The following is a 230,686-nucleotide window of genomic DNA, read 5'->3' as shown; positions in this document are numbered from 1 at the left end:
ATGATATGAGTGATACTAATGTTTCAGTATCCATATTATTTCAAAGATTGATGGCGCTAGACGAGAACGAAATAGTCATCTCTAAATTTTTAGAGCCAAAGGTTGAGAAAGAGCATATAGCACCAAAAAATATTGAGTATCAAAAACTAAATGCATTACCCAATACTCCCGGTATTTATAAATTTCAAAATCAAGTTGGTGAAGTAATCTATGTGGGCAAGGCGAAGGATATTAAAAAAAGAGTGTTGAGTCATTTCTATAATTTTAGCGAGAAAGAAATAGCACTTTGCAACGCTACTTACCATGTAGATTATGAACCCACGGGAAGTGAATTGATAGCATTATTGCGTGAAGCGGATTTAATAGATAAGCTAGACCCTCCTTTCAATTATATACAAAAGAAGAGTTATATCACTTATCATATTACACCTCAAAAAAATAAAAAGGGCGTTCTTCAACTAAAAATCGAAAGAAGACCTTTTCAACACTCCCCTACCGAAATATTCTTAAAGAGAGGAGACGCAATAAAACGCTTAATTGAACTTACTAAAAAGTTTAGATTATGTCCGTTACAAACAGGTTTAAAGAGCAAATTAGGCAGATGTACCCATGATGAATACATGGAATGTGATGGTGTTTGCAGTGGAGAGGAAGAAATCGGGTTATATAACGTTAAGGTTGAAAAAGCTTTAGATTTTCTTAATAACGAAAATGACAATTATGTAGTTTTTGAAAAAGGTCGTTCTAAAGAAGAACGTAGTTTTGTTTTAATACTTCATGGTGTCTACCAAGGTTACGGTTTTCTTGACAATTCTCAATCTGTATCAAGTGTAGAAGATTTGAAAGATATGCTTGATCCGAAAAAACATTCTTACCATACTGCGATGATAATTTCAAGTTATACAAAACGAAATCCATGGAAAATAAAGCCCATAAACTCTTGACATTCTAACTAATTAAATTAAAGCTAGTTTATCAACAATAGTAGTTATAGTGAACTTCATGATCAAAAATCTGGAATAATTAGTACTTAGATTATTATATCTGGAAATTTAATTCATCTAAATAACTAACTTTTAAAATTGACCATATAATCATGTAAGTACAATAAAGTCATTGCGCTTTGTATTTACTTTAGACAACGAATCTAATAGCAATTTTTTTAGCTCTTTAAAAGAAGATGACTTTTTCAAAAATTGGTTAGCTCCATCTTGTTTGAGCTGGTTTACTTCCCTCTCCCTATATATTGATGAATAAGCGATGATATAAATATTCTTAAATTTCTTGAAATTTCTAATATCCATTAAACATTCAAATCCGTCCATAATGGGCATGTATAAATCTAAAAAGATGACTTCTGGCAATGTTTGATCAGAAAATAGCCTATCCATTAAATCTACTCCGTTATCAAAATGAGTCACTTGAGTACTTATAGGAATATCTTCTAAAGCTTCTTTAAAAAAGCTTAAATCATCTAAATCATCATCCGCTATATAAATATTTAAATCTTTCATCAGTTCTATTAAAACAAATACATCCTCTAAAATTATGAGGAAAACATTTAATAGTATTCGTCAATAAAATTGAATATTAACTCAAATGGTAACATATTCTAATATAGAATATATAGATTTTTATATACCTAGCTTTTAAGTGAATATAAATACTTGGAATAATTAACTATTTCACAAGCACGTATGAGAAATTCACCAACCTCAGCTACATAGCATAATAGTTATCAATTAAAAAAAGGATAAGTATGTTATTTTGTAATCGCTTGTATCATATTTCTAGATATAGGTTTTTCATAATACCCATCTATTGCTCTATGATTCTTAGCTCTTTCTCTGTCTTTCGCATTAGTAAATGCAGACATTATAAAAATTTTCATTTGGTCTAAACTGCCGTTATAGCTTTGTAACTCATCTATAAACTCCCAACCGGTCATTTCAGGCATTATTAAATCTAGTAAAATGTAGTCGGGTATAGGTTTGTTCTCGTCCTTTAATTCAGTTAATAAATTAAGGGCTTCTGTTGCACTTTCACAGACATAGATCTGGGCATCAAAATTAGATTGTTGCACAGCGTACCTAGCGGTAAATTGCGATACCATATCATCATCAATCACCAAAAATACTTTACCCATCAATTTGTTCTTTAACTATAATCACTTAAACTACTAATATTAAATATACGCTAATACAGTTATCAAATTAACTTTTACTATAAATTTCATCGATAATCAATTTCAATAGTATGCAATTATATTTAAAAAAGGGTTCCTTTAAAAAGGAACCCATTCTCAGTTGTATTAATCTAACACTAACCATTAACAACTAAACCATACAACTGATATTTTTAATCAACTTTCGTTAAGTTATAAAATTTAAAATATATTCTTTACTCCTTTCAAAGTAGATTTTAATCTAATTAAGAAACTTAATCTAAAACTCTGGAATTTTAATACTAAAAATTAAATCCTACACTAAACAGAAAACGATTAGCATCTCCTCCATGATAAAAACCTAGGTTTCCTGTCAATGCGCTAAAACCAGAAATCCAAACAGAACCACCAAAATCATTGTGCCACTTGGTAGAATTATCTTCATCTGTCCAAACACGACCATAATCAAAGCCTGCGCTAACACCCAACTGTATAGGTACGAAATTTGTTCTAAATCTGGTAACGCCTACTCTTAAATCTGTACTTTGATAAAAAGAAGACTTGCCATTAAACCGTTCGTTTCTATATGCTCGTAAACTTTGATTGCCCCCTATAACCGCACCATGGTAAAATTCGTAATTATCCCCAATAATAGCTTCACCAGCAATCTTAGTGGCTATAACAGCTATACCACTTGGGTGTAAAGGATAAGTTAATGACAGTGATGGTTTTACATATCCAAAGCTATTGTCATATCCATTAACAGTAGCTGTATACCCTGTTACAATATTTGCTTGCATAGCCCTATTTGGAAAAGCAGGATCATTTTCATTTTTGTACTTATACCCAACCTCAGCAGTAGCATATAATTGCTCTTCATATACATCATTATCTGAAGAAAAAGATTGACCAACAAAGCGTTCATCATCATTAGAAACATCAAAAGATTCTAGGGCTGACCTAAAATGGTAACTACTGCCAGCATTGGTATGGACCAAATAAGGAGAAACTTTCCACTGTCTAATGCGCACTCTATTAAAATCTCTATCTATTTCATTGTCATAAAAAGTATCATTACCCTCTCCAAAATAATTAGTTGTAAAATTTGGGCTAGCATATCTTAAATCGAAACCTAAATTCCAGTTATAAAAAACATGAGCAAATTCTGCATTATAATCAATTGCAAATCCGTTGGTGGCAAAGAAATACTCCCCTCCTATGGTATGTTGCGCCTTAAAAGGATTATTTGCCAAACCGTAAGTTGTAAAACGATTTTTTAATCCGATTCTAAATCCTGTGTCGCCATCGTAACCTAAACTTGGAAAAATTATATTTTCATTATACTTTCTCTTCGTATAATCATACGTATTGATGTCATATGAATCTGTTAACCATTTTTTAGATTTAGGATTAATAATAGTATTGTCCTTACTCTTATAATCATACAACTTTACTTTCTTTGTAGATTTAAAATCATAGATATCATCTTTCTTACCTCCTATAATTTTAATATCAATAAGCTTATCTCCTTCCCCGTTCACTGTAAACGTATCATTGCCATCTAAACCATAAACCCATATTTCTTTGGTTTCTTTAGAATTGTAGGTATTATTAAAGACTATAGAATCTTTTGAGATTGAGATATATGTATCTCCATTAGGTTTTCTAGTAATTAAGAATTCATCATCATCCTCCGTACCAATAACAACTTCAAAATTGTTTAGATAATCATAATATGTTCTTGCAATAGTTTGTAGTTTATCTCGTCTAGATTGCAAATTCCTTTTAATTTCCTCTATACTGTTATCTTGCGCAGCTTCAGGTAAAGATTTAAAGGCAACCTCTATATCTTCATCAGATAAATTTTCTTGAATATAGTCTACTTGTGCTTTCCAGTCATCCCAATCAGCATTTTTTATAAAAGCTTTATCTAAAGGATAGCCCGATAAATTAAACCACTTCTCATTCTTGATATCATCATCAAAAGTTTCCATTTTACGAAGCAATGGAAAAGCAAATTTCAACATACCAATTATTGGTCCGTCATATTTAGGAAAAGCTTGGTCCCAATCCCTAGGTATAGCTTCATATCTTTTTTTACCATCTTCAGTTTCAAACTGAGCCCAACGCCACTGATCTTGGTGTCTATCCCAATTACCCACTAACATATCAAACAAACGTGCACGAATAAAACTTGATTCGTCTACATATGAATCTTTAGATTCCAAAAGTTCTAAACGAAGGTCGGTAGTACTAATTATATCATCTGGACTACCAAAGGTTTCAAAGCTTTTGTTTTCGTCCCCAACATGTTCCTCTAACATAAAAAGCGCATCACCATAATCTTCATTATAAATACCTAAACCTTTTTGCTTTGGCACATAAAATATATTAGGATTTGCATGTAAAATATTAATGGATTCTGATAACTCGTTCATCGCAAATTGAGCATAAGGATGTGCTGTAGTATAAAAATCGAGCACATAACGCTCTGCGACGGTGTTTTTAAGATAATCTTCAACATAATGATGCTCTATAGCGTTTGTTTGTAAAAAACGTACTGCACTCTTGCGTAGCGCTCTTAATGTATATTCATGTTCATTATCATCTATTAGGCGAAGAGACCTTGATTGTGTTCCACCACCCTCTGAAATTGGTCTAACATTGTTGGGCAGTTCATCTATTTTCAAAACCGGTGCTTCAATTTCTTTACTGTAAAGGTCTCTAAAGTGATTACCCCATACCCATTTATAAAATCCGCTTTTATCTGTTTCTTCTTTGGTATATATAGACGCTCTAGCTGTTGACCCATCAAATTCCTTAGGAAAAGAAACCTCATCAATAGTTAGTCGTTCCCTTTTAATCTTTTTGGTAAAGGCAACTTTAGAATCTCCATTTTTTAATTCAATTAAATCAACTACAGAACTACCATCTTTATATACAGTCAGTTTTGCATAACCGTTATTGGTAGATTCAAAATGTTCTTCTTTAGGCGCCCTTGCCTTTTCAGTTTTACCAACAGCTCCACTAATAATTTGTGGAATACCATCATCTTCTAAATATTGTAGATTACGGTCTTTGCCAGATACAAATATGACATCTTCGAATTGACTGGCAATTGTCTCTAGCCTACCACGTAATATTCTATTCTCTTTATTCTGATAAGATTCTGGTGTAAATCCGCCCATTTTATTAATCATGGAAATTTTGGAATTACTCATTACAGGTTGGTATACCGCAACAATAACGGTTTTACCTTGACTATCCTTTAAATCATCTTTAAACTCTGCCAAAAACTGGTCTCTAGTTTTATGCTCACACTTTTCGTTAATATATGGGTGATCATCCCAATCTTCTAGATACCATTGAGAATCTACCATTTCTAATACCACATCATCATTAATAGTTTCCCGTTCAATAGGGCAACCATCATTTGGCCAAAATTTAGCTTTGCTATTATCCTGTAAAAAAGATTCTAAATCGTCTATACTCTGTGGTGCATCTTTTACCCATTCATTCTCCCCTGGCGTTAAAATGACATTACCATTAAACTCATCCCAAATACTCATTAAAGGTTCTAGGTAAGACTTTACTTTTTCTTGCTTTTCTTTGTTAGAAGAAAAACCATCTTTATTTATGACATTCCCTAGCAACAATAGTGTTGCCTCCTTATCATTTTTAGATGCTAAATTTATCTCTTCCAATATGTTCTTTGCATCAGAAAAAGAAACATCACCAACATTAGATGAAATATAGAATGAATGAGAAACCTCTTTTCCTATCTTTAAATTGTTAGCATCACTGTCTTGAGAAAAAATAATACTACAACAAAGAATAAAAGTATAGGTAAAGAATATTTTACGCATGTATTAGATTTTATATTACGTGTTGATGAATTTACAGGGATAGATTGTATTCTATTTTAACTGAAAAAATATAGTCACAAAGTTAGATATCTACTGCGCATTCATTTAACTCAATAGGTTTTTTAAATAACTATAAAAAGCAACTACTGTTACTCATAATTTTGCCAAAGGTTTATGTATTTTTGAAGCTTAATTTCTACCATTAAAAAATTAAAAAAATAGGATTAGAGGTTACACTTTTCAAATGCAGAATTTAAAAATCCATTACCATCCTGAGGTAGAGAATTTAGATAACAAATCTATTTTTACAAGGCTGGCAACCAGAAGTATTGCTATGCAAGAATCTAACATTTTGTTGCTTTATACAGAGAGATATCAAGACTATAGCTTGCCGGATGGCGGATTAGATTTAGGAGAGGATATAATTGAAGGTATGAAAAGGGAGCTTATAGAAGAAACTGGAGCCCAAGATATTAGAAACATTAAGCCCTTTGGTATCTATGAAGAATATAGGCCGTGGTCCAAACCCGATTTTGATGTGCAACATATGATTTCTTATTGTTACACATGCGAAATAAATACAGCGTTGGGTGCATCTAAAATGGAGCAATACGAGATTAAGAATGGAATGAAAGCCAAGTGGGTCAACATTAATGAAGCCATTGACCATAATAAGAAGACAATGTTGAATAGTGACAGAAAAGGGATGTCTATTGAAAGGGAGACTTTTATTTTAGAACTTTTAGCAGAAAGTATCGCTAGGAAATTAGAGGTGTAACTTTCCATTACAATAACCATAGTTTATCTCCCCAAAATCGTTTAACCATAAAGAAAAATGAAAAGTCGATTATTTGTATTCATGGTACTGTGTATATGCACACATACTATAATTGGACAAACGGAAAATCAAAAACAAAAGGCAGAAGCTTATCATCAAGACCAACAGTTTGTTAATCGCTATACCAACTCATGGTATTGGTTATTTGGTTCTTCTAATAGCAAATCGAATAATGATGAACCCCCGACAGTAAATTGGGAACTAGAAGATGGTGGTTGGTATACAGGGCAAGGTCGTAATAATGAGTATAGCGGTTTCGGAATACAGTACAAACCTAAAGACAATGCTTATATCTTTAGCAAGTGGGAGAATACGAGCCCTAATGGAATGACTTTATCTCAAAGTCTTGACTACAGTTTTTTAGGTACTTATGAAAAGAATGAAAAGAATGGTTTTGGTATTACCAAGTGGTCTAACTATAAGCCATTTTCTAATGAAAATTATAAAAACGTTATAAAATTTATTGGCGAATATAAAGATGGTGTGTGGTATGGCTATGGCATCATTTACTTTAGAAACGGCACCTATAAATCTGGAATCTTCATAAATAGCATATTAAGTAAAGAATTACCGAAAATTGAAGTTTTAGAGGCATTAGGGTTTTAATAAACTTAACCCAATTATAAAATCAAAAAAAAGGATAGCAATATAAAACTGCTACCCTTGAACTTAAAACAAACAAACATTACTCTATGCCTTGTGCATCACTAATAACACGATCAATAAAATCTATATTGATATATAAGAGCCTAGCCAAATTGTACAATACATTTACTTCGCTATCGTCTATATGCCCATCTGCATAAGATATAATAGATAAATCTCTAAGTATATTCAACTTCTGCATTACAGAAAGTACAATATGAAGATCATGCGTTAACTCCTGTACTTCACTTATCATTTCATCTTCTGTAAGCCCCTTAATGGTCATCATACAATTAGCAAAAATTTTAGGAGCAACAATACTACTTAATGCCTGTATTTCAGAATCATCTACAACACCATCCGCATTAGATATTAAATAACCACCTAAAAACATTAGGCGTTGTATTTTTTCTGAATGCTCGCCTTCTTCCTCTAAGTTTTCTGGCTCCATTAAAGACATAATACGTTTGATCTCCACCTCCATTGCTTCTTCTGTAATTTCACCGGTTATGGTATCATTAAAAGCCGCATAGGTTTCGCTTTTATTAAATAGCTCTAAAGCTTTAATTCGTAATGGACTAAAAGGGTGACTACTATACCAATCTGAAGGATCATGGTTGGCATCATTCAAAACTTCCTCTAAATCTACAAATTGTTCTATGTAAGAATTCAACTGAAAATCTAAAGAATCTGTGGTAACACCAGAAGATAACTTAAAGAACGTACGACCTACCGCTTCAAAATTTTGACAACATAATAGTCCTGCCCTATCTGCACTTATTTCTGCATTTCTGTTCCACGCATATAACTTCATTGCATGTATTGGCGCTAGTTCATTTTCTCCGGCATCTAGAATTTGTCTAACAGGATAATCAAAATGCTCAAATAGTACATGCCCTATCTCATGACCAACTACAAATGTTAATTCTTCTTTAGAAAAACGCTCTAAGATTCCAGATGATAGAATTATATATAATTTATTTTCATCTGGCGGATAACAGGATGCATTGAACATATCGCTCTGGTATACAAAAAACTCAATATCAGCTTTAAGCTTTAAAGTGTTCTTACAATGCTCTCCTATTTCATGAAGCATTGGCGCCAGTGTTTTTGTTAACCTTAAACTAGATTTTAACAAGTGTTTTCTAGATTTAAACTTACCGCTGTTCTTGTTTACCTTTTCTAGAGTACTTTGTATTAGTTCATCTTGCTGAAAAGCGATTACATAGTCCCTATCCCCGTCATACACCAATAGATTTAAATCTACATCTGCACGTTTGGTAGTATATATCTGAGGTTCATCGGCTACGGTAGCTTTATGATTCAAGGCATTTATTTCCTCAATTTTATTGGTGTATTCTTTTGCCAATTCCGTTGTTATATTTTGAAAAACAACACTGGCTTCTTGTATCTTTTCTAAATTACCAGATGCTTGCGCATCGTTTAATTCCGCTAGCATTTTTTCTTGAGCTGAATTTATAGCGGCTTGATGTTCTTTTTCTAAATCTGATAATGTTTGTGATGTATATGTTGACATAATTTTAAGCTTGTACGTTTAATTTTGAGTTAGAAATTTTCATTAGTCTGCCCTTTAGATCAAATATTCCTAAAATTTGATCTTCTCCATTTTTGGCCACTACGTTGTTACCAGGTAATTCTACTTCATACCCTTTGGCTTTTAGATAAAAGAACAAGCTGTATTTATGTGGAAATGTGTAATTAGCAGCTACCTGAGAAAAGTGAGAACAGATTAAAGCTGGTGATGTTCTAGCCTTACTATCTGCTTCTTCAGAAGTTATGGTTACATAAACTATTATACCTTTAAAAGTTAAAGGAACGTAGCAGCTTTCTCCTGTCATAACAGATGCAATGGTAGAGAAGAACACTCCAGGATCAGATTCAACCTCCATTTTAGGTGTCGTAAAATCTTCAACCTTATAAGCTTCGCCCAATGCTTTTACCGCTAAGGATGTTTGTAAAAATTTCTCTGGAATACCACTCTGTGTATTTGCCCAAGCCCACAACCAACTTTTTTCGTTTTCTGAGTAGGTACCAAGAATTTGAATATCAAAAACCTTATCTTCTCCAAAGGTTAATTTACCTTCTAGCATATCACAGCTCCAGCCTAAACCCTCTACCATCTCACTAAAAATCTCTTGCTTTTCTACAGAGGTCACAAAAGACTGGTTGTACAATTCATTTATATCTAGCGTATTTGGTGTGTCTGCAGTATTCTCATTAGCACTAGCAGATTCCGTAGTTGTCGTCTCACTTTTGTTTTCGGCAAAATCTTCTAACTTATCTTCTAGTAAAGACACTATTCTTGCTGTTCTATCTTCAACCTTATCGGCATTAATTACCGGACTGTGATTTATCTTAAGCACACCATCCTCAAAAGTAATAGCACGTTCTATATTATGCTCATCATTCTCATTAACAATCATTACTTTTTTTAATCCTGCCTTTAAAAGATCAACCCCCATGTCATCTACACAAATAACTTTAAAAGCTTCTATTAACGGTAGAAAATATATTTTCGGAAAGGTATCATTGTATAAATGAGAAAAGCGATCTTCCATTAAAGTATCCCACATAATATCCATTACCACAGTGTAACCTGCCGCTCCATAAATTTCTGTCTCTAATGCTGGATATAAATCGTTTTCAAATGCTTTAATTATTCTTTTTTCTTTAAGTCCCATACTGGTTTTATTTAAAAATTATGTTTTATTTATTTATAATATTCGAAGAAGTTTTTCTTCTAAAATTTCAGAAAGTTTTGCAGGCAAAGCCTTATCAATAGCTATTGAAATAGTCAATGTATTTTCTGAGATATTGAGCTGTAATGTGTCAGCTTGTTTTAAAACAACTTTATTAACAGCGCTCCAAGCTTCTTTGCCTAAATCGTCTTTAGTAACTGTACCAACTACACTCTTTAAAGCCAAAAAGACATCTTTAATGTTTAGTCTGTCATTTAGTTCTTCTGTAGAAATAGCTTCAATGTTAAAATCTAGAATTTGCTCTCCTAACGCAATTCTCTCGGCATTCAACCATCGTTTAAGCTGTAATACAGTTAGATTTTCATTGGCAGATGAAATTGGTCTGCTAATAGCCCCCTTGGATAGTTCAACAACCATTTTTTTAGGCTGCTTAATAGTAACAAGTGAAATAGTGTGCATATTGAAAAAATAAACTTGTTCTTCTAGAGATAACATGCATACAGATTTTTGGTGATCATTATCTTTAGTAATATCTAGAATTATACCTTCTAAATAATTGCCATTATTTAATGAAACCGCTATTAAAATGTCTTCTTCTTTTTTGAAAACAAGATGCAATACTTCCTCTGGCGTTTGAGCTACAAACGCTTTATAAAATGATTTTTCCATGATTTTAGGTGGTTTTAAGACTCTGCTATGAGATATTGATAATCTTCTGGCAATTGACTAATTAGGTACATATAAATACCATCTCTAGGTGTGGTTTTATAATCGTAATAGTTATAAGTTTCTAGCTCTAATTTGGGGTAATTCATTTTTACCAAACCCATTCCCACCCCTTTCGTTAAATTGACATTGCCCTCAGATTCTTTAAGGTGTTCATGTTTTTCAAAAGCGATATAAAAAGAGTCTAGTTGAGATTGATGTACCCAAATATTATGTAAGTAAGCAGGAGAATCTGTTTTTGAGAATTCCTTTTGAACAATAGCATCAATACGTTCAGCTTTTTCTGAACCATAATTATTAGTAATAATAGCATTGTGTCTATATCTAAATGAACCGCTACTATCATCTATTGTTCTAGGCTTTACAATAAGCTCATAGAACCCTTTTGTTTCTGCTATAAGTTTGAAATTAACATGAGCTTCTTGCATCCACGTTTCTGGATAACCAACCAATAAACTACATATTTTATCAGAAAAATATTGAAAATCCTTTAGCGTAGGTTCTGCCTTTAAACTTATATCTATGGTGTGGTTATAAACATTGACATCTAAATTATAAACATCGGCACGCAACAGCTCATGCAATTCTCTTTGTAATACAATTGCTTGCTTTTGATAACGTGTTAATGCTTCTATCCCCCTATCTCTACTACTGTGAAATGAAAAATGTAAATCTTTACTTTTTGCATTCCATTCAAAGTTGATAACAATATCCCTATTTTCTTTGAGCACTAACTCTACCCAATATAAATTTGGGTTCATGTTAGCTGCGTTAAAATTTCTCTTAAAAGTCAGTATATCATATTTGTTATGATGATACTTATTTAAATGCGCTACAAAATCTCTTTTTGCTTTGAAATTAGAAAAACCAAAACCAGCGACAAACAGTAAAATAATTATCAGGACAAAGTAAAAGATGAATTTGAACATATCAATATTTATAACCTATTACACTTTAGTTTAAACAATTGCTTATAGATTATTCTCTAATAATTCTACAAGAACACTTGTTCGTCTATCAACATCATCGGCATTGTTAATTGGGCTGTGATCAAACGTTAGAACACCATCTGTAAATGAATATGCATTACTAGGGTTATGGTGGTCTACTGTATTGGTAATATGAATTTCTTTAAGACTATCCTTCAGGGCTTCTTTACCCATATCATCTGAAGCGATTGATTTGAAAGCTTCTATAATTGGAAAGAAATATATTTTTGGGTACGAATCATTATAAAGGTGCATAAAGCGATCTTCAAATAATTTTTCCCATTCAATATTTAAAGGCACATCAAAACCGGCGGCTTCGTTTATTTGACCTTTTAATTGTGGAAATTGTTCTTCTTGAAAAGTTTTTGTGAATCGATTTTCTTTTAATCCCATGATCTTTAATTTTAAGGGTTATTTGTTTATTCACCTCAAAACTATAGCATGGTTAGCGTCATTTTAAAACCGTTTTAAATTTGCGGATTTCGTTTTGTATTTGCGCTTAAAGTGTTTCTAATATTTGTTTTAGATAGGTTTTCTTGCGGGTTGCAACAGGTATTGTTTCATCATTGGTTAGGCTAACCGTATTATTAGAATTCACTGTTTTAATATACTTAATGTTCACCAAATGAGATTGATGAACACGTACAAAAGTATGCTCACTTAAGATATTTTCATAATACTTTAAATTACGAGCACTCATGATTTTTTTATCTACGGTATGGAAGGTAGTATAAGCCCCGTCTGATTGGCAACGAACAATATCTGTTATTTGAAGAAAATATTGAGCATCTGCAGTTTTGATCAATAATGTTTTCTGACTCTCTTTTTCATTAATTTCAGAAACCTTCTCTATGGCGTTTTTATAAACTTGCTCTTTTTTAAAACGGACTCTAAACCTATCAATACAATTAGATAGCTCATCTGAATCTATAGGTTTTAATAAATAATCTACAGTGTCAAACTTTATAGCTTTTATAGCAAATTCATCATAAGCTGTCGTAAAGATGATTTTAAAAGCAATACTATCTAAAGCTTCTAGAATTTGAAATGCATTACCGCCAATTAGTTCAATATCTAAAAATACAAGATCAGGAGTATTCTCTTTTAAAAATGAAATAGCATCTTCAACATTATCTATCTTGGCAATGACCTCAATATCCTTTTGCGTGTAGGTTATAAGTTTATCTAAAGTATTAAGAGCATTAAACTCATCTTCTACTATTATTGCTTTAATCATTAAAGTTTCAATTTAAAAAATACTTTTGTTCCTATAGGGGTATTATTATCATCAAATAAATCTTCTATAACAAAAGACTTCTCTTCCCCTTTTTTTCTCATTTTTAAACGCTCTAAAAATATAGTTGTTGCATGCAACTCTTCCGTTAATTTTTCTTTTTTAGCTTTTGCAGACCTACCTAAACCATTGTCTAAAATCACGAACGATAACCCATCCGTATTACCCTCTATTTTCACGAGCAGCTCTCCTCCTACTTTCTTCTCTTTTAAACCATACTCAATGGCATTCTCAACAAAAGGCTGTAATAACATTGGGGGTACGTTTATAGCATGTACATCTAAAGAATCTTCTATTTCAATTTTATATGAAAAGATATTATTGAACCGTAATTGCTGCGTTTCTATATAATTAGAAATCATAGAAACCTCTTTGCTTAGTGTAATAGCTTCTTTTCTAACATAATCGAAATTTTGTCTAATTAGCTTAGAAAATTTGGCGATATAGTTTGATGATTTTATAGGGTTTCCTTCTAAGGTTATATTCTGAATAGCAGCTAGTGTATTGAATATGAAATGAGGATTCATTTGTACACGCAATAAACTTTGTTCTAATTTCGATGCTTTATTAACTGCTTTAAGTTTGGTGTTATAGATATAAAATGCTGTTGCAATAAATAAGAAAACGAAAACCATTATAGTACTAATTAAAAGTAACTGATTTCTATTATTGATTTCTTTTTGATGATTAATTTTGGTTTCCTTTTGTTTAACCTCATAGTTAACATTGGCGAAGTTCAAGAGCCTATCTTTTTCTAGGCTACTTACATATAATTGCAAGCTATCTCTAACTATTTGGTTATCTAAAGCCGTAGTGTAATCTCCAGACATAATGGCTAGTGCTACCAGTTTATCTCTTACCTCTATTTCTTCTTTAAAATTGCTATTGGCAATATAGATTTCTAATGCTTTCTTATAGTTTATTTCTGCTGAATCATTTTCAGCTTTCAATAGAAATAAATTACCCAATCCTTTGTACGGTGCAGCATTTATAGCTTTTATATTTTTATTTAAAGTAGATGAACCTCTTAGAAACTTTTCAGCACTTTCATAATCTCCAGCTTCAATATAAGTGTAGCCAATATTATTTAAAATACTGACCAATGTTTTAGGATCCCTTTGCGATTGACTTAGTGCCATAGCCTCAGAATAGCTAGACAAAGCCTTATTATATTCCTTTAGTTTTAAATACACACTGGCTTTATTTCCCTTTATTGCTATAATAGAAGTGGTATCTACACCTTTAGAAAACAAACTATCGGTTGCTGAAATATATTCTAAAGCATTATCATAGTCTTTTAATGTAAAATGAAGCTTAAAGAGTTGGTTATAGGCTTTACCTTCTATACGATTATCTCCAATTAATTGTGCCAGACTTAATGCTTTTAGGGCATATTTCTGTGCAGTTTCAATATCTCCCATATGCAGCGCTGCACCGCTTAAAGAAATTAAACTTCTGCTCTCGTTATAGGTATCGTTTAGTTCAGCAAATAATTCGTTACATTTTAAATGGGTATTGAATGCTTCTTGATACTTATCGTTCAGATATAAAGCTTCTCCTTTATTGAATAATAAAATGGCTGTTTCTAAGGTGGTTAAATGTTTACTTTTTTGTAATAAACTATCTAACTTTAATGTAGATTGTTCTGGTTGTGTTAGCGTTAAACTATCTATTGCTAACAAACTTTTCTCTAAACTTGGGCGAATTGTATCTTGTTTTGTACATGCAAAAAAAGTTAGAAAGATAAAAGCATAAAAACCTAATTGCTTTAGGCTTTTGTATTTTAAAATCATATAAGCTAAGATGGAAGTTGTTTGAATAGGCTAAAGTAAGGAATCATCTATATAAAATAAACGCGTTTAGCCTGCTCTTTTCTAGAAAAAGTGAAATTTAACGGTTTTAAATTTCTCGGTATTTGCCTACATATTTGTATTATAAATAGATACCTAAAAGAATAAACAATTGGTCTGTGTATCTTTAAAACTAAATATTAGAGAATAAAAAGATTATCATGAGTATACAGTTTTCAAAAATCCTAAGACCTGCAGTTGTTATACTATGTTTTGCATTTACAATTAGCAGTTGTAAAAACAAGTCAAAAACAACTATAACTACAACCGATGAAGAAGACGTTGTAACGTACCCAAGTGATGTAATCCCGTTTATGGATGAATGGAAAATTCTTTGCGGAGACGGTAAAAGTTTTAATGACTTGATTAACATAGAACATGACAATTTCTTCTATGTAGAAAATGAAGGCAATACAGACTGGGTAGTATATAAAGCGCCCAATTCTGGGGTGACTTCAAGAACATCTAGTAACACAAGAACAGAACTAGGGCAAAAAAAAGAATGGAAACCAGATACTGGCGGAAAGCTAACAGGCACCTTAAAAGTAAAGCATGTTTCTACCTCAGGTGATGCAAGAGTAGCTGCATCTTATGCGGTTGTAGTTGGTCAAATTCATGGTACTGAAGGTCATGAAAATGAACCTTTAAAAATCTTTTACAAAAAATTTCCTGGTCACACAAAGGGTTCTGTTTTTTGGAATTATGAAATAAATACAGAAGGCGATAACGCTAAAAGATGGGATTATTCAACTGCTGTTTGGGGATATGATATGTCAGTAATTGGAGATACCCCAACTACCTATCCAGCAGAACCAGAAGATGGCGTAGCCCTTGGAGAAGAATTTAGTTATGAAGTTAACGTATACAAGGGTGTCATGTACTTAACTTTTAAAAGCGAAGGTCATGAAACAAAAAAATTCACCAAGAGTTTAATTAAAACAGATTTTGCAAAATCAGCCGATATTCCCCAACAAATATTGTCGCTATACTCATCTATAGATCGTGATGGTGTAGAGCGTGAAAATGCATATGCTGGCGAGTTACAGAATTTTAAACAAGGAGCTTACAACCAAACCAATGGTAAAAATCCTGAAGAGAATATAGTATGGCATACCGGCTCAGAAACGTATAACGGTGATATTAAAAAACAATACGCTAACGGGTGCTATACAGAAGTTTGGTTTAAAGAAGCAACCGTTGGTGAAGGAACAGAACCTTTAAATTAATACACCATTTTACCCAACATCATTGTTAATTGATGGAAGATTTAAAATTCTATAAAAAACTTAAGCTGTCTAAAGAATCACTTGTTGATTTATTAGATAACGAGGAAGATTTTAAAAATGTTCCAGATAGTTGGTATGTAATAGTGGTTGATATTCAAAATTCAACGAATGCGGTAAAGGAGGGCAATCACCATCAAGTAAATTTAACTGCTACAGGTGCTATAATTTCTGTATTAAATACAATCAGAAAATTTCAAGGAAATATAGAAATACCATATTTTTTTGGTGGTGACGGAGCTACTTTTATAGTTCAATTTTCACTTTTAGATAAAATAGTTCAAGTACTGGATAATTATAGATTACATATAAAAAGAAAGACAAATCTTGTATTAAGAGTAGGTCAAATACACGTAAAAGAATTAGTTGAAAAGAATGTTCAACTTAAAATTGCAAAGCACCAATTAACCGAAAAACTCTCTATCCCTATAGTTTTGGGCAACGGTTTAAAGGTGGCAGAACACATAATAAAAACTTCGTTCAAAGAAAAGAACACTACATCTTTTGATGAATCCCTTTTAAATTTAGAAGGAATGGAATGTAGATGGGATGAAATAAGTCCGGATAAAAGCCAAGCAAAAGTGGTCTGTTTATTATTGGATGCTACAGTAGAAGCTACTCAAAGCGATATCTACAAGCAAGTTCTGTCCCAAATGGAAAAAGACTTTGGATCTTTCGAAAATAGACAACCTATAAAAAACACAAAGCTTAGGTTAGATGCAAACCCAAAAAAGGTTTTGGAAGAGATGAAAATAAGCCTTGTGTCTAATAATTGGATGTACTTCTTAAAAAGCTGGCTAAAAACTAATTTCGGCAAAATATACCTTAACCTAACTAGCAGCGGAAAACAATATCTTAAGCAAATAGGTCAACTATCACACACCTTTATGCTAGATGGTATGATCAATACCGTTTTCACCGCTGAGCAGAGTAAAATAGATAATTTCATAGCTTTTCTAGATAATTTAGAAGCAGACAACAAACTTATATATGGCATTCATGTAACCCATTCTTCTGTAATGTCTTGTTATGTATTGGACAGAAGAACAACTCATTCTCATTTTGTAGATGGCACAGAAGGCGGTTATACCTCTGCCGCAAAAATGTTTAAAATAAAGAAAAAGGCAGTTATCAAATAAATTAGCCTATTCAAACTATTCCATAGTTCTAAATCATAAATTTTATTAGGTCAATTAAAGTAAAAATAGAGCAACGCTATAATTGTTGGTCTTGTTACCTTGTTCTACAAGAATTAATATCTAATACAAAACAGATGATTACAGAAGATAAGAGTAATGTGAAATCAATGTCCTCAAATGAGTTTTCTAATGAAGACCAGAAGAATCAAGAATCTGCTCAGAAAAAAGATTCCAGCGAAGAAATAGGAAACCCTGTAAATAATGGCGGTGTTTCGGCTTCCAAAAATGATTTACATCTAGAAAAGCAATGGTTGGCCATACGAGATGAGTACTTGTCCAATTTCCCAGAAACGAAAGATATAGACATTGTTTATGAGCAGAACGATATAAAATCTCTAATTACGGATATCGCCGTTAGAAGGCAGAAAACAGACCAAGAGATTAAAGATGAAATTATAAACTGGACTCCAAAAAAGTAAGTATGAAAAAGATTATCTACATATTGATTATAGTACTTATTGTAAGCTGGGTATTGGGTTTTTTAGTTTTTAAAATTCTAGGAGCCTTAATTCACCTACTATTATTATTGGCTGTTGTATTATTGATTTATAATTGGTTAAGCAATAAAAAAAGCACATAATTAAAGTCCATTTTCATTTGAAGTTTTTAGAGATTATTCTACTAAAGCCACTATAAGTTTTTATTGCAGTTAGTAACAAGCATCATTTCTTATTACTAGTTTTGCATTTTTAAATTTATAGTATGATTTCAGTAGATAATTTAGCCGTAGAATTTAGTGGCACTACCCTTTTCAGTGATGTATCTTTTGTAATAAACCCAACCGATAAAATTGCCCTTATGGGTAAAAACGGAGCAGGTAAATCTACCATGATGAAAATCGTTGCAGGTGAGCAAAAAGGTACACGAGGTAATGTTAGGGTACCCAAAGATGCTGTAATTGCATATCTACCGCAACATTTACTTACAGAAGATAATTGTACTGTATTTGAAGAAGCTGCAAAAGCCTTTAAACACGTATTTTCTATGCGTGATGAAATGGAAAAGCTTAATAAAGAGTTAGAAACTAGAACAGATTATGAGAGTGATGCCTACATGTCAATCATTGAAAAAGTATCTGATTTAGGTGAAAAATATTATGCCTTAGATGAAGTAAACTATGATGCCGAAGTTGAAAAAGCTTTAAAGGGATTAGGGTTTAAGCAAGAGGATTTTACAAGACAAACCAACGAGTTTAGTGGTGGTTGGCGTATGCGTATAGAGTTGGCAAAAATTCTATTACAAAAACCAGATTTAATTTTGTTAGATGAACCTACCAATCACATTGATATAGAATCTGTTATTTGGCTAGAAGATTTCTTACTGAACAAAGCTAATGCTGTAATGGTGATTTCTCACGATAGAGCCTTTATTGACAATATTACCAACAGAACCATAGAGGTTACAATGGGGCGTATATATGATTATAAAGCTAATTACTCTCACTACCTACAATTACGTGAAGACCGTAGGTCTCATCAAATAAAGGCGTACCAAGAACAGCAGAAATTTATTGCCGATAACATGGCGTTTATAGAGCGATTTAAAGGCACTTATTCCAAAACAAATCAAGTTACGTCTAGAGAACGAATGTTAGAAAAGCTTGAAATTATCGAAATCGATGAAATTGATACATCTTCATTAAAACTACGTTTTCCACCTGCCCCACGTTCAGGAGATTATCCGGTTACGGTTAAAGATGTATCTAAATCATATGATGAACATATTGTTTTCAAAGATGCGAATATGTCCATCGCTCGTGGTGAAAAAGTCTCTTTTGTAGGTCGTAATGGTGAAGGTAAATCTACCATGATCAAGGCTATTTTAGGAGAGATACCCGTAGAAGGTACTTGCCAATTAGGGCACAATGTTAAGGTGGGCTATTTTGCACAGAATCAGGCATCTCTTTTAGACCCAGACCTCACTATTTTTCAAACTGTAGATGAAGTTGCATTTGGTGATATTCGTAATCAAATAAAGAATATTCTAGGGCGTTTTATGTTTAGTGGCGATGATATCGATAAAAAGGTAGGCATGCTTTCTGGTGGAGAAAAGACCAGACTTGCAATGGTGAGATTGTTGTTAGAACCTGTTAATCTTTTAATTCTGGATGAGCCTACCAATCACTTAGACCTAAAATCTAAAGATGTTCTAAAAGAAGCATTATCTACTTATGATGGTACGTTGATTTTGGTTTCTCACGACCGTGATTTTCTTCAAGGATTATCACAGAAGGTTTTTGAATTTAAAGAACAACGTGTTATTGAGCATTTTGAAACTATAGATGCCTTTTTAGAGCGAAATAGAATTAAGAGTATTTCCGAAATAAATTTGATGAAGTAGATAGAATAATACTAGGTGAATTCATTGTCGCATTTCTCATCTATTACCTGTAGCTATATCAAATAAAAAATCCCCAAATTTTCACTTGGGGATTTTTTATTTCAAATGAATCTGGAAATTATTTTCCGCCATCTAATTTATCTTGTAATGTTTTCAATTTATCCCAATCACCGTTATTGGCTAACTTAGCTTGTTTTGGCCATGAACCAGGTTTATGCATTGAATAACGAGGACCTGCTTCCTTTAAAATTCCTTCTAAAGATTTCACAGAAGCTTTACTTAACTCCGCAAAAGTTCCATAACCGTTCTCAGTTAAAATAGATGCAATTTTAGGACCAATTCCTTCAATTTTTTTAAATCATCTTTCTTAGCCTTTGCTGCAGGCTTTTTAGCCACTACTTTCTTTGCTACGGGTTTTTTAGCAGTTGCTTTCTTTACCGTTTTCGTTTTTTCTGGTAGCGATGTTAAATCTACAACGCTATTATCAATACCCGAATAAGGTGAAGGTACATAAGCATCTGCCGCATGATCATTAAACCACCCTTTGTCTACACTTAAATATCTAAACTCATAACGTTTACCGTTCTCAAGCTTTATACTCTTTTCAAATGTACCACCCTTCTTCTCCATCTGGTAAGAGCTATTATTGGTTTGCCATTTATTGAAGTCTCCTAACAATAAAACGTCAGATGTGCTCGGTGCTTCATTCTTTCCTATTTTAAAGGTTACCACAGTATGCTTTCCCTTTGTTTCTTTTGCTAATGCCATTTTATATAGTGTTTTAATTCTAGATAAAAGTTACATAGAAATTACTCATTTTCAAAAGTTTGCATAAAGTAATTCTAATTTTAAAAGTAACAGTTAGTATTGTGTCTCATAAAATTTAAATATTATCATTAGAACATCATTATGTAAAATGTATAATACAGATATAATAAGAAATTTGGATTAATCTATCTAAACAGAGAATTCGTATACTATAGCAATCGAAATACTTTTTCATTTGTTCGCCTACCGGTAAGCATATAATCGCCCACATAATCAAGAAAATCTCCATTAGTATTCAACAGAACATAAAATTCAGAAGAAAAAAGAATATCCTCTTTAATTTCTTTGCACAGCTGACAAAGTCTTGCTCCCGTATTCAATACCGTACCGTGAAAGGCAATATCCCGTTTGTAATCGCCTACCTCAGCGATAGCAGCAGTACCAAAACTGACTCCGACCTTAAACTTAGGAACTACTCCAAATTCCTTTTCAAATTCAGGTGCTGCCTTTATGAGATTATCCCTAAACTCTGCGTATAAATCTATGCATTGTTTTGCTGCCTTGGCATCAGATTTACGCCATGTCAATACTGCTTCATCACCTACATATTGATAAACCTCCGCATCATAATTTTCAATATGATGCGTAAGCTTGATAAAACATTCTTGAATAAGCCTACTATATTTTAAATGACCAATCTCTTCCGCTATTGTGGTAGATTGGTTTAAATCTAGAAACATAAAAATACGCTGGGCTTCTTTTGGTCTAAAATACGTACCCATTATAATATCATAAAGATTGGTAGACCCAAATTTTCTAGAAATCTGGGCATAAAGGCTAAAGTGAAAACTAACAACAATGAAATAAGCAATATAGAAACCGTTAAGTGACGCTCCTAAATAGGCATAATGTGCATTAACGGCTGCATTGCTACTTAATGGCATTATCTCGGTAATTACATATGTCCCAATTAAATGAATGGCATATATAACCGCAAATTGCAAAACAGCCTTAATCAATACCACTACCGCAAATGGGTAATCACGAAGCATTGAACTTAAGAAATACACCTCGCTAATGCTTATTAAAAAACAATAAAAAATGATAATTGGTAAAACAGTTTTAAACGTATACTCAAAATAAGGAAGCCAATCCCCACTTTCAAAAACCTTTATATTCAACACTGCGTCAAATGCGATAATAGCAATAAACCACATTAAAGCCAGCGTCAATATTTTAAAAATCTGTTTCTTCTTCATATGACGCTGTAAGATTTAACCAATGCGGTCATCTTATTACATTAATAAATTTATAAAGTTTCTATTATAAAATATTACTCTTTTAAACTCTCTAATGAAGGTGCTACCAATTGATCCGTTTTGTACAAAAATGTAATCTCTTTATTTTCAAAATTGGTATAGGCATTTATTAGGTTGGACTGTGCATTCTGTGCCATTGCCTGAGCATCTAACAAATCTGTAACTCCGCTTAGACCACTATCGTAATTATCACGGTTTACCTTTAAATTCTCTTCAGCCAACTGTTTGTTCTCTAAAGCATAGGTTACTTGCTCATGAGCATTAACCAGATCGTACCAACTTTGTGTTATTGCCAGTTTTAGTTGATCAATACCATCTTTTCTATTGTTTTGGGCAATCTCTTCTTGAATTAGCTCTTGCTTCACTTTTTGCTTTCCGCTACCCCACCAATCTGAAATAGGAATACTTAATGTACCAAAAGCCAAACCTGTAAATTGATTACTTATAGAACTATCTATAGAACCAAATTCTTGTGCACTTACACCAACTGCAAAAGAAGGTAATAAACCTGCTTTTGCCATTTTTGTTTGTAAGCTACTGGCAGTAATAGACTTCTCTAGAAGCATGTAATTGCTATTCCCGTTCAGGTCTAAATCTGGTTCAGGATATTTTAATTCTGGCGGAGCTATATTTTCAAAATTTGCATCTGCCACCATATCCGGAGCATAGGCAACACCAACGTAAAGAGAGAAATCTAACAATGCCAATTTGCGCATGTTCTCCAACTTACTCTTATTCAAAAGCAATTCGCTACGGTTTACTTTTACCTGTAATAATTGATTTTTTGCAATTAAGCCAGCTTCCAACAAATCTTGTTGTTGCTTTAAAAGCTCATCTAAATAGGCTTCGTTCGTTTCTATAACCTTCTGTTGTTCTTGCAATTGTACCAATTGCCAAAACTTATTTTCAGTTACTACCAAAACAGAATCAACGGCTTGCTCTGCCCTAATCTGGGAAGTTTCTAGCTGTAAATCTGCCAAAGCATTAGAACTTCTGATTTTTCCACCGGCATAAATGACCTCTGTAGCAGTGGCACTGGCATTATACAAATTATCTATACCGTAAGGTAAAATTCCCTCAATAGGACTAATTAGATCGTTAGGGGCATAAAGACCGATGGCACTTGCCTCAACATTCGGAAAATAATTAGCTACCATTTCCTTTTTGAACGCTTCGGACTTCTCAATGGTCAATAGACCGTTCTTTATGGCATTACTATGTTTAAGCGCTGCCTTTTGGCTTTCCTCCAAAGTTATCTTTTGACCAAAAGAGCTATGGAATCCCAAAAGCATCATCCCGATTACGGAAAACAACTGCACGCTTTTAATACCTGTATTATGTGATTTTATATGTATCATTATTACTTTTCTACTATTAAACTTCAGCTTTAACGATTTCCCCATCAACCGTCTCATCATCTTCTTTTCTAAAGAACAACCAGTATAGTACCGGTAGTACAAAAAGAGTAAGTACCATAGAGAACATCAACCCGAATGCGATTACGGTTCCCAAAGGTCCCCAAAGACTAGAACGACTAACGATCATAGGTATTACCCCAACTGCGGCTGCAGAAGATGTCAAGAAAATAGGTCGCATACGTCTTTCCGCTGCAAGAATAGCCGCTTTCTTAACGCTATAATTATGTAGGTGGCGAAGTTCATCGGCATAATCGATCAAGATAATTCCGTTTCTTACTACAATACCACACAGTGCCAATAATCCTAAGAAAGAAGTAAACCCGAAAGGGTACTGCATTAACAACAGACCAACAGCGGCACCAAAAATACTTAACGGCATAGTAATGAAACTTAATACGGCATGCATAAAGCTCTTAAAGTGCCATAACAGAATTAAGAAAATCAATACTACACTTAGCATTAGAGAAAGCCCCATAGGCTTATTGTTTTCAATTTGAAGTTCATACTCTCCCCCATATTCTAAACGAAGGTTTTCAGGAAAATCAATAGCATCTATACTAGGTATCATTTCTGCCAATACCTCATTGGCAACGGCATCTTTATCAATATCTACACGAACCGTTAAACAGCGGGTACCATTCCTGTTTACAATAGTCTCTTGTGTCCATTCTGAAGACACATTCGCTACCTGACGCAACGGAATTGCTGCACCTTTCTTTGGTGAGATAATAGATAATTGTTCTAAATCAGATACATTTTGATTGTGCTGATTTTCACTTTTTATCTTCACATCAATAGGATAATCTTTATCCCATATTTCCGTTGCTTTTAAACCTGTAGTATTCACCGCAACGGCATTTGCAATATCTCTATTGTTTAAGCCTAATCTTGCGGCTTCGTTAAACTTAACGTCCATTTTAACCGCCTCTTTCATATCACCATAATCGGTTCTGCTCCAGATTGTTTTTGGCGTTGCACGTGCTATGTTGATAATGGTATCGCCATACTTTTTCAACTGATCAATATCATCACCATATATGCGCACTTCTATAGGAGCATTGGCTCCTGACATTTCTAATTGCTTCATTCTAAGGTATGCCTGCGGATACATATCCGCATATTTCTCATCATAGTCGCGCAATACCTCTGCTGTGGCATCATCAGAAATAGTAGTAACTAAAATCTGGGCATAATTTGTGGCAGGAAGGTTTGGAGCATATAGGGTGTGAAAACGTGGAGAACTCTGTCCAATAAAACTAGTGAAGTTCTCCACTCGGTCATCAACACTTAATACTTTCTCAAACTCGGTAACAACCTTGGCTGTTTCCTTTAAACTACTACCAGGAGCTACACTAATTTCTATGGAAAACTGGTTACGCTCTACTTTTGAGAATAACTCTTGACTAACACCACCAAACAAAATAACACCTACAACTATAGCTGCAATACCAGAGAATATAGTAATCTTATAATGAGCCATAGCCTTATTCACCGCAGCATCAAAAAAGGACTGCAAGCGATCAAGCATTGATTTTTTACCATCCTTATTTTTATTTGCTGGATCATCATGAAGTCCCTTTTTAATGAATATGGAATTAATCATAGGCACAATAAGAATCGATATCAATAATGATAAAGTCAATGCTATAATAATTACATATGGGAATGCACTAATAAAATCTGAAGCTACACCTTCCATAAAGAACAACAACGGATAAAAAGTAGCAGAAATAGCCAACGTAGCCGTAAATACTGATGGGAACAGTTCTTTTGCACTGCTTACCGCTGCCTCAGGTATAGACATACCTTCATCTAACTTCTCTACATAGTTGTCAATAATTACAATAGGATCATCTACCACAATACCTAACACCACAATTAGTGCAGCCAAGGTTACCGTATTCAGTTCAATGCCCATAAAGAACATAATACATAAGGTAGCTGCAATAGTAATAGGGATAGTAGCAGCAGCAACAGAAGCTACCCTAACCGGAAGTAAAATCAATGTAACTAAGATTACACCAATTAATGCAAACCCGAATTCTTTCATGAAGTGACTAATAGAATGGTCTACCACTTCTGGCTGATTGGCAATTTTGGTAATTTTAATATCAGCTGGCATTTCGCTAATGATTTTATCTAATCGCTCATCAATCTCATCACCAAACTGAACAATATTTCCCTTCTTAGCCATTTCTAGGGTAATGATCATACCCTTGGTGCCATTTATAGTCAAATATGAATCTGGATCATCATATTCACGAACCACACGAGCAACATCTCTTACTCTAATAATGTTACCGTTTTGTTCTGTTTTTATAACCTGACGCGCTATATCAGCTTCAGACTTTAAAGTAGTTTCAAGGTAAATAGGTCTTTCTCTAGTATTACTTTCTAATGTTCCAGAACCTACTACAGCACCCTGGTTTTGCAAACTCATGGTAATGGCTTGTGGCGTAATACCGTAATTAGCCAATTTATCTTGGTTTACATAAACAGCAATCTGTTCTGTTAGTCCGCCCGAATGCGATATTTTCGCCAAGTTATCAATCTGTCTAAACTCGTCTTCAATATCCTCTACATGTCGCTGAAGGTCTTTATAAGGTCTAGTTTCTGACTCTACACCTAAAACTAGGGCTGCAGTACTACCAAAGTCACTATTCACCAAAATACCTTGCACCTCGCGAGGTAATTCTAACTGCTGAAAAATTAAAACTTCCGACTTTAGTTTATTCCAAAACTGAGCTGTAGCATTATGATCTTCCTTATCCGATACTTCTACATAGATGAACATGAGTCCGTCTTTTGAATACGAATACGTTTTGGTTTTATCTACTTCATTATAGCTAAATAGAAACTCTTCTACCTTAGAAGTAAGTTCGGCCGCAACTTTTTCAGAAGACGCCCCAGGATAAGACCCTATAATTAATCCTTGACGTATAGTAAAGTCAGGAAATTCGTTTCTGGGCATGTTTAAAAGCCCATATATGCCCATAAGCACTAGCGACAATACTAGTACAAAAGGAAATGTTGCGTGTTTAAATGCCCAATCTATGACACCACTCTTTTTTTCTTTCATCTGGTGTATTATTTGGAATCATTAATTACTTCAACCTGTGTGCTCTGCGTAAGTTTGTGATACCCTGAAACAATCAGTTGATCACCTTTACTTAAGCCTTTGGTAATTGCAATGCCATTATCATATAGTTGACCTATATCTACATAGCGTCTTTCTGCATTGTTACCATTGGCTACATACACAAAACGTTTTCCGTCTTCTGTAACAGCGATACTTTCAGAAGGTATAATTATAGATTGATTTTCATTATTACCAGTTTTAGGCGACTGTTGAAAGGTTACCGCACAAGTCATACCTGGCTTAATTTTCTTACTTGTATTATTCAACGTTACATACGCAGTGTACACTGGTGATCCTTGGTTAGATTGAATGGAAACCTCATCAACAGTACCTGTTACATTCATATCTTTTAAAGAAGGAATATTTACCGTTGCGGTATCTCCTTTCGCAATGTTGTTGATTTCACTATCTGGAATAGGAAGTGCAGCTTTTACCGTATTGATGTTTACCAGCTCTACTACAGGCTGACCCGGTTGTGCCAAATCACCGGCATCCATCATCTTATTACTGATATAACCGTCCATTGGCGCATAAATCTTGGCATGACGCACATTCTGGTAGGTCATTTTTGCCGCTGCCTGAGCTTGCTCATATTGCGAACGAGCCTCTAACATTCTAATTTCAGCAATACTTCCTTTTTGAAACACCTTATTAATACGTTCAAAATTTTCTTTAGCCAAACGTTCTTGCGCTAATTGCTGTTCATATTGACTGGAGTAAACAGTGCCGTCTATTTGAGCGATTAATTGATTTTTCTTTACAAAATCTCCTATTTGTACAGGGATATTCAAAACCGTTCCCGAAACCTGAAAACTAGAATTGATGGCAACATCAGATTCTATAGTACCATTGTACTCAATGTTTGCATTAGAATTAGTGGTACTGCTACCAACATTTATAACGCGTACCTTAATTACTTTTGAGGTAGTAGTCTTCTCTTCACCACCACAACTAACGGCAACAAGAAATAACAAAACAATTGAAACACTTTTTAGTGTAAACCACAGGTGTTTATCTTTCATATTAGATTTAGATTTAAGTATCATTTTTAGGTATTCAATTTTAAGAGTGCAAAACTAAGTTAGTAATGAAGGTGAAAAATGGTAGCATTACTTATAATTATGGTATAATTTGAACATTATAAGTCTAAAAAGCACTTATTTGAGGAAAATTTGGTAGTTTTAAATAGAATTATACCATAATTATGGAACATATACCTCAATTAGGCTTATCTGATCTTCATAGAGAAACAGGAATAAAGGAGAATAAGAATCACCCTGGGTTTTTAATCTTTAAGGGCGAAAACATTTCCGATTTAATGAAAAGCGGAAATCCGTTTAGAAACATGAACTACGGACTTTCCTTTTTCATTGAGGGAGATGGTGAATTAAATGTAGATTTTAACACTTATGTACCCAGTTCAAATTCAGTATATTTTTGCAGTCCGGGGCAAGTATTTGCAGCAAAAGGAAATTTCAACAATGGTTTTGGAGTACTTTTTCAAAAAGATTTCTTGCTGAAACCCGGTGCGCAACAATGGGTTCAGTCATTACCTATATTCAGTAGATTTCTGAGCAGTCCCCTTTTAGAATTGACAGATGCAGAAAAACCCATGTTCCATGCCCTGTTAGAAGAGATGGAAAAGGAATACCATAGCGAGACCATATTAAAATATGATGCACTAGAAGCACTATTAACACTAATGTTGGTAAAGCTATCGCGACTTTATGAAAAAACGAAAGGAGAAAAGATTAGTGTAGAAGAGCAACACATCATCACTTTAGAATCGTTGATCAATAAACAATATAAAAGTAATAGAAGTGTAGTTGAATATGCATCTCAATTATATATGACTCCACAGAACTTAAATAGAATTACTAAAAAGGCGATCGGAAAAAGTGTGAGCGAGCTAATTAATGAAAAACTTATTATTGAGATCAAACGTTACTTGATCTATACCGATATGAGTAGTGAAGAAATTGCACATTTCTTTAATTTCTACGACAATTCTTACTTTACCAAAACATTTAAAAAGGCAGTAGGCGAAACTCCTAAAGCCTTTAGAAAGAAGTAGAAAGAGATACATCTTTCAACAATTTAGAATTCTTTCCCCTACCCTAAAACTATCAGCTAACATAAATTTAATGTTTAATTAGCATTGTATTTTAATATTATATCGTAATATTGCAATGAAACAATTAAGTTAAAGAATGGGATTAGCAAAAACAGAAATGTTTACTGATGAGCAGAACAAGATTTCTCTCTTCGCCAAAGTATTTGGTCACCCTGCGCGTGTTGCAATATTACAGTACTTATTTAAAATAGATACTTGCATATGCGGAGACTTGGTAAACGAAATTGGTTTGGCGCAACCAACCATTTCTCAACATTTAAAAGAATTGAAAAATTTAGGATTGATAAAAGGTAATGTAGAAGGCACCAGTGTTTGTTACTGTATAGATAAAGACAACTGGTCTAACATGAAAGATATTATGATTAAATTCTTGGATCAAGATATTCCGAATACCGATTGCTGTTAAAAAATTTTACATTCTTTTATCGCTTTATTACGATTAATAAATAAAAAGACAACATATAATTTAAAATCAAAATTATGAAACTATCAGAAATTAAAAATCACTTAGCAGAATTAGAAACTATAGCCTTTCAATTACCTAATGGCGAATTGGTACCTAACCATTTTCATGTAACCGAAGTTGGCAAGATTACCAAAAACTTCATTGACTGTGGTGGTACTGTTCGTAATGAGGAAGTAGTAAACTTTCAATTATGGAATGCCAATGACTATGACCATAGACTTCACCCAGAAAAACTAATCAACATTATTGAGCTTTCAGAAAAAGTATTGGGCATAGAAGATTTAGAAATAGAAGTTGAATACCAAGGACAAACCATAGAGAAATTTGGTCTTGATTTTGACGGTACAAATTTCATCTTAGCATCTAAGCAAACAGACTGCTTAGCAAAAGATAATTGTGGCATACCCACAGAGAAGCCAAAATTAAACCTTGCCGAGGTAAATAATGAACCTTGTTGTGCACCTGACGGAAACTGCTGTTAATTACCTATAAACATTAGAAAAAATGATAACTACAGAAACCAACATGTTACCAGAAATTGAGAATTTAATTAAAGCGTTACAGCCAAATTCAATTACGGCAGAACGTAAAGTTGTTTTACAGCCATTGGTAGATTTTATACAAGAGAAAACTACCCACGACCAAGAAATAAGAATCAACTTTATCTGTACGCATAATTCTAGAAGAAGTCACCTATCGCAAGTATGGGCACAGACTATGGCTACCTATTTTAATATTAAAAATGTGTACTGTTATTCTGGTGGTACAGAAGCTACGGCATTGTTTCCAATGGTTGCGGAGACATTAAAGAATCAAGGATTTCAGATTCAAAAATTATCGGACACCAGTAATCCTGTGTATGCCATTAAGTATTCTGAGAATGAGCATCCGGTAATTGGTTTCTCTAAATCTTATGAAGATTCATTTAATCCGGCTTCACAGTTTGCGGCGGTCATGACTTGTTCGCAAGCAGATGGTGGTTGTCCTTTTATTGCAGGTGCAGAAAAAAGAGTACCTATTACTTTCGAAGACCCAAAAGCGTTTGATAATACTCCACAGCAAGCAGAAAAATATGCTGAAAGAAGTATACAAATTGCAACGGAATTATTTTACATATTCTCACAAATCAGCAAATAAAAATGGCATCTAAAAAATTAAGTTTTCTAGATAAAAACCTAACCTGGTGGATATTTGCCGCAATGGCTCTTGGTGTTGGTATCGGATACTTTTTTCCAAGTTTTCCAGATATTATAAATAGCTTTAGTAGTGGTAGTACTAACATTCCTATTGCTATCGGTTTAATATTAATGATGTATCCGCCATTGGCTAAAGTGAACTATGCCTTATTACCAAAGGTTTTTAGAAACACAAAAATCTTATCTATCAGTCTTATCTTAAACTGGATTATTGGTCCCGTTTTAATGTTCATCTTGGCAATTACCTTTTTATCAGACTATCCAGAATACATGGTAGGTCTAATTCTTATTGGTTTGGCGCGTTGTATTGCCATGGTATTGGTTTGGAATGATCTTGCCGATGGTAGCAGCGAATATGGAGCAGGTTTAGTAGCACTGAACAGTATATTTCAAGTATTTGCATACAGTTTCTACGCTTGGATATTTATCACCGTGCTTCCTCCCTACTTCGGTTTTGAGGGTGCGATAGTTGATATATCAATTGGCACCATTGCAGAAAGTGTAGCCATTTATTTAGGGTTACCATTTTTAATGGGGATATTAAGTAGATTGATTTTAGTAAAACTTAAAGGCGAAGATTGGTATACGAACAAATTCATACCCACGATTTCACCAATGACTTTGATAGCCCTGTTATTTACCATTGTCATCATGTTCTCATTAAAAGGAGAGCTCATAGTAGAAATACCTATGGATGTGCTGATAATAGCAGTTCCATTATTAATCTATTTCACTTTAATGTTTATTATCGGATTCTTCTTTACTAAAGCCACAGGTGCAGAATATGATAAAACAGCATCAGTAGCATTTACTGCAGCCGGAAATAATTTTGAATTGGCAATAGCAGTTGCCATTGCAGTATTCGGACTCAATTCTGGTCAGGCATTTGCTGGGGTCATAGGTCCTTTAGTTGAAGTGCCTGCGCTTATATTTTTGGTACGGGTTTCATTTTGGTTGAAGAAGAAGTATTTTACCACAACTAAAGAACCAGCAGTATAAAAAATTTATATGCATTTAAAGACGTAAAAACAGAACATTAATACATAACGGGAAGTTCTAATAAATCAAAGCCTCTATCTACAAATTTTGTAAATAGAGGTTTATTTGTTTCATGATGTTACCTGAATAAGTACGATATGTAAAAAGTATTCAACATTCGGCAATTAGCATACAACTATCAGCACGTATCCCTTTAATTTTGTCAAAGTAAAACCGAATTATAGAATTTAAAAAATACTCATGAATAAAGTCGTATTAATTACAGGAGCTTCTTCTGGTATGGGAAAATCTACAGCCTACATTTTAAAAAATCAAGGGTATATTGTTTATGGAGCTGCAAGAAGAATGGAAGAAATGCAAGATTTAAAATCTCAAGGAATACACATTGTGCCTTTAGATTTAACCAAAGATGATTCCATTGTTTCATGTGTAAACACCATAATCGATAAAGAAGGTAGAATAGATATTTTAATTAACAATGCCGGTTATGGCTCTTACGGTACGGTAGAAGATGTATCTATAGCAGAGGCCAAAAGACAGTTTGAGGTGAATATATTTGGTTTGGCACGAATTACACAATTGATACTGCCAAAAATGCGAGAACACAATTATGGTAGAATTGTAAACATTTCGTCTATGGGCGGTAAGGTTTATTTGCCTTTAGGCGCATGGTATTTTGCCACTAAGCATGCTTTAGAAGGATGGAGCGATTGCTTACGTTTAGAAGTGAAGCCTTTTGGCATCGATGTGGTCATTGTAGAACCTGGCGGAATATAAACCCCTTGGGGCTTAATTGCCGCAGAAAGTTTGAGAGAAACTTCAGGTAAGGGAGCCTATGCAACATTTGCAAATTCAGTTGCAGACACCATAAAAAAAGATTTTACTAATGATCGCTTTACAGATGTGCAAGTATTAGGAAAAACGATAGCCAAAGCAGCCACAGTGAAAAATCCTAAAATCAGATACGTAAAAGGGTATTCTGCCAAGTTTGCCATAACAGTGCGTAAATGGTTCGGTGACCGTATATTTGACAAAGTGATTATGAGTCAATATAAATAGCATGATTAAAAGAATATTAAAAAAAATAATGATAACAACCTTAGTAATAATAGGTCTACTGGTTATCGCCATTCTGGCATTTACCAATTTTTATCCAAGTTTTGGGGGTAATAGCACCAAAGAGCAAAAACTTGCGTACTCAAAATCTCAACAATTTAGCAATGGTAAATTCCGTAATGTAAAACCGGTACCAGAAGACTTATCTTTTTCTGACAAGTTAAGTTTGGCATATACCTTTTTTACTACCAAAGTACCCAATGGGCGCCCCAAAGAAGATTTGGTGCCTAAAAAGTTAGACACCACACATATTGCAGATTATGATGGAGAGGCTAGATTAATCTGGTTTGGGCATTCCTCTTTTCTATTACAGATCGATAGAAAAAATATCTTAATAGACCCAATGTTCGGTGCCGTTGCAGCCCCTCACCCACTTTTAGGAGAAAAACGATTCAATAAAGAGTTCCCAATAGCCATTGAGCAATTACCACAAATTGATGCCGTAATCTTTTCTCATGATCATTATGACCACTTGGATTATGAATCTGTATTGAAGATAAAGGGTAAAACGAAACATTTTTATACGCCACTTGCCGTTGGTAATCACCTTAGATCTTGGGGAGTTTCAGATTCACAAATAACAGAATTGGATTGGTGGCAACAAACACAGTTAGGCTCCCTCAAATTTGTCTGCACGCCGGCACAGCATTTCTCTGGCAGAGGTTTAAATAACAACCAAAGTACTTTATGGAGTTCTTGGGTCATAACCTCAAAAAACGAAAATATCTTTTTTAGTGGTGATAGTGGCTATGCAGATCATTTTAAAGAAATAGGAAACAAGTATGGTCTTTTTGATCTTGCCTTGATGGAATGCGGTCAATACAACAAATTGTGGTCAGATATTCATATGATGCCTGAAGAAACAGCACAAGCCGGTATCGACGTTAAAGCAAAAAAGATAATGCCAATTCACTGGGCAGGTTTTAAATTAGCATTGCATGAATGGACTGATCCTATTAAAAGAGTTGAAGCTAAAGCAACTGAATTGAACTTACAGGTAATAGCACCACAAATTGGGCAAGAGATAATAGTGAAAGATTCAGTTTCGACCTACCCCAACTGGTGGCAAAACATTTAAGTTATTGGTTATGAAGGAAATTATTAAAATTAATAGTGTTGCAGAAGTTCATTCTTACTTTAGTTTAGAGAAACCAAAACACCCATTAATTTCCGTATTGAGAATTGGCGATAATTGGAACCAAATTGGTCTAGAAAATTTTAAATATTCCTTAGGTCTATATCATATCAGTTTAAAAGATAATTGTGCTTTTACCATTAAAAACTATGGTAGAAATTCATATGATTACCAAGAAGGCTCAATGATTTTTATGGCTCCTGATCAAATAATGGAGTTTGAAAAACAGAACATTAACACCACAGACCAAGGCTGGACGCTGATGTTTCATCCTGATTTAATTAGAAAATCTGAACTAGGTAAGAAAATAGACCTCTTTACTTTTTTTGAATACGCCTCTAACGAAGCACTACATTTATCAGATGACGAGAGAAAAACGGTGACTGAAATAGTACAAAAAATTGAAAAAGAATACAGCGGTAATATTGATACTCATAGTCAAACCATTATTATTTCTAATCTAGAATTGTTACTTAATTATTGTGTTAGGTTTTATGACAGACAATTTTACACACGAACCAATTTAAATAAAGATATAGCAGCTAATTTTAAAAAGCTACTCAAAGAATACTACAGTCAAAACAAACAAATTGAACTTGGTATACCAACGGTACAATATTGTGGAGAAGCATTGAATATTTCGGCTAAATACTTGAGTGATTTGCTTAGAAAAGAAACCGGACAAGGAACCCAAGATCACATTCACCAATACATCATAGAAAAAGCAAAGAACAAACTATTAAACTCAAAGAAAAGTGCTAGTGAAATAGCATATTCTTTGGGGTTTGAATATCCACAGTATTTTAGTAAAATTTTTAAAAAGAAAACTTCTATGAGTCCTAATGAGTATAGATTAAACTTAAATTAGAAATACTTTTGGTATCATTAACTTTCATTTTTTTTGACCAGTATTCTCTAAATACGTTTTTTACTTCAACCAAAAACAACAAATTATTTTCTAGTTAAGAATACGTTAAACATTATCAAAAACATTCTGCTCCGTATTTTATTAAGCATATTTACGATATGAAACAGTCTTTAAAATCTGAATTATCAAAACAACTCATACTCAATGAGGCGTTTAAACTTTTCTATGAAGATGGATTTAAGACTACTAGTATTGAAAAAATAATGAAGGCTACTACCATGACAAAAGGAGCTTTCTATCATCACTATGCAAATAAAAAAGAATTAGGCATAGAAATAATTACCCAAAAATTACAAAGTAGAGTTCAAAAAAGAATGGTATACCCACTATACCAAAACGGTAATGCATATGCTATTTTAGAAGATACTTTTTTAAACAGCCTTAAGTCTTTCACCATGTATGAAAAGAAACACGGTTGCCCCACAAATAATCTTATCAATGAAATTGGGGATAATGAAAAGGTATATCAAAGAGCGCTGAAAAACATTATTGAGGAGTGGAAAAGAGCTCTCATAGAGTTAATTGAACGAGGAAAGACAGAGAACTCTATTAAAAAAGAAATTTCAAGTGCTGCAGCTGCTATTTATTTAATTAGTGCTTTTGAAGGAATACGTGGAATTCGCAAAGTTTATGATGATGATAAGGTGATGGACGAATATTTAAACGGGCTATCTATTTACTTAAAACAAATAAAACAATAATTTTTTTATCCAAAAACATACCACTTAGAATGTTTTTAAAATTATAAATACTATGAACAAAGACAGAAGAAACTTCATTAAAAAATCGACCATCCTTGGTGCTGCCGGTGCAGCCATACCTGCCCTAGGGTTTGCTAACAAAAAAGAAGAATTATTTGAAAGACCGAAAGTACTTTTCTTTGATGTTAACGAAACCCTTTTAGATTTAACAGCTATGAAAGATAGCGTTGCTAAAGCGCTAAACGGCAGAAATGATTTGTTACCGCTATGGTTTACGACTATGTTGCAATATTCACTTGTGTCTACAGTTGCAAATCAATACAATGATTTTGCCATTATTGGTGCTGCAGCTTTGCAAATGGTTGCCGCAAACAACGGCATAACGCTAAGTCATGATGAAGCCAAAAAATCTATTGTAGACCCTATTCGTTCATTGCCTGCACACCCAGAAGTTCCATCTGCTTTACAATCTTTAAAAGACGCGGGTTACAAATTGGTTTCTTTTACCAACTCATCAAATAAAGGTGTTGAAACACAATTTATAAATTCCGGACTTACCAAATACTTTGACCAACGGTTAAGTATAGAGGATATGGGCAAGTTTAAACCACATGTTGATGCATATAATTGGGCAGCGAGAAAAATGAAGATACAACCACAAGAATGTTTGTTAGTAGCTGCACACGGGTGGGATATTTCTGGAGCACTTTGGGCTAATTGGAGAGGCGCATTTATAAGCAGACCTGGTGCTCAATTATACCCGTTATCGCCTACTCCAGAAATCAATGAGCCCAATCTTAAACTAATTGCAGATAAATTGATAAGCCTTTAATTTTCTAATACAGCAAGCAACTAAAAATAAACTCATGAAATTAAAAGACAAAGTGATATTAATCACTGGGGCATCTAGAGGTATAGGGCAAGAGATTGCATTTTTATTAGCCGAAAATGGCGCAAAAGTGGTAGTAAATCATTCTAAAAGTGATAAGGATGCGGAAGCAACGGTTGCAGAAATTGAGAAAAATGGCGGTAACGCAATTGCCATTAAAGCAGATGTCAGTGATAGAGATCAAGTAACCGAACTATTTAACCAAGCCATCAAGACTTTTGGAAAAATAGATGTATTGGTGAACAATGCAGGTGTCATGATTTCGAAAAAATTAAAAGATAACACTCAAGAAGATTTTAACAAACTGTTTGATGTGAATGTGAAGGGCGTCTTTAACACGTTGCAAGAGGCTGACAGTAAACTATCAGATAATGGTAACATTATTAATATATCTTCTAGTACGGTGAAACTAATGTTCCCTACTTACGCATTATATTCCGCCTCAAAAGCTGCTGTTGAACAAATGACAAGAGTATTTTCAAAAGAAATAGGCAGGGGAATCTCTGTCAATGCTTTAGCACCAGGAGCAACAGAAACTGAATTATTCTTAAATGGAAAATCTCAAGAGTTCATTGATAAATTAAGTTCAATGAATGCCTTTGACAGATTAGCAAAACCTATTGACATTGCTCGAATTGTACTATTCTTGGCCAGTGATGATTCTAAATGGATTTCTGGACAAACTATTGGTGCTAATGGAGCCTTAATATAATCTCACCTTCTAAATTAACCACAATGAAATTTAAAATTACCACCCTAATAGTTTTTAGCCTTTTAATAGCCTCTTGTAAAGGTAAAAAGTCAGTAGAAAAAGAAGAAATTTCTACTTCGTCCTTTAATAATAAAGGTCATGAACTAGTGTATAGCATGGTTCAAAAAGTTGGGAACTATAAAGCCCTTAGAAATAAGAAGGATGTTGTTTACACCTACATATATCAAACACCTGATGGCAAGACGGATATTTCAACAGAAAAATATCTTTTTAATGGTGAACTTTCCTCTGGAAAATACAGTCAACATGAAAGAACGCTAAGTAATCTTGAAGGAACCATAGAACAAGGGTACGACGGTCAAGAATTTTGGCTAAAACATAATGATCTGCTTGTTAACGATAGTATCGCTTTAAAAAAGGTGGCGTTTAATAGACCAACTAATTTCTACTGGTTTACCATGTTTCAGAAATTACTGGACAAAGGTGTTTTCTATGAATATATTGGAGAAGAGACCATAGATAGTCAAGCTTATGATATTGTAAAAGTTTCATTCAATTTCAATGACGCAAAACCAACAGATATTTATCAGCTATATATAAATAAAACCACATTACTTGTAGACCAATTTTTATTTACAGTAGCCGATTACGGATCCTTTGACACCCCTAATTTAATGAGGGTTGAATATGAAGAAGTAGATGGAATTTTACTCCCTACAAAACGTAAATACAAGAAATCTACATGGGATGCAAAAGTTAGTGATAAGCCTTGGGTTAAAGTAAATTGGAAAGACATTTCCTTCAATAATGGATTAGACAAAAATGATTTTAAAAGTCGAGATAAATTCTAATTGTGTAATGACCGTAATTCAAATCATCTGTTTGCATTAGTTTAAAGAAATTGAATAATAACAAATTTATCTAAAGGTTGTTGTTAAAATTAAATACATTGCATGCCTGTTTATTTATATAGCTAGTAGAAGTAAATCTGTAAATAGAACTAATATTTAATTTAAGAAACAACTTAACTACCAACTCAACTTATGTCCGCAACCAACGATTACAAAACATTTGAAAATCTAAATGAAGAACAATTACCAGTTGCAAAACATAAGTTACATGATTGGACTCATTTTGCCGGACTGTATGCAGCAGAACATGTAGCCGCAACGGAATTTGTTATTGGAGCTACATTTGTTGCCCTTGGAGCAAAAACAATGGATATAATTCTGGGTCTATTGATAGGGAATATTTTAGCGGTTCTAAGCTGGACATTTATTACTTCTCCGATAGCAGTAGAAACAAGATTAAGTTTATATACATACTTAAATAAAATTGCGGGAGATTCAATGACCAAGCTCTACAACTGGGCTAACGTTATCATATTTTCAGTAATCTCCGCGGCAATGATAACGGTATCTGCAACAGCAGTTCGTTTTGCTTTTGATATACCTGCCCAGCTCAACTGGTACCCTACCAATATGTGGTTTGTGGTAATCGTTTTCTGTGTTGGTCTTGTAGTAGTTTCTATTGCCTTGTATGGCTTTAATGCCGTATCTGAATTTTCTGGAATATGTGCACCGTGGTTATTTGTTATGTTTACAAGTGGCGCCATGGTACTGCTTCCTGCTTTGTCATTAGATGTTTTAGGAGTAACTATACCAAATGGATGGGATGACCTTATAACTCTCGGAGATCAGTCTATTTGGACGGGTCTTGACAGTTCTGGTAAACCTGGCATTGGCTTGGTTGAAGTAATTGGTTTTGCATGGGCTGCAAATACCATAACCCATTTCGGATTAATAGATATGGCTCTTTTACGATTTGCCAAAAAGAAATCTTACGGATTAGCTACTAGTACAGGTATGATGTTTGGGCATTATGTTGCTTGGATAGCTGCCGGTATTATGGGTGCAGGTGCAGCTGTAATTATTGGTAAATCTATTGTAGAATTAGACCCGGGTGATGTAGCATACTACGCACTAGGATGGTCTGGATTTGTGATTGTTATTGTAGCGGGATGGACTACTGCCATAACCAACTTATACCGTGCTGGATTAGCAGCACAGGCTATTTTCCACAAACATTCTAGAAAAAAGACGACAATTATCGTTGGTTTAATTACCATTGCAATTGCATGTTTTCCTTTTGTATTTTCTCAAATACTTCCACTATTAACTTACGCTGGCTTATTGGTAGTGCCGGTTGGTGCAATTGTATTTGCCGAGCATCAAATATTTCCAAGAATTGGTTACACACGTTACTGGTCTTCTTATAGCAACTTAACTTTTAGCACTCCTGCCATAGTTTCTTGGGGTCTAGGTTTGGTATTTGGGTTTGGCTTAAATGCTTTCAACGTAATGTCATTCTTTTACCTTTTTATACCTACATGGTTATTTACGATAGTCATTTACACACTATTAGCTGGTCGTTATGGTGCAAAAAACAAATATCCAGAAGCAGAGGAACAAGAAAAAATACGCAATGAAAAAATTGTAGCATTTCAAGAACAAAAAGGCAAATTAGAAACGAAACAAAAGAAAGACACCTCACTCTTGTCTAAGATATTAAAGGTCGTTTCAATTACAGCTCTGGTAATTACATTAGTATTGGCAGGCATCGTATTATTTGATAGTGCCGATGAAAATTTATATGTTGAAAATAGAGAGATTTTCTACAGATATGCATTTATTTGTACCATAATTTATTTCGTGACAGCCTACTGGGTTTTATTACGTGGAAAATCAAAAAAATTAAGCTAAAATAAAAAAGAGATGATGTTGAATAACAATAATTTAGCAGCAATAAATAAACAATTACCTACCCCAACCTATAAGAGAGATTCACTTAAAGTGGGAATTGTACACGTTGGTGTTGGTGGTTTTCACAGGGCGCACCTAGCATATTACACACATCTACTACAAGAGCAAGAGGATGCTTCTGAATGGGGAATTTGCGGTATTGGACTTAGAAAAGGAGATCAAAAAATTCATGATGTTCTTATAAAACAAGACGGACTTTACACCCTTATTGTAAAGCATCCTGATGGGAAAATAGATTCGCAAATAATAGGATCAATAATAGATTTTAAACTAGGGCACGAAAATGCTGATCCAGTTGTAAATCAAATGGCACATCCAGATACTAAAATTGTTTCATTAACTATAACTGAAGGAGGTTATAACTTTAATCCAGCAACGGGAGAATTCGACTTTGAGAATCCAGATGTTCAACACGAATTACAAAATCCTAATAGTCCTAAAACTATATACGGATTTCTAACGGCTGCTATAAAGAAAAGACGTGAAGCAGGCTTACCAGCTTTTACCGTAATGTCATGTGATAATATTCAGCATAATGGTGATGTTACAAGAGATATGTTACTTGCATTTGCAAAAGAACAAGACAAAGACTTAGCAACTTATATAGAAAAAGAAGTACGTTTTCCAAATAGTATGGTAGACCGTATAACACCTGTTACCACACCATCTGATATTGATTATTTAGAAACTACATATGACCTTAAAGATGAATGGCCTGTAACTTGTGAGCCTTTTATACAATGGGTTATCGAAGATGATTTCTCTAATGGTAGACCAGAGTTTGAAAAAGTAGGCGTACAATTTGTACCAAATGTAAAACCATACGAAAAAATGAAATTGCGTCTATTAAACGCAGGTCATTCAGTGTTAGGTATTTTAGGTGCTTTACATGGTCACCCAACTATTAATGCTTGTATGGAAGACGATATATTCGTTACCTATTTAAGAGCATTCATGGACCAAGAGGCAACTCCTATTTTAGATAAATTAGAAGGTATTGATCTAACCGCTTATAAGGATAGTTTACAAGAGCGTTTTGCAAATCCAAACATTAAAGATAGCGTAAGTCGTATTTGCTCAGAAAGTTCAGCGAAATTACCGAAATTCTTAATTGCTACCATTCAAGATAATTTAGCTAGCGGTGGCAGTATTGATTATGCTACCTTGGTAATTGCAGCTTGGTGTTATTATAGTGATAAGGGAATAGACAAAAATGGTCAAAAAATAGAAATTATAGATGCTATGCAAGATCAGTTACATGCTGCAGCAAGCAACACAAAAACTGACCCACTTGCCTTTATTAGACAAGAATCCCTATTTGGTAATCTAATCAATAACGAACGTTTTACAACAACATACAGTAACTTGGTTCAGAAAATTTATACAGATTTAGATATAAAGAAGCTCATGAATTAATTTTGAGCTAATAGTATATTTAATTTCCCTAAAAGTATTAATTCAGATTTGTTATTACCTGAGAATGAACTTGCAATAGCCTTGGCCGTTTTTTTGGTCAAGGTTTTTATTTTTTCTGAGAATGCATGTGGGTGCTCTTTATAAAAATCTACAAACTCCTGAAAACACTCCTTACTACTTATTGAAGAATCCATAAGAACATCAAAAACTATTTCAATTTGGTTTGCGGCATCAGTACCGTATCTATCTGTAAAATCATCTACCCATAACCAATCTTCTTTTACATATTCTTTGACCTTCTCCCATTCATTACTATGAACAGTACCATCGCTTATGGCTACGGCGTAAAATAGCTTACCTAAACTTTCATAAAGTCCATTCATGGTTTTTGCAGTATTCTCCATATTAAAATTTTTAAGTTAACTCATTAAAAATATAAAACCGTAGATTAGGAAAACATGACAAAAATCAGTGGTTATTTATATATTTGAAATATGCAGGATTTCCAAAAAAACAGTAATATTTTCAATTTACTTTCAGAAGGTGTTTCAGAGGGTATTATTGTAGTTAATTCAGAACAAAAAATAGTTGCCACCAACTCTTCATCCGAACAAATGTTTGGGTATATGAAAGATGAATTAATTGGTAAACCTTTAGATATTCTAATTCCAAAAAGATATCATTCTGGGCATGATGCACACGTAGATAAGTTTATTGCCAAAAGTGGCAAGCGTCAAATGGGTCATGGAAGAAATCTATATGGTATCTGTAAAAATGGAAAGGAATTTCCTGTAGAAGCTGGTTTAAATCCATTTGAATTTTACGGATCCACCTATGTAATGGCACTTGTTATAGATATAACAGAACGAAAAAGCCGCGAGGAAGAACTTAGTCATTGGGCACGTATTTTTGATGAATCACTTAATGAAATTTATGTTTTTGATGCCGAAACTTTCAAGTTTTTAAATGTCAATAAAGAAGCACAACGAAACATAGGTTATTCTATGGACGAAATGACTTCTATGACTCCTGTTGATATCAAACCAGATATAGACGATTTATATTTCAAAGAATTAATAGCACCATTAATAAATAGTGATACTGGCAAAGTAAAATTTGAAACCACCCATGCCAGAAAAGATGGCTCTACTTATCCTGTTGAAGTACATCTGCAACTATCTAATCTAGGGGAAAACAGAGTATATGTTGCCTTTATTTTAGATATAACAGAAAGAAGAGATTATACAGAAAATTTAGAAAATATTGTTGAAGAAAGAACACATCAACTTACAGAAGCATTAGCAGTAGAAAAAGAACTTAACGAGCTTAAAACACGTTTTTTATCCTTAGTATCACACGAATTTAAAACCCCTTTAAGCAGCATTTTAACATCTATTACGTTACTGGGTAAATATACAGAAACAGACCAACAGCCAAAAAGAGACAAACATGTAACTACCATAAAAAACAAGGTAAAATATCTAGATACTATCCTTAATGATTTTCTTTCTGTTGAACGCTTAGAATCTGGTAAAGTAAATTATAAGATTGAAGAATTTCCATTAAGTAAAACCGTTAACGAAGTAGTATACAACTGCAATATGCTTCTTAAATCTGGTCAAAAAATTCACTACCCAGAAAATATTGATGAAGTAAATATTAGGTTCGATGAGAAAACTTTAGAATTGGCATTATCGAATTTAATACACAATGCAATTAAATATTCCCCAGAAGATTCAACCATAGATATAATAGTTGAAATAAGGGATAAAGACTACGCTATTAAAGTAATAGATGAAGGAATAGGTATACCTGAAGAAGAGCAAAAACATATATTCAATCGTTATTTTAGAGCAGAGAATGCGCTATTAACACAAGGTACAGGTATAGGTTTAAACATTGCAAAACAACACATAGAGAATTTAGGAGGTAGCCTTGAGTTTTCAAGTACCGAAAAGAAAGGGTCTACTTTTATTCTTTATTTACCAAAATTAAATACCAACTAGAAGATGAAAAGAATTTTATTGATTGAGGATGATAAAGCCTTACGCGAGAATACTGAAGAACTTTTAGAACTTTGTGGATATAATGTAACTACAGCATCAAACGGTAGAATTGGTATTGAAGCCGCCATAGAAAATTTACCCGACATCATAATATGTGATATAATGATGCCAGAAGTAGATGGTTATGGAGTCTTAGAGAATCTTTCCAATAACGAAAAAACAAAACAAATACCTTTCATTTTTCTTTCTGCAAAAACAGAGCATAAAGAAATTAGAAAAGGCATGGACTTAGGTGCAGATGATTATTTAACCAAACCTTTTGAAGAAGAAGACCTTACTAGTGCTATAGAAAGCAGACTGGCAAAAGCTGAGCTTATAAAGCGTATGCAAGATGATACATCTAAAGAACACGGTGTTACAGAAAACGAAATACAATCCATTCATGAACTAAAGAATTTCTTTGATGATAATGGAGAATTAGCCAGTTTTAAACAAGGTGAAATAATATTTCAAGAAGGAGTACGCTCCAATAAAATTTATCTTATTCTAAAAGGATTGGTAAAATGTTACAGCATGGATTCTGATGGCAAAGAATTAATTACCTCTTTAAATAAGGCAGATGATTTTTTAGGTTTTACTTCCTTTTTAAATAACGTACCATATCAAGAGTCGGCAACGGCATTAGAAGCAGTAGAATTAGCGGGAATTTCAAAAGATAATTTAAAAGAAATATTAGGCGAGAATAACAATATTTCGCTAGAGTTAATGGAACTTTTGTCTCAGAATATCTCTAACATAAAAGCTCAATTATTACAGATGGCATACAGCTCTGTACGTAGAAAAACTGCACAGACCTTACTACAGTTCGCAGATATAATGAATACCAATAAAGATGAACCAATTAAAATTTCACGTAATGATTTAGCTAGTGTTGCCGGAATTGCCACTGAAAGTTTAATACGAACACTATCAGGCTTTAAAAAAGAAGGCTTAATTACTATTGAAGGACGAAATATTCAAATTAAAGAATTAAAAGCGCTGCAATATGTAAATTAGTTATATCTGATATTTATCATTTATTGACTGCCATCATGGATATAAATTTGCATTGTAAGTATCCATGAATGAAACACATTTTAATTCCCACAGATTTTTCCAATAATTCTTGGAATGCGCTTGAATATGCTGTTCAGTTATATAAAGGTGAATCATGCATTTTTTTTATTTTACATATTGATGAGCTAAGCAAGTCTTATGTAAAAGGTAATTCTTTTATGGCATTGACTAAGCCCAATCCATCAACAACAAAAGATAAATTGAATCATTTCTTTGAACAAATAGGAAGTTTACCAGCTAATATATTACATCAGTTTATAGCCTTAGAGGAGTATGGTAATTTTATTGATATAGTTAAAAAAATTGTCCAAGAAAAAAAGATAGACTTAATAGCATTGGGTACAAAAAATGTCTCCGGTTTTAAAGCTTCGGTATTTGGGAATAATGCAGGTAATGTGATCACTAAAGTACTTTGTAACGTTTTAATAATACCAGAAGAAACAGCACTAAAAACACCTGATAAAATTGCGTTTCCAACAGACTTTAATCTTTTCTACTCCTACCCTATATTAAATTCACTGACCGAAATACTTGAAATTTCTAAGGCGAACTTGGAAGTAGTTCACGTTAGTCAATCTCAGCCTAAATTTACAAATGCCCAAGTCAATAATAAAGAATATTTAGATGACTATTTAAACGAGCTTTTTTTTGGTTCTCATAGCTTTCAAAGTATTCTTGGAGCAAATATTAGGGATTCCATCATAAACTACATTTCAAGCAACAAAATTGATATGCTGATATTGGTTGCTAAAAACCTAAACTTATTTCAACATCTATTCTTTAACAACTCTATTCAACAATTAAGTTATCATACTTCCGTACCGCTAATGGTTATACATGAGTAAAGTTCACTATTTCTGATTTGGAGCAATAATTTAAGATTTTGAGCCTTTTCAAAGAATAGCATAACATTCGTAATTAGCACTCAAAATCGTACTTTTGCAACTTTGCTATGAATACATGATTAATTTTGAAGAAAATATAGAGGTTAAGGGCGCACGCGTGCATAACCTTAAAAATATAGATGTTACCATTCCCCGAGACAAACTTGTTGTAATAACTGGTTTATCTGGTAGTGGAAAATCATCATTGGCTTTTGATACTATTTATGCAGAGGGACAAAGGCGTTACATTGAAACGTTCTCTGCCTATGCTAGACAATTCTTAGGCGGTTTAGAGCGTCCAGATGTAGATAAAATAGATGGTCTATCTCCAGTAATTGCCATTGAACAGAAAACTACATCAAAATCACCGAGATCCACTGTAGGTACTATTACAGAAATTTATGATTTTTTAAGACTACTTTTTGCCCGTGCTGCTGATGCACACAGTTACAACACTGGCGAAAAGATGGTAAGTTATAGCGATGAACAGATTAAAAATTTGATCATTGAATCTTATGACGGAAAAAAAATTAACATTCTAGCACCCATAATTAAATCAAGAAAAGGACATTACCGTGAACTTTTTGAGCAGATAGCCAAACAAGGTTTTGTAAAAGTTCGTGTAGATGGTGAGGTCAAAGATATTGTTAAAGGCATGAAAGTGGATCGGTACAAGACCCACGATATTGAAATTGTCATTGACCGTTTAAAAGTGCTAGAAAGCGAAGATTTTCATAAACGCTTGTCAGAGACCATAAATACTGCCATGTATAGTGGTGATAATGTACTTATGGTACTTGAAGAAGGTACAGATGTACCTAGATATTTTAGTAGAGATTTAATGTGCCCAAGTACCGGCATTTCATATCCAAACCCTGAGCCAAATACATTTTCATTTAACTCTCCAAAAGGCATGTGCCCTAACTGTAGTGGTTTAGGTCATGTATACGAGGTCAATGAAAAGAAGATTTTTCCAAATAAAAAACTATCTATAAAAGGCGGCGGAATAGCTCCTTTAGGAGACTATAAAAAATCTTGGGCGTTTAAACAGATTGAGACCATAGCTGAGCGTTATAATTTTGAAATAACCGACCCTATTGAATCTTTACCTGTTGAGGCAATTGAAATTCTTTTAAATGGCGGTAAAGAAAGTTTTGAAGTAGACTCCAAAACTTTAGGAGTTAAACGCACCTACAAAATTGATTATGAAGGTATTTCAAATTTTATTAAAAATCAGTTTGAGGAAGCAGCTTCAACATCCATAAAGCGATGGGCAAAAGAATACATGGACAAAATTACATGTCCTACTTGTACTGGGTTTCGTTTAAGAAAAGAATCGCTCTATTTTAAAATTGAAGAAAAAAATATTGCTGAGCTAGCTAATTTGGATATTGTTGAGTTAGCGGAATTCTTTAATGGCTTAGACAAAAAACTAAGTGGTAATCAACTTAAAATTGCCGAAGAAATAATAAAGGAGATAAACACTAGAATTCAATTTCTTTTAGATGTTGGTTTAGATTACCTATCCTTAAATAGAAGCTCTAAATCCTTATCTGGTGGTGAAGCTCAAAGAATTAGACTAGCCACACAAATAGGATCACAGCTGGTAGGTGTTCTTTATATTTTAGATGAACCTAGTATTGGATTGCACCAGCGAGATAACGAGAGATTGATAAAATCTTTAGAAGCTTTAAGGGACATAGGCAATTCTGTAATTGTGGTTGAACATGATCGCGACATGATAGAACGTGCCGATCATGTAATTGATATTGGACCAAAAGCTGGTAAAAACGGAGGTCAAATTATTTCTGAAGGCACTCCAGAAGAATTAAAGAACGTACATACATTGACAGCCGATTACATGACCGGTGTCAAAAAAATAGAAGTACCAGAAAAGCGAAGAGCTGGTAATGGTAAGGAAATTGTGCTTTCTGGCTGTACGGGTAATAATTTAAAAAATGTCACTGTAAAATTCCCATTAGGTAAAATGATTGGGGTTACAGGAGTTTCAGGTAGTGGAAAATCTACACTAATAAACGAGACGCTTTACCCTATAATGAACGCCCATTATTTTAATGGAGTTAAAAAGCCAATGCCATATAAAAAAATTACAGGTCTTGAGCATATAGATAAAGTAATTGACATCAACCAATCGCCAATTGGTAGAACCCCAAGATCAAATCCAGCTACATATACAGGGGTTTTTAGCGAAATAAGGTCATTATTTGCTAAAACAACTGAAGCTTCAATAAGAGGTTACAAACCTGGCAGATTTAGTTTCAATGTTAAAGGCGGTCGTTGCGAAACTTGCCAAGGTGGTGGATTAAGAGTTATTGAAATGAATTTCTTGCCTGATGTTTATGTAGAATGCGAAACCTGTAACGGTAAAAGATTCAACAGAGAAACATTAGAAATACGGTATAAAGGCAAGTCAATTTCAGATGTTCTAGAGATGACTATTAACGAAGCTGTGTCATTTTTCGAACTTATTCCAAAAATACATCGTAAGTTAAAGACCATACAAGATGTTGGTTTAGGCTATATTTCACTTGGGCAGCAATCTACTACCCTATCCGGCGGTGAGGCTCAACGTATTAAACTAGCAACAGAACTATCTAAGAGAGATACCGGTAATACCTTTTATATTTTAGACGAACCTACCACAGGGTTACATTTTGAAGATATAAGGGTTTTGATGGAAGTTTTGAATAAATTAGCTGACAAAGGAAATACCGTATTAGTCATTGAACACAATATGGATGTAATTAAAATGGTAGATTACATTTTAGACATTGGTTACGAAGGCGGACGCTCTGGCGGCCAATTGGTTGCAAAAGGAACGCCTGAGCAAGTTGCAAAAGACAAGAAAAGCTACACGGCAAAGTTTTTAAAGAGAGAATTAAAATAAAATATTAGTTATTACATTTAACTATTAAGATTGTATTTAAAATATGAGATCAGAAAAACATCATAAAGGTTGGAACGAGATTAAGACAAATGACTCTTGGGCTATTTTCAAAATAATGGGCGAATTTGTTAATGGTTTTGAACGTATGAGCAAAATTGGGCCATGTGTTTCAATATTTGGGTCTGCAAGAACAAAAGAAGAAGACCCGTATTACAAACTAGCAGTATCTATAGCTAAATCTATAGCTGAGGCTGGTTATGGTGTTATTACTGGTGGTGGTCCAGGTATAATGGAAGCTGGTAACAGAGGTGCAAACCTTGCTGGTGGAACTTCAGTGGGTTTAAATATAGATTTACCTTTTGAGCAACATGACAATCCATATATTGACAATGATAAGAGTTTAGATTTCGACTATTTTTTCGTTAGAAAAGTTATGTTCGTAAAATACTCTCAAGGCTTTGTAGTAATGCCAGGAGGTTTTGGAACTTTAGATGAGCTTTTTGAGGCTATTACACTTATTCAAACACATAAAATTGGGAAATTTCCAATAATTCTGGTTGGCAGCGATTTCTGGACAGGTTTAATGGATTGGGTAAAAGGTACCATGCTTAAAATGGGTACTATCAGTCCCGAAGATTTAAATCTTATTAAAATTGTAGATACCGAAGATGAGGTAGTTGAGATTATTGATTCCTTTTACAAAGGGCACAGCATGAGTCCTAATTTTTAATCCCTACTTTGATACGTAACTTTTATTCATTTTTCTGTACTTGCATCTTACTTTTAGTCGCTAACGTCACTAATTGTTATGCTCAATATGAGACTAACCTAACGGTTAGTTTAAACGAGTATACCAAAGAATTAGATATACGACAAGAGTTCACTTATTATAACAACTCTAACTACAACCTTGGTGTTATATACTTCAATGATTGGGCAAACGCCTATTCTGATAAGAACACAGGTTTAGCGAAAAGATTTGCTCAAGAATTTAAGAAATCACTTCATTTGGCTAAAGCTGATGAACGTGGCAAAACAACCATAATTAGTGTGGTTGATGATTCCTATAATGGTCTTGAATGGAGCCGTACAGAGGGTAAAGATATTTTAAAGGTTACTTTAGGTGACATTTTACCACCAAATACGTCAACAAAAATCTTTATTACATATAAGGTGAAATTACCACCCAATAAGTACACCACTTATGGTTATGGAAATAGAGGTGATTATTATTTAAAAGATTGGTATTTAACGCCTGCGGTATACGATGGGCAATGGCATCTATATTCAAACAAAAATTTAGAGGATCTATATATGAATGTGACCAATACGGTCATAAACTTCAAATTTCCAGATAGTTTATATCTAGCCTCCAATTTTGATATTAAATCAGAATCTGCTTTTCCCAACGGGCAGTTCGCCAAACTAAAGGGAAATTTGCAGCGTGGTGGTGAAATAATTCTGAAAACACAAAAGGATTTTTATACGCACAGAACGCCTTACATGACTTTTTTAACGGACATAAAGGCACCAAGATACAGTCCGATTGGTCAAGGTCTATCCATAAATAAAGTTGCCAATTTCATACATAACAATCTTGGAGATTACCCTCACGAGAAAATATTGGTTAGTGAATTAGATTATAACAAAGACCCACTTTATGGTTTAAATCAACTCCCATCTTTTATACGCCCGTATGAAGAACAGTTTCAATTTGAAATGAAATTCTTAAAAACTGCCATAAACAGTATTTTAAGAGAGACCATGTTTTTAAACCCACGTAAAGAACAATGGCTAAATAGTGCTATCGCAAATTATTTAATGATTGCATATATAGAGGAAAATTACCCTGATCAAAAGTTAATGGGTAAACTCTCTAAAATATGGGGTTTTAGAAGCTTTGAGCTGGCTAAAATGGATTTTAATGACCAATATGCTTTTTTATATAACCTTACGGCCCGTAAAAATCTAGACCAGGCGCTGCAAACATCAAACGATTCGCTTATAAAGTTTAATCAAAAAATAGCGAATAAATATAAGGCTGGTTTGGGTCTTGCCTATTTAGCAGATTATATTGGTAAGGAGCATGTAGATGAAAGTATAAAAAGATTTTTTGAATACTATAAGCTAAACAATGTTAAGGTTCATGATTTTGAGTCTATTTTAAAACGCTCTACAAATCAAGATATTGATTGGTTTTTTAGAGATTACGTATCTACTGACCGAAAGATTGATTTTAAAATCAAAAGAGTAAAAAAAGACTCAGATTCTTTACAAGTAACCATAAAAAATAAAGAAGGTACTAACGTTCCTATTTCTGTTTTTGGACTTAAAAAAGATTCTATTGTTTCTGAATATTGGTTTAGCGATATTCAATTTGAAGAAACCTTTACCATACCTAATAATCAAGAAGACCGACTAGTTCTTAACTACGATCAAAAAATACCAGAATTTAACCAGAGAGACAATTGGAAATCTTTAAAGGGATTTTTATCAAGTAATAAAAAATTAAAATTTACATTTTTTAAGGATGCTGAAAATCCGTATTTCAATCAAGTTTTTTATGTACCAGTATTGAATTTTAATGTGTATGATGGTTGGGCTCCCGGGATGAGACTTTACAATAAAACTTTATTAGAAAGACCTTTTGTATATGACTTTGCTCCTTCCTATTCGTTTAGAGAAAAGGCTTTTGTTGGTTACGGAAAGTTCAATTATAGAAAATACCTTAGCAAGAGTGGATTGTATGTAGCAAATTATGGAATAGGAGCTTCTACTTCTCATTTTAATGAAAATTCTAGATACACCTCTATTACACCTTCTCTTAGTTTTGGGTTTAGACCAGCAGATTTACTATCCAACAAGAGAGAATTTCTTTCTTTTAGATATATTAATATTTTAAGAGACTTCGACACTTCATTACAGAACTTAGCCAATGATCCTGAAAATCCTGATTACAGTGTATTTAACGCTCGATACATCAATAGAAATAATGGTATTTTAGATTACAACTCCTGGTTTGTTGATTTTCAGTTGGCAGGTAATTTCAGTAAGCTATCCTTTGAATATGAATACCGAAAACTTTTTGAAAATAATAGACAACTGAACCTTAGATTCTTCGCCGGTAAATTTTTGAGTAATAAAACCCAAACAGATTTCTTCAGTTTTGCACTTGACCGCCCAACAGATTATCTTTTTGATTATGGCTATTTAGGTCGATCAGAAGATTCTGGTATATATAGTCAGCAGATAATTATCGCAGAAGGCGGATTTAAATCATTTTTAGACCAAAAATATAGATTCTCAAATGACTGGATGACAACGGTTAACGGAAGCTTCAACCTATGGAAATGGATTGAACTTTACGGTGATGCCGGTTTGGTTAAGAACAAAGGTATTGATGGTAAGTTCGTTTATGACTCTGGAGTTCGATTGAACTTGGTTACAGACTATTTTGAACTTTATTTACCTGTATATTCAAATAATGGTTGGGAAGTATCACAACCAAATTATGGTGAGAAAATTCGTTTTATCATCACAGTAAGTCCAAAAACCCTGACTGGATTATTCACAAGAAAATGGTTTTAAACTAACAATTTCGAATACCTCTAGTAAAATTTTTAGTTAAAATTCTGATATTTTCAACGTAATGTCAAATTTGTTGAAAAATATGGAATAAATTAACTCGTAACACCGTTGCTAAAAACTACTTGATTCGGTAATTTTGTATAAACTCGATAATACATGGATGTTTCTTCTAAAACCAGTAATGATATTTCTTTTGAAGATTTCAAAGAGCAAATTATCAATGACTACGAAATTGCTTTTCTAAGCAGAACATGTAGCTTATTGGGAAGAAAAGAGGTCCTTACCGGAAAAGCTAAATTTGGTATTTTCGGTGACGGTAAAGAATTACCGCAATTAGCCATGGCAAGGTCATTTAAGAATGGTGATTTTAGAAGTGGTTATTATAGGGATCAAACGTTTATGATGGCTCTAGGACTTCTACAACCTAAAGAGTTTTTTCACGCACTTTACGCTACAACGGATATTGAAAAGGAACCTATGAGTGCAGGTAGACAAATGGGTGGTCATTTTTTAACCCATAGTCTTAACGCAGATGGTAGCTGGAAAGATTTAACCAAACAAAAAAATAGTAGCGCAGATATATCCTGTACTGCGGGTCAAATGCCACGCCTTTTAGGATTGGCACAGGCATCTAAAGTATATAGAAACCAAAAAGGTTTAGATAGTGCTAAATTCTCGGTTAACGGAAACGAAATAGCTTGGGGAACCATTGGCAACGCAAGTACAAGTGAAGGCATGTTCTTCGAAACTATAAATGCTGCCGGTGTTTTACAAGTACCTATGGTTATAAGTATTTGGGATGATGAGTATGGTATTTCTGTCCCGGCAAAGTTTCACACTACGAAGGAAAACATTTCCGATGTTCTCTCTGGTTTTCAAAGAACCGAAGAACAAAAAGGTTATGAGATATTAAAGGTTAACGGTTGGGATTATACAGCACTAATGCATGTTTATGAAAATGCTGCGGATATTGCTCGACAAGAACATGTACCAGTTTTAATTCACGTTAACGAACTGACACAGCCACAAGGCCACTCTACTTCTGGTTCTCATGAGCGTTATAAAGATAATAAGCGATTAGAATGGGAACGTGACCATGATTGTAACAAACGCTTTAAAGAATGGATTTTAGAATCTGGCATAGCCACTTCTGAAGAATTAGAAACTATTGAAAAGCGAATAAAACGTACAGTTAGAGAGGCTAAAAAACAGGCTTGGGAAGAATACCTAAAAAACCTTCTTTCAGATAAGGCTGTATTAGTTGGTCTTCTTGATAAAGCCGCTGCCAAAAGTGCAAACAAAAATTTCTTAAATAAATTAAAGAACGATTTAATTGCTACTGAAGAGCCGGTTAGAAAAGATTTAGCAATTTCGGCCAGAAAATCATTAAGATATTTACTTGGAGAAAACACCCAAGAAAAGTCGGATTTAATCAACTGGACTGCTAATTTCTTAGCGGAATCCCAAGAGAAGTATAGTTCTCATTTATATAGCGAAAAAGACAATAAGGCTACCAACGTCACTGCAGTAAAACCGGAATATAATGATGATATTGAACAGGTAGATGGTAGAGTTATTTTAAGAGATAATTTTGACAAGCTATTTGAAAAATACCCAAATACACTAATATTTGGAGAAGATACTGGCGCAATTGGTGATGTAAATCAAGGGCTTGAAGGTATGCAAGAGAAGTACGGTAAAATTCGTGTTGCAGATACCGGTATCCGCGAGACCACTATTATTGGTCAAGGTTTAGGTATGGCTTTAAGAGGTCTAAGACCTATTGCAGAAATTCAATACTTAGATTACATTTTCTATGCAATGTCAACCTTAACGGATGATTTAGCTACACTTTTATATAGAACCGCCGGAAAACAAAAAGCCCCGTTAATCATTAGAACTAGAGGTCACAGACTAGAGGGCATATGGCACTCTGGATCAGAAATGGGTGGACTTATACATTTGCTTAGGGGAATGTATATTTTGGCACCTAGAAACATGACACAAGCTGCTGGTTTTTATAATACGTTATTAAAAAGTGATGAACCTGCCTTGGTTATTGAAAGTTTAAACGGCTATAGATTAAAAGAAAGAAAACCAAAAAACTTAGGTGAATTCTGTACTCCTATAGGTAAAGTTGAAACTATAAAAGAAGGAAAGGATATTACCATTGTTTCATATGGTTCAACGCTACGTATTGTTGAAAAAGCAGTTAAAGAATTAGTAGAAGTGGGTATTGATGCAGAAATAATTGATGCACAGACCTTACTCCCTTTTGACATAGAAAAAGATGTATTAGAGAGCGTAAAAAAGACAAACCGATTGTTGGTTGTAGATGAAGACGTACCAGGTGGATGCTCTGCTTACATATTAAACGAGATAATTGAAAAACAAGGAGCTTTTAAATATTTAGATAGCGCACCACAAACTTTAACGGCAAAAGCGCATAGACCTGCTTATGGTTCTGATGGTGATTATTTTTCAAAACCAAATAGAGAAGATATTTTTGAAAAAGTTTATATGATTATGCATGAGGTTAATCCTGGTGACTACCCGAAATTAAGATAGAAATACTTAACAAATAGTAAGAAAAATCCCATGTTAAGTGGGATTTTTTTATGCCTAAATTTCAGTCAAAAAATTAATTGAATAATTTAACAATATCACAAGTTCTCTTAACTTACTGAAAACTAAGCTACCTCTATTTTTTAATGAGATTTTTTTTTGATTAGCACATAACCAACTACAACATAATTAACAAAAACAAAAAAAAAAATGATACTTTTAAAGTAAATATTAGGCACAAATGAAAAACACCATATTAAAAGATATTGGCTTAGCTTTTTTTAGAATTGCGGTATCAGCAATGATGCTAACCCACGGACTTCCTAAATTTCAAAAACTTATTTCTGGAGATTTTCAATTTGCAGATCCAATTGGAATTGGTGAAACACCTTCACTATTTTTGGCTGTTATTGGAGAATTCATTTGTCCTATTTTAGTTATTATAGGTTTTAAAACGCGCTTATCGGCAATACCAACAGCAATTACAATGGCTATTGCTGCATTTTTAATTCATGGTGCAGATGATTTTGGCACTAAAGAGAAAGCGGTATTTTATTTAGTTTCTTTTGTGACAATTTCACTTCTTGGACCAGGTAAGTTTGGAATAGACAGAAAATAGTAATTAAACTATTTTATAAAGTAATTCTTTAAGTAAATCTATTTCTTTCATTGGTGTTGCCCCAACTCCTTTGCCTTTCAAATCCATTTCACGAAGACTAGATATAATCCCACTGACTTTTTTCATAGGGTAATTTCTAGCAGCTGTTTGTACTTCACTAACGAAATAAGGATTTATGCGTAAGGCACTTGCCACGTTTTTAGGGGAATGGTCACTTAGCCCATGATACTGCAATAACTGCGTAAAAAAGGAATGCAATAAGGTAATCGTTAGTATAAAAGGATTGTCTTTAGGGTTTTGGGCGAAGTAATTAATAATCTTAGTGGCCTTAACAATATCTCTATCCCCAATTGCTCTTTTCAACTCAAAATTATTATAATCTTTACTTATACCTATATGTTCCTCAATATGTTGAGGATTAATTTCTGTTTTTTGTGGTAAGGCTAATTTTAATTTTTCAAGTTCCTTACTGATTTTGCTCAAATCCGTTCCCAAATATTCTACCAATAATAAGACTGCTTTATGAGATATGGTATAACCACTACTTAACAAATGCTTTCTGAGCCAATCACTAACCTGATTTTCGTAAAGCTTCTTGCTTTCAAAAATTACTCCGTTTTTTTTAATGATTTTATGAAGTTTCTTACGCTTGTCTAGCTTCTTGTACTTGTAACAAATAACAAGAACTGTAGACTGCTGAGGGTTCTCTGCATAGGCACACAGATTTTCAATAGTACGAGATAAATGTTGTGCCTCCTTAACTATTACAACTTGGCGTTCTGCCATCATAGGGTAACGTTTTGCGTTACCAACAATGTCATCTATAGAAACATCTCTTCCATAAAGCACCATTTGATTAAAACCTTTCTCTTCCTCGGTCAAAACTTTAGCACCTATAAAATCAGATATTTTATCAATAAAATATGCTTCTTCTCCATACAAGAAATAAATGGGGCTAATCTGCCCTTTTTTAATTGTATTGACTATTTGTACAGCTTCATCCATTCAGAAAAATTCATCAACTTTGTATAATGCAGCGACTAAATTTCCCTAGCTACACTTTCAGGGTCAAAAATAGCGAAAATAGAACCTTAATTTTTGACGAAATACGTAAAAAATTTGTGGTCCTTACTCCAGAGGAATGGGTACGACAACATGTGCTACAATTTCTTATTCAAGAAAAGAACTATCCTATTAGCCATATTAACGTTGAAAAGCAGATTACACTTAACGGTTTAAAGAAAAGATATGACATCGTTGTCTTTGAACCTAATGGACAACTTAGCATACTCGTAGAGTGCAAAGCACCGGAAATTAAAATATCCCAAACAACATTTGATCAAATAGCACAGTATAATTTTAAATTGAATGCAACTTACTTAATGGTCACTAATGGACTATCTCATTTTTATTGTCAAACAGACTTAATTGCGGAAAAATATGAATTTATGCAAGAGATTCCTGATTTTAGCCGTTAATTTGCGATCGTTTTGAAGATAGCTGTAGTCATATTAAATTGGAATGGTGAAGTGCTTTTAGAAAGGTACCTACCTTCTGTTATCAATTATTCTCCTGATGCAGATATATACGTGGCAGATAATGCTTCCAAAGACGAGTCCGTAACATTTGTCACTACCAATTATCCAACAGTCAAGATTATTCAGAATTCAGAAAATGGTGGTTTCACCAAAGGTTATAATGATGCATTGAAACATGTTGATGCAGATATATTCTGTTTACTGAATTCAGATGTTGAAGTAACAGAGAACTGGTTAGCTCCTATTGAAAAAGCCTTTGTGAACATTCCTGACGCAGCCATTATTCAACCCAAAATTTTAGATTTACTTAAAAAAGATCATTTTGAATATGCCGGTGCTGCTGGTGGCTTCATTGATCAATTAGGATATCCATTTTGTAGAGGTCGAGTTTTTCAAACCTTAGAAAAAGACAATGGTCAATATAATGACATAAAAGAAATATTTTGGGCAACAGGTGCCTGTATGTTTATAAAGAAAAATGTATTCCATGAACTTAATGGTTTTGATGAGGACTATTTTGCACACCAAGAAGAGGTAGACTTATGCTGGCGTGCTAAAAACCATGGGTATAAAATCTATTATGTAGGTACATCAAGTGTTTACCATTTGGGTGGTTCTACTTTGAGTAACATGAATCCTAAAAAAACATATCTAAATTTTAGAAATACTTTATTTTCCATCACAAAAAATCTTCCTCGAAGAAAAGCGTTTATAATTATTTTTCTTAGATTATTGCTAGATGGTATTGCGGCAATGCGATTTCTTTTTCAGTTAAGATTTAAACACTTTTTTGCTATTTTTAGGGCACATTTAAGTTTTTATAGACAATTTAGAAAAATGTATAAAAAGAGAGAAAAAACGCAATTTCTCAGAAAATACTATGTTACGAAGTCCATTGTATGGTCTTACTTCGTACATAGAATAAGCAATTTTAACATTTTAGTAAAAGATTAACTAACATGGTATATAAGTAACTTCCTAATTACATAATTTTGGAGTCGCTTAGATGCGAAAATTGAAGTAAACCACTAAATTATAATTGAATAGAATTATGAAAAAAGTATTATTAGGATGTCTTGGAGTAACGCTATTACTTTCTTCTTGTGTTTCATCAAAGAAGTATGCAGATCTTGAAGCAAAACACAAAAATGCACAAGATTTATTGAACTCTGCAACGGTAAAGTTAAATGATTGTTTAGAAGAAAAAGCAACTGCTTCATCTAGATTACAAACTTTAGAAGATCAAAACTCATTCTTAAAGGCAAACAACCAAGAGTTGATTAACAACATGGGGAACTTGACAACTTTGACTACCAAAGGTGCTGAGAACTTAGAAAAATCATTAGAAAGCCTACAAGAAAAAGATTTAACTATTCGTAAGTTAAATGATGCTATTACACGTAGAGATTCTGTAAACCTTTCTTTGGTACAGAGCTTAAAAGGTGTTTTAGGAAATATGGATGATGAGGATATTGAAATCAGCGTTGAAAAAGGTGTTGTTTTCGTTTCTATTTCGGATAAATTATTATTTAGCAGCGGTAGCTACAATGTTACTAGTAGAGCAAAAGAAGTTCTTGGTAAAGTTGCTAAAGTTGTAAATAATAAGCCTGATTTTGAATTCATGGTAGAAGGTCATACTGACAACGTACCTTATAGAGGTAACGGTTCTTTATTAGATAACTGGGATTTAAGTGTTAAACGTGCTACTGCTGTAGTTCGTATTTTACAAAATGATTTCAATGTTGACCCTAAGAGAATGACTGCTGCTGGTAGATCTGAGTACATACCAGTTTCTACAACTGAAAAATCTAAAAACAGAAGAACTCGTATCGTTGTTCTTCCTAAAATTGATCAGTTCTATAGTATGATTGAAGAAGGAATGAAAGATCCTGCTATCAATAAATAATATCTGATTAGTATATAAAATTAAAGCGGCTCAATTGAGCCGCTTTTTTTATGCTTTATTTTCAGGGAAGTATAAAGAATAATTAGATAATATCTAAACTTCCTTTACCCTCTCTAATAACTTCTGGGCTTCCTGTAGAAACATCTATAATCGTAGAACCTACATTACCTCCATAACCGCCATCAATTACAATATCCACAAGGTTATCCCATTTCTCATATATTAATTCTGGGTCTGTAGTATATTCCAATACATCATCATCATCATGAATAGAAGTAGAAACAATAGGGTTACCCAACTCTTCTACCAGCGCTTTAACTATACTATTATCTGGCACACGAATACCAACAGTTTTTTTCTTTTTAAATTCCTTCGGCAAATTATTATTACCAGGTAAAATAAACGTGTAAGGACCAGGTAAGGCTCTTTTTAAAATTTTAAAGGTTGCCGTGTCTATTTGCCGAACATAGTCTGATAGGTTACTTAAATCGGTACAGATAAAAGACCAATTGGCTTTTGCCAGTTTAATACCTTTTATACGCGCAATTTTCTCAAGTGCTTTGGTATTTGTTATATCACAGCCCAAACCATAAACCGTATCGGTAGGATAAATAACCAAGCCACCTTTACGCAATACTTCCACTACCCTTTTAATTTCTTTAGGGTTAGGGTTCTCTTCGTAAATTCTTATAAACTCGGCCATAGTATTTTGGTTTAATTAAACCTTATATAAATATACCAATTCTATCCTAACACTTCCAATTTAGCAAAGCGCAGTAATAGTTTTTTAATATCTCCTTTATCGAACATGATTTCGGCTTTTCTATCATTGCCGGCACCTTCTATTTTTACAACTTTTCCTCGACCAAATCGAGTATGATTAATAAGAGAGCCTTCTTTTAAATTAGGGTCAATTGTATTTGTATTTCCAACTGGCTCTGATAATTGCGGTTTTATTTTGCGCAATTTTTTAAGCTGATTAGAATTTGGTTGCCCAACAATAGGTGGTGGTGTTCCCCTAACTGGTTTCTGTTGACGCAATCTACTCTTATCTACTTCTCCAAAAATATCAGCATTTATAAGCGACTTATAGCGATAACCACCATCAACAGGAGTTAAATTCTCTACATACTTCTCATCTATTTCTTCTAAGAATCTGCTAGGCTCGGCATCTATCAACTTACCCCATCTATATCGATTTTGAGTATAGGTTAAATAAGCTTGTTTTTCTGCTCTTGTTAGCGCAACATAAAACAGTCTTCGTTCCTCTTCCAACTCACTACGTGTACTCATACTCATTCCAGATGGAAATAGGTCTTCCTCCATTCCAACAATATACACGTATGGAAACTCCAGCCCTTTTGCCAAGTGTATGGTCATCAACGCTACCCTATCATCATCACCCGTATCATTATCCAAATCAGTAGCTAAAGCAACATCTTCTAAAAATTCACCAATATTACCGGTTGCCCCATCAATTTCTCTCTGGCCTTCAACAAAATCTTTAATACCATTTAAAAGTTCTTCAATGTTCTCCATTTTACCGATTCCCTCGGGAGTACCATCTTTTTTGAACTCTAGCAGAATACCCGTCTTTTTGGCAACATGTTCAGATAAGGCAAAAGCATCAGTAGTTTCATTCATAACCTGAAAGCTCTTGATCATGGCTACAAAGTCTGTCAACTTTCGCTTTGTTCCTGCATTAATCTTTAAATCGATTCGGTCGATATTCTCCATTACCTCAAAAATGGAGCGATTATAATGATTGGCTGCCACAATTAACCTATCTAGCGTAGTACCGCCAATTCCCCTTGCAGGAAAATTAATTACTCTTTTTAAGGCCTCTTCATCTTTTTGATTTATAACCAATCTTAGATAAGAGAGTACATCCTTAATCTCTTTTCGTTGATAGAAAGATAATCCGCCATAAATTCTATAAGGTATATCTCTTTTACGTAAAGCATCTTCAATAGCCCTAGATTGTGAATTGGTTCTATACAACACAGCAAATTGACCATTGCTCATTTGTTGTTGCATTCTATGCTCCCATATAGAATTGGCTACAAATCTACCTTCTTCAGCATCTGTAGTACTTCTATGAATCTTTATAGCAGCACCATCATCATTATCAGTCCAAACAACTTTTTCTATTTGGTTTTGATTCTTTCCTATAACGGAATTCGCAGCATTTACAATGTTTCTTGTAGAGCGATAATTCTGCTCTAAACGATACATCCCAACGTTATCGTAATCTTTTTGAAAGTTCAAAATGTTACTAATATTTGCCCCTCTAAAAGAGTAAATACTCTGTGCATCATCACCTACCACACATATATTTTGAAAACGGTCTGCTAATGCCTTTACTATCAAATACTGAGAATGGTTGGTATCTTGGTACTCATCAACCAAAATATATCTAAACCTATCTTGGTACTTCATCAATACATCTGGGAAACGAGTTAACAACTCATTTGTACGTAATAACAAATCATCAAAATCCATAGCACCTGCCTTAAAGCAGCGATCTACATAATTTTCATAAATATCTCCAGTTCTTGGTTTTTTGGCCATTGCATCCTGCTCAACCAAATCTGGATCATTACGATAGGCCTTAACTGTAATTAGGCTATTCTTAAATGAAGATATTCTATTTTGAATCTGTTTGTATTTATAGATATCCTTATCAAGTCCCATTTCCTTAATAATGGATGCGAGCAAACGTTGAGAATCTTGTGTATCGTAAATGGTGAAATTGGCTGGGTACCCCAGTTTATCACCATCTATACGTAATAATTTGGCAAAAACGGAGTGAAAAGTACCCATCCACAGGTTTTTTGCTTCGCTAGCACCTACAATAGTTGCAATACGCGCTTTCATTTCACGTGCGGCCTTGTTTGTAAATGTAAGAGACAAAATATTAAAAGAGTCAACACCTTGTGCCATTAGGTGTGCAATTCTATAGGTTAATACACGTGTTTTACCCGATCCTGCCCCAGCAATTACCATTAAAGGTCCGTCTTTATGTAAAACCGGAGCTTTTTGGGCCTCGTTCAATTCATCTATAAATGAGCTCAAATTTTCTTTTTTTTAGTGGCGTGAATTTAGCCATTATTGAGGGATACTAAAAGTGAACTCTTTTAGATTTATAAACAATAGATGGTATTTCTTTTCATTTTGAATATATTTAAACTTTAATTCCGCAGGGTACCTTTACTAGTTGATTCATTTTAGGCTTAATGACCAACTTTAAAATAGAGAACATTTTAATATTAAATACTGATTATGAGAAAACTAGGTTTATTGGCCCTCGTTCTTTTCGGATTTTCCGTTCAGGCACAAGGACCAAATCTTGAAAAAGACTACAAGGCTATAGAAAGTAAGGTAGTTGATTGGAGACGAGAAATTCATCAAAATCCAGAATTAGGAAATCGTGAATTTAAAACGGCGGAAAAAATCGCCAAACATTTAAAATCATTGGGTATCGAAGTACAAACCGGTGTTGCACATACTGGTGTTGTAGGTATCCTTAAAGGAGATTTACCTGGAAAAGTGGTTGCATTAAGGGCTGATATTGATGCCCTTCCTGTAACAGAAAGAAATGATTTGCCTTACAAATCTAATGTCACTACAGAATTTATGGGTGAAAAAGTAGGTGTTATGCATGCCTGTGGTCATGATACGCACACTGCTATTTTAATGGGCGTTGCAGAAGTAATGTCTAAAAACAAGAATAAAATAAAAGGAACTGTTAAGTTTATCTTTCAACCAGCAGAAGAAGGACCACCGCAAGGAGAAGAAGGTGGTGCTCTTTTAATGGTAAAAGAAGGGGTTATGAATAGTCCAAAAGTAGATGCTATATTTGGATTGCATATTAACTCTCAAACACCAGTTGGAACTATTCGTTATAAACCCGGCGGTACTATGGCTGCTGCTCAGCAATTTGTAATTAACGTAAAAGGAAAGCAATCTCATGGTTCACAACCATGGTCTGGTGTTGATCCAATATTAATTAGCGCAAAAATTATTGATGGTCTACAAACTATAATCAGTAGAGAAACCGATCTTACCAACGAAGCGGCAGTAATAACCGTAGGTAAAATTAAGAGTGGTGTACGTTTTAATATCATACCTGAATCTGCAGAGATGATTGGTACTATCAGAACTTTGGATTATGACATGAAAGACAAGCTTAACAAACGTATGGTTGAAATGGTAAGTGATATTGCCAAGGCTTACGGTGGTGAAGCTACATGCGTAATAACAGATGCTACAGACATTACTTATAACAACCCAGAATTGGTAGAACAAATGCTACCTACTATGAAAAGAGTTGCTGGTGAAAATAATGTACTATTTCAAAAGGCAGTAACAGGTGCTGAAGATTTCTCATACTTTCAACGTGAAGCTCCAGGTTTTTTCTTTTTCTTAGGAGGAATGACACCTGGAACTACAGAATCTTACCCACACCATACTCCTGACTTTTTAATTGATGATAGTGGTTTGCTTTTAGGAGTGCGCACACTTACGGAAATGAGTATAGATTATTTAAACAGTGACGAAACTCCACTTTTAGATATTAAACCAAAAGGATAATTTTGATGAATGATTTCTTTGATAATATTCCAAGTCCGCCATGGTGGACTTGGATTTTTTTGTTTCTTTTCTTAGTTGCTATCTGGGATATTTTTATTCAAAAAAGGCATACCATTAAGCATAACTTCCCTGTGGTTGGTCACTTACGCTATTGGCTAGAAAGCATTGGACCAGAAATGCGTCAATATTTTGTTGCCAATAATAGAGAAGAACTACCCTTTAATAGAATAGAGCGAGGATGGATCTATGCTTCTGCTAAAAAAGAAAATAATTACGAAGGTTTTGGTTCTGACCGAGATTTATATGCGCACCAGCATATATTTATTAAAAATAGAATGATGGGTTTTGAAGTTCCATCAGGACACCCTAATGCAGCGGAACCAACCTTCATTCCTTGTGCAAAAGTTATGGGCCAACACAACAATCGCAGAAAACCTTTTAGACCAGCAAGTGTCGTAAATGTTTCTGCTATGAGTTTTGGTTCCTTATCAGCTGCAGCTGTTGAAGCTATGAACAAGGGAGTTAAAAAAGCTGGAGCATATCACAATACTGGTGAGGGCGGACTATCTCCTTACCATAAACATGGCGGCGATATCGTTTTTCATTTTGGTACCGGTTATTTTGGTGTAAGAACCGAAGACGGTAACTTCTCTATGGAGAAAATGAAAAAACTAGTAGAAAACAATCCGTGTATAAAAGCAATTGAAATTAAATTATCTCAAGGAGCCAAACCTGGTAAAGGTGGTGTTTTACCTGGAGCAAAAATTACTCCAGAGCTTGCAGAAATTAGAGGTGTTGAAGTTGGTAAAGATGTACTCTCACCTGCTACCCACAAAGCATTTTCTAATGTTACAGAGTTAATGGCACTTATAGAAGACATTGCCAATGAAACAGGCTTGCCTGTAGGTATTAAAGGAGCCATTGGAAAATTAGATCAGTGGGAAGAATTGGCAGATATCATGTTAGCCACCGGAAAAGGACCAGATTTCATTACCGTAGATGGAGGTGAAGGTGGTACTGGTGCCGCTCCTCCATCATTTGCCGATCATGTATCATTACCATGGGTTTATGGTTTTTCTAGTCTTTACAGAGTTTTCTTAAATAGAAATCTTACAGACCGTATCGTTTTTATTGGTTCTGGTAAACTAGGCTTCCCAGCAAAAGCAGCAATGGCATTTGCAATGGGAGTTGATTGTATAAATGTTGCTAGAGAAGCTATGATGAGTATTGGTTGCATCCAAGCGCAAGTCTGTCACACTAATACATGCCCAACTGGAATTGCAACGCAAAGTAAATGGTTGCAAAACGGTATAAATATTCCATTAAAATCTGATAGATTAGCGCAATATTTCAACACTTTCAGAAAAGAATTTTTAGAAATTACGCATGCTGCCGGATATGAACACCCAAGTCAATTTACAATGGATGATGTTCAAGTAAACGTTGATGATAACGACTTAAATAAAAGTTTGGCTTCTACATATGGGTACAATAAAGCAAAAGTACCTTTTACAGGAGTTCAAGATTTAAAAGACTGTTCGTACCTTGGCGGTAAAATTTAGATTAACCTATTTAATGCATATAACTATGATACGATTTTTTTTATGTTCAGCAATTTTCTTTGTTGGTTTAAGCAATGTACAGGCTCAGAAGAAAAGTGAACTTATAGAACAGAATCAAGATTTAAAATATAAACTAGATTCTATATCAAGAATGGTAAGCACTTCTCAACGAAATGAGAAATTGGCAAATCAGCGATCAGATGAATATCAATCTCAAGTAACAGAGCTACAAGACGCTAATGCTACATTGATGAAGAACCTAAATAGCTTCGCAGCATTGTCTAGTCAGAATTCCGAGAATATCAATAAAACGATGGATGCGCTAGAACGTAAAGAAAAACAACTGAAAGGGGTTACAGATGCTGTTGCTAGCAACGACTCTACTGCTGTAGTAATTTTGACCAATGCTAAACAAGTTTTAGGCGAAAATGCAAAAGTTGGTGTATCTGACGGTTCTGTAGTTATATCAGAGAAATTAGATTATTTTTTTACCGATGGTGTTGGAGTAAATCCTTCTAGTGAATCTAAAGGGTGGATTGAAAATGTAGCGAAGGTTGCAAACGCAAATCCTAAAAGTGTAATTACAATTGCTAGTTTAAATATTACCGGCGAAATGAACATTGCATTACAACAAGCCACTGCAATTGCCAGTATTCTTATAAAAGATTTTGGTGTAAATGGTGAACGAATTGTTGCAGTTGCACAAGATGGTGGCTTACGTGAATCGTTACAAATTAAGTTTCAACCAGATTATAAAGCTTTTTATGATATGGCCAAGGGAGATGTTAAAAATTAAATAAAGTGCATTTCATCGATAAAGCACTATACTAATTGAAAAATTTGGACGTTCTTATTTCATAATTAATAACTGATTAAAAAAATGAATTCCGACCAAATTTTTCAACTTTTCGCATATTTAATACCTTCAGTAGTTACGGGTGCTATTGCCTTCTATTTTTTTAGAATGCACACTAATAATGAAGAAGGGCGAAGACGCTTTCTTTTACACAAAGATTCTCAAAAAGACACCTTACCTGTTCGTTTACAAGCCTATGAAAGAATGGCATTGTTTTTAGAACGAATTGCAATACCCAGCTTAGTCGTTCGTGTTGCACCACAATCTAATGATAAAGGAGCTTACGAGAATTTATTGATTAAAAGTATTGAAACCGAATTTGACCATAATCTTTCGCAACAAATTTACATGACGGACGAATGTTGGAACATTATTAAAGCGGCAAAAAGCGCGACAATTCAAATGATCAGAAAAGCTGCCATGAGCAATACTGAGACAGCAGATAAATTACGAGAAGATATTTTAAATGAAACCATGGATAAAACTTCACCATCGGCCACTGCCCTATCTTTTGTTAAAAAGGAGATTGGTGACTTATGGTAGAAAATTTAACAGGTTACAACTTATTTAAATAAAAAAATGCTTTCAAATATGAAAGCATTTTTTGTATGCAGTAACATACGCTATTTTATAAGTTAAGACATATTACTCATTCTCATTTGGTTCTATTGGATTGGTTTCTTCATTTTTATTCTTGGCATATAAATACCCTCTTTTCCACCAAAGCGTCATTTTAGCCTTGTCGAATATCAAAGAATTAGTCGTTAATATTGTTGGTGTATAAAACAGGTTTATAATAGCATTCTTTTGATTGGCGACTAATTTCCCAATCCTGATATTTTGATATTCAATTCGATCCAAAATAAAACTCATCATAGTGGTAATCAGTTCAAATGGATTTCTTGATGCTACTCGGTTCAAATAATTGACCTCTGTATGTAAAACTACCACGTCTACTTCGGTAGCACCTCTTTTAATAGATTCCTCTATAGGTACAATACTACCTAAACCGCCATCAGCATATTCACAGCCATTTTTACGAACTAGACTCATAAAAGGTGTATAATTAGCTGATATCCAAATCCAATCGCAAAAATCTTGGTAGGTGCAATCTTTTATAGACTTATACTCAACTTGATTTAAAGATAAGTTAGATACGGTAATTATAACATCAGAATCTCCGTTCTTAAGGGTCTCAAATTCTTCAATCGTTAAACTATTTTCTATTAGCTTTCTGAGGTTTTCACTTTCACCGAAAGTCTTTTTTCCTACCAGAAAATTTCTAAGAACATTCCAATGATTTATGGAAATCTCTTCGTTGCCACGAATATTTTTCACAAGAAAAGGACAATTATTAAATATGCTTTTTTGATTAACATTAGAATAGATTTCTTTAATCTTATCTAATTTCCCCAAAGCCAAATGAGAAATTAAAAGACTTCCGGTAGAAGTACCAACAAAAATGTCATACTTTCTCCCCTCTTCTTGTATTAAGTATTGGGCAACACCACCTGCAAAGGCTCCTTTACTACCGCCACCAGAAATAACTAATGCTTTCATTTAAAATCTAATTTCGTTTTAAGATAACGTAAATCTGATGAATTTAGTTGTTTTGCTATCTTTTCAATTTCACTTTTCTGTTCTATATCTTCCAATAAAGAATCTAATAACTGCCTTGCATAATTTCTAAATTGCCAAGAATGATGATTACTGGCTTTTATTAAATTAACCAGCGCTTCATTATTCATTGCCTTTATTTCAAATAAGTATTGAAACGCTGTTTGCCTAACTTCTGGATTATAAATAGCACTCGTATAACCTACAAGCTCCTGATGATAATAAATATGTTCAGTAGGATTATAATCAGGAGTAAACAATGCCAAGGTAAGCCACAACAGGCGTACATTCTTATTGGGCAGCCCTATAATATCTTTCGTTTTTTCTAAGAAACTACTTCTATCATAATCAAAACTACTCCACAAATTATAAAGCATTATTTCATTAGTGATATAACTATCATCTAATAATAATGGCTCGACAAATTCTTTTGAAATCTCTGGAATCTCGCTTATTTTCTGAGCAGCATATTGTCGTATTCTTATATCATCACTTACAATTAAGGAAGAAAGTTCCAATTCAGGGATATCGCCTTTTAATTTAAATAATTCTAACTTCAACCGGGTAGTAAGTTCTGAATCTTTTAAAATTTCAGAAGAAACAAAAGAACTAGCATCATCGTGTTTTAAATCATAGAACATTCTAATTGAAGAGTTATTTTTCTTCAAAAATTCTTTAGCAGTCTCTTTAGGAAAATCCATCCCCTTCAACCAATCCTCCTCAAATTCATTCAAATCCTTCCCACTCACCTCTTCCATTTCACAAATAAAATCAGTAACAGTCACATTTTGATACTGATATTTATCTAAGTATGTTTTTATTCCCTCTTTAAATGCGGAGTCTCCTATTTTTTCTCTCAATACCGCTAAAGCCCAAGCCCCTTTTTCGTAAAAGGTAAGACTACTAGCCTTAGGGTTCAGCAAACTCTCCCCTTCTCCCTTTTCTGAAATATCATTTAATACTTTTGCCGTATCAAATAACTTCCAATAAAAATAATCGTCACCAAAAACTTCCTTTTCAGCCAAATAGGCATAATATGTAGCAAAACCCTCATGTAACCAATGGTGCTCGCTATTCTTTTCCGTGACCAAATTACCGAACCATTGATGCGCCAATTCATGCGCATTAATGTTTACATAATTTCTATCTATAAACGAAGTAGAATCAATAACATAAGCATCAGAGAAAATAGTAGCACTCGTATTTTCCATACCGGCATATAAAAAATCATGTACAGGAACCTGCTTATAATCTTGCCAAGGATACGCTACGCCAATTTCATTTTCTAAAAAATCAAATATCTTTTTAGTGTATCTATACGTAGGTTCAACTTTTAAACTATCATTAGGGTAAAAGTAATTTTCAATTGTTACACCGCTTTCAGATTTCAAAACTTGTTTATTGTAATTGCCTATGGCGAACGCCAACAAATAACTACTCATTGGTTTTTTCATATCGAATAACCAAATAGCATCTTCCTCATCATTATCAGTTTTTAGAAGTAGGTGACCATTCGCAATTACTTGATATTTTTTACCGGCTTCAATTGTAAGATCAAATTCTACCTTTTCTTCCATGTCATCAAAACTAGGAAGCCAATGGCTGGTGTATTTTCCTTGACCTTGCGTCCATATTTGTTCATTGCCTTCCACATCATCATCCCAACCAATAAAATAGACCGTTTGTTTAGGCTTGGCTATATATTCTATAATCAGTTTATGAGATTCGCCCTCTTTAAATTTATATTCAATAGAAATTGTCTTTTCTGTAGCAGTAAAACCTATCTTTTTCCCATCAAGTTCTACTTTTGAAAAATCCATATTCTTTGCATCAAAAAATACGGAATCAACATTTTGTAACACATTAAAACGATAAATCACTCCGCCTTGAATCTTTTTCTCTTTAGGTAATGGACCTAAGTAAACCTTCGCTTTTATAAAATCTACTTTATCTTGATGTTGACCATAAGAACTGAAACAAAAACAAAGAATAAAGGCTAGAACTATTTTTTTCATGCAAATTAATAAGCTAGTAGAAAATCAAATTTAATACTTTAGTTTGTCCCAATTCTACCTATAGCCTATTTTAGTACCATGAACGCAAATTACTTGCAAACTCCTGTGGTATACTTAAAAGGTGTTGGTCCAAACCGGGCTGAAACCTTAAAGTCGGAATTAGGAATTGAAACCTATCAAGATTTGCTAAATCTTTTCCCAAATCGATATATAGATAAAACCCAATATTATAAAATAAGTCAATTACAGCGCAGCAGTGCCGATGTTCAAATAATTGGTAAAGTTGTTCATATAAAAACTGTAGAACAAAAAAAAGGCTCGCGCTTAGTTGCTCGTTTTAAAGATGATACAGGCGAAATTGAGCTAGTTTGGTTTCGTGGTCAAAAGTGGTTACGAGAAAATCTTAAACTAAACGAACCTTATGTAATTTTCGGAAAATGCAATTGGTACAACGGCACTTTTTCAATGCCACACCCAGAAATGGAACCTTTAAAAGAACATGAGCAAGGAACCAAGGTATATATGCAACCAGTATACCCGTCTACAGAAAAGCTAAGTAACAAAGGTGTTACGAATAAGGTCATCAGTAAAATGATGCAACAACTTTTTATGGATGTTAACGGTAAGTTTTCTGAAAGCCTATCAGATAAACTACTATATGACCTTAAGCTCATAAGTAAGAGTGAAGCAATGTTCAATATTCATTTTCCTAAAAGTCAGGAATTATTGGCAAAAGCGCAATGGCGGTTAAAGTTTGAAGAACTCTTCTATATACAACTTCAGCTCATTGGCAAAAATGTTTCCCGAAAGAAAAAGATTAAAGGATTTCCTTTCAATGAAGTTGGTGAATATTTTAAAGATTTTTATTCTAATAAATTGCCGTTTGAGCTTACTGGAGCACAAAAACGAGTAATAAAAGAAATTAGAGCCGACCTTGGCAGTAATGCACAAATGAACCGTCTTCTACAAGGTGATGTCGGTTCGGGCAAAACTATTGTTGCAGTAATGACGATGTTGTTAGCGATAGATAACGGATTTCAAGCCTGCCTAATGGCACCTACAGAAATTCTAGCTAATCAGCATTTTCAAGGCATATCTGAACTTTTAGAAGGTACAGAAATTACCTGTGCCCTGTTAACAGGTTCAGTAAAAAAATCGGCACGAAAACCAATTCATGAGCAATTAAAAAGCGGAGAATTAAATATTCTTATTGGCACCCACGCCCTTTTAGAAGATAAAGTAAAATACAAGAATTTAGGAATAGCCATTATTGATGAGCAGCACCGTTTTGGAGTTGCCCAACGTTCTAAATTATGGCACAAAAATGAGTTTCCACCTCACATATTGGTAATGACGGCTACGCCAATACCTAGAACACTGGCCATGAGTTTATATGGTGATTTAGATATTTCGGTAATAGATGAATTGCCACCTGGTCGTAAACCCATTAAAACAGTTCACCGTTATGATGCCAATAGATTAAAGGTTTTTCGCTTTATACGTGATGAGATTGAAAAAGGGAGACAGATATATGTTGTATATCCTTTGATTCAAGAGTCTGAAGCTATGGACTATAAAGACTTAATGGATGGCTATGAGAGCATTGCTCGTGATTTCCCTCAACCAAAATATCAAATTTCTATTGTGCACGGTCAAATGAAACCAGCGGACAAAGAATTTGAAATGAACAGATTCGTTCGTGGAGAAACACAAATAATGGTCGCCACCACAGTTATTGAAGTTGGTGTTAATGTACCAAATGCATCAGTTATGATTATTGAAAGTGCTGAACGTTTCGGTCTTTCTCAATTACATCAGTTACGTGGACGCGTTGGGCGTGGAGCAGATCAAAGTTTTTGTATCCTTATGACAAGTCATAAATTATCCTCCGAAGCTAAAACTAGATTAGAAACTATGGTAGCTACAAATGACGGATTTGAAATTGCAGAAGTTGATCTAAAACTTCGCGGACCAGGAGATATTATGGGCACACAACAAAGCGGACTATTAAATTTAAAAATAGCAGATATTGTTAAAGATAACGACATCTTAAAATCGGCTCGCTACCACACATTACAATTGCTTAAAGAAGACCCTTCAATAAGTAAACCAGAGAATCTAATTATTAGACATATGTATGCCCAGTTGGTAAAGCATAAGAATATTTGGACTTATATTAGTTGATAATTTGAATGGGCAAAATAGGAATCTTTTGTTTATTTAAAATGTTACCTGCAAAATCAACTGTAAACACACCTTGTGATTTGAATTCTGCACCCAATTGATTCTCTACTCCTACAATAATTGTTTCAGTTTTAGCATCAACACTAAAGCATTTTATAAAGGGTCTCCAAGGTCCAATTTCATCATCTTCAAATTGAGTTGGCTCCTCACTAAACTGAATAATGGTAACTTGACCAGTTTTTAAATCTAAAACGACTGGAAGCGCTAGCTCTGCACTTGGGGCAGCAGGAGTAAAATATGAAATTACTTTATTGTTAACAACTATCTGATCATACCTTTGATTGGTAAATCCTAGGTCTAAATAATTTGATTCTCCAGGTATACTTAATTCTTCAAAAGAGTTAGAATTCAAATTATATTTATAATTAAAATCTTGCCCGAAAAGATAACAATCTTTTGAGCTGTCTATTATTAAATTGTACCTGTCAGATTTAAGGTTAGAACTGTTTTCATTAATTTGTAAACTATCAAGATTAATTGACACTAATGAAACCTTACCTTCATTGATAAAAAAATCTGGAAGTCTTAAAAAGTAAACAATGTTCCCAATTAATTCAACCTGAAATTTTCCATACTCAGCTGATAAAAATCTACCAACATTGATTTCAGATTCTTGGTTAGTTTCAAAGTTTATGATTTTCAATTTATAGTCTATTGAATCATCGTTGCTATCATAGGTAGAATCATCTCTATATAGAAAATAAAATGAACGTTCATAATGCCAATAAGACCATTCATTAGTTGGTATATGAGGCATATTTATTTTTAAAATTTGATTGTTTTCAAAATCTTTATAGTGAAAAGAGTTATCAACATTAAATTTATTCTCCCTTAAGGTTATACCATACTCATTAGCAAAATAATCTCTATAGTCTAAAATATTTATGCCAGTCTCAGAAATTAAATTAGAGTAGCTATCTGGGTCATAATCATTATCATAATTCTCATATTCATATAATTCTTGGCTTTCTGCTCCTCCGTTTATATTTAAATCATAATATCTTCCAATAACTCTGTAACCTGAATCAGAACTTGAAGAATTATTTTCAAAATCATCTACACTATCCTTATCACAAGAAATAAATAAAATGGCAAATACTAGTAAAGTCAGTTTTTTCATGTCAGAAATTTAGCACTAAAAAAAGAAGTATGAAATATGTTAAAAAATACTTTAGATAAAAAGCCATTTTACCAGTATCATTGGTTTAACAATACCGCAAAATATCACAACTTTATCGTTGAACATCGTAATTTTCAAGTATGTTAATTTCCACGAGACCCTTGTTTTTAATAGATTTGTTGTACTTACATTAGAAAGAATATGAGCGCAACTAAAACATTATTTGACAAAGTGTGGGATTCCCACGTAGTACATAAAATACAAGATGGTCCAGATGTTCTGTTTATTGACAGACACATGGTACACGAAGTAACTAGTCCTGTTGCTTTTCTAGGTATTAAGAATAGAAATATTCCAGTAATGCACCCAGAGAAAACATTTGCAACAGCTGACCATAATACACCAACTATAAACCAACATTTACCAGTTGCTGACCCACTTTCGGCAAATCAATTGAGAATGTTAGAAGAGAATGCCAATGAATATGGTATTTCTTATTGGGGATTAGGTCATGCAAAAAACGGTATTGTACACGTTGTAGGTCCTGAATATGGTATTACCCAACCAGGTGCTACTATTGTTTGTGGAGATTCACATACATCTACACACGGTGCTTTTGGAGCAATTGCTTTTGGTATTGGAACATCTGAAGTTGAAATGGTATTGGCAACACAATGCATTATGCAGCCAAAGCCTAAGAGAATGCGTATTAATATCAACGGTAAAATGAGTAGAGGGGTAACACCAAAAGATGTTGCCTTATTTATCATTTCTCAATTAACTACTTCTGGCGCAACCGGATACTTTGTAGAATATGCCGGTGAGATTTTTAGAGACATGAGTATGGAGGGTCGTATGACTGTTTGTAACTTAAGTATAGAAATGGGTGCCCGTGGTGGTATGATAGCTCCTGACGAGAAAACATTTGAATACGTAAAAGATCGTGAGTTTACACCAAAAGGTGCAGATTGGGATAAGGCAATGGCATATTGGGAAACTTTATACACAGATGAAGATGCCATTTTCGATAAAGAATTAACTTTTGATGGTTCTCTTATTGAACCAATGATTACATATGGTACCAACCCAGGTATGGGTATGGGAATTTCAAATGATATTCCTATGGCGAATGCCGTACAAGGTGGCGCCACTACCTATCAGAAATCATTGAAATATATGGATTTCAATGAAGGGGATAGTATGATGGGAAAATCAATTGATTTTGTATTCCTTGGAAGTTGTACTAATGGTCGAATAGAAGATTTTAGAGCCTTTGCCTCTATCGTAAAAGGTAGAAAGAAGGCAGATAATGTTACCGCTTGGTTAGTACCTGGTTCACATAAAGTAGAATCGGCAATTAAGGAAGAAGGTATACTTGATATTTTAACTGAAGCCGGATTTGAATTACGTGAACCTGGTTGTTCTGCTTGTTTAGCAATGAACGATGATAAAGTTCCTGCCGGTAAATTAGCCGTAAGTACTTCCAATAGAAACTTTGAAGGAAGACAAGGTCCCGGTTCAAGAACTTTATTAGCAAGTCCGTTAGTTGCTGCTGCAGCTGCTGTAACTGGTAAAGTAACCGACCCAAGAGAATTAATGGTTGAGCTTGTATAACAAGTTTTCCCTTAGCTATAGGCCTTAGGCTTATAGCAAAACAATAATGATAATAATACAAGCTAATGGTTAAAAGCCAGAGGCGAAAAGCTATAAAAAATGGCATACGATAAATTCGACATATTAACTTCAACTGCGGTTCCTTTACCAATAGAGAACGTAGATACAGATCAAATAATTCCTGCACGATTTTTAAAAGCAACTGAGCGTGTTGGTTTTGGAGATAACTTATTTAGAGATTGGCGTTACAACCAAGACAATACCTTAAAAGAAGACTTTGTACTGAATCAAGATAAATTCAGTGGTAAGATTTTAGTAGGTGGTAAAAACTTTGGATCAGGATCTTCTCGTGAGCATGCTGCTTGGGCAGTTTATGATTACGGATTTAGATGTGTTGTATCTAGTTTCTTTGCTGATATTTTTAGAGGTAACTGTTTAAACATAGGTGTTTTGCCTGTACAAGTAAGCGCTGATTTTTTACAGAAAATTTTTGACGCTACAGAAGCTGACCCATCCACCGAATTAGAAATTAATCTACCTGAACAGAAGATTACTTTGCTATCAACAGGTGAAAGTGAATCTTTTGATATCAACGATTACAAGAAAAATAACATGCTAAACGGTTTTGATGATATCGATTATTTATTGAACATCAAAAAAGACATTGAGACTTTCGCTGAAAATACACCATTATAATCCAAGTTTTCATTTAACGTAAGAACACTAATGAAAAGAAAATTGGAAATAATGGATACCACCCTTAGGGATGGTGAACAAACATCAGGTGTATCCTTTTCTGCATCCGAAAAACTCACTTTGGCAAAACTTCTATTAGATGAACTTAAGGTTGATCGTATAGAAATAGCATCGGCTCGCGTCTCTGACGGCGAGCTTGAAGCCGTTCAAAAAATTACGGAATGGGCTGCAACCAAAGGATATCTTGAGCGTGTAGAGGTTCTTACGTTTGTTGACGGTGGAATTTCTTTAGATTGGATGGAAGAATCTGGAGCCATTTCGCAAAACCTGTTGACTAAAGGTTCTTTAAATCATTTAGAGCATCAGTTAAAGAAAACTCCAAAACAACACTTTTCTGAAATTGCTGAAATTTTTAGTCAAGCTACAGAACGCGGTATAATTAACAATGTTTATTTAGAGGATTGGAGTAACGGGATGCGTAATTCAAAAGCATATGTTTTTGAATTTTTAGAATTCTTATCTACCCAAAATGTAAAAAGGATTTTATTACCTGACACATTAGGTATACTTACGCATACAGAAACGTATGCATACCTTTCTGAAATAGTACAAAAATTCCCGAAATTACATTTTGATTTTCACGGACATAATGATTACGACCTAGGCGTAGCCAATATTATGGAAGCTGTAAAAGCTGGCTGCCATGGTCTACACCTTACTGTAAACGGTATGGGTGAAAGAGCAGGTAATGCACCTATGGCAAGTGCCGTAGCCGTTATAAATGACTTTCTACCAGAAGTTGAAATCAATGTAAACGAAACATCCCTGTATAAGGTAAGTAAGTTGGTTTCTGCCTTTACAGGTTTTAGTATACCTGCCAACAAACCCATTGTTGGTGACAATGTATTTACCCAAACTGCCGGTATTCATGCTGATGGTGATAGTAAAAAAAACTTATATTTTAGCGACCTAATGCCCGAACGTTTTGGAAGAAAACGTAAGTATGCCTTAGGGAAAATGTCAGGTAAAGCTAATATTCAGAAAAATCTACAAGAACTTGGCTTAACTTTAAATAATGAAGAATTAAAAAAAGTTACAGCTCGTATTATAGAATTAGGTGATAAAAAGGAACGTGTTACAAAAGACGACCTCCCATTTATTATTTCTGATGTTTTGGATACTGCTGATTATAAGCAAAAAGTATTTGTAAAATCTTACGTTCTTACCCATGCCATGGGATTAATGCCTTCCACTACCCTATCTGTAGAGGTAGATGGTAAAACATATGAAGCACATGCTCAAGGTGACGGACAGTATGATGCTTTTATGAATGCATTAAAAAAAGTGTACATCGCAAAGAAAAAAGCATTACCAAAACTAACGGATTATGCTGTTAGAATACCACCAGGAAGTACATCTGATGCTCTTTGTGAAACCGTTATTACTTGGGAACTAGATGGAAAAGAATTTACCTCTAGAGGGCTAGATTCCGACCAAACTGTTAGCGCTATAAAAGCGACCGAGAAAATGTTGAATATTATATAGCGCTATGCGCATTACGCAAAGCGCCAAGCGCCAAGCGAAAAAACGTAAAATGTAAAGCGCTAATTGCTTTAAATGAGAGATTATAAAAAATATAACGTTTGGGAATTAGGGCATGAAGTTACCTTAGAAATATACAAGCTAACTAACACTTTCCCAAAAGACGAAAATTTTGGACTAACAAGTCAAATGAGAAGAGCATCATCATCCATACCAGCAAATATTGCAGAAGGTTGTGGGCGAGAATCTGATGCAGAATTTAAACGTTTTCTGATAATCTCGCAGGGTTCAGCTAGTGAATTAGAATATTTCACGATTTTAGCTAAAGATTTAGAATATATTTTGGAGAAAGATTTTAGAATTATTCATGATAGAGTAAATAAAGTTAGAAGAAGTTTAAATAAATTAATAAGTAAATTATAAATAGCTTAAACGCAGAACAATTAACCTACTGTGTTTAGCATGTAGCGAAAAGCGCAATGCGAAAAGCGAAAAGCGATTAACCCATGAAATTAAATATTGCCTTATTAGCCGGTGATGGTATCGGTCCTGAAGTTATTGACCAAGCAGTAAAAGTATGTGATGCCATTGCTAAGAAATACGAACATCATATTACTTGGAAGCCTGCTCTTACAGGTGCCGCTGCAATTGATGCCGTCGGAGAACCTTACCCAGATGAAACACATGAAATTTGTGCAAATGCCGATGCAGTTCTTTTCGGTGCTATAGGTCATCCACGTTTTGATAATGATCCTTCTGCAAAAGTTCGTCCAGAACAGGGATTATTGAAAATGAGACAAAAATTAGGTTTGTTCGCTAATGTTAGACCTACATTCACTTTTCCTTCGCTTATAGATAAATCTCCTTTAAAAAGAGATCGTATTGAAGGTACCGATTTAATTATTTTAAGAGAGTTAACAGGTGGTATCTATTTTGGCGAACGCGGAAGAAAAGATGATGGCAATACGGCTTTCGACACAATGACCTACCAACGTTTTGAAATAGAAAGATTAGCTAAAAAAGGCTTTGAATTTGCAATGAAACGTTCTAAAAAATTATGTTGTGTTGATAAAGCCAACGTTTTAGAATCTTCTAGACTTTGGAGAGAAACGGTACAGGCGATGGAAAAAGATTATCCAGAAGTAGAGGTTTCTTATGAATTTATTGACGCAGTTGCTATGCGTTTAATTCAGTGGCCTAAAGGATATGATGTAATCATTACTGCAAACTTATTCGGAGATATATTAACCGATGAGGCATCTGTAATTGCAGGTTCTATGGGACTAATGCCTTCTTCTTCTGTAGGAAGCAAAGTATCTTTATACGAGCCAATACACGGTTCATACCCACAAGCAGCAGGTAAAGACATCGCTAATCCATTAGCTACCGTTCTTTCTGCAGCTATGCTTTTCGAGGACATGAACATGACCCAAGAAGCAGAAGAAATCAGAAGAGTAGTAAACAAATCATTAGCGGAAGGTTACGTTACCGAAGACCTAGCAGATGGTGGTAAAAGCTATAAGACTAGTGAAGTTGGTGATTGGTTGGCCAGCAATATCTAAAACCCATACTAAAGTAAAAAGCCCTTTAATCTATGATTAAAGGGCTTTTTTTATATCTGAAATTCTCAATAGCATACTGTTTACATAGCTACTATATACTAGTTGCTATTTCAAGTTCTTGCTCGTAAATACTTTTAACAATCGCTCTTAAATCTGGAATTACTGTTTTTACCAATTTTGAAGGACCGTTGATCAGAACACAAATACCTAAATCAGAATCAGGAAAAAGTGCAATTTCATTTCTATAATTATTTACACTACCTCCGTGATGCCAGATAGTTTCTTCTAATGCTTTCTCATTTTCTTTCAAGGTATGTATTCTCCAACCAAATCCGTATGAGGATTTCACATGACCAGGCCATTTTTGATAATACTTACTATGCCCCTTTAATTCAATAAAAGGTTTAAAAGCTTGAGCCATGGCATCTTTAGACATCACTTCTGGGTTATGACCTAAAAGAAATCTCATCCATTTAGCCATATCCATAGAGTTGGCATTTATACCGCCCGCAGCAATGGCATTATAATAATTATCTCTTGGTAATACAGTTCTCCATCTATTTCCTCTTTTAATATGAGGTAAAGCAATATTCTCTGTGTTTATTAATGTTTTATGATCCATAGAAACAGAATTCATTCCTAATGGCTCAAAAAATTTATCGTTCAATAAAGTCTGAATATTTTTCCCTGTAGCCTTCAACATCACTTCTTGAGAAACTGAAAACATGGCATTTTGGTAACTGTATTGAGAACCAGGCGTACTAATAGGATTTACTTTATTGAATTTTTCACTTATAGATGACATATCAAGACCAGCTTCTACCAAATCTGTATAACTATGATAAGGTGTGCCTGTAGTATGAGAAAGTAAATGTGCTATTTCAATTTTTTGAGTATTCTGATTATCACCAAAATGAAAATTGGGTAAATAATCAGCTACTTTATCATCTAAGTGTAATTTGCCTTCACTTTCTAAGTTAGCCGCAAGAACTCCAGTAAAACCTTTCGAAATAGAACCTAATCTAAATAAGGTTTCTCCGTCAACAGTTTCTTTACCATTAAAACTTCTTTTTCCATATCCATCGGATAGAATAACAGAATCACCACTTACGATGCTTACACCAGCACCAACAATATCTCCAGATTTTATTGCCTTATTAAAATAGCTGGTTAAAGCTTCATTTAAAGCTTTTTGCCGTATGTTATATAGTTTAATTTCCCTTTTCTCCGCAAGAGTTTTAACAGGGTTAGGATCAGAGATAATCACCTTAGAATGTTCTGGCTTAAAAGAGGAAGCCGTTAGGACAAAAAGTAGTAGAACCATTATAATGGCTCCAAAAAATAGTTTGGTACGTGACACAGCTATGTAGGTTTTGGTTAACTAAGAACGGGATAAAAGGAATAAAATTACCGACGAACTACGTAATTTATAAAATTTAACATCAAAACCACTTGATTCTAAAGAAATAAGAAAAAATAAAAACTATCAGTAAACATTTTTTATTGAGCATAAAAAAAAGGAACTTATATTATAAGTTCCTTTCTAATCTATTGAAAAATTACAGACTAACAGCTCATCGCCATTTTTCTATATTTAATTTCTTTTCTCTTTCTAACAATTAAAATAGAAACTGCTATGGCAACACCAGAAAAAGCAAGCATTGCACCTACTAAACTAGAGTAAATAATACCGTAGCCAAATGCAATTGGCAATCCGGCCAAATAAGCGCCAGAAGCATTACCCATATTAAAGGCACTTTGATTCATAGAAGAACCCAACATTTCGGAACCTTTAGATGTATTGATTATGGCCATTTGAATGGGGGTTGCAACAGTAAAAGATATAGCTCCTATCACAAAGGTCAATATCATTAATAAATACGGATTGGATGCTATCACCATATTTAATAATAGAATACCGCACATAACGGATAAACTAATGATTACCGCTTTCAAAGGAGAAAACAGTTCTGCCATCTTCGCACCTAAAAAATTACCTACTACCATACCTAAACCAGCCAACATCATAGCATAGCCAACAAAATGGTTTGGCAACCCGGCAACATCTGTAATTAACGGAGCTACATAACTGTACCATGCAAAGAAACCTCCTGTACCAATGGTAGTCAACGCAATTAAGGCCCAAAGTTCAGTATTTTTCAATCCTTGAGAAACACTTATTTTCTCTTCGGTCTCATCAACTTCAATTTTTGGCATCCAAAGGTAAATGCTTCCTAAAGCCAATAAACCAACAAAACCTACCAAGTAAAAAGAAACACTCCAGCTAAACTGTTGACCTAAATAGGTGCCAATAGGTACTCCAATAACATTGGCTACCGTTAGACCTGAAAACATTATTGAAATCGCTTGAGCCCCTTTTCCTTTTTTAGCCAATTTTGTAGCAACAACAGCACCAATACCAAAAAACGCACCGTGAGGTATCCCAGATAAAAATCTCATGAACAACAAGCTCGTATAGCTCGTTGCTAGTCCAGATAAAGTATTAAATACCGTAAACCATATCATTAAAAGGAATAACATTTTTTTAGGTGTAAGCTTAGAGCCTAATCCTGTTAGTAATGGAGCCCCCACTACTACACCCAACGCATATGCTGCAATAAAATGACCTGCCTGAGGAATGGTTATACCCAATGACCCAGAAACTTCGGTCAAAATTCCCATGATAACAAACTCGGTAAGTCCTATTCCAAAACCACCAATTGCCAATGCAAATAGGGCTTTCTTATTTGATTTTATAGTATCCATAACTTATAAATTTTAAGTTCAACATATACACTATAGGTTCTCAATCAATTTTAAAAAGGCAAAGTTAAAACCATAATACCGGTTAAAACACGCATTAATTACCATATTTATGTTAATAATTAACCTTCTAAAATATCCCCTGATAGCTAATTTTCGCAATTCAGGATAACAATTCTACAATTGGGAAAACCATTTTATTTAAACTTTCATTTACGATTCATATTTGTGATATCAATCAAAAATATAATCAACAATGAAGACGCTATTATTCTTATTAATTACATTTTTCTGTTATAATTTATTTGCTCAATCCACTATTTCAGGTAAAGTCATTGACCAACAAGGGGTACCTATTATGGGTGCAAGCGTATATTTAGAAGGTACTTATGACGGTACGGCAACCAGTGAGGATGGACTATTCTCTTTTGAAACTAAAGAACAAGGTGAGCAGACATTAATAGTGTCTTCAATTTCCTTTGAAACTTATTCAAAATCATCCGATATTACCAATTTCAAGAATGTCACCATCAAATTAAAAGATGATGTAAATACCTTGGATGCCGTAACCGTTAACGCAGGAACTTTCAACGCCGGAGACAATGCCAAGGTAACCGCTTTAAAGCCTTTGGATATTGTAACAACAGCAGGTGCTCTTGGTGATTTTGTAGGCGCACTGCAAACCTTACCAGGCACTTCTAACGTTGCTGAAGATGGCAGATTATTCGTTAGAGGTGGTGATGCAGAAGAAACACAAATTTTCGTAGATGGCATGCGTGTATTTACACCCTACTCCCCTTCTGCCAACAATATCCCGTCAAGAGGAAGATTGTCTCCTTTCTTATTTAAAGGAATAACTTTTTCAACCGGAGGTTACTCAGCCGAATACGGGCAAGCATTATCAAGTGTTCTACTTTTAAATAGTATAAGTGAACCACAAGAAGAGAAAACAGAAATTTCTATAATGACCGTTGGGTTTGGATTAGGTAATACCCAAAAATGGAAAAAAAGCTCGCTTAGTTTAAATACATCTTACATTAATTTAGCACCATATCAAAAACTGTATCCTGATAATAATGAATGGCATAAGCCTATAGAATCTGTAGGTGGTGAAGCCGTCTATAGGTATAAATTCAATAACGACGGTTTACTAAAAGTCTATGGCGCATATAGTTCCGTAAATTTCGATTTAACACAAGAAGATATCAATGTGGCAGATGGTATACGTTTCGGGTTAAAGAATAGAAATCTTTACATCAACTCATCTTACCAAGATTTCTTAGAAAAAGACTGGAGCATAGCTACAGGTGTTAGTTTTGCCAATGACCGTTCTGAAATAAAATATAATGATGCTGATATTACAGATATTGAAAATTCGGCACATCTAAAAATCGCATTTAAAAAATTCTTTTCTAGTCGTTACAAACTCAACTTTGGAGCAGAATATTTCGTCACTAACTTTACAGAAAACTATCAAGATACTAGCTTTGAAAACGACTATGAGTTTGACAATAATCTTTTCAGCAGTTTTGTTGAGACTGATATTTTCTTCTCTAAAAAACTAGCTACCAAGATTGGTATAAGAGGTGAATATTCTGAGCTACTACAGGAGTTTAATCTATCACCAAGACTTTCATTAGCCTATAAGGCTGGTGCAAACTCCCAATTCTCATTGGCATACGGGGAGTTTTTTCAAAATCCGAAGAACGATTACTTAAAGTATAATTCTGATTTTACAGCGGAAAACACAACCCATTATATTGCCAACTATCAATATGTAAAAAACAAACAGATATTCAGGGCTGAAGCATATTACAAAAATTACGGAGACTTAGTAAAGTATGATACTCCGTTCGCGCTGCCAACATCTACCTATAATAGTAATGGAAGTGGATATGCTAAAGGATTGGACATATTTTGGAGAGATAATAAATCAATAAAAAATACAGAGTATTGGATGTCTTACTCCTACTTAGATACTGAAAGGGATTACCAAAATTATCTAACATCTGCTACTCCGGATTTTGCATCAAAACATAATGCATCTTTAGTGGTTAAACGCTGGATTGAAGATTGGAAAAGTCAAATAGGTCTCAGCTACAATTATGCTTCGGGTCGCAACTATACCGACCCAAATAAAGGAGGATTCTTAACGGAACAAGCAAAAAGCTTTAATTCGCTAAATGCCAACTATGCTTATTTAATTAGTCCGCAGAAAATATTATATCTATCTGTAAGTAACGTATTAGGAACCAAAAATGTGAACGGATATCAATACGCAAACCAAACCAATACAGATGGAGTGTTCGATAGAAGAACAATTACGCCTGCAGCAGACCGCTTCTTTTTCATTGGTTTCTTTTGGACGATAAGCGACAACAAAGATGACAATCAACTTGATAACCTTTAGAAATTACAATTCACTACAAAGAACCAACAACTGGGTCATCTATTTTATCAAAACCTATGGAATAGAAAGATATTTGAACAACAATAAATAACATTAAAAAACTATACATCATGAAATCAGTACTATTAATTGCAACACTAATTTTCACATTTAGCTTAAGTGCCCAAACACCTTATGAAAAAGGGATGAATGAAGCATTTGCATTATGGGAGCAACAAAAGAATACAGAAGCCGTACAACTGTTTGAAAGAATAGCATCTGCAGAAACCGATAATTGGTTACCGTCTTATTATGCCGGACTAATAGAAATCGTAAGTAGTTTTGGTTTAAAGGACGAAGCTTTATTGACATCGAAACTAACTAGAGCAAAAGGTTTTTTAGATAACGCAGCCTCTATCTCAGAGAACAATCCGGAAATATTAGTTTCTTATGCGTTATTAAATACAGCATACATTGCTTTTGACGGTCAAAAATATGGTATGAGCTTATCTGGAGAAAACGTAGCTCTTTATAAAAAAGCAGCGTCTATTGCACCTAACAATCCAAGAGTTTTATTAAGCAAAACAGAATGGGATATGGGTTCGGCAAAATTCTTTGGAAAATCAATAGCCCCGTATTGCAAAGATATTGATCAAGCAATTCTATTATTTGAAAAAGAAGAACAGACCATACCTTTCTACCCATATTCTGGTTTAGAAAGAGCAAAGGAAATTAGCAGTAGTTGTAAAAAAGAAACCTCCCCTAATTAATTAGGAGAGGTTTTTATTCTAGTCTTAATTTAAGGCTATTATAAAATATAGTCTGTACTCACAAAATTGGAAAGTTTAGCTTCCAATAAATGTTGAATAATATCTGTATTTAATTCATTGTCTTTAAATGCAACAAATGTTCTAATAGAGAACGAACGTAATGCATCATGTACACTTAATGTAGCTTGAGCAGAATCTTTTCTTCCCGTAAACGGATAAACATCAGGTCCTCTTTGACATGAACTGTTAAGATTAACACGACATACTAGATTCACTAAAGTATCAATTAATGGAGAAAGGGCATAAACGTCTTTTCCGAACAAACTTACTTGTTGACCATAATTGCTTTCGGCCATATCATCTAAAGGTTCTTCTATATCAGAAAAAGGTACAATAGGTATAATAGGTCCAAATTGCTCTTCTTGATAAACGCGCATATCTTTAGTAACAGGGTAAAGAACAGCTGGCCAGATATAATTATCAAAACGTTTACCGCCTTTTTTATTTAAAACTTTAGCTCCTTTAGATACCGCATCATCAATCAACTCTTGAATATAATCTGGTTTTCCCGGTTCTGGTAATGGAGTTAGTTTAACACCATTTTCCCAAGGATTTCCAAACTTAAGTTCATCAACTTTCTTTGCAAAGTCCTCATTGAACTTAGAACTGATATCTTCATGAACATAAACTACTTTCAATGCTGTACAACGTTGGCCATTAAATGATAAAGTACCTGCCAAGCATTCATTTATAGTTAAATCTAAATCAGCATCTGGTAAAATAATTGCAGGGTTCTTAGCTTCTAAACCTAAAACCAATCGCAATCTATTACTTTTAGGGTGCTGCTCTTGTAATGCATTTGCAGATTTGCTGTTACCTATCAATGCCAAAACATCCACTTTACCTGTTTGCATAATTGGTGCGGCAACAGTTCTACCACGACCAAAAAGTACATTTACTACCCCTTTAGGGAAACTTGTTTGAAAAGCTTCTAATAGCGGAGTAATTAATAAAACACCATGTTTTGCCGGTTTAAAAATTGTTGTATTCCCCATAATAATAGCGGGAATCAATAAAGCAAATGTCTCATTCAACGGATAGTTATATGGTCCAAGGCACAAAACAACACCTAGCGGTCCTCTTTTGATATGCGCATAAACTCCATCGTTCTTTGTAAATTTAGCTGCATCACGATCCAATTGTTTATAATCTTCAATAGTATCTTCAATATACTCAACCGTACGGTCAAATTCTTTTTGTGAATCTGGTAATGATTTACCTATTTCCCACATCAATAATTTTACAACCTCGTCACGCTTAGTTTTCATCTTTTTAACGAAAACCTCCATACACTCAATACGGTCCTTAACGTGCATGGTTGGCCAAACCCCTTTTCCTTTGTCATATGCCTTTAAAGCGCCATTTAATGCATCTAAAGCCTCTGCTTCTTGTAAATCTGGTATACTACCTAACAATGTAGGCTTGTATTCTTTTGTTGAAGAAATGGTTGAATATACCTCTGTAGTATCTCCTTTCCATTCTTTTAATTCTCCGTTGACCAAATAATGTTTTTGGTCTATAGTTGATGTAATCTGAAACTCTTCTGGAATCTTTATATCGCTCATTTCTTGTTTTCTATTTATACTATGATAGATGATATTTTATTATTGAGTTCTAATTATTTAGGGTAATTAAAACTTACTCATACTAAAAGTAGTTTAAACCAAATATTCAAACAAATCTGGTTTGTCATTTATATAATCTCCGTAAAAATTGTTAGTTTTCATTCTATCAATTAATGGCTGTAAGTCTTCAGGATGCTTAAGTTCAATACCCACAACAGCAGGTGCATTTTCCCTACTAGATTTCTTAGAATACTCAAAATGGGTAATATCATCCGTTGGTCCTAAAATATCTACTACAAACTCTTTTAATGCTCCTGGTCTTTGAGGGAATCTAATAATGAAATAATGTTTTAGTTTACCATATAAAAGTGCTCTCTCTTTAATTTCCGCAGTTCTGGTTATATCATTATTGCTACCACCAATAATACAAACTACATTTTTACCTTCTATCTCATTTTTATAATCATCTAACACCGCAATGGACAGTGCTCCCGCTGGCTCTACCACAATGGCATCTCTATTATAAAGATCAAGAATAGTCTGGCAAACCTTGCCCTCATCAACAGTAACCATACTATCGAGATAATAATTACAAATAGGGTATGTTAGATCACCTACTCTTTTTACCGCGGCACCATCAATAAATTTATCAATATTATCAAGAGCTACCACTTCACCAGAATCCATAGCCGTTTTCATAGAAGGAGCCCCCTTTGGCTCCACTCCTATTATCTTAGTATTTGGCGAAAGTTGACTAAAAACACTAATAAGTCCAGATGCTAGACCACCGCCACCAATACAAACAAAAAGATAATCTATTGGTGTTTTAGATTGTGATATTAATTCTAGACCAACTGTTGCTTGACCTTCAATTATTTTAGGATCATCAAAAGGATGTACGAAAATACTACCAGTTTTAGCACCAAAAGCACTAGCAGCTTGTGAAGCATCATCAAATGTATCTCCTTCCAAAACAATCTCTACCCACTCGCCACCAAACAATTTTGTTTGTTCTACCTTTTGCTTAGGCGTAACAGATGGCATATAAATAGTTCCTTTTATTTTTAAATGGAAACATGCAAATGCAACACCTTGCGCATGATTACCTGCACTGGCACAAATAATTCCCTTAGCTCTATCTTCTTCCGATAAAGACCTGATTTTATTAAAGGCACCTCTAATCTTATAAGATCTAACACGTTGTAAATCTTCTCGCTTTAATCGAACCTCACAATTAAATTGCTTTGACAATCTAATGCTTTCCGTTAGCGGAGTTACATCCGATATTTCAGAAATAACCTGAGCCGCTTCTATAACATCATCTAATTCTGGAAAATATGCTGGTTTTGTACCTCTCATATTATTTATTTAATGCTCTTGGGAATTTTTTAGTTGCTATAAAACCTAAATTGTCCGCTTAAGAACAGTTCTGTAAAGTATTACCAATCAATAATGATCAGCAACTTCTAGAATGCACCTAACCGGACAATCGGTATAACTATAAAAATTATAAATCTATACGATAGGCTTCATAGCAGTCATAGACTCACGTAAACGTGTACCTACAATTTCCACCGGATGCGTACGTAACGCCTTATTTATTGCTATTAATTGTGCATTATCTACATCATTATCAATATCGCCAGAGAAGTTTGTCCCAATTACGTCAGTATCAATACCCTTCATGAAATCAGTTAATAATGGCTTACACGCATGATCGAATAAATAACAACCATATTCAGCTGTATCAGAAATAACACGGTTCATTTCAAACAATTTCTTACGTGCAATTGTATTTGCTATTAATGGAGTTTCGTGTAAAGACTCATAGTAAGCAGATTCTGCAATAATACCAGACTCCGTCATTGCCTCAAAAGCCAATTCAACACCAGCTCTAACCATGGCTACCATTAAAACTCCGTTATCATAAAACTCTTGCTCAGTAATCTCTTGACTACCTGCAGGTGTTTTCTCGAAAGCAGTTTCACCTGTTGCAGCTCTCCACGTTAATAAGTTCTTATCATCATTAGCCCAATCTTCCATCATTGTTTTAGAAAAATGACCAGTCATAATATCATCCATATGCTTTTGAAACAATGGACGCATAATATCTTTTAATTCTTCCGAAAGTTCAAATGCCTTCACTTTTGAAGGATTTGAAAGACGATCCATCATGTGAGTGATTCCACCATATTTCATACCCTCAGTAATAGTTTCCCATCCGTACTGTATCAATTTAGAAGCATAACCTGCATCAATTCCCTTCTCAATCATTTTATCGAAACAAAGAATAGAACCCGTTTGTAACAAACCACAAAGAATAGTCTGCTCTCCCATTAAATCTGATTTTACTTCAGCAACAAAAGAAGACATCAACACACCTGCTCTATCGCCACCAGTACCGACAGCATAAGCTTTTGCTTGTTCCAATCCTTTACCTTGAGGGTCATTGTTTGGGTGAACCGCAATTAATGTAGGTACACCAAAACCTCTTTTATATTCTTCACGTACTTCTGATCCCGGACATTTTGGTGCAACCATAATAACCGTAATATCTTCACGAATTTGCATACCTTCTTCAACGATATTAAAACCGTGTGAGTAAGAAAGTGTAGCACCTTTTTTCATCAATGGCATAACCGCACCAACAACAGCAGTATGCTGCTTATCTGGCGTAAGGTTAATTACTACATCGGCAGTAGGAATCAACTCTTCATAGGTACCTACTGTAAATCCGTTTTCAGAGGCATTTACAAAAGATTGTCTTTTTTCTTTTATAGCAGCATCACGTAGTGTATAAGAAATATCCAAGCCAGAATCTCTCATGTTCAAACCTTGGTTTAAACCTTGTGCTCCACAACCTACGATTACAATTTTTTTACCTTTTAAAGCATTTACGCCATCTGCAAACTCAGACGAATCCATGAAACGACATTTTCCAAGTTGCGTTAATTTATCTCTTAATGATAGCGTATTAAAATAATTAGCCATTTTGTATTTACTTTATTTGATTATTGATATAATTCGTTATTAAAATTCTTTTAGTATCGCAGAAATTTTCATTTCGTCTTTAGTTACTGAAATTCGACCAGAACGTACAAACTGCATAATGCCGTATGGTTTTAACTGATCGTGCATTTCATCAATCTCATTTCTTCTTCCGCTTTTAGCAATTACAAAAAAGTCTCTTGAAACAGTGACTATTTGAGCATTGTTATCTTTTATGATATTCTGTATTTGACGTTCGTCAAATAACAGACCAGAAGCAATTTTAAACAAAGCCGATTCTTGATAAATAGTTTCTTCATCGGTATGATAATATGCCTTTATAACCTCTATTTGTTTTTCTATTTGACCGACAATATTATGCACCCACTTTTCTGTAGTATGTGCTACTATCGTAAATTTAGAAACATCGTCAATTTCTGACTTAGATACATTTAAACTTTCAATATTTATGTGTCTCTTTAAAAATATACCTGAAATCCTGTTCAGTAATCCAACATTATTTTCTGAATATACTGATATTGTAAACCATTGATTTTCCATAAGCTTTCATTACCTACTCCTTTTTAAAAAGGATTTTATGGTGTCATTATAATTATTCTATACTATTTCTTAACGGCCATTATTAAGCCTGTAGACCAATTCATTTTGGTCAATTGTAAATCTTCACGTTGTTCCAAATACGCTGTAAGAACTATCACATTATCCTCATGATTTTCTGGCCAATTAGGTTGCTTTGTCATATCATCGATAATGTAAAATCCTCCGACCTTTAGTAAATCAAGAACCTCATCAATCTCGCTGTACTTACCAGGCCATGCATCGGCAAAAATTAAATCGAACTTTGCTCCAGAATATTCCTTTATCCATTCTGTACCATCTTGGCAAATGAGTTCAACTCTATCATCTTCCCCAAAGTAACTTGAGGCAATTGATATCAATTCATCATCATTATCTACCGATACCAAACGAGCGTTAGCATCCATACCTTCTCTCATCCAAGAAAGGCTAAGACCAATACCTGTGCCAATTTCTAAAAACCTTCCTTTTGGTTTAGAAGCTATTAACGTTTTGAGAAAGCTACCAACATATAAATCTGACGGCATTGTAAAACCAATTTCTTCAGACTTTCTAGTAATTTCCGTATGTATTTTTGGAATATCCTGTATGTTAGTATCGTTCATGTTTTTGTTTTGTTATTTCAATCTAACGTCTGAAACAGATGCTCCAGAAGGTATCATAGGAAATACGTTATCTTCTTGTTCAACCTTTACTTCTAAGAAATATGGTTCTTTAGAAGCCATCATTTCCTGAATTGTAGATTTTAAATCTTTACGTTCAGAAATTCGTTTTGCTTCTATGCTATACCCTTCTGCAATTTTTACAAAATCTGGATTCACCATAACCGTTGAAGCATATCTTTTTTCAAAGAATAACTCTTGCCATTGACGCACCATACCTAAGTGTTCATTGTTCAAAACAACAATCTTAACAGGTACTTTGTGCTGAAATATTACACCAAGCTCTTGAATGGTCATTTGATAACCACCATCACCAATGATAGCAACCACTTCCCTTTCCATTGCTCCCATTTTAGCTCCAATAGCTGCAGGCAAAGCAAAGCCCATTGTACCCAATCCACCAGAAGTAATATTACTTTTAGATTGTGAAAACTTAGCGTACCTACACGCAATCATTTGATGTTGACCCACATCTGATACAATTACTGCTTTATTATTTGAAGCCAAGTTGATTTCCTCAATTACCTCACCCATCGTTAAACCTTCTTTGGTAGGGTGTATATCATTTTTGATAATCGTATCAAATTCAATTTTATATTTCTCTTTGAATAGATTATGCCAAGCTTCATGCTTGTTATTATTTAATAAAGGTAAAATTAGACCAAGTGTATCTTTAGAATTTCCTAATACAGCAACATCTGCATGAACATTCTTGTTCACTTCTGCTGGATCAATTTCAAAATGAATTACTTTGGCTTGTTTTGCATAAGAATCTAAATTACCGGTTACACGATCATCAAAACGCATACCTATGGCAATTAGTAAATCGCACTCGTTAGTCAATACATTAGGACCGTAATTACCATGCATACCAACCATACCAACATTTAATGGATGTGAAGTATCTAAAGCAGATGCCCCCATGATTGTCCATGCTGCAGGAATTCCAGTTTTCTCAACCAGTTCTTTAAGCTCGGCCTCTGCCTTACCAAGAATTACACCTTGACCCCAAACAATAAAAGGTTTTTTAGCGCTATTGATTAAATCAGCAGCTGCTTGAATTGCCGTTTTATTCGGTTTTGGTACAGGCTTATAACTACGTACGGCAGTACATTTCTCATAAGAGAAATCGAACTCATCTATTTGAGCATTTTTGGTAATATCGACCAAAACAGGACCCGGTCTACCAGATCTTGCTATATAGAAAGCTTTTGCCATTACTTCTGGAATTTCAGAAGCTTCTGTTATTTGATAGTTCCACTTTGTTACCGGAGTAGAAATACCAATAATATCAGTTTCTTGGAAAGCATCAGTACCCAACAGTTGTCTAGTTACCTGACCCGTAATACACACCATAGGTGTTGAATCTATTTGAGCATCTGCAAGACCGGTGACCAAATTGGTAGCTCCTGGACCAGACGTTGCTATTGCAACACCTACTTTACCGGAAACTCTAGCATAACCTTGAGCAGCATGCGTAGCACCCTGTTCATGTCTAGTAAGAATATGTGTTAATTTATCTTGAAACTTATATAGTTCATCATAGACGGGCATAATAGCGCCACCAGGGTAGCCATACATTGTTTCTACACCTTCAGCTAATAAACAATGAATTAATGCCTCTGCTCCAGAAATCTTTATAGTTTTCTTGGAATCCGTACCTTTTTTCTTCTCTTTTACTGTTTCCATAATTAATGATCAAATTCAAGCATCGCATTTAAGAGTTACAATTACCTGATATTATATATCCACCTAGAACTAATTAAAACCTAGCTGGTGTTATTTAAAACTCATCGGTAACACAACCTTTAGATGCAGATGAAACCGTACGGGCATATTTATATAAACTACCTCTCTTCACCTTTAATTCTGGCTGTTTCCAATTCTTTTTTCTTTCTGATAACTGCTCTTCTGTTAGATTAACCGAAATCTCATTTTTCTCTGCATCAATTGTAATAACATCACCATCTTCTAAAAGTCCGATAGCTCCGCCATCTTGAGCTTCAGGTGAAACGTGACCTACTACGAAGCCATGTGTACCACCAGAGAAACGACCATCTGTTATTAACGCCACATCTTTACCTAAACCTGCTCCCATAATAGCTGCAGTAGGTTTCAACATTTCTGGCATACCCGGACCTCCTTTAGGACCTTCATAACGTATAACAACTACATCACCTTTTTTTACTTCTCCTCTCCCAATACCGGCATTAGCCAAAAACTCATCATTATAAACTTTAGCCGGACCAGAGAAATACAAACCTTCCTTACCTGTAATCTTTGCAACAGCACCTTCAGTTGCAAGATTACCATAAAGAATACGTAAATGACCTGTCGCCTTAATAGGATTGCTCAATGGTTTAATAACTTGCTGATGCTCTAATAAACCTGGAAGCTCAGCTAAATTTTCCGCAATTGTTTTACCCGTAACAGTAAGACAATCGCCATGTAACATTCCGTTTTCAAGCATAAACTTCATAACGGCAGGTACACCACCCACACGATGAACGTCTTCCATCAAAAATTTACCACTGGGTTTTAAATCAGCTAAAAATGGAGTTGTATCACTAATTTTCTGAAAATCATCTAATGTAAAATCAACATCGGCAGCTTTGGCGATTGCCAAAAAGTGAAGTACCGCATTTGTTGAACCACCTAAAAGGGTGAGCAAACGTATAGCGTTCTCCATTGATTTACGAGTGATAATATCACTTGGCTTAATATCTTTCTCTAAAAGGTTTCTTAAAGCCTTACCAGAGTTTATAGCATCGTACTGCTTATCTTTTCCAATTGCAGGATTAGAAGAATTATAAGGCATTGCCATACCTAAAGCTTCAATAGCCGAAGCCATTGTATTAGCGGTATACATACCACCACAAGCACCTGCACCTGGGCAAGCGTTTTGAATTACACCTTTGTAATCCTCTTCATTCATTGTACCGGCAACCTTCTCTCCCCAAGCTTCAAATGCAGAAACTACATCTAATTTCTTATCCTTAAAACAACCAGAGGCAATTGTACCACCATATACCAAAACAGATGGTCTATCTAAACGTATCATTGCCATTAGCGCACCCGGCATGTTTTTATCACAGCCAACTACAGTAACCAAACCATCATAATTCATTGCTTGTACCACAGTTTCCATAGAATCTGCAATAATATCTCTTGAAGGAAGTGAATAACGCATACCATAAGTACCCATTGAAATTCCATCACTAACACCTATAGTATTAAAAACAAGACCAACCAATCCACTATCATTGACTCCTACTTTAACCTCTTGAGCCAAATCATTTAAGTGCATATTACAAGGATTACCCTCATAACCTGTGCTACCAATACCAATTAGCGGCTTCTTTAAATCTTCTTCAGTTAAACCAATAGCATAAAGCATTGCTTGTGCTGCCGGTTGTGTTGGATCTTGGGTTACATTTTTACTATGTTTGTTCAATTCCATAATGTAATTCTCGTATGCTTATCTTGATTTCTTAATACTGTTAAACCAAAGATAAAAGTTTATAAAAATTTCTAATTTTAACAATAATTGACAATACAAATCCACTTTAACAAAAAACAATCTAATTTACTGAAAATCAATTATTTAAATCCTTGTTATATACCATATTCAATACTTCAAAACAGACTATTATAAATCTAATTGCACAAAAAAACCTGTATCAAATAATTCTGATACAGGTTTTTCTACATATTGAAAAGCTATATCATTTCCTTTTAGGAATGACAATGACAACCTCAATATTAAAATTCGTTAGATTCATATTACAATAGTAGTGAAAAAATAAGTTATAATTACCCCCTTAACAAAATCGAATTAAAAAGTAATAAATTAAACCAATTTGAAACTTATAGTATCTCCTCCTCTTTTTTGTGCCAAAATACAAATTGCTTTATCTGTCAATTGAACAGCTCTAGGATAACCTCCTGTAGTTTGCCCATCCTTCATCAGTATAATTAATTTACCAGCAGGCGTCAATTGCACTGTACCAGGTATAGTTGCAGATGTTAGCATTGAAATAGAATGCTCGGTTATTGTTTCGGTTAATTGGTAAGCCATTCTATTATTCTCATGAGCTACCGTAAAGTCTTTAGAGAAAATGTCTTCTAGTTGTTTGTCATTTAACATATCAAACTCCGGTCCTTTACTCACCTCTAATATTCTAACGTCTAAAAAGGAATCCACTTTAATCTCCGAAATTTTAGGCTGAAATACATTTTGCGCAGAAAAAGGCACAACATCATTATCAGTCAACCTATTCACTTTGGTAATTGGTTTATAAAAAGATTTACTACCTAACACCTCTTTAGTAGTAAAACCTTCCTTAACACCTAAGTAAGAACGAAAACCTTTCTCCAAGCGCCCAAAGGATAGTATATCACCTACTTCAATTTGATAAACCTTATAATTCTGTATTGGGAGATTGTTTAGTGTTGCGGACATTTCTGCACCACCAAGTGCCATATACGTTTCTTCTTCAAACATGAGCGTTGGTCCGGTCATGGTAATTTCCAATACCGAAGCCGCCGGTTCATTTTCTAATAAGGAATTAATTTTAAATACAGACATTTCGTCCATAACACCAGAAACTGGCACTCCTTTATTTCTGAAATGAAACCTACCTACATCTTGCACCGTGGTATAAAAACCTGCTTTTAGAATTTTAAGCATCTATTTTAATTTTTTCAGGTTTATAAATTCCCACTTCAGCTTCTATCTTATGTAAATTATGCTCTGCCCTAGATATTTGATAAAATTCAATTTTATCACCAACACTTACAAAGCACGGGTTCTCTTTAGAAGCATCAAAAATTGGGACTGAACAGTTTCCTATTATATTCCAACCGCCAGGAGATTCTTGCGGATAAATACCCGCCTGCTTACCAGCAATGCCCACAGCACCTTTAATAACTTTTGATCTAGGAGTTGCTTTTCTAGGTAATTCTAATTCTTTATCAATGCCACCCAAGTACATAAAACCAGGTAAGAACCCAATTCCATAAACTGTATAAGTAGCTCCCGTATGCATCGCAATAATTTCTTCTTTCGTTTTATGAAGTTTATTGGCAACCTCTTCAAGGTCCAGACCGTATTCTAAATCATAATTAACAGGTAATCTCCACAAATATCTATCAGGCTTTGTAGACTCTCCTAATTGGGCATACCAAGTAATGATATCCTTAGATAATTTTTGAAAATCAATTTGTGCAGTTCTATTTATTAATAAGAGTGAATTATATGACGGTACCATCTCCCATTCCTGGTTTGTCAACAACTCATTCTTTAAAAAAGTTTCAAAATGTAATATTTTCTCAAGAATATGTTCACTTACCTGGTTTGGCCATTCAATTAAGACGGAATGTACTCCAAATGGTTTTATATTAATTTTAGGGGAGCTCACGATTTTAGTTGTAGATTATGTTCAGGTAAATGCTTTGTAATATACATCAAAATTTGCAATGCCGATGGAGTATCTCCGTGTATACAAAAGGTATTAGCCTCTATCTCAACTTTATCTCCAGTAATTGTTTTTACCATCTTTTCGTTATGCATACGTAGTAAATGGGTCAACACCTCATCACCCTTAGTAATTAAGGCATTATTCTCTTTCCTAGACACCAAACTTAAATCTTTATTATAATTTCTGTCTGCAAAAGCCTCCACAAGTACGGTAAAACCGTTTTTAATGGCTAATCTATGAATTACACTAGCATAGGGAACATATAACACCATACCTCTTTTAAAAACCTCAATCCCCTTTAAAAAAGTTGTAGCTAAGGTTTCATTTTTTGCAATGTCGTTATAGAGTGCTCCATGAGGTTTAATATGATGCAGTTTTATATCCATTTGTTCCCGTACAGCTTCAAACTGTTGCATTTGAGACTCAATAGTCTTGATTAAATCTTCTTGAGATATGTCAATAGAAATACGACCAAAATTTTCCTTGTCCGGATATGAAGGATGTGCACCTACTTTGACATTAAATTGTTTAGCCAATTCTAAACAATGTCTAATTGACTCTCTAGAACCCGCATGACCGCCACAGGCAATATTACAAGAACTGATCATAGGGAATAGCTCTTGCTCATTACCTACGCCTTCACCTACATCACAATTAATATCAATAGTTTTATTAACCATTTATAAAACACCTAATACCGTTAAAATACTTTTAGCACCTAATAAAACAGCCAATAGAATAATGATTACACCAAAAATATTCTGCTTCATGTTATTTTTATATTTACCCATAACCCCAGCCCTGTTAACCACCCACAATAGAAAGACGGCGATAATAGGCAATAATAACCCGTTGGTTATCTGAGCAAATTTTATAATCTCTATTGGTTTTATACCGAAGGATAAAAAGAATACTCCCAATGCTAGAATTATCATCCATATAAATCTAAATTTCGCATCCTTAAACCCAGCTTTCCAACCAAAACAGCTATTTGCAACATAAGCAGCAGCCAATGGTGCCGTTATTGCAGAAGTAATACCAGCAGCAAACATTCCTATTCCCAAAAAGTATAATGCCGCTGAACCGTATAAAGGCTCTAAGGCTTTTGCCATATCCATTACATTATTCACTTCGGTTGAATTTATGGCAGCAGCGGAAATAATTATACTCACAGAAACGAGACCTCCTAAAATTATAGATAACAAAGTATCTCTCTTTGCTAGTTTTAAATCATCTTTTGATTTCCATTTTTCACTTACTAAAGCTGCATGTAAGAAAAGGTTATAAGGAACCACCGTTGTCCCTACTAAAGCAATTATGGTTAGAATCCCCTTTTCTGGAATTGTTGGAACCAACAACCCTTTTATCAACTCCCAAATATCGGGTTTGGTCAAAATGGCTGTCATAACAAAGGATAGGCTCATAATTAAAACAAGCACTATAAATACCTTCTCTAATGCCTTATAACTTCCTAGATATAATAATATAAAAGCTAAACCACCTAAGACATAAGGATATAAATTGCTGTATTCCATACCAAATAAAGCTTCCATACCTAGGGTAGCCCCACCTATATTTCCTGCCTCATAAGACGCATTACCTATTATAATGGCAGAGAAGATTAATACTATTACTCCATTGCGTAACCATGGATTGTGTAGCTCTTGCTTTATCACATCTGCTAAACCTTTCTGTGTTACAATACCCAATCTTGCAGACATTTCTTGAAGAATATAGGTTGCTATAATAGATAACAACATGGCCCACAGCAAACTAAAGCCAAAATTAACCCCTGCTAATGTACAAGCGGTAACCGTTCCCGGACCTATAAATGCTGCGGCTACAAGAACACCCGGACCTAATTTCTTAAACATCTAGTAAAATTATCATTCTTGTAAATATAATTGGTAAATATGAATTTGCTCACCATACTCAGAATCATTTTCACCACAATTTTAACATTTCAAAATGCAGTTAATCTAAAAAAATGCAGTTCGTCTAAAACTTGGAGGTCATTCATCGAGGTTATATACTAATCCAAAAATAACTGGGTTATAGCTATCCCCAAACCTTAAACTTAACCTATTAATGATTTGTTTAGAATGTAAGAAAGAACTTGGTTACCTAGACCACAAAAATGCAATGGATAGCGCAGGCGTTGAGCTTTGCATGAAACACCATGAACGTATTGAGTTATTAATTAATAAACATAACACCCCTTTAGAAGCTATACAGCTCTATTATGCACTTAAAGAAGCAGGTGTTAACTCTATGCTAGAATGGTGGGATGGTAAAAAATCAATTGATATTGCCATTTCTCGTGTAAAACTAAATATTGAAATTGATTCTGCGTATGATAAACTTACAGAGCATGAAGCTATCAATAATTTAGAAGAAGCAATGCACTCTTTTAAAAATGGTTTTACAACCATTCGTATTCCACATATTGTAGTACGGTATTATTTAAATGAAACCGTAAATAATATTATAGGAATTATGGAAGGTCTAAAGGCCAACATTAAAGTAATTAACTAAAAAAACCAGATATGGAAAATTCTAAAAAAGCATTTAGAAATCCCATTAGGGCAGCGATAGCCACCCTTTTGATCGGATTGGTTATGCAAATACTTCATTGGCCTTATTCTGAAGGAATAATATTCATCTCCTTTGCCGCAATACTTGTATTATATGCAATGCGTTTTGCGAGAAAAGAAGAAAAAAAGACCGTCGATTTAATAAAAATGGTATTGGTTCTTTTTTGGACAACCAACGGACTATTAACAATTTTAGACTTTACCCATACCTTATTTTTTCAAATAGGTACTGCATTTACTTTTATTGCCTGGTTTGCAATGGAAGGCACCTCATATTTCATGTCTAAAGACGGAGATATAAAAAATAGTACAGCTGAAATAGTATGGAACTTTGTAATGGTAATAGGCGTGATAACCCTTATTTGTGGTGGTCTCATGCATTTGTTAAGTTGGACATACTCAATTCCTACTTTGACTCTTGGTCTTACCATTGTGACCAGCTACATATTAAAAGATATATTTACCGCACCAAAAAGAAAAGAAGACGATGTTAATAATGAGGAGCTTTTTTTATAAAATAAGCTCACTACCCATAATAAATATCTAAATGACATAGTCAGGTTTTTTTGTATCTTTTACCTAAAGGGTATACACATGAACAACATTGACCGAAGAAAATGGCTTAAAACCGCAGGACTATCAAGTGGTTTCACTCTTTTAGGAGGATTTAGCTCGATGGCTATGAATCTCCATACGCCCATAAACACCAAACTGAATGGTGTGGCCAAATTAAACTCTAACGAAAATCCATATGGTCCTTCAAAGGCCGTAAGGGAAGTAATCATAAATTCGTTGGACTACGCCTGCAGATATCCATCCATAATTTTTCATCCGTTGGTGGAACAGATAGCACGTAAAGAAGGGGTAACGAAAGACCATATAGTCGTAACCGGTGGTTCTACGGAAGGTCTAAAAACAGCTGGATTAACCTTTGGAATGAACGGAGGGGAAATCATTGCACCCGAACCAACTTTTCAATCCCTACTAACCTATGCCGAAAATAACGGTAGTTTTATTCATCGTGTACCTGTTGATGAGAAAATGGGTCATGACCTTAACGAAATGGAAAGGCGTATTACCGCAAAAACAGGCTTAGTTTTCATATGTAATCCGAACAATCCCACGGGAACATTAATTGATAAGGGTAAGCTAAGAGATTTCTGTTTATCTGTAAGTAATAGAACCATGGTTTTCAGCGATGAAGCCTACTATGATTTTATTACTGAACCTGATTACCCGTCTATGGTTGAGTTAGTGAAAGAAAACATGAATGTCATCGTTTCAAAAACCTTTTCTAAAGTTTACGGTCTCGCAGGTCTACGAATAGGCTATTTAGTTGCCCGACCTGATATTGCTACCAGATTAAAGAAAAATGTTATGGCAATGACCAATGTTTTGGCAATTGAAGCTGCGAAAGAAGCATTAAGAGATGATGAGTTTTATAAATTTAGTATTGCTAAAAATGTAGAAGCTAAAAATCAGATATACAAAACTCTAGATGATTTAAACCTAGAATACCAAAAGTCACATACTAATTTTATATTTTTCAAAACTGGAAAACCTATAACCGAAATGATGGCTGCAATGGAAAAAGAGAATGTTCTCATAGGCAGACCATTTCCACCATTTACTAATTGGGCAAGAATTAGTTCAGGTACAATAGAAGATATAAAACTATTTGATAAGGCACTTAGAAAAGTAATGACTTAAAAATATCGGCTATTACCAGAGTAAAAATGTAAGTAAACTTGAAGCTAAATGCGAATGTATGGGATAAGAATGTGACTGATATGCCATTAGCACTTAGCTAGCCATATTTTTACTACCATCTTTCAGTCTTACTATGTTTAGGAAACGAAATTGAACCTTATAATTATGTTGATCACATTTTTGAATAGTATGATTATTAGAGCAATTTTATAAAAATTAATAACAGAATTTTAGAATTCATTATTTATTCATCAATAAAATTTTGAAATTTATAATAAACGCAATAGGCAATAAATCGCTTGGTTTTTTTGGCTAAATTGTATTGGAATTCAGCTTGTTATAGACCATCAACCAACAAACCATTATGAAAAAAATACTCTACAGCCTTTTAGCTGTTGTCGTTCTTGTTCTTTGTATACTTTTATTCAATACGCTATCACTAACTTCAAAACAAGTTGACTCCGAACCGTTAGAAAAATTAGTGATTTCTGACGATGTTTACAAAAATTTATCTAAAGCCATTCAATACCCCACTATCTCTTTTAGTGAAGATGCCATACCTGATTCTACTGCTTTTTATGGTTTTCATCAATTCCTTCAAGACACATATCCATTAATTCATGAGCAACTGACTTTAGAAAAAGTAAATGAATATAGTTTATTATATACCTGGAAAGGGACTGATCAAAATAAAAAACCAATTATTCTTATGTCTCATCAAGATGTGGTACCTGTAGATGAACCCACCTTGAATGACTGGGAAGCAGGACCTTTTGAAGGAAAAATAACAGCCACAGATATTATAGGTAGAGGAACACTAGATGATAAAAGTTCCTTAATGGCACTCATGGAAGCTGTTGAGCTTTTATTAAAAGAATCATTTACCCCTAGCCAAACTATCTACTTAGCTTTTGGTCATGATGAAGAAGTAGGCGGTTCTAAAGGGGCTGCTAAAATTGCAGCTTTGTTAAAAGAGCGAGGAGTTGATGCATCTATGACCATAGATGAAGGCGGTTTTTTAGCAGATGGTCTAGTACCAGGTATTGATAACACTGTAGCTATAGTAAATTTAGCAGAAAAAGGATTTGCTTCTTTTAGACTTATTGTTGAAACCAATGGTGGGCACAGCTCGGCACCTCCAAAAGAAAATACCATAGGTATGCTGGCCAAGGCAATAGTAGATTTAGAAAACAATCAGTTACCTTATAAATTGGTTGAGCCTATCAATTATCAATTAGGATATATGGGCGCAGAATTACCTTTTATGAAAAAAGTTGCTTTCGCAAATCCTTGGTTATTCAAAAAACCAATTCTTGAAGCATTGAATGCACATACTACTACTGCCGCAACGATTATAGATGGTGGCATTAAAAATAATGTTATACCAACGGTTGCCGAAGCCACTATCAATTTCAGAATTTTACCAGGCGAAAATATTGAATCTGTTAAAGAACACATTGAAAATACTATTAGTAATAAAATAAGAGTTGAAAAGGTAGGTTTTTTGACGAATCCATCGCCTGTATCGAGCATTGATTCCGATGCTTATAAAACACTCGAAAAAACAATACGTTCTGTTTTCCCAGAGTCTGTAGTTGTTCCTGGTCTTGTAGGTGGAGGCACTGATGGTCGCTATTTTTATGAAATCTCAGACGATGTATATCGATTTTATCCAATTCGATTAGATCCTAATTCATTATCACGTTTTCACGGTATTGATGAAAAAATTAATAAAGAAAATTATAAGGAAATTATAGAATTTAGTTATCAACTGATTAAAAAATTCAACTAGGCTAGTTTAAATCCACTTTTAAAAATTAAAACAAGAGAAGTAAATTACCCCAACCAACCCTCTCTATCCAGTGAACGGTATTGAATGGCTTCTGAAATATGATCTCCATTCAATTCCTGCTCACCGGCTAAATCAGCGATAGTTCTAGCTACTTTCAAGATTCTATCATATGCACGAGCCGATAAATTTAATCGCTCCATCGCATTTTTCAATAACGCTTTAGAATTATCGTCTAATTTACAATATGCACGAATTTGCTTTGTGTTCATTTGAGCATTGTAATGCACATTTCCCAATCCTTCAAACCTAGCTGTTTGTATTTCTCTTCCTGCTGTAACACGTTTTCTAATTTCAACACTCCCTTCTCCTTTTCGTTCTTCGGATAGTTTTTCAAATGGAACCGGAGTTACCTCAATATGAATATCGATACGATCTAAAAGAGGACCAGATATTTTACTTAAATATCGTTGCATTTCTGCTGGTGATGAAGTTACCGGAGCATCAGGGTCGTTAAAATAACCACCCGGACTAGGGTTCATACTCGCCACCAACATAAAGCTACTTGGGTAAGTAACCGTAAAACGTGCACGAGAAATAGTTACCTCCCTATCCTCTAAGGGCTGTCGCATTACCTCTAAAACACCCCGTTTAAATTCTGGCAACTCGTCTAAGAACAATACTCCGTTATGAGAAAGTGAAATTTCCCCGGGTTGTGGATATGCACCTCCTCCGACCAAGGCCACATCCGAAATTGTATGATGTGGGCTTCTAAATGGTCTTTGACTCATTAATCCCATATTCTTTACCTTACCAACAACACTGTGAATTTTAGTCGTTTCCAAAGCTTCATGCAAAGTCATTGGAGGTAATATGGAAGGTAATCTTTTTGCCAACATAGTCTTACCTGCGCCTGGCGGACCTATCAATATTATATTATGACCGCCCGCCGCGGCAATTTCCATGCAACGTTTTATACTTTCCTGACCTTTTACATCAGAGAAATCAAATTCAGGAAAATCTAAACTTTTATAAAATTCTTCTCTTGTATCTATAATAGTCTGCTCTAACGGAATATCTTGATCAAAGAAATCTAAAACCTGCTTAATATTATCTATCCCATATACTTTTAAATCTCCAACTATTGCAGCTTCCTTTGCATTGGCTGTTGGCAAAATAAAACCTTCAAATCCTTCCTCTTGTGCTTTTATAGCTATGGGAAGTGCACCTTTTATAGGTTGAAGGCTACCATCTAACGATAACTCGCCCATGATGATATACTTCTCTATATTTTCAGATTTAATTTGGTTTGATGCCGCTAAAATTCCAATAGCTAGTGTGAGATCATAAGCAGAACCCTCTTTACGTAAATCTGCTGGTGCCATGTTAATAGTTATTTTCTTCCCAGGAATTTTATAACCATTATTTTGAAGTGCAGCCGCTATTCTATAATTACTTTCTTTAATTGCGTTATCGGGAAGCCCAACTAGATGATAGCCAATTCCCTTATCAATATTTACTTCTACTATAATAGTAGTAGCCTCAACGCCAAATACTGCACTCCCGTAAACTTTTGTAAGCATTTTTAATCCTTTGGCTTAAAAGTAAGGATTTCTTTACTCTTCTGAATTTCCTCTTTATTCATCATCATTTTACGAAACTCTCCGTTAACATACATTTCTGCTTGATCTCGGTAATGTTCACTAAAGGGATTACCAGATTGTCCTGTAGGCAGTATGCTGATACTATTCTCTACGTCATAGAAATCTATAATTCTTCTGGTTGAAGGTCCTGAAGTTGTTTTATAATAGCCAGTATCATCATATGAGAATGCTAAATTATTAATCACCTCTCTTGTACCATGCACTGGATAAGGACCAACATTAAAAAAAGAACGCAACGCTGCTATCTGTCCAATAGGATGACCATGTTCAATGGTATGCACCCTCTCCCACCGCCAATAATCTAGATTATTTCCGAAATCTTTTTCTAATGAAGCTACTGCCTCCATAAAAGATATATTTACTATATCAACCATAGATTCATTTACATCAGTTGTGGAAACATCATCCCACCATACAGAATCTTCATCCTTGGATAAAGGAGCAATTAGCCTTTTCATAAAATGAGTACTTAAAAATTGATTAAACAACTCATCACCCAATTCATCTTCAAAAGTGTTTTCTAAAAAATAGTAAATCCATCTATTGTAAATAGTAGCTTCTATTGAAGAAAGTTCATAATCCCCTCTCCACATTTTTAAACTATCTATAGCCATTAATCCATTTTCACTCAATAAAGAAACATCTAACAACTTTGCTAAATTGGTTATAATTTCTGGCTCTACAGATGATATAACATCTGTAATCATTTCACTGGCAGAAGTAATATCCCAGTCATTTTTAGGCGCTAATAACTCTACAATCCTCTTACCTCTATTCTCTGGCAAATAGTAGCCTGGGTATAACATACCAGCAATAGAATCTGGTTGGTTATTGGCAGAATACACATAATTACTTGGAGGATTAATAGCTTGAGGATTCTCTTTAAAATCAAGTAAATCTTTTTCTAAAGGTAGACCTTCACCAACTTCAAAAACCATTTTGGTATTTACAGAATCTGGAATCTGATAGAGTTGTGCTGTGGCGAACCAAGCTACATTACCTTCCTCATCACCATACATAATATTTAGACCAGGCGCATGTATTTTTGGTAAGGCGGTTTTAAACTCTTTAAGGTTATTAGAATGACTTAAACCATAAATTGCATCAATAACTTTATTTTCCATTTGGGTATATACCCATGACATTGCAATTGGCCTATCTCCTATTACCTGATCTGCAATACCGTTGAGAATTGGTCCGTGAATAGATTTTTTATAAGAAAATTGAACTTCAGAAGAGTCCTTTACTTTTATACTCTTATTTACAATTTCATAATCTACATAACCACTTTCAGTTAAATACTGATTTTCATTATCAGGATTATTTTGCTCAAAATAAAAATCAACATCATCATTCTCAAACATTGTAATACCATAAGCCAATTTTCTATTATGCCCTAGAAGAGGAAACGGAATACCTGCTATATGATAACCATATTTTGAATAGGTAGGTGTTTCCATATGAGCCTCATACCATACTGACGGTTGTGCAAACCCAATATGGGGGTCATTGGCAAAAATAACCTTACCATTTTTAGTTTTATCCGGAGCTATTACCCAGCTATTACTACCTTCAAATAAAGGAATGTCCAAAACACCCAAAGCCTTAATGACTGCTGCAGTAAGATTATTTTGTACAGAATCTGAACTAGCTGGATTATAATTCTTAATCCATTCCGTATCTACGGTAGACCCTACGTGTAAATCTTTTAAATAATTAGGACCTAATTTCGAATTTATAGTGGTAAGTAAGGGGTCTGTTTTGTGTGCCATTGCAAAACTGAATGCCATGTAACCAATAGTATTATAAACATCTTCTAGAACAAATGCTTTTTTCTCAATACCGGTAAAGTGAAATTCTATGGGCGTAGGTCCTTCGGTTATAAACTGATTTATACCATCTAAATATGCCTTTGCCAAAACAACACCTTCATCATTTTCAGCTAAACTGGCAGCAGTTAATTTTGAGGCATCTGCAATACCCAATGATAAGAAGAATTTATCCGTTCCTATTAAATCCGCACCAAAAACTTCTGAAAGACCTCCACTTGCAATACGGCGAAGTAATTCCATTTGCCATAAACGATCTTGAGCATGAACGTAGCCTAATGTTCTAAATGCATCTTTTTCATTTTCTCCGTAAATATGAGGAATACCGTAGTCGTCGTAATAGACTTTAACCTCTTGTTGAAGGTTAGCTAACTCTTTTTTCCCAGAGTAATCTGGTTTTAAAGTATACACAATAACTCCAACAATAATTATCAGGAGTGTAACAATAACCAACAGGATGGCTCCTATTTTTTTTAATAAGTTCATAGTTCAGTTTGGGGGATTAAGTCCCAAGTTAGAACTATTTTTTTACATTAGACTCCGCGTAGCTCTGCTTTTTATTGACAAGTAGTTAACATCTTACAATATCTATAAATCAATTATTATTTTTCAAACCCTCTAATAACCAATTTTTATATGTTGGTATGTCTGAATTTTGTATGGAAGTGTTAAGTACTTTTAAATCTGGAGACAACAAAACATAAAAAGGTTGAGAGATAGATTTAAAATTAACATCTTGGAAAGTTCCCCATTTCTGTGCAATGTTATTAATCTCTTTTACCCTACCACTATCAAATTGAAAATTAAATTTTTCGGCATCAGGCAGCTCTTCTCTATCATCGGTGTATAAAGATATAAGTACATAATTATTTTTAATGATTGGAAAAACTTCCGAATCGCTCCAGACATTTTCTTCCATCTTTCTACAGTTTACACATGCCCAACCTGTAAAATCTAAGAGTATAGGCTTATTAACTTCTTTGGCATATGCTAATCCTTCATCAAAATCCTTAAAGCAATCTATACCTAAAGGACAGTCGCTCTCTTGTTCGAAAACACTATAAAATTCTGGTGGAGGAAAACCACTTAATAATTTAAGATTTGTGATTTTGGTTACGCCCAATATCATGTAAATGGTAAAAGCAGCGCCAATAAAAGCAGTTAATTTTCGCCCAGCGGATAACTTTTTAACCGGACCATCATGTGGAAATTTATATAAACCAAATAGATAAAGCGTCATAGCTATACCTAATACAATCCAAATACCTAAAAACACCTCACGCTTCAATATTCCCCAATGTCCAACTAAGTCTGCGTTTGATAAAAACTTTAAAGCCAAACCAATCTCTAAAAATCCTAAGACCACTTTAACGGTTGTCATCCATCCGCCAGATTTTGGCAGGGAGTTCAACCAAGCAGGGAATAGCGCAAAGAGAGCAAATGGCAATGCCAAGGCAACTCCAAAACCGGTCATACCTGCTGTAAGGTTAGAGGCTACTTCACCTTCAGCCAAAGTAGTGCCGCCTAACAACCCGCCTAATATTGGACCCGTGCATGAAAAAGAAACAATGGCTAAGGTAACGGCCATGAAAAATATTCCTAAAACTCCACCTACTTTAGATGAAGCAGCATCCATCTTATTTGCCCAAGAGCTTGGCAATGTCAATTCATAATACCCAAAAAATGAAAAAGCAAAAAATATGAAAATCAAAAAGAACAATAGGTTCAACCAAACATTAGTTGCTATAGAGTTTAGAATTTGAGAATCCACAGAATCAAATAAATGGAAGGGTAAACTCAGCAAGAAATAGATAAGAATAATAAAAAACCCATAAAGCAATGCGTTGATAATTCCTTTAGATTTTTTTTGTGAATGTTTTGTAAAAAAAGAAACGGTTAAAGGTATCATTGGAAAAACACATGGTGTCAATAAAGCAATTAAGCCGCCAAGAAAACCTAATCCGAATATTACCCAAATATTAGTACTAGTAGCAATTGTATCTTGCCCCTGCGTCAATAATTCCCTGTTCTTTAAATCTAATCGTAATTTTTGACCTAAAGCTAAACTCCTATCATCAACGGTAGCAATAATTGCCTGGGCTTCAGAGCCATCTAGAGTAAAGATGAACTTTTTATCCATTGGTATACAAACTTCTTTACACACCTGAAAAAACAAATCAACATCAATCTGATTAATTTCAGCATCAACTACTTTAATACGTTGAGTAAATGTGGCATTATCTTTAAAATAAGTTTCTTCTACTTCAAAGATTTCACTGTATTCTTTTATGGTTTCACTTTCTGTTGTACCACCTACAAGTTCATAGACAGTACCGTGTCCATTATAAGTAAATTCACTAGGTAGAGATCCAAATTCAGATGTAAACTGAGAGTACATATGCCATCCGTCTAAAATCTTAGCCTTCATGACCAATTCATATTCCGTATCAGAGAGCTTTTTAACCTGCTGTTCCCAAACAACAGGATTATCTTCTGTTTGTGCAATAGTATTTAGCGGAAACGCAACAACAAAAAGTAGTAAATAAAAAAATCTTATCATGTAAATTCTATTTTTAAAATCTCTTGAGTTGTATCAACAACCCTAAAACGATTATCGGCACGCATACCAATAACCCATACAATTTGCTCACCCGAGCATAATAACCAAGTTTCATCTTTAGACAAAACATCTATTTTCTGGTCTTTAAAGAACTTTGCTAATTTCTTTTTGCCATTTAAACCTATAGGATAAAAGTAGTCGCCATTCTTCCATTTTCTTACCGTTAAGGGATATTTTAATACATTTTTTTGAACGAAAATTATTTTATCTGAATTATCGAGACGCTCAGGTACTACAGTAAACTCTAAGGATATTGGCAGGTTCAAAGGTACTTCTTCTTCAGTAATGAAAAACTCCTGGTTTTTTAATTCACTTTCAACAAGTGGCGTTAAAAGTAAAACATCACGATTCTTAGTCAAAACATGCGTGTTAGAAATCAATTGTTTACCACTAAGACCATCTAACAGCGTCTCTATATTGTCCATTTCTTTGAAACCGTAATCGCTAAATAATCCATATAAAAAAGTAGTAAGCGGATTAAGTTCTTTTAGCTTTGTAATCTCAATTTCAACCCTACTATTATTTTCAATAAAAATTTCTTCTTTTAAATGATGAAGATATGCCGAAGCAATAGTTTGGGTCTGATTTAAATAACTTAAAGTGTTTTTAAAATTATCTGAAAAAGTAGGATGTAATTCATTCAGTGCAGGAATAATTTCATGACGGATCTTATTTCGTAAATACTTTGTATCTGCATTACTTGCATCCTCCCTCCAATCCATTTCTTCTATATGGGCAAAATGCTCCAACTCTTCTCTAGAAAATGGCAATAAAGGTCTTCTTAAGTAATTTATCTTAGCAGGTATACCGGTTAAACCATCAATACCAGTGCCTCTAGATAAATTAATTATGAACGTTTCTAAAACATCATTAGCATGATGTGCCGTTAACAAATAAGATTTATTATTTTGAGAAAGCAATTGCTCAAACCAAGCATACCGAAGCTCTCTTGCCGCCATTTGAACAGAAACTTTGTGCTGATTCACATATCCGAGAGTATCAAAATGAGTAATAAAAACTTCCTTATTTAATTTTTCCGCTAAATCTCGCACAAATGTTTCATCGTCATCACTAGCTTCGCCACGTAATCTAAAATTACAATGTGCTATAGAAAATTGTAGTTGGGCTTGATGACAAAGTTCCGCAAGCACGGTACTATCTAAACCACCACTACATGCTATTATGAAATGGGAATTTAACAATTCCGGAAAAGAATCTTCAATATGTTTTTTGAATACTTTTAACACGCAATAAAGGTACGGAAGTCCCCTAACTTAATTGAGATGCTTAAGAATTATTTAACTAGACCAATGTAAAATACTTTTAAGAAATAGCCTTTACAAAAGAACTCACTTTTTCTGAATGAATTTTTGCCAAGTCGGCATTGGTTATTCCTGTATTTTCATCAAAATTATCTCCATATCTAGGCAATGAAAAGGTTTCAACCACTGTACCTTGGAACCTAGTAATCATTTTTTCTGCAACCTCTAAAGCACCAATTGCGCCACGACCACCGGTTGATGTTGACATGAGTAAAATTTTCTTATCGACCAAAAACTTAGAATCGAATCGAGACAACCAATCCATCGTATTTTTAAAGTAGGCAGAAGGGTAACTGTTATGTTCGCTTACAGCTATAATCAAGCCTTTTGCATTACTGATTTCGTTTTTGAATTCTACCAATGAATTTGAATATCCATTTTCTTTTTCAACATCATAACTATACATAGGAAATGGATACTTTGCCATGTTACGAAGTCGCACTTCTGTACCACTTATTAAAGAAGAAGTATACTTTACCAATTTATAATTAATGGAAATTAAAGAATTGCTACCTGCAAATGCTAAAACGTAATTCATAAGACTATTTTAATGTATGATTGCGAATTTAATTCAATTACAGTATACCTTAAATTATTTTATCTAATTTTGCCTCTTGAAACATCCAAACATACTGTTTTATAAGTATATAGGGTATAATTGTTATAATGAGCAACTCTAAGTCAAGATTGTTTTTTTTAGACGCCATAAGAGCCTGGGCTATCTTGATGATGTTACAGGGTCATTTCATTGATGGTTTATTAGATAATGCATTTAGAGACAACTCAAATATACTGTTCACTACATGGAAGTACTTTAGAGGAATTACAGCTCCCGTATTCTTTACCGTATCTGGATTCATTTTTACATTTTTATTAATTAGATCACCGCAAACTGGATGGAACAATCCACGTGTTAAAAAGGGAATTAAACGTGGACTAGAATTACTTGTAATAGCTTACTTATTAAGAATGAACATTTTTGGGTTGTTCAAAGGTGAAGTTTACGACTCTTTCTACTTAGTAGATGTACTGCATTGTATAGGTCTTTCATTACTGTTTATTATTGGTTTCTACATACTCACTTTCGCTAAGCAAAAATGGATTTTCCCAACAATATTAGTATCTACAACGTTGTTACTCTTTATTTTTGAACCCATTTACAAAGCATCTAGCTTTGAGTTTTTACCTCAGGTGTTCGCCAATTATCTTACAAAAGCAAATGGATCTGTTTTTACGATAATACCATGGTTAGGCTATGCTACAATTGGTAGTTTTATGTCTGTTTTATTTTCCAAGTATCAAGAAAGTAAAAACCTTTATCAATATGTTGTCCCTACTTATATCGCTATAGGATTAATTCTAATTTTTCTTTCTTCAGATTTTTTCCTTTCTATATATGAAGTTACAGGCATACAATTGTTTCAAGATATTTTCAATAACAATTATCTATTTATTAGGTTAGGTGATGTTCTAATTGTTTTTTCCATATTCATACTGCTAAGAAAATTCTTAATGAATGCAACTTGGTTAAGAATAGGACAAAGTACCCTATCTATTTACATTATTCATTTTATCATATTGTATGGTAGTTTTACGGGTGTTGGTCTGTACAGGTTTTTCCATCACTCCTTAAACCCGTTCATTGCAATTCCTGGTGCTATTTTGTTTATGATTGCCAGTACCTATTTGGCATTAAAATATGAAGACCATAAGGCAGACATTAAATCTAGCGTATTTACTTTCTTATCATCTACTAGAATTTACTTGGAACAAATTGCAATTATACTTTTTGAGGTCCTAAGAACTGTAACCGAAAAGGTTTTACGTCTTCTAGGTTTAATTAAAAACTAAACTGCATTAAAAGATTATAATTACTACAAAATAAAAAAAGCAGCCAATTGGCTGCTTTTTTTTATCACTATAATTTTAAATCATCTAGATATGTAATGCACGATCATCTGTGGCAGCTAGTGCAGCTTCCTTAACAGCTTCTGCATAAGTTGGGTGAGCATGGCTCATTCTTGAAATATCTTCAGCAGATGCTCTAAATTCCATAGCCGTTACAGCTTCTGCAATTAAATCGGCACAACGTGCGCCAACCATATGAACACCTAAAACTTCATCGGTCTTCTTATCTGCAAGAATTTTAACAAATCCATCAGTATCCATACTAGCTCTAGAACGTCCTAATGCACGCATAGGAAATTGACCTACCTTGTACTCTACTCCTGCTTCTTTTAATTCCTCTTCTGTTTTACCAACTGCTGCAACTTCTGGCCAAGTATAAACAACACCAGGAATTAAGTTATAATCTATATGTGGTTTTTGACCCGCTAATTGCTCAGCAACCAAAGTACCTTCTTCTTCAGCCTTATGAGCTAACATAGCACCTTTTATTACATCACCAATAGCGTAGATATTATCTACATTTGTTTTTAAGTAAGCATCAACTATTACCTTACCTCTATCATCAAGCTTTACACCAGCTGCATCAGCATTTAATCCGTCGGTATAAGGTTTTCTACCAACAGCAACTAAACAATAATCACCTTCAAAAACAACTTCTTGTCCTTTTTTGTCATCTGCTTTTACTATAACCTGGTCACCTTTTCTTTCAACAGACTTCACTTTATGAGATAAAGCAAATTTTACTTTTTGCTTTTTCATCACCTTAGTCAATTCCTTTGAAAGCGCAGCATCCATTCCAGGAATAATACGATCCATAAATTCAACTACGGTTACATCTGCACCTAGCCTTTTATAAACTTGACCTAATTCTAAACCAATTACACCACCACCAATAACAATCATATGTTTTGGAACTTCTTTAAGTTCTAAAGCTTCAGTAGATGTAATGATGCGTTCTTTATCTAATTTTATAAAAGGTAGGGTTGATGGCTTAGACCCAGTAGCTATTATAATATTTTTAGCTTCTATCTCTTCTGTTTTACCATCGTTCTTCTTTATGTTTACATGCGTTGCATCTTTAAAACTACCGACACCTTCATAAACGGTAATTTTGTTTTTATCCATTAAGAATTCTATTCCTTTAGTAGTTTGGTCAACAACACCTTGCTTACGAGCTATCATTTTTGCCAAATTCACTTTAATCTCACCAGGGATTTCAATACCGTGCTCATCAAAATGCTTAATAGCATCTTCATAATGATGTGAAGAATCTAACATCGCCTTAGAAGGAATACACCCAACATTTAAACATGTTCCGCCAAGGGTGGAATATTTTTCAATTATTGCTGTTTTCATTCCTAATTGAGCACAACGTATTGCTGCTACGTATCCTCCAGGTCCAGAGCCTATAATGGCTACATCATATTGATTCATAAAATTTTAGTTTTCTAATGTCCTACAAAATTAATACTATTTTTAGTTTTAAAGGGGTATAGCCGTAGAATGCTTTACCTCTTTTATGGTAAAAGAGCTTTGGGTACTACCAATATGATTCATGGTGGTTAATTTATTGACCATGAAATTTCGGTATGCATCCATATCTTGAACGTGAATTTTCAACAAATAATCATAATCTCCACTTAGGTGATGGCATTCTACAACTTCTTGAAGACGCATAACTTGAGCTTCAAATTGAGCAATATTTTCCTTTACATGCTGCACTAGTTTAACATGACAAAACACTGTAAAATTTCTATTTACTATTGTTTTATCTACCAAAGCAACATAATTTCTAATAGCCCCTATTCTTTCTAATCTTTTAATACGCTCATATATAGCTGTAGTAGACAGCCCCAGTTTTAAGGCATACTCTTTAGTGGTCTTTTTGCTATCTGCTTGCAATAGCTCTAATAAGTTATTATCAATTAAATCTAACTTCATAATGATTGTAATTCTATTACACCAAGTAAATTTAATGAATAACTGAATTAAAATCTAAACTTAAACTAATAATAGTTTCATATTCTAACAAATAAGGTTCGTGTTGACAATTTTACATATAAAAGCTATTTTTACTTAAAATAACAGCACATGAGCCACAAGAACAGTAACGACTTACAAGATTTACAATACTTTGGAGAATATGGAGGAGTAAATCCTTCCATTTCCGATTCTTCTACTTATACCTTTATATCAGCTAAAACCATGTTTGATACTTTTGAAGGAAATACAGAAGGTTGCTACCTATACAGTAGACACTCTTCTCCTTCAAATTTATATTTAGGCGAAGCTCTAGCAGCACTAGAAGGTACAGAAAGTGCAAATGTAACCGCAAGTGGCATGGGTGCAATTACAGCCGTAATTCTTCAACTTTGTAATTCAGGTGACCATATTATTAGCAGTAGAACTATTTATGGTGGCACTTATGCCTTCATGAAGAATTTCTTGATCAAATTTGGTATTAAAACTACATTTCTAGATATCACCGATCTTGATGCTGTTGCAAAAGCAATCACCCCTAATACAAAAATGATTTATTGCGAAAGTATAAGCAACCCGCTATTGGAAGTTGCAGATATTTCTGCGCTTTCTCGAATAGCAAAAAAGAACGAACTACCATTAGTAGTAGATAATACATTCTCACCCCTATCCGTATCTCCGGCAAAATTAGGCGCAGATGTTATAATTCACAGTCTTACAAAATTCATAAACGGAACCAGCGATTGTGTTGCCGGTGTAGTTTGTGGTACAACCGATTTTTGCCTTAGCCTAAAAGATGTAAACAATGGAGCAGGTATGCTTTTAGGAAGCACGTTAGATAGTTTACGGGCATCATCAATTTTAAAAAACATGCGTACCCTACATATACGTATGAAAAAGCATAGCGAAAATGCGCAATACCTAGCAGAAAATTTTGAAAAAGACGGACTCAGAGTTGTCTATCCTGGTCTACCATCACATCCAGGTCATTTAATAATGGAAGATCAAATGAATCCTGAATATGGATATGGAGGATTAATAACCATGGATGTGGGCACTATTGAAAATGCCAATGCACTTATGGAGTTAATGCAAGAAAGAAAATTGGGATATTTAGCGGTTAGCCTCGGGTTTTATAAAACACTATTTAGCGCTCCGGGAAGCTCTACATCTTCAGAAATTCCGCTAGAAGAACAAAAAGAAATGGGACTTGGAAATGGGCTAATACGATTTTCAATAGGATTAGATGATGATATTCAAAGAACCTATTCCTTAATGAAAAAATGTTTAATAGATCTTAATATACTGGATATCAAAAGCATTAACGCCTAAGATTTCAATTCTAAAACGGGTTTGCACATCCGTAACAGAAATCGTAATATTACGAAGTAACCAAACTTGATTTTAATGTCAGATCAAAATACCAATGAACACAGGGAAAACGAACATATCGTTGACAATAAAGAATTAAGCATATTTGCTGCTTTAATTCCTGTAGTAGCCCTAGTTGCCATGTTGGCCTACAATGTTTACGTATTTGGTGATGATGCCCTAAGTGGTTCTAATCAATTTATATTATTATTAGGTGGTGCCGTTGCTGCCATTGTTGGATTCTTTCATAAAGTTTCTTACAAACAAATGATTGCCGAAGTTGAAGAGAATATAAGATCTACTACAGGAGCTTTACTTATTTTACTAATGGTTGGTGCACTAGCTGGTACATGGCTGGTAAGCGGTATAATACCCGCTATGATTTATTACGGATTACAAATTCTAAATCCAACCATATTTTTAGCGGCATGTGTAATTATTTGTGCAATAATCTCAGTAGCTACAGGAAGCAGCTGGACCACTTCTGCAACAGTGGGTATAGCATTAATAGGTATTGGGGAAGCTTTGGGTATTTCTTTAGGAATGACAGCCGGCGCTGTATTATCGGGCGCTTATTTTGGCGATAAGTTATCACCCTTAAGTGACACCACTAATTTGGCTCCTGCAATGGCTGGTGGCGAGTTGTTCTCTCATATTAAGTATATGCTATGGACAACGGTGCCTACAATAACTGTTACACTAATCGTATTTTTAATAATAGGCTTTAGTTTAGAAACTAACGGGGAAGCTGACGTTGATGCTATTTTAGCATCTATAGATTCTTCTTTTGACATCAATGGATGGTTATTTCTTGTTCCTATAGCCGTAATAGCACTAATAGTTAAGAAAACACCTCCTTTAGCCGCCTTATTGATAGGTACGCTTTTAGCAGCTGTATTTGCGCTTATTTTTCAACCACAAATAGTTGCCGGTATAACCGGAGCAACAGAATTAAGTTTCCAATCTGGCTACCAAGGTATTTTAAAAGCAATAACGGTAAGTACAGATATACCAACCGATAATAAAGCTTTGAGCGATTTATTCTCATCTAAGGGAATGACAGGTATGCTTGGAACCATTTGGTTAATTATTTGCGCCATGTTCTTTGGCGGTATAATGGATGGTATTGGTGCATTGGCTAGAATTACAAAATCTCTACTTAGCATGGCCAAGTCTACATTCGGTCTATTTTTTAGTACCGGTATTAGCTGTATTGTTTTAAACGGGACAGCTTCTGATCAATATTTAGCTATTGTGGTACCTGGTAAAATGTTTGCAAAAGCGTTTAAAGATAGAGGCTTAGCTCCAGAGAACTTAAGTAGAACACTTGAAGATACTGGAACGGTAACTTCTGTATTAATACCTTATAACACCTGTGGCGCATATCATAGCGGTGTGTTAGGTGTTGGTGTAGCCGAGTATTTTGTGTATGCTATCTTTAATTGGTTGAGCCCAATTATGACTTTCATATTTGCGGGTTTTAATATTAAGATAAAAAGACTGACTTCAAAAAAATCCTAAATTTTAATTCTTTTGCCTTTTCACCTTTACACCTACTTCTTTGTTAATTTGACAATTTTGTAGGTGATAATTTATGTCATTCACACAAAATGTTGCGTAAACTAAACGCTATTCAAAATAGTTATTCTTCCATTGAAAATTCTAATTTAGAAAGTCTTTTAACCTCTTATCATGTCTTAATTTTGCTTTATAATTAATTATAAAACGAAAACATATTATGGCATTTGTAGGAAAAAAATTCCCAAATCTTAGTGTTAACGCGATGAACGACATGGGCGACACTTTTAAACTTAACGTATTAGAAGAAGCTCAAAAAAATAATAAAAAAGTGGTTCTTTTCTGGTATCCAAAAGATTTTACTTTTGTTTGCCCTACAGAATTACATGCATTTCAAGCTGCTATTGGTGAGTTCGAAAAAAGAAACACATTAGTAATCGGTGCATCTTGTGATACTCCTGAAGTACACTTTGCATGGTTAAGTACAAGTAAAGATAACGGCGGTATTGAAGGTGTAACTTACCCAATATTAGCAGATAGCAACCGTAACCTATCTAGCGTTTTAGGCATTTTAGATATCCAAAACGAAGTTTACGACGAAGAAACAGAAACAGTTCAAGTTGAAGGTGACAATGTTACTTACAGAGCTACATATATTATTGATGAAGAAGGTGTTGTACAACACGAAAGCATTAACAATATGCCTCTTGGTAGAAACGTTGGTGAGTATTTACGTTTAGTAGATGCCTTAATTCACGTTCAAGAAAAAGGTGAAGTTTGTCCAGCTAACTGGGAAGAAGGTAAAGAAGCAATGTCTGCAAATAGAGACGGTGTTGCTAGCTACCTTTCCACACACGCTAACTAATAAAATTATTGATGAACATGAGGTAATCTATCCCATGTTCATTTTATTAATCCTTAAATAACTTTAATTATGTTATTAGAATTAGAACAAGATAATTTACAGGAAATTATAGACAATAACCCTAATGTAGTTGTACAATATTCTGCATCATGGTGTGGTAACTGTAGAATTATGAAGCCAAAGTTTAAAAAAGAAGCTTCGCAAAATGAGAATATTACTTTTGTTTTAGCAGATGCAGAAAAATTTCCTGAATCTAGAAAGCTAGCAGACGTAAGTAACTTACCTACCTTCGCTTCTTTCGAGAAAGGGAAAATTAAAAATCAGGTTCAAACTAATAAGTATGACCTATTAAAAGATTTGATCAGTGAGATTACCCATAATTAAATTACTGACAGAGTTCATTGAAGAAAAAGATAGCGATTTCGTACTAGAGACTATTGAAACTCTAGAAGCACTAACAGAGTTACCTTCACTAAAAGATGAAGAGCTTGATGTAATTGGCGAATTAATTTCTAATATGTACGGTGCCATAGAGGTTGCGAACAGCATAGAGCAAGGCACACCAAAGAAAGATGCTATGAATCAATTTATGCAGCGTGTTTTAGGCTCTATAGATAAATAATAGCTTTAAAAAATTATAAAGTCCTTTCAAATTTGAAAGGACTTTTTTTTTACCCTATTCCCACTCATTTCAACTTTATATTTTATAATTTCACATTCTCAATTATAAAAAGACAAAAGTTATGGCTTCGGTTACACTAAAAGGAAACGAAATACACACAATAGGAACGCTACCAACCACAGGTGAAAAAGCTCCAGAATTTCAATTAACTAAGAATGACTTATCTACTGTTAAACTTTCAGACTATGAAGGTTCTAGAGTAGTATTAAATATTTTTCCAAGTGTAGATACAGGCACTTGCGCACAATCTGTTCGTCAATTTAATCAAGAAGCAGCAGAATTAGATAATACAATCGTATTATGTATTTCTAAAGATCTTCCTTTCGCACAAGCAAGATTTTGTGGTGCAGAGGGTATTGAAAATGTTGAAATGCTTTCTGATTTTAAAGATGGTAATTTTGGTAAAGGTTACAACGTAGCATTTTCAGACGGACCATTAGCTCCATTACTTTCAAGAGCGGTTGTTGTAGTTGATGAAAAAGGAAACGTATTATATACAGAGCAAGTAGCAGAAACTACAGAAGAGCCAAATTACAAAGCAGCTTTAGAGGCTTTAATGAACTAATAACAAATAACACACATGCCAAAAGAATCCTTTTTGGTCAATCGTATTAAAAGTGTTGGCTTCGCTTTCAAAGGAGCCATACTTTTAATACGTACTGAAGCAAGTATAAAAATTCAGGTTTTCATTGCCATTGTAATGACTGCTGCCGGCTTTTATTTTGAAATATCTCAAACAGAATGGATACTTCAAATTTTTGCCATCGCTATGGTTTTAGGTATTGAAGGTATGAATACTGCCGTAGAAAAGATTGCAGATTATATTCAACCTGAATTTGATGTCAAAATCGGATTTATTAAGGATATTTCTGCCGGGGCTGTTATGTTGGTTTCTATTGCTTCAACTATTATTGGCCTTATCATTTACCTACCAAAGATTCTTTAGGTTAGTTCTTGGTATAACGTAGCTCATCGTAAATTTGTAATTTAGCATCAGAATTAAGTTTTAATGGCAAAAAAGGCAACTAAATCAAAGCCAAAACCTACTAAAAAAGGAACATCATTTAAATTATCCAAACAGAATAAAATCATTTTGGGTAGTTTGTTAATGCTATTTAGTATTGCGCTTTTCTTTTCTTTTATATCCTTTTACTTTAACTGGCAAGATGATCAAAGCTTACTATCTGAATTTAAAGACCGCAATGAATTAGCAAAAAACCTACTGAATAAATTTGGTGCAAGTATTAGCCACTTTTTCATGTACAAAGGTTTTGGATTGGCATCTCTAATATTTCCATTTCTTGTTTGTATTACAGGTATATACCTATTTCTAGGTCTACCAATGAAAGCATTGTTTAAAAAATGGATTTGGGGCTTACTATTTGTTGTTTGGATTTCTATTGCGTTAGGCTTTTTTGCTACTAGCAGTCCTCTACTAGGCGGCTTAGTTGGTTTTGAAATGAATGACTTCTTACAAGATTATGCCGGTAAAATTGGTGTGCTTTTACTATTGGTATTCGGACTTATATTTATCTTGGTACGACTTTTTGAAGTTACCCCAGAGGGAATTTCATCTTTCTTTAAATCAAGAAAAGAAGCTATTTCGACAGAATTTAAAGCCAACCAAGAACGAAAAGCAAATAAGAAAAAAGAAGAGGAAGAATTAATTACCACTTCCCTAGAAGAGGAAGCTCCAGTGATTATTGATACCTACACTCATAAAGAAGAAATTCCTCATTTAGAAAAAGAGGAAAAAATCAAAGATTTTGAAATTACCACTCCAGAGCCCGAAGAAACTTTGGATATGGAAGTGGAACAAGTTATTGAAGAACCAGAAGAAATTGATATTCTTGCCAATAAACTTGTAGATGATTTTGGGGAGTTTGACCCTACTCTAGAATTGGGTAATTACAAATTCCCTACTCTTGATCTTTTAGACCAACATGGTGCTACAGGTGGTATTACCATTAATCAAGAAGAGTTAGAGGAAAACAAGAATAAAATTGTAGATACTCTAAAAAATTACAAAATAGGTATTGCTCAAATAAAAGCAACTATCGGTCCTACTGTAACATTATACGAGATAGTACCTGAAGCTGGCGTTAGAATATCTAAGATTAAGAATCTTGAAGACGATATAGCATTGTCATTGGCTGCGCTTGGTATTCGTATCATCGCCCCTATTCCTGGAAAAGGAACTATTGGTATAGAAGTACCAAATAAAAATTCATCTATCGTTTCTATGCGTTCTGTAATTGCTTCAAGCAAATTTCAGAAAGCAGAAATGGAATTACCAATTGCATTTGGTAAAACCATTAGTAATGAAACATTTGTGGTAGACTTAGCTAAGATGCCTCACTTGTTAATGGCTGGTGCTACAGGACAAGGTAAATCTGTTGGTTTAAATGCAGTATTAACTTCCCTGTTATACAAAAAGCATCCTGCTGAAGTGAAGTTTATTTTGGTAGATCCTAAAAAAGTTGAACTTACGCTGTACAATAAAATAGAACGTCATTTCCTGGCAAAACTTCCAGATTCGGAAGAAGCGATTATTACTGATAACACTAAAGTAATTCATACACTAAATTCACTGTGTATTGAGATGGATAACAGATACGAACTATTGAAATTAGCGATGGTCCGAAACTTAAAAGAATACAATACTAAATTCAAGGCAAGAAAACTGAACCCAAATGACGGGCACAAGTTTTTGCCCTATATAGTACTAGTTATAGATGAGTTTGCAGATTTAATTATGACCGCTGGCAAAGAGGTAGAAACGCCCGTCGCAAGGCTTGCGCAATTGGCAAGAGCAATTGGTATACATTTAATCATTGCAACCCAGAGACCATCTGTAAACGTTATTACAGGTATTATCAAAGCCAACTTCCCTGCGAGATTAGCTTTTAGGGTTACTTCTAAAATAGATTCAAGAACAATTTTAGATACAGCAGGTGCTGACCAATTAATTGGTAGAGGCGATATGTTGTTTACTCAGGGTAATGATGTTACCCGTATACAATGTGCCTTTGTAGACACACCAGAAGTTGCGAAAATTGTTGAATTTATAGGCGCTCAGAGAGCTTATCCAGATGCTCATGAACTACCGGAATATGTTGGTGAAGATTCTGGCACGAGTCTTGATAATAATGTGTCGGATAGGGATGCAAAGTTCCGTGAAGCTGCAGAAGTTATCGTAATTGCACAACAAGGTTCAGCCTCATTAATTCAACGTAAGTTGAAACTAGGTTATAATAGAGCCGGTAGAATTATTGATCAATTAGAAGCGGCAGGAATTGTTGGTCCATTTGAAGGTAGTAAAGCTAGACAGGTATATGTATCTGATATGGTTGCCCTTCAACAAATATTGGATAATGAATAATATTAAAAAAGAGATGAAGAAAATTATTATTGTATTAACGATTATGTTCACAGCAACTTTTGCAAATGCGCAAGGTTCTGACAAAGCAAAAGCTTTACTTGATGAAGTTTATAACAAAGTACAGGGTTATGATAACATCTTTGTTGACTTTAAATTCGATTTAAAGAATGCAGAAGCTGGTATTAACCAAGAAACAAGAGGAGACGTTACTCTTGCAGGCAATAAATATATGTTCAACTATTTAGGATCTCAACAAATTTTCGATGGTAACAAAGTATATACTATTGTACCTGAAAATGAAGAAGTAACTATTGAAGATAAGTCTGATGATGAAAATGCAATGACACCTTCTAAAATGTTGACTTTCTACAAAGAAGGACACAATTATGCTTGGGATATTTTACAAAATGTACAAGGTAGAAAAGTACAGTATGTAAAATTGACACCTATAGATTCTGATACTGAAATAAAATCTAGATTATTAGGTATTGATATGGGTACTAAACATATCTATAAACTTATTGAAACTGGTAAGAACGGTACTAAGACAACAATCACTGTTAATTCTTTTAAAACAGATCAAGATTTGTCCAAAACCTTATTTACTTTTGATGAAGCTAAATATAAGGATGAAGGTTATTTCATTCTAAGAAATTAGAACTATTGAGAATACTAGACCGATATATCCTATCCAGGTTCGTCTTTAATTTTATCAGCTCGTTTGTAATATTGATGTTCATATTCATATTTCAAACGATTTGGCTTTTTATTGATGACCTTGCGGGTAAAGGTCTAGATATAGTAATTATAGGTAAGTTTCTGTTTTATTTAATGCCAGACCTTACTGAAAAAGTACTTCCACTTACGGTGCTTTTGTCTTCCATACTTACGTTTGGTTCCATTGCAGAAAATTATGAATTCGCCGCTATGAAGGCGTCAGGTATTTCTTTGCAGCGCTCCATGCTAAGCTTAATTGTTTTTGTAACGATTTTAGGTGGGGTTACCTTCTTTTTTGCCAATAATGTAATTCCATTATCTCAACGAAAGATATATAATCTCCGTAGAAACATCGCAAAGGTTAAACCTGCAGCTGTAGTATCTGAAGGGGTTTTTAGTGATTTTGAAGGAATGAATATTAAGGTTGATGAGAAATATGGGGATAACGACCGTTTTCTTAAGAATGTTATCATTCATATCAAATCAAAAAACAACCTAAATACCACTGTTATCAAGTCTAAAACGGGAGAATTGATCAGTAGTGAAGAATCTGACATCATTCAATTGGTATTAAAAGATGGGCATTATTATGAGGATGTTACTTCTAAAAGTAATGACAGCAAAATGAAATTCCCTTTTGCCCAAGCAGATTTCGACACGTATACCATGAATATTGAGATACCTGAAATCAATAATGATGAATTAGAAGAAGAGCGCGACATCAGTACTGATAAAATGAAGAATATTTCGCGCCTTTCAAAAGATATTGATTCTTTACGAGGCGATAATTACAGAATAGTACGTGCATTTTCAAAGAATATTGAAAGTAGAACCGGTATGTTTACGCCCTTAGTGGTAGAAAACAATGATTCTACAAAGACCGATATGGTCAGAAAAAAAGACTCAATTATAGAAACTAAGGCGATTAAGTCTAAAGCCAATATTGCCTTTCAAGATTCCATAAAAGAGAACTTTCTTATTATATTTCCTGACTGGCAGCAAATACAGGTTTTAAGTAGTGCCAAAAATTCTACCAGTAGTATTCTAGGTTCTGTAACCGGAAAAAAAGAAGAATTACAAAAGCGATATAAAATATACAATATGCATATTCTTTCGCTTCACAATAAATATGCTTTGGCTTTCTCTTGTATCATCTTGTTTTTTGTTGGAGCTCCGTTGGGCGCTATTATAAGAAAAGGAGGTTTAGGACTGCCAATGGTTATCGCCATCGTATTATTTCTAATCTATTATTTTATAGGAGTTTTTGCCAGTAATTATGCAAAAGAAGGCAATATTCACCCAATGTTGGGCGCTTGGTTAGCTACACTAATAATGCTACCGTTAGGTGTTTATTTAACAAAAAGGGCTACAGAAGATAAAGGAATGATGGATTTCGGTTTTATTGCCGATTTCTTCAAAAAAATATTTAAGAAAAAAGATAAAGCTGATTCTTAACCATGACAGATCTTAGTAAAATACAATTGAATAGCATAGAGGAAGCGATTGAAGATATTCGCCAAGGTAAAGTAATAATTGTAGTAGATGATGAAAATCGTGAAAATGAAGGTGATTTTCTTGCTGCGGCAGAATTAGCAACTCCAGAAACAGTTAATTTTATGGCTACCCATGGTAGAGGGCTTATTTGTGCTCCTTTAACTGAAGGGCGTTGTAAAGATTTAGGATTACATATGATGGTCAGTACCAACACTGACCCATTAGAAACCGCTTTTACCGTATCTGTAGATTTAAGGGGAAAAGGTGTTACCACTGGTATTTCCGCTGGTGATAGGTCCAAAACCGTAATTGCATTAACAGAAAACGATACTAAACCGCACGATTTAGCAAGACCAGGACATATTTTTCCATTGGTAGCGAAGGAAGGTGGCGTTTTAAGAAGAACAGGGCATACAGAAGCCGCCATTGATTTTGCACGACTAGCAGGGTTACAACCTGCGGGTATTATTGTAGAAATAATGAATGAGGACGGTACTATGGCTCGTTTGCCACAATTGATGGAGGTTGCCAGAAAGTTCGATTTAAAAATTGTTTCCATTGAAGACCTTGTTGCCTATAGAATGGAACATGACAGTTTAATTGATAAAGAAACCGATTTTGAAATTACCACTCGTTTTGGCGAATTTAGATTAAGAGCTTATAAGCAAACTACAAACAATCATATTCATATTGCCTTAACAAAGGGTAACTGGTCAGCATCCGATAAAATATTGACCCGTATTAACTCCACCCTTATAAACAATGATATTTTAGGAACATTGACACATAACCCAGACGAGAAGTTAGAGGATATGTTCAATAAAATCAACGAAGAAGGAAAAGGAGCTATTGTTTTCATCAATCAAGATTCAGAATCACTTAATCTACTATCTAGATTAAAAGAACTGAAAGAATTACAAAAACAAGGCATTCACAAGGCACCTAAAATTGAAATGGATAATCGTGATTTTGGCATTGGCGCCCAAATATTACATGATTTAGGTATTCACAAAATGAAGCTCATGACCAATAGCACCCAAGCTAAACGGGTAGGTATCGTTGGTTACGGACTAGAAATTGTTGAATATGTTTCTTATTAATGCTCTAAATAAATTTTTCTAAGACATTTTTCGTTTTAGCGGCACGGTTAGCTACCTCCTCTTCTGTCCAACTTAATTTTATAAGACAAGAGATAGTTCTTCCTATCCATGCATCAGACTTTGAGAAATCAGATTTTGAATAATCAGGTAATTGATCTATAACTTCTTGTGGAAGTTTCCCAAGGGATTTCTTATGGGTTAAATGTTCCCACTTTTTGTAATAATGCCAATTGTTATCAAACCAATAAAAACAAGCATCAATACCCGCTTCTCCTAATGCGGTATGTGCTTCTTTTGCCAATTCTGTTGACGGTAAGAAAAAGGAAAGGAAAGAATAATTTTCTACTCCGCCAGTTGGTACCCTTCTAAAAGAAACATTAGAAAGTGGCTCTAACGAAGTTCTCATCTTACTATAATTCCTTTTCTGAATAGCTAAAAAGTCATCTAAACGTTCTATTTGTGCACACCCAACAGCAGCATTAAGCTCAGAAATTCTAAAATTATACCCTAAGAAAGGATGTGTTTCCGCTCCTCTATTATTACCAACATGATCATGACCATGATCGGAATAATGATCTGCATTCGTCTTATATTTTTCACTATTGGTAATGATTGCTCCGCCTTCGCCACAAGTTATGGTTTTGACATAATCAAAAGAGAAACAGCCCAAATCACCATAGCTTCCTAAAGGCTTACCATCATAGCTACCTCCTATTGCCTGGCAAGCATCTTCTAACAACAATAAATTATGTTTTGTGCAAATCTCTTTCAACGCTTTCAAATCTGCCATAGAACCGCACATATGTACCGGCATGACAACTTTTGTTTTACTGGTAATCGCATTTTCTACAGCTACTGGATCTAGTGTTAAGGTGTCATCAACATCTACCAAAATTGGCACTGCCCCTATGGCTAAAATAGATTCAAAACTAGCTACAAAGGTAAACGTTGGCATAATTACTTCATCCCCTGCTCCTATCCCAGCACTTGCTAATGCAACTGTCAATGCTGCGGTACCACTACTTACCAATTGAGTGTATTTCGATTCCATTCTTTTTGAAAGCGCTTTTTCAAGTTCTAAAGCTTTCCAATGATTATTACGCATTCCATCGAAACCATAACGCATTAACACACCAGAATCTAAAACATCTTGCACTTGCTTTTTCTCACTCTCCCCAAACATCTCGAAACCTGGCATTCTTTTTTATTTAAAATTGTATTACAAATCTTGTATTAAATATTGGTAAAAGCAAAGATTAACTCATTGTTTGAATCCGTACAAAATTATATACGTTCAGTCCTTATCATTAGTTAAAGATCAACTAGAAGTTTTCTAAAACAACCCCCTTATAACCAAAGGATTGCATTTGCCTAAACCCATCTTCTACTGTTTTTACGGGTAATTTACACGTATTATTCTGACATATATAAATGAAAGTTTCATCTTCAACAAAGCGATCTTTAAAAAGTGATATCTCACTTTCAACGGTAGAACCAACTAAAATAGAATTCACCAAATAAAACTTGTTCATTTCTGCAACAATATTTTTCGCATTGTCACCTACCACAACTATTTCGTAAAATGGAAATGCTTGTTGTTGCAAAAGTGTTCCCCATGCACCATAACTGACTGCATGCTTTTCAAAATCTTCAGTAACTAAAGAACTCATTATTTCAGCTTTATTAAGATATGCTGTATTATACTCTAAGTGTCCAATTTGTAAAAAGTTCTGGGCCATTATGGCATTTGCAGAAGGCACAACACCATCTGAAGTATTAATGATACTTGGCACCAAATGGTTAGAAACATTATAATAAAACAATTCAGAATCACTTTTATACTTTTCAACAGCTACATCCATTAATTCCTTAGTAAACTTTAGATATGCCTTATCTAGTGTTACTTCAAATAAACCAAATGTACTTTTGGCTAAAAAAGCATAATCCTCCAAAAACACTTCCTTTTGTTTACTATCCTTAGTATATGAATGCACTAGTTCGTTATTCTTATAGTTGTTCTCCTTTAAATAATTAAATATAGAGATTGCCTCACTTAAATATTCCTCAGTTCCAAAAGCTTTGTATGCTTCTAATAAGCCATCAATTAATAGAGCATTCCAAGAAGTCAGAACTTTATAATCTTTTGTTGGCTTTTCCCTTTTTTGTCGAGCTGTGTATAAAATTGATTTCCATTGCTGAAGCTTTTCTTTTAACTCTGCTTCATTTACAGAATATTTCTTTAAAAAATTGTCTGCTGAAATGGTATTGTTCAAAACAAAATTCCCATTCTCCCATTCTTGATTATCTTGAATGTTATAGTAAGTGGAAAACAATTCATAGTCTTCTTTTAGTAATGATTGCAATTCTTCTTTAGTCCACACGTAATAAGCACCTTCTTCACCACCAGTGTCGGCATCCATAGCACTAAAATATCCACCATCACTATTTCTCATTTCAGTTTGTAAAAACTTAAATGTCTCTTGAATTCTAATTTTATAATCTTCGTTACCGGTAAGTTTATATGCCTTAGACAATAAACTCAACATTTGGGCATTGTCATATAACATCTTTTCAAAATGGGGTACTTTCCATGTATGATCTGTACTATACCTAAAAAAACCACCATCAACGTGATCATAAATCCCGCCTTGCGTAATTTTTTCCAGCGTATTTAAAACATGATTTTTAGCATTATTATCTTGCTGTAAATCTGCATATTCCAATAACATGATCAAATTTGTTGGTAATATAAACTTTTGCTCACCTAGATTACCTCCCCATTCAGAATCCCACATTGTAGCCCATTCAGAAATACCATTGTCAATTTTTTCAGTGGTAATGGCATTTACCATTTGATTGGCAGGTTGTTCATAAACTTCTTGCACACCATCTGCTAGCATAGTTGCGTACTCCAGCATTTTTTCAGGATTCTTTTCATATTCCGTGCTAAATTTCACAAGAACATTCTTCCAATCTTCTTTTTCGTGATAAGTACCTAAATATACCGGGCTACCATTTGGCATAATAATCGCGTTCATTGGCCAACCACCTGTTCCGTTTACCAATTGCAAGGCAGTTTGATACACCATATCTAAATCTGGCCTCTCCTCTCTATCTACTTTTATACTAATAAACTTATCGTTCATCAATTTTGCAACCTCTACATCTTCAAAAGATTCCTCTTCCATAACATGGCACCAGTGGCAAGTTGAATATCCTACACTTAACACCACTAGTTTATTTTCATCAGCAGCTTTTTTGAAGGCATCATCTGACCATGGTTTCCATGCTACAGGATTGTGAGCATGTTGTAATAAATACGGACTAGTTTCATTAATTAAATCGTTAGTAAAATCATGATTCCCGAATTCCCCATTTATATCTTCAGTCTTATTCTGGTTTTTACAAGACCCTAAAATTAGTATGTAAGTAAAAACAAGAAACAAGCTATTAATTTTCATAAGTCTAAAATCTAAATTCAAAGATATATTTAATTTATAAATCCTATCAACTTAGAGATTCTTGACGGACAGATATACTTATGATCAAAAATTCAAAAACATATAAAAATAAATTTCACATTAAGAATTACCCATTTACCTATAGCAAAAAATAAGATTTTGACAATAATAAAGGATAATAATTGCCGTATTACCAATACTTAAACCCGAATTGCATCATTTTTACTAGTGTTCGCTTCATATGTTTTACTGCCAATATAAGCCTCCTTTTATATTTGTTGAGATAGAAAATAATAAATGTATTTTACACACATAATAAGCATAACTTATTATATTCTTAAAGATAACATTAGGACATTCTATCAAATAACAACTTAAAACTTAATTAATTATGACTAAACTCAAAATTACATTCATTGCAATTATTGCAATGTTGGGGCAATTTGCCTACTCACAAACAACTACCGTAACAGGTGTTGTTTCCGACGAGACCGGGGCACCTCTTCCAGGGGCTTCCGTTGTGGTTTCAGGGACCACAAATGGTACCCAAACAGATTTCGATGGAAATTTTACGTTAGCGAACGTGCCGTCTAATGGATCTATAAACATTAGTTACATTGGTTACGTTACCCAGCAAATTTCTGTCAACGGACAATCTTCTATCACGGTTTCTATGCAAATAGATGCCCAAGCACTTGATGAAGTTGTTGTTGTAGGTTATGGCGCTCAAAGTAGAGCTGCAGTAACCGGAGCAATTTCCAGTGTAAAATCTGAAGATCTTAATGCCGTACCCGTTGCTAATGCGACAGAAGCATTACAAGGTAGAGCTGCTGGTGTATCTGTAGTAAATACAGGCGCACCTGGAACAGAGCCTTCTATTACTATTAGAGGTCTTGGTACTTTTGGTAATAACTCACCTTTATTTGTTGTTGACGGTGTTATTGTCGGTAACCTTTCTGGTATCAACCAAAATGATATTGAAACCATAAACGTTTTAAAAGATGCATCTACTACAGCTGTATACGGTGCACAAGGTTCTAACGGGGTAATCATAGTTACTACTAAAAAAGGTAAAAGCGGTAAAACTCAATTATCGTTTAATGCGCATACTGGTTTTCAACAAAATACACAGCGATATGATGTATTGAATACCGAGCAATATTTACAATATGCCAATGAAGCTTTTGGTATTGTACCAAATACTCCATCATCTTCTTCTGGTCTTAACACAAACTGGCAAGATGAAATCTATACTACCGGACTTATTAGAAGTTACGATTTAGCTGCTTCTGGTGGAAGTGAAACTAGCAATTTTAGAATATCTGGTGGATATTTTGAAAGAGAAGGTATCATTATTGAAACCGGATTTCAGAGATATTCTTTTAGAGCTAATAGCGATTTTACTTTTGGTAAATTAAAGTTGGGACAAAACTTCTCTGTTAATTTTAACAAACAAAACCCTGACCCAACAGGTGGTGTTGGTGACCGTTCACTATTAGAGCACGCTATTAAAGCAGCACCGTATTTATCTGTATACAATTCTAATAACCTAGGTGGGTTTCAAGGACCTAACAGTGCTGCTGACGGACAAGATGCTGAAAACCCTGTTAGAATTTTAAAGCATGGTAATGCCGTTAATAATACTTTCGCATTAGTAGGAAACATTTTTGCTGAATATGATATCTTAGATGGTTTAAAATTTAAATCGCAAGTAGGTTTAGATTATTACAAGGGCACTAGTGATAGATTTGTACCATCTTACAATGATGATAGCTTAGGTGCTACACACCAACAGGCTTTTGCAACAATTACCAAGAATACTTCTGCAGGTCAAACTATAATTTATACGAACAGTTTAACATATAACAAAACGATAGCGGATGTTCATAATTTTGAAGCATTGTTATTAGCTGAGAAATTTGATAGCAAAGGTACTAGCTTGAATGCGAGCAGTAGAAACACTGTATCGGATAATATAGATGAGTTATCTAATGAAGATTCTAGTTTACAAAGTACTTCTTTCGAATACAACAGATTAGGTTTCTTAGGAAGATTAAACTACAACTATGATGATAAATATATTGCTGCGGTATCCTTAAGACGTGATGCTTCTTCTAAATTTGGTTCTAACAATCGCTGGGGATGGTTCTCTTCCTATGCTTTAGGTTGGAACATTGCAAAAGAAAACTTCTTGGTAGACACTAATGTAAGTACCTTGAAATTAAGAGGTAGTTTAGGGTATTCTGGAAATGATAGAATCGCTAATTACTTATATAGTGCAACATTGGTAAATAATTTCCTTTATCCTATAGCAGGATCAAATGCCGTGGGTACAACTGCATTTGGCTTGGCAAACCCAGATTTAAAATGGGAGGAAACAAGACAATTGAACGTTGGTATTGATTTAGGTTTCAACAACGATAAATTTACAGCTGCGCTTGAATACTATGAAAACCAAAGTGATGATTTATTAATTAGAGTCCCTACTTCTACATCCTTAGGTATTAACGAAGGTAGTCAAGTGAGAAATGTAGGTGCAGTAGAAACTACTGGTTTTGAATTAAGCTTAGGATACAATGATTTTGAAGGTGATTTCAAATGGTCTGCTAACTTAAACTTATCTACAAGCTCAAACGAAGCAATTTCTTTAGGTGGTGTTGATGAATTAAATGGCGGTAATTTTGAAAACCAAAATATTACAAGAATTACTGAAGGAGAATCATTATTTCACTTTTTCGGATTAGTTACCGATGGTATTTATCAAAACCAAGCTGAAGTAGATGCTGTATTTACAGCGAATCCTGGTCAAACTACAGTACAACCTGGTGATATTAGATTTAAAGATTTAAACAATGATGGTGATATTACCTCAGAGGATAGAGCTATCATAGGTAATCCTCTTCCAGACTTAACTTATGGTTTAAACTTAAGTGCAGATTATAAAAACTGGGATGTTAACATGTTCTGGACAGGTATCTATGGTAGAGATATTTATAATACCAATATTTATGATTTAGAAGGTATGCCTAGATTATTTAATGCAGGTGTCGCTGTATTGGATAGATGGACGCCAACTAACCCATCTAATACAGTTCCTAAAGCTGGTGGTGCACCACAAAACCTTCAACTATCTGATCGTTTTGTTGAAGATGGTTCTTTCTCAAGACTTAAAAACTTAACCATTGGGTACACGCTACCAAATGACGCTTTTGGTCAAGAATTATTCTCAAAATTCAGAATTTATGTTAGTGGTCAAAACTTGATTACCATTACAGATTACACTGGTTTAGACCCTGAAGTAGGAAATGGTGATTTATTCGAATATGGTATTGACAGAGGTGCCTATCCACAGCCTAAAACCTATTTAATGGGATTACAAGTATCATTTTAATTGCTAAAAAGAAAAGAAATATGAAAACAACAAAAATAATTTTTTCAATGTTTACGCTCTTCACCGCAATGGTGATCATAAATGGGTGTAGCGAAAATGACTTGGAGTTAGTTAATCCTAACGGATTATCTCCAGAGACATTTTTTAAGACAGAAGCACAAGTGCAGTCTGCCGTAAACGCAGCATATGCAAACTTACAAACAAGAGGTTTGTACTCTAGGCACATCTTCTTTTCTCAAGATAATATGTCTCATGAGAATGCAGGTAACCCACAATTGGAAGCAGACAAAAAACAATACCTAGATTTTTCTTTTGACTCAAGTCATGGGCCAATAGCAGATTATTGGGAGAGTTGCTATAGAGGGATCAATAAAGCAAATTTTGTTATCGGAAACGAAGAGAGAATCAATGCTATAGATGAATCTGTAGTAAGTCAAGCTACCAAACAAAAATTTTTAGGTGAAGCTAAATTTTTAAGGGCTTTATATAATTTTTTACTGGTAACTAGATTTGGTGATATGCCTTTGATTACAGAAATACCTACTACCACAGAAGGTATTGCTAAATCTTCTGCTGATGACGTTTACGCTTTGATCATTTCTGACTTACAGTCTGCATCTGCAAGTTTACTTGATAAGAGTGAAGAAGCTAACGGTAGGGCTACAAAAGGTGCGGCAATTGCACTTTTAGGTAAAGTATACCTTTATAGAGGCGAGCATGCACTTGCCTTAGCTGAATTTAAAAAATTAACTGGCTACGCGTTAGAGCCAGACTATTTCGATAATTTCAAAGAAGAGACTGAACACGGAATAGAATCAATTTTTGAAATTGAATATGATGATGCTTTAGGAGCTAGTGCAAAATGGGATTCTTCTGTAACAGGGGCAGGTCCTAATGAGGCAACATTTAGAGGTCAAGAATATGGTTTTAATGATTGGTTTAACGTCTACCCTTCTGATGATTTAAAAAATGAATTTGAAGACGGTGATTTAAGATATAATGGCAATTTTTATTATGAAGGTTCAGAATCTGCTATTGGCACTGTTAAAACGGGTCCAGCACCAAACGTAATACCTGAAGGTGAAGTTTACATTCCATTAGAAAGAGAAGTTGCTTGGAAAAAATATCAGAATTACTACAAAGATGCAAATGAAGACCAAGAGTCTGGCATTAACTTTAAATATTTACGATATGCCGATGTATTATTAATGATGGCTGAATGCGAAAATGAAGTAGGCACACAAGATAATGCTATTAATTTAATCAATGAAGTTCGTGAAAGAGCTAGTCTTGACGGTTTAGCTTACGGTCTATCTAAAACAGCTGTTTTTGAAGCTATCGTTCATGAAAGAAAAGTTGAGTTAGCTGGAGAGCAAGTTCGTTTCAACGATATTTTAAGATGGAACCTGACTTCTACAGAATTGGCAGGAACAAACTTCCAAGCTGGTAAAAACGAACTATGGCCAATACCAGATAGAGAAATAACATCTAACGAAAACTTAAGTGCAGCAGACCAAAATCCTGGGTACTAAAATTTTAATATTGAGTTAGTTTAGTTTGATTAAGGCAGCATGTGAAAGCATGCTGCTTTTTTAATTAATATTAAGTTTACTTTTTTTTAGAATCTAAAAACTAACATCTATGAAATTCATTTAAAAGATTTTGAAATACACTTCCAATTTTTTTGATAGCCAAGCAGAAAAAGTTATGGTTATTAATCAAACGTATTAGAATTACCCCACCATTTAATACCTAAACAATTACTTATTATAACGTACAAAGTGGAATTGACGAAAAGGTTATCGTAATTATTTTAAGGCTCTAATTTTAACAGCATTAAGCTCCTGCCCCTAGTGGTTTCACAACAAACAGCGATATCGATTTAATTACATGGTATTTACAAATGATCAACCAAATTGCTAGACCACATTGGCAAACTGCTTTTGAACAAAATAATTCTTAAGTTTAAAGGTAATGTGCCTAAAAACCAATAATTCATGAAACATAAAACCGTATTCATATTAATTTCCTTTTTAAGCCTTGTTGCCCAAAGTCAGAATCTTAATGATTACAAACTTTGGTTGAAATATAATAAAATAGAAAATCACGATTTATCACAAGCGTATTCAAAAACAACAAACGCAGTATATATAGCAAACATAGATGATGTAATTAAAAATGCTAAGAGAGAATTATCATTGGCATTACCTCAAATGTTAGGTACACAGGTAAACTATGAAAGTAGTATTACTAGCGAAACCACATTAATTATTGATGTATTCAATAATCTTCCAGAAGATTTAAAATTAGCCGTTAAAAAAAATATAGAAAACATAGATAAGGAAGGCTTTATAATACAATCAATTTCACGAAACAATACCCCACTTACCATAATAACTTCAAAAGAAGAGATTGGATTATTGTATGGAACATTTAGGTTTTTGCGGGAAATGCAAATGCATGAAAATATATCAGCCAAAACTATTGTGGATAGCCCTAAAATTCAGTTGAGAATGTTGAATCATTGGGACAATTTAGATCGTAGTGTTGAACGTGGTTATGCAGGATTTTCTTTATGGAATTGGCAGAAATTACCAGAATATATAGACCCGCGTTATATTGACTACGCCAGAGCCAATGCATCAATTGGCATAAATGCTACAGTACTTACTAATGTTAATGCGAATGCCTTGGTATTAACTCCTATGTATTTAGAAAAAGTTGAAGCTTTAGCCAATGTGTTTAGAAATTATGGCATACAGGTATATTTAACCGCTCGTTTTTCGGCCCCAATTGAAATAGGAAATTTAGAAACTGCCGATCCATTAGACAAGAACGTGCAAGAATGGTGGTCAAATAAAGCAGCTGAAATTTACAAGCGTATTCCTGATTTTGGTGGTTTCTTGGTCAAAGCAAATTCCGAAGGGCAACCTGGTCCGCAAAATTACGGGCGCAACCATGTAGATGGGGCCAATATGATGGCAACCGCTTTAAAGCCGTTTGGAGGAAATATAATTTGGCGTGCCTTTGTATATTCTGAACATGATGATACCGATAGAGCCAAACAAGCATATGACGAGTTCTTGCCCTATGATGGTAGTTTTAAGGACAATGTGATCGTTCAAGTTAAAAACGGACCAATAGATTTTCAACCTAGAGAGCCTTTTCATCCAATGTTTGGTGCTTACAAGAAAACCCCTCTAGCCATTGAATTCCAAATCACCCAAGAATATTTAGGGTTTAGTACACACCTAGTATTCTTACCTAAACTATTTGAAGAAATTTTAGATATAGATACCTATCAAAAAGGAACAGAATCCACTATTGCTAAAATTATAGATGGTAGCTTATACGGAAACAAACTTACCACTATGGCTGGTGTAGCGAATATTGGAACCGATTTAAATTGGACAGGCCACCCTTTTGCACAAGCTAATTGGTATGGTTTTGGACGTTTAGCATGGGACCCTAATCTAAACTCAGGGCAAATTGCAGATGAATGGATACGCACCACATATACTAATGACAAAGCCTTTGTTGAACCTATTAAAAAAATGATGTTAACATCTCGCGAGGCTGTTGTAAATTATATGAACCCCTTAGGACTGCATCACATTTTTGATACCGGTCACCATTACGGACCAGGACCTTGGGTAGATGATTTGGGTAGGCCAGATTGGAACCCTGTATACTATCATAATGCAGATAAAAACGGTATTGGTTTTGACCGTACTACTTCAGGTAGTAATGCTCTAGAACAATACGCTCCCTTTTTAGAAAAAGCGTATAGTAATACCAATACGATTCCTGAAGAATATTTGCTATGGTTTCATCATTTACCTTGGGATTACAAGCTGAATAATGGTGAAATTCTCTGGGACGGAATAGCTTTAAAATATCAAGAAGGAGTTGATCAAGTTGATGATATGATCAAAACTTGGGAAGCAGCAAAACCATTTTTAAATGAAGAACAATTTAATGAAGTTCATATGCTTCTACAAATTCAACTTAAGGAAGCTAAATGGTGGCGAGACGCCTGTTTATTATATTTTCAAACTTTTTCAAATTTACCATTACCTAAAGGTGTAGAAAAACCGGCCCATTCCTTAGAATATTATCAATCGCTTAAATTTCCATTTGCACCAGGTATTAAACCAAGTTGGAATTAAATAAAAGCATCTCTATAATATAAAGCATAAACTAGCACCTACTAGATAAACATTTTTAGTTTATTATGAAGTACACCTTACTCAACATATTAACTCTACTCCTATTCATAGCATTAACTTTTTCGGGTAATGCCCAAACGATATCGGATAGGTATAATTTTGTGACTATTGATGATGGCATCCCCAAAAGTGCCATCACGGAAATACTCCAAGATAACGATGGTTTAATATGGATAGCAACATATGGTGAAGGACTATATAATTATAATGGCACCGATTTAAAAGCCTTTAAACATAACCCGAACGATAGTACTTCAATTAATAGTTCTATAATCAACACCATCTTTTTAGATTCTAATAAAAATATTTGGGTAGGTACTCAAGAAGGATTAAACCGATACAATAGCACTCTTGATATATTTGAAAGAATTACAAGCGAAAAAGCTAATCCTACCATAGACAACGTACCTATATTTTCTATAAATGAAGACGGCAATGGTAATTTGTTTATTGGTACACAAGCCCATGGTTTATTTATTCTAGACGAAAAATCTTTAATAGCACAAGAAATCAAAGACGATTCTTCATCTAAAGGTTCTAAATCAGTAATAAACGCAATAATTCCCTTACCAGATGGTAATATGATGATTGGCTCTAATTTAGGGTTGTTCATCTATAATGCAGATAAAAAAGTATTAAGTAAGCAACAGATTAATACGGAGTTAAATAGTGACTCTTTTGCGATACAATCTTTATTAATAGATGCAGACAACACTATTTGGGCGGGAACTTATACCAAGGGACTTTTAAAACTCAAAAAACAAGAAGAAGGCTCGTATTATTCAGAGCAATTTGCATTTACCGATAAGCGAATATTTGATATCAAAAAACTAAAAGATGATACTATTATTTGCGCCACTGAAAATGATGGGGTTTTTGTTGTTGATAGTAATGGTAATACCATCTACAATTATACCTATGATAAGTTTGACCCCAATAGTATTCGTTCAAATTCCATTTGGTCCGTTTTTGTAGATGACCAAGAGAGAATATGGTTAGGGTATTATAATAAAGGTATTGGAGTCTTTGATAAGTTATATGATAAATTCTCGCATCTTCAAAGCTTGCCATATAGTGTAAACTCCCTCCAATCGCCATCTGTAACCGGAATAGTTCAAGACAATGAAAATAATTTTTGGATAGGTATTGATGGTGGCGGTATAGATAAATATAATCCCGAAACACAAGAATTTACCCATTTATCTAACGATAAAAACAAAAACTACAAGGCACTTGAAAATTTAGATATTCAAACCCTATTTATAGATAGAAATGAAAATATTTGGGCAGGAACATGGAGTTCAGGCATATACTATCTACCTAAAAACAGGTCCAAAATAATCAACTACAATATTGAGAATACACAAGGTGCGCTATCTTCTAACAGCGTTACTGGTTTTGCCGAAGATTCTAATGGTAATATATGGATATCAACTTTTTTTGGAGGATTACACTCTTTTGATCCTAAGTCTCAAATTATAAATAACCATGCCAATGCCACATTCAATAAGTCATTAGGCAAAGAAAGACATATACGTACTGTACTAATAGACCATAAAGATCATATTTGGATAGGCAGCCCTAACGGACTCATTAAAACGCACTTAAGTGAAAAAAACACATACAAAACAGAAGTTTTCAAGGAGATTATTACAAATTCAGACGAAGTACAAAACAACATTAATTCTAGAGCTTTATTTGAAGATCACAATCACAATATTTGGCTTGGAACATATGGCAAGGGTATATGCAAAATAAACACCAATGCTAACAAGGTAAAATGGTTCAATACTGATAATGGTCTTAATCTAGAAAATATATCTTCAATTATAGAAGATGAGAACAACAATATTTGGGTAAGTGGAGATACAGGGTTATCCATGCTAAACACCGCTTCTTATGAAATTAACAATTACAATAAAAATGATGGCTTACTAGCAAACAACTTCAATTATAATGCTGTTACAAAAGATAAAGATGGAGTGTTATATTTTGGTAATTATGAGGGTATAGATTATTTCGACCCGAATAATATTATTAAAAATGAAAATAAACCTAAAGTTTATTTTACTGATTTTAAATTATTCAACAAATCAGTAAAACCAAATGAACAAGATTCTCCAATACAAAAGAACATTTCAGAAGTAGAACATGTAACGCTGAAACCAAATCAATATGTATTTACAATAGAATTTGCTGCCATAAATTACACTAGAGCAAATAACAATAATTATGCATACTATCTGGAAGGTTTAGAAAATAACTGGAACTATGTGGGTAATACAAGAACCGCCACCTATACCAATCTAAGTCCTGGTGATTATATTTTTCATGTAAAAGCCTCCAATAATGATGGTGTTTGGACAGAAAACTCATTAGAATTACCCATTACGATACTTGCGCCATGGTGGGCTACAACATGGGCAATAATTGGTTATATGATCGCATTTGTTAGTCTTATTTTATTAGTTAATTGGATACTGAGTAAGCGAAGAGAAGAAAGACAAATCATTCAGTTAGAAAGATCACAACGGCAACAAGAAGAAGTTTTAAACGAAAAGAAGATTCAATTTTTCACTAATATTTCACATGAATTCAGGACTCCCCTCACCCTTATCATGAATCCTATTATGGATATTATGGAGACTAATAGTTACAAACTAAATAAAGGGTTAAAAGAAAAGCATAGAATCATCTACAGAAATGCCCAAAGACTTAAAACCCTTATTGATGAATTAATGGATTTTAGAAAACTCCATATTCATAAAATGACATTAAATACTTCAAAAATAGATGCTTATAAATTTGTTAAGGAAATTGCCAAGCACTTTGAAGAAGAGGCTTTTGAAAAGAACATACTACTTACCACAGAAACAGATGACAATAACGAAATGGATTTTTGGGGAGATCCAGGATTATTGGAAAAAGTCATTTTCAACTTGTTGTCCAATTCATTTAAGGCAACACCAGAAAGTGGTGTAATCACGTTAGGAATTTATTCCCATAAAAACAAAGTAGTTTTCCCCTTACTAGATGATTCTAAAATGCATAACGCATTAGAAATTAGTATTGAAGACACAGGTTCAGGTATTAACAAAGATGATATTGAACATATTTTCAAAAGATTCTATCAAGCAACAAATAAAAGTCAGCATTATTTTGGCGGCTCAGGTACAGGTATTGGTCTTGAGTTGGTACAAAGTTTTGTACAGATGCATAAAGGCATCGTAGAAGTAAGTAGCGAAGTTAATCAAGGTACAAAATTTACATTGTTATTTCCATTGGGGAAAGACCATTTTCACTCTTCAGAAATATCCATTCCTTCAGGTAAAGTTTTAAACCTAGATATTAAAGAGGAACATCTAGAAGTAGACCAAAAAATCAATGCAATAAGTAATCTGGATATTGAAAACAAAAAGACCATTTTGGTAGTGGAAGACAATATTGAACTTAGAAATTATTTAAAAAATAAACTTAGAACAGATTATACTGTTGTAGAAGCTGAAAATGGGAAAACCGGTTTACAAATGGCACTTAAGGGAATTCCAGATTTAATAATTTCTGATGTTATTATGCCAGAAATGGATGGTTTTGAATTCTGTACCCATATTAAAGAAAATTTAAAAACGAGTCATATCCCTGTTTTAATGCTTACCGCTAAAGCAATGAGCAGCGATAAAATAAAAGGCATAGATTCTGGTGCAGACGCATATCTTAATAAGCCTTTTGAAATGAAATTATTAAGATCATATATAAAGCGATTAATAGAAACGCGACAACAATTTATAGAGAAGAATATTAATGAGGAAAATAAAATAACCCTTCTTGAAAACACAACCAGTTTAGATAAAACTTTTATGCAAAAAGTGCTAGATTATGTAAACGAAAATCTAGGGGAGCCAGATTTAAACGTTGAACATTTAGCTGATGACATGTCTTTAAGCAGAAGTCAATTGTATAGAAAAATAAAGGCCATTACTGGGATGACCGCCACTGAACTCATCAGAAAAATTAGACTTAAAAAAGCCAAACAAATGATAGAGAGCGGAAGTGAATCTATTAGTGAGGTTGGTTTTAAAGTTGGATTCTCATCCGCATCTTACTTTAGCAAATGTTTTAAGAATGAGTTTGGCATACTACCAACAGAATTAAAAGGGAATTCATAGCAAGTAAGAATATGATTTTCGCTTAGGCTATTAATTGTCAATTCCTTAATTTTTTAAAGCCGAATCTACTTAAAATTCAAATTAGACCACCGCACTATCCCATGATGCAACAAGATTCCTATCTAATGCATCAAATATTACAATGCAAACTAGTTCAAGATTGTATTTTTAAGCCCCTACTAAAATCAAAAAACAACAACAAAAATTATGAAAAGAAATTTAAGGTCTAAACATAAAACATGCATTAAATTTACTTTAATACTTGCCTCAATTTTAATGATTGGCTGTGGAGAAAAAAAGACAACTCCTGAGGTTCAAAAAGAACCCACACTTAAGGAGTCGTTTAAAAGTAATTTTTTAATTGGTAGCGCGGTTAACGACAATCTTGTATCAAAAAAAGATAGTCTTGGCGAACAAATTGTACTAACAGAATACAACACCATTACACCAGAAAATTCAATGAAGTGGATGTATATGGAACCAGAGCAGGGAAAGTTTGAATTTGAGACCGCAGATAAGTATATAGATTTTAGCACCAAAAATGATATTGCTTTTATAGGGCATAACCTTGTTTGGCATAGTCAACTTGCAGGCTGGGTGGAAAAAATAGAGTCAAAAGAAGAACTATCCGCTAGTTTAAAAAACCATGTTCAAACTGTTGCTGCTAGATACTCGGGGAAAATACATGGCTGGGATGTTGTAAACGAAGCGCTAAACGAAGATGGTACCTTAAGAAATTCATTATTTCTAAAACAACTAGGACCAGATTATTTGATCAATTCTTTCAAATGGGCAGAAGAAGCCGACCCTAAGGCGGAGCTCTATTACAATGATTATAACATGACCCGCCAAGAAAAAAGAGCAGGTGCAATTAAGTTGGTTAAGGACATACAAGCAAGCGGCGCTAGAATTGATGGTATTGGAATGCAAGCACATTGGGGTTTAGAAGATCCCACATTAGAGGAAATTGAAACAAGTATATTGGAGTATTCAGATTTAGGCATTCAAGTAATGATTACGGAATTTGATATCACGGTACTACCAAATCCATGGGACTTAGAAGGTGCCGAAGTAAGTCAGAACTTTGAAGGTAGCGAACACATGAATCCCTATACTAAAGAATTACCAGACTCTGTTAATACGCAATTAGCCCAACGTTATAAAGACATCTTCAGCTTATTTAAAAAACACAGCGATAAAATTAGCAGGGTTACTTTTTGGGGCATTAATGACGGTGTATCATGGTTAAACAGTTGGCCAATAGAAGAGAGAACTAATTACCCATTATTATTTGACCGGGAATATATCAGAAAACCAGCTTATTACAGCGTACTCGAAGTTGCAAAAGATAGTGCACTTTAATAAAACGAACCAAATACCACAAAATGAACAACGATCATAAAATATCTCTTAAGGAGAAAATAGGGTATTCTTTAGGAGACTTATCCGCCAATTTGGTCTTCCAGACCTTAGTTACCTACCTAGCTTATTTCTATACCGATATTTACGGTCTAGAAACCAACGACGCCTCGTTAATAATATTTGTTGTCGGTATGGTCGCTGCATTTGCCTTTAACCCTATTGTAGGTGCCTTGGCAGACAGAACCAGAAGTAAGTGGGGTAAATTTAGACCTTGGATTTTGTTTACATCCATTCCTTTAGGTGTTGTCGCTCTATTAGCTTTCAGTACTCCCAATTTTGACTATTCTGGCAAAGTAGTCTATGCTGCGGTAACCTATACCCTACTCTTATTATTATATGCTGCCAACAACTTACCGTATGCTGCTTTAAGTGGTGTAATTACAGGTAGTATGAAAGAGCGTAATAGTATTTCATCATACCGTTTTGTGGCGGTAATGTTCGCTCAATTCTTTGTACAAGTATTCATGTTGCCTATCATTCAATATGCAGGAGGCGGAGACAAAGCGGTAGGTATTGAAATTGTAATGACCTATTTGGCAATTATAGGAACGATAATGCTGTTAATCACCTTTTTTACAACCAAAGAGAGAGTCATACCCACCATAGAACAAAAATCTAGCTTCAAAGAAGATTTAGGTGATTTGGTAAAGAACAAGCCTTGGATCATCATGTTGGTATTAACCACTTTGGTTTTTATCACATTAGCGATGAAAGGTGGTTCTTATGTTTACTATTTTGAAAACTATGTAGATGCTACAAGTTTGGCAGAATTTATAGGTCCTATTTTAAATGGACTTAACAGTATAGGAGTAGATTTCTTTGGTGACAACCCAATTTCTGCAGGTTTTGGTCTGTTCAATGCCGGTGGTATAATATTTATGATCGTTGGTATATCCTTATCCAAAGGCTTGGCGGATAAATATGGTAAACGAGATGTTTTTGGTGCAGCGCTATTTGTCTCTACTATTTTCATTGCAATTTTTTACTTTTTTGCGCCAACCTCTGTAGAGCTAATGTTCTTATCTCAAATTTTACACGGGTTCTTTTACGGTATCACCATCCCATTACTATGGGCAATGATTGCAGATGTAGCAGATTACTCTGAATGGAAAAATAACAGACGCGCAACGGCAATTATATTTTCTGCAATGATGATAGGTCTTAAATTGGGCTTAACCATTGGTAGCTCTTTAGTTACTTGGATATTAGGAATCTATGACTATATACCTAAGAAATTTGCAGCTACAGATGCGATCATACAACCAGAAAGCGCCATACAAGGAACAAAAATGCTGGTAAGCATATATCCTGCAGTTTCCTTTTTCGTAGCAATAGCTTTATTATTTCTCTATGAAATAAATAAAAAAATGGAAACTCAAATAGAACAAGATTTAATAACTAGAAGAAAAGCTTAAGTATGCCAGAAGATAGCATTGACCACATTGATTTTGATAAACTGAACGAAAAGGCAGTTTCACAACCTTTAGTTAGCCATATTTATACCGCAGATCCTTCTGCACATTATTTTGACGGAAAAATTTATATATATCCTTCTCATGATATAGAATCTAATATTCCTTTTGATGATTTAGGAAGTCATTTCGCTATGGAAGATTATCATGTTATTTCCGTAGATAGCGAAAATGGTGAAGCCACAGACCATGGTGTTGCACTTCATGTAAAAGATGTTGCATGGGCAGAAAAACAGATGTGGGCTCCAGATGCCGCGCATAAAAACGGAAAATACTACTTATACTTTCCTGCTAAAAAAGCAGATGGAATTTTCCAAATAGGTGTCGCTGTTTCCGATAGTCCTACAGGACCATTTACCCCAGAATCAGAAGCTATAAAAGGAAGTTATACCATTGACCCAGCAGTTTTTGAAGATGAAGACGGAAGCTATTACATGTACTTTGGAGGCATTTGGGGCGGACAGTTACAGAAATACCGTAACAATGTATATAACTCAAATAACGAACTCCCAAAGCCTAATGAGCCTGCGCTATTACCTATCGTCGCAAAGATGACCGATGATTTACTGGAATTTTCAGAAGAACCCAAAGAAATCAAGATTCTTGATGAGAATGGCGAACTTTTATTAGAGGGCGATAATGACCGTAGATTCTTTGAAGCATCATGGATGCACAAGTATAATGGCAAATATTATTTTTCATATTCCACAGGCGATACGCATTTTATTTGCTATGCTATTGGCGACAACCCATACGGACCTTTTACTTACGGTGGTAGAATTTTAGAACCAGTAGTAGGTTGGACATCACATCACTCTATTTGCCAAGTAGAAGATAAATTCTATTTATTCTATCATGATAGTAGTCTTTCTAAAGGCGTAACCCATTTACGATCTGTAAAAATGGTGGAATTAGAGCACCAAGCAGACGGACATATTAAAACTATTTCTCCTTATAGTTTATAATTCATAAACACATCAATTTTCTTTTTAACACGAATAACAGAGTCCTAATGATTCCGATATTCGTGTTTCTTTTTACAATAAAACTAGTAATTTATACACTAATTTCGCCCTTTGAGATATAACAAATTGGAACTATTTAAGTTATACAGAAAAAAATAAACTTACGCCAACAGAAATGTTCAATAAAAAATATACCGTTTTAGGGGAGACTATACAAAAAGGCAAAGGCGCCCAATTAAATTTAGACATTGCAAAGTTACACACCAGAACCAAAATTGAAGTTCCGGTGATTGTACAGCGTGGTAAAAAGGATGGTCCTACCCTATTAATTACTGGTGGTATTCACGGTAATGAAATCAACGGTGTCGAAATTGTTAGGCAAATAGTATCCAAAAAATTCAACCGTCCAGAATGTGGTATGGTTATCTGTATTCCTGTTGTAAACATATTCGGGTTCTTGAACCAGACTCGTCAATTTCCAGATGGTCGAGATTTAAACAGAGTTTTCCCTGGCAGCTTAAGAGGATCGTTAGCAAGCCGCTTTGCATATCATTTGGTAAAAGATATCGCTCCAGTTATAGATTACTGTATAGATTACCATACAGGTGGTGACAGCCGTTTTAACGCACCACAGATTAGAATTGATAGTGATGATGTTGACGGATTAGCGTTAGCAAAAATATTTGGTGCAGAATTCATTGTAAAATCTGCCGGAAGAGAAAAATCGTTTCGTGAAACGCTACATCAACTTGATAAAAAGGTACTGTTATACGAGGGCGGAAAATCACTTCATATTGATAGCGAAATAACCGATACCGGTATAGTTGGTGCGCTGAGAATGATGCATCATTTAGGCATGCGAAATTTCGAAGAAGAACTTTCTCATTATGCATTAAAAGAAACGGTTCCTAAATTGGTTCATGCCTCTAAATGGGTTCGAGCAAAACATTCGGGTATGTTTCACCCAACAATCAAAATCGGTCAAGCAGTAAAAAAAGGAGAAATAATCGGAAGTATTTCTGGTCCGTTCGGGTATTTTGAAAAGAAAATAAAAGCCAAAGAAACCGGATATGTAATTTGCATCAACGAATCACCAATTGTGAATCAAGGCGACGCTATTTTCCATATTGCATACGATGTGGAATAGACTTCAAAACCATTTTATTTTTCAATAATTAAAGGTCAAAACGTTAAAGATCACCTGCAATTAAAATCCGCTATCTTACTGACTGAAGGATCATTAACCTTTCATCAAAAACCCAAACTACCAACTCGAAAATTGCAGCAACCACAGATAAAACACCTACATTTTTTAGTTAAAAAAATATTTAATTCACCGATTTTCTAACCGAAACTCCTTATTCTCGAAAATTGAATCCTCATCACCTTATTATTCGAATTTTCAGCACTTTATAACAAAAAATTGACCTCTATTCAGTAGACTAAATTGCTTAATTTAAAGTTAAAGATCCTCTCAAGTTGAAATCTTCTAAAACATTGATTACATTAGTGTTAAAGGTATTTTTAAACTACTTTTTTGCATGACTGAAATAGAAAAAACATTAGATAACAAAAGTGTACGCCCTACTGCAATGCGCATACTTATCTATAAATTTATGGCAGGTAAAAAAACTGCCGTCGCGTTAACCGATATTGAAAATGCTTTTGAAAAAGCGGAACGCACAACATTATATCGCACACTAAAAACATTTGAAGAAAAAGGTATTGTACATCAAATTGATGATGGTACAAATATTTCAAAATTCGCATTGTGTCAACCTGGTTGCAATTGCGAAATTGATCAAGATTTACACCTACATTTTCACTGTAGTCAATGTGACAAAACGATTTGCTTGACCGAACATAAAATTCCGCATATTAATTTACCATCAGGATATATCGCTGAAGATGCCAATTTGGTTATTAAAGGTATTTGCGATTTGTGCAGTGAGCATTAAATGCACTTCTGTTGCACTATTCATTTTCAGACCTTGCAGGTATTATGAAAAAGAATAAATTAGATTTAAAATCCCTTACCGCTTCCAAAAGCACTTGTGAACACTGCCATGATGACGATGGGCACAATCACAACGAAGCTGGCGAAAATTTCACCATCAATACATACTTACCTGCAATTATCAGTTTTATAATGCTGATGATTGGTATGGCTCTAGACTATTTTAAGTCGTTTCCATTCTTTGATGGTTACATACGTTTAACTTGGTACATCATAGCATATATTCCTGTAGGTTTACCTGTTTTAAAAGAAGGTTGGGAAAGCTTAAGAAAAGGATACTTTTTTACGGAATTCTTTCTAATGGGTATTGCAACTATAGGCGCTTTCGGTATTGGAGAATATCCTGAAGGAGTTGCCGTAATGCTCTTTTACGGTGTTGGTGAATTGTTCCAAAGTGCTGCTGTTAAGCGTGCTAAGGGCAATATTAAAGCTTTACTTGATCTACGACCGGATCAAGCTTTGGTTTACCGTGATCATAGCTTTGTTGCCGTATCTCCAGAAGAAGTAGAAATTGGCGAAAAAATACAAGTTAGAGTAGGTGAAAAAGTCCCGCTAGATGGCGTATTACGCTCAGAAAAAGGTTCTTTCAATACTGCTGCATTGACAGGTGAAAGCAAGCCTGATTCCCTTAAAAAAGGAGAATCCGTATATGCTGGTAGTATAAATCTAGACGGAGTTATAGAAATTGAAACGACCAAGGCTTTTAAGGACAGTTCCATTGCACGTATTCTTGATATGGTACAGAATGCCACTGCACGAAAATCTAAAACGGAACTGTTCATAAGAAAATTTGCCAAGGTATATACTCCTATTGTCACTTACCTAGCTATTGCACTCACTTTTCTTCCATACTTTATTGTAGAAAATTATGTGTTTCAAGACTGGTTGTACCGTGCCTTAATATTCTTGGTGATTTCTTGTCCATGTGCCCTAGTAATTTCTATTCCCTTGGGTTATTTTGGCGGATTAGGAGCTGCTTCTAGAAATGGTATTTTATTTAAAGGAGCATCCTTTTTAGATACGATGACCAAGGTAAATACAGTGGTCATGGACAAAACAGGTACCGTAACTAAAGGTGTTTTTAAGATAAAGGATCTTGTTAAAGATCAGATCTTTACCGAAGATGAATTCATGAAGTACTTGATCGCCATTGAAACGCAATCTACACACCCAATTGCCAAAGCTATTTTGGAATATAAACCAGAAGGCGAAGCATATAAAGCAACAGATGTATCTGAAATTGCAGGTAAAGGATTGAAAGGTATCGTAAATAGCAAAGTTGTCTTAGTAGGTAACAAAGCCTTAATGACGGCGAATCAAATTGAGGTACCTAAGGAAACTGACACCATTGTTGAATCTATTGTTTTGGTCGCGATAGATGGAAAATTTGCAGGTTATGTCACCATTGCAGATGAATTGAAAGAAGATGCGCAACAAGCAATTCGAAATATACGTGCTGCCGGAGTCACAAAAATTATTATGCTATCTGGGGATAAAGATTCCATCACACAAGAGGTTGCAAAACAATTGGGCATTGATTGGGCAAAAGGAGGATTGTTACCTGAAGAAAAATTAGAAGAAGTTGAGAAACTAAAGAAACTGCCTAATATGAAGATAACATTTGTAGGTGATGGAATAAACGATGCACCCGTACTTGCCGCAAGTGATGTAGGTATTGCTATGGGCGGACTAGGAAGCGATGTAGCTATTGAAACAGCCGATGTTATTATACAGAACGACCAACCTTCTAAAATCGCCACAGCTATTAAAATAGGTAATTCTACACGTAGTATTGTGTGGCAAAATATTGCTTTGGCTTTTGGGGTGAAAGTAATTGTTCTGGCCTTAGGAGCAGGAGGCTTAGCTACTATGTGGGAAGCTGTTTTTGCAGATGTGGGCGTAGCGCTATTGGCAATTTTGAATGCAGTTAGATTGCAAAAAATGAATTGGGATTAAATCTCATTACGAACGTAGTGAAGTAATCTGTCTCCTATTAACCTAAAACTAACTTGGTGTAGAAATTAGGCAGATTGCTTCGTCGCGAAAAACTCCTCGCAAGGACGGTGTCGATACAAAACGTCATTACGAACGTAGTGAAGTAATCTTTTTATTGGTAGCCGAGAACTCACATGCTGCCACTATTCAACAGATTGCTTGGTCATAAAAAACTCCTCGCAAGGACGGTTTCGATACAAAACGTCATTACGAACGTAGTGAAGTAATCTGTTTATTGATAGTCAAGAACTCACATGCTGCCACTATTCAGCAGATTGCTTCGTCTTGAAAAACTCCTCGCAATGACGGTTTCGATACAAAACGTCATTACGAACGTAGTGAAGTAATCTGTTTATTGATAGCCAAGAACTCACATACTGCCACTATTCAACAGATTGCTTCGTCATGAAAAACTCCTCGCAAGGACGACTAATAACAATCTGTCTTCAGCTGGTCGCTTTTTTCGAAAGCCTCAAAAGTTGTGAGTTCATTGTCTTGGAGCATGTTTTCGAATACATCAAGAACATCATGTTGCATTGCCAACGAACCACAAATCATAATGGTGCCACCAGTGTTAATTGTTTGTAGCACCAAATCTTTTTGCTCTTTAATAACATCTTGAACATATTGCTTTTCGCCTTCTCTAGAGAACGTTGAAAATATCTTGATGTTTTTATGATTTAATGTGTTTTTTTCTAAAATAGAATTATAAACATCCATAGAGGCTTTTTTACGCCCTCCCCAGAACAAAGAGATATTCTGAGTTGTATTTTTTGAAATCATTCCTAAAAACGGAGCTATACCAGTACCATTTGAGATAAGAATTACATTTTTTTCATTTTTGAGTAAATGAAAATGTTCATTACTATCAATAGCAGCTCTTATAGTTTCACCAACTTTTAATCCGAAGAGAAAATTAGAACCTCTTCCTAATTCATGTTTTTTAACACTTAACAGAATATCGTCTTCAATTCTAGCAATTGAATACTGCCTTACCGTTTCATCTCCATTTGGGAATACAGCCAACAAATCTCCAGATGTAAATTCAATATTAGTTTTTGGTTGTAACCTCAGCAAAAAAGTATCATCAATATTTAGCTCCGTTCGTTCTAAAACTTCAAAATCTACTTTCTTATATTTCTTTTTATTAACTACAGGACGCTCTATTGGAATATTAAATCCTACTTGATTACCAAATTGAATCATCCAAAGTTCAAAAGACTCAAAATCTGCTTTATTAATTTTAAATAAGGGCAATTGTCTATTAAAATCTAAAGCACCGGCAATTTGCTTATCAATATCAATTGCAAATTTGCAGTAATCCGGATAATCTAAAGAGCCAAAACCGATTACTGAAAAATCAATCGTATTCGGTTGTTTAATAGTGGAAAATATTGCTGGAAATTTACGGGCATTCGTTGGTGGTTCTCCTTCACCGTAAGTAGAAGTAAATACGATAATATTCGTCGCCTTAGCGTACGTGGTGTATGTATTAAGTTCCGTCAAATAAACGTTCTTTCCAACTTTTGTCAATCCGTTATACAATCGTTGCCCAAAGTCAAACGCAGTACCACTCTCCGACCCTACCAATATGACAAACTCACATTCATCCTTATTTGGCATTGTAGCAATTCGCTTACCTTTCTTTCTACGCTTTAGGGTCATTACAAAACCGGAATACATAAAAAATAATATAGACGCACTAGCAAGCAATAGAATGATAGACCAAAGTACACTGCCCTCACCAGTATGTAGCACTAAACTTAATCTCGAAGCTAAAGTCACAAAGGGATAGTCACCACTACTAACAATTTCACCTGTTTGCTGATTTACCTGAACCTCCTTATTCTGTAAGGCAATGAGGTAATATTCCTCTGGGTCATCGGAAAACGGAAATTCTACCTGACGAATTTCAGCTAAGGTTGTTTCCTTAAAAAAAGGAATATCACCAATGGTTTCATAAACCTCAGCGTTATCATTAATAACAGATTGTTGTTGCGTTACAACGGTATTAGGTAACAAGTTGAATTTCTCTGCAGATAAATAAACTCCCGTAAGTGCTAGGATTAAAATTGGAATAAAGAACCATTTACTTAAAACGACATGGTATCGCATTTCAAAGTAATCTTTCTGAACTTTTGAAAAAAGCTTTAGAAATCCGCCTTGTCTTTTCGCTAACAAAATTAAGCCTGTAACAGCTATAATGAATAAGAGTAATGAAATTAGACCTACAAAGAACCTACCTATACTTTTAAGAAAAAGAGATCGGTGTAAGTTGGTGGCGAATGTATAAATATAAGGTCGTTCTTCTACCTTGCCCAATTGCTCACCCGTTGCAGGATTCACGTACACATCTAAAGTCTCCATGTCCATGGTTAGCACAGAAGCTTTAACAAACCCAGATGATTCTACTTCCAACCCTAACACCTCATCATAAGAATTCTTTAGGGCATCTATGGTCGTTGCCAAGGAGACTTCTTCTAGATTTTCTACGGCATAGCCCTTAGCTTGGTGCGAAATTGGTTCTACGGCTAAAATGATGCCGGTAACAGAAGCAACTATCAAGAATAGCGAAGAAACTAAGGCAAGCGTAAGATGACTATAGCGCCAAATAGAAATCGTCATAAGTAGTACTGTAATTTTGTATTGCTATATACTTTAAAAAATTCCAGAACATCATAAAATGACATTCTGGAAATAACACTCTGATTGTAAAATAAACGTATTAACTAAAAATGTCATTACGAATACAATGAAGTAATCTACTTCTTGGTAACCAAAAAAACCACAAGCTACCTAAATTAAGAAGATTGCTTCGTCGCGAAAAGCTTCTCGCAAAGACGTCTTCTAGGACAATTTATTACTGAGGAAGCATGCGGACGTAACGAATGAATCCTTTGCCCTCTACTTTTGCTTTTAAATTCTCTGTAGTCAAAGCAAATTGAATATCATCTGCATAGTACCCTTGATCCTCAACTGAGGTTTCAAAACGTAGGTTATAACCTTTGTCGATTTTATCATTTGGGATTTGTAATACGGACAAAGCACGCTCGCCACCACTTATGGTTTCACCAGAAATAGCATCAATATTAGGGCGATTTTTACCATAGAATTTCCACCACTCTGTAATTTCACTATACCACTCACTGTCTTTACCTTGAACATATAAGGTTTCTACATATTCATTATCGGCATCAACTATGGATACAATAAGGTAGGCACCTTCACCAGAATAATTAGTTAATTGAATAAGACATTTTACCGCAGTTTTTTCTACGGGAGTAAATGCTGTTAGTAACACACCGATCAATACAATTGCCGGTATAAATTTTAATGTTCTTTTCATCTGTAATCTATTTTCTTACCAGATCATATTAAATGAACCAGGCAGGTTTCTTTATTGCTTTAAAAAATTTAATGACGTGTTTTCTTTCTGTAACAATTCGTTTTCACTTGCTAAATCGTACACGGTTTCTTCAAAATCGGTTTTACTCTTTGCATCTGCACCGTTAGCTATTAAAAACTTAAGCATCTTATCATTCTCTGCTTTCATTGCCGCTAAATGTAAAGCTGTTAAGCCCTCATCATTCTTAGCATTTACATCGATATCAAAAGTAGAAAGTCTTTTCAACAATTCTAAATCGTTCTTTCTAGCAGCGATATGGTACAGCGTATTTCCTTCTGATTGAACGGTATTGAATTTTAATCCCTTTGTTTTCAATACAGCAAGCTTAGCATCAAAAGCATCTGCATTTCTTTTACTGAAAGATTCTGCTAAGAAATAAGCAACTGTATTCCCCTTAGAATCTTGCGCATTAATGTCCGCGCCTTTTTCCAATAAAAACTCAACTACATCTACACTGTTATCATGGGCAGCAAGCATTAAAGCTGTTTCACCATCAGTATTAGCTGTATTGATATCCTTTACATCTTTAGATAATAATTGCACCATGGCAAGTTCATTTCTAGTAGCAGCATTTAAGAATGGCGTATTACCCTTTTCATCTGCCTGATTAACATCTGCGCCTGCATTCAAAAAAAGTTCAAATATGGCAGCATCTTTATTACTGAATGCTAAACGGTGTAATGGAGTACTTCCATTTTTCTCAACAATATTAGGTTCCAAACCTAGACCTTTTAAGTATGTATAGACCGGTAACCCATTACTGAATCCACGACCACCTTGTGATGCAAACATAAATGCATTACCTCCATTATTGTTCAGTGTTTTATAGTCCACCCCTTTCTCAACAAGTAATTTTAGAAAATCTATATTACCTTTTTTAGAAGCATAATTGAAAATTCCGTTACCATCATTGTCTTTACTATCTAAAGCCAAACCTTTGCCAGTAAAGAAATTTAATTCTTTTTCACTCTTTAATGAAGGTGCGGCCATTAGTAATAAATTGGCACCGTGGTCATTTTTCTCTTCAGCCAAATTCACGCCTTTTTTCTCAAAAGCAGAATAGATTGCAGGATTTGTAAGTCCGGCATTTGCTCCAAAAGCAAGAGGTGTAAAACGGTGGCTATCTAATGCGGTTACCGAAGCACCGTTATCTAATAAATACTGAACCAATTCGGCATCACCAGAATAACTTGCCCAGTGTAAATAAATACGGCTGTCATGGGTTTTCTTATCTACACCATTACCCTCTAAAGAAAGCAAGTATTTTATCACTTCGGTATCTGCCTTCGTGGTAATTGCCAATGCAGTAGCATCAAAAGCATTATCGTCAAACGAAGTAGGATCGTTTCCTTCTGCAATCTTTTGTTTTACGGCCGCAACATCTGGATTGCTTTTCCAAAATTTGCGATTTAATAATTCATTCTTTTGTTGTGCAATACCTGTGAAGCTTACAAACAACAGTGCGGTTAAGGCTATTAGTTTTACAGTTTTCATATTCTTATTTCTTTACAAATGATTCTATTACTTCTTCAATTTCCCCTTCTTGATCATAAGAATCATCAAAAAGGTATTTATACAATACTTTATTATCAACCTTCTCTTCTAAAGAAAGATCAGTGTTACGCCCGTATACATTATCCCATTTACTTCGTACAATTGCCCATTTATCAGTGTGTTCTTTCCACCAATTAGCAGCAGCCGCACATTTGCTATTATCAACCTTTACATAGGTATTATATCCTTTTTCCTTAGCAACGATAACATCTGGCTTACCATCTTCACGTATTACTTTGGTATTATCTTGATCATGCAACCAACCATAATCAGTAATCTCTTGTCTATTTCCACGAACGGTTAAATTATAATCGCTTCTTGTAGTATACTCACGTCTAGGCAACGGAGCATCGGCAGTATTCTCCCAATAGCTCTTACCATCTACATGAACCCAAGTAGAAGAACCTTCATATCTAGGACTGTCATCTACTTGATATACTTTTTGTGTCCACTGCCCTTTCACCTCATTTGCTGGCAATTTGGCAAATGTCCAACTGTTATTGGCATTGTAAGAGTATAGATCCGTGTTTTCAAATAACCAATCTTGCCTCCAGTGTTTAACTATATGTGGCTCTGCTGGGTTACCTACTTGTAATAAATGCTGAATAGAAATTTTATCATTCTCATCTGTTACCAATTCTGCCCATTCTAGACCTTTGTCTACTTTGGTTTTAGACGGTTTATACAAAGAATCTGAACTATAATTAAACGTCTCTGCAAAATTGAAGGTTACTTCATAACAACCACACATGCTTTTTATAGCCTCGCGGTCTTTTTTCTTTTTATCCTTTTGAGAAAAAGCACTCATTGAAACCAGTAGTGCCATTACTATAGTGATCGGTGTTCTCATTACTTGATGATTTAATTTTTAGGTTCGAGGCCAAAAATAACTATTTTTATTTATTCTAAATAAGAATTGTTTATATATTTGCTCCGTATTAAGAATAATTCTAAATAAGAATAATGCGATTTCAACTTACCACATGCTTACTATTTATAGGATCTTACTTTGCCATAGCACAGACCCGAGTTGAAAATCCGACTGATTCTATCCTTGCCCAGCAACTAGATGAAGTAATTATAACCGCAACAAGAACAGAACGCCAATTATCATCATTACCCCTACCAGTAACCTTAGTGGGTAAAAAACAAATTATAAAATCCGGTAGCATCCGTTTAAACGAAATATTGAATGAGCAGACCGGTATAATAACCGTAGCCGATGAAAGCGGGTTTCAAGGTGTACAGATTCAAGGTATCGCATCAGACTATATTCTTATTTTAATAGATGGTGTTCCCCTAGTTGGTAGAAGTGCCGGTAATTTTGATTTAAGTAGGCTTACCGTGGGCAACATCAAACAGATAGAAGTAGTAAAAGGTCCGTCTAGCAGTTTATATGGATCTGAAGCTTTAGGCGGAGTCATCAATATAATTACGGAAAAGCCAAAAACAGAAGCGTTGACCGGTAATGCATCTTACAGAATTGGAAGCTTTTCTCAGCAAGACATTAACCTAGATGTAAAACAAGCATTTAACAAATTTCGTTATGGGTTCTTTGCCAATAGGTTCTCTAGCAATGGGTATGATCTTAATGAAGATGTTGAAGGCAATACGGTAAATCCGTTTACGAACTACACCTTAAACGGGCGATTGTATTATGATTTTAATGACAATTTATCGCTGTTTGCCTCTGGGCGTTTTTATGATCAAAACCAAGATGCCGGTTTTACATTGGATAGCATTCAATACCAAGGCGATACTAAAGAACGAGAATGGAACGCGCATACCAGATTAGACCATAAATGGACCCCAAATCTTACCATGGCCTACGAGCTTTACTATACTAATTACATTGCTACAGAATTATTGGCGGATCCTATCTCTACAGCTATTTTAAGTGATAGTGATTTCAACCAGAAATTATTTAGACCAGAAGTTCGTGGTAGTTATACATTTTCATCTGAAAACAATACAGAGACAACGGGATTCCAAAATGGAACTTTAACTGCTGGTATTGGTCTTCAATTAGATGAATTGGATAGAACTTACTTTGATAAAACCGTAAACTTCAACTCCCAGTATGCCTACGCGCAATACGATTTTGACCCAATAGAAAACTTAAATGTTATTGCAGGCGCCCGGTTTGATAATCACTCTGAATACAACAATCAATTTAGTCCCAAACTGGCACTACGCTATCAATTAAACGACAACCTATCAATTAAAGGGTCTATAGGTTACGGTTTTAAAGCACCAGATTTTAGACAGCTGTATTTTGATTTTACAAACTCCGCCGTTGGTTATACGGTTTTAGGGTATAACGTAGCATTAGATAAACTGAAAGAACTAGAAGAGCAAGATCAAATTCTTAATGTGGTTGTGACCGAAGATGACCTAAGTAAACCCTTAGAAGCAGAAAGCTCTATTGGATATAACCTAGGCTTCAATCTAAAACACGGTCGTGGAAATACAGAAGTCAATTTCTTTAGAAACGATTTTAAAAACTTAATAGACACCCGCATTATTGCTAGAAAAACAAACGGACAAAATGTGTTTAGCTATGTCAATTTTGATGAAATATACACCACGGGTTTCGAAATTAATTCTGCCTACAAACTAACTAATGACCTAAACATAAGTGCTGGCTATCAATTATTGTATGCTTTTGACAAGCAGAAGAAACAAGATATAAAAGACAACCAAGTATTTGTACGCGACCCTAATAATGGGCAGACCATTGCCTTATCACAGACCGATTATTTTGGTTTGGTAAATAGATCTCGCCACAATGCCAATTTTAAGATCTACTATGATATACCCGCTGCACAAACAAATCTAAACATTCGCCTACTGTACCGAAGTAAGTATGCGCAGTTTGATACCAATGGCAACGGACTCATAGATAATTACGATAGCAGTTTTATAGATGGCTTTGTTACCGTAAATGCAGCAGCCAGTAAAACATTCTACAACAACTTTACACTACAGGTAGGTGCCAATAATCTTTTGGACTATACCGATAACAATATCCCGACGATGCCGGGAATTCAAGGATACCTAAAATTAAATTATCAATTCTAACCCACCTGACAATGAGCAGGTTTAAATTACAATTACCATGACGAAGAACATTTTAGCAGTAGCATTTTTAGCAGTGGCATTCGCCTCTTGCAGTAACGACGATGACAACACCCCAGCAGAACCGATACAAACGGAAACTGTTAGCAACCTATATGCACCACAAACAGGTGGACAAGGAGAAGCTGTTGGTGGGGAGTTTGCAAAATTTGATTTTGAAACTGGCGCAATTACCACTAGCGATACAGATTGGGATATAGCCTTTAGAGGAACAACCATAGCCATAAACGGCGGCGCAGAAACCGGTACAGCAGATGAACCTGTACGCAACGGAGATGCAGGTGTAGCCATAGTAACAGGTACATTGGCAAGCGTAACTACAGCTGACGGACTATCTTTTAACCAAGATGCCGATGCTGCATTTGCCATACCTACAGGTAGTGACAATGGATGGTACAATTACGCCGGACCACCATCACACGTTATTACACCAATACCAGGTAAAATATTTGTAATTAGAACAACAGAAGGTAATTATGCCAAAGTAGAGATTATTAGCTACTATGAAAACGCCCCTGCCGAACCAGATGCGTTTGCAGATGCAACACCTTACTTCACCTTTAATTATGTATATAACCCTAATATAGGGGAAACTTCTTTTGAGTAGTTTGTTTTAATTTAAGTTGTTTATAAAAGCTCGTCTGTAAAGACGGGCTTTTTTTTGTTTTGTGAATACACATATTAATACAGTTTAAAACTAGTAGGAGTTTTCTTCAAATGTAATTTGGTATATTGCTGATATAAAAGATATATATAACATATGTTATATATATCTCATATTGGCAGGATATATAACATATGTTATATATTTAATTGTTAGCTGTAATTATAATCAACCTAAAGAACACTCTTGAATATTTGTAAAAAATGTCAAACGGAATTTAACGGGGATTTTTGCTCAAATTGCGGTTTCCCTTTTAAACTCAAACCTATAAATGGAAAATATATTTTTGATGAAACTAGGAGTGTATTTAATTTAGAAAAAGGGATTTTATTTACGGTTAAAAATTTATTCATAAGACCCGGACCGACAGTAAGAGAGTTCATAAATGAAGACAGGACCAAACTCGTTAAACCAATTTTGTTTTTAATATTATGTACTTTGGTTTTCACTTTAGCTCAACAATTTTTGGACTTTAAAAGTGAGTTTACAAATTTTCAAGGAGACTCAATCTTTAAAAAAATATTTGATTGGCTATCCAAAAATTATGGGTATTCAAATATTATAATGGCAGTTCCGATTGCTATATGGACAAAGATATTCTTCAGAAAACAAGACTACAATTACTATCAAATTTTCACTATTCTTTCTTATTACATTGGTGTTTCGGTACTAATTCAAACCATTTTTGGAATTGTTAATGGAATTACTCATCTTAAAGTTGTCCAAATTGGATTTATAATTGGGTCAATCTATGTTGCTTGGGCAATTGGACAGTTTTTTGAACGTCCGAAAAGATGGAATTACCTTAAAGGATTTTTAAGTTATTTCCTAGGTGCAATTACATTTGTGTTTTTGGTAATTTCGATTGGACATATTGCTATGAAAATATCGTAAAAACAACTACAGCTAACAATACCTATAGCAAATAGGGCATAAAGTACTATATTTAATGGCTTGGGCGTGTTTACTAAGTCCGCCAAATCTTTTGGATTTGGCATTTAAAATGAAAAAGATAAATACTAAACAAAAAGCTCTGGCTCGCAGACCAGACGGAAACGAAAAGTTTCCTTGCCTGCCCTACTTGCCATAGCCGAAACGTTGTGCAACATACCCAAAAAAATGAACTAACATTTGAAAGAATCGCTGAAAAACATATTTGACTTCTTAATCGAGAATCGAATTTACAATAAAGAACTACAAACCAGATATTATTCTGGAATTGTAAAACCTCAGAATAATAAAGCGGAAAAAATTGTATCATTATTGTATCGCACGGCAAATACGCAAAGTCAACCGAAAATTGACAATCTCGCAGAATTTTACAAAAAAATATACGAGAATATTGAATTACTAAATTCGTTTTCAGGATTTATGTCTGTAATAAGCTCAAACGGAATTGAAACGAATAGTTATAGCGGACTTTATAATGGAATGAAAAACCAAAATGGTTGGGGAGAAAAGACTTCTGCTCTATTTGTAAAATCAATTTTTCATTTGCATAATAATGAATATCCAAGTGAATTGAAAATATGGAATGATGCGCCAACCGATTTGAAGAATAACGACTGTTTTTATTTACCTGTTGATGCGGTAATTATTGCAATCTTCAAATACATCCAACCGAAAAATTGGAACTTTAAAAATGTAAACAAAATCATAGGAGAAAATTATAGCGGAAAAGATATTGAGGTTTGGGACGATTTATGGTTTTGGGGGTTTATATCTCAAATCGGAACTGGAGACGAAAGAAAAATGGGTTGGAACCTAAATAAATATTGGACTTTAAGAGAAAGTGATAAAAGCAAAAAAAAGATTATGGAAATTCAGACCAAAGCTGAGCAATTCCTGAACATATTGCGTGACAATACGTTGCACAACAATGTATAAAAAACATAGGGCTTTTGTGGCAACTCCGAAGTTCTGTGTTTATTTATAAAGTCGCAAAATCTTATGGATTTAGCTTTAGAATAAAAAAAATAAATCAAAACAATAAGCTTTAGCTTCGTGCTAAGACGGAAACGAAAAGTTTCCTTACTTCCGCACTATGCTTAGCTCAAGCGTTGTGCGTAAGCTGAAAAATGTAACAATCAACAAATTATCGCATCTTTAATAATGAACATTAACATCAAAATAATGCGACTACTATCAGTTACAATTCTCATTCTAATCACTACAATCACAAATGGACAAACTTCATTAAATGATATAAACCTAAATATCGGGAGTTATAATGTAGGATTTAAGCATTATAACACTACTGATAGTACAAGAACCTACACCAGAATTTACGATTATAATAATCAAAAAATTCCAAGACCAATTCCAATCAGTATTTGGTATCCTTCAAATCAAGATACAAATGGTAAAGAACAATTAAGTGTTCTGAACTATTTAGAAATTTTAAAACAGGAAGAGGAATGGGAACATCTGCCGAATGAACAAATTTTGAATTGGTTTTATTATCCGAATACACCTGAGAACCAAAGCCATCAAAAGGAATTGACAAATGCATACTCCGAATTAGAATATGCAAATGAGAAATTTCCTGTAATTGTATACGCCCCAAGCTATCAAGCTTCATCGATTGAAAACTTTGCTATGTGCGAGTATTTAGCTAGTCACGGCTATGTGGTAATATCTAGCCCAAGTCGAGGAACAGAAACCCGTTGGTTTAGCAATAACAATGCAAAAGAAATGGAAAATCAAGCGAGAGATGTAGAGTTTTTGATAAAAGAGGTTGGTAAATTTCCGAAAGCAAACTATAATCAAATTGCAATTATGGGTTTCAGTTTTGGTGGTTTGTCAAACGTGATTGCTCAAACAAGGAATGACAAAATAAGTGCGGTTGTTAGCCTTGACGGTACGGAAAGGTATCAATACAAATTATTAGAAAAATCACCTTTTTTTGAGCCAAGTAGAATTGATGTTCCTTACATTCATATGGGACAAAAAAATATACCTGACCAAGTTCTTAAAGAAGATAATATTCCTTCTGAACTAAATTCAAAATTTCAATTGTATGATAGCTTAACAAATAGTACTTCTTATAAATTAAAATTTAAGAATCTAACACATTCATATTTTAGTACGCTAGGCGTTCTTTTTCAACAAAGAGATAAAAGACAGGATAAAAGTGATTTTGAAATTATGGAATCCTATAAGTGGGTTTCAGTTTACACTTTAAACTTTTTAAACGCATATTTAAAAAATGATACAAATGCATTAAAACTTCTTAAAAACACTCCAAGTGTTAATGGTATCAAAGAAAGTCTATTGAAAAAGGAGTCAAAAAACGCCAGCAATCCAAAAATTACTTTCGAGGATTTTAATGAATTAGCCTTGAAACAAAACTATAAAGGTCTTTATGAATTATATGTTTCAACCAAAACAAAAAACCCTTCCTTAGAAATTCCAGAAGGCAACCTTAACACGGTTGGACTTCAACTCATTTTCAACCCAAATACTTCTGAACAAGGGATTAGTGTTTTTTTATTGGCTACAAAACTTTATCCAAAATCTGCAAACCTATTTGATAGTTTGGGAGAAGCATATTTATTTATTGATAATAAGAAAATGGCAATAGAGAGTTTTGAAAAATCTTTAAGCCTAAATTCAGAAAATCAAAATGCCATTGATAGATTAAAGCAACTTAAGCAATAAAGCCTACGCACAATCGAGTAGACGGGTCCGCCCCTAGTTAGGAACGGACTGCGCCTCTCACACCACCCAGCGTACGGGTCTCGTACTGGGCGGTTCGTTAATGATGCTTTACTTTCTTATAGTAATCCAATAGACTTAGATATCCTCGCTGCTTTAAGCGTGATACGGTTATGGTGGTACCCAGAATAGGACTCTGGGCTACTGCCCATCCTCCCATATTGGTTCTGCTCCATGCATAGGCTTGTCCTTGTTCAATACCTAAACGGATAAGGTTTTTACGCTTGCGCTCGGGTTTCTTCCAGTAATGCCAAATACAGTACCGTAATCGGTTTCGCAACCATTCATCCAGCTGCTTTAGCTTTGCTTGAATGTTCGCTAGTTTAAAGTAGTTTGTCCAACCACGTATCAACCTATTTATGCGCTGTATACGCTCATCAAAACTGGCAGGAACCGTCTTCTTGGTCAGGTACTTTAACTTTTGTTTCAGCACTTGCCATTTCGACTTTTCTACCACAAATTGATACCTGCCCCGTTCTCCTTTCTTATAGGTAGGAACAAATCCGTAGCCTAATAAATTGAAGTTGTAAGGGGTGCGTAATCCGCTCTTTTCTCGGTTGATGGGTAAGTCCAGCTTGTCTCGCAAAAACTTGAAAATGCTATTCCCTACCCTTTTGGCGGCTGGCTTACTGCGCAGGTAAATACTGAAATCATCGGCATAGCGTACAAACTCGTGACCACGCTTTTCTAACTCTTTATCTAGCTCATTGAGCAAGATATTCGACAGAAGTGGGCTTAAGGGCGAACCTTGCGGTACCCCTTTACTGCGTTTGTGCAAGCTGCCATTGATTTCAATAGGTGCACGTAAGAATTTGCGTAGCAACTTTAGCGTTAGTGGACACCTTACTTTGTCATGTATCAAGTTGAGAAGCACATCATGTCTTACCTCGTCAAAGAAGCTCTTTAAGTCGATGTCCACAATATACTTTCTGCCCGAGTTGATTTCTGATAGGCTCTTCGCTAACGCTTGATGCGTGTTACGCTGAGGACGAAAACCAAAACTATAAGCATGAAAATCTTTCTCGAACAAAGGTTCTAACACTTGATGTAGTGCTTGTTGAAATACCCTGTCTACTACGGTAGGTACGCCTAAAAGGCGCGTCTTTCCGTTTGATTTCGGTATCTCTATGCCCTTTATCGCTGAGGGATAATACGTGCCACTTGCTATTTGCAAGGCGTACTGTTCGCCATAGTGCCCAAAGTGGCGAGACAGTTCATGGACTTCCATGCCATCTACACCGCTTGCTCCACGGTTTCGGTAGACCTTTAAATAGGCGCGGTTTAGGTTTTCTTTGTTGATTAATTCCTTAATCATCGGTACTATAAAATTGTTTAGGTGTCTCGCTTGATTTAAGGCTATTTAACTGCTGGAAAACTATCTGTAACACAGCTAAACTCCTTAGTTCATTAAAGACCATTAACGTTCAGTCCTTCATTCAGTATCACAACTGAACTACTATGACCTCTGCTGACTTCTCCATATAGCTACTCGTAGCTTGGGAGACCTCCCCAGGTAAGGGCATCTTCTTTCCTCTGATCGCTGCCCAATCTACTACTTTGGTCTGCTTCCAATTGCTTGGAGTTTGGGGCGTCACAGTTATGTGCCTGCTTACCCGACCTTATAGCCTCATATCAGGTTCCTATTCGTCAGTACCAGAGTTTGTAGGCTCGCTTCCTTCAGTCCTAGCTTCGCAACTAGCAACCTTGCAACTTACTAATGGTTAAAGGCGTTACCCCTGTCCATAAGGGACTTGCACCCTCTAGATTAATCAACTACTTTTCTGTAGTTAAAAAAGATGCCCATGCTGGGCACACACACAACCTATAAACAATACGGCTTTGGGCTTAATCGTAGGGTTTGTGTATTTTTATAAAGTCCGCAAAATCTTTTGGATTTTGCTCTGGACAGGAAAAAATAAATCAAAACAAAAAGATTTCGCTATGTCCGTGGCGGAAAGCAAACGCTAGTTTGCTCCCGTACTGTTCATAGATCAACCGTTTGCAACATTTGGACTCTAACAAATTATAAAAACATTATGAAATTAACTTTCAAAACTTTACTTGTAGTATTTTTCACTTTTTACGCTGTAAATACATTTTCCCAAATTAAGAATGAACAGATTGATAGTATAATCAACAATACTGTTAAAACTGATGGTCCAGGAGCCATCGTTTTCATTAAACAGAAAGGAAAAGTACTTTACGAAAAAGCATTTGGCAAAGCCAATATCGAAAACAATGTTGATATGTCTGCTAATAATGCATTTAACATAGGAAGTGTCAGTAAAGAATTTACTGCCATGAGTGTACTTCAGTTACTAGAAAAAGGAAAACTATCTCTTGAAGATAATGTCAATAGCTATTTACCTAACTATTCTAATAATGGTGATAAAATAAAGATAAAACACCTCTTGTCTCATACCTCTGGACTTAAAAGTCATACTGATACCATATGGGCAAATACAGATGCTAGAAAATACTTTGATTCTAGTAAAGATGCCCTCTACTATTTTAAAAAAGATACTGTACAATTCGAGGCTGGTGAAAAACACGACTATTGTAATGTGAATTTTAATTTATTGGCATATATCATCGAAAAAGCTTCAGGAATGGAGTATGCTGACTATGTTAAAGAAAATATATTTAAACCATTGGAAATGACCAACTCATACATACCTGATGAAGGACAGTTGATTCCAAATTTGGCAACGGGTTACGAATTAAAAAATAATGAAATTGTATATGCAAGATACCATTCTTTCAATCAGACTAGAGGTTCGAGTTCGATACATACAACAGTAGAAGACCTTTCAAAATGGTATGAAGGATTAATGAACTCTAAAATTATCTCTAGAGAGAATTTGATAAAAGCTTGGACACCTTTTACCTTAAATAGTGGAGAAAAATCAACTTACGGATATGGTTTTTATAGTGACAGGAAATTTAACAAAACCTCTATATTTCATAACGGTTTTATATTCGGCTATTCGACGTCAGATATGTATTTCCCTAAAGATGACTTGCTCATCTTTGTGGTGTCCAATATCAGCGACATTAATGTCATTAACACAAATACAATAATATTTGATATTGCTTCAAGGATTTACAAAAGTGAAGTTCCTGAATTAACTGCTGACTTATTAGACAGCTATTTAGGAACATATATAATGAAACAAGGATTTAAAGCTGAAGTATCTAGAGAGGGAATGCAACTATTAATTGCTGTAGATGGAGGAAAAGTTGATAAATTATTTCCTGAAACAAAGACATTATTTATGGTCAAAGATTTTCCTGCTAAAGCCGAATTTATACCTTCGACCAACGGAGGTGAAATGGGTATTGTGCTATCTATGGGTCCAGACCGATTTGAAGGAATTAAGGAATAAAAACTGTTGCCAACAAAGAATAAAATTAATGGCTGGTTCTAGCTTATTTAGAAAATGCAGCAGCCAAATCCTAATTATATTTTAAGAAAATCTACATATTAGAAAACGATTTTGTAAAAATAAGCACTTTAGAAAGTTCACACTTTGAGTATTTATTAGAATATTCTATTAAAGAACCTGAATTGTGGAAATATAACTCTGGTGCAACAAATGGTTCAGATCATTTAAAAAAAATATACTTCAAACACTATCCAACAACGAGAAAACCGAAATGAATATCCTTTCATAGTAATTGATAAAAGAAAAAATAAATATGTTGGAAGTACTCGATTATATTCCTTTAATCAACTTAATAATACAGCAAACTTAGGATATACTTGGTACGGAAAAGAATCTCAAGGAAACGGAACTAATAAGAACTGTAAATATATGCTTCTGGAATTTGCGCTTGAGAAAATTGGAATTGAACGAGTTGGATTTGGGGCAAGTAACCTGAACGAAAAAAATATTAATGCTATGAAAAGTATTGGGTGCTAAGTTGATGGTGTTTTTTGAAACTATTGTTTTGATAATTATGGAAATAGAATAGACGCTATATTTTTAAGTATTTTAAGAACTGAATGGTTCGATAATGTAAAAGAAATTCTTAAAATCAAAATAGCACATTATTCCAAAGCTCAATAGAAATTGGTAAGCGTTACAACAATACAACTAAATATCATCAGTAGTTGTAATAATTAAACAAAGTAGTTAGTAACAAGGTTTAATATGAATCGTCTTATCTAAAAGTATTTAAAATAAAATTTATGAAGTATCTTTTCCTATTAATCTTTCTCTTATTAATAACAGGTTGCGAAAATATAAAAGAATCAAAAAATATTAATGAAAAACCTATTAAAGAGGTTTTAGTTAAACTTAAAGAATCTAATTTTCCTCTTGAAACCAACGTTTCTTTTTTAAGCAATTTAATTAATGCAAATAATAAAAATTATCTCGCATACGAATTAAATATTTTCAATAATTTTAAAACATCAATAACATTAAAAAAAGTTGAAATATTTGATTTATCATCAACCGAAGTACCTATTACTACTTTCGATTCTATTTACTTGAATAAGAACATTGAACGACCAAAATTAAGGGACGATAATGACTTAAAAATAATTTCTGCAAATCAATTTGGAGTTCTTAATTTAAACCTAGAATTTAAAGACGTTAAAAACATACCTAGAAAAATATTTCACAAACTTCATTTTAACATAAATAAAAGTGATGAAGAATCTATAGCATATTCTATAGAAACAACAATTTTAGATATTCCAAATAAAACAAAACTCACATTAGGGCTGCCATTTAACAAAAAAGGAAAATGGTTATATGAAGCAGAGGGACATAAAAACAGTAGATTTTTTTCAAATGGAAAAGTTATTTATCCGCAACGTTTTGCTCTTGATTGGATTTTTGTGAATGATGATGGGAAATTTGCAAAAAACAATATTAAACAAAATAAAAACTGGTATAGTTATGGTCTTGAAATTGTATCAGTTGCTGATGGAGTTGTTGTAGATATACAGGATAATATAATAGAAAATGAACCTCTATCAGAAGAAATGGCTGTACGTATTACTAGTAAAACAATCTCAGGTAATTACGTCATCATTGATATTGGGAATGACTTATATGCGCTTTATGGGCATTTAATACCAAATAGTCTTAAAGTAAATATAGGAGATAAAATCAAAAAAGGACAAATAATAGGCCTATTGGGCAACAGCGGAAATTCAGACTTACCACATTTACATTTTCATATAGAATCTAAAAGTAATGTTCCTATGGGTGGAGAAGGAATACCATATCATCTTAAAGAATTTATACAATTAAAAAACTATTCTCAAGAAGAAGTGTCGGGATTATTTCATAGCAACCACGTTCCATTAGATTCTTTAAGTCTTATTAAGAAAAATAATGAATTTCCTATTGGATTTGGATTAATTGAAATAAAATAACTATGCCAACATAATATATAAAACCGTTTTGTGTAATTAATAAAAACGATAATGAAAACACTTTTTAAGCCATTATTATTACTATTCTTGACTATTTCCAGTATGAAATCTTTTTCACAAAAAATGGTTGAATATTACGAACCAGTAAAAAATGACAGTATAAGAATTGGAAAATTGGAAAGCGATTTTCTAAAGTATATAGAAAAAGGATATACACTTGCCAAACCCGAGGATGAAAAAAATATTTCAGGAGTAATTATCTTTTTGGAAGACTCGGGATTTGAGAATAAAAATATGAGCGCAAAACAAATCTATTCTCAAGCGAATAAAGCTGGATTTGCTGTTTTATCTGTTTCAACAGAAATTCCATTGGACTTCTTTTTTTCCGAAAGCTCAATTATCGATGCACACAAAACAATCAAAAATGCATTCGAAAAAAATAATTTACCAAACAAAAATATATTCCTAATCGGAGTGGGTTTGTCCGGTCACCGAATATTAAGATACGTTGAATATACTAAGAAAAATCAACCCAAGTTTTCGTTAAATATTTCCGGACTAATAATTTGTGATGCACCTTTAGATTGGGTAAGACAGTATAATGAAGGAAAAAGAGACAGAAGAATAAATTTTGAAGAGGGAGCTGTGTGGGAAGGTACTTTCTCTAATTATGTTTTAGAAAATAATCTTAACGGGACACCAAAATCAAATCTTGAAAGTTATCTTGATTTTTCGACTTACAGCTATTCAGATGAAACAGATAGACACATTAAATATTTTCAGGAGTTTCCAATCCGAACTTATATAGAAATTGCCATAGAATACTGGTTAGAAAAGAAAAGAAAAACTACAATAGACAATAATGCTCCAGATATGGTTGGACTTATTGCTCAAATGAAACTAGCTGAAAATGAAAACGCTGAATTAAAAATTATTTATCCGCAAGACAGTAAAACAGAGAAAAAAAATACCGCTGCAACTTGGATTTCGGTGGATAAAGACGAACTAATGGAATGGATAAAGAAACAATCTGAATAAGAACTAAACACAACAATGCCTAAACGTAATACAGGTTTTTGAGCTAAATCGAATGGTCTGTGTATATTTATAAAGTCGCTAAATCTTTGGGATTTAGCTTAGACAAGAAAAATTAAAAACTAAACCAAAAACTTTAGCTTTGTGCTCAGACGGAAACGAAAAGTTACCTTGTCGTCGCACTACGCTTAGTTCAGGCGTTGGTAGCCATTAAGAACAAATCAGAATGAAAAAACTTTTTTTCACCTTAATTATATTATGTCTTTGCCTTTTTTCCCAATCTTGTAATGAGCGAAAAACTAATTTAGTCTTACTAGGAACCGTTCATCAACCTGTTGAGAATTTTAATTCGGATAGCTTATACAATATCCTGAAAAAAATTCGCCCAAATTTAATATTGTTCGAGGTAGATTCCTCTTTTTTCACTCAGGATTTCAAATTTAAAAAGACTTGGGAAAGCAATGAAAATATCGCCACGGTTAGATATATGAATGACTTTAATGCAGATGTTCGTCCTTATGATTTCACTGGTAGAAATGAATATAGAAGAAAAATCGGTTCTCGACCAACTGATACCAAGACCATAAAGTTAATTGACAGCCTCTATCAAAAAGACTTATTAAATAGTGAAGAAAAATCTATTTACCAAGATTTTCTACAAATAACGGACACTCTGAACTCATTCGGCTATCTAGGGATTAGTAATTTTAATAATGAGGTTACGGACAGTATAGCAAGGATTAGACAATATAATCAATATAAAAAGCTATTAGAGATTGTTGATAATAATAAAATATTCTCAAGCACCTTCTATAATAAGGAAGATGGGGATAGTATAAGCTACGCACTGGGTTTCAGACGAGCTGGAGAATTTTGGGATTTGAGAAATAAAACAATGGCTAAGCACATTTTGCATTTCACCAATGAGTATAAGGGAAAAAGAATAGTCGTTTTGAACGGTTACTTTCATAGGCACTATTTGGATTCTTTACTTGGACCTGAACAGAAGAAAAACAACTTTATTATAAGAGATTTGGATGAATATTAAACGGCTACCAACAATGTATATAGCTCATGAAAACTCACCATATACTAAACGTTGTGCCTCATGTAAACTGAACGCATTCTAATTATTGTAGAAATAAGAATATGAGAAAATTAATTTTAACTGTAGCAATTACAATGCTTGCTATGTTTCAAGCAAGGTCTCAACAATTAGCTTTCCCTACAGCCGAAGGATATGGTAAATATACTGTTGGTGGACGTGGTGGAGAAGTATTTGAAGTAACCAATCTCGATAACAGCGGAGAAGGTAGCCTGCGAGAAGCATTAGAAGCTGAAGGCCCCAGAACGATTGTCTTCCGAATTTCTGGTACAATAGAAGGTAATTTTAGTATTAAAAATGATAGTATAACTATTGCTGGTCAATCAGCACCTGGAGATGGTATATGTATTAAAGGAAACCTTACAGTTGGAGCTGATAATATTATCATTCGATATATTCGAGTAAGGTTTGACCCTGCCATGGGTGAAAATGACGGAATAGGTGGTAGGTATCATAAGAATATTATTTTTGACCATATTTCGGCAAGTTGGAGTACTGATGAAACCATGACACTTTATCATAATGAGAATACAACCGTTCAATGGTGTATTATTGCAGAAGCATGCCCCAAAGGCACTACTGATGAACATAGATTTGGGGGTATATGGGGAAATAACTATGGCACTTGGCATCATAACCTATTTGCACATAACTCTAGCAGAAACCCACGTTGGGCTTCTGGCAGCGGATTTAACGATTATAGAAATAATGTAATCTATAATTGGGCATATGCAAGTAGCTATGGTGGTGAAGCCCATCAGGTAGGAGATAGACGTAAGCCCCCAATTGAACATTCGACAATTAATATGATAGCTAATTATTACAAGTTAGGACCTGCAACTGAATCAAAAGTGAATAGTATTATAGTTGCTCCCTCTTCACGTGATGATGACGCAGATGCTGGTAAATGGTGGGTTTACGAAAATTTCGTTGAAGGAAGTCCAAATGTAACTCAAGATAATTTATTAGGTGTAACTCAAACAGGTTCAACCTACAGACTCAATGAGCCATGGCCTGCGATGAAAATTGAACAAGAAACTGCAAAAGAAGCCTTTCAATCTGTGCTCGACCATTCAGGTTGTTCTTTTCCTAAGCGTGATAAAGTAGATGCAGATATTATCGATGATGTTCTTCATGGAACAGCAAAATATGGAGATAAAGGTATTATTGATAAACCCAGTGATGTTGGTGGCTGGCCCGAGTTGAAAAGCTCTCCCGCCCCGATTGACACCGACCATGACGGAATTCCTGATTACTGGGAGATTGAAAACAAACTAGACAAACAAAACCCTGATGACCGCAATATAGTAGCTTCGGATGGATATACTATGTTGGAAAAATATTTAAACAATATAAATTAAAAGCACGTAGGCACAACAATGGTAACCGTTGCACTAGCCTATAATTAGAAATAATTACTATCGATATAAGCCTCTTCAAGGGGCTTTTTTTATGCTAAGCTAGAAGTTGAGCGTGAATTTTCGGTGCGCCGGAGAAGTGCTTTTCAGGTAATGAACCATGCTTTTTACGAAAACCGTAAAAGCAAGCCTTCCCGCCCCACTTTTGGAGCGTTTCTTTTCAAATTTCAGGTACTTTTTGAGGTTGTAGGCGATCGCCGAGAGGTGCATCACCTTGTTCGCCTGTGCGAGCCCGACGGTATTTATCTTCCTCAGTCCCATGAACTGGGTCAGGGTACCAAAAACGGGCTCTACCGTACTCTGTCGCTTGCCCTTCATATACCGCCCCAGTGGGCTCTCCACCCGTGCGATGTTACGAAAATATTCCGCCCGGTAATAGGTAACGCCGAACTTCTTCTCCTGTGCGCTTTTGCCCAGACAGCTACTGCGTATCGGGCACCCGGTGCAGATATGCTTTCTTGCCCGGTATTCCTTCTTTCTTGTTCCCGTGCGGTAATCCCTGAACTCCTTGGTGAACGGTATCGTTTTCCCTTGGGGACAGCGGTAGCTGTCCGTCCCCTGGTCATAAACGAAACCATCGGGACCTCCCTTGAACGTTCCGTGGGCGGGTATGAAGCTCTTCAGCCCCCTGCTTTCCAAAAAGGCATAGTTCTCGCCACTGCTATAGCCCGTATCGGCCACGCAGTTCTCAAAAACGAAGCCCTGCTGCCATAGGCGCCGCTGTAGGCGCTTTACGATATCCTGTAACTGCTGGTTGTCCTTGCCATCGGCATGGTACGCCCTGATATCGGTAATTACATGATGGGCGGTATCCACGCTCAACTGACTGAGGTAGTTCAGCTTTCTTGCCTTGCCCGGCTTTACGCTTATTCTGGCATCGGGGTCGGTAGGACTGTAATGGGTCTTGTTGCTCGTATACTTCGCTCCCTTGTTTCCGGCGCCAGGTCTTTGATCCTGGTCCTTCGCCCATTTTTTGTTCCTGCCCTTTATAGCACCAAGTTCCTTAGTGTTGGCACTGATGCTACGCTGCCCCTTATCCGACCTGTCGCCCTTGCTCTTGCGGTGTGGCACTTCCTTGTCCATGGCGCTGATAGCACGTACCTTCCGTAAATGCTCGTCAAGTTCCTCTTCGGGCACCTTCAGCTCCAATGTATCCATACTCGCATTAGCCTTTACCGGGGCAGAATCTATTGCTTGAGTATGACCGGAAACCATCCCTTTTTCTACACACATACTCAAGACATTGGTGAATACTTCTTCAAATACCGATTCAGGAAAAAGTTGACGGGTACGGCTTATGGTACTGTGCCAGGGAAGTTCCTCGTCAATGTCATAGCCTACGAAAAAAAGAATATCCAAGCGCATCGAACAATGGGCGATAAGCTTACGGTCGCTGATGATGTTCTCCAGGTAGCCCACAAGGCAAAGCTTGAAGAAGACCACGGGGTCTATGCTCTTTTGACCACTCTCACCGTAATAGCCTTTGGTCAGATTATAGAGTAAATCCAAGTCCAGAACCTCTTTTAAACGCCTGTAGAAATTGTTCTTAGGTATACGCTCGCTCAATTGGAAACGGGCGAACAATTTTTCCTGGTAATCCTTTTTTCCCTGCATAGCTAAAGTTAAGCAAAAACAGTATTTTTATCAAGGACTTGTGCAACAGGCACAATGGCTATAAGTAATAGCTTGCTCTCGCCTACTTTTAAAAATCTAAATGATCGAAAAATTTAAGGTAAACATACCTCAATCTGAACTTGATGATTTAAATGATAGAATCAAAAAAGTTAGGTGGCCAGATGAAATTAAAAACTCAGATTGGAAGTATGGCACAAGCCTTTCTTACATAAAAGAACTAGCTGACTATTGGCTAGAAGAGTTTGACTGGAGAATAATAGAAAAAGAAATAAATTCTTTTCCGAATTTTATTGCAGATGTTGATGGCAATCAAATCCATTTTCTTCATATAAAAAGTAATAAGAAAAATGCCATCCCAATAGTAATAACACACGGTTGGCCAGGTTCATTTCTTGAAATGCTCAAAATAATACCATATCTAACAGAGTCAGAAGAATCACCTTTTGATTTGGTTATACCTTCAATTATTGGATTCGGGTTCTCAAAAAAACCAACTGAAAATGGAAGTGATTATGGATTTAACGCAGAATTATGGCATAAACTTATGCTTAAACTTGGGTACAATAAATATGGAGTTCAAGGTGGTGATATTGGTGCAGGAATTAGTATAAAAATTGCTCAAAAATATCCTGAAAACATTATCGGATTACATTTAAATTACATATCTGATTCCTATAAACCATATTCTGAAGAAAACGAAAATATAAATACTCACATCGTGAAATTTCAAAAAGCTACTCAAATGTGGAATGAACGAGAAGGTGCTTATGCATCACTTCATAGCACAAAACCTTTGTCATTAGCTTATGGATTAAATGACTCCCCAATTGGACTTTGTGGTTGGATAATAGAAAAGTTTAACGCATGGAGTGACAATAACGGAGATATTGAAAATAGCTTTACAAAACAAGAATTACTGGCAAATGTCACTTTATATTGGTTAACTCAAACAATACATTCGTCCATTAGAATGTATCACGAGATTAGTAATAGTCCACTAAAATTTGAAAAAGATGATTTTGTAAAAATTCCAGTTGGTTTTGCAAAGTTTCCAAAAGAGATTTCTACACCACCAAGAGATTATATTGAAAAAGGCTTCAACGTAGTTCATTGGACAGAAATGCCTAAAGGAGGTCATTTTCCAGCTCTGGAACAACCTAAATTGTTAGCTGATGATATGATAAGGTTTTTCGAAAAATTGAAGTAAACTGTGTCGACGGAAACGAAAAGTCCTCTTACTTCCGCACAACGCTTAGCTCAAGCGTTAAAAACTTTTAAATTTACAATATGAAAAATATAATTTTACTAATCTGCTCAGTACTTATTTTGGGATGTAATTCTAAAAAGAAGAAAGAGGAAAATATTTCAATTTCTTCCGAAAAAAGTGATCTTAGTAATTCACCATTATTCAATACAGAAATTATTGAACCAACAAAATTATTTGATAATATTTACTATGTTGGTTATGGTGGCGTTGGAACATTTGTTGTAAATACTACACAAGGAATAATCTTAATTGACGCCATGTGGACTAACGATGATGCAAAAAATATTATTATTCCGGGCATGGAAAAATTAGGATTAAACCCTAAAGATATTAAGTATCTTTTGATTACTCATGAGCATGCTGATCATTATGGAGGCGCTAATTTTATTGAGAAAACCTATAATTCTAAAATACTAATGAGCGAAGTCGCTTGGAATGGAATACATAACCCTAATGCAACTGTTTTAGTAGATCCTTTTGGAAATAAATCAAATGATTTATCATTACCTAAATCATATCAAAAAGTGGATAATGAAGAAGTAGTAACTCTTGGAGAAACTAACATCAAGGTTTTTTTAACACCAGGACATACTAAAGGTGCTATTTCATTAATAATAAATACAACCGACAATAATATTGATCACGTTGTCTCTATTTGGGGAGGAACTGGTTTGCCAAATACATTAAAAGAAAATAAAAATTATCTTAAATCTCTCAATTATTTTGAGTCGTATGCCATTAAAAATAATGTCGATGCTCAAATTTCAAACCATCCCTTTGTTAATGACTTATTGAAAGATATGGAGATGTTAAGATTAAGGAAGCCAACAGAAGAAAATCCTCTAATTTTAACAACAGAACAGTTCAAAAGAAATATCGACACAACTTTACGAAAAAGTGTAATTGAAAAAATAAACGATTTTCAATAATTAAAAAAAAAATATTTATTGAAAAAATGTTTACAACTACGTGTTTAAAATATAGTAATTATAGGTTTTTACCTACTAACAAATATGCCATTTTTATATTTAGAAAAGAATAATGGACTCGTGCCTAACCCAAAATGCTAGCTTTTATTAATACGTTACGTTTCATACACAAGACCGACATCTTAAGGTTCAAAAATGATTAACTACAAAAAAATATTTCAGATTAGGGAATGTAATTCAAATAGACCATTTAGAGGGAAAATAGAGAACTTTAACTTTGCCACACCTGAAATTTCGAGAGGAGAAATAAGCTTGACTGAAATTGTTGCTGTCAAACATACCATGGGCAGAAAAACTCTTTACGATATTATTTGGACAACAAACGCATTCCCATTAATTGTGAGTAAAAGAGTAATTGAACTGTTTAAATCAAACGCAATAACTGGATGGAAGACTTATGATGTCAAAATTTACTCAAAAAAGGACGAGTTAATAGACAAAAATTATTTTGGGCTTATAATAACAGGTCGTTGCGGGTATAGGGACTATTCAACAAGCTCAATCGTTATGGACAAAATCGGAATTACAGCTGAACCTCATTTAAAAGGATATTATTTTAAAGATGACTTTTGGGACGGTTCGGATTTATTTATGTCTAACCCAGATAAAAAGGGAGAAGCACCTATGTATCGATTTTGTAGTGAAAGAGTAGTTCAGTTATTTAAAAAAGAGAAAATACAGAATATCGTATTTAAAGAAGTAACTGAATTTACAATGTCAATTTCTTCTTACGAAATTGGGTTATATGAAATTGGGTTAACTGAGAAACAGCAAATAGAAATTGAAAAGTTAAAAGCTAGCAGATAAAACCTCTTAAACGTAATCTGGGCTTTAAGGCTTAATCGAAAGGTCTGTGTCTATTTATAATGTCGCTATATCTTATGGATTTAGCTCTGAAAACAAAAAAAAACAAAACTAATTAATAAGCTTTAGATTCGTGTATAGACGGAAACGAAAAGTTTTTTTGCCTACGCCCAACGCTTAGCTCAAGCGTTGGGCATAATGTACAAATCCCTCGAATATGAAAGAGTTACTAATACAAAATATTTTAAACCATATTACGCTTTCTAAAAAAGAGTTAGATAGCTTTTGTAGCTTATTCAACCAAAAAGAAGTCCATAAAAAAAATTTCCTTTTGCGAGAAGGAGAAATTTGCAAGTTTGAAGGCTTTGTTATCAAAGGACTTTTCAGAGTATATCATATAGACAGTAATGGCTTTGAACAAGTACTCTATTTTGCTCAAGAAAGTTGGTGGATTACTGATATAGACAGTTTCACCAATGAAAAACCTTCACAACTTTACATTCAAGCATTAGAGGATAGTGAAGTATTATTAATTTCAAAAAAAGATAAAGAATTTGCTTATAATAACCTTCCCAAAATAGAAAAACTGTTTAGAGTCATGACTCAAAAAACGCATATCGCGTTACAACGAAGAATGATAGATAATTTGAGTAAAACTGCCGACCAACGCTATATGGACTTTATTGAAAAATATCCCAACCTCTTTCAACAATTAACCAACGTGCAGATAGCAGCTTACTTGGGCATAAGCCACGAATTTTTGAGTAAAATACGACGAAAAATCGCTAGTAAATAATTGTTAAGAATTCATTTATTGAACTTGTTCAATGTTTTGTGTTAGGTACCCATTGCATCTTTGTACCATCATTAAAAACAACACAAAAAATGAAATCGATTATTTCAACAGCATTATTCACAATTTTAATTTTATTCAAAATGAACGCACAAGAACAAAATTTTAAAACAATAGAAACTAACAAATTTAAACTTCAAGTTTACAACGCATCAGAAAATAGTTTTGGTGTGGCATCTGTAATTATCTCAGGTAAAAACGATGCGGTACTGATAGATGCACAATTTACGTTGGCAGAGGCAGAAAAAGTCACTCAAGAAATTAAAAACTCAGGAAAAACCTTAACTACTATTTATGTTTCTCATGGTGACCCTGATTTTTATTTCGGATTAGAAATATTCAAAAAATATTTCCCAGAAGTGACGGTTTATGCATCGCCTGCCACAGTAGAACATATTAAAGCGACCGCTCAAAAAAAATTGGAAGTTTGGGGCGAAAGATTAGGCGATAAAATCACATCTAATGTTATTTTACCTCAAGTTTTAAAAGGAAATTCTATTGAGTTAGAAGGCGAAAAATTAGAAATCATTGGATTAGACGAATTCCCAAAAAGAACCTTTTTATGGATTCCATCAATTAAAACAGCTTTAGGCGGAATTAATGTTTTTGGCACAACATTTAATATATGGATGGCAGATGCACAAACAACAGAGGCACGTAATAACTGGATATCAATCTTAAATATCATAAGTGATTTAAAACCTGAAATAGTAATTCCTGCACACGCAAATACAAATTCAGATTTTACTATTGATGCTGTAAACCATACGAAGAATTACATTCAATTTTATGAAGAAGCCTTAAAAAGCAACACAACTTCTGAAGCGTTAATAGCAACGATAAAATCAAAATACCCAAATTTAACTTTTGAAGCAGCTTTAATGCTAGGAGCAAAAGTGAACACTGGAGAAATGAAATGGTAAAACCTATAACAATTATCAACTTGACATTGCTTTTAGTAGTGTCAAGTTGTTCGTTTAAACAACAAGCTATGACAAATTTAGAAATAATAAAAAGTACCTATGAAGGTAAAACTTCAGAAGAAAACGGTAAAAATTTAGCCAAACATGTTGCTAAAAATATCAGTTGGACAGAAGCTAAAGGCTTTCCTTATGCAGGAACTTATATTGGTTTAGAAAGTGTTACCGAAAATGTTTTTAAGCGTTTAGGTAGCGAGTGGATTGATTATAAATTTTTGCCCGAAGATTATATTGCAAATGAAAACAAAGTAGTGGCCTATGGCACTTACTCGGGCACCTATAAAAAAACGAACAAGTATTTTGAAGCAAGAGTTGCCCATATTTGGAAACTAAACAATGGCAAAATTGTCAGTTTTGAGCAGTTTGTGGACAGTAAATTGGTCGACGAAGTAATACGTTAAAACATTACACCTAACACCGTATGTAATTTATCAAATAAAACCGAACTTCTATGAGTATATGCAGCGTTGCTTACCAAGTATATTCAGGTGGTTGTATATTATTCATTCGAAGATATAAATTAGCTTTGGCCCTGTGGTTGGTTATATGATCTTGTACATAAAAAAAGGCAAATGCCCTACTCACAGTATTACCACTATGATACATTACACAAGACTCATCTAATTGTTCTTGTTCTATGGTGCCGATTACATTCGTAGTATAAGCAAACCCATTTTGTAACAATTCAATAATTTCAACCTTCGTCATCTTCGAAGCATCAGGTGTATTGGGTTTTACTTCCATTCCTTGCACATAACGTTTTGTAAGTAGCTCCACTGTATATCCAATATGTACCATTTGTTCGCCAAAAGACTTACTTACAGCTGTTGGTTTATACGAATACAGTTCTTCTGGCATTGCTTTAGCTACATCTAATGAGTGTTCACTAGCTGCAAGCCAAACAGCTAAATAGGTTTTAGTGAAGGGGGTTTTTGGAACAATTTCAGTTTGCCCATAAGTCATAACCGTACAAAAAATGACCACTATTATTAGAACTAAATTTTTCATAAGTAAAAAGAATTAAAGAATTCTACAAGATATATATAAGCTATTAAATAGCATATAAAAAATAGTATTTGAAGAATCAATTTTATGTAATAATGTTTTATAAAAACTACTTGAAACCATTGTTGCCGAATCGACAAAAATCGAAACTTTTCTTACTTTTAAAGAAAAAAACAAGCTAGGTTTTACGTTGCCACCGGGCGAATTTTCTTGATTTTTTCTAAAAGGCTTACCAATGGTAAAAGTTAAATGTAAAAACCAAACGAACACGTTCCGCCTTCGTACGTGCAACGGTTCATAGCAAATCCTCTTTATAGAAAATGAGTAAATTCAAATTTTTAGTTCTAATAACCCTTGTAAGTAATTCGCTTTTAGGACAAACGAACGATAATTATTCTGATGAATTACTATCCAGTTATTTTAACGCTTATTTGGAAGTTGATTATGAACTTGCCTACAATATGTTTCCATTTATAAAAAAAAAATTCTTAGAACATTTAAAAGACACTTCTAGCCTTGCCAACCCTTATGATTGCTTATCTAAACATATAGATATAAGAAAAACTTCAAATAACTTACTTAAGACCTATAGTTTGCCAGTACGAGATACTGGCTGCTGTCATCGTTCAGTAATTTATGCCCAATTTAAAACAGCATCAGGAGATATAAATTTTATAAATTTAAATGAAACAGATGGTGGAGATATTTTTATTACGGATTTAAAAATGATAGAAATCGATAATAAACCCTATTACCTAATTCTAGGCTGGGGCACTTGTTGCCAAGGAACACATTATGCAACAGCAAAAATTTATGAAATAAAAAATGGTTCTCTATATAAAACTGAAGCCATGTTCAATGATAAAGCTTACCTCTCCATAGGCGCAAACAGAGGTGCAAAAATTGATTTAAAATATTCGCCAGAGCAAAAAATACTATCATATAATAGCTATGGCGAAGGAAATGATTCTGGATTTTACGGACATGAGAAAAATGTTGTGAAATGGAAATTGAAAAATGAGGGATTTAAAAGGATTAACTAACGTTACCAAAGGCTATAATTTCAATAGTGTACCTAGTTTTTGAAATTATTGGAGAAAAGACTACTGTAGAAATCAATTCAAGAAAGAAAATGGTCCGTTTTGACATACCTAAGTCATATTAAACCTTTATTAAAATGTATGATTACGGAATAATAGCCGCCAATATTGAATAACTTAGAACCAGATAAAAACTTCTTCAAGAATAATTTTATTGAAGATATAGATGAGTCGAATTGAAAAAATGACATTCAGAAAAAGAACATAGATACAATTACATGAAAAAATTAAAAGAGTTAACTGACGCTAAAATTGAATCTGGAAGACAAAACAATCCAGAGTTCATGAATGGTGTTGATGCTATCATTGAACAAGAAAAAGCATTTGAAAAAGGAAAAGATGCTATAAAAATTGGACAGAAAGCTCCAGATTTTGAATTGCCTAATGCTGAGGGTAAATCAATTGTTTTAAAATCATTATTAGAGAAAGGTCCTGTTGTTATTACTTTTTATAGAGGTAATTGGTGTCCTTATTGCAACTTACAGCTTAGAGCATTGCAGGCAAGACTAGATGATATCCATGCATTAGGCGCTACATTAGTTGCCATTAGCCCACAAGTACCAGATGGGTCTTTGACAGAAGATGAAATTAGTAAGATGGACTTTATTGTTTTGTCTGACCAAGACGCAAAAGTTGCTTTACAATATGGTGTCGCTTGGCAAGTGCCAGAGTTTTTGGCAGAACATATGCGAGTAGATAGAAAGCTAGATTTAGAAAAAGTAAATAATGGTAACGGTAACGTATTACCAATTCCGGCAACATTTATATTAGGGCAAGATGGAGTAGTTACCTGGAACTATGTTAATGTTGATTATAGAACCCGTTCAGAACCAGAAGAAATTATTGAAGCCTTAAAAAATCTATCATAAAAATGTGCTAGTACTCAATTACTACGATTATTTATTCTCTTCAAAAGTTATTCAGCCTTCTGATTAGATTAATTATTTACCGAGGATTAGGATTAAATCATTTATATAAAATAGCAGTGAAGAGCATAATTCTAGAATTAGTCCTTTTCTGCTATTTTTGTTTACATCCAAAAATTGGCACTACATAAACTGTTATGTTTCAATCATAAAAAATTGAATATCAAATGAATAAAAAAATAGGTTTAAAAGAAGCTATTTCCATAGGAATTGGGGGTATGGTTGGCGGTGGTATTTTTGCGGTCCTTGGTCTTGCTGTATCCTTAGCAAAAGGTGGAACACCAATCGCTTTTCTATTTGCCGGTATTCTAGCATTAATAACATCTTACAGCTATGTTAAGCTATCAAAGAAATATCCGGACAGAGGAGGTACGGTTAAATTTATTAATCAGGGTTTCGGAAAAACAGTCTTTAGCGGTGCCATTAATAATCTTTTATGGATTAGTTATATCATCATGCTTTCTCTTTATGCTTCGGCATTTGGGTCTTATGCTCCAAATTTATTAGAGCTAACACAAGACAAAGTAATTGATTCTCATATTTATGCAAGCGCAATTATTGTTTTAGCAACAGCAATTAATTACTATAGCATTGCCGTTGTAGGCAAAATAGAATCTTACGCAGTAATTATTAAATTGGTAATTCTTATTTCCTTCATTTTTATTGGTGCTTATGGTTTAATTGGAAACCCCAACGTGGCTCAATTAGCAGTTTCTCAATGGGAAGCTCCTATCAAATTATTTGCTGGGGGCATGGTTATTTTCGTCGCTTATGAAGGTTTTGAACTCATTGCAAATGCAGCACCAGATATTATAAATCCTGAAAAAAATATACCAAGAGCCTATTACTATTCTGTAATTTTCGTTATTGTGTTATACATCGTAATCGCTTTTGTAACGGTAGGTTCACTCCCTTTTTCAAAAATTGCAACTGCACAAGATTATGTATTAGCAGAGGCGGCAAAACCAATGCTAGGAAAAATAGGATTTTCTATAATTACAGTCGCTGCCCTAATTTCCACTTTTTCTGCAATTAATGCCTCTCTTTACGGTGGAAGTAAGGTGAATTATGAAATAGCACAAGACGATGAATTACCACATCACTTTTTGGCAAAACTTTGGAATCAGCCCATAGGATTATTAATTACGGCAATTGCTACATTAATTTTGGTAAACGTTCTTCAATTAGAAAGCATATCAACAGCAGGTAGTGTTGGCTTTTTACTGATTTTTGCCGTTGTTAATTTAGTTGGATATCGATTATCTAAAGAAACAGGAAGCAATAAAACAATTCCAACAATAGGTTTTGTTTTATGTATGGTTGCTACAGTAATCTTAATTAATCAACATTACACTTCAAATTTTGTCGGTGTAATTATATCACTAGCTATTATAGTATTTTGCTTTATTGTTGAATGGATTTATAAGAAGGCAGAAAAGAAATAAAATCGATAGGGTAAACCAAATCTGAAATAATTCAATGATAGAAATAATACTATCAACATTAGCTGAATTTGGACTCATTCATGAAGATTATAAGCACAAAAAGCGCATTAGTACAATTGAAAAAGAAGATGGTAAAAAAAGACTTTTTCAAAAGTATCTATTACAACCTAGTGTAATCATAACTATTTGTTTAACATTCACTGTAAGCATTGGTGTTATTGCCTTTATTATTTATCAGCACACTTCTATTTATCCTGAAAAAACTAAAAAAGAATTAATAAAAATCACCGATTGGATAGAAAAGTGGAAAATAAAATACGACCACTACCCTACTGAACTAAATGAAATAATTGGCAATAATCCACAGCGTCAAGGTTGGAACACAGATGCTTGGGACAGACCATACAAATACACTCATCAAAACAATGGCATTGGCTTTTCCATTAAATCTGCCGGAAAAGACGGGCAATTTGAAACGAAAGATGATATTATTTTAAGATAAATCAGGCGTATTATAGGTAACCTCAATGAAATGCAAACTTTAAAGCTATTTAATAACACAAAGTCTTAGTTTCGTAGTGAAGCATAAACTAAAGATTTCTTTGTGCAAACATTATGCAAAACCATCTTTTAATAGATATCATTTTATCCAAAAAACTTTTACAACAAATTTTATGAATGCATTACAGAAAGAAATGATATTGCCCAGTGGCGTAATTCTAAGTAATAGAATTGCTAAATCTGCAATGAGTGAAAATTTATCGAATAAATATCATGAGCCAACCCTTACTTTGATTAATGCATATAAAGTATGGTCTAAAGGTGGAGCCGGATTATTAATTACCGGTAATATCATGATAGATTCAAATGCTATTGGTGAACCAAGAAATGTAGTTGTTGAAGATAGACAAAATCTTAATCTTCTTAAGGAATGGGCACAGAGCGTAGATGGTACCAATACACAATTATGGGCTCAAATAAATCATCCTGGCAGGCAGGCTATGGAGCTGATCAATAGCAATTTAAAAGCACCTTCTGCTATTCCTTTGAAGTCTGGAGGAAGAAAAAATGCTACAAAAAAAGTGCCTGAGGTTTTAACCGAAAAGGAAATTTTAGACATTATTGAAGCCTTTGCTAATACTTCTATCATCTTAAAAGAAGCTGGTTTTTCAGGAGTTCAGATTCACGGCGCACATGGTTATTTGGTTAGTCAGTTTTTATCGCCTTACACAAACATTAGAGAAGATAAATGGGGAGGATCCCTAGAAAATAGAGCTAGGTTTGTTGTTGAAGTTTATAGAAAAATAAGAGCATACGTTGGAGATGATTTTCCTATCGGAATTAAATTAAACTCAACAGATTTTCAAAAAGGAGGGTTTTCGGAAGAAGAATCTATGGAGGTTGTAAAAATACTTTCAAAGGAAGGAATAGATTTAATAGAAATATCTGGCGGAACCTACGAAGCTCCAGCTATGATGGGGAAGCGTAAAGCAAGTACATTAAAAAGAGAAGCGTATTTCATTGATTATATTGAAAAGGTTAGAAAGATAACAACCACTCCCTTAATGTTAACAGGAGGTTTTCGTACAACTTCGGTAATGAAAGATGCTGTTGCTTCTAATCAATTAGATATTATTGGAATTGCCAGACCTTTTGCAGTATACCCTAATATAGCAAATGAAATACTAAACGAAAGTCGTTTAGATTTTGTAACAAACATTAAAAAGTCGGGAGTAAAAGCAATTGATGGTATGATGAATATTATTTGGTATGAATCTCAAATAAAACATCTAGGACAAGGTAAAAAACCGAATCCTAATCTTAGTCCATGGACTGTCTTTTTTAACTATTTATGGTTAATTGTACAGCACAAACTAAAAAGTAAAAAATCAATACCTAGCAAAGGATAAAAACAACTCTCTGTTCGCCTAATAGTTTAGAAATAAATCGGTTAAAACGACATATTGAAATTCTGAAAAATGAAATTTAAAATAATTAACACAGTTCTGTTCATGGTATTTTCATTAATGCAGGGACATATTAATGCACAAGAGAACATGGAAAACATAGAAACACCCTTTGGGGATACTTTTACCTTATCCTCTACCAAAAAAAGTTTTACAATTGGAACCAATGAAGAAAATGTAAAAATTGAATTGTTAGATTTTATGGAGGAATGGGGTTATGATGCCCCGCCAGAAGATGAGAATAGAAATCATTATTCTGATGTTCAATATACTTTACAAGTTGATATCAAAGGCAACAAAAACACCTTTAATTTTTATAGCTCGCAGATTAAGCAAAATGATAATTTCACTATTGACCTTGAACACTACACATTCTTAATTCTATCGGATAATTACGCAAATACATCTGCATCTATTGAAATGAAAATCAATAGAAAAAATAAGGAATAAACAAAATCAGCTCATTATTTATAGGATACAAAGTATTTTGAAATTGAATAAGAAATCTAAAATTATTGAATCACTAATGCTAATAATTTATGGTTGTTTTTTAGCCCGTATTGCTTTACCACAAAGTTGGGACATCCAATTAATACAGCCATATACTTATTTGGATTTCTACTATCAATTGTAGCATGCATTTGGTAATAATCTTAATTGTTTCTAAAGATTAAATAAACAGTTTATTCTCTTAAATCCACTACAGATAATTTGGATAGAAAATACGTTACTAAAACAAGTAGTTAGATAATATTTATTCTGAATTATTACAGATTAACTAAACCAAATAGACAAACAATATTAACTTTGTAGAATACTATTTTTTACTGCCCCTTCTATACATAGTCTTAGTATTTATGTGTTAAATAAACTAAACATGAAAAGTATTCCTTTTTCAATAATCTAAATATAAAATAGTAGGATTGCCAAGTATATTTTTTGGCAGTTAATTAATTAAAAATATAATGTTCAGACATCAAGGCAAAAGCAGAAAATTAAAGCACAATCTGCAAATTGCCACCATTTTATCTTTTGTTGCGGGTATTGTAAACGTTACAGGCTTTTTGGCTTACAACCAACTAACTACTAATGTCACTGGACATTTTGCGTTGTTTATGAGCGATGTATTCAATTTCGAATTTTGGAAAGGAACAATTTACTTTCTATATATTATTTCATTTCTATTTGGTTCATTTCTATCCAGTTTTCTTATTGAAAAATATAAAGAAAATAAAAAAATGAATGTTTTTGTGCTACCTACAATCATTGAATGTCTTGTTCTAATAACTATTGCTGTCATTGGTGCTCTGGTGAAAATAAACTATTCTGATATAATTGTATGTGCTCTCTTATTTGCCATGGGACTTCAGAATTCTTTTGTGACTAAAATTTCTAATGCCGTAGTAAGAACTACTCACCTTACAGGATTATTTACAGATTTGGGAATTGAACTATCTCAATTATTTTTCCCAAAAAGACATCCAAATAGAGATAAATTAAAGTCTAATATTAAGCTCCGTTTATATATCATTTGCTTTTTCTTTCTCGGAGGAATCATAGGGGGTATAATCTATGTAAATCTCAATTTTAAATTACACACATTAATTCTAGCTGCAGCTATTTTACTGGTAAGTTTATTCTTCGATGATTTTAAATATAAATTAATACGTACCAAGAGAAAATACAATCAACGTAATTTATAATATCTATATAGTTATCATTCAAATTACCAGTCTTTTATAAATGGTTTACGTATTTTTAATAGGATTAAGCAAACCTTAATTTTCTCTAATTAGCACATAAAACCAGAACCCATGAAAAAACTACTCTCAGCATTAATTTTTAGCGGATTACTAATTTCTTGCAATACATCAGATAAATCAAAATCAGCTTCAACAGAAAACGTTGAAATTGAAGACACTAAAGAAGTTGTTTCAAAAATTGACAAGCAATTAAAGCCTATAGAAACAGATGAAGACCTTATTGCTACTGCATTAATGGCTGCTCCAACAGAAAGTAGGGCAACAAGTAAGGTCATAGGTTATAATATGGCTGGTGAATTTGTCACTTTAAAAGAAGGAGATAGTGAATATATTGTACTTGCAGATGACCCTAAAAAAGATGGTTTTAATGCTGCTTGTTATCATAAAGACTTAGAACCTTTTATGGCTAGAGGAAGAGCTTTAAGAGCAGAAGGAAAATCGGCAGATGAAATATTTGCTATTCGTGAAGCAGAAGTTAAATCTGGTAAAATAAAAATCACTCAAGGTTCTGCATTGCATATTTACTACGGCCCTAATACAAGTTACGACCCTGAGACCTCTAAAGTAGATGGCGCAAAGCTACGTTATGTTATATACACGCCATTTGCAACTTCAGCATCTATTGGATTACCAGAAACTCCGTCCGCACCCAATCACCCTTGGATCATGAATCCTGGTACGCACAGAGCTCATATTATGATTTCTCCGCTGGAAAATAAAGAAGAGTAATAACAAAGCAATTTAATACACCTTAATTTAATATGACTAAACGAATACTAAATTACCTTGGTTGGATTATTGTTGCAATCCTCTTAGGCTTTTTACATATGCGTATTGTACTTGGACCAGCTTCTACATCTGACAGCGGTGGAATTACATTTTTAAATAGTATTCATGATTTTGTGTTGTGGTATGTTGGTGCTATAATTGGCGCTATCATTGCCTTTGTCTTTATTTTATTAGATATTTTATATCTAAATAAAAAACTACAAGACCACAGTAAAGCAACTCTAATTCGTTTGTCTGTAATTATCGGATTAGCCATAATAATTGGGGCAACACATTATTTCCTAGAGGAAATTGCAGATGTCATTTAAGTACACATACGCTTTGATAAGAATACAAATTCTATCTTAGCATTATGAATACAATTGATATTAGAACAGTAGATGTTGTTCAATATTTACAGCCTTTACGAGAAGGTGGTTCTATGCCTGCCATCGTTAAAGCAGATGATGATTTTTTATATGTACTGAAATTTAGAGGATCGGGACAAGGAAAAAAATCGCTCATCTCTGAATTTATTGGTGGAGAATTGGCACGTGCCATTGGTTTAAAAGTACCTGAATTGGTCTTTATGAATTTAGAAGATTCTTTTAGACAGACCGAACCTGATGAAGAAATTCAAGATTTATTGAAATTTAGTGTTGGGCTTAATCTGGGTTTACATTTTCTATCGGGTGCCATTACATTTGATCCCTTAATTTCTAAAGCTGATCCCATGACCGCTTCAAAGGTTGTGGTTTTAGATAGTTTAATAAGTAATATAGATCGTACTGCTAAAAATGCCAATCTCTTGTACTGGCATAATGAACTATGGGTTATCGATAACGGAGCAAGCTTTTATTTTCATCATAATTGGGATACTTGGGAAAGTCACTTAACAAGAACGTTTCCATTTATAAAAGACCATGTACTATTGCAACAAGCAACTGCCCTACCCGATGCGGCTATTGAAATTCAAAAATTCATAACCCTTGAAAAAGTAACAGAAATTATATCTAAAATTCCTGAAGATTGGTTGACAAGTGAATCTGATAGTTTGGGTGCCGAAGCAAAAAGAGCAGCCTATATTCAATTTATAACCGCTAAGCTATCAATGATCGATGTATTAGTTAAAGAAGCTGAAGATGCAAGATAGACATACATTCAAATTTGCGATAGTAAGAATTGTACCCAAAGTAGAAAGAGAAGAATTCTTTAATGTAGGTGTGATTTTATTCTGTAAACGAACCAAGTTTTTAGACATCAAATATCATATTGACAAAGCCAAACTAAATGCTTTTACTCCAGAAATAGAATACGAAATTTTGAATGAATATTTAAAAGCTTGGAAACTGATTTGCGAAGGAAATACTGAAGGCGGACCTATAGGTAAATTAGATTTATCTGATCGTTTTGGATGGTTGACCGCTTGTAGAAGTACTGTTATACAAAGCTCAACTACACGATCAGGCATAAGTATCAATCCAGAAAAAGAACTAGAAGACATATTTAATAAGTATGTATTGTAAGGATACTTATAATTTTCTACTGATATAATTACGAATTTTAAACCAAACCTATTTGGCTGATTTTTTATTTAGATTTACAAAGTCTTAAAATAAAAAATAGAATAACTTTTATCAAAACATATTATATGCAATCAATTGAACTTCTAAAGATTATTCAAGGTATCCCTAAAGCAGAACTCCATTTGCATTTAGAGGGTAGTTTTGAACCAGAATTGATGTTTGAAATTGCTAAGAGAAACAAAATTACTTTACCCTATGATTCTATTGAATCTGTAAAACAGGCTTATAAGTTCAATAACCTACAAGAATTTTTGGACATTTATTATGCTGGTGCTCAAGTGTTATTACATGAGCAAGATTTCTTTGATTTAACCTGGGCATACTTAACAAAAGTTCATAGCCAGAATGTTGTGCATGTAGAAGTATTTTTTGATCCACAGACTCATACGGATAGAGGAGTATCATTTGATGTAGTCATTAAGGGAATTTATCGCGCTTTAGAAAAAGGAAAAAGTGTGTTAAATATTTCCTTTAAGCTTATTATGAGCTACTTAAGACACTTAAGCGAAGAGGCCGCTTTTGAGACCTTAGAAGCTTCACTACCATATAAAGATATTATAGATGGAGTAGGTTTAGATTCTTCAGAAATGGGAAATCCGCCAAGTAAATTTGAAAAAGTGTTTAAGGCATCTGCAGCACAAGGGTATAAATTAGTGGCTCACGCAGGAGAAGAAGGTCCGTCAGAATATATTTGGGAAGCATTAGATATTTTAAAAGTAGAACGCATAGATCACGGAAACCGCTGTTTAACCGATGAAGCTTTAGTTAAAAGATTGGTTGACGAGAAAATTGCTTTAACCCTGTGCCCTACAAGTAATGTCGCCTTAAAGGTGATACAGCACATGAACGAACATCCTGTAGCAAAAATGCTTGATAAAGGAATTATGGCAACCATACATTCTGACGATCCCGCTTATTTTGGAGGCTATATGAATGAAAACTATTATGAGACCGCTAAAGCTTTGAATTTAACTTTAGAGCAAATACAACAACTAGCCATTAATGGTTTTGAAGCAAGCTGGCTGAGTGAATCGTCTAAGAAAAAACATATTGGGGACGTAATAGAATATTTTAAATCGCTTGATCTGCAAGGGGAATGAAAATTTCAAAAGTAGCACCATTACCAAGTGAACTCTCTACTCTAATTTGTCCGTTATGGGTGGTTATGATTCTTTTTACAATGGCTAGTCCAATACCCGTACCTTGGTATTCTTCATCGCTATGCAAACGTTGAAATATTTCAAATACTTTTCTTTCATATTTCTGATCAAAACCAATACCGTTATCGGAGACCAGAATACGAGAATACCGTTTTTCTTCAGCCAATTGAAGCTCAGGGTAATCTGACCCTTCAACAATTTTACCGGAAACTTTTATAACAGGTTTGTCTTCTCTTTTAGAGAATTTAATAGCATTCGTAAATAGGTTAAACAACAACTGTTTAAATTGAATAGGTCTAACCGTAATCTCACAATCCTTTTGAACCCTAAGTACTGTTTTGTGCTCTTTTAATTCTTCGCTTAAAACATCTTTAACTTCATCAACAAGTTTTTTTAAGGAAACCGTAGTTAAACTATTGTCAATAGTTTCTGTAGAACCGTACGCTAAAAGGTCTTGGATAAGATTACGCATTCGGGCAGCAGATAAATCTATGCGTTCTAATTTATGTTTACCTTCTTCAGATAAATTATCAAATTCAGTATCACTTACTTGAGAGATAAACATTTGAATCTTTCGCAACGGTTCTTGCAAATCATGACTACAGATATGGTTAAATGACTCTAAATCATTATTAATCAATTCTAACTTGATTGTCTTTATCTCTAACTGATTGGTACGTTGAAAAACCTTTCGCTCTAATTTTTTAGAGAACTTTTTCAATTTTTTATGGGCCCGCTCTAATTCTAATTTGTTTTTTCTGAGTTCCAGTAAATTAATTACCTGTTCAGATAAAACATTAAGAGACTCTTTCTGACTCTCTGTTAATGTTCTGGGCTTATCATCTATGACACACAATGTACCTAATGGCAACCCATTTACATTTTTTAAAGGAATACCTGCATAGAAAACAATATTGGGTTCACCGGTCACTAAAGGATTTTTATGAAAACGATTGTCTTCTCGAGCATCTTTTGTGATAAAAATAGGATCATTCCCAGTTATAGCATGAGCACAAAAAGCATCTTCAATTGGTGTTTCTGAAACCTCTAAACCGTAATGAGATTTAAACCACTGTCTTTTATCGTCAAGTAATGTAATTAATGAAATAGGCGTTTGGCAAATTTCTGCTGCAAGCTTGGTAAGATTATCATAATCCTTTTCTGGCAGCGTATCTAAAATAGAATAAGATTGAAGAAGAGCAAGTCTTTCTTTTTCTCTTTCATGAATTTTAGCTTTTATCATAGTGTAATTAGGCGGAGGGTATTTATTACCTCAAATATAAGGAGCATTCAGCATTTAGAAAGGGTAATTTAAAAAATCCTAATAAAAAATAGCTTTAAATGGCAGGGCTGGCTAAGGTTACACGAATTATAACAACCAATATATAAAGCAATAAGGGACTCAAATTTCTCAAACCATTATAGATAAATAAGTCGAAAACAGGAGGAACTACAACAGAACCTTTCTCCCGTAAATTCTTGAAAAAATACTAAATATTAAACTTGTTCTAAAAGTAAAAAGCTCAACAATTTTCATTGTTGAGCTTTACTTTATGCGGAGAAAGAGGAACTATCCATAATCTACATTATCGCCTGTTTTCGGGCGATAAACAAACTCTTAATTTTAAGGTCCACCGAATTAGCCCCTTTTTAACAAAAATTTGGGTGTTTTGGGTTATCTGCCTTTAAATTAACGGCAAATAAGCTCATTTACGAAATTCTAATACGTAATCTACATTTCTAAAAAAGCAATATAATATCTTCTTTAAAATATAATACCATCCTTTATTTGAACTTTACTGTTTCGCTAATAAAGATACGATTAGAAATTATAGTTCCGAAAAAGGTTCGTTTTATGGAACTTCAATATAATCGGAACTCTGTTTATAGTATTTATCTGATTACTAATCAATAACACATTATTTTTCAGAACAATATCCACGCAACCTTATATAAGAATTTACATCTTTTTATAATAGAAGTCTAAATTTAACATAAGATTTTTCTTACCTAATAATTTTATTAAATTAATAACCATGAAAAAAAAAACACTCTTTTTCTTCTTCTTACTTCAATGTTTTATAAATCTTTCTTGTTCTAGTGACAATTATTCAGAAAGCTCGCAGGTTTTTGAAGATTTAACAGCAACGGTAAAAGGTCAGGTTTCATGCCAAACTATGAATGACGGATTTGTTTTTGAAATAGAATTGGATGAGCCGATAAACGTTTCTGCTCAGACAAGTTTGAAGTCTATTGGGATTACTAATCTTCCAGAGAATCTAAAAATGGAAGGCACAAAAATATTGATTAGTGTAAGACCAGCTGAATTTCCTAATGGCACATGTGTTACAACATTTTCCCCAGAGTATTTTTTTGAAAATACAAAAGCAAGTTTAACCCCTTAAATATTAACCTATGAAATGTAAGTTACTTCTATCAATCTGTTTTTCTCTTTTTCTCCTCAACGGTATTAACGCTCAAGAATATTATTGGTCAAGCCAAAAGAAAAACCCTTTGACTGTTGATTCAAAAAGGGCTGTATTACATTTAGTTGAAAATTCTGCTCTTGAAGCCAGGTTACGCACAAATAGTTCTTTTGAAAAGATTGAACGTATTAGCGAACACTCTGTTATGATTGTAATAAAGGATAATGGTAAACTATTATCTGACGAAATTACTGGAATTGCATCAAATAGTATTGCATCTTTTTTGGATAATAATGGAGAACCTATTATACCTACAGGTGAAATATTGTTTGAGCCGAAAAAAGGAGTTTCTATTAGCGAGGTAAACAAAGTTTGCGAAAATCAATTAACAGTATTAGACAAAGAATATTCAAATTACACAGTTCTAGTTAAAGATTATGCAAGAATATTTGAATTAGCTAATAAGTTGTACGAAAGTGGATTGGTAGAGTATTCCCACCCTAATTTTATTGGGACTCTGGTTAAATTTCAAAATGATCCACTTTATCCTCAACAATACTATTTAAATAATACAGGTCAGTTTGGTGGTACTGCTGGAATTGATATAAACGGACCACAGGCCTTAACTATTACTGAAGGACTTACTGACGTTAAAGTTGCTGTGATTGATGATGGAGTAGAAAATCATATTGATATTAACGGGAGGGTTTTGTCTGGTTATACGGTTGGAAATCCAAATGGTAACGGTTCACCAGCGGCGGGTGCGGCACACGGACAAGCCTGTGCGGGAATAATTGGAGCTTCTTTAAATAATAATGAGGGTATTACGGGTATTGCCCCCTGCACAGAAATTGTTCCAATAGATATTTTTTCAAATATAAATGCATCTGCAGGACAAATTAGGGATGCAATCGACTGGGCTTGGGATGAAGGAGAGGCAGACGTTTTAAGTAATTCTTGGGGTTATCCTGCTAGTGACGCAATTACACAAGCTATTGGAAGGGCAAGAACTCAAGGTAGAAATGGCAGAGGATCAGTAGTTGTTTTTGCATCCGGTAATAGCGGTGGTGCCGTTTCGTTTCCAGGTAATGTGTCTGGAGTTCTAACTGTTGGAGCTATTGATAGGAATGGTAATCTTTGGGCATATAGTAGCCGTGGCCCACAAATGGATGTGGTTGCACCGACTGGTAATGTTAATCTTTTAGGAGACGTTAGAACCACAGATCGACCAGGAATAAATGGTTATGTAAATGGCAATTACGTTGATACTTTTGGTGGCACTTCAGCTGCTTGCCCACAAGTGGCAGGGGTAGCTGCCTTAATGCTTTCTTTTGATCCCTTTATGACAGAATCCCAGGTAAAGAATATAATAAAATTCACGGCTACGGGTACTGGATTTAATAATAATGTCGGCCATGGTAGGTTAAATGCGCAAGCTGCATTACAACAAGTTACACCAAAGATTTTAGGTCCAAGCAAATTTTGTCCGTCTGGAGTGATGAAAGTCGGGGAAGTTTCTGGAGGAACTATTTCATGGTCTGTTAGTCCTTCAAATTCATTGAGTTTTACTCAAGGCGCTTCGACTAATACTTTTACCAGAATAGGTAGTTTTAGCGGAAGCGCTACGATAACAGCTACATTAAACCCAGCTTGCGGAACTACTAGAGTTATTACAAAAAATGTTACTGTCGGAGGAACAATTAATTTTACTTGGAGTGGCGTTGGCCCGTTTGGACAACTTGATGTCAATGTTACAAGCGGAACGGCTCCCTATAAAATTTACAGAGGGAGTACGCTATTATACTCTGGGTATTCTAACCCTCGAACGGTGAATTTTGGATGTAACGGAGGAGTACTTAAAGTAGAGGCAAATACAGCTTGTGGAATAGCCTCAAAAAGTGTTATTGTTCCGCAAGGTTGTGCGAGTTTTAGAGGTCAAAGTGCAATGGTCGTGTTCCCCAATCCCACTAGTTTTGAACTGAATATTGCTCAACTAGATGAATTTAAAGAGGCTAGGTCTGAGGATGATATTGGTTCCGGTGAACTTCAGTTATATGATTTTGACGGAAATAAAATAAAATCGCATAAATTCTCACGAATAGGTCACGATACAAAGATGAACTTAAGCGATTTAAAAAAAGGTGTCTATATACTTAGGATAATCGCTAAAGAGGTCGATGAAGTTCATCAAGTAATAGTCAGATAATTTTTCAAATTAATTATAGGTATGAAGGGGCTATTAAGCCCCTTCATTGTTTCGATTTATTATTAACAGGCTATTTCTTTTTGAATTTTATAAGTAAGGCTATAATAACTTGACATTTTTAGGGATTTTTAAATAAAATTTTAAAAAGTACAGTCATAGAATAGGGGAATGTTTTCTTCTATAAATAATATTTTAAAATGTGTACTTCTTCTCTAGATGGAGGCTGTATAATTTAAAAAAGATAAATCAAAGATGAGATTAATTTTATTAGTTTAAATAAATGGAGATAGGTTTATCTAAACTTTGAGAAGTTAAATACAGTCCCATAAAACGGCCGTTTTACGGTACTACCCTATTGTCAAAAATATAGAATGGTTCCCAGTTCCATTTGTCGTTCTTTTTAGTAGTTCCAGTAATTTACCTTTTACGGAACTAAAAATTATTGATTATTATAGAAGTGAGTTTTTGCCTTAATTAGAGGTAATAAGCTATCGTTTATTTGAACTTTTACTTAAGGTGTTTCGGAAAATCCATCATACCTCCGATCTGTACCGGGTGCCCGATACGCAGTAGCTGCCTGGGCAAAAGCGCACAGGAGAAGAAGTTCGGCGTTACCTATTACCGGGCGGAATATTTTCGTAACATCGCCCGGGTGGAGAGCCCCCAAGGACGCTATATGAAGGGTAAGCGACAGAGTACGGTAGAGCCCGTTTTTGGTACCCTGACCCAGTTCATGGGATTAAGGAAGATAAATACCATCGGACTTGCACAGGCGAACAAGGTCATGCACCTATCGGCGATCGCCTACAACCTCAAAAAGTACCTGAAATTTGAAAATAAACACCCGAAAAGTGGGACAGGAAAGCTTGCCTTGCCATCATTTGTAAAAAGCATGGTTCATTACTTGAAAAGCACTTCTCCAGTGCACGGAAAATTCACGTTCAACTTCTAGCTTAGCATAAAAAAAGCCCCTTAAAGAGGCTTATATCGATAGTAATTATTTCTAATTATAGGCTTGTGCAACGGTTACCGTTGTTGCCCACAGTACTTTTAGTTTTTCCAATTTTGAATTCGGTCAAGATATAAATAACTTTCCACGAATTTTTTATGTTCCGAACTCGTCATTTTCTCCAATAAATTCAATGCTGAAATATAACTTGCTAAATTTCCATTTGACGAACTGAATTTTCCGTCCTCAACGAAAGTTACCAAACTATCATTCTGTACTTTTAAATTCGGATAGTCTTTTTGTAACTGTTCTCCACCACCAATCCAAGTGACGATTTTATGTCCATCTGCAATTCCAGATTTTCCGATTAATTGAGCTCCAGCACAATTACTCACAATATATTCAGTTTCTTTATTTTTCTCTTTTATGAAGTTTACTATTTTTTCGTTGTGAACTTGTGCGTACATATCATAAGCACTCGGCACAAAAAGAGCTGTTAATTTTGGGCAATTTTCAAACGTAAAGTCAGGCAAAATTTTTATTCCTTCTTCGGTTGTGATTGGTTTTTCAGTTTCTGCAATCGTGATTACATTAAAGATTTGTTTTCCGCTTTCGGTTGGTTTTGCGAAAACATCAGAAGTAGCAATTACTTCGCTTTGTAAAACTCCGTTATACATCAAAAGTCCGATTGTTGGCAATTCCGATTTGAATGGTTTTAAGTGTTTTGTCAGAGTATCCGATTCAATTTCCTTTTGATTTAGATTCTCTTTATCGAGATTATTTTTCGATTTTTCAGAGTTGCAACTTATCAAAATAGTTGTGAAAATCATTATTGTTAAAACTCTAAATTTTGTCATTTCGTTCTGTTTTTCTCGTATTGTGGGCAACAATTAAATATATAACATATGTTATATATCCTTCCAATACGAGATATATATAACATATGTTATATATATTTTTTATAAAGTGCAAGTTAATAATTAATAGAAAAGTATATAACAAGGACATAAAATAATCCTTTATTTAGACTTTTATTTGCGAAAAAGTTTATTGAAATTTTTGAATTTTAATGCGTCAGCTATTTCCAGAAAGACGTCAAGTTTGATAGAGTAAGTATCTTGTTCCCATTCGCAAATACGTTCAGGGCGCCTATTAATCAATTTCCCCAAATCGACTTGTGACAGTTTTTTTTCCGTGCGCATCTGTCTAATATATTTGCCAGTCAAACGACCCTCTTTCATAGTTGAAAATTAATTAATTGTATAATCAGACTTTAGTTTTTCTGTTGGATTCTATAAAACCAAAACCTCCTATTATAATAGAACCCACTACGGTAGCCAATAACGATAATTTTGAATTTGTGTAAATGTTTCGTTTAACTACTGAGGAACTTATTCTACCAGTAGAAAAAGTTTTTCGTTCTTTTACATGTTCTGGATATATATAGAAAAAGCCAGTTAAACCTATTCCTATGGCTACCCATAAAACCAAAATATTTTTATAGTATCTAATAAATGTGTTCATGTGATAATTAAGTTTAGGTATTGAAAAAATGGGTTTTTATTTTGAGTACTATTTGCAGTATTCCTTAGTATGCTATTTTAATAGTTATTTACCTTTATTTGAACTTCGACGCCTCATTTATTTGTTGCACATAATGCTTTAACGACTACTAATTACTACTGCAATTTCTGTCGCAATTTCCTCCACAGTAAATGATGAAGTGTTTCTTGCTAATTTGTCTGCTAAAGATGGACTGTAATCGATAACTTCTTTTTTAGTCAGATTATGCCAAATCGGTAACATAACTTGTTCGTCAGAAACGGACTTTGTAATAATTCCGTCAAGTTCGTAATTTGTCCAACCTTTGCGAATAAAGTCTTTCGATAAAACAACTATTCCAAATCGACTGTTTGCTAATCCTTTGTCAATTTTTCTTCTCAAAGAGTCTCCAATTTTCATTTCAAATTCATCATACCATACTTTAAGTCCTTCTGATTTTAGAGCTAAGGCTAAAGGTCTAACAACTTCATCTTTATCCTCTGAAGCGTGTGAAATAAAAACATCATATTCTCTTACTTCGTTATCGTATTCTGGTGCTTTTTCTTTGTCCTGTACTAATGATGGAACTGTCGATAAAGAAGGTTGTCGCATTTCAGGTAATGCACTTGGCATCATTCTAATCGAACTTCTTGTCGTTCCTCTCAATCCTTGCATATCAACTGTAACATACCAATGTCCCGAATTAGGGATTTTTAATCGAATTGGGGACTTTTTCGCTAAACCTCCAATATAACTATGTCTTCTTCCATTTTTATAACTTTGAAAACTTGATGAATTCATTAGGCGCACATTGGCAGCACTTCCCTGTAATGTTATTTCAACCACATCACCTCTTTGTTTGTTTCCTAAATCATATTTGGTAAAGTTCATTCTATTCTTAATGTTTTTTGGGCATTATCTACAACATAAGTTTCTGTACAATAATATGTACTTATCTTAGAACTAAGATAAAAGATTTTTGATGTCTTTGAACGACCTGTTGGCCGCATGTGTCTTTCTTACAGTTGTTTTGGTCGAATTTTAACCTAGCATAAGCTGTATCTTTTATTTAAACCTTGCTTAGTTCTTGAATTAAGTTCTTATTCAATTTCACAAAAAACTTTTTTATTACATCAATGAAGGACTGTAAAAATTCAATATCACTAATAAATAATAGTGAAGAATTTTTAGAATAGGATATTCCTGGTTTAGTTTCAATGAACTTATTTAAATCACTTTTGACTTCTTTTATTTGCCCTTTGTTGTGTGCTATTGCATTTCTGATTAATTGAAATTTCTTGATTTCGGTCCATTCAATTTGGGATTCAATTAATTCTAAACCAATAACTTTTATCATAAATTTTCGGCATTGATTTATATACCCGCCATTTGAAGAAATATCAGTAACAAGAAGTTTGCTTTTAACTCTGTTTCCTGCCATATTACATAACCCCTTAAAATGATCTTCAAATACAGAATAAATTACTAAGAATATGGAATTGTTCAATAATTCAGGAAATCTTTTCTGATTTATAATCTCTTGTTCATAATAATCAAACGCCTCTGGCGATTCAGGGTGACTATGATACTTTTCATCCCATTCTTCAATTTTTAATCTTAGTTCTAATTCTTTGGCAGCTATCATACCTTTTGATTCATCTAAATATGCTAAAATTGGGTCAAATTTAAAATCTAACATTATTGAGCTGGCTTCAAACAACCACAACTTAGAACTACCGATTTTGTCAACTCTAGAATTATCTTTCATCCTTTATTTAGACTTTATTTCTTAAAATAAGGTTCTATCGTTTTATATATATCATCATAATCACCTTTCTTAAAAAAGAAAATAGTTTTCTCAATTATTACAGGTAGTTCTTCAAGTTTATGGAATTTAAACTCTGATAAAATAAAACTTTTAATATCAGATGATAAGTAGGGCGAATTTGAGGGACAGGTATTCACTGCAGAAATTAAAGTTTGTAATTGACTATTATATTTCAAGTAATTTTTATCCCTATATTTTTTAAAATCTATTTCCATCCTTTATTTGAACTTTAGTCTAGAAATCTAATAAGATCTCTCCCTCCATATAAAACTCTTACAATTCTTATTCGGTCTTTTAAAATTCTGTAAAAGATAATATGTGAAATGTAAGGAAGACTATATAGACCTTTTTTGATGTCATTCCGTGTCCTACCTATGTGATAATTAGCGCTCAACTTATCAAAGTGCTCTTCAAGTCCTATTAAATATTTAATGGCTTGGTCCTGTCCGAACTTAGCTTCACCAAATTCATAGATTTCATCTATATCGGCTTTAGTTTCTTCAGAAAGAACATATGGGTATTTCATGACTTCTTCTTGGATGCTATTATCTGGCTCATTGACAAATTACTGTCTGGTCCATCCCATCCTTTTTCAATTTCCTTCCTTAGATCCCGAATAACTTTTTCTCTATAGATACCATGCAACCGTAAGGCATCTCGTATCACTTCGCTATTGTTCTGATACTCGCCTGAAGCAACTTGCGCATTTATATATTCTTCCTGCTTTTTAGTGAAACTAACATTCATGCTTAAATCATTTACAACTAAATTAATAAAAAATGTCCAAATAAGATATATTTGGACATAATATTAAGATTTCGTCTATCCTTTATTTGAACTTTAATGAACTGGACTAGGGCTTTTCATAGGAGCCGTTGTTATGCAAAGTTATCTAATAATCCCTTTTCTAGCCCAAGATGGCCTAATTGAAATTATGTATTGTTTTTCTTCATCAGTTGGATTCTTTGGTAAATCTACATGATGTGGTCGAATATATTTCTCAGTATACTTACCCATGGAAAGAGCTGCAAATCTTCCAGAAACTATTGCGCTATCACCAAATTGTCTGTTCATTCTAAGAAGCCCTGCATCCATTAGGCCACCTACAACAGGATCATCATATGGCATTTCAATTGATCTTTGGCCACAAATCATAAATTCGCGAAATATTGCTTTTTCATGATCGTCTAATTCAGAAATTCTTTTTCTAAGTTTTCCTTTTGCCTGGAAAAAATGCCACTCGAAATTTATCTTTTTTCCAATCCAGATAAAAACATTTAAAAGAGTTAATCCAGCAGAAATTGCAAACACTAATCCAATAATGGGCCCATATGTATTTTTAATTGAATCTAATTGAATTTTTTCTAATAACAATTCATTTGCAAAAAGTATGAAGCCTGTAACTAAGGCAAATAAGACGAAGAATTTTGCTGGTAATTTAGATAAGTCAAATAATCCCTTAAACAGGTCCATATTGCTGTATTAATTTTTCATAACGGTTAGTATAAGAGCAGTAGCGGAATTAATGCACTTACCTTTCGGGTTTTAATATAATAATTTAAATGCAAAGCGGTTTGAGTTGAACCCCAAACCGCTATTGCTTTTATACCGTGTGTGTGCCCAGCATGGGCATCTTTTTAACTACAGAAAAGTAGTTGATTAATCTAGAGGGTGCAAGTCCCTTATGGACAGGGGTAACGCCTTTAACCATTAGTAAGTTGCAAGGTTGCTAGTTGCGAAGCTAGGACTGAAGGAAGCGAGCCTACAAACTCTGGTACTGACGAATAGGAACCTGATATGAGGCTATAAGGTCGGGTAAGCAGGCACATAACTGTGACGCCCCAAACTCCAAGCAATTGGAAGCAGACCAAAGTAGTAGATTGGGCAGCGATCAGAGGAAAGAAGATGCCCTTACCTGGGGAGGTCTCCCAAGCTACGAGTAGCTATATGGAGAAGTCAGCAGAGGTCATAGTAGTTCAGTTGTGATACTGAATGAAGGACTGAACGTTAATGGTCTTTAATGAACTAAGGAGTTTAGCTGTGTTACAGATAGTTTTCCAGCAGTTAAATAGCCTTAAATCAAGCGAGACACCTAAACAATTTTATAGTACCGATGATTAAGGAATTAATCAACAAAGAAAACCTAAACCGCGCCTATTTAAAGGTCTACCGAAACCGTGGAGCAAGCGGTGTAGATGGCATGGAAGTCCATGAACTGTCTCGCCACTTTGGGCACTATGGCGAACAGTACGCCTTGCAAATAGCAAGTGGCACGTATTATCCCTCAGCGATAAAGGGCATAGAGATACCGAAATCAAACGGAAAGACGCGCCTTTTAGGCGTACCTACCGTAGTAGACAGGGTATTTCAACAAGCACTACATCAAGTGTTAGAACCTTTGTTCGAGAAAGATTTTCATGCTTATAGTTTTGGTTTTCGTCCTCAGCGTAACACGCATCAAGCGTTAGCGAAGAGCCTATCAGAAATCAACTCGGGCAGAAAGTATATTGTGGACATCGACTTAAAGAGCTTCTTTGACGAGGTAAGACATGATGTGCTTCTCAACTTGATACATGACAAAGTAAGGTGTCCACTAACGCTAAAGTTGCTACGCAAATTCTTACGTGCACCTATTGAAATCAATGGCAGCTTGCACAAACGCAGTAAAGGGGTACCGCAAGGTTCGCCCTTAAGCCCACTTCTGTCGAATATCTTGCTCAATGAGCTAGATAAAGAGTTAGAAAAGCGTGGTCACGAGTTTGTACGCTATGCCGATGATTTCAGTATTTACCTGCGCAGTAAGCCAGCCGCCAAAAGGGTAGGGAATAGCATTTTCAAGTTTTTGCGAGACAAGCTGGACTTACCCATCAACCGAGAAAAGAGCGGATTACGCACCCCTTACAACTTCAATTTATTAGGCTACGGATTTGTTCCTACCTATAAGAAAGGAGAACGGGGCAGGTATCAATTTGTGGTAGAAAAGTCGAAATGGCAAGTGCTGAAACAAAAGTTAAAGTACCTGACCAAGAAGACGGTTCCTGCCAGTTTTGATGAGCGTATACAGCGCATAAATAGGTTGATACGTGGTTGGACAAACTACTTTAAACTAGCGAACATTCAAGCAAAGCTAAAGCAGCTGGATGAATGGTTGCGAAACCGATTACGGTACTGTATTTGGCATTACTGGAAGAAACCCGAGCGCAAGCGTAAAAACCTTATCCGTTTAGGTATTGAACAAGGACAAGCCTATGCATGGAGCAGAACCAATATGGGAGGATGGGCAGTAGCCCAGAGTCCTATTCTGGGTACCACCATAACCGTATCACGCTTAAAGCAGCGAGGATATCTAAGTCTATTGGATTACTATAAGAAAGTAAAGCATCATTAACGAACCGCCCAGTACGAGACCCGTACGCTGGGTGGTGTGAGAGGCGCAGTCCGTTCCTAACTAGGGGCGGACCCGTCTACTCGATTACCTGCTTTTTTTTTTTTTTTTTTTTTTTTTTTATCCAAATTTCACACTTGTCATAGTCAGTGAACCACCTAAAGCATTATCGTTAAAGATTGTGGTATTATCCTTTTCGTCTTTTAATCCTAATGTGTACAATAAAGGCAGATAATGCTCAGGCGTTGGAATCGCTAGGTTAAAAGCTTCTCCTTGCTTTTTAAACTCAATTAAATTTTGGTAATTTCCCTCCAAAATCCATTTCTTCATTTTACTATCTGCTTCTATTGCCCAATCATAGCCGTAGTTTTTATTAATTTTTCTAAAATCAACTTTTCTTAAATTATGGACAATATTACCGCTACCAACAATTAGTACGCCTTTTTCTCTTAATTTTTTTAATTGTTGTGCTAACTCGTAGTGTTGCTGTGGCGTCATTTTATAATCCAAGCTAAGTTGAATAACAGGCACATCTGCTTTTGGAAATAAATGTTTAACTACGGTCCAAGCTCCATGGTCCAATCCCCATTTATCATCTAAGTGAACGGTTCCTGCTGGGTTAATAAATTCTGAAATTTCTTTAGCCAGTTTTGGATGTCCAGGCGCTGGATATTGTACTTCGTAAAGTTCTTTAGGGAATCCGCCAAAATCATGAATTGTTCTTGGATTTTGCATGGCAGTGACAAAAGTTCCGTTTGTTTCCCAATGGGCTGAAACCACAATAATAGCATTGGGTTTATCCAATTGCTGCCCTTGTTTTTTAAACTCTCTAACAAACTCATTGTCTTCAATACCATTCATAGGCGAACCATGTCCTAAAAAAAGGACAGGCATTCGCTTAGAAGAATCAAAAGAATCTGTTATGTTTTCTAATTTATTTAATGCTGACATCATTGGAATACTTAATGCTGTTAGTCCGGCTATCTTTAAAAACTCTTTACGCTCCATTTTAAGCGTATATTTTGGTCAAAAATTCTTTAGCGGTTGTTGGTTTTCTACCTATAAGTTTCTCTAATGAATTGTCTGACATTTCTAATTCGCCATTGGCTTGTGCTACCGAAAATGCAGTGAATAATCCAATGTATTCATCAGGAATACCATAGGTTTTTAGTGTAGCCTGATATTCTTCAGGTGAAGGCGATTGATAGGTGATATCTTTACCACTTATTTGAGCAATTGATTCAGCTACTTCATTGTATGAAATCGCTTGATTATTTACTAATGGATACGTCTTATTTTCGTGCCCCTCAGAAGTCAATACTGCTGCTGCTGCTTCTGCCAATTCTTGTCTTAATACTAAACTGGATTTTCCGTTTTGTGCAGGTTGCATAATTACACCTGTTTCCAATACTTGTTCTCCTATAAACATAGGTAGCATGTCCAAATATGTGGCGTTCTGTAAAAATGTATATGTCATGCCACTTTCTTTTATCCAGTTTTCGGTTTTTAGATGTGAATCCTGTAAGAATGCGATAGCAGAATCATCTCTCTCCTGATTTCTCATAAATGAAGTATAGACAATATGCCTTACTCCAGTAGCTTTGGCTGCTTTAACCACATTTTGATGTTGTGCGGCACGATTTTCTATTTCACTACTAGAAACAAATAGTAATTTATCGACACCTTCAAAGGCTTTTACTAAAGAATCATAGTTGGTATAATCTCCTATTTTAACTGTAATTCCGTCTGCTTTAAAGATGTTTGCCTTTTTCTCACTTCTGGAAAGTACCGAAATACCTGATGTTTTTACATCTTTTTCTATTAGTTGCTTAACGACATGTTTACCAAATTCGCCTGTTGCTCCTGTTACTAAAATCATTTTTTTAATTCTTAATCATTAATAATGATACAAACTTACTATATTTGCTACTTAAAGTATAGTTAGTTATTAATAAGTATTGCTATACTTTTGTATAGTAAGAGTTTAAAATATTTGACAATGAATGATTTGCTAACTATTTCTGAGATAAAAAAATGTCCTGTACATTACGTTTTGGCGATTAATGATACTTTAAACGTGATAAGTGGTAAATGGAAGTTGCCTATACTTGCTTCTATTCTTTACGGTAATTATAGGTATAAAGACATACAGGCTAATATCGATAAAATTACGCCTAGAATGTTGTCTAAGGAGTTAAAAGAATTAGAGCTTAATGGTGTTATAACAAGGAACGTTTATGATTCAACGCCAGTTCGCATTGAATACAAAATGACCGAATCAGGTAAAAATATTCTCTCAGTTCTTGATGCAATGGTTGATTGGGGTGTTTCCCATAGAAAATCTACATTCAAACATTCAGATTAAAAGTGTTTTTTCGGCAAATTGCAGGTAACAATTAAATATATAACATATGTTATATATCCTTCCAATACGAGATATATATAACATATGTTAAATATATCTTTTATAAAGTTCAAGTTAATAATTAATAGAAAAGTATGTAACCAAGGATATTAAATAATCCTTTATTTGAACTTTTAAATTTTCCGAATATGCGATATTTTTAATTATTCTTAGAACGGGCTGCAGCTAATTTTGCGTCTTTTTTAGCCTGCCTTTTTAAAACTCTTTTAGAAACATAAATACTGATTTGATATAGCATCAGGATAGGTAAAGCAACAACAATTTGGCTGGTAACATCCGGGGGGTAATGACTGCGGATAAAATCAAAACAACAACTAAAGAGATTTTTCTATATTTTTTTAGTATTTCAGGCGTTACCAAACCTACCTTGGTTAAGAAGTAAACGATAATAGGAAGTTCAAAAATCAACCCACATGCAATTACAGATATTCTAACACTACCTATATATGATGCCAAATCGAATTCATTGGTAACTTCTTGACTAACTTGATAGGAACCCAAAAAGTTTATTGACAATGGGGCAACGATATAATAGCCAAACAAAACACCCATAAAAAACAACAAAGAAGCGGCAAAAATAAAACCCTTTGAATGTTTGCGTTCATTAGAATGAAGCGCTGGACTAATAAACTTCCACATTTCATAAACTACATATGGAAATCCGACGATAAAGCCCGCCCATATCGATGTCCAGATGTGCGCTGAAAACTGCCCTCCCATTAATCTACTTTGTATGGTAAAAGGAAGTTCATCAGCACAGAAATCAGAATCAATGCCTAAGAAATTGCCGACCTTACAAAAGAGCTTATAAGTAGGGAAGTCCATTTTTTTTGGACCGAACAAAATTGTGTCAAAAATGAACTCTTTCATCAAGAAAGCTACAATTCCAATACTGACTACGGCCAAAACAGAGCGTATCAAATGCCAACGTAATACTTCAAGATGGTCTAGAAAAGACATTTCATCAGGGGACTTGCGTGCTGCTTTTGCCATTATTTAAGAATTCTTTATTTGAACTTTAGCTAATTGGACTAAGGCTTTTCATGGAACACCACATTGTAGGTAGTTTCTGAAAGATAGCCTAATTCAACTAATTCACTTTTGTCATTGATTTCTTTTAAATATCCATTTTGCAAATAAAAAATATTATCTGCTAAATTGATTACATTTTCATAGTTATGGTCGGTAATAATATAACCTTTCGATGATTTCATTTTTTTGAAATACTCTATGATATAATCTCTGAAAATCGGACTTACTCCGTTGAAAGGCTCATCCAGTAAAATGTATTCTGCATTCGAATGAATAACTAATAATATTTCCACTATTCTTTTTTCTCCACCTGATAAATCTTGATTTTGTTTACTTAATAACGGCTTTATATTTTCGTTATCAAATAAAGTATCCCTAATTTCTTTGGGAAGAAAAAGTGTTATTAATGTTTTTATTTTTACATTATTTGGTAAGAAATTATCTTGAGGCAGATAATTAATCAAATTTCTACCGTCTGAAATATTACGGATTATTTTTTCACCTATTCTAACAAATTTTGATTCAGCCTTTACTGTCCCAAATACTATTTTTAGAAGGGTTGATTTTCCTGAACCATTTCTTCCAATCAAACCTGTTATTTCTCCCTTCTCACACGAAAGGAATATGTCGCTAAGTATTACTTTATTATCGTAAGATTTTGTCAAACTGTCAATATGTAGTTTTCTCATATTATGGATAATATCAACAGATTAATAAAAGCTATTAGAAGGGTAGAGCCCCATAATTCAAGACTGCCTAATCCTAAATTATAATAGAAGTAATATTCATTTTTATTTTTAATATCATAAACGTAGTATTGGACTAGAAGTGCAATTACTAAAAAGCAGAATCCGATAGTAGTGAATTTGCCTCCAAGCAAAATTCCAATTGCAATTGCAATCATATATGAGATAAAGAATATCTTCTTTTGAAATAATAGTATGTTTTTTAATGTTCTCAGATATCTGTTTTTTAATTACTCATATCGAAAAGAGCTCATCGTTTATTTGAATTTTAATTTAGCCAACGAATGTGCTTCAATGATTTTATTCCTCAAATCGGATGGCATTTCGTTATCAGGAATATGATTTAGTTCTGGAAGACTCATATCCACCCCTATTAAATATTGAATTATATTTTCTTCGTCAATTTTCATAGTAAGAACACATAAATTATCCATCTTAGAAAAGTTATATGTAATTACTCCTTCTTTAGGAGCTTCTATTTGAATTCCAAAAATTTTACAATTACTATTGACTTTCTCTGTATTAGTAGTAGAATATAGGCCATCGATTATTTCTCCGTCAATTTTATAACCTTCTATTTTTCCTTTGTTTGTTTCAATACCTATTTCCATATTTGATATCTTAATTTTTTGATTGAACCTTCTTGAAGGTAAGAATTTTTAAATTATACTTCTCGTTCCGCATATTTTGAGAATAAAGAAACTGGTGATTTTTTTTCAATGCTTCATTGGCAGTTAGCTGGTGCTGGTTGATTTTGATAACTATCTAGTGAAGACCTCCTGCTCTCTAATGGGAAGGTTTTTGGAATCCGTTTTTAACCTGAAGGAACAATATGACAAAGCACGGTTCGTCGAAAAAAGTACATATTAGGTAACTTTCGTCGAAAATTCAGCATAATTCTCTTTTTCTACCCGTTAGGGAATGATGCAAGCAACCTTTCAAAGGCACATAATGTTTTATTTACGAAGCGCGGAATCTGTCCGAACCTATCTTTTGCTCTTCTTTTTCCTACTTTGTGGCGCTATCCATGGACAAAGGATATCCATCGAGGTAGGCGAGTACAGTTCGGTACTGGTGGACCGGAAAGTTCCCATTTATTTTCTTGAGGATACGGTTCCGATGGTTGTTTTCGACGGTTGCCCGTTGGATGGTGTACATACGGAAATTATGGAGGGTATCCTTATCATCGACGTTCCCGATGTTGTCACCCATTATAAAGGTACCGTCGTAGTGCGCTATAAAGTGGAAACAGGACATCCTTCCAAGTGTTCGGCCCCTGCCATTGTATCCGGCGATAGGTACAGAATCATAGAACCGCCCAATGCGATAAGGTTCTAATATTTATAGCTCGGAATATTGAGGTGCATCAAGTCAAAAAGCTGATAATCAAAAGAATCCTTTAATTAAACTTCTTTGGTTAACACCTTGCCGAGACTTTGAACAATTTTTTCAGCCCTATCTCTAATATTTCTTTTGTCATCTTCGGTAATAGGATTTACTTCTGAACATTTATTTAATATGGCATATGCATAATTAAATACATTGGTAATTTTTTCTTGTTGTTCTTTGTTCATAATCATTTATTTGGACAAATATGGAGCATTATTTTTTAGAACGACTTCGATACTGGTAATCTGAAAATTTTATAGATCACTCAGCAGTCCCAATATCATCCTTTATTTGAACTTTACTAAAGATAAGATTTTGAATTATAAACAGTTAGGTTATAAGGGAAGCTTACAATTAATTGGTTTTTTTTGCGAGTATTTTTTGCCCACCCTGAAATATTTCTAAGCTCTCAACTTGTCGTTCTTTAATTTGAAAAGATAAATCATATCTATCTATAGGTTCAAAAAACTTGGTCTCGTTTTCCGGGTATAATTCCGATTTTTCTTGCCCTGTCACTTGGGCAAATAATTGTGAACCTTCCAATGTTATTGTAATTGTTAATGTGATTGAAAAATCAGATTCAACCTCATAAACTCCAATATATCTTTCGAGTATAGTCTCCGGTAATTCAATCGCATCACTTTTGAATTTTAAATCAGCTAAATCCGATTCGGGATCGAGTAACTTCAACCCAATGTCATCTGCGTCATTAGTTGAATTTGTGAGCAGTACCACTCCTTGCCCAGATTCATTTACAAATCCAGCAAAAGCTCTATATCCACCGGTACCTCCATTATGCCAAACAACATCACCGTTGGTGCCCTTCTTAATATGCCATGCCAGAGCAACCGACATTTCACCAGCTTTATGGTGTCTAACTTTATGAGTTAACTCCATTGATTTATTCAATTCACTATCTATATACCCAAGATTGGCAGAAATAAATTTAGCCATGTCAAAAGTTGAACTTCTTATTCCTCCTGCACCTGCCAACGTCGATATATCCCAATTTTCGACAATATGACCACCACTATGACCTAATGCCATATTGTTTTTCATTTTCTGCGTAAGTTCAACCCTGGTATCTTTCATTTCTAAAGGGTCAGCTATAGTCTCAACCATCAATTCTTCGTAAGTACTGTTTTTGTTTCGTGCTAGGAGATTACCTAAAAGCCCCTGAGCAAGATTTGAATATTCATATTCAGAACCGACTATTCTGATTGGTGTGTAGCTAGAGATGAACTCGTACATCTGTTCAACCGTATAATCTGAGTAAGGATTGTTCGGATTTACCGGTGCGAAGTTGGCGGGCATTCTTGGAAGCCCAGATGTATGGTCCGATAAATTTCCAAAAGTAATTTCGGTGTCCCCCATTACCGGAAGTTTTATACTATCTGGAAGAAATGTATTTACTTCGTCATCTAGTTTAAGGTCCTCATCCAAAACTTGTTGTGCTAGGAGTATTGCTGTAAAAACTTTTGAGATTGATCCTATTTCATAAATTGTGTTTTTATTGACCTCCATGCCGCCATCCGCGGTTTTACCAAAACTAAAGTATTGAACACCTGAGGAATCAATTAAAGCTAAAGATATACTGGGGTTTAAACCTTCTTCAATCCTTTTCTCAATGGCCTCAACTACTTTTACTGGTAAATTTTTATTGAATAACTGTTTTGATTTGTTCTGGCATTTGTAGTTAATAAATGCCAACAGAATAAACGCCAGAATGATTTTATATTTCCTCATAACTTTTATCAAAAAGCATTTTAACCAGTTCCAGAAAATCTAAAAGATGGTTGTAATTCAATCGTTTAATTAGACTTATATATTGTTTGTGGTTACTTTTCTATTTCCCAATCGTTTAGTCTTTTTTGTACATGCATTTTTACAATTAATGATTCGGCATATCCAATAATGTAAAATTGTTCGATATCGTTAACATCATTATCCTTGAATTTCTCTGCAACTCTTACTGCTTCCGTAAAAGATTTAAATTGACATGCAAAGTCAATATTCATGTCGAAATACTTTCGTTTTCCTAGTTTATTCAAATAATCAAGCCGAGTAAGAAATTCATATTGGCTTATTATATTTCCAGACTTAAGAATAAAATAAGGTGATTGATAATGTTTAGGGCAGCCATCTTGTATAGCTCTATTGAGCTCAGTTAAATCAGCTATGTGCTTAACATTTACCTCTAATTTCATAAAAATTTTTATTTATAATCAATCCTTTAAATGTACTTTACGAATTACGACATGGCGTCCTAACTCATCCTTTTTTTGAACTTTGTGAATAGCTATTTTATTCTAGGTTTCGTTTCAATTTTTGTTACTAAGAACTATATTTTTTTAGTTGATAGATTGAATAAAGACCAATTACTAACTCCGCAATGATTCCAAAGATATAGCCTCCTGTTGGCTGTCCATCAAATATCATACTCAACCCTCTACCAAATGCAAGAGAAAGCATAAACAATACGTTAAGTTCAGTAGCACTTTTCCAATATTTACTTTTACAAACTCCTAAAACCCACACAAACGAAATTCCAATATAAAGACACATTATTGCCTTAAGCATGTTTTTAAGATCAATTGTACCAACTTGGATATCTAAATGTTCAGGAAGAATTGATGGAGAACCATAAATTATTCCTGTTGGTAGAACTATTGCTATAGAAATTAAAAGATGTAAATTTTTAAAAACCCAACTTAATCTATTTATCATATACAGTTAAATGTAATCAATTATTAATTTAAACTTTATGACTTACGACAAAGTGTCTTAACTAATTCTTTTATTTAAACTCTGATAATTTTTTATTAATAATTTCATACCACTCTTTTTGCTTCTTATATGTTCTAGGTAATGGGTGGTAGAAAGCGTATTCATGACCGGGTTTATTCCATCCAATACTATTTTCATTCTTCGTCAATGCAATAGCTCTTTTTGCAAATTTCCTTAACCGGTAATTTACTCCCCAAGCATAAATAACTGGGATGCCGTTTATAAAATATTTATTGAATTCTTTTGCTCTATTCTCTGTAAATAAAGAATGATTGATACCATTTGAATCCATTGGGGCTATTTCTTTATAAAAACAAGAACTCTTAGGCTCACGCAAATCTGATAAATTTAGAACTCTGGCGTATTTATAGCCATTTAATTCCATTACTCTTATTATTTGTTTCTGCGTTACATCTGGCTTAGCCTCAGTTTCAAATCTTCCGTTATCATTTTCATTTATAGGGGATGAACTACCTGGATTCATCATTATAACCATTAAATCAGGTACACCACAACTATCCTTTATTGATTTGATATTCAAATATTTTCGAAAATTATATTCCCCAACGCTATAATAAAAACCTGTAATAGTATAATCATTTATATCAACACCCTTCAAATAAATTTTCGCTTTCGTCATGAGAATTACTATCATTTATTTGAACATTTTTAAGAGTACTGCCTTTATGCTATCAGAAGTATCCTTATTAAGAATAGTAAGCTTTTTACCAAGCCTAGTTTTGTCAATCGACCTAATTTGGTCGAGTGCTATCTCTCCTTTTTTCTTGTTAACTATAACCGATACCCTAGTTGGATAATTTTTAATTGTAGATGTTAAAGGAGCCACAATCAAAGTGTTTAAGTTCTGGTTCATTTCCTTTGGGGATATAACTACACAAGGGCGGGTTTTATTTATTTCGCTCCCCTTTGTTGGATTAAGGTCAATCCAGTAAACTTCGAATTGTTTCACCATGTCCAATCCTTCATATTTTCATCCTCAAAAACATCAGGAATCAAGATTTCTGAATCACCTTTGGAGTTAGCTTTTTCAAACAAATTATTCCAATCAGCCCTAAGCCCCTCCTTAGATGCCTCAATAACAAGCTTGTTATCCTCTACTCCAATTTTCACCTTGTCACTAAGTCCAATAAGTTTAAGAAACTTGGCAGGTATAATAATACCTTTAGAATTTCCAACCTTTATAATATTAGCTTCCATTATTATTCTAATTTTTAACTAAGTTAATACATTGTTATAACATAAACAAATAAATATTACTCCTGATGGTTAGTCTTTTTATAAGGTTTTACTTTCCCTTTAAGCCCTTTCAATTCAAGATATTTATAATATGTAGCTTTACTTACTTCTACCTTTTTTAATATGTTAGGAATGCTTAATATACCTTCGTTGAAATGATACGCACATAAAATTGCATTTTCTTCTCCTTTTATAGTTAGTCCTTTTCGCCTACCTAAAACTTTACCTCTCAATTTTGCAGATTCTAATCCAGCTTTTGTTCTCTCAATAATAATAATAATAATAATATCCTTTATTTGAACTTCTAAATACAAAGAGTTTCACATTAGTTCATCAGTAAAATGGCCACCATGTTTACCCTTCGCTAATTTATTAGTATTAAAATCTTTAGAGTTTCCTTTCACTATTGACAAGCTTTTCCAGTTTTGTCCTCTAATCATTCTTCCAATATAAACGATTTGTCCAATGTGATTTGCATAGTGCATCATTTGTCTATTTAATGCTTCTACTATTGAATGACTCTGATTCCTAATAAATATCTCTCTCTGAAAATTATCTTTGTTTACTGAGTTTAAAGCCTCAAAAAGACAATTCCACCCATCATGCCATTTTTCAAGTAATTCTGATTTTGATTTTATAATCGATTCAAATTCCAGATCTCGATTTCGCCATTCTTTTTCTCCATCCGAGGTAAAAAAATCTGTCCACCTAGATTTCATATTGCCCCAGAGGTGATTAACAATAACACCTATTGAATTGCTTTCTTCATTAAATTGCCAAAATAATTCATCCTCATTTAGTTGGTCAAATGTTTTTTCTCCAAGTGTTTTGTAATACTCAAATTGCAGTTTTACACTTTTTAAATAATTGTCTTCCATTTGACTTTAATTAAATAAGTTTTCATCCTTTATTTGAACTTTACAAATTACCAGAGGGTGTCCTAATTTATCATTTTTTTGAATGCTGATTTTTAAAATAAAGTATATGGTGTAAATGATTACTATAAAGCATGTCTACCATGTAATATATGTGAGAAACTGATAATGGTTATTTAACTGTTTTATCAAGCCTTAATGATTCTGTTCCATTAGTCACCATAATAACATAATCTCCTTTTGGTAAACCTAGAAAACAATAGTCTTCTTTGTATGAAACTTCAAAAATATCAACTGGTATGGCCTTATCTAAATCCTCTCCTTCTTTAAAAGCCATTACCAATATAGGGTATGAAATATCTAATGCGCTTAAATCAATTTTAACTTTGCGATTGTTGTTTGCGAAAATCCAATCCGGTCTATTGTTTATGTATTCGGTGTTGGGATGGAATATGGCAATATCCGACCAGGCTTCCTCCCTGGAGTATCGGTATGGTTTATTTTCTTTATCGATAAGGATAGTTGAACCGCTTGGGTTTATTGCTTTTAAAAACCGGTTATTGAATTTGGGGTCGCTTTTTTCACTATATACTACTTGATTTATTGTCAAAGGATCAATTCCGGTAAACTCTTTTAGTCTACCTGCCATTGCTTTCTCCCAAGATGCGTGTATTCCTTCTAGAGCGTGGTCAAACCCACAGTGTATCAAAAATTTTTCGCTTGGTTTTTGTTCGATTATCTCGGAAATATATTGGGCTTGCTCAATTTCACGTAACTTACCATTAGAGTCGGAAGTTTGTTCGTATGGGAAAACGTTGTAACCGATTTCAATAGCTTCTCTAACCAAATCTCCGAACTGTGGTTCGATAATATACCAGCCCGATTCTTGAATCGGATATTTTCTCTTTAATAGTAGTGTGTCTAAATATTCTCCGTTACCAAGTGCTTCAAGACCTAAATTGGTATACCCTAAACTGAATAGTTCCTTAAGAAGGGATTTGGTGAAAAATCTATAATGGGAGCTGTGATGGGCTTCGTTTATAATTATGACTTGTTCATCGATAGCTTTCTCCAAAATATACTCCCTAGCAGGTATTTTTCTATATAAAGTATTGATTGAATCTATTTGGGCCTGATCATAGTTTTTTTCTGCAGTACCCATGGCTAAATCCCAATGTTTCAGTGCATTTTTATAATCACCCTTCGAGGCATAATCTGCTGCGGACATTTGATATTTCCATGACACGGTATCATTTTCAACTTTGTCTTCAATTTCAGAAGCGAATTTATATTGTGTTTTATAATCGGTTTTTTCAATTATTGCTTTCCTTTCTGCACAGGAATTTAAAAATAGAACAAGGATTATTAAGTTATATGATGCCTTTATCATAGTTATTGCCAATGATTAAGTATTTTAATTTTTTATATCTCTACGACGTAAGCTAAGTTAATGAGATTAAGAAAAATGGATTCTGCGGCATTAATCAATACGTTATTTGAACTTTAGAGAAATGGACTAGGACTTTTCAAAGGAGGTTTTATAAAACGTACTTTTTATTTTCTATTCCACCAACCGTTGCGTTTTCTGATATATATTATTTGTCCAGTATGATAGGCATTATGAGCAGTCATAGTCAAAACGTCAGAAGCCCTTTCGGACAATTGCTTTTCGCTCGCTTTTGTGGTCATTTGTTCCAATTCCGTATGAATAATATCCAATTTAGAAACCACGTTTTTCCATTCTTCTTCCGAGTAAATTTTAAAAGTTATTTCATTATCCATATCGAAATCCGAAAAATCCTCTCCATTCAAACCTTTAAGATACATCTCATTCCAAAAAGTTAGATGAGAAACGAGTTCTCCTATTGAATGGTTTTCCGTGCTGTCTTTCCAATTTGATTGCTCGGCAGTAAGTCCTGTTATAGCTATTTTTGTTGGAACGAACCAATTTTCGTCGGTATGAGAGTATTTCAATTGTTCGGTTAATAATGGTTTCAATTCAGAAATTTTCTCTTTTTCCGAACAATTAAAAAAGAAAACCAAAAGCCCAAATAATATCAAATTTTGTTTCATTTTCTGTATTTGTTAGTATGAAGCAAAATAGTATCTGCTCTTATGTTATTTCAACGTTTATTTGGACTTAAATTAAGGTAATGATATTGAATTACGAACTATCCAGTTTAATAGGATGAGATAATTAGTTTAAGGCAAAAAGAAAATATTGATTAACATTAGATAATTGGACTATGACTTTTAATAGTATACGTTTTTTTAGGCAGTTATTATTCGCTATTAAACTGATTTACATCAATAATAAGGAGAAATCATTAGATAAATTATTACTCCAGTCAAACTCACGTATAACCAAATTGGCATAACCCACCTGGCTATTTTTCTATGCTTTTCTATTTTCATATTTAATCCCCTTGCTATGGAAATTAAAGCTAAAGGAACTATTAATGCAGCTAGTAGAATGTGTGTTATCAGGATTATTAAGTAGGTAGTCCTTAATAATCCAGTTCCTCCAAAACTTGTTGATGGTGTCGTAAAGTGATACAATAAATAGGAGCCTAAGAAAATTCCAGTAAATGATAGTGAGGCAAAAATGAAATTTCTATGAAAGATTATTTTCTTGTTTTTTATCGAGATTAATGCACCTAATAAACTTAAGAATGTCAGTCCATTTAGTGTTGCGTTTAATTTCGGAATGTATGAAAAATCATAAGTGTCAGAAAATGTCATTGTTGGAACAAAATAAGCAAGACCTATTAATAAGTTAATTCCTATGGATAAACTCCATATAGCTTTTGTATAATTTTTTTCTTTAAGGGTAATTTCATTCATTACAATCCTATTTTTAAAGTTGGCTACAGCTATAGGATATAACTATTGTTAATCTCCTAATTGTTTCTAAGTTAAGAATTAGTAGTAAAAAGACGCCTTAACCGACTTCAAATAATCCTTTATTTGAACTTTGGTTTTAGCTAAGCTAGCCGACATATTGGCCTAACCAGATTTTGATTTATTTACCTGCCTTCTCCTGTCTATTATCTTTCATGGCTATCACAGTCACTTTATCCTTATCAAAAACGTAATAAACAGTAGTGTTCTTATGAATGACAGCTCTCCGTAAGTTTTTCTGACTTTGTGGCTCAGGATATAAAGTAGGGAAATTAGAAACGGTCAATTCAAATTGTCTAAGAAGACTCTCAAATTTGGAAACCTCTTTTTTATTGAATTTTAATACCAGGTAATTTCTAATGGCAACGGCGTTCTGCAACGACCTCTTTGTCCATTCGACCTCATAAGGTTTATCCATTGGTCAAACCATTCCAGAATTCACCGGATTTCATAGTCTCACCTTGCTGATAATCCCTGATTCCACCAAGTATATTGACCCTATCACTCTCGGTAAGCCCTTCCCACCAGTCCGAGGACTTTCCATCACTGGACAACTTGACCGAACTTAACAGGCCTAATATGGAGTCATCGGTAAGGGATTGAATCCAACCTACAAGCTCCTTTTTAGTTTTATTCAATTCTGAAGTGCTCATACTATCTCTTTAAAGTAAAGTTACAAAAACCTTCCATTCTTGGATTAGCGTATAAATAGATTAATTTGAATCTCTATTTAGAGGTCAAACCTATTCTTGATCTTGAACCTCTAGCATTAGGTCAATGTCTCCTAAATCATCCTTTATTTGAACTTTACATTTTCAATTTTAAAGTTCATTACAGTAGCCTTAAGATTTTCAGGTGTCAAGTTATCTGGAAATAAAGAAAATGTCGCTTCGCTAAATATTGTATTTAACTTGTACTTAGTGTAATCTGAACCCATTTTATTGAACATCGGAAGGAATGCAAGACAGAACAATCTTTTCGATTCAAAAAACTCGGTTTCGCTTGAAATAGTTAGGGCTATTTTATTCATTGATAAAATAACGAAACATTGTGTATTTTCTTACATTACAAAACCTATCACTTAAATTTTACGAATCGAAACCAAGTGTCCTCTCCTATCCTTAATTTGAAAGCTTATCAACATAGTCGGTGTTTCAATATTGACATCCTTAGTTTATTCTCCATTCATACAAAATCTTTGGATATAATCATTGGTATATCGTTAAGATGAGTTTCAAATGCCTCTGATTCCACCAATGTCGTGAAGTAGCTCAGAACCTCTATTGTTACATACTGCTATTTGATACAATGCGGATTTCCGTTTTCAGCTCCGTTTCCGATATATGCATTTTATCGATATCCTTTACTTTAAATTTAGTTCGGCTAGTTCAATTAACTTCCATTAGCGTTTGCCAATAAATTGCCATATCGATGCAGATGACTATAAATTGATTAGATCAATGCTTTTCAAGTGATTGAACCCTCGCCAGATTTTGTAGAAATAAGACCACTCTCTCTTGGTACTCGTCCGGAATCCTCCCACCGATTATCCATACGTTCAGAGCATATTTACGACTATCAAGCATAAATTCTTCCTTGAAAAACAAAAGCGCCTTCTCTCGATTATCATTATCTAGATCCTTGAACAATCTTCTAATATTTCCTATCATAAAATAAAAAAAAATAAATATAAGATATTTACCTAATCATGATTCTAAAATTTCTGGTGGTATGAATTAAATAATATAATATAATTTTCCATACTGAACGAGCGTCTATAAGTTTCTAACAACGTTCTTGAATTTTGTAAAATGAAATGGTTATTCCTAGAATTAGAATCGCAAAGATTTTCTATTATGGCTTGGGATACTTGATAAAGTTTTCTCAGAAACTTATTCCATCATTTTTGAACTTAAGGTTCCACCTCTAACTATTATGAAAACAAATAATCAATTCAAAAAGACCCTAGACCGGAGCGGTCATCCAAAAGTTTTCGAACTGTACCCCAAAACGATGCCAAAGAACCCGAAGAAATGGATGTAAGCTCGCCTAAAAGCAATAGATTTTGAATAAAAAGCTTTTCACCACTATCGGTAGGCAAAGTTTTCGACCTTTGGCAATAGGCCATACCCCAATTGGGGAAATATCTTTCCTTTACATTACCCTCCCATAAAAGTTGTATTGTATGGTGCCTATGATCAAGCTTGATTTTATTATATAATTTCAGCACCCCTTGTTTATCACCTTCCAATATCTGTACAAAATTATTTTTGTAGTACACCACGCATCCGGTAAGGTTCTTTTTCAGATTCCTATTTCTGGACTCCTCAAAAATTTGATCAAGATGCTCCTCTTTAATTCCAGGTGCGGAAGTGGAGCGATAGGTCAGTTGGTACATATAAGACTTGGTTACTAAATGTTCAAAGTTAAACTTTTATTTAAGTTTTACAACTTGCGATATTGTACAATAACCCATCCTTTATTTGAACTTTCAAGAAATGGACTAAGGCTTTTCATAGGAGGTTTTGTTGTAGTTTGTTTTTCTACAGTTCTATTATTACCAAAAATTGAAGTGATGACATTTCCGTAAGTTCTATAGTTTCTTCTTTAAAAGTAACGCTAGAAGGAATAAAATAGGTAATGTCACAAGGTATTCTTGTTAGCTCTGCCTCAAAATCTAGATCAATAGCCTCAAAACCATCTAAATAGATAGTATAATGAAATGATGATTCATTAGGAATGGACAGGTTCAAGGAGTTATCGAACTCTTTAATGTCAGCGTCAGGAACGGCAAACACACTTGCTGGAATAAATTGAAATCCTGCATTTGGAAAGTCTCCTTCAACGGTTATATTGTTAGGGTCAATATTTTCATTTTCGATTAGGTTAGCACCAGTAGCGTCAACTATTCTGATAAACAAAGATGGGAATGCAGGGTCAAAAATCTCACAGTCAATTCCGTCGTCGTCACTCGTACAACTTGGAAATAAGAATCCGATAATAATAATTACGAAAACTTTTTTCATAATTCGATTTTCAAATAAATATTAAAATTGTCCTTTTTTTGCCAAACTGTAGACGTCTCCGATTGAATTGGTTAATGTCAGGGTATCCTTAGCAAATTTAAAATCCCAAGTGTCACTCAGTATTAAGCTCCAATCAAATTCGGCGGTCCAAGGGCATTGATTTTCAAACTTTATAGTCCTGTCTGAAATTGAGTAATTACCATTACAAATAGCAGGAAATTTCATGATTTCGCTTTCTCCAGAAAAAGTGGCATCGTTTAATGATAGTTCCACATTTGAGATATTCTCTCCTCTTTGAAAAGTCCCGATGTATTGCCCATCAATATCTCTTTGGACATCATCATTATCACAACCGAATATTATCAAAACCCCGATAAACAAAATCAAGATATTTGCTTTCATTTTTTCCTTTTTCAATTAGATGAAACTAATCCTAAAAGGTTGCTTCAAAATGCACTACAACGTAAGGATATGTGTACTCTTACATATACTGTATTAATATTACTGGATTATAATTTCATCCTTTATTTGAACTTTATAACTTTAACATCTCTTTCATTTCATTAAAACTCATAACGTCGATTTTACCTTTTGTGGGAATCATATTTTGCCAAACCCAGTTGTAATGTGCAATAACCTGTTTTGATGTCAAATTAGGTCTTTCCCCTGTTGTGTGACCATCAGAAATGACTGTTATATCAAAATCCTTTGTCAATCCAGACTGGATTGTAGATTCCACGCAAAAATCAGTTGCACATCCAGTAATAATTAATTCGTCTACATACCTTTCTTCCAAACTTGACTGTAGTTTAGAATTATAGAAAACATCATTAGCGTATTTGTCAATCAAAATATCGGTTGGTTTGGTTTCCAGATCATCCAATAATTCCCAACCCCATTTATGCTTTTCAAATTCTCCTGAGCCGGTTCCATCATGCTGAATAAAAATTACCGGGAAATCCATTTTTCTGAATATGGAAGAAAGTCCATTAATTCGATTTACAACTCCCTCGGTATCATATCTAGGAGTCACCTCCGTAAAGGAACCCTTCTGCATATCAATTACCAATAAGGCTTTATTCATTTTATCCTTTATTTGAACTTTTCAATAAGTTTATTATATTTTCCAGAGACCTAAATAGAGTGATTTCCAAAATCACTTACCACCTTGAATTTTATATTGTTATTAGTTAGAAATGTACTTACTCTTTCAAGCTCTTCAGGGGAACCTGATATTTCAATTTTAGCCATGAGAATCTTTTGATTGGATATTTAGTTTTAAGCAAATAGTGTATTTAATCATCCTTTATTTGAACTTTAAAATTAAGTATGTTATCAATAAAATAAAGCAGATGGACACAATTACATTTCTTGACCAATTAATTTTTGCCTGCTCTAGCTCAAGTTTTGTTCTTCCAAGTTTGACAACTCCCCACCAAATCAAACCTCCAATATCTCTAAATACTCTCCACATTTAAAATCCTTTATTTGAACTTCAATTTAATTCCCCAATACTTACTAGATGGCGAAATATAAGTTTATCCACCTCTGATATTCTATCTGTATCGTTTGAATCCAACCACCTGATTTCCTCAATTTCCATATTAGGATGAAACGTTCCATTATACTGTGCTTTATAACAAGTCATTTTAACCATTACACCTTCTTTGGCACCATCAGACTGCGCCCTAAATGTTCCAACATATTCAATAGTATCAGGGATAATATTAACTGTAAGCTCTTCAGATACTTCACGAACCAAAGTTTGTTTATCTGACTCGCCCATTTCTCTTTTTCCTCCTGGTATGTAATATTTGAACTTGCCTTTAGATTTCGTGCTCAATATTTTGCGCCCTTGGATTTCTATAAATGCAATTTTGTCTATTTCGGTCATTTCATTTATCCTTTATTTGAACTTTACGAATTACGACATGATGTCTTAACTCATTCTTTATTTGAACCTGACTATTAATCCAAGCGGTTCCGACCATATTTCTTGATTAAATTTTTAGCAGCTTTCACCATTAGTGTTTCAGCACTACTATGAAAAGAAGGAACTCTATTTTCATTATCAAAATGAGAATTTTCCTCGGTAGCTTTTCCAAATGCCTGGGATGAAGAAATAATTATGCCGCTTTTCAAATCATAAATTAAAATAAATACGGAAGATTGATTACTGGCACTGTAAAACCCATCTCCAGAATTGTATGATAATGTTCCTGCCCCATTACTAACTATACTGCCCCGAATATTTATTAGGTAGTCACATTCGGATTCTTTTCCAATTTGTTGTAGTTCCTTCTCATTAAGTTCAAATCCGATCTTTGGAGAAATTAATTTGTTTGCCCTTAAGGTATTTAACTCAAATAAAGAATCGCCAATTATTTCTTTAAATTCATTGTAAGCAGTGGTATTCAATTCTTGGTCGAAGACCTTGGAATTTGATTCTGTCCTGTTTAAAATCCATTTTCCCTGGCTGAAGTCCAACTCCTTACCTGTATCAAACAGATAGTTGTATTTTCCTCCTGCACACGAACAAAAGGAGACAGTAATAAAAATTATAAATATCTTCTTCATCCTTTAACTATACTTTATATTTCCAATGGAATATTCTCTACCGTAAGTACAACTTCAATCCTAAAATTCGATGGCATTGTATCTTCTGTTTTTTCAATATGTCTAGTATTAAGATCCACGGGTGCAAATTCTAAATGGATATTTTTAACCATAAGAGTATGTTCATTTAGTTGGATTTTATCTCCAATTTCTATGAACTCCATGTCATCATTAATATCTTTAATCCCGCTCAATTTTGAGTATAAGTCCTCTCTTTCCATGAAGTACCCGAAATTTCCACCATCTTCACTTTCTATTCTTATGTTAGTTTTTATACGACTCATCCTTTATTTAGACTTTTATTTGCGAAAAAGTTTGTTGAAATTTTTGAATTTTAATGCGTCAGCTATTTCCAGAAACACGTCAAGTTTGATAGAGTAAGTATCTTGTTCCCATTCGCAAATACGTTCAGGGCGCCTATTAATCAATTTCCCCAAATCGACTTGTGACAGTTTTTTTTCCGTGCGCATCTGTCTAATATATTTGCCAGTCAAACGACCCTCTTTCATAGTTGGAAATTAATTAATCCTTTATTTGAACTTTCAAGAAATGGACTAAGGCTTTTCATAGGAGGTTTTGTTGTAGTTTGTTTTTCTACAGTTCTATTATTACCAAAAATTGAAGTGATGACATTTCCGTAAGTTCTATAGTTTCTTCTTTAAAAGTAACGCTAGAAGGAATAAAATAGGTAATGTCACAAGGTATTCTTGTTAGCTCTGCCTCAAAATCTAGATCAATAGCCTCAAAACCATCTAAATAGATAGTATAATGAAATGATGATTCATTAGGAATGGACAGGTTCAAGGAGTTATCGAACTCTTTAATGTCAGCGTCAGGAACGGCAAACACACTTGCTGGAATAAATTGAAATCCTGCATTTGGAAAGTCTCCTTCAACGGTTATATTGTTAGGGTCAATATTTTCATTTTCGATTAGGTTAGCACCAGTAGCGTCAACTATTCTGATAAACAAAGATGGGAATGCAGGGTCAAAAATCTCACAGTCAATTCCGTCGTCGTCACTCGTACAACTTGGAAATAAGAATCCGATAATAATAATTACGAAAACTTTTTTCATAATTCGATTTTCAAATAAATATTAAAATTGTCCTTTTTTTGCCAAACTGTAGACGTCTCCGATTGAATTGGTTAATGTCAGGGTATCCTTAGCAAATTTAAAATCCCAAGTGTCACTCAGTATTAAGCTCCAATCAAATTCGGCGGTCCAAGGGCATTGATTTTCAAACTTTATAGTCCTGTCTGAAATTGAGTAATTACCATTACAAATAGCAGGAAATTTCATGATTTCGCTTTCTCCAGAAAAAGTGGCATCGTTTAATGATAGTTCCACATTTGAGATATTCTCTCCTCTTTGAAAAGTCCCGATGTATTGCCCATCAATATCTCTTTGGACATCATCATTATCACAACCGAATATTATCAAAACCCCGATAAACAAAATCAAGATATTTGCTTTCATTTTTTCCTTTTTCAATTAGATGAAGCTAATCCTAAAAGGTTGCTTCAAAATGCACTACAACGTAAGGATATGTGTACTCTTACATATACTGTATTAATATTACTGGATTATAATTTCATCCTTTATTTAAACTTTAAGGATTACAACATGGAATCCCAATTCTTCATTTATTCTTAATCTAATTTTATATTATTAGACTTTTACGATTATTCTGTGATTGGTAGCAATCATATTTTGCCAAACTCGATAATACATCATTTTACCGTCATTAATATTTCATGGATCTTTTCAAATTTGACCGGCTTTGTGATATACTCTTTAATTTCCTTGATTTCCTCGGCATTTTGCATATCATTAGGGTTTATCGATGAGGAACACATGTAAATCTCCGCTATTTTCTCAAGTTTATCCATTAAACCTTTATATTCAATCATGAATTGAAACCCGTCCATCAAGGGCATATTGATATCAAGGAAAATGACATCTGGAAGTTCTCCGCCTTCCATTATTCGCCTATTATAAAAGTCGATAGCTTCCACACCATTAGAAAATTCTATGATACCTAAGTCATTAATTTCCAGCTTTCTTAGCATTCTTCTGAGCGCATACTTATAAAGCTCATCATCATCTATAATACTTATCAATAATTTTGACATATGTTCTCTTTTTAAAATTCGGCCCCGAAATATCTTTCCTTATTTGGTATTCCCAAAGGCAAGGATACTTCCTGCCAGCGTCTCCACGTATGACGGTACTATAAAAATAACATACCTTCGAAAACGGTATCACAACGGGATAATTAGCTTGGACTAAGGGTTAGTTACCATGTATACCCACATCCAATTCCATTCCAATAGGCAGATGTTAAAATAATTCTTTTCTTTTTGTTCATCGATCTTGGATATTCTCAATAGATGTATAAGACCGAAACATTTATACTATCGCTCATCAGGTTCTGTAGAATAATATCAAGTTATAATTATTAAACATCAGGCCCTTTTCTATTTTATAAATAAGGTCGAACCTATTTTTAAAGAGATACAAGGTATTCCCCTTACATAAATATATACTAAAATTCGTACATTCTAAAAAATAAGTATATTACAAATTCTAAATTGCAATGTGCAGTAGTTTTATTGGAAGATTTATATGAAATCGGTAACTTTCAATCATAACATATGCAATTTGAATGAATTCTATGCATTTAATTATTTGGCTCATTATTCAATGATTCCGTTCAATATTAAAATAACCACCTGATTTTAAACGCTATAATAACTTAAAAGCTATAGCGTTCTATAATTAATATCTCACAATACCCTCGCAAGTATGAAATCCCCCCCCTTATGCATTAAGGCATGTTTCTTGCTTTTATTTATACTCAGTGCATTATTTGCTCGAACTCAAACCGTCCAGGAACTACAATATTCCATTTCTCGACCCGAGCTTACCGAAAAAGAGCGGATCAATACCTTATATACCCTGAGCCGGGAATTGACCTACGTCGACAATATCAAATCACTGGAATACGCCGAAGAGGCTCTTACACTGGCGACCGATATCAACGATATCGATGGTATAGCCTATAGCTATAGGATTTTATCGAGCATCTATGCTTTGAACGATAATTATTTTATGGGCATGGAATATATACAAAAGTCCATCAATATTTTTGAAGATCGTGGGGATAAAAAAGGATTGGCAAATTGCTACATATCGTTGGGACATATATATCGCAGCCTGAACAATCGTGAACAGGAAATAGAATATCATAAAAAATCCTTTGAAGCCTTTACCCTGCAGGGTATAAAGGAACGTATCGGGGTCAGTGCACATAATCTCGGGGAAAGTTATTATAACAACAAAGAATTTATAAAGGCAGAACAACTTACCAGGTTGGCTATACAGATCAACGATTCAATTGCCAATCTCCCCGTACTGTCAAGTTGTTACAAGGTAATGGGACTGATAAAAGAAAATGAAGGCCAACTTGACTCTGCCGGTCATTATTTTAATAAGGTCATAAAAATCTCGGATAAACTCGGGGACAACGCTCAAAAAGTAGCTACGGCAGAAGCTTTTATACACTTGGCCACCATGGCGGGATCTGCAAAAAATGATGCCCTTGAATTTGAATATCTGGCAAATGCAGAAGCCTTTTGCAGAAAATACAATTTAAATAAATTCTTGCTTCGGGTATATCGCGAAATGCAAACGTTCTACTTAAAGCGGAACAATATAGAGAAAACAGGGTTATACCTCAATGAATACGATGAAATTTCCCAGGACCTGCAAAGAGTCCAACTTGAGGATCGGAACAGGCTCACGAAAAGTATGGCCTCTATTCATAATCTTAACAAAACCACCGATAAGCTCCTTAAAGAAAATCTGGCACAGGCCTCTAGTATATTTAATCGGAATGTAAGTTTACTGATCGGCTCTTTATTCCTGATCACGTTGGTCGTAGTACTTGGAAAGGTGAAAAACACCAATGGAAAACTTAAATCTCGAAACGCAACTATAAATCAACAGAAAGCCGAGTTGCAGGAACTTAATGCAACTAAAAATAAGTTCTTCAGTATTGTCGCACATGATCTGAGAAGCCCATTGACCTCCCTTAAATCCTTTAGCTCTGTTCTGGTCGAACATATCGATTTCATAAGCAAGGAGCAAATACAGGATATGGGCAAAGAACTTGGCAAATCCTTGGACAATACCCTGAAAATGGCGGACAACCTTATCATATGGGCACAAAGTCAGATGAATGTGATAAAGGATAAAAAAGAAGCGATATCTCTTAAAGTGACCGTATATGAGATTTGCGAGATATTCTCGGTAATTGCGAATAACAAGGAGGTAGAGTTGACAGCTTTGGTTACCGGCGACCCCCATATTATCGGGGATAGGGATCAGGTTGAATTCGTTATCCGCAATCTGGTCAACAATGCCATTAAGTTTACCCCAAGAAAAGGCTCGGTCAAGGTAACCGTAGTCCAAACTTTAGACCGCATTATAATAACCGTGTCCGATACGGGCGTTGGAATGTCGCACGAAATCAGTGAAAGTCTTTTTTCAGTTCAAAAACCGAAAGGCATTAATGGAACGGAGGGCGAAAAAGGAAGTGGGCTTGGCCTTATATTAAGTTATGAGTTCATTAAAAGAAACGGAGGTGAAATCCATGTTGCCAGTGAAGAAAATAAAGGTACCGACATTACGGTAACTTTTCCCCTTGGGCATAAGTTGCCTGATATATAATTCTACATTTAAAGAACTATTGCAGTAAAGAGGCTCCGATGATTGATGGCTTCCTCAGCTATTGAATGAATACTTTAGATGAATTTTACAAATTATGCCTTAGTGTCCCAACCTATCCTTTATTTATACTTAACGAATTACGAGATGGTGTCTTAACTCATCGTTTATTTGAACTATAGGATTACCTAAATACTCGATTATCAATGTTGATTAAGAAAGAATCATCTGAACCTTTATAAATAAACCCTAAAAATTTTATTTTCACCAGATCTCTTACTCTTTTGTCTCTAAAGTCTTGTAGTCTAATTTTTGGATTATATCCTTTTGCTGGTACTACAATTGTGACTTGCTCACTGTTCTTTCCGTCAGAATTTTTTAAATCAAAAAGAAAATCGACTAAAGTATTCTTCAACATAATGGTATTCTCTTGAAGAAGAATTTCAGACAAATGGTTCTTTCGTCTCTCCCCAATCCTAACTACATCAAATTTCACATCCATATCGTATCCTTTATTTGAACTTTTGCATGTTTAGGAAATTTTCTAAGTCCATATTGAGATTATTCTTTGGTCCAGGTGGACACTCTTTTTGATATTGTTCAACACAGAGTTTGCAAAGTATATTGTATGTCATTTCTAGTAATGGTAATAAGTCACTCAATAGAGGTCTTGGGATAAGATAATTATCAAAATCATCATGCGCCACTAATTTATCTCTGATGGTCTTAAATGTTTTAATGTTGTCTTTATTCTTCAACAAAGAACTTTCAATTTCGTTCAAAGTATTGGCAGAAATATTGATGTTTCCGACAAATTTTTTATTCTTAATCCTATTCACTAAGTTCCAGAAACTATAATGATTATTTTGCCCTTCAGTTATCAATTTAGAAATTTCTAATACACAAGTTCTGGCGCATACTATTCTTATAAATTTTAATGACATTGAATTGGATACAATTCTCATTTCTTCACCTCTATCTTTATGAAATAAGTAGTCAGCGTGATGATAGGCCGTCAAAGCAAGTTCATAGATTCGCCATGTCAATTCCAACTCATGTTCCAAAACTCCATATATATTAAGAATTGATTTTTTTTGAGTCCTATCCAACAAAATGTCGCCATTGTCATATTCTTCAGGCGCAAGTAAATGCAAAAGAGACCAAATTGGGCTTGTAATATGTGTAATACCATATGGTCTCAATGCAGATGGTCCTAGATTAAATAATTCTGGATTCAATTTGAATGCTTCAATTCCTACAATGATTTTTTTAAAGGGTATTGAAGTTTCTTGACCATTTTCGCGCTTTACATACACGTAATTACTGGTCTCACGTAAATACTCAAAACTATTGAACCCTTCTACTCTTGAGATTCCACTATCACAAAAGCGCTGCAAAATTTTACCTAGTAATATATTAGAGTTCATTGTTTAATTATACTTTTCAAATTACGACATAGTGTCCTAACTCATCCTTTATTTAAACTTTAATTTTTCCTCAGTTTTTTGTTAGCAAGCGTTTTTATTTCAAATCAATGCTTAGTCGATTGAATTTATCAAAATAATCAACATTTAACTCTTCAAGTTCTTCATAAGTTACAACCTCAATTCCATTGTACATTCGATTGAGGTCACTGGAAAATTTTTCTTTCATTTCAAGCTTTTCTTCTTTTCTTCCTGCTAGTAAAATATGGTCAAAGTTTTCTGTCCGATAACCCAACTTAGATTCTATTTCTGGTTCATTTTCTTTTTTACCTGAATACTTCCTATATCTCCAAACCTGTTCTAAATGAGCTAAATAGTTACTGCTCAATTGAGGTCTCTTGGTTTTCTTTTTGACATAAAAAGTTACATCTTCCTTTTTAACCTCGAAAAATGTTGTTTTTAAAAACTCTGGGAACTCTGTTTTAAGTATATAATCACATTCTTCATTAGTTTTCTCATTCAAATCATATAAGTTTTTCTCGTATTCAAAATCAATAAAAGCGTCTCTTAAAAGAATCATTTTATTCTGATTGAAAAAATCATGTAAAATAGTACGCTCATTATTTTTTCTATCATATTTGATATGATTATTGTAGGTAGAATTAAATTCTAAAATAGATTGTTCAATTTCTCTTCTATTTATTATTAGCCAATCGTAAACTAACGGTGTTGGTAGCTTAATGAATTCTTCCGATACGATTAAGGTTTTAAGTAAGAAGTAACTTTCAGAATTTTTAGTTACTCGATTCTTGTAATGAGTTTTATAAAAAGTTGATTCTTGAAAATTTTGAATGTTCTTATTTAAAATTCCTAAATTTTCTAAATCGGTTACTAATCCTTTTCGCCAAGTCCTTATAGCATTTTCAAATTCAGCAATAAATTTATCGTGTTGTCCTTCCTTATTTTTTTTAAGAATGGCTTGCCAATTATCCGCTGAAATTGTTCCTCTTGTTTCTATGTCAGTATATAGTATAACTGGGATAGAACTAATCCTAAAATTACCTTTTGAATAAGAAGTGTTAAATCCATTTCTTAATCTTAAAATTTTGGACGCTTGCAAACTATCAATACTTTCTGCCGATGATTCATTAGTAATTATTACATCAATATGCAGTTTCTTATTTTCTAACTGTTCAATTATAAAGGATTTGGTTTTCTCGAATGAATTACAGAAAATTAATTCATTTTCTTCGTAGCCATAATTTTTGAAAATATTTTTATAGGTATCTTCTGCAGTTTTAAAGTCGTTTATTAATATTTTCATTTTTTGCTCAAATGCTTGCTAATAATTAATAGAAAAATATGTAACCAAGGACTATGAATAATCCTTTTATTAAACTTTGATGCCTCAGTTCTTTGTTGCCTGCTGGCTTTCTTTCTTTTTAGTTCGTTCAGCGATGGCATTTATTCTATTTTAGTTTAATTCTTTTCGTTTTTGTGTCGTATTCGTAATGCACGATATTTTCGTTCAAAATCAGTTGGATGGCTTCCTCAATGACCTCAAAAGGAGCGACAAACCATTCTCTCGGATTTAGTCTTTGTCCATTTTCATTAAACAAGTCAATGTCTAGACAAGCCTTTGCGAAAAATCTATGTAAGAGGTTTTCCAGTTTGTCAGCATTTCTATTATAGACTTTATAAGTTGCAATTTTCTTTACATCAGCAAATAAGTAAGTCGCTTCATTCTTAGCATTCTTTATTCTATCATCAACAGAGTTACTAGCAAATCCAATCTTATATAAATCTGTAATGTCCGTTAGTTCTTTTTTAGTTGATTTAGTTTTCAAAACGTAAATCCAACCCGATTGAACATCTTCCTCTTCTACAACTCCTGAATTGACAAATAAGTCTTGTTCAATTTTATCGTAGGTATTGGTTATTAATTTCCCGTCTTTTTGGATTTGCTTACCTAAGGATCTAAAAAGCATATTGCTGAAAGTGCCGTTTTCAAAAACCGTTCTAGTCCGGCCTTCAGTTCTTACCCTATTACCTGAACCAAGGTCAACTTCATCTTTTTTTAAATTGGCAGATTCTAAATACAGCATAATACCATTCATTAGATAAAAATCCCCAACGTGCAGGTTCTTTTCGGTGTTTTTAAATGTTTTTATTTTTCGCTTTCCTTCCTTAATTTCTTTGTGGACCTGTAAAAACAGTTTCTCGTACTTCTCAAAGTCCTTTTCTTTCATTGGTTTTCTTTGAGCAACAAAATCCGCGTCTGCTCGGTCTTCCGGTCTTGGTGTGTGTTTGAATTTGAAAATGTCTAAATCCTTATCAGGTTCTAATAAACCCAAATCATCATCATTCAGAATATCGTCAATGGATTGTTTTTCCATTTTTACGTGACCTAATAAATTATGCCTATCAAAAGGTTTAAGGATTCTTTTCTGCCCTTCATTTTCTCTGAAGTTTTTTAGTTTTGCTAACAAGCCATATTCTGACATACTGGATTTACTTGGCTCTCTCTCATTTTTATCTATGAATACATTGATTTCTTCAAACGAGTCAATTAATCTTTCTTCATCTGTTTTCACAGTTGAAGCCTTGACTTTTGAATCTAACAATCCAAAATCGTCATCTTCAAAAATGTCGTCTATTGTTAGTTTCTTCTTAGCCATTTTCTAGTGATTTTTTACGTTTCAACTCTCTTAAAAACACTAAAGCTTCTGCCATTCTTTTTTCTTTATGGTCAAATGCCTGAATACTCGGTTGCTCGCCTTTATTGTTTTTTACCCATTCTTTGATTTTTGGCCATAATAGAATGGCTTCTTCTTCAGTCATTTCAATTTTGGTGGATTGAATATGCTCGTCAATCAATTTTAGAACCTGAGTTGTTACCGATTTGGATAGGATTTCAAAAGCCTTTTGGAACGGATTCACTTGGTCAATCAAATCAATGTGGATATCATCTATATTCACAAAGCTACCCGCCATTCTGATAAATTTTTTGTCGCCTTGTTCCTCAATCGTACTGTTTTTAATTACTGAATCGACTACTACGTGTTGTCTAACAGCTTCAAGATCATCATCACTTAAATCAGGATAAACTTCTCGGATGATTTTAGGGATTAAAACCGTATTGATAACCTCTGGCTCAATATTGCCAGGCATTGCTTTGAGCATTTGAGGGTCTTGCAGGATTTTGGCTTTCAAATCATTCAAATCTGTATCAATAATGTCTTTGGCTCTTTGAGAAGTAGGTAATTTGAATCCCCTTATTTTAATGGTTTTGTCGTCTTCATCTTCGTCATTGTCATCTTCTTCTTTTTTGATTTTAAACTTCCAATTTGGAGCCAACACTTGTTCCATTAATAAGGAAGCTGTTATGGCTTTAAGCATATTGTTTACTGATAATTTTACTTCCTCACCTTCGGCATCAGGATTAGCAATGAGATTGGTAAATTGTGCGTGTGTTTTGTTGTTGCTGTCTCTTGTTGCCCTTCCTATTATTTGAATGATTTCTGTTAATGAACCTCTGTAACCAATGGTTAATGCGTGTTGACAATATGGCCAATCAAACCCTTCTTTAGCCATGCCCAAAGCAATAATGATGTCCATATCCTCTGGGGAATTTATATTACGCAAATAGGCACTTATTTTATCTCTTGACTTTGGGTTGTCATTAACCAAATCGGCAACCTTTAAAATCTTGCCAGTTTTGTGGCTTTTGACGTGTAAAACACCCGTAGTTTCATCTTGATATTCTAATTCGCCCAAAACGTCAATAATGTGGTTGACTTCCTCATATTTCTCTTTGGATGATTCAGCTGAATTTACACTTGGAATGTGGATGATGGTTTTTTGATTTTCATCTAAAATCTCTGCCAAAGCCGACATTTCCTTTTCTGGATGTTTCTTGAAGTATTTACCCGTGTAAAAATGGTAGCCAATACCTAACGATTTTAAAAACTCATAGCCGTTCAACTGTTGGTAGTAGGTGTAGGTTACTTTGGTAAATTTTGCTTCATCTTCGGGCATTAACACAGGAACACTATCTCCTCTAAAATAGGAGCCTGTCATTGCAACAATATGGGCGGTAGAATTGTGCATAATGCTTTTCAATACCTGACCTAGAATATTGTCTCCTTCGGCTGAAACGTGGTGAAATTCATCTATTGCCACCAAAGTATCATCTAATTTTTTGGGATCTAAACCATCAAAGGCAAAACGCAAAGTGGCGTGGGTACAAACTAAAATTTGCTCGGCAGATTCTAAAAAGTTTAAGAATGCAGTTACTTTACTTTTTTCTTCGCCTGGCGTACAGAGGTTGTATTTTGGATTTGGGTTCCAATCTGCGAAAAAGCCAAACTTTTTGAGTTCAGTTGAGCCAAAAGATGCTCCAATAGATTTTTCAGGCACTGCAACAATGACCTTTTTAACGCCTTGATTTTTGAGTTTGTCTAAAGCTATAAACATTAAAGCTCTTGATTTGCCTGATGCTGGTGGTGCTTTCAACAATAAATATTGTGCTGTTCTGCCTTCGTATGCCTTTTCTTGCATTTCTCGCATTCCTAGAGCATTAGTGCTTTTGCTCTTTCCCGTTTGGTCGTATTCAACGTGTACTAAATTTGGCATTGGCTATTTCTTTAATTTTTTAGGAGTAGAATCTATCTGCTTTATGAAATCCTTTTCTGCTTTTGAAAGGTCATTTTTGGTCTGCTCTTTATATTTTTCATACTCTTTATGAGCCTTATCTAAGGCTTTTTGGTGGCTGATGCTTCCTGCATTGGTTAAGATGTCATTTCCTGTCATTGTTAGAAAGTCATCTAAACGGTTTATCCAATCTTTCATATACATTGGCTTTCTGTTCAGGGCTTGTAGTTCTGCCAATTCCAAATAAGCGGTTACCATTCTGTTGAGCACGTCTAATTCTTTTTCGTTCAGATAGTTTTTGGCAACTTCAGTTTCTTTTTTGATTGGCTTTTCGCCTTTAAAATTGGTTAAACCTAAATTGGGTTTGCTGGCATCAATACGCTTGTAAATGGTTTCCGCAGCCGTTTGTCCGTGTGCAGCCCAATGCATTTTATTTTGTACCGTTTTAAAAAACAAAATGGATTCTTCGGCTTTTCCGTCATAATCAATGCTGGTTGCATAAATGTCGAGTACTTTACGCCAAAATACTTTTTCAGATGAACGTATATCCCTGATACGGGCCAACAGTTCATCAAAGTAATTGCCTCCGCCTGCTTCTTTTAGCAATTCATCATTCATTGCAAAGCCCTTTACAATGTACTCTCGTAAACGTTGTGTTGCCCAAATACGGAATTGTGTACCTCTGTGCGATTTTACTCGATAGCCTACCGATATGATAACATCAAGATTGTAGAACTTTACAGGCTTGTCTGAACCACTAATGTGCAAATTTTGCACATTGCTTTTTTCTTCCAATTCACCTTCTTTGAAAATATTACCGATATGCTTGGTAATTACGCTTCTATCTCTTTGGAAAAGCTCCGCCATTTGCTCCTGATTCAACCAAACGGTTTCATTTTCTAATCGGGTTTGGATTTTAGTTTGTCCATCCTCTGTGTTATATATGATTATTTCTGAACTCATTTTACTTTCTTCTTCGTTTTTCGATTTCTTTTTTGTACTCTTCTAAAACTTTCAAGTCAGCAAGAAACTCATCAGAGTCAGGCATCTCTTCAATCAAAGTTCCTGCTGTATCGTGTCCCGTAAAGTAAGTAGAGCATTTACTCATATTGGCATCAACTAATTTGTAATCATCATCTGTTAAGTCAATAATTTTTGATAACCGTTTTGTTTGAACTGCTCTACCAAAACGTTGAATTGCACCATTTAAAAAGACTTCCTCTATAAAGCGTTCCCAAGTTTCTCGCAGCTTACCATAGAGATTTTTAGCACGTTCTTTATATACTTCCTCTGTTTCAGTTCTTTCAATTTTCTCTAGTTGTTGGTACTCATTTTTCAAAATACCAATACGTTTACTAACAGATAAAGCATCCCAAGGCGGGTTAGTGGCTACTATTCCTGTTTCTATTGGCTTCCTTGTAAGGCTCTTTATAACTAAAACACAATTTAGGCTCTCCGAGTGTTCTTGAATCATTAGAAGAAAGGTAATATCGTGTGTAAAAACTATTACTTGTCTTTCAAGTGCCTCCTCTGTAATTCTTTTTGATATTTTATTTCGCCATTTATGGTCAAGTGAAGAAACTGGGTCATCAAAAATAATTGCACTTTTATGTTCTGAAATTGATAACTCAGACAAGAATGTAGCTAAAGAGATACATCTATGTTCTCCCTCGCTTAAAATGTCTTTTAAAGCAACATTATTAGAGTTGTCTTCATCGAGTTTTAAATAATGATATTGTTTTCCTCTTTGTCCTTTTGTTTCAGTTTTTATTTTTATGTTTTTAAAACCGAGTTTTTTTAATTCCGATTTAAAATTTTGCTTAAGATTTTGATTTACATAATGTGTTGTAAGTTCATTGCTTAATGTGGTTATTGCTCTAGTATTGCATTTGCTGATGCATTGATTAAGCAAGTCAACTTTTTTTTGTCTATAAATTTCACGACCTAATTTTGGTTTATGTTCGTGAATTTTCTTCTCACCATTTAATTGATTTAGTTCTTTTAATAAAGGCTTTAAATCATCGTCAATTGATTGAACTTTCAATTTTTCATTTACTTCTAATAAGGAATTTTTTAAATCTTGAATTAAAGTCTTTGGCGTGTTGTCAACCTCAATTGCATTAATGTTTTCAATGGTTTTCATTGAATTAAATAATCCAACTATATACTCCTTTTGCTGTGAAAGTAAGTTTAAGTAATCTACTTGCTTTTCCGAATAGTTTTCAATTAGTTCATTTAATTCAAGAGAAAT

The 230,686-nt window shown here is 34.1% G+C and carries 208 protein-coding genes and 1 pseudogene (2 of these 209 only partly in view); 108 read left to right on the top strand and 101 right to left on the bottom strand.

Annotated features, from left to right (window positions below; translation table 11 throughout):
- Window positions 1-944: the 3' portion of an exonuclease domain-containing protein gene (locus P178_RS22090; protein ID WP_051638308.1), read on the top strand. It extends 442 nt beyond the left edge of the window; only the last 944 of its 1,386 coding nucleotides appear in the window; its start codon lies beyond the left edge, outside the window; it ends in the stop codon at window positions 942-944.
- Window positions 945-1,094: 150 nt separating this feature from the next.
- Here P178_RS22090 and P178_RS0113855 read toward each other — a convergent pair whose 3' ends face one another.
- The 3 genes from P178_RS0113855 to P178_RS22085 all read right to left on the bottom strand — a co-directional run bounded on the left by P178_RS0113855 (window position 1,095) and on the right by P178_RS22085 (window position 6,030).
- Window positions 1,095-1,514, bottom strand: coding sequence for a response regulator (locus P178_RS0113855; protein ID WP_051638307.1), 420 nt, complete (start codon window positions 1,512-1,514; stop codon window positions 1,095-1,097).
- A gap of 248 nt (window positions 1,515-1,762) precedes the next feature.
- Window positions 1,763-2,146 (bottom strand): response regulator, encoded by a 384-nt coding sequence (locus P178_RS0113850; RefSeq protein WP_027066771.1) that lies wholly within the window; start codon window positions 2,144-2,146, stop codon window positions 1,763-1,765.
- 320 nt (window positions 2,147-2,466) lie between these two features.
- Window positions 2,467-6,030: a metallophosphatase gene (locus P178_RS22085; RefSeq protein WP_051638306.1), complete on the bottom strand. Its 3,564-nt coding sequence runs from the start codon at window positions 6,028-6,030 to the stop codon at window positions 2,467-2,469.
- A 244-nt stretch (window positions 6,031-6,274) separates the two neighbouring features.
- Between P178_RS22085 and P178_RS0113840 the strand changes: the two genes are divergently transcribed.
- Window positions 6,275-6,808, top strand: coding sequence for an NUDIX hydrolase (locus P178_RS0113840; protein ID WP_027066770.1), 534 nt, complete (start codon window positions 6,275-6,277; stop codon window positions 6,806-6,808).
- A gap of 57 nt (window positions 6,809-6,865) precedes the next feature.
- Window positions 6,866-7,474 (top strand): hypothetical protein, encoded by a 609-nt coding sequence (locus tag P178_RS0113835; RefSeq protein WP_155941648.1) that lies wholly within the window; start codon window positions 6,866-6,868, stop codon window positions 7,472-7,474.
- Between the two features lie 79 nt (window positions 7,475-7,553).
- Here P178_RS0113835 and P178_RS0113830 read toward each other — a convergent pair whose 3' ends face one another.
- From P178_RS0113830 to P178_RS0113800, 7 genes are all read right to left on the bottom strand, one after another.
- Window positions 7,554-9,050, bottom strand: coding sequence for a M48 family metallopeptidase (locus tag P178_RS0113830; protein WP_036146876.1), 1,497 nt, complete (start codon window positions 9,048-9,050; stop codon window positions 7,554-7,556).
- Between the two features lie 4 nt (window positions 9,051-9,054).
- The gene (locus P178_RS23465; RefSeq protein ID WP_197026808.1) at window positions 9,055-10,215 is read right to left on the bottom strand and encodes a DUF6882 domain-containing protein; all 1,161 of its coding nucleotides are present in this window, start codon (window positions 10,213-10,215) and stop codon (window positions 9,055-9,057) included.
- 33 nt (window positions 10,216-10,248) lie between these two features.
- Window positions 10,249-10,902 (bottom strand): hypothetical protein, encoded by a 654-nt coding sequence (locus P178_RS0113820; RefSeq protein WP_027066767.1) that lies wholly within the window; start codon window positions 10,900-10,902, stop codon window positions 10,249-10,251.
- A gap of 14 nt (window positions 10,903-10,916) precedes the next feature.
- Window positions 10,917-11,720, bottom strand: a complete 804-nt coding sequence (locus P178_RS0113815) for a hypothetical protein (RefSeq protein WP_155941647.1) — start codon at window positions 11,718-11,720, stop codon at window positions 10,917-10,919.
- Between the two features lie 210 nt (window positions 11,721-11,930).
- Window positions 11,931-12,341: a hypothetical protein gene (locus P178_RS0113810; RefSeq protein WP_027066765.1), complete on the bottom strand. Its 411-nt coding sequence runs from the start codon at window positions 12,339-12,341 to the stop codon at window positions 11,931-11,933.
- Between the two features lie 106 nt (window positions 12,342-12,447).
- On the bottom strand, window positions 12,448-13,185 hold the full coding sequence (locus tag P178_RS0113805) for a LytR/AlgR family response regulator transcription factor (RefSeq protein ID WP_027066764.1): 738 nt from the start codon (window positions 13,183-13,185) through the stop codon (window positions 12,448-12,450).
- A complete protein-coding gene (locus P178_RS0113800; RefSeq protein ID WP_027066763.1) occupies window positions 13,185-15,035 on the bottom strand; it encodes a tetratricopeptide repeat protein in 1,851 nt (616 codons plus the stop codon). The genes P178_RS0113805 and P178_RS0113800 overlap by 1 nt, the downstream gene beginning before the upstream one ends.
- A gap of 218 nt (window positions 15,036-15,253) precedes the next feature.
- Here P178_RS0113800 and P178_RS0113795 point away from each other — a divergent pair, with 218 nt between their 5' ends.
- The 5 genes from P178_RS0113795 to P178_RS0113780 all read left to right on the top strand — a co-directional run bounded on the left by P178_RS0113795 (window position 15,254) and on the right by P178_RS0113780 (window position 19,914).
- Complete coding sequence (locus P178_RS0113795; RefSeq protein WP_081819450.1) at window positions 15,254-16,318, top strand: polysaccharide lyase family 7 protein; 1,065 nt, start codon at window positions 15,254-15,256, stop codon at window positions 16,316-16,318.
- 32 nt (window positions 16,319-16,350) lie between these two features.
- Window positions 16,351-17,514 (top strand): DUF3095 family protein, encoded by a 1,164-nt coding sequence (locus P178_RS0113790; RefSeq protein ID WP_036146870.1) that lies wholly within the window; start codon window positions 16,351-16,353, stop codon window positions 17,512-17,514.
- Between the two features lie 134 nt (window positions 17,515-17,648).
- A complete protein-coding gene (locus P178_RS0113785) occupies window positions 17,649-17,993 on the top strand; it encodes a hypothetical protein (protein ID WP_027066760.1) in 345 nt (114 codons plus the stop codon).
- Window positions 17,994-17,995: 2 nt separating this feature from the next.
- Entirely contained in the window at window positions 17,996-18,154 is a 159-nt protein-coding gene (locus P178_RS23285) for a lmo0937 family membrane protein (protein WP_036146865.1), read from the top strand.
- A gap of 122 nt (window positions 18,155-18,276) precedes the next feature.
- Window positions 18,277-19,914 (top strand): ABC-F family ATP-binding cassette domain-containing protein, encoded by a 1,638-nt coding sequence (locus P178_RS0113780; RefSeq protein ID WP_027066759.1) that lies wholly within the window; start codon window positions 18,277-18,279, stop codon window positions 19,912-19,914.
- 118 nt (window positions 19,915-20,032) lie between these two features.
- Here P178_RS0113780 and P178_RS23280 read toward each other — a convergent pair whose 3' ends face one another.
- The 6 genes from P178_RS23280 to P178_RS0113750 all read right to left on the bottom strand — a co-directional run bounded on the left by P178_RS23280 (window position 20,033) and on the right by P178_RS0113750 (window position 27,580).
- Window positions 20,033-20,182, bottom strand: a complete 150-nt coding sequence (locus tag P178_RS23280; RefSeq protein ID WP_155941646.1) for a hypothetical protein — start codon at window positions 20,180-20,182, stop codon at window positions 20,033-20,035.
- Window positions 20,183-20,226: 44 nt separating this feature from the next.
- Complete coding sequence (locus P178_RS22070; protein ID WP_051638305.1) at window positions 20,227-20,682, bottom strand: isoamylase early set domain-containing protein; 456 nt, start codon at window positions 20,680-20,682, stop codon at window positions 20,227-20,229.
- Window positions 20,683-20,891: 209 nt separating this feature from the next.
- Window positions 20,892-21,941, bottom strand: a complete 1,050-nt coding sequence (locus P178_RS22710; RefSeq protein ID WP_081819449.1) for an adenylate/guanylate cyclase domain-containing protein — start codon at window positions 21,939-21,941, stop codon at window positions 20,892-20,894.
- Between the two features lie 74 nt (window positions 21,942-22,015).
- Window positions 22,016-23,359 (bottom strand): TolC family protein, encoded by a 1,344-nt coding sequence (locus tag P178_RS0113760; RefSeq protein WP_231500551.1) that lies wholly within the window; start codon window positions 23,357-23,359, stop codon window positions 22,016-22,018.
- 16 nt (window positions 23,360-23,375) lie between these two features.
- A complete protein-coding gene (locus tag P178_RS0113755; RefSeq protein ID WP_027066757.1) occupies window positions 23,376-26,498 on the bottom strand; it encodes an efflux RND transporter permease subunit in 3,123 nt (1,040 codons plus the stop codon).
- An 8-nt stretch (window positions 26,499-26,506) separates the two neighbouring features.
- Window positions 26,507-27,580, bottom strand: a complete 1,074-nt coding sequence (locus P178_RS0113750) for an efflux RND transporter periplasmic adaptor subunit (RefSeq protein ID WP_081819485.1) — start codon at window positions 27,578-27,580, stop codon at window positions 26,507-26,509.
- A gap of 182 nt (window positions 27,581-27,762) precedes the next feature.
- Here P178_RS0113750 and P178_RS0113745 point away from each other — a divergent pair, with 182 nt between their 5' ends.
- From P178_RS0113745 to P178_RS0113680, 15 genes are all read left to right on the top strand, one after another.
- Window positions 27,763-28,632, top strand: a complete 870-nt coding sequence (locus tag P178_RS0113745) for an AraC family transcriptional regulator (protein WP_027066755.1) — start codon at window positions 27,763-27,765, stop codon at window positions 28,630-28,632.
- Between the two features lie 136 nt (window positions 28,633-28,768).
- On the top strand, window positions 28,769-29,098 hold the full coding sequence (locus P178_RS0113740) for an ArsR/SmtB family transcription factor (protein WP_027066754.1): 330 nt from the start codon (window positions 28,769-28,771) through the stop codon (window positions 29,096-29,098).
- Between the two features lie 74 nt (window positions 29,099-29,172).
- Window positions 29,173-29,640 carry a DUF6428 family protein gene (locus tag P178_RS0113735; protein ID WP_027066753.1) on the top strand — a complete coding sequence of 156 codons (468 nt, stop codon included), beginning with the start codon at window positions 29,173-29,175 and terminating at the stop codon, window positions 29,638-29,640.
- A 22-nt stretch (window positions 29,641-29,662) separates the two neighbouring features.
- The gene (locus P178_RS0113730; RefSeq protein ID WP_027066752.1) at window positions 29,663-30,295 is read left to right on the top strand and encodes a low molecular weight phosphatase family protein; all 633 of its coding nucleotides are present in this window, start codon (window positions 29,663-29,665) and stop codon (window positions 30,293-30,295) included.
- A 2-nt stretch (window positions 30,296-30,297) separates the two neighbouring features.
- Window positions 30,298-31,353 carry an ACR3 family arsenite efflux transporter gene (arsB, locus tag P178_RS0113725; protein ID WP_027066751.1) on the top strand — a complete coding sequence of 352 codons (1,056 nt, stop codon included), beginning with the start codon at window positions 30,298-30,300 and terminating at the stop codon, window positions 31,351-31,353.
- Between the two features lie 240 nt (window positions 31,354-31,593).
- Window positions 31,594-32,130 carry an oxidoreductase gene (locus P178_RS22060; protein ID WP_231500550.1) on the top strand — a complete coding sequence of 179 codons (537 nt, stop codon included), beginning with the start codon at window positions 31,594-31,596 and terminating at the stop codon, window positions 32,128-32,130.
- Window positions 32,131-32,160: 30 nt separating this feature from the next.
- Window positions 32,161-32,412, top strand: a complete 252-nt coding sequence (locus P178_RS23580; RefSeq protein WP_231500549.1) for a hypothetical protein — start codon at window positions 32,161-32,163, stop codon at window positions 32,410-32,412.
- Between the two features lie 28 nt (window positions 32,413-32,440).
- Window positions 32,441-33,547: an MBL fold metallo-hydrolase gene (locus P178_RS0113715; protein WP_036147334.1), complete on the top strand. Its 1,107-nt coding sequence runs from the start codon at window positions 32,441-32,443 to the stop codon at window positions 33,545-33,547.
- A gap of 10 nt (window positions 33,548-33,557) precedes the next feature.
- Window positions 33,558-34,472: a helix-turn-helix domain-containing protein gene (locus P178_RS0113710; protein ID WP_027066749.1), complete on the top strand. Its 915-nt coding sequence runs from the start codon at window positions 33,558-33,560 to the stop codon at window positions 34,470-34,472.
- Between the two features lie 158 nt (window positions 34,473-34,630).
- Complete coding sequence (locus tag P178_RS0113705; protein WP_027066748.1) at window positions 34,631-35,233, top strand: TetR/AcrR family transcriptional regulator; 603 nt, start codon at window positions 34,631-34,633, stop codon at window positions 35,231-35,233.
- Window positions 35,234-35,285: 52 nt separating this feature from the next.
- On the top strand, window positions 35,286-36,065 hold the full coding sequence (locus tag P178_RS0113700) for a haloacid dehalogenase type II (protein ID WP_027066747.1): 780 nt from the start codon (window positions 35,286-35,288) through the stop codon (window positions 36,063-36,065).
- Window positions 36,066-36,099: 34 nt separating this feature from the next.
- Window positions 36,100-36,834 carry a glucose 1-dehydrogenase gene (locus tag P178_RS0113695; protein WP_027066746.1) on the top strand — a complete coding sequence of 245 codons (735 nt, stop codon included), beginning with the start codon at window positions 36,100-36,102 and terminating at the stop codon, window positions 36,832-36,834.
- A gap of 23 nt (window positions 36,835-36,857) precedes the next feature.
- The gene (locus P178_RS0113690; RefSeq protein ID WP_027066745.1) at window positions 36,858-37,685 is read left to right on the top strand and encodes a DUF6503 family protein; all 828 of its coding nucleotides are present in this window, start codon (window positions 36,858-36,860) and stop codon (window positions 37,683-37,685) included.
- A gap of 192 nt (window positions 37,686-37,877) precedes the next feature.
- Window positions 37,878-39,596: a purine-cytosine permease family protein gene (locus tag P178_RS0113685; protein ID WP_027066744.1), complete on the top strand. Its 1,719-nt coding sequence runs from the start codon at window positions 37,878-37,880 to the stop codon at window positions 39,594-39,596.
- A 12-nt stretch (window positions 39,597-39,608) separates the two neighbouring features.
- Complete coding sequence (locus P178_RS0113680; RefSeq protein WP_027066743.1) at window positions 39,609-41,072, top strand: mannitol dehydrogenase family protein; 1,464 nt, start codon at window positions 39,609-39,611, stop codon at window positions 41,070-41,072.
- On the opposite strand, the gene P178_RS0113675 is transcribed toward P178_RS0113680, so the two are convergent.
- A complete protein-coding gene (locus tag P178_RS0113675) occupies window positions 41,069-41,476 on the bottom strand; it encodes a hypothetical protein (RefSeq protein WP_027066742.1) in 408 nt (135 codons plus the stop codon). The genes P178_RS0113680 and P178_RS0113675 overlap by 4 nt on opposite strands.
- 90 nt (window positions 41,477-41,566) lie before the next feature.
- On the opposite strand from P178_RS0113675, the gene P178_RS0113670 reads away from it, so the two are divergent.
- The 8 genes from P178_RS0113670 (at window position 41,567) to P178_RS0113635 (ending at window position 54,758) form a co-directional block, all read left to right on the top strand.
- Window positions 41,567-43,078, top strand: coding sequence for a PAS domain-containing sensor histidine kinase (locus P178_RS0113670; RefSeq protein WP_027066741.1), 1,512 nt, complete (start codon window positions 41,567-41,569; stop codon window positions 43,076-43,078).
- Window positions 43,079-43,081: 3 nt separating this feature from the next.
- Window positions 43,082-44,134: a response regulator gene (locus P178_RS0113665; protein WP_027066740.1), complete on the top strand. Its 1,053-nt coding sequence runs from the start codon at window positions 43,082-43,084 to the stop codon at window positions 44,132-44,134.
- Window positions 44,135-44,202: 68 nt separating this feature from the next.
- Window positions 44,203-45,039 carry a universal stress protein gene (locus tag P178_RS0113660; RefSeq protein WP_027066739.1) on the top strand — a complete coding sequence of 279 codons (837 nt, stop codon included), beginning with the start codon at window positions 44,203-44,205 and terminating at the stop codon, window positions 45,037-45,039.
- 115 nt (window positions 45,040-45,154) lie between these two features.
- Window positions 45,155-47,986, top strand: coding sequence for an excinuclease ABC subunit UvrA (gene uvrA / locus P178_RS0113655; RefSeq protein ID WP_027066738.1), 2,832 nt, complete (start codon window positions 45,155-45,157; stop codon window positions 47,984-47,986).
- A 43-nt stretch (window positions 47,987-48,029) separates the two neighbouring features.
- Window positions 48,030-48,716 (top strand): TIGR00730 family Rossman fold protein, encoded by a 687-nt coding sequence (locus tag P178_RS0113650; RefSeq protein WP_027066737.1) that lies wholly within the window; start codon window positions 48,030-48,032, stop codon window positions 48,714-48,716.
- Between the two features lie 8 nt (window positions 48,717-48,724).
- Complete coding sequence (locus P178_RS0113645; protein WP_197026807.1) at window positions 48,725-51,574, top strand: M1 family aminopeptidase; 2,850 nt, start codon at window positions 48,725-48,727, stop codon at window positions 51,572-51,574.
- Window positions 51,575-51,730: 156 nt separating this feature from the next.
- The gene (locus P178_RS0113640; RefSeq protein WP_027066735.1) at window positions 51,731-54,142 is read left to right on the top strand and encodes a thiamine pyrophosphate-dependent enzyme; all 2,412 of its coding nucleotides are present in this window, start codon (window positions 51,731-51,733) and stop codon (window positions 54,140-54,142) included.
- 238 nt (window positions 54,143-54,380) lie between these two features.
- Complete coding sequence (locus P178_RS0113635) at window positions 54,381-54,758, top strand: DoxX family protein (RefSeq protein WP_027066734.1); 378 nt, start codon at window positions 54,381-54,383, stop codon at window positions 54,756-54,758.
- A gap of 3 nt (window positions 54,759-54,761) precedes the next feature.
- Here P178_RS0113635 and holA read toward each other — a convergent pair whose 3' ends face one another.
- Window positions 54,762-55,763: a DNA polymerase III subunit delta gene (gene holA / locus P178_RS0113630; protein ID WP_027066733.1), complete on the bottom strand. Its 1,002-nt coding sequence runs from the start codon at window positions 55,761-55,763 to the stop codon at window positions 54,762-54,764.
- 26 nt (window positions 55,764-55,789) lie between these two features.
- Here holA and P178_RS0113625 point away from each other — a divergent pair, with 26 nt between their 5' ends.
- The 3 genes from P178_RS0113625 to P178_RS0113615 all read left to right on the top strand — a co-directional run bounded on the left by P178_RS0113625 (window position 55,790) and on the right by P178_RS0113615 (window position 58,202).
- Window positions 55,790-56,236 carry a type I restriction enzyme HsdR N-terminal domain-containing protein gene (locus P178_RS0113625; RefSeq protein WP_027066732.1) on the top strand — a complete coding sequence of 149 codons (447 nt, stop codon included), beginning with the start codon at window positions 55,790-55,792 and terminating at the stop codon, window positions 56,234-56,236.
- 12 nt (window positions 56,237-56,248) lie between these two features.
- Window positions 56,249-57,250, top strand: a complete 1,002-nt coding sequence (locus tag P178_RS0113620) for a glycosyltransferase family 2 protein (RefSeq protein WP_027066731.1) — start codon at window positions 56,249-56,251, stop codon at window positions 57,248-57,250.
- A gap of 97 nt (window positions 57,251-57,347) precedes the next feature.
- Window positions 57,348-58,202, top strand: a complete 855-nt coding sequence (locus P178_RS0113615; protein WP_027066730.1) for an OmpA family protein — start codon at window positions 57,348-57,350, stop codon at window positions 58,200-58,202.
- Between the two features lie 82 nt (window positions 58,203-58,284).
- Here the strand turns inward: P178_RS0113615 and P178_RS0113610 are convergent, their stop codons facing one another.
- Window positions 58,285-58,905 carry an L-threonylcarbamoyladenylate synthase gene (locus tag P178_RS0113610; protein ID WP_027066729.1) on the bottom strand — a complete coding sequence of 207 codons (621 nt, stop codon included), beginning with the start codon at window positions 58,903-58,905 and terminating at the stop codon, window positions 58,285-58,287.
- A gap of 41 nt (window positions 58,906-58,946) precedes the next feature.
- Window positions 58,947-61,208, bottom strand: a complete 2,262-nt coding sequence (locus P178_RS0113605) for an ATP-dependent helicase (protein ID WP_410477212.1) — start codon at window positions 61,206-61,208, stop codon at window positions 58,947-58,949.
- 276 nt (window positions 61,209-61,484) lie between these two features.
- Between P178_RS0113605 and P178_RS0113600 the strand changes: the two genes are divergently transcribed.
- The 4 genes from P178_RS0113600 to P178_RS0113585 all read left to right on the top strand — a co-directional run bounded on the left by P178_RS0113600 (window position 61,485) and on the right by P178_RS0113585 (window position 65,756).
- On the top strand, window positions 61,485-62,795 hold the full coding sequence (locus P178_RS0113600; RefSeq protein WP_027066727.1) for an amidohydrolase: 1,311 nt from the start codon (window positions 61,485-61,487) through the stop codon (window positions 62,793-62,795).
- Between the two features lie 5 nt (window positions 62,796-62,800).
- Complete coding sequence (locus P178_RS0113595) at window positions 62,801-64,357, top strand: FMN-binding glutamate synthase family protein (RefSeq protein ID WP_027066726.1); 1,557 nt, start codon at window positions 62,801-62,803, stop codon at window positions 64,355-64,357.
- Between the two features lie 25 nt (window positions 64,358-64,382).
- Entirely contained in the window at window positions 64,383-65,153 is a 771-nt protein-coding gene (locus tag P178_RS0113590; protein WP_143099089.1) for a hypothetical protein, read from the top strand.
- A gap of 84 nt (window positions 65,154-65,237) precedes the next feature.
- On the top strand, window positions 65,238-65,756 hold the full coding sequence (locus P178_RS0113585; RefSeq protein ID WP_027066724.1) for a hypothetical protein: 519 nt from the start codon (window positions 65,238-65,240) through the stop codon (window positions 65,754-65,756).
- 102 nt (window positions 65,757-65,858) lie between these two features.
- Here P178_RS0113585 and P178_RS0113580 read toward each other — a convergent pair whose 3' ends face one another.
- On the bottom strand, window positions 65,859-66,773 hold the full coding sequence (locus tag P178_RS0113580; RefSeq protein WP_027066723.1) for a patatin family protein: 915 nt from the start codon (window positions 66,771-66,773) through the stop codon (window positions 65,859-65,861).
- Window positions 66,770-68,845, bottom strand: a complete 2,076-nt coding sequence (locus tag P178_RS0113575) for a M1 family metallopeptidase (RefSeq protein WP_027066722.1) — start codon at window positions 68,843-68,845, stop codon at window positions 66,770-66,772. The genes P178_RS0113580 and P178_RS0113575 overlap by 4 nt, the downstream gene beginning before the upstream one ends.
- Window positions 68,846-68,923: 78 nt before the next feature.
- Between P178_RS0113575 and recG the strand changes: the two genes are divergently transcribed.
- Window positions 68,924-71,029 carry an ATP-dependent DNA helicase RecG gene (recG, locus tag P178_RS0113570; protein ID WP_027066721.1) on the top strand — a complete coding sequence of 702 codons (2,106 nt, stop codon included), beginning with the start codon at window positions 68,924-68,926 and terminating at the stop codon, window positions 71,027-71,029.
- On the opposite strand, the gene P178_RS0113565 is transcribed toward recG, so the two are convergent.
- The gene (locus tag P178_RS0113565; RefSeq protein ID WP_027066720.1) at window positions 71,022-72,209 is read right to left on the bottom strand and encodes a hypothetical protein; all 1,188 of its coding nucleotides are present in this window, start codon (window positions 72,207-72,209) and stop codon (window positions 71,022-71,024) included. The genes recG and P178_RS0113565 overlap by 8 nt on opposite strands.
- Before the next feature lie 201 nt (window positions 72,210-72,410).
- Between P178_RS0113565 and leuC the strand changes: the two genes are divergently transcribed.
- The 5 genes from leuC to leuB all read left to right on the top strand — a co-directional run bounded on the left by leuC (window position 72,411) and on the right by leuB (window position 77,623).
- Window positions 72,411-73,823 carry a 3-isopropylmalate dehydratase large subunit gene (leuC, locus tag P178_RS0113560; protein WP_027066719.1) on the top strand — a complete coding sequence of 471 codons (1,413 nt, stop codon included), beginning with the start codon at window positions 72,411-72,413 and terminating at the stop codon, window positions 73,821-73,823.
- Between the two features lie 99 nt (window positions 73,824-73,922).
- A complete protein-coding gene (gene leuD, locus P178_RS0113555) occupies window positions 73,923-74,519 on the top strand; it encodes a 3-isopropylmalate dehydratase small subunit (protein WP_027066718.1) in 597 nt (198 codons plus the stop codon).
- A gap of 30 nt (window positions 74,520-74,549) precedes the next feature.
- Complete coding sequence (locus P178_RS0113550; protein WP_027066717.1) at window positions 74,550-76,064, top strand: alpha-isopropylmalate synthase regulatory domain-containing protein; 1,515 nt, start codon at window positions 74,550-74,552, stop codon at window positions 76,062-76,064.
- A gap of 72 nt (window positions 76,065-76,136) precedes the next feature.
- Window positions 76,137-76,484, top strand: coding sequence for a four helix bundle protein (locus P178_RS23460; protein WP_027066716.1), 348 nt, complete (start codon window positions 76,137-76,139; stop codon window positions 76,482-76,484).
- Between the two features lie 83 nt (window positions 76,485-76,567).
- On the top strand, window positions 76,568-77,623 hold the full coding sequence (gene leuB / locus P178_RS0113540) for a 3-isopropylmalate dehydrogenase (protein WP_027066715.1): 1,056 nt from the start codon (window positions 76,568-76,570) through the stop codon (window positions 77,621-77,623).
- A 91-nt stretch (window positions 77,624-77,714) separates the two neighbouring features.
- Here leuB and P178_RS0113535 read toward each other — a convergent pair whose 3' ends face one another.
- Both P178_RS0113535 and P178_RS0113530 read right to left on the bottom strand, forming a co-directional pair.
- Entirely contained in the window at window positions 77,715-78,983 is a 1,269-nt protein-coding gene (locus P178_RS0113535) for a serine hydrolase domain-containing protein (RefSeq protein WP_231500548.1), read from the bottom strand.
- A gap of 206 nt (window positions 78,984-79,189) precedes the next feature.
- Window positions 79,190-80,389 (bottom strand): MFS transporter, encoded by a 1,200-nt coding sequence (locus P178_RS0113530; protein ID WP_027066713.1) that lies wholly within the window; start codon window positions 80,387-80,389, stop codon window positions 79,190-79,192.
- A gap of 253 nt (window positions 80,390-80,642) precedes the next feature.
- Here P178_RS0113530 and P178_RS0113525 point away from each other — a divergent pair, with 253 nt between their 5' ends.
- A complete protein-coding gene (locus P178_RS0113525; protein WP_027066712.1) occupies window positions 80,643-82,796 on the top strand; it encodes a TonB-dependent receptor in 2,154 nt (717 codons plus the stop codon).
- Between the two features lie 110 nt (window positions 82,797-82,906).
- Window positions 82,907-83,545, top strand: a complete 639-nt coding sequence (locus P178_RS0113515; RefSeq protein ID WP_027066711.1) for a tetratricopeptide repeat protein — start codon at window positions 82,907-82,909, stop codon at window positions 83,543-83,545.
- A 38-nt stretch (window positions 83,546-83,583) separates the two neighbouring features.
- Here P178_RS0113515 and P178_RS0113510 read toward each other — a convergent pair whose 3' ends face one another.
- From P178_RS0113510 to P178_RS0113460, 11 genes are all read right to left on the bottom strand, one after another.
- Window positions 83,584-85,170 carry an NADP-dependent glyceraldehyde-3-phosphate dehydrogenase gene (locus P178_RS0113510; protein WP_027066710.1) on the bottom strand — a complete coding sequence of 529 codons (1,587 nt, stop codon included), beginning with the start codon at window positions 85,168-85,170 and terminating at the stop codon, window positions 83,584-83,586.
- A 93-nt stretch (window positions 85,171-85,263) separates the two neighbouring features.
- Window positions 85,264-86,529, bottom strand: a complete 1,266-nt coding sequence (gene ilvA, locus P178_RS0113505) for a threonine ammonia-lyase (RefSeq protein ID WP_027066709.1) — start codon at window positions 86,527-86,529, stop codon at window positions 85,264-85,266.
- Between the two features lie 156 nt (window positions 86,530-86,685).
- On the bottom strand, window positions 86,686-88,161 hold the full coding sequence (gene ilvC / locus P178_RS0113500; RefSeq protein WP_027066708.1) for a ketol-acid reductoisomerase: 1,476 nt from the start codon (window positions 88,159-88,161) through the stop codon (window positions 86,686-86,688).
- 39 nt (window positions 88,162-88,200) lie between these two features.
- Window positions 88,201-88,719: an acetolactate synthase small subunit gene (ilvN, locus tag P178_RS0113495; protein ID WP_027066707.1), complete on the bottom strand. Its 519-nt coding sequence runs from the start codon at window positions 88,717-88,719 to the stop codon at window positions 88,201-88,203.
- A gap of 62 nt (window positions 88,720-88,781) precedes the next feature.
- Window positions 88,782-89,360 (bottom strand): O-methyltransferase, encoded by a 579-nt coding sequence (locus P178_RS0113490; protein WP_027066706.1) that lies wholly within the window; start codon window positions 89,358-89,360, stop codon window positions 88,782-88,784.
- Window positions 89,361-89,372: 12 nt separating this feature from the next.
- Window positions 89,373-91,106, bottom strand: coding sequence for a biosynthetic-type acetolactate synthase large subunit (ilvB, locus tag P178_RS0113485; protein ID WP_027066705.1), 1,734 nt, complete (start codon window positions 91,104-91,106; stop codon window positions 89,373-89,375).
- Window positions 91,107-91,200: 94 nt separating this feature from the next.
- Window positions 91,201-92,877 (bottom strand): dihydroxy-acid dehydratase, encoded by a 1,677-nt coding sequence (ilvD, locus tag P178_RS0113480; protein ID WP_027066704.1) that lies wholly within the window; start codon window positions 92,875-92,877, stop codon window positions 91,201-91,203.
- Window positions 92,878-93,267: 390 nt separating this feature from the next.
- Window positions 93,268-94,107: a biotin-dependent carboxyltransferase family protein gene (locus tag P178_RS0113475; protein WP_027066703.1), complete on the bottom strand. Its 840-nt coding sequence runs from the start codon at window positions 94,105-94,107 to the stop codon at window positions 93,268-93,270.
- Window positions 94,100-94,837, bottom strand: coding sequence for a 5-oxoprolinase subunit PxpB (pxpB, locus tag P178_RS0113470; RefSeq protein WP_027066702.1), 738 nt, complete (start codon window positions 94,835-94,837; stop codon window positions 94,100-94,102). Before pxpB ends, P178_RS0113475 begins: the two co-directional genes overlap by 8 nt.
- Window positions 94,834-95,577, bottom strand: coding sequence for a 5-oxoprolinase subunit PxpA (gene pxpA / locus P178_RS0113465; RefSeq protein WP_027066701.1), 744 nt, complete (start codon window positions 95,575-95,577; stop codon window positions 94,834-94,836). Before pxpA ends, pxpB begins: the two co-directional genes overlap by 4 nt.
- Window positions 95,578-96,771 (bottom strand): Nramp family divalent metal transporter, encoded by a 1,194-nt coding sequence (locus P178_RS0113460; RefSeq protein ID WP_027066700.1) that lies wholly within the window; start codon window positions 96,769-96,771, stop codon window positions 95,578-95,580.
- Window positions 96,772-96,985: 214 nt separating this feature from the next.
- Here P178_RS0113460 and P178_RS0113455 point away from each other — a divergent pair, with 214 nt between their 5' ends.
- The 4 genes from P178_RS0113455 to P178_RS0113440 all read left to right on the top strand — a co-directional run bounded on the left by P178_RS0113455 (window position 96,986) and on the right by P178_RS0113440 (window position 100,993).
- Window positions 96,986-97,432, top strand: a complete 447-nt coding sequence (locus P178_RS0113455; protein ID WP_027066699.1) for a hypothetical protein — start codon at window positions 96,986-96,988, stop codon at window positions 97,430-97,432.
- 11 nt (window positions 97,433-97,443) lie between these two features.
- A complete protein-coding gene (locus P178_RS0113450; RefSeq protein WP_027066698.1) occupies window positions 97,444-98,007 on the top strand; it encodes a hypothetical protein in 564 nt (187 codons plus the stop codon).
- A gap of 78 nt (window positions 98,008-98,085) precedes the next feature.
- Complete coding sequence (locus P178_RS0113445; protein WP_027066697.1) at window positions 98,086-99,201, top strand: pyridoxal phosphate-dependent aminotransferase; 1,116 nt, start codon at window positions 98,086-98,088, stop codon at window positions 99,199-99,201.
- A 364-nt stretch (window positions 99,202-99,565) separates the two neighbouring features.
- Complete coding sequence (locus P178_RS0113440; protein ID WP_027066696.1) at window positions 99,566-100,993, top strand: M20 family peptidase; 1,428 nt, start codon at window positions 99,566-99,568, stop codon at window positions 100,991-100,993.
- 44 nt (window positions 100,994-101,037) lie between these two features.
- On the opposite strand, the gene P178_RS0113435 is transcribed toward P178_RS0113440, so the two are convergent.
- The 5 genes from P178_RS0113435 to P178_RS0113415 all read right to left on the bottom strand — a co-directional run bounded on the left by P178_RS0113435 (window position 101,038) and on the right by P178_RS0113415 (window position 108,963).
- Window positions 101,038-102,573, bottom strand: coding sequence for a YifB family Mg chelatase-like AAA ATPase (locus P178_RS0113435; protein ID WP_027066695.1), 1,536 nt, complete (start codon window positions 102,571-102,573; stop codon window positions 101,038-101,040).
- A gap of 2 nt (window positions 102,574-102,575) precedes the next feature.
- Window positions 102,576-104,969, bottom strand: coding sequence for a penicillin acylase family protein (locus tag P178_RS0113430; RefSeq protein ID WP_027066694.1), 2,394 nt, complete (start codon window positions 104,967-104,969; stop codon window positions 102,576-102,578).
- 109 nt (window positions 104,970-105,078) lie between these two features.
- Window positions 105,079-107,043, bottom strand: coding sequence for a protein-disulfide reductase DsbD family protein (locus P178_RS0113425; RefSeq protein ID WP_027066693.1), 1,965 nt, complete (start codon window positions 107,041-107,043; stop codon window positions 105,079-105,081).
- A complete protein-coding gene (gene tilS, locus P178_RS0113420) occupies window positions 107,040-108,350 on the bottom strand; it encodes a tRNA lysidine(34) synthetase TilS (protein WP_027066692.1) in 1,311 nt (436 codons plus the stop codon). The genes P178_RS0113425 and tilS overlap by 4 nt, the downstream gene beginning before the upstream one ends.
- A gap of 76 nt (window positions 108,351-108,426) precedes the next feature.
- On the bottom strand, window positions 108,427-108,963 hold the full coding sequence (locus tag P178_RS0113415; protein ID WP_027066691.1) for an NADPH-dependent FMN reductase: 537 nt from the start codon (window positions 108,961-108,963) through the stop codon (window positions 108,427-108,429).
- A gap of 128 nt (window positions 108,964-109,091) precedes the next feature.
- On the opposite strand from P178_RS0113415, the gene P178_RS0113410 reads away from it, so the two are divergent.
- Window positions 109,092-110,276, top strand: coding sequence for a heparan-alpha-glucosaminide N-acetyltransferase domain-containing protein (locus P178_RS0113410; RefSeq protein ID WP_027066690.1), 1,185 nt, complete (start codon window positions 109,092-109,094; stop codon window positions 110,274-110,276).
- Window positions 110,277-110,360: 84 nt separating this feature from the next.
- Here P178_RS0113410 and lpdA read toward each other — a convergent pair whose 3' ends face one another.
- Together lpdA and P178_RS0113400 are read right to left on the bottom strand one after the other, a co-directional pair.
- On the bottom strand, window positions 110,361-111,767 hold the full coding sequence (gene lpdA / locus P178_RS0113405; RefSeq protein WP_027066689.1) for a dihydrolipoyl dehydrogenase: 1,407 nt from the start codon (window positions 111,765-111,767) through the stop codon (window positions 110,361-110,363).
- A 48-nt stretch (window positions 111,768-111,815) separates the two neighbouring features.
- Window positions 111,816-112,274, bottom strand: coding sequence for an Lrp/AsnC family transcriptional regulator (locus P178_RS0113400; protein ID WP_027066688.1), 459 nt, complete (start codon window positions 112,272-112,274; stop codon window positions 111,816-111,818).
- A gap of 150 nt (window positions 112,275-112,424) precedes the next feature.
- Between P178_RS0113400 and P178_RS0113395 the strand changes: the two genes are divergently transcribed.
- The 11 genes from P178_RS0113395 to ribB all read left to right on the top strand — a co-directional run bounded on the left by P178_RS0113395 (window position 112,425) and on the right by ribB (window position 123,442).
- A complete protein-coding gene (locus P178_RS0113395) occupies window positions 112,425-113,645 on the top strand; it encodes an aminotransferase class I/II-fold pyridoxal phosphate-dependent enzyme (protein ID WP_027066687.1) in 1,221 nt (406 codons plus the stop codon).
- A gap of 75 nt (window positions 113,646-113,720) precedes the next feature.
- Entirely contained in the window at window positions 113,721-115,205 is a 1,485-nt protein-coding gene (gene nhaC, locus P178_RS0113390; protein WP_027066686.1) for a Na+/H+ antiporter NhaC, read from the top strand.
- Between the two features lie 217 nt (window positions 115,206-115,422).
- Window positions 115,423-116,067 carry a peroxiredoxin gene (locus tag P178_RS0113385; RefSeq protein WP_027066685.1) on the top strand — a complete coding sequence of 215 codons (645 nt, stop codon included), beginning with the start codon at window positions 115,423-115,425 and terminating at the stop codon, window positions 116,065-116,067.
- Between the two features lie 69 nt (window positions 116,068-116,136).
- Window positions 116,137-116,451, top strand: coding sequence for a thioredoxin family protein (locus tag P178_RS0113380; protein ID WP_027066684.1), 315 nt, complete (start codon window positions 116,137-116,139; stop codon window positions 116,449-116,451).
- Entirely contained in the window at window positions 116,432-116,689 is a 258-nt protein-coding gene (locus P178_RS0113375; RefSeq protein ID WP_027066683.1) for a DUF6952 family protein, read from the top strand. Before P178_RS0113380 ends, P178_RS0113375 begins: the two co-directional genes overlap by 20 nt.
- A 121-nt stretch (window positions 116,690-116,810) precedes the next feature.
- On the top strand, window positions 116,811-117,314 hold the full coding sequence (gene tpx / locus P178_RS0113370; RefSeq protein ID WP_027066682.1) for a thiol peroxidase: 504 nt from the start codon (window positions 116,811-116,813) through the stop codon (window positions 117,312-117,314).
- A gap of 15 nt (window positions 117,315-117,329) precedes the next feature.
- Window positions 117,330-117,695: a diacylglycerol kinase gene (locus P178_RS0113365; protein WP_027066681.1), complete on the top strand. Its 366-nt coding sequence runs from the start codon at window positions 117,330-117,332 to the stop codon at window positions 117,693-117,695.
- A 63-nt stretch (window positions 117,696-117,758) separates the two neighbouring features.
- A complete protein-coding gene (locus tag P178_RS0113360; protein ID WP_027066680.1) occupies window positions 117,759-120,131 on the top strand; it encodes an FtsK/SpoIIIE family DNA translocase in 2,373 nt (790 codons plus the stop codon).
- A gap of 13 nt (window positions 120,132-120,144) precedes the next feature.
- Window positions 120,145-120,789, top strand: coding sequence for a LolA family protein (locus P178_RS0113355; protein ID WP_027066679.1), 645 nt, complete (start codon window positions 120,145-120,147; stop codon window positions 120,787-120,789).
- 74 nt (window positions 120,790-120,863) lie between these two features.
- On the top strand, window positions 120,864-122,303 hold the full coding sequence (locus P178_RS0113350; RefSeq protein ID WP_027066678.1) for an LptF/LptG family permease: 1,440 nt from the start codon (window positions 120,864-120,866) through the stop codon (window positions 122,301-122,303).
- A gap of 2 nt (window positions 122,304-122,305) precedes the next feature.
- Window positions 122,306-123,442, top strand: coding sequence for a 3,4-dihydroxy-2-butanone-4-phosphate synthase (gene ribB / locus P178_RS0113345; protein WP_027066677.1), 1,137 nt, complete (start codon window positions 122,306-122,308; stop codon window positions 123,440-123,442).
- A 4-nt stretch (window positions 123,443-123,446) separates the two neighbouring features.
- On the opposite strand, the gene P178_RS0113340 is transcribed toward ribB, so the two are convergent.
- Together P178_RS0113340 and P178_RS0113335 are read right to left on the bottom strand one after the other, a co-directional pair.
- The gene (locus tag P178_RS0113340) at window positions 123,447-124,640 is read right to left on the bottom strand and encodes a DegT/DnrJ/EryC1/StrS family aminotransferase (protein WP_027066676.1); all 1,194 of its coding nucleotides are present in this window, start codon (window positions 124,638-124,640) and stop codon (window positions 123,447-123,449) included.
- A 124-nt stretch (window positions 124,641-124,764) separates the two neighbouring features.
- Window positions 124,765-126,903, bottom strand: coding sequence for a thioredoxin domain-containing protein (locus P178_RS0113335; protein WP_027066675.1), 2,139 nt, complete (start codon window positions 126,901-126,903; stop codon window positions 124,765-124,767).
- A 391-nt stretch (window positions 126,904-127,294) separates the two neighbouring features.
- On the opposite strand from P178_RS0113335, the gene P178_RS0113330 reads away from it, so the two are divergent.
- From P178_RS0113330 to P178_RS0113285, 10 genes are all read left to right on the top strand, one after another.
- The gene (locus P178_RS0113330; RefSeq protein WP_036146825.1) at window positions 127,295-130,294 is read left to right on the top strand and encodes a SusC/RagA family TonB-linked outer membrane protein; all 3,000 of its coding nucleotides are present in this window, start codon (window positions 127,295-127,297) and stop codon (window positions 130,292-130,294) included.
- Window positions 130,295-130,314: 20 nt separating this feature from the next.
- Entirely contained in the window at window positions 130,315-131,826 is a 1,512-nt protein-coding gene (locus P178_RS0113325) for a RagB/SusD family nutrient uptake outer membrane protein (protein WP_027066673.1), read from the top strand.
- A 465-nt stretch (window positions 131,827-132,291) separates the two neighbouring features.
- On the top strand, window positions 132,292-134,463 hold the full coding sequence (locus tag P178_RS0113320; protein ID WP_027066672.1) for an alpha-glucuronidase family glycosyl hydrolase: 2,172 nt from the start codon (window positions 132,292-132,294) through the stop codon (window positions 134,461-134,463).
- A 65-nt stretch (window positions 134,464-134,528) separates the two neighbouring features.
- Entirely contained in the window at window positions 134,529-138,689 is a 4,161-nt protein-coding gene (locus tag P178_RS0113315; RefSeq protein ID WP_027066671.1) for a two-component regulator propeller domain-containing protein, read from the top strand.
- A 207-nt stretch (window positions 138,690-138,896) separates the two neighbouring features.
- Window positions 138,897-140,051, top strand: coding sequence for an endo-1,4-beta-xylanase (locus P178_RS0113310; RefSeq protein WP_051638302.1), 1,155 nt, complete (start codon window positions 138,897-138,899; stop codon window positions 140,049-140,051).
- Window positions 140,052-140,074: 23 nt separating this feature from the next.
- Window positions 140,075-141,526, top strand: a complete 1,452-nt coding sequence (locus P178_RS0113305; RefSeq protein ID WP_027066669.1) for an MFS transporter — start codon at window positions 140,075-140,077, stop codon at window positions 141,524-141,526.
- A gap of 2 nt (window positions 141,527-141,528) precedes the next feature.
- Complete coding sequence (locus tag P178_RS0113300; RefSeq protein WP_027066668.1) at window positions 141,529-142,548, top strand: glycoside hydrolase family 43 protein; 1,020 nt, start codon at window positions 141,529-141,531, stop codon at window positions 142,546-142,548.
- Window positions 142,549-142,723: 175 nt separating this feature from the next.
- A complete protein-coding gene (locus P178_RS0113295) occupies window positions 142,724-143,695 on the top strand; it encodes a succinylglutamate desuccinylase/aspartoacylase family protein (RefSeq protein ID WP_027066667.1) in 972 nt (323 codons plus the stop codon).
- Window positions 143,696-144,089: 394 nt separating this feature from the next.
- Window positions 144,090-144,506: a Fur family transcriptional regulator gene (locus P178_RS0113290; protein ID WP_027066666.1), complete on the top strand. Its 417-nt coding sequence runs from the start codon at window positions 144,090-144,092 to the stop codon at window positions 144,504-144,506.
- A gap of 44 nt (window positions 144,507-144,550) precedes the next feature.
- Entirely contained in the window at window positions 144,551-146,521 is a 1,971-nt protein-coding gene (locus P178_RS0113285; protein WP_027066665.1) for a heavy metal translocating P-type ATPase, read from the top strand.
- A 468-nt stretch (window positions 146,522-146,989) separates the two neighbouring features.
- Here P178_RS0113285 and P178_RS0113280 read toward each other — a convergent pair whose 3' ends face one another.
- The 4 genes from P178_RS0113280 to P178_RS0113265 form a co-directional block, all read right to left on the bottom strand.
- The gene (locus P178_RS0113280) at window positions 146,990-149,185 is read right to left on the bottom strand and encodes a PepSY domain-containing protein (RefSeq protein ID WP_027066664.1); all 2,196 of its coding nucleotides are present in this window, start codon (window positions 149,183-149,185) and stop codon (window positions 146,990-146,992) included.
- Between the two features lie 235 nt (window positions 149,186-149,420).
- Window positions 149,421-149,906, bottom strand: coding sequence for a DUF2271 domain-containing protein (locus P178_RS0113275; protein WP_027066663.1), 486 nt, complete (start codon window positions 149,904-149,906; stop codon window positions 149,421-149,423).
- A 51-nt stretch (window positions 149,907-149,957) separates the two neighbouring features.
- Window positions 149,958-151,460 (bottom strand): ankyrin repeat domain-containing protein, encoded by a 1,503-nt coding sequence (locus P178_RS0113270; protein WP_027066662.1) that lies wholly within the window; start codon window positions 151,458-151,460, stop codon window positions 149,958-149,960.
- Between the two features lie 4 nt (window positions 151,461-151,464).
- A complete protein-coding gene (locus P178_RS0113265; RefSeq protein ID WP_027066661.1) occupies window positions 151,465-152,370 on the bottom strand; it encodes a DUF6607 family protein in 906 nt (301 codons plus the stop codon).
- Between the two features lie 113 nt (window positions 152,371-152,483).
- On the opposite strand from P178_RS0113265, the gene P178_RS0113260 reads away from it, so the two are divergent.
- From P178_RS0113260 to P178_RS0113240, 5 genes are all read left to right on the top strand, one after another.
- Entirely contained in the window at window positions 152,484-154,601 is a 2,118-nt protein-coding gene (locus P178_RS0113260; protein WP_027066660.1) for a TonB-dependent receptor plug domain-containing protein, read from the top strand.
- Window positions 154,602-154,638: 37 nt separating this feature from the next.
- The gene (locus P178_RS0113255; RefSeq protein ID WP_027066659.1) at window positions 154,639-155,265 is read left to right on the top strand and encodes an HmuY family protein; all 627 of its coding nucleotides are present in this window, start codon (window positions 154,639-154,641) and stop codon (window positions 155,263-155,265) included.
- 243 nt (window positions 155,266-155,508) lie between these two features.
- Window positions 155,509-156,216: a DUF3667 domain-containing protein gene (locus P178_RS0113250; RefSeq protein WP_027066658.1), complete on the top strand. Its 708-nt coding sequence runs from the start codon at window positions 155,509-155,511 to the stop codon at window positions 156,214-156,216.
- Between the two features lie 237 nt (window positions 156,217-156,453).
- Window positions 156,454-157,209 (top strand): hypothetical protein, encoded by a 756-nt coding sequence (locus tag P178_RS0113245; protein WP_027066657.1) that lies wholly within the window; start codon window positions 156,454-156,456, stop codon window positions 157,207-157,209.
- A gap of 246 nt (window positions 157,210-157,455) precedes the next feature.
- A complete protein-coding gene (locus P178_RS0113240) occupies window positions 157,456-158,982 on the top strand; it encodes a dienelactone hydrolase family protein (RefSeq protein ID WP_027066656.1) in 1,527 nt (508 codons plus the stop codon).
- Window positions 158,983-159,079: 97 nt separating this feature from the next.
- Here P178_RS0113240 and ltrA (P178_RS0113235) read toward each other — a convergent pair whose 3' ends face one another.
- Together ltrA (P178_RS0113235) and P178_RS23275 are read right to left on the bottom strand one after the other, a co-directional pair.
- Entirely contained in the window at window positions 159,080-160,354 is a 1,275-nt protein-coding gene (gene ltrA / locus P178_RS0113235; RefSeq protein ID WP_027064861.1) for a group II intron reverse transcriptase/maturase, read from the bottom strand.
- A gap of 127 nt (window positions 160,355-160,481) precedes the next feature.
- The gene (locus P178_RS23275) at window positions 160,482-160,634 is read right to left on the bottom strand and encodes a hypothetical protein (protein ID WP_155941570.1); all 153 of its coding nucleotides are present in this window, start codon (window positions 160,632-160,634) and stop codon (window positions 160,482-160,484) included.
- Between the two features lie 441 nt (window positions 160,635-161,075).
- On the opposite strand from P178_RS23275, the gene P178_RS22055 reads away from it, so the two are divergent.
- The 6 genes from P178_RS22055 to P178_RS0113210 all read left to right on the top strand — a co-directional run bounded on the left by P178_RS22055 (window position 161,076) and on the right by P178_RS0113210 (window position 167,932).
- Window positions 161,076-162,425, top strand: a complete 1,350-nt coding sequence (locus P178_RS22055) for a serine hydrolase (RefSeq protein ID WP_051638301.1) — start codon at window positions 161,076-161,078, stop codon at window positions 162,423-162,425.
- 249 nt (window positions 162,426-162,674) lie between these two features.
- Window positions 162,675-162,962 (top strand): GNAT family protein, encoded by a 288-nt coding sequence (locus P178_RS23575; RefSeq protein WP_316930019.1) that lies wholly within the window; start codon window positions 162,675-162,677, stop codon window positions 162,960-162,962.
- A 269-nt stretch (window positions 162,963-163,231) separates the two neighbouring features.
- Window positions 163,232-164,431, top strand: coding sequence for a M23 family metallopeptidase (locus P178_RS22705; protein ID WP_027066655.1), 1,200 nt, complete (start codon window positions 163,232-163,234; stop codon window positions 164,429-164,431).
- A gap of 51 nt (window positions 164,432-164,482) precedes the next feature.
- Window positions 164,483-165,469: a hypothetical protein gene (locus P178_RS0113220; RefSeq protein ID WP_027066654.1), complete on the top strand. Its 987-nt coding sequence runs from the start codon at window positions 164,483-164,485 to the stop codon at window positions 165,467-165,469.
- A gap of 223 nt (window positions 165,470-165,692) precedes the next feature.
- Window positions 165,693-166,514: a hypothetical protein gene (locus P178_RS0113215; RefSeq protein WP_027066653.1), complete on the top strand. Its 822-nt coding sequence runs from the start codon at window positions 165,693-165,695 to the stop codon at window positions 166,512-166,514.
- Window positions 166,515-166,615: 101 nt separating this feature from the next.
- Entirely contained in the window at window positions 166,616-167,932 is a 1,317-nt protein-coding gene (locus tag P178_RS0113210; RefSeq protein ID WP_027066652.1) for a polysaccharide lyase family 1 protein, read from the top strand.
- A 99-nt stretch (window positions 167,933-168,031) separates the two neighbouring features.
- On the opposite strand, the gene P178_RS22045 is transcribed toward P178_RS0113210, so the two are convergent.
- Window positions 168,032-169,603 carry an IS1182 family transposase gene (locus tag P178_RS22045; RefSeq protein WP_036145646.1) on the bottom strand — a complete coding sequence of 524 codons (1,572 nt, stop codon included), beginning with the start codon at window positions 169,601-169,603 and terminating at the stop codon, window positions 168,032-168,034.
- A 100-nt stretch (window positions 169,604-169,703) separates the two neighbouring features.
- Between P178_RS22045 and P178_RS0113200 the strand changes: the two genes are divergently transcribed.
- The 6 genes from P178_RS0113200 to P178_RS0113175 all read left to right on the top strand — a co-directional run bounded on the left by P178_RS0113200 (window position 169,704) and on the right by P178_RS0113175 (window position 174,918).
- Window positions 169,704-170,831 carry an epoxide hydrolase family protein gene (locus P178_RS0113200; RefSeq protein WP_027066651.1) on the top strand — a complete coding sequence of 376 codons (1,128 nt, stop codon included), beginning with the start codon at window positions 169,704-169,706 and terminating at the stop codon, window positions 170,829-170,831.
- An 80-nt stretch (window positions 170,832-170,911) separates the two neighbouring features.
- On the top strand, window positions 170,912-171,820 hold the full coding sequence (locus tag P178_RS0113195) for an MBL fold metallo-hydrolase (RefSeq protein WP_027066650.1): 909 nt from the start codon (window positions 170,912-170,914) through the stop codon (window positions 171,818-171,820).
- A 195-nt stretch (window positions 171,821-172,015) separates the two neighbouring features.
- Complete coding sequence (locus P178_RS0113190; protein WP_027066649.1) at window positions 172,016-172,687, top strand: hypothetical protein; 672 nt, start codon at window positions 172,016-172,018, stop codon at window positions 172,685-172,687.
- 214 nt (window positions 172,688-172,901) lie between these two features.
- The gene (locus tag P178_RS0113185; RefSeq protein ID WP_027066648.1) at window positions 172,902-173,480 is read left to right on the top strand and encodes a Crp/Fnr family transcriptional regulator; all 579 of its coding nucleotides are present in this window, start codon (window positions 172,902-172,904) and stop codon (window positions 173,478-173,480) included.
- Between the two features lie 140 nt (window positions 173,481-173,620).
- A complete protein-coding gene (locus P178_RS0113180) occupies window positions 173,621-174,460 on the top strand; it encodes an MBL fold metallo-hydrolase (RefSeq protein WP_231500547.1) in 840 nt (279 codons plus the stop codon).
- 68 nt (window positions 174,461-174,528) lie between these two features.
- On the top strand, window positions 174,529-174,918 hold the full coding sequence (locus P178_RS0113175; RefSeq protein WP_027066646.1) for a nuclear transport factor 2 family protein: 390 nt from the start codon (window positions 174,529-174,531) through the stop codon (window positions 174,916-174,918).
- 70 nt (window positions 174,919-174,988) lie between these two features.
- Here the strand turns inward: P178_RS0113175 and P178_RS0113170 are convergent, their stop codons facing one another.
- Window positions 174,989-175,525, bottom strand: coding sequence for a DinB family protein (locus P178_RS0113170; RefSeq protein ID WP_081819447.1), 537 nt, complete (start codon window positions 175,523-175,525; stop codon window positions 174,989-174,991).
- A 317-nt stretch (window positions 175,526-175,842) separates the two neighbouring features.
- Here P178_RS0113170 and P178_RS0113160 point away from each other — a divergent pair, with 317 nt between their 5' ends.
- The 12 genes from P178_RS0113160 to P178_RS0113105 all read left to right on the top strand — a co-directional run bounded on the left by P178_RS0113160 (window position 175,843) and on the right by P178_RS0113105 (window position 186,177).
- Window positions 175,843-176,565: a hypothetical protein gene (locus tag P178_RS0113160; protein WP_027066643.1), complete on the top strand. Its 723-nt coding sequence runs from the start codon at window positions 175,843-175,845 to the stop codon at window positions 176,563-176,565.
- 275 nt (window positions 176,566-176,840) lie between these two features.
- The gene (locus P178_RS0113155) at window positions 176,841-177,491 is read left to right on the top strand and encodes a peroxiredoxin-like family protein (protein ID WP_027066642.1); all 651 of its coding nucleotides are present in this window, start codon (window positions 176,841-176,843) and stop codon (window positions 177,489-177,491) included.
- Window positions 177,492-177,715: 224 nt separating this feature from the next.
- Window positions 177,716-178,993, top strand: coding sequence for an APC family permease (locus tag P178_RS0113150; RefSeq protein ID WP_027066641.1), 1,278 nt, complete (start codon window positions 177,716-177,718; stop codon window positions 178,991-178,993).
- Window positions 178,994-179,027: 34 nt separating this feature from the next.
- Window positions 179,028-179,495, top strand: a complete 468-nt coding sequence (locus P178_RS0113145) for a type II secretion system protein GspG (RefSeq protein WP_027066640.1) — start codon at window positions 179,028-179,030, stop codon at window positions 179,493-179,495.
- A 172-nt stretch (window positions 179,496-179,667) separates the two neighbouring features.
- On the top strand, window positions 179,668-180,903 hold the full coding sequence (locus P178_RS22040; protein ID WP_051638300.1) for an NADH:flavin oxidoreductase/NADH oxidase family protein: 1,236 nt from the start codon (window positions 179,668-179,670) through the stop codon (window positions 180,901-180,903).
- Window positions 180,904-180,972: 69 nt separating this feature from the next.
- Window positions 180,973-181,410 carry a hypothetical protein gene (locus P178_RS0113135; RefSeq protein WP_155941644.1) on the top strand — a complete coding sequence of 146 codons (438 nt, stop codon included), beginning with the start codon at window positions 180,973-180,975 and terminating at the stop codon, window positions 181,408-181,410.
- A 515-nt stretch (window positions 181,411-181,925) separates the two neighbouring features.
- Window positions 181,926-182,663 (top strand): YoaK family protein, encoded by a 738-nt coding sequence (locus tag P178_RS0113130; protein WP_027066638.1) that lies wholly within the window; start codon window positions 181,926-181,928, stop codon window positions 182,661-182,663.
- A gap of 111 nt (window positions 182,664-182,774) precedes the next feature.
- On the top strand, window positions 182,775-183,452 hold the full coding sequence (locus P178_RS0113125; protein ID WP_027066637.1) for a hypothetical protein: 678 nt from the start codon (window positions 182,775-182,777) through the stop codon (window positions 183,450-183,452).
- 32 nt (window positions 183,453-183,484) lie between these two features.
- Window positions 183,485-183,820, top strand: coding sequence for a hypothetical protein (locus P178_RS0113120; RefSeq protein WP_027066636.1), 336 nt, complete (start codon window positions 183,485-183,487; stop codon window positions 183,818-183,820).
- A gap of 44 nt (window positions 183,821-183,864) precedes the next feature.
- On the top strand, window positions 183,865-184,644 hold the full coding sequence (locus P178_RS0113115; RefSeq protein ID WP_027066635.1) for a HipA family kinase: 780 nt from the start codon (window positions 183,865-183,867) through the stop codon (window positions 184,642-184,644).
- Window positions 184,634-185,017 carry a DUF3037 domain-containing protein gene (locus P178_RS0113110; RefSeq protein WP_027066634.1) on the top strand — a complete coding sequence of 128 codons (384 nt, stop codon included), beginning with the start codon at window positions 184,634-184,636 and terminating at the stop codon, window positions 185,015-185,017. Before P178_RS0113115 ends, P178_RS0113110 begins: the two co-directional genes overlap by 11 nt.
- A 125-nt stretch (window positions 185,018-185,142) precedes the next feature.
- The gene (locus tag P178_RS0113105) at window positions 185,143-186,177 is read left to right on the top strand and encodes an adenosine deaminase (RefSeq protein ID WP_027066633.1); all 1,035 of its coding nucleotides are present in this window, start codon (window positions 185,143-185,145) and stop codon (window positions 186,175-186,177) included.
- Here the strand turns inward: P178_RS0113105 and P178_RS22035 are convergent.
- Window positions 186,149-187,480 carry an ATP-binding protein gene (locus P178_RS22035; protein ID WP_036146816.1) on the bottom strand — a complete coding sequence of 444 codons (1,332 nt, stop codon included), beginning with the start codon at window positions 187,478-187,480 and terminating at the stop codon, window positions 186,149-186,151. The genes P178_RS0113105 and P178_RS22035 overlap by 29 nt on opposite strands.
- Window positions 187,481-188,273: 793 nt before the next feature.
- Here P178_RS22035 and P178_RS0113095 point away from each other — a divergent pair.
- The 3 genes from P178_RS0113095 to P178_RS22025 all read left to right on the top strand — a co-directional run bounded on the left by P178_RS0113095 (window position 188,274) and on the right by P178_RS22025 (window position 191,821).
- Window positions 188,274-188,642: a hypothetical protein gene (locus P178_RS0113095; RefSeq protein WP_027066632.1), complete on the top strand. Its 369-nt coding sequence runs from the start codon at window positions 188,274-188,276 to the stop codon at window positions 188,640-188,642.
- 10 nt (window positions 188,643-188,652) lie between these two features.
- On the top strand, window positions 188,653-190,869 hold the full coding sequence (locus P178_RS22030; RefSeq protein WP_051638299.1) for a S8 family serine peptidase: 2,217 nt from the start codon (window positions 188,653-188,655) through the stop codon (window positions 190,867-190,869).
- 499 nt (window positions 190,870-191,368) lie between these two features.
- Window positions 191,369-191,821 (top strand): transposase, encoded by a 453-nt coding sequence (locus tag P178_RS22025; protein WP_231500546.1) that lies wholly within the window; start codon window positions 191,369-191,371, stop codon window positions 191,819-191,821.
- A 98-nt stretch (window positions 191,822-191,919) separates the two neighbouring features.
- Here P178_RS22025 and P178_RS0113080 read toward each other — a convergent pair whose 3' ends face one another.
- The 9 genes from P178_RS0113080 to P178_RS0113040 form a co-directional block, all read right to left on the bottom strand.
- Window positions 191,920-192,675, bottom strand: coding sequence for a DJ-1/PfpI family protein (locus P178_RS0113080; protein WP_027066631.1), 756 nt, complete (start codon window positions 192,673-192,675; stop codon window positions 191,920-191,922).
- A 174-nt stretch (window positions 192,676-192,849) separates the two neighbouring features.
- Window positions 192,850-193,020 (bottom strand): hypothetical protein, encoded by a 171-nt coding sequence (locus tag P178_RS23720; protein WP_394799853.1) that lies wholly within the window; start codon window positions 193,018-193,020, stop codon window positions 192,850-192,852.
- Window positions 193,021-193,084: 64 nt separating this feature from the next.
- Entirely contained in the window at window positions 193,085-193,342 is a 258-nt protein-coding gene (locus P178_RS0113070; protein WP_027066630.1) for a hypothetical protein, read from the bottom strand.
- 138 nt (window positions 193,343-193,480) lie between these two features.
- Window positions 193,481-194,251, bottom strand: coding sequence for a DUF1883 domain-containing protein (locus tag P178_RS0113065; protein ID WP_027066629.1), 771 nt, complete (start codon window positions 194,249-194,251; stop codon window positions 193,481-193,483).
- 178 nt (window positions 194,252-194,429) lie between these two features.
- Entirely contained in the window at window positions 194,430-195,128 is a 699-nt protein-coding gene (locus P178_RS0113060; protein WP_027066628.1) for a hypothetical protein, read from the bottom strand.
- A gap of 14 nt (window positions 195,129-195,142) precedes the next feature.
- Window positions 195,143-195,403 carry a hypothetical protein gene (locus P178_RS0113055; protein WP_027066627.1) on the bottom strand — a complete coding sequence of 87 codons (261 nt, stop codon included), beginning with the start codon at window positions 195,401-195,403 and terminating at the stop codon, window positions 195,143-195,145.
- A 14-nt stretch (window positions 195,404-195,417) separates the two neighbouring features.
- Entirely contained in the window at window positions 195,418-195,714 is a 297-nt protein-coding gene (locus P178_RS0113050) for a type II toxin-antitoxin system RelE/ParE family toxin (protein ID WP_027066626.1), read from the bottom strand.
- Window positions 195,711-195,935 carry a type II toxin-antitoxin system ParD family antitoxin gene (locus P178_RS0113045; protein WP_027066625.1) on the bottom strand — a complete coding sequence of 75 codons (225 nt, stop codon included), beginning with the start codon at window positions 195,933-195,935 and terminating at the stop codon, window positions 195,711-195,713. The genes P178_RS0113050 and P178_RS0113045 overlap by 4 nt, the downstream gene beginning before the upstream one ends.
- A gap of 141 nt (window positions 195,936-196,076) precedes the next feature.
- A complete protein-coding gene (locus P178_RS0113040) occupies window positions 196,077-196,661 on the bottom strand; it encodes a super-infection exclusion protein B (RefSeq protein ID WP_027066624.1) in 585 nt (194 codons plus the stop codon).
- Window positions 196,662-197,021: 360 nt separating this feature from the next.
- Here P178_RS0113040 and P178_RS23270 point away from each other — a divergent pair, with 360 nt between their 5' ends.
- Together P178_RS23270 and ltrA (P178_RS0113035) are read left to right on the top strand one after the other, a co-directional pair.
- Window positions 197,022-197,174 carry a hypothetical protein gene (locus P178_RS23270; RefSeq protein ID WP_155941570.1) on the top strand — a complete coding sequence of 51 codons (153 nt, stop codon included), beginning with the start codon at window positions 197,022-197,024 and terminating at the stop codon, window positions 197,172-197,174.
- Window positions 197,175-197,301: 127 nt separating this feature from the next.
- Window positions 197,302-198,576, top strand: coding sequence for a group II intron reverse transcriptase/maturase (gene ltrA / locus P178_RS0113035; RefSeq protein WP_027064861.1), 1,275 nt, complete (start codon window positions 197,302-197,304; stop codon window positions 198,574-198,576).
- 117 nt (window positions 198,577-198,693) lie between these two features.
- Here ltrA (P178_RS0113035) and ygiD read toward each other — a convergent pair whose 3' ends face one another.
- Both ygiD and P178_RS0113025 read right to left on the bottom strand, forming a co-directional pair.
- Complete coding sequence (ygiD, locus tag P178_RS0113030; RefSeq protein WP_027066623.1) at window positions 198,694-199,581, bottom strand: 4,5-DOPA dioxygenase extradiol; 888 nt, start codon at window positions 199,579-199,581, stop codon at window positions 198,694-198,696.
- 1 nt (window position 199,582) lies between these two features.
- A complete protein-coding gene (locus P178_RS0113025) occupies window positions 199,583-200,452 on the bottom strand; it encodes an SDR family oxidoreductase (RefSeq protein ID WP_027066622.1) in 870 nt (289 codons plus the stop codon).
- Window positions 200,453-200,572: 120 nt separating this feature from the next.
- Here P178_RS0113025 and P178_RS0113020 point away from each other — a divergent pair, with 120 nt between their 5' ends.
- Entirely contained in the window at window positions 200,573-200,938 is a 366-nt protein-coding gene (locus P178_RS0113020; RefSeq protein ID WP_036146809.1) for a winged helix-turn-helix transcriptional regulator, read from the top strand.
- A gap of 199 nt (window positions 200,939-201,137) precedes the next feature.
- On the opposite strand, the pseudogene tatC reads toward P178_RS0113020, so the two are convergent.
- The 29 genes and pseudogenes from tatC to P178_RS0112850 form a co-directional block, all read right to left on the bottom strand.
- Window positions 201,138-201,991, bottom strand: a pseudogene (tatC, locus tag P178_RS22015) (twin-arginine translocase subunit TatC).
- 38 nt (window positions 201,992-202,029) lie between these two features.
- Window positions 202,030-202,719, bottom strand: a complete 690-nt coding sequence (locus P178_RS0113010) for an ATP-binding cassette domain-containing protein (RefSeq protein ID WP_036146807.1) — start codon at window positions 202,717-202,719, stop codon at window positions 202,030-202,032.
- 314 nt (window positions 202,720-203,033) lie between these two features.
- The gene (locus P178_RS0113000) at window positions 203,034-203,387 is read right to left on the bottom strand and encodes a hypothetical protein (RefSeq protein WP_027066618.1); all 354 of its coding nucleotides are present in this window, start codon (window positions 203,385-203,387) and stop codon (window positions 203,034-203,036) included.
- A gap of 792 nt (window positions 203,388-204,179) precedes the next feature.
- Complete coding sequence (locus P178_RS23265) at window positions 204,180-204,350, bottom strand: hypothetical protein (RefSeq protein WP_155941643.1); 171 nt, start codon at window positions 204,348-204,350, stop codon at window positions 204,180-204,182.
- A gap of 169 nt (window positions 204,351-204,519) precedes the next feature.
- A complete protein-coding gene (locus P178_RS0112985) occupies window positions 204,520-205,911 on the bottom strand; it encodes a serine hydrolase (RefSeq protein ID WP_027066616.1) in 1,392 nt (463 codons plus the stop codon).
- 92 nt (window positions 205,912-206,003) lie between these two features.
- A complete protein-coding gene (locus P178_RS0112980) occupies window positions 206,004-206,372 on the bottom strand; it encodes a hypothetical protein (protein WP_027066615.1) in 369 nt (122 codons plus the stop codon).
- A 127-nt stretch (window positions 206,373-206,499) separates the two neighbouring features.
- Entirely contained in the window at window positions 206,500-206,892 is a 393-nt protein-coding gene (locus P178_RS0112975; RefSeq protein ID WP_027066614.1) for a DUF4345 domain-containing protein, read from the bottom strand.
- 70 nt (window positions 206,893-206,962) lie between these two features.
- Window positions 206,963-207,607 carry a DUF1643 domain-containing protein gene (locus P178_RS22700; RefSeq protein WP_027066613.1) on the bottom strand — a complete coding sequence of 215 codons (645 nt, stop codon included), beginning with the start codon at window positions 207,605-207,607 and terminating at the stop codon, window positions 206,963-206,965.
- Window positions 207,608-207,925 carry a type II toxin-antitoxin system PemK/MazF family toxin gene (locus tag P178_RS0112965; protein ID WP_027066612.1) on the bottom strand — a complete coding sequence of 106 codons (318 nt, stop codon included), beginning with the start codon at window positions 207,923-207,925 and terminating at the stop codon, window positions 207,608-207,610. It abuts the gene before it with no gap.
- Window positions 207,919-208,170, bottom strand: a complete 252-nt coding sequence (locus tag P178_RS0112960; protein ID WP_027066611.1) for an AbrB/MazE/SpoVT family DNA-binding domain-containing protein — start codon at window positions 208,168-208,170, stop codon at window positions 207,919-207,921. The genes P178_RS0112965 and P178_RS0112960 overlap by 7 nt, the downstream gene beginning before the upstream one ends.
- 56 nt (window positions 208,171-208,226) lie before the next feature.
- A complete protein-coding gene (locus tag P178_RS22005; RefSeq protein ID WP_051638298.1) occupies window positions 208,227-208,523 on the bottom strand; it encodes a hypothetical protein in 297 nt (98 codons plus the stop codon).
- Between the two features lie 6 nt (window positions 208,524-208,529).
- Complete coding sequence (locus tag P178_RS0112950; protein WP_027066610.1) at window positions 208,530-209,087, bottom strand: DUF1572 family protein; 558 nt, start codon at window positions 209,085-209,087, stop codon at window positions 208,530-208,532.
- 169 nt (window positions 209,088-209,256) lie between these two features.
- Entirely contained in the window at window positions 209,257-210,474 is a 1,218-nt protein-coding gene (locus P178_RS0112945; protein ID WP_027066609.1) for a hypothetical protein, read from the bottom strand.
- 164 nt (window positions 210,475-210,638) lie between these two features.
- Window positions 210,639-211,157, bottom strand: a complete 519-nt coding sequence (locus P178_RS22000) for a DinB family protein (RefSeq protein WP_051638297.1) — start codon at window positions 211,155-211,157, stop codon at window positions 210,639-210,641.
- Between the two features lie 234 nt (window positions 211,158-211,391).
- Complete coding sequence (locus tag P178_RS0112935; RefSeq protein WP_027066608.1) at window positions 211,392-211,928, bottom strand: DUF420 domain-containing protein; 537 nt, start codon at window positions 211,926-211,928, stop codon at window positions 211,392-211,394.
- Window positions 211,929-212,106: 178 nt separating this feature from the next.
- On the bottom strand, window positions 212,107-212,403 hold the full coding sequence (locus P178_RS0112930) for a type II toxin-antitoxin system RelE/ParE family toxin (protein WP_027066607.1): 297 nt from the start codon (window positions 212,401-212,403) through the stop codon (window positions 212,107-212,109).
- Entirely contained in the window at window positions 212,396-212,638 is a 243-nt protein-coding gene (locus P178_RS0112925) for a hypothetical protein (RefSeq protein ID WP_027066606.1), read from the bottom strand. Before P178_RS0112925 ends, P178_RS0112930 begins: the two co-directional genes overlap by 8 nt.
- 143 nt (window positions 212,639-212,781) lie before the next feature.
- Window positions 212,782-213,015 carry a hypothetical protein gene (locus tag P178_RS23260; RefSeq protein ID WP_155941642.1) on the bottom strand — a complete coding sequence of 78 codons (234 nt, stop codon included), beginning with the start codon at window positions 213,013-213,015 and terminating at the stop codon, window positions 212,782-212,784.
- A 924-nt stretch (window positions 213,016-213,939) separates the two neighbouring features.
- Window positions 213,940-214,383 (bottom strand): BLUF domain-containing protein, encoded by a 444-nt coding sequence (locus tag P178_RS21995; protein ID WP_051638296.1) that lies wholly within the window; start codon window positions 214,381-214,383, stop codon window positions 213,940-213,942.
- Between the two features lie 145 nt (window positions 214,384-214,528).
- Window positions 214,529-215,011, bottom strand: a complete 483-nt coding sequence (locus P178_RS0112905; RefSeq protein ID WP_027066600.1) for a hypothetical protein — start codon at window positions 215,009-215,011, stop codon at window positions 214,529-214,531.
- 21 nt (window positions 215,012-215,032) lie between these two features.
- Window positions 215,033-215,413 (bottom strand): hypothetical protein, encoded by a 381-nt coding sequence (locus tag P178_RS0112900; protein WP_027066599.1) that lies wholly within the window; start codon window positions 215,411-215,413, stop codon window positions 215,033-215,035.
- Between the two features lie 133 nt (window positions 215,414-215,546).
- Complete coding sequence (locus P178_RS0112895) at window positions 215,547-216,095, bottom strand: isochorismatase family protein (RefSeq protein WP_027066604.1); 549 nt, start codon at window positions 216,093-216,095, stop codon at window positions 215,547-215,549.
- Between the two features lie 411 nt (window positions 216,096-216,506).
- Window positions 216,507-216,905 (bottom strand): NUDIX hydrolase, encoded by a 399-nt coding sequence (locus P178_RS0112880; protein WP_027066603.1) that lies wholly within the window; start codon window positions 216,903-216,905, stop codon window positions 216,507-216,509.
- Between the two features lie 74 nt (window positions 216,906-216,979).
- Complete coding sequence (locus tag P178_RS0112875; RefSeq protein WP_027066602.1) at window positions 216,980-217,588, bottom strand: hypothetical protein; 609 nt, start codon at window positions 217,586-217,588, stop codon at window positions 216,980-216,982.
- A gap of 14 nt (window positions 217,589-217,602) precedes the next feature.
- Window positions 217,603-217,911, bottom strand: coding sequence for a hypothetical protein (locus P178_RS0112870; RefSeq protein ID WP_027066601.1), 309 nt, complete (start codon window positions 217,909-217,911; stop codon window positions 217,603-217,605).
- 15 nt (window positions 217,912-217,926) lie between these two features.
- Complete coding sequence (locus P178_RS23715) at window positions 217,927-218,097, bottom strand: hypothetical protein (RefSeq protein WP_394799853.1); 171 nt, start codon at window positions 218,095-218,097, stop codon at window positions 217,927-217,929.
- 124 nt (window positions 218,098-218,221) lie between these two features.
- A complete protein-coding gene (locus P178_RS0112860; RefSeq protein ID WP_027066600.1) occupies window positions 218,222-218,704 on the bottom strand; it encodes a hypothetical protein in 483 nt (160 codons plus the stop codon).
- A 21-nt stretch (window positions 218,705-218,725) separates the two neighbouring features.
- A complete protein-coding gene (locus tag P178_RS0112855; RefSeq protein ID WP_027066599.1) occupies window positions 218,726-219,106 on the bottom strand; it encodes a hypothetical protein in 381 nt (126 codons plus the stop codon).
- 254 nt (window positions 219,107-219,360) lie between these two features.
- On the bottom strand, window positions 219,361-219,762 hold the full coding sequence (locus P178_RS0112850) for a response regulator (protein ID WP_027066598.1): 402 nt from the start codon (window positions 219,760-219,762) through the stop codon (window positions 219,361-219,363).
- 673 nt (window positions 219,763-220,435) lie between these two features.
- Between P178_RS0112850 and P178_RS0112845 the strand changes: the two genes are divergently transcribed.
- Window positions 220,436-222,361, top strand: a complete 1,926-nt coding sequence (locus P178_RS0112845) for an ATP-binding protein (protein WP_081819446.1) — start codon at window positions 220,436-220,438, stop codon at window positions 222,359-222,361.
- A gap of 181 nt (window positions 222,362-222,542) precedes the next feature.
- On the opposite strand, the gene P178_RS0112840 is transcribed toward P178_RS0112845, so the two are convergent.
- From P178_RS0112840 to P178_RS0112810, 7 genes are all read right to left on the bottom strand, one after another.
- Window positions 222,543-222,860 (bottom strand): hypothetical protein, encoded by a 318-nt coding sequence (locus P178_RS0112840; protein WP_027066596.1) that lies wholly within the window; start codon window positions 222,858-222,860, stop codon window positions 222,543-222,545.
- Between the two features lie 10 nt (window positions 222,861-222,870).
- Complete coding sequence (locus P178_RS0112835) at window positions 222,871-223,785, bottom strand: hypothetical protein (RefSeq protein ID WP_027066595.1); 915 nt, start codon at window positions 223,783-223,785, stop codon at window positions 222,871-222,873.
- A 94-nt stretch (window positions 223,786-223,879) separates the two neighbouring features.
- Complete coding sequence (locus P178_RS0112830; RefSeq protein ID WP_027066594.1) at window positions 223,880-225,106, bottom strand: Shedu anti-phage system protein SduA domain-containing protein; 1,227 nt, start codon at window positions 225,104-225,106, stop codon at window positions 223,880-223,882.
- Window positions 225,107-225,251: 145 nt separating this feature from the next.
- Window positions 225,252-226,460, bottom strand: coding sequence for a GIY-YIG nuclease family protein (locus P178_RS0112825; protein WP_027066593.1), 1,209 nt, complete (start codon window positions 226,458-226,460; stop codon window positions 225,252-225,254).
- Window positions 226,453-228,417 (bottom strand): DEAD/DEAH box helicase, encoded by a 1,965-nt coding sequence (locus P178_RS0112820; protein WP_027066592.1) that lies wholly within the window; start codon window positions 228,415-228,417, stop codon window positions 226,453-226,455. Before P178_RS0112820 ends, P178_RS0112825 begins: the two co-directional genes overlap by 8 nt.
- A gap of 3 nt (window positions 228,418-228,420) precedes the next feature.
- A complete protein-coding gene (locus tag P178_RS0112815; RefSeq protein WP_027066591.1) occupies window positions 228,421-229,398 on the bottom strand; it encodes a virulence RhuM family protein in 978 nt (325 codons plus the stop codon).
- 1 nt (window position 229,399) lies between these two features.
- Window positions 229,400-230,686, bottom strand: the end of a protein-coding gene (locus P178_RS0112810; RefSeq protein WP_027066590.1) for an AAA family ATPase. It continues 1,338 nt past the right edge of the window; 1,287 of the gene's 2,625 nt are visible here — the last part of the coding sequence; its start codon lies off the right edge, out of view — the gene reads right to left on this strand; the stop codon is at window positions 229,400-229,402.

Source organism: Maribacter sp. Hel_I_7, from assembly GCF_000688315.1.
Classification (GTDB): Bacteria; Bacteroidota; Bacteroidia; order Flavobacteriales; family Flavobacteriaceae; genus Maribacter; species Maribacter stanieri.
This window is presented reverse-complemented; position numbering and strand designations above follow the sequence as displayed.

Excerpts from the sequence above, each read along its gene's own strand:
- P178_RS0113855 (WP_051638307.1), bottom strand. The coding sequence starts at position 1,514 with ATGAAAGATTTAAATATTTATATAGCGGATGATGATTTAGATGATTTA.
- P178_RS0113850 (WP_027066771.1), bottom strand. The coding sequence starts at position 2,146 with ATGGGTAAAGTATTTTTGGTGATTGATGATGATATGGTATCGCAATTT.
- P178_RS22085 (WP_051638306.1), bottom strand. The coding sequence starts at position 6,030 with ATGCGTAAAATATTCTTTACCTATACTTTTATTCTTTGTTGTAGTATT.
- P178_RS0113840 (WP_027066770.1), top strand. The coding sequence starts at position 6,275 with ATGCAGAATTTAAAAATCCATTACCATCCTGAGGTAGAGAATTTAGAT.
- P178_RS0113835 (WP_155941648.1), top strand. The coding sequence starts at position 6,866 with ATGAAAAGTCGATTATTTGTATTCATGGTACTGTGTATATGCACACAT.
- P178_RS0113830 (WP_036146876.1), bottom strand. The coding sequence starts at position 9,050 with ATGTCAACATATACATCACAAACATTATCAGATTTAGAAAAAGAACAT.
- P178_RS23465 (WP_197026808.1), bottom strand. The coding sequence starts at position 10,215 with ATGGGACTTAAAGAAAAAAGAATAATTAAAGCATTTGAAAACGATTTA.
- P178_RS0113820 (WP_027066767.1), bottom strand. The coding sequence starts at position 10,902 with ATGGAAAAATCATTTTATAAAGCGTTTGTAGCTCAAACGCCAGAGGAA.
- P178_RS0113815 (WP_155941647.1), bottom strand. The coding sequence starts at position 11,720 with ATGAACCCAAATTTATATTGGGTAGAGTTAGTGCTCAAAGAAAATAGG.
- P178_RS0113810 (WP_027066765.1), bottom strand. The coding sequence starts at position 12,341 with ATGGGATTAAAAGAAAATCGATTCACAAAAACTTTTCAAGAAGAACAA.
- P178_RS0113805 (WP_027066764.1), bottom strand. The coding sequence starts at position 13,185 with ATGATTAAAGCAATAATAGTAGAAGATGAGTTTAATGCTCTTAATACT.
- P178_RS0113800 (WP_027066763.1), bottom strand. The coding sequence starts at position 15,035 with ATGATTTTAAAATACAAAAGCCTAAAGCAATTAGGTTTTTATGCTTTT.
- P178_RS0113795 (WP_081819450.1), top strand. The coding sequence starts at position 15,254 with ATGAGTATACAGTTTTCAAAAATCCTAAGACCTGCAGTTGTTATACTA.
- P178_RS0113790 (WP_036146870.1), top strand. The coding sequence starts at position 16,351 with ATGGAAGATTTAAAATTCTATAAAAAACTTAAGCTGTCTAAAGAATCA.
- P178_RS0113785 (WP_027066760.1), top strand. The coding sequence starts at position 17,649 with ATGATTACAGAAGATAAGAGTAATGTGAAATCAATGTCCTCAAATGAG.
- P178_RS23285 (WP_036146865.1), top strand. The coding sequence starts at position 17,996 with ATGAAAAAGATTATCTACATATTGATTATAGTACTTATTGTAAGCTGG.
- P178_RS0113780 (WP_027066759.1), top strand. The coding sequence starts at position 18,277 with ATGATTTCAGTAGATAATTTAGCCGTAGAATTTAGTGGCACTACCCTT.
- P178_RS22070 (WP_051638305.1), bottom strand. The coding sequence starts at position 20,682 with ATGGCATTAGCAAAAGAAACAAAGGGAAAGCATACTGTGGTAACCTTT.
- P178_RS22710 (WP_081819449.1), bottom strand. The coding sequence starts at position 21,941 with ATGAAGAAGAAACAGATTTTTAAAATATTGACGCTGGCTTTAATGTGG.
- P178_RS0113760 (WP_231500551.1), bottom strand. The coding sequence starts at position 23,359 with ATGATACATATAAAATCACATAATACAGGTATTAAAAGCGTGCAGTTG.
- P178_RS0113755 (WP_027066757.1), bottom strand. The coding sequence starts at position 26,498 with ATGAAAGAAAAAAAGAGTGGTGTCATAGATTGGGCATTTAAACACGCA.
- P178_RS0113750 (WP_081819485.1), bottom strand. The coding sequence starts at position 27,580 with ATGAAAGATAAACACCTGTGGTTTACACTAAAAAGTGTTTCAATTGTT.
- P178_RS0113745 (WP_027066755.1), top strand. The coding sequence starts at position 27,763 with ATGGAACATATACCTCAATTAGGCTTATCTGATCTTCATAGAGAAACA.
- P178_RS0113740 (WP_027066754.1), top strand. The coding sequence starts at position 28,769 with ATGGGATTAGCAAAAACAGAAATGTTTACTGATGAGCAGAACAAGATT.
- P178_RS0113735 (WP_027066753.1), top strand. The coding sequence starts at position 29,173 with ATGAAACTATCAGAAATTAAAAATCACTTAGCAGAATTAGAAACTATA.
- P178_RS0113730 (WP_027066752.1), top strand. The coding sequence starts at position 29,663 with ATGATAACTACAGAAACCAACATGTTACCAGAAATTGAGAATTTAATT.
- arsB (WP_027066751.1), top strand. The coding sequence starts at position 30,298 with ATGGCATCTAAAAAATTAAGTTTTCTAGATAAAAACCTAACCTGGTGG.
- P178_RS22060 (WP_231500550.1), top strand. The coding sequence starts at position 31,594 with ATGAATAAAGTCGTATTAATTACAGGAGCTTCTTCTGGTATGGGAAAA.
- P178_RS0113715 (WP_036147334.1), top strand. The coding sequence starts at position 32,441 with ATGATAACAACCTTAGTAATAATAGGTCTACTGGTTATCGCCATTCTG.
- P178_RS0113710 (WP_027066749.1), top strand. The coding sequence starts at position 33,558 with ATGAAGGAAATTATTAAAATTAATAGTGTTGCAGAAGTTCATTCTTAC.
- P178_RS0113705 (WP_027066748.1), top strand. The coding sequence starts at position 34,631 with ATGAAACAGTCTTTAAAATCTGAATTATCAAAACAACTCATACTCAAT.
- P178_RS0113700 (WP_027066747.1), top strand. The coding sequence starts at position 35,286 with ATGAACAAAGACAGAAGAAACTTCATTAAAAAATCGACCATCCTTGGT.
- P178_RS0113695 (WP_027066746.1), top strand. The coding sequence starts at position 36,100 with ATGAAATTAAAAGACAAAGTGATATTAATCACTGGGGCATCTAGAGGT.
- P178_RS0113690 (WP_027066745.1), top strand. The coding sequence starts at position 36,858 with ATGAAATTTAAAATTACCACCCTAATAGTTTTTAGCCTTTTAATAGCC.
- P178_RS0113685 (WP_027066744.1), top strand. The coding sequence starts at position 37,878 with ATGTCCGCAACCAACGATTACAAAACATTTGAAAATCTAAATGAAGAA.
- P178_RS0113680 (WP_027066743.1), top strand. The coding sequence starts at position 39,609 with ATGATGTTGAATAACAATAATTTAGCAGCAATAAATAAACAATTACCT.
- P178_RS0113675 (WP_027066742.1), bottom strand. The coding sequence starts at position 41,476 with ATGGAGAATACTGCAAAAACCATGAATGGACTTTATGAAAGTTTAGGT.
- P178_RS0113670 (WP_027066741.1), top strand. The coding sequence starts at position 41,567 with ATGCAGGATTTCCAAAAAAACAGTAATATTTTCAATTTACTTTCAGAA.
- P178_RS0113665 (WP_027066740.1), top strand. The coding sequence starts at position 43,082 with ATGAAAAGAATTTTATTGATTGAGGATGATAAAGCCTTACGCGAGAAT.
- P178_RS0113660 (WP_027066739.1), top strand. The coding sequence starts at position 44,203 with ATGAAACACATTTTAATTCCCACAGATTTTTCCAATAATTCTTGGAAT.
- uvrA (WP_027066738.1), top strand. The coding sequence starts at position 45,155 with ATGATTAATTTTGAAGAAAATATAGAGGTTAAGGGCGCACGCGTGCAT.
- P178_RS0113650 (WP_027066737.1), top strand. The coding sequence starts at position 48,030 with ATGAGATCAGAAAAACATCATAAAGGTTGGAACGAGATTAAGACAAAT.
- P178_RS0113640 (WP_027066735.1), top strand. The coding sequence starts at position 51,731 with ATGGATGTTTCTTCTAAAACCAGTAATGATATTTCTTTTGAAGATTTC.
- P178_RS0113635 (WP_027066734.1), top strand. The coding sequence starts at position 54,381 with ATGAAAAACACCATATTAAAAGATATTGGCTTAGCTTTTTTTAGAATT.
- holA (WP_027066733.1), bottom strand. The coding sequence starts at position 55,763 with ATGGATGAAGCTGTACAAATAGTCAATACAATTAAAAAAGGGCAGATT.
- P178_RS0113625 (WP_027066732.1), top strand. The coding sequence starts at position 55,790 with ATGCAGCGACTAAATTTCCCTAGCTACACTTTCAGGGTCAAAAATAGC.
- P178_RS0113615 (WP_027066730.1), top strand. The coding sequence starts at position 57,348 with ATGAAAAAAGTATTATTAGGATGTCTTGGAGTAACGCTATTACTTTCT.
- P178_RS0113610 (WP_027066729.1), bottom strand. The coding sequence starts at position 58,905 with ATGGCCGAGTTTATAAGAATTTACGAAGAGAACCCTAACCCTAAAGAA.
- P178_RS0113605 (WP_410477212.1), bottom strand. The coding sequence starts at position 61,208 with ATGGTAATTGCTGGGGCAGGATCGGGTAAAACACGTGTATTAACCTAT.
- P178_RS0113600 (WP_027066727.1), top strand. The coding sequence starts at position 61,485 with ATGAGAAAACTAGGTTTATTGGCCCTCGTTCTTTTCGGATTTTCCGTT.
- P178_RS0113595 (WP_027066726.1), top strand. The coding sequence starts at position 62,801 with ATGAATGATTTCTTTGATAATATTCCAAGTCCGCCATGGTGGACTTGG.
- P178_RS0113590 (WP_143099089.1), top strand. The coding sequence starts at position 64,383 with ATGATACGATTTTTTTTATGTTCAGCAATTTTCTTTGTTGGTTTAAGC.
- P178_RS0113585 (WP_027066724.1), top strand. The coding sequence starts at position 65,238 with ATGAATTCCGACCAAATTTTTCAACTTTTCGCATATTTAATACCTTCA.
- P178_RS0113580 (WP_027066723.1), bottom strand. The coding sequence starts at position 66,773 with ATGAAAGCATTAGTTATTTCTGGTGGCGGTAGTAAAGGAGCCTTTGCA.
- P178_RS0113575 (WP_027066722.1), bottom strand. The coding sequence starts at position 68,845 with ATGAAAAAAATAGTTCTAGCCTTTATTCTTTGTTTTTGTTTCAGTTCT.
- recG (WP_027066721.1), top strand. The coding sequence starts at position 68,924 with ATGAACGCAAATTACTTGCAAACTCCTGTGGTATACTTAAAAGGTGTT.
- P178_RS0113565 (WP_027066720.1), bottom strand. The coding sequence starts at position 72,209 with ATGAAAAAACTGACTTTACTAGTATTTGCCATTTTATTTATTTCTTGT.
- leuC (WP_027066719.1), top strand. The coding sequence starts at position 72,411 with ATGAGCGCAACTAAAACATTATTTGACAAAGTGTGGGATTCCCACGTA.
- leuD (WP_027066718.1), top strand. The coding sequence starts at position 73,923 with ATGGCATACGATAAATTCGACATATTAACTTCAACTGCGGTTCCTTTA.
- P178_RS0113550 (WP_027066717.1), top strand. The coding sequence starts at position 74,550 with ATGAAAAGAAAATTGGAAATAATGGATACCACCCTTAGGGATGGTGAA.
- P178_RS23460 (WP_027066716.1), top strand. The coding sequence starts at position 76,137 with ATGAGAGATTATAAAAAATATAACGTTTGGGAATTAGGGCATGAAGTT.
- leuB (WP_027066715.1), top strand. The coding sequence starts at position 76,568 with ATGAAATTAAATATTGCCTTATTAGCCGGTGATGGTATCGGTCCTGAA.
- P178_RS0113530 (WP_027066713.1), bottom strand. The coding sequence starts at position 80,389 with ATGGATACTATAAAATCAAATAAGAAAGCCCTATTTGCATTGGCAATT.
- P178_RS0113525 (WP_027066712.1), top strand. The coding sequence starts at position 80,643 with ATGAAGACGCTATTATTCTTATTAATTACATTTTTCTGTTATAATTTA.
- P178_RS0113515 (WP_027066711.1), top strand. The coding sequence starts at position 82,907 with ATGAAATCAGTACTATTAATTGCAACACTAATTTTCACATTTAGCTTA.
- P178_RS0113510 (WP_027066710.1), bottom strand. The coding sequence starts at position 85,170 with ATGAGCGATATAAAGATTCCAGAAGAGTTTCAGATTACATCAACTATA.
- ilvA (WP_027066709.1), bottom strand. The coding sequence starts at position 86,529 with ATGAGAGGTACAAAACCAGCATATTTTCCAGAATTAGATGATGTTATA.
- ilvC (WP_027066708.1), bottom strand. The coding sequence starts at position 88,161 with ATGGCTAATTATTTTAATACGCTATCATTAAGAGATAAATTAACGCAA.
- ilvN (WP_027066707.1), bottom strand. The coding sequence starts at position 88,719 with ATGGAAAATCAATGGTTTACAATATCAGTATATTCAGAAAATAATGTT.
- P178_RS0113490 (WP_027066706.1), bottom strand. The coding sequence starts at position 89,360 with ATGAACGATACTAACATACAGGATATTCCAAAAATACATACGGAAATT.
- ilvB (WP_027066705.1), bottom strand. The coding sequence starts at position 91,106 with ATGGAAACAGTAAAAGAGAAGAAAAAAGGTACGGATTCCAAGAAAACT.
- ilvD (WP_027066704.1), bottom strand. The coding sequence starts at position 92,877 with ATGGAATTGAACAAACATAGTAAAAATGTAACCCAAGATCCAACACAA.
- P178_RS0113475 (WP_027066703.1), bottom strand. The coding sequence starts at position 94,107 with ATGCTTAAAATTCTAAAAGCAGGTTTTTATACCACGGTGCAAGATGTA.
- pxpA (WP_027066701.1), bottom strand. The coding sequence starts at position 95,577 with ATGGTTAATAAAACTATTGATATTAATTGTGATGTAGGTGAAGGCGTA.
- P178_RS0113460 (WP_027066700.1), bottom strand. The coding sequence starts at position 96,771 with ATGTTTAAGAAATTAGGTCCGGGTGTTCTTGTAGCCGCAGCATTTATA.
- P178_RS0113455 (WP_027066699.1), top strand. The coding sequence starts at position 96,986 with ATGATTTGTTTAGAATGTAAGAAAGAACTTGGTTACCTAGACCACAAA.
- P178_RS0113450 (WP_027066698.1), top strand. The coding sequence starts at position 97,444 with ATGGAAAATTCTAAAAAAGCATTTAGAAATCCCATTAGGGCAGCGATA.
- P178_RS0113445 (WP_027066697.1), top strand. The coding sequence starts at position 98,086 with ATGAACAACATTGACCGAAGAAAATGGCTTAAAACCGCAGGACTATCA.
- P178_RS0113440 (WP_027066696.1), top strand. The coding sequence starts at position 99,566 with ATGAAAAAAATACTCTACAGCCTTTTAGCTGTTGTCGTTCTTGTTCTT.
- P178_RS0113435 (WP_027066695.1), bottom strand. The coding sequence starts at position 102,573 with ATGCTTACAAAAGTTTACGGGAGTGCAGTATTTGGCGTTGAGGCTACT.
- P178_RS0113430 (WP_027066694.1), bottom strand. The coding sequence starts at position 104,969 with ATGAACTTATTAAAAAAAATAGGAGCCATCCTGTTGGTTATTGTTACA.
- P178_RS0113425 (WP_027066693.1), bottom strand. The coding sequence starts at position 107,043 with ATGATAAGATTTTTTTATTTACTACTTTTTGTTGTTGCGTTTCCGCTA.
- P178_RS0113415 (WP_027066691.1), bottom strand. The coding sequence starts at position 108,963 with ATGAATTACGTTTTAGCATTTGCAGGTAGCAATTCTTTAATTTCCATT.
- P178_RS0113410 (WP_027066690.1), top strand. The coding sequence starts at position 109,092 with ATGAGCAACTCTAAGTCAAGATTGTTTTTTTTAGACGCCATAAGAGCC.
- lpdA (WP_027066689.1), bottom strand. The coding sequence starts at position 111,767 with ATGAATCAATATGATGTAGCCATTATAGGCTCTGGACCTGGAGGATAC.
- P178_RS0113400 (WP_027066688.1), bottom strand. The coding sequence starts at position 112,274 with ATGAAGTTAGATTTAATTGATAATAACTTATTAGAGCTATTGCAAGCA.
- P178_RS0113395 (WP_027066687.1), top strand. The coding sequence starts at position 112,425 with ATGAGCCACAAGAACAGTAACGACTTACAAGATTTACAATACTTTGGA.
- nhaC (WP_027066686.1), top strand. The coding sequence starts at position 113,721 with ATGTCAGATCAAAATACCAATGAACACAGGGAAAACGAACATATCGTT.
- P178_RS0113385 (WP_027066685.1), top strand. The coding sequence starts at position 115,423 with ATGGCATTTGTAGGAAAAAAATTCCCAAATCTTAGTGTTAACGCGATG.
- P178_RS0113380 (WP_027066684.1), top strand. The coding sequence starts at position 116,137 with ATGTTATTAGAATTAGAACAAGATAATTTACAGGAAATTATAGACAAT.
- tpx (WP_027066682.1), top strand. The coding sequence starts at position 116,811 with ATGGCTTCGGTTACACTAAAAGGAAACGAAATACACACAATAGGAACG.
- P178_RS0113365 (WP_027066681.1), top strand. The coding sequence starts at position 117,330 with ATGCCAAAAGAATCCTTTTTGGTCAATCGTATTAAAAGTGTTGGCTTC.
- P178_RS0113360 (WP_027066680.1), top strand. The coding sequence starts at position 117,759 with ATGGCAAAAAAGGCAACTAAATCAAAGCCAAAACCTACTAAAAAAGGA.
- P178_RS0113355 (WP_027066679.1), top strand. The coding sequence starts at position 120,145 with ATGAAGAAAATTATTATTGTATTAACGATTATGTTCACAGCAACTTTT.
- P178_RS0113350 (WP_027066678.1), top strand. The coding sequence starts at position 120,864 with ATGTTCATATTCATATTTCAAACGATTTGGCTTTTTATTGATGACCTT.
- ribB (WP_027066677.1), top strand. The coding sequence starts at position 122,306 with ATGACAGATCTTAGTAAAATACAATTGAATAGCATAGAGGAAGCGATT.
- P178_RS0113340 (WP_027066676.1), bottom strand. The coding sequence starts at position 124,640 with ATGCCAGGTTTCGAGATGTTTGGGGAGAGTGAGAAAAAGCAAGTGCAA.
- P178_RS0113335 (WP_027066675.1), bottom strand. The coding sequence starts at position 126,903 with ATGAAAATTAATAGCTTGTTTCTTGTTTTTACTTACATACTAATTTTA.
- P178_RS0113330 (WP_036146825.1), top strand. The coding sequence starts at position 127,295 with ATGACTAAACTCAAAATTACATTCATTGCAATTATTGCAATGTTGGGG.
- P178_RS0113325 (WP_027066673.1), top strand. The coding sequence starts at position 130,315 with ATGAAAACAACAAAAATAATTTTTTCAATGTTTACGCTCTTCACCGCA.
- P178_RS0113320 (WP_027066672.1), top strand. The coding sequence starts at position 132,292 with ATGAAACATAAAACCGTATTCATATTAATTTCCTTTTTAAGCCTTGTT.
- P178_RS0113315 (WP_027066671.1), top strand. The coding sequence starts at position 134,529 with ATGAAGTACACCTTACTCAACATATTAACTCTACTCCTATTCATAGCA.
- P178_RS0113310 (WP_051638302.1), top strand. The coding sequence starts at position 138,897 with ATGAAAAGAAATTTAAGGTCTAAACATAAAACATGCATTAAATTTACT.
- P178_RS0113305 (WP_027066669.1), top strand. The coding sequence starts at position 140,075 with ATGAACAACGATCATAAAATATCTCTTAAGGAGAAAATAGGGTATTCT.
- P178_RS0113300 (WP_027066668.1), top strand. The coding sequence starts at position 141,529 with ATGCCAGAAGATAGCATTGACCACATTGATTTTGATAAACTGAACGAA.
- P178_RS0113295 (WP_027066667.1), top strand. The coding sequence starts at position 142,724 with ATGTTCAATAAAAAATATACCGTTTTAGGGGAGACTATACAAAAAGGC.
- P178_RS0113290 (WP_027066666.1), top strand. The coding sequence starts at position 144,090 with ATGACTGAAATAGAAAAAACATTAGATAACAAAAGTGTACGCCCTACT.
- P178_RS0113285 (WP_027066665.1), top strand. The coding sequence starts at position 144,551 with ATGAAAAAGAATAAATTAGATTTAAAATCCCTTACCGCTTCCAAAAGC.
- P178_RS0113280 (WP_027066664.1), bottom strand. The coding sequence starts at position 149,185 with ATGACGATTTCTATTTGGCGCTATAGTCATCTTACGCTTGCCTTAGTT.
- P178_RS0113275 (WP_027066663.1), bottom strand. The coding sequence starts at position 149,906 with ATGAAAAGAACATTAAAATTTATACCGGCAATTGTATTGATCGGTGTG.
- P178_RS0113270 (WP_027066662.1), bottom strand. The coding sequence starts at position 151,460 with ATGAAAACTGTAAAACTAATAGCCTTAACCGCACTGTTGTTTGTAAGC.
- P178_RS0113265 (WP_027066661.1), bottom strand. The coding sequence starts at position 152,370 with ATGAGAACACCGATCACTATAGTAATGGCACTACTGGTTTCAATGAGT.
- P178_RS0113260 (WP_027066660.1), top strand. The coding sequence starts at position 152,484 with ATGCGATTTCAACTTACCACATGCTTACTATTTATAGGATCTTACTTT.
- P178_RS0113255 (WP_027066659.1), top strand. The coding sequence starts at position 154,639 with ATGACGAAGAACATTTTAGCAGTAGCATTTTTAGCAGTGGCATTCGCC.
- P178_RS0113240 (WP_027066656.1), top strand. The coding sequence starts at position 157,456 with ATGCGACTACTATCAGTTACAATTCTCATTCTAATCACTACAATCACA.
- ltrA (WP_027064861.1), bottom strand. The coding sequence starts at position 160,354 with ATGATTAAGGAATTAATCAACAAAGAAAACCTAAACCGCGCCTATTTA.
- P178_RS22055 (WP_051638301.1), top strand. The coding sequence starts at position 161,076 with ATGAAATTAACTTTCAAAACTTTACTTGTAGTATTTTTCACTTTTTAC.
- P178_RS22705 (WP_027066655.1), top strand. The coding sequence starts at position 163,232 with ATGAAGTATCTTTTCCTATTAATCTTTCTCTTATTAATAACAGGTTGC.
- P178_RS0113220 (WP_027066654.1), top strand. The coding sequence starts at position 164,483 with ATGAAAACACTTTTTAAGCCATTATTATTACTATTCTTGACTATTTCC.
- P178_RS0113215 (WP_027066653.1), top strand. The coding sequence starts at position 165,693 with ATGAAAAAACTTTTTTTCACCTTAATTATATTATGTCTTTGCCTTTTT.
- P178_RS0113210 (WP_027066652.1), top strand. The coding sequence starts at position 166,616 with ATGAGAAAATTAATTTTAACTGTAGCAATTACAATGCTTGCTATGTTT.
- P178_RS22045 (WP_036145646.1), bottom strand. The coding sequence starts at position 169,603 with ATGCAGGGAAAAAAGGATTACCAGGAAAAATTGTTCGCCCGTTTCCAA.
- P178_RS0113200 (WP_027066651.1), top strand. The coding sequence starts at position 169,704 with ATGATCGAAAAATTTAAGGTAAACATACCTCAATCTGAACTTGATGAT.
- P178_RS0113195 (WP_027066650.1), top strand. The coding sequence starts at position 170,912 with ATGAAAAATATAATTTTACTAATCTGCTCAGTACTTATTTTGGGATGT.
- P178_RS0113190 (WP_027066649.1), top strand. The coding sequence starts at position 172,016 with ATGATTAACTACAAAAAAATATTTCAGATTAGGGAATGTAATTCAAAT.
- P178_RS0113185 (WP_027066648.1), top strand. The coding sequence starts at position 172,902 with ATGAAAGAGTTACTAATACAAAATATTTTAAACCATATTACGCTTTCT.
- P178_RS0113180 (WP_231500547.1), top strand. The coding sequence starts at position 173,621 with ATGAACGCACAAGAACAAAATTTTAAAACAATAGAAACTAACAAATTT.
- P178_RS0113175 (WP_027066646.1), top strand. The coding sequence starts at position 174,529 with ATGACAAATTTAGAAATAATAAAAAGTACCTATGAAGGTAAAACTTCA.
- P178_RS0113170 (WP_081819447.1), bottom strand. The coding sequence starts at position 175,525 with ATGAAAAATTTAGTTCTAATAATAGTGGTCATTTTTTGTACGGTTATG.
- P178_RS0113160 (WP_027066643.1), top strand. The coding sequence starts at position 175,843 with ATGAGTAAATTCAAATTTTTAGTTCTAATAACCCTTGTAAGTAATTCG.
- P178_RS0113155 (WP_027066642.1), top strand. The coding sequence starts at position 176,841 with ATGAAAAAATTAAAAGAGTTAACTGACGCTAAAATTGAATCTGGAAGA.
- P178_RS0113150 (WP_027066641.1), top strand. The coding sequence starts at position 177,716 with ATGAATAAAAAAATAGGTTTAAAAGAAGCTATTTCCATAGGAATTGGG.
- P178_RS0113145 (WP_027066640.1), top strand. The coding sequence starts at position 179,028 with ATGATAGAAATAATACTATCAACATTAGCTGAATTTGGACTCATTCAT.
- P178_RS22040 (WP_051638300.1), top strand. The coding sequence starts at position 179,668 with ATGAATGCATTACAGAAAGAAATGATATTGCCCAGTGGCGTAATTCTA.
- P178_RS0113135 (WP_155941644.1), top strand. The coding sequence starts at position 180,973 with ATGAAATTTAAAATAATTAACACAGTTCTGTTCATGGTATTTTCATTA.
- P178_RS0113130 (WP_027066638.1), top strand. The coding sequence starts at position 181,926 with ATGTTCAGACATCAAGGCAAAAGCAGAAAATTAAAGCACAATCTGCAA.
- P178_RS0113125 (WP_027066637.1), top strand. The coding sequence starts at position 182,775 with ATGAAAAAACTACTCTCAGCATTAATTTTTAGCGGATTACTAATTTCT.
- P178_RS0113120 (WP_027066636.1), top strand. The coding sequence starts at position 183,485 with ATGACTAAACGAATACTAAATTACCTTGGTTGGATTATTGTTGCAATC.
- P178_RS0113115 (WP_027066635.1), top strand. The coding sequence starts at position 183,865 with ATGAATACAATTGATATTAGAACAGTAGATGTTGTTCAATATTTACAG.
- P178_RS0113110 (WP_027066634.1), top strand. The coding sequence starts at position 184,634 with ATGCAAGATAGACATACATTCAAATTTGCGATAGTAAGAATTGTACCC.
- P178_RS0113105 (WP_027066633.1), top strand. The coding sequence starts at position 185,143 with ATGCAATCAATTGAACTTCTAAAGATTATTCAAGGTATCCCTAAAGCA.
- P178_RS22035 (WP_036146816.1), bottom strand. The coding sequence starts at position 187,480 with ATGATAAAAGCTAAAATTCATGAAAGAGAAAAAGAAAGACTTGCTCTT.
- P178_RS0113095 (WP_027066632.1), top strand. The coding sequence starts at position 188,274 with ATGAAAAAAAAAACACTCTTTTTCTTCTTCTTACTTCAATGTTTTATA.
- P178_RS22030 (WP_051638299.1), top strand. The coding sequence starts at position 188,653 with ATGAAATGTAAGTTACTTCTATCAATCTGTTTTTCTCTTTTTCTCCTC.
- P178_RS0113080 (WP_027066631.1), bottom strand. The coding sequence starts at position 192,675 with ATGACAAAATTTAGAGTTTTAACAATAATGATTTTCACAACTATTTTG.
- P178_RS23720 (WP_394799853.1), bottom strand. The coding sequence starts at position 193,020 with ATGCGCACGGAAAAAAAACTGTCACAAGTCGATTTGGGGAAATTGATT.
- P178_RS0113070 (WP_027066630.1), bottom strand. The coding sequence starts at position 193,342 with ATGAACACATTTATTAGATACTATAAAAATATTTTGGTTTTATGGGTA.
- P178_RS0113065 (WP_027066629.1), bottom strand. The coding sequence starts at position 194,251 with ATGAACTTTACCAAATATGATTTAGGAAACAAACAAAGAGGTGATGTG.
- P178_RS0113060 (WP_027066628.1), bottom strand. The coding sequence starts at position 195,128 with ATGAAAGATAATTCTAGAGTTGACAAAATCGGTAGTTCTAAGTTGTGG.
- P178_RS0113055 (WP_027066627.1), bottom strand. The coding sequence starts at position 195,403 with ATGGAAATAGATTTTAAAAAATATAGGGATAAAAATTACTTGAAATAT.
- P178_RS0113050 (WP_027066626.1), bottom strand. The coding sequence starts at position 195,714 with ATGAAATACCCATATGTTCTTTCTGAAGAAACTAAAGCCGATATAGAT.
- P178_RS0113045 (WP_027066625.1), bottom strand. The coding sequence starts at position 195,935 with ATGAATGTTAGTTTCACTAAAAAGCAGGAAGAATATATAAATGCGCAA.
- P178_RS0113040 (WP_027066624.1), bottom strand. The coding sequence starts at position 196,661 with ATGGACCTGTTTAAGGGATTATTTGACTTATCTAAATTACCAGCAAAA.
- ltrA (WP_027064861.1), top strand. The coding sequence starts at position 197,302 with ATGATTAAGGAATTAATCAACAAAGAAAACCTAAACCGCGCCTATTTA.
- ygiD (WP_027066623.1), bottom strand. The coding sequence starts at position 199,581 with ATGGAGCGTAAAGAGTTTTTAAAGATAGCCGGACTAACAGCATTAAGT.
- P178_RS0113025 (WP_027066622.1), bottom strand. The coding sequence starts at position 200,452 with ATGATTTTAGTAACAGGAGCAACAGGCGAATTTGGTAAACATGTCGTT.
- P178_RS0113020 (WP_036146809.1), top strand. The coding sequence starts at position 200,573 with ATGAATGATTTGCTAACTATTTCTGAGATAAAAAAATGTCCTGTACAT.
- P178_RS0113010 (WP_036146807.1), bottom strand. The coding sequence starts at position 202,719 with ATGAGAAAACTACATATTGACAGTTTGACAAAATCTTACGATAATAAA.
- P178_RS0113000 (WP_027066618.1), bottom strand. The coding sequence starts at position 203,387 with ATGGAAATAGGTATTGAAACAAACAAAGGAAAAATAGAAGGTTATAAA.
- P178_RS23265 (WP_155941643.1), bottom strand. The coding sequence starts at position 204,350 with ATGAACAAAGAACAACAAGAAAAAATTACCAATGTATTTAATTATGCA.
- P178_RS0112985 (WP_027066616.1), bottom strand. The coding sequence starts at position 205,911 with ATGAGGAAATATAAAATCATTCTGGCGTTTATTCTGTTGGCATTTATT.
- P178_RS0112980 (WP_027066615.1), bottom strand. The coding sequence starts at position 206,372 with ATGAAATTAGAGGTAAATGTTAAGCACATAGCTGATTTAACTGAGCTC.
- P178_RS0112975 (WP_027066614.1), bottom strand. The coding sequence starts at position 206,892 with ATGATAAATAGATTAAGTTGGGTTTTTAAAAATTTACATCTTTTAATT.
- P178_RS22700 (WP_027066613.1), bottom strand. The coding sequence starts at position 207,607 with ATGATAGTAATTCTCATGACGAAAGCGAAAATTTATTTGAAGGGTGTT.
- P178_RS0112965 (WP_027066612.1), bottom strand. The coding sequence starts at position 207,925 with ATGGTGAAACAATTCGAAGTTTACTGGATTGACCTTAATCCAACAAAG.
- P178_RS0112960 (WP_027066611.1), bottom strand. The coding sequence starts at position 208,170 with ATGGAAGCTAATATTATAAAGGTTGGAAATTCTAAAGGTATTATTATA.
- P178_RS0112950 (WP_027066610.1), bottom strand. The coding sequence starts at position 209,087 with ATGGAAGACAATTATTTAAAAAGTGTAAAACTGCAATTTGAGTATTAC.
- P178_RS0112945 (WP_027066609.1), bottom strand. The coding sequence starts at position 210,474 with ATGATAAAGGCATCATATAACTTAATAATCCTTGTTCTATTTTTAAAT.
- P178_RS22000 (WP_051638297.1), bottom strand. The coding sequence starts at position 211,157 with ATGAAACAAAATTTGATATTATTTGGGCTTTTGGTTTTCTTTTTTAAT.
- P178_RS0112935 (WP_027066608.1), bottom strand. The coding sequence starts at position 211,928 with ATGAATGAAATTACCCTTAAAGAAAAAAATTATACAAAAGCTATATGG.
- P178_RS0112930 (WP_027066607.1), bottom strand. The coding sequence starts at position 212,403 with ATGGATAAACCTTATGAGGTCGAATGGACAAAGAGGTCGTTGCAGAAC.
- P178_RS0112925 (WP_027066606.1), bottom strand. The coding sequence starts at position 212,638 with ATGAGCACTTCAGAATTGAATAAAACTAAAAAGGAGCTTGTAGGTTGG.
- P178_RS23260 (WP_155941642.1), bottom strand. The coding sequence starts at position 213,015 with ATGAATAAAATAGCCCTAACTATTTCAAGCGAAACCGAGTTTTTTGAA.
- P178_RS21995 (WP_051638296.1), bottom strand. The coding sequence starts at position 214,383 with ATGTACCAACTGACCTATCGCTCCACTTCCGCACCTGGAATTAAAGAG.
- P178_RS0112905 (WP_027066600.1), bottom strand. The coding sequence starts at position 215,011 with ATGAAAAAAGTTTTCGTAATTATTATTATCGGATTCTTATTTCCAAGT.
- P178_RS0112900 (WP_027066599.1), bottom strand. The coding sequence starts at position 215,413 with ATGAAAGCAAATATCTTGATTTTGTTTATCGGGGTTTTGATAATATTC.
- P178_RS0112895 (WP_027066604.1), bottom strand. The coding sequence starts at position 216,095 with ATGAATAAAGCCTTATTGGTAATTGATATGCAGAAGGGTTCCTTTACG.
- P178_RS0112880 (WP_027066603.1), bottom strand. The coding sequence starts at position 216,905 with ATGACCGAAATAGACAAAATTGCATTTATAGAAATCCAAGGGCGCAAA.
- P178_RS0112875 (WP_027066602.1), bottom strand. The coding sequence starts at position 217,588 with ATGAAGAAGATATTTATAATTTTTATTACTGTCTCCTTTTGTTCGTGT.
- P178_RS0112870 (WP_027066601.1), bottom strand. The coding sequence starts at position 217,911 with ATGAGTCGTATAAAAACTAACATAAGAATAGAAAGTGAAGATGGTGGA.
- P178_RS23715 (WP_394799853.1), bottom strand. The coding sequence starts at position 218,097 with ATGCGCACGGAAAAAAAACTGTCACAAGTCGATTTGGGGAAATTGATT.
- P178_RS0112860 (WP_027066600.1), bottom strand. The coding sequence starts at position 218,704 with ATGAAAAAAGTTTTCGTAATTATTATTATCGGATTCTTATTTCCAAGT.
- P178_RS0112855 (WP_027066599.1), bottom strand. The coding sequence starts at position 219,106 with ATGAAAGCAAATATCTTGATTTTGTTTATCGGGGTTTTGATAATATTC.
- P178_RS0112850 (WP_027066598.1), bottom strand. The coding sequence starts at position 219,762 with ATGTCAAAATTATTGATAAGTATTATAGATGATGATGAGCTTTATAAG.
- P178_RS0112845 (WP_081819446.1), top strand. The coding sequence starts at position 220,436 with ATGAAATCCCCCCCCTTATGCATTAAGGCATGTTTCTTGCTTTTATTT.
- P178_RS0112840 (WP_027066596.1), bottom strand. The coding sequence starts at position 222,860 with ATGGATGTGAAATTTGATGTAGTTAGGATTGGGGAGAGACGAAAGAAC.
- P178_RS0112835 (WP_027066595.1), bottom strand. The coding sequence starts at position 223,785 with ATGAACTCTAATATATTACTAGGTAAAATTTTGCAGCGCTTTTGTGAT.
- P178_RS0112830 (WP_027066594.1), bottom strand. The coding sequence starts at position 225,106 with ATGAAAATATTAATAAACGACTTTAAAACTGCAGAAGATACCTATAAA.
- P178_RS0112825 (WP_027066593.1), bottom strand. The coding sequence starts at position 226,460 with ATGGCTAAGAAGAAACTAACAATAGACGACATTTTTGAAGATGACGAT.
- P178_RS0112820 (WP_027066592.1), bottom strand. The coding sequence starts at position 228,417 with ATGCCAAATTTAGTACACGTTGAATACGACCAAACGGGAAAGAGCAAA.
- P178_RS0112815 (WP_027066591.1), bottom strand. The coding sequence starts at position 229,398 with ATGAGTTCAGAAATAATCATATATAACACAGAGGATGGACAAACTAAA.